General features: G+C 68.0%; 200 protein-coding genes, 1 tRNA gene and 2 pseudogenes (1 of these 203 running past the window's edge). 92 read left to right on the top strand and 111 right to left on the bottom strand.

Annotation, left to right across the window (positions count from 1 at the left end; translation table 11 throughout):
• Positions 1-72: 72 nt before the first annotated feature.
• The 4 genes from DB354_RS19540 to DB354_RS19525 are packed head-to-tail and all read right to left on the bottom strand — an operon-like array spanning position 73 to position 4728.
• The gene (locus DB354_RS19540) at positions 73-1164 is read right to left on the bottom strand and encodes a WecB/TagA/CpsF family glycosyltransferase (protein ID WP_107837324.1); all 1092 of its coding nucleotides are present in this window, start codon (positions 1162-1164) and stop codon (positions 73-75) included.
• Positions 1165-1167: 3 nt separating this feature from the next.
• Positions 1168-2022, bottom strand: a complete 855-nt coding sequence (locus tag DB354_RS19535; protein ID WP_107837323.1) for a DUF2334 domain-containing protein — start codon at positions 2020-2022, stop codon at positions 1168-1170.
• Positions 2000-3259 (bottom strand): glycosyltransferase family 4 protein, encoded by a 1260-nt coding sequence (locus DB354_RS19530; protein ID WP_107837322.1) that lies wholly within the window; start codon positions 3257-3259, stop codon positions 2000-2002. The genes DB354_RS19535 and DB354_RS19530 overlap by 23 nt, the downstream gene beginning before the upstream one ends.
• Positions 3260-3264: 5 nt before the next feature.
• Positions 3265-4728: an O-antigen ligase family protein gene (locus DB354_RS19525; RefSeq protein WP_107837321.1), complete on the bottom strand. Its 1464-nt coding sequence runs from the start codon at positions 4726-4728 to the stop codon at positions 3265-3267.
• Positions 4729-4855: 127 nt separating this feature from the next.
• Here DB354_RS19525 and DB354_RS19520 point away from each other — a divergent pair, with 127 nt between their 5' ends.
• Positions 4856-5791, top strand: a complete 936-nt coding sequence (locus DB354_RS19520) for a glycosyltransferase (protein WP_107837320.1) — start codon at positions 4856-4858, stop codon at positions 5789-5791.
• A gap of 10 nt (positions 5792-5801) precedes the next feature.
• Entirely contained in the window at positions 5802-7034 is a 1233-nt protein-coding gene (locus DB354_RS19515) for a hypothetical protein (protein ID WP_107837319.1), read from the top strand.
• A 208-nt stretch (positions 7035-7242) separates the two neighbouring features.
• Here the strand turns inward: DB354_RS19515 and DB354_RS19510 are convergent, their stop codons facing one another.
• Entirely contained in the window at positions 7243-8514 is a 1272-nt protein-coding gene (locus tag DB354_RS19510; protein ID WP_158277619.1) for an acyltransferase, read from the bottom strand.
• A gap of 269 nt (positions 8515-8783) precedes the next feature.
• Between DB354_RS19510 and DB354_RS19505 the strand changes: the two genes are divergently transcribed.
• The 4 genes from DB354_RS19505 to DB354_RS19490 all read left to right on the top strand — a co-directional run bounded on the left by DB354_RS19505 (position 8784) and on the right by DB354_RS19490 (position 14209).
• The gene (locus DB354_RS19505) at positions 8784-10445 is read left to right on the top strand and encodes a ribulokinase (protein ID WP_107837317.1); all 1662 of its coding nucleotides are present in this window, start codon (positions 8784-8786) and stop codon (positions 10443-10445) included.
• Between the two features lie 76 nt (positions 10446-10521).
• Entirely contained in the window at positions 10522-12030 is a 1509-nt protein-coding gene (gene araA, locus DB354_RS19500; protein WP_107837316.1) for an L-arabinose isomerase, read from the top strand.
• 219 nt (positions 12031-12249) lie between these two features.
• The gene (locus tag DB354_RS19495) at positions 12250-12957 is read left to right on the top strand and encodes an L-ribulose-5-phosphate 4-epimerase (RefSeq protein ID WP_107837315.1); all 708 of its coding nucleotides are present in this window, start codon (positions 12250-12252) and stop codon (positions 12955-12957) included.
• A gap of 190 nt (positions 12958-13147) precedes the next feature.
• Entirely contained in the window at positions 13148-14209 is a 1062-nt protein-coding gene (locus DB354_RS19490; protein ID WP_107837314.1) for a LacI family DNA-binding transcriptional regulator, read from the top strand.
• Between the two features lie 85 nt (positions 14210-14294).
• Here the strand turns inward: DB354_RS19490 and DB354_RS19485 are convergent, their stop codons facing one another.
• A complete protein-coding gene (locus DB354_RS19485) occupies positions 14295-15989 on the bottom strand; it encodes a sodium:solute symporter (protein ID WP_107837313.1) in 1695 nt (564 codons plus the stop codon).
• A gap of 48 nt (positions 15990-16037) precedes the next feature.
• Positions 16038-17192: an aldose epimerase family protein gene (locus tag DB354_RS19480; RefSeq protein ID WP_107837312.1), complete on the bottom strand. Its 1155-nt coding sequence runs from the start codon at positions 17190-17192 to the stop codon at positions 16038-16040.
• 416 nt (positions 17193-17608) lie between these two features.
• Here DB354_RS19480 and DB354_RS19475 point away from each other — a divergent pair, with 416 nt between their 5' ends.
• The 15 genes from DB354_RS19475 to nuoB (DB354_RS19410) all read left to right on the top strand — a co-directional run bounded on the left by DB354_RS19475 (position 17609) and on the right by nuoB (DB354_RS19410) (position 35953).
• Entirely contained in the window at positions 17609-18151 is a 543-nt protein-coding gene (locus DB354_RS19475) for a hypothetical protein (RefSeq protein WP_107837311.1), read from the top strand.
• Between the two features lie 324 nt (positions 18152-18475).
• Positions 18476-19171, top strand: coding sequence for a hypothetical protein (locus tag DB354_RS22415; RefSeq protein ID WP_158277618.1), 696 nt, complete (start codon positions 18476-18478; stop codon positions 19169-19171).
• 7 nt (positions 19172-19178) lie between these two features.
• The gene (locus DB354_RS19470) at positions 19179-20642 is read left to right on the top strand and encodes a matrixin family metalloprotease (protein WP_158277617.1); all 1464 of its coding nucleotides are present in this window, start codon (positions 19179-19181) and stop codon (positions 20640-20642) included.
• A 57-nt stretch (positions 20643-20699) separates the two neighbouring features.
• Entirely contained in the window at positions 20700-20930 is a 231-nt protein-coding gene (locus DB354_RS19465) for a helix-turn-helix transcriptional regulator (protein WP_107837309.1), read from the top strand.
• A gap of 118 nt (positions 20931-21048) precedes the next feature.
• Positions 21049-22083 (top strand): ferrochelatase, encoded by a 1035-nt coding sequence (gene hemH, locus DB354_RS19460; RefSeq protein WP_107837308.1) that lies wholly within the window; start codon positions 21049-21051, stop codon positions 22081-22083.
• Positions 22080-24743, top strand: a complete 2664-nt coding sequence (locus DB354_RS19455; RefSeq protein ID WP_107837307.1) for an ATP-binding protein — start codon at positions 22080-22082, stop codon at positions 24741-24743. Before hemH ends, DB354_RS19455 begins: the two co-directional genes overlap by 4 nt.
• A 280-nt stretch (positions 24744-25023) precedes the next feature.
• Positions 25024-25773: a YoaK family protein gene (locus DB354_RS19450; protein WP_158277616.1), complete on the top strand. Its 750-nt coding sequence runs from the start codon at positions 25024-25026 to the stop codon at positions 25771-25773.
• 128 nt (positions 25774-25901) lie between these two features.
• A complete protein-coding gene (locus DB354_RS19445; RefSeq protein WP_107837767.1) occupies positions 25902-27857 on the top strand; it encodes a proton-conducting transporter membrane subunit in 1956 nt (651 codons plus the stop codon).
• Between the two features lie 148 nt (positions 27858-28005).
• Positions 28006-28710 carry a PTS sugar transporter subunit IIA gene (locus tag DB354_RS19440; protein ID WP_107837305.1) on the top strand — a complete coding sequence of 235 codons (705 nt, stop codon included), beginning with the start codon at positions 28006-28008 and terminating at the stop codon, positions 28708-28710.
• Positions 28707-30656, top strand: a complete 1950-nt coding sequence (locus DB354_RS19435; protein ID WP_107837304.1) for a proton-conducting transporter membrane subunit — start codon at positions 28707-28709, stop codon at positions 30654-30656. The genes DB354_RS19440 and DB354_RS19435 overlap by 4 nt, the downstream gene beginning before the upstream one ends.
• Positions 30653-31561 (top strand): NADH-quinone oxidoreductase subunit H, encoded by a 909-nt coding sequence (locus DB354_RS19430; protein ID WP_107837303.1) that lies wholly within the window; start codon positions 30653-30655, stop codon positions 31559-31561. The genes DB354_RS19435 and DB354_RS19430 overlap by 4 nt, the downstream gene beginning before the upstream one ends.
• Positions 31558-32199 carry a hydrogenase gene (locus DB354_RS19425; RefSeq protein WP_107837302.1) on the top strand — a complete coding sequence of 214 codons (642 nt, stop codon included), beginning with the start codon at positions 31558-31560 and terminating at the stop codon, positions 32197-32199. The genes DB354_RS19430 and DB354_RS19425 overlap by 4 nt, the downstream gene beginning before the upstream one ends.
• A complete protein-coding gene (locus DB354_RS19420) occupies positions 32196-33638 on the top strand; it encodes a proton-conducting transporter membrane subunit (RefSeq protein WP_107837301.1) in 1443 nt (480 codons plus the stop codon). The genes DB354_RS19425 and DB354_RS19420 overlap by 4 nt, the downstream gene beginning before the upstream one ends.
• Positions 33635-35146 (top strand): hydrogenase, encoded by a 1512-nt coding sequence (locus DB354_RS19415; RefSeq protein ID WP_107837300.1) that lies wholly within the window; start codon positions 33635-33637, stop codon positions 35144-35146. Before DB354_RS19420 ends, DB354_RS19415 begins: the two co-directional genes overlap by 4 nt.
• Before the next feature lie 15 nt (positions 35147-35161).
• Positions 35162-35953 (top strand): NADH-quinone oxidoreductase subunit NuoB, encoded by a 792-nt coding sequence (gene nuoB, locus DB354_RS19410; RefSeq protein WP_107837299.1) that lies wholly within the window; start codon positions 35162-35164, stop codon positions 35951-35953.
• Here nuoB (DB354_RS19410) and DB354_RS19405 read toward each other — a convergent pair.
• The 3 genes from DB354_RS19405 to DB354_RS19395 all read right to left on the bottom strand — a co-directional run bounded on the left by DB354_RS19405 (position 35950) and on the right by DB354_RS19395 (position 38746).
• On the bottom strand, positions 35950-36570 hold the full coding sequence (locus DB354_RS19405) for a crossover junction endodeoxyribonuclease RuvC (RefSeq protein WP_107837298.1): 621 nt from the start codon (positions 36568-36570) through the stop codon (positions 35950-35952). The two genes, nuoB (DB354_RS19410) and DB354_RS19405, sit on opposite strands and share 4 nt — an antisense overlap.
• Entirely contained in the window at positions 36558-37346 is a 789-nt protein-coding gene (locus DB354_RS19400; protein ID WP_107837297.1) for a sulfite exporter TauE/SafE family protein, read from the bottom strand. Before DB354_RS19400 ends, DB354_RS19405 begins: the two co-directional genes overlap by 13 nt.
• A gap of 167 nt (positions 37347-37513) precedes the next feature.
• Positions 37514-38746 (bottom strand): Shedu anti-phage system protein SduA domain-containing protein, encoded by a 1233-nt coding sequence (locus DB354_RS19395; protein WP_158277615.1) that lies wholly within the window; start codon positions 38744-38746, stop codon positions 37514-37516.
• An 896-nt stretch (positions 38747-39642) separates the two neighbouring features.
• Between DB354_RS19395 and DB354_RS19390 the strand changes: the two genes are divergently transcribed.
• Both DB354_RS19390 and DB354_RS19385 read left to right on the top strand, forming a co-directional pair.
• Entirely contained in the window at positions 39643-41019 is a 1377-nt protein-coding gene (locus tag DB354_RS19390; protein WP_146180333.1) for a hypothetical protein, read from the top strand.
• Between the two features lie 107 nt (positions 41020-41126).
• Entirely contained in the window at positions 41127-41387 is a 261-nt protein-coding gene (locus DB354_RS19385; protein ID WP_146180332.1) for a hypothetical protein, read from the top strand.
• A 25-nt stretch (positions 41388-41412) separates the two neighbouring features.
• Here the strand turns inward: DB354_RS19385 and DB354_RS19380 are convergent, their stop codons facing one another.
• The 4 genes from DB354_RS19380 to DB354_RS19365 all read right to left on the bottom strand — a co-directional run bounded on the left by DB354_RS19380 (position 41413) and on the right by DB354_RS19365 (position 43980).
• Positions 41413-41712: a HigA family addiction module antitoxin gene (locus DB354_RS19380; protein WP_107837293.1), complete on the bottom strand. Its 300-nt coding sequence runs from the start codon at positions 41710-41712 to the stop codon at positions 41413-41415.
• 3 nt (positions 41713-41715) lie between these two features.
• Positions 41716-41997, bottom strand: a complete 282-nt coding sequence (locus tag DB354_RS23035) for a type II toxin-antitoxin system RelE/ParE family toxin (protein WP_107837292.1) — start codon at positions 41995-41997, stop codon at positions 41716-41718.
• 300 nt (positions 41998-42297) lie between these two features.
• The gene (locus DB354_RS19370) at positions 42298-43383 is read right to left on the bottom strand and encodes a DNA replication/repair protein RecF (protein ID WP_107837291.1); all 1086 of its coding nucleotides are present in this window, start codon (positions 43381-43383) and stop codon (positions 42298-42300) included.
• Between the two features lie 36 nt (positions 43384-43419).
• Entirely contained in the window at positions 43420-43980 is a 561-nt protein-coding gene (locus DB354_RS19365; protein ID WP_158277614.1) for an SIS domain-containing protein, read from the bottom strand.
• A 140-nt stretch (positions 43981-44120) separates the two neighbouring features.
• Between DB354_RS19365 and DB354_RS19360 the strand changes: the two genes are divergently transcribed.
• Positions 44121-44651, top strand: a complete 531-nt coding sequence (locus tag DB354_RS19360; protein WP_107837289.1) for a peptidylprolyl isomerase — start codon at positions 44121-44123, stop codon at positions 44649-44651.
• Between the two features lie 181 nt (positions 44652-44832).
• Here the strand turns inward: DB354_RS19360 and ald are convergent, their stop codons facing one another.
• Positions 44833-45921 carry an alanine dehydrogenase gene (gene ald, locus DB354_RS19355; protein WP_107837288.1) on the bottom strand — a complete coding sequence of 363 codons (1089 nt, stop codon included), beginning with the start codon at positions 45919-45921 and terminating at the stop codon, positions 44833-44835.
• A 267-nt stretch (positions 45922-46188) separates the two neighbouring features.
• Between ald and DB354_RS19350 the strand changes: the two genes are divergently transcribed.
• Positions 46189-47478, top strand: coding sequence for a LemA family protein (locus tag DB354_RS19350; RefSeq protein WP_107837287.1), 1290 nt, complete (start codon positions 46189-46191; stop codon positions 47476-47478).
• 169 nt (positions 47479-47647) lie between these two features.
• Positions 47648-48226 (top strand): dihydrofolate reductase, encoded by a 579-nt coding sequence (locus DB354_RS19345; protein WP_146180331.1) that lies wholly within the window; start codon positions 47648-47650, stop codon positions 48224-48226.
• 68 nt (positions 48227-48294) lie between these two features.
• Here the strand turns inward: DB354_RS19345 and tsaA are convergent, their stop codons facing one another.
• Both tsaA and DB354_RS19335 read right to left on the bottom strand, forming a co-directional pair.
• Positions 48295-48798, bottom strand: coding sequence for a tRNA (N6-threonylcarbamoyladenosine(37)-N6)-methyltransferase TrmO (gene tsaA, locus DB354_RS19340; protein WP_107837285.1), 504 nt, complete (start codon positions 48796-48798; stop codon positions 48295-48297).
• Positions 48799-48819: 21 nt separating this feature from the next.
• The gene (locus tag DB354_RS19335) at positions 48820-49137 is read right to left on the bottom strand and encodes a DUF134 domain-containing protein (RefSeq protein ID WP_107837284.1); all 318 of its coding nucleotides are present in this window, start codon (positions 49135-49137) and stop codon (positions 48820-48822) included.
• Between the two features lie 74 nt (positions 49138-49211).
• On the opposite strand from DB354_RS19335, the gene DB354_RS19330 reads away from it, so the two are divergent.
• From DB354_RS19330 to DB354_RS19320, 3 genes are read left to right on the top strand one after another with little or no spacing between them, the layout of a single operon-like run.
• Positions 49212-49691, top strand: coding sequence for a NifB/NifX family molybdenum-iron cluster-binding protein (locus tag DB354_RS19330; RefSeq protein WP_158277612.1), 480 nt, complete (start codon positions 49212-49214; stop codon positions 49689-49691).
• Positions 49657-50097 carry a PaaI family thioesterase gene (locus DB354_RS19325; protein ID WP_107837282.1) on the top strand — a complete coding sequence of 147 codons (441 nt, stop codon included), beginning with the start codon at positions 49657-49659 and terminating at the stop codon, positions 50095-50097. Before DB354_RS19330 ends, DB354_RS19325 begins: the two co-directional genes overlap by 35 nt.
• Positions 50098-50106: 9 nt before the next feature.
• On the top strand, positions 50107-50985 hold the full coding sequence (locus tag DB354_RS19320) for an ARMT1-like domain-containing protein (protein WP_107837281.1): 879 nt from the start codon (positions 50107-50109) through the stop codon (positions 50983-50985).
• On the opposite strand, the gene ftsZ is transcribed toward DB354_RS19320, so the two are convergent.
• The 17 genes from ftsZ to DB354_RS19230 all read right to left on the bottom strand — a co-directional run bounded on the left by ftsZ (position 50976) and on the right by DB354_RS19230 (position 71260).
• Positions 50976-52259 (bottom strand): cell division protein FtsZ, encoded by a 1284-nt coding sequence (gene ftsZ / locus DB354_RS19315; protein ID WP_107837280.1) that lies wholly within the window; start codon positions 52257-52259, stop codon positions 50976-50978. The genes DB354_RS19320 and ftsZ overlap by 10 nt on opposite strands.
• 2 nt (positions 52260-52261) lie before the next feature.
• The gene (gene ftsA, locus DB354_RS19310) at positions 52262-53452 is read right to left on the bottom strand and encodes a cell division protein FtsA (protein ID WP_107837279.1); all 1191 of its coding nucleotides are present in this window, start codon (positions 53450-53452) and stop codon (positions 52262-52264) included.
• A 4-nt stretch (positions 53453-53456) separates the two neighbouring features.
• Positions 53457-54494: an FtsQ-type POTRA domain-containing protein gene (locus tag DB354_RS19305; protein WP_146180329.1), complete on the bottom strand. Its 1038-nt coding sequence runs from the start codon at positions 54492-54494 to the stop codon at positions 53457-53459.
• The gene (locus DB354_RS19300; RefSeq protein WP_107837277.1) at positions 54491-55426 is read right to left on the bottom strand and encodes a D-alanine--D-alanine ligase; all 936 of its coding nucleotides are present in this window, start codon (positions 55424-55426) and stop codon (positions 54491-54493) included. The genes DB354_RS19305 and DB354_RS19300 overlap by 4 nt, the downstream gene beginning before the upstream one ends.
• A gap of 10 nt (positions 55427-55436) precedes the next feature.
• A complete protein-coding gene (gene murB, locus DB354_RS19295) occupies positions 55437-57767 on the bottom strand; it encodes a UDP-N-acetylmuramate dehydrogenase (protein WP_107837276.1) in 2331 nt (776 codons plus the stop codon).
• Positions 57764-58927, bottom strand: coding sequence for a UDP-N-acetylglucosamine--N-acetylmuramyl-(pentapeptide) pyrophosphoryl-undecaprenol N-acetylglucosamine transferase (locus DB354_RS19290; protein WP_107837275.1), 1164 nt, complete (start codon positions 58925-58927; stop codon positions 57764-57766). Before DB354_RS19290 ends, murB begins: the two co-directional genes overlap by 4 nt.
• 55 nt (positions 58928-58982) lie before the next feature.
• Complete coding sequence (ftsW, locus tag DB354_RS19285) at positions 58983-60161, bottom strand: putative lipid II flippase FtsW (protein ID WP_107837274.1); 1179 nt, start codon at positions 60159-60161, stop codon at positions 58983-58985.
• 109 nt (positions 60162-60270) lie between these two features.
• Complete coding sequence (locus DB354_RS19280; RefSeq protein ID WP_107837273.1) at positions 60271-61206, bottom strand: LysM peptidoglycan-binding domain-containing protein; 936 nt, start codon at positions 61204-61206, stop codon at positions 60271-60273.
• A gap of 48 nt (positions 61207-61254) precedes the next feature.
• Complete coding sequence (murD, locus tag DB354_RS19275; RefSeq protein ID WP_107837272.1) at positions 61255-62592, bottom strand: UDP-N-acetylmuramoyl-L-alanine--D-glutamate ligase; 1338 nt, start codon at positions 62590-62592, stop codon at positions 61255-61257.
• Between the two features lie 22 nt (positions 62593-62614).
• Complete coding sequence (locus DB354_RS19270; protein WP_107837271.1) at positions 62615-62818, bottom strand: hypothetical protein; 204 nt, start codon at positions 62816-62818, stop codon at positions 62615-62617.
• Position 62819: 1 nt separating this feature from the next.
• Entirely contained in the window at positions 62820-63935 is a 1116-nt protein-coding gene (gene mraY, locus DB354_RS19265) for a phospho-N-acetylmuramoyl-pentapeptide-transferase (protein ID WP_107837270.1), read from the bottom strand.
• A gap of 5 nt (positions 63936-63940) precedes the next feature.
• Positions 63941-65419, bottom strand: coding sequence for a UDP-N-acetylmuramoyl-tripeptide--D-alanyl-D-alanine ligase (gene murF, locus DB354_RS19260; protein ID WP_107837269.1), 1479 nt, complete (start codon positions 65417-65419; stop codon positions 63941-63943).
• 20 nt (positions 65420-65439) lie between these two features.
• The gene (locus DB354_RS19255; RefSeq protein WP_233256705.1) at positions 65440-66933 is read right to left on the bottom strand and encodes a UDP-N-acetylmuramoyl-L-alanyl-D-glutamate--2,6-diaminopimelate ligase; all 1494 of its coding nucleotides are present in this window, start codon (positions 66931-66933) and stop codon (positions 65440-65442) included.
• A gap of 101 nt (positions 66934-67034) precedes the next feature.
• The gene (locus DB354_RS19250; protein WP_107837267.1) at positions 67035-69128 is read right to left on the bottom strand and encodes a penicillin-binding protein 2; all 2094 of its coding nucleotides are present in this window, start codon (positions 69126-69128) and stop codon (positions 67035-67037) included.
• 3 nt (positions 69129-69131) lie between these two features.
• On the bottom strand, positions 69132-69659 hold the full coding sequence (locus DB354_RS19245) for a hypothetical protein (RefSeq protein WP_107837266.1): 528 nt from the start codon (positions 69657-69659) through the stop codon (positions 69132-69134).
• 14 nt (positions 69660-69673) lie between these two features.
• The gene (rsmH, locus tag DB354_RS19240) at positions 69674-70594 is read right to left on the bottom strand and encodes a 16S rRNA (cytosine(1402)-N(4))-methyltransferase RsmH (RefSeq protein WP_107837766.1); all 921 of its coding nucleotides are present in this window, start codon (positions 70592-70594) and stop codon (positions 69674-69676) included.
• 261 nt (positions 70595-70855) lie between these two features.
• Positions 70856-71260 (bottom strand): mraZ, encoded by a 405-nt coding sequence (locus DB354_RS19230; protein WP_233256703.1) that lies wholly within the window; start codon positions 71258-71260, stop codon positions 70856-70858.
• Between the two features lie 516 nt (positions 71261-71776).
• Here DB354_RS19230 and DB354_RS19225 point away from each other — a divergent pair.
• The gene (locus tag DB354_RS19225; RefSeq protein WP_107837263.1) at positions 71777-72307 is read left to right on the top strand and encodes a hypothetical protein; all 531 of its coding nucleotides are present in this window, start codon (positions 71777-71779) and stop codon (positions 72305-72307) included.
• Between the two features lie 135 nt (positions 72308-72442).
• Positions 72443-72640 (top strand): hypothetical protein, encoded by a 198-nt coding sequence (locus DB354_RS19220; RefSeq protein WP_107837262.1) that lies wholly within the window; start codon positions 72443-72445, stop codon positions 72638-72640.
• A gap of 60 nt (positions 72641-72700) precedes the next feature.
• Here the strand turns inward: DB354_RS19220 and DB354_RS19215 are convergent, their stop codons facing one another.
• Positions 72701-73696, bottom strand: coding sequence for a zinc-binding dehydrogenase (locus tag DB354_RS19215; protein ID WP_107837765.1), 996 nt, complete (start codon positions 73694-73696; stop codon positions 72701-72703).
• 114 nt (positions 73697-73810) lie between these two features.
• Between DB354_RS19215 and DB354_RS19210 the strand changes: the two are divergent.
• A pseudogene (locus DB354_RS19210) lies at positions 73811-74420 on the top strand (pseudouridine synthase).
• A 47-nt stretch (positions 74421-74467) separates the two neighbouring features.
• Here the strand turns inward: DB354_RS19210 and DB354_RS19205 are convergent.
• From DB354_RS19205 to DB354_RS19135, 15 genes are all read right to left on the bottom strand, one after another.
• A complete protein-coding gene (locus DB354_RS19205) occupies positions 74468-75121 on the bottom strand; it encodes an NAD(P)H-dependent oxidoreductase (RefSeq protein WP_107837763.1) in 654 nt (217 codons plus the stop codon).
• A gap of 118 nt (positions 75122-75239) precedes the next feature.
• Positions 75240-75620, bottom strand: a complete 381-nt coding sequence (locus tag DB354_RS19200; protein ID WP_107837261.1) for a hypothetical protein — start codon at positions 75618-75620, stop codon at positions 75240-75242.
• Between the two features lie 91 nt (positions 75621-75711).
• Positions 75712-76782, bottom strand: coding sequence for an NADH:flavin oxidoreductase/NADH oxidase (locus DB354_RS19195; RefSeq protein WP_107837260.1), 1071 nt, complete (start codon positions 76780-76782; stop codon positions 75712-75714).
• A 157-nt stretch (positions 76783-76939) separates the two neighbouring features.
• On the bottom strand, positions 76940-77551 hold the full coding sequence (locus DB354_RS19190) for a SagB/ThcOx family dehydrogenase (protein WP_107837259.1): 612 nt from the start codon (positions 77549-77551) through the stop codon (positions 76940-76942).
• A 319-nt stretch (positions 77552-77870) separates the two neighbouring features.
• The gene (locus DB354_RS19185) at positions 77871-79385 is read right to left on the bottom strand and encodes an efflux transporter outer membrane subunit (protein WP_107837258.1); all 1515 of its coding nucleotides are present in this window, start codon (positions 79383-79385) and stop codon (positions 77871-77873) included.
• Positions 79386-79443: 58 nt separating this feature from the next.
• Positions 79444-80661 carry an MFS transporter gene (locus DB354_RS19180; RefSeq protein WP_107837257.1) on the bottom strand — a complete coding sequence of 406 codons (1218 nt, stop codon included), beginning with the start codon at positions 80659-80661 and terminating at the stop codon, positions 79444-79446.
• A 60-nt stretch (positions 80662-80721) separates the two neighbouring features.
• A complete protein-coding gene (locus DB354_RS19175; protein ID WP_107837256.1) occupies positions 80722-83889 on the bottom strand; it encodes an efflux RND transporter permease subunit in 3168 nt (1055 codons plus the stop codon).
• Positions 83890-84164: 275 nt separating this feature from the next.
• On the bottom strand, positions 84165-85418 hold the full coding sequence (locus DB354_RS19170; protein ID WP_107837255.1) for an efflux RND transporter periplasmic adaptor subunit: 1254 nt from the start codon (positions 85416-85418) through the stop codon (positions 84165-84167).
• A gap of 94 nt (positions 85419-85512) precedes the next feature.
• Complete coding sequence (locus tag DB354_RS19165) at positions 85513-85758, bottom strand: hypothetical protein (protein WP_107837254.1); 246 nt, start codon at positions 85756-85758, stop codon at positions 85513-85515.
• A gap of 115 nt (positions 85759-85873) precedes the next feature.
• On the bottom strand, positions 85874-86509 hold the full coding sequence (locus tag DB354_RS19160) for a TetR/AcrR family transcriptional regulator (protein WP_107837253.1): 636 nt from the start codon (positions 86507-86509) through the stop codon (positions 85874-85876).
• Between the two features lie 64 nt (positions 86510-86573).
• Positions 86574-86867, bottom strand: coding sequence for a GNAT family N-acetyltransferase (locus tag DB354_RS19155; protein WP_107837252.1), 294 nt, complete (start codon positions 86865-86867; stop codon positions 86574-86576).
• Positions 86864-87835 carry a bile acid:sodium symporter family protein gene (locus DB354_RS19150; protein ID WP_107837251.1) on the bottom strand — a complete coding sequence of 324 codons (972 nt, stop codon included), beginning with the start codon at positions 87833-87835 and terminating at the stop codon, positions 86864-86866. The genes DB354_RS19155 and DB354_RS19150 overlap by 4 nt, the downstream gene beginning before the upstream one ends.
• An 86-nt stretch (positions 87836-87921) precedes the next feature.
• Positions 87922-89514 (bottom strand): murein biosynthesis integral membrane protein MurJ, encoded by a 1593-nt coding sequence (gene murJ / locus DB354_RS19145; RefSeq protein WP_107837250.1) that lies wholly within the window; start codon positions 89512-89514, stop codon positions 87922-87924.
• A gap of 111 nt (positions 89515-89625) precedes the next feature.
• Positions 89626-90303 (bottom strand): hypothetical protein, encoded by a 678-nt coding sequence (locus DB354_RS19140; protein WP_107837249.1) that lies wholly within the window; start codon positions 90301-90303, stop codon positions 89626-89628.
• A complete protein-coding gene (locus DB354_RS19135; protein ID WP_107837248.1) occupies positions 90300-90590 on the bottom strand; it encodes a zinc ribbon domain-containing protein in 291 nt (96 codons plus the stop codon). Before DB354_RS19135 ends, DB354_RS19140 begins: the two co-directional genes overlap by 4 nt.
• 160 nt (positions 90591-90750) lie before the next feature.
• Here DB354_RS19135 and DB354_RS19130 point away from each other — a divergent pair, with 160 nt between their 5' ends.
• A complete protein-coding gene (locus DB354_RS19130; RefSeq protein WP_107837247.1) occupies positions 90751-91635 on the top strand; it encodes a polyprenyl synthetase family protein in 885 nt (294 codons plus the stop codon).
• Between the two features lie 242 nt (positions 91636-91877).
• On the opposite strand, the gene cimA is transcribed toward DB354_RS19130, so the two are convergent.
• Positions 91878-93470, bottom strand: a complete 1593-nt coding sequence (gene cimA / locus DB354_RS19125; protein WP_107837246.1) for a citramalate synthase — start codon at positions 93468-93470, stop codon at positions 91878-91880.
• 230 nt (positions 93471-93700) lie between these two features.
• Between cimA and DB354_RS19120 the strand changes: the two genes are divergently transcribed.
• Positions 93701-94669, top strand: a complete 969-nt coding sequence (locus DB354_RS19120) for a hypothetical protein (RefSeq protein ID WP_107837245.1) — start codon at positions 93701-93703, stop codon at positions 94667-94669.
• A gap of 95 nt (positions 94670-94764) precedes the next feature.
• Here DB354_RS19120 and thrC read toward each other — a convergent pair whose 3' ends face one another.
• From thrC to DB354_RS22105, 7 genes are all read right to left on the bottom strand, one after another.
• The gene (thrC, locus tag DB354_RS19115; protein WP_107837244.1) at positions 94765-96129 is read right to left on the bottom strand and encodes a threonine synthase; all 1365 of its coding nucleotides are present in this window, start codon (positions 96127-96129) and stop codon (positions 94765-94767) included.
• A 154-nt stretch (positions 96130-96283) separates the two neighbouring features.
• Positions 96284-96706 (bottom strand): four helix bundle protein, encoded by a 423-nt coding sequence (locus DB354_RS19110; RefSeq protein ID WP_107837243.1) that lies wholly within the window; start codon positions 96704-96706, stop codon positions 96284-96286.
• A gap of 126 nt (positions 96707-96832) precedes the next feature.
• Positions 96833-98044: an aspartate kinase gene (locus tag DB354_RS19105; protein WP_107837242.1), complete on the bottom strand. Its 1212-nt coding sequence runs from the start codon at positions 98042-98044 to the stop codon at positions 96833-96835.
• A 41-nt stretch (positions 98045-98085) separates the two neighbouring features.
• Positions 98086-99402 (bottom strand): homoserine dehydrogenase, encoded by a 1317-nt coding sequence (locus tag DB354_RS19100; RefSeq protein WP_107837241.1) that lies wholly within the window; start codon positions 99400-99402, stop codon positions 98086-98088.
• Positions 99399-100052 carry a glycerol-3-phosphate 1-O-acyltransferase PlsY gene (plsY, locus tag DB354_RS19095; protein WP_107837240.1) on the bottom strand — a complete coding sequence of 218 codons (654 nt, stop codon included), beginning with the start codon at positions 100050-100052 and terminating at the stop codon, positions 99399-99401. The genes DB354_RS19100 and plsY overlap by 4 nt, the downstream gene beginning before the upstream one ends.
• A 63-nt stretch (positions 100053-100115) precedes the next feature.
• On the bottom strand, positions 100116-101705 hold the full coding sequence (gene serA / locus DB354_RS19090) for a phosphoglycerate dehydrogenase (RefSeq protein ID WP_107837239.1): 1590 nt from the start codon (positions 101703-101705) through the stop codon (positions 100116-100118).
• Between the two features lie 106 nt (positions 101706-101811).
• Positions 101812-102168, bottom strand: coding sequence for a hypothetical protein (locus tag DB354_RS22105; RefSeq protein ID WP_146180328.1), 357 nt, complete (start codon positions 102166-102168; stop codon positions 101812-101814).
• Positions 102169-102199: 31 nt separating this feature from the next.
• Here DB354_RS22105 and DB354_RS19085 point away from each other — a divergent pair, with 31 nt between their 5' ends.
• Both DB354_RS19085 and DB354_RS19080 read left to right on the top strand, forming a co-directional pair.
• A complete protein-coding gene (locus tag DB354_RS19085) occupies positions 102200-103408 on the top strand; it encodes an efflux RND transporter periplasmic adaptor subunit (RefSeq protein WP_158277611.1) in 1209 nt (402 codons plus the stop codon).
• A 64-nt stretch (positions 103409-103472) separates the two neighbouring features.
• Complete coding sequence (locus DB354_RS19080) at positions 103473-106574, top strand: efflux RND transporter permease subunit (protein ID WP_107837237.1); 3102 nt, start codon at positions 103473-103475, stop codon at positions 106572-106574.
• Between the two features lie 182 nt (positions 106575-106756).
• Here DB354_RS19080 and DB354_RS19075 read toward each other — a convergent pair whose 3' ends face one another.
• On the bottom strand, positions 106757-108919 hold the full coding sequence (locus tag DB354_RS19075) for a prolyl oligopeptidase family serine peptidase (protein ID WP_107837762.1): 2163 nt from the start codon (positions 108917-108919) through the stop codon (positions 106757-106759).
• A gap of 175 nt (positions 108920-109094) precedes the next feature.
• Positions 109095-109730, bottom strand: a complete 636-nt coding sequence (locus tag DB354_RS19070) for an HD domain-containing protein (protein WP_233256702.1) — start codon at positions 109728-109730, stop codon at positions 109095-109097.
• A gap of 213 nt (positions 109731-109943) precedes the next feature.
• Here DB354_RS19070 and DB354_RS19065 point away from each other — a divergent pair, with 213 nt between their 5' ends.
• Both DB354_RS19065 and DB354_RS19060 read left to right on the top strand, forming a co-directional pair.
• Positions 109944-111278 carry an oligogalacturonate lyase family protein gene (locus DB354_RS19065; RefSeq protein WP_107837235.1) on the top strand — a complete coding sequence of 445 codons (1335 nt, stop codon included), beginning with the start codon at positions 109944-109946 and terminating at the stop codon, positions 111276-111278.
• Between the two features lie 22 nt (positions 111279-111300).
• The gene (locus DB354_RS19060) at positions 111301-111573 is read left to right on the top strand and encodes a hypothetical protein (protein ID WP_146180327.1); all 273 of its coding nucleotides are present in this window, start codon (positions 111301-111303) and stop codon (positions 111571-111573) included.
• 12 nt (positions 111574-111585) lie between these two features.
• Here the strand turns inward: DB354_RS19060 and DB354_RS19055 are convergent, their stop codons facing one another.
• Positions 111586-112125 carry a DUF1697 domain-containing protein gene (locus tag DB354_RS19055; protein ID WP_107837233.1) on the bottom strand — a complete coding sequence of 180 codons (540 nt, stop codon included), beginning with the start codon at positions 112123-112125 and terminating at the stop codon, positions 111586-111588.
• A gap of 87 nt (positions 112126-112212) precedes the next feature.
• Positions 112213-114678, bottom strand: a complete 2466-nt coding sequence (locus tag DB354_RS19050; RefSeq protein ID WP_107837232.1) for an alpha-amylase family glycosyl hydrolase — start codon at positions 114676-114678, stop codon at positions 112213-112215.
• Between the two features lie 218 nt (positions 114679-114896).
• Here DB354_RS19050 and mnmA point away from each other — a divergent pair, with 218 nt between their 5' ends.
• A complete protein-coding gene (gene mnmA / locus DB354_RS19045; RefSeq protein ID WP_233256701.1) occupies positions 114897-116042 on the top strand; it encodes a tRNA 2-thiouridine(34) synthase MnmA in 1146 nt (381 codons plus the stop codon).
• A 38-nt stretch (positions 116043-116080) separates the two neighbouring features.
• On the opposite strand, the gene DB354_RS19040 is transcribed toward mnmA, so the two are convergent.
• The 9 genes from DB354_RS19040 to DB354_RS19000 all read right to left on the bottom strand — a co-directional run bounded on the left by DB354_RS19040 (position 116081) and on the right by DB354_RS19000 (position 124282).
• Positions 116081-117475, bottom strand: a complete 1395-nt coding sequence (locus tag DB354_RS19040; protein ID WP_107837231.1) for a hypothetical protein — start codon at positions 117473-117475, stop codon at positions 116081-116083.
• Complete coding sequence (locus DB354_RS19035) at positions 117472-117999, bottom strand: hypothetical protein (protein ID WP_107837230.1); 528 nt, start codon at positions 117997-117999, stop codon at positions 117472-117474. Before DB354_RS19035 ends, DB354_RS19040 begins: the two co-directional genes overlap by 4 nt.
• Positions 117996-118505, bottom strand: a complete 510-nt coding sequence (locus tag DB354_RS19030) for an RNA polymerase sigma factor (protein WP_107837229.1) — start codon at positions 118503-118505, stop codon at positions 117996-117998. The genes DB354_RS19035 and DB354_RS19030 overlap by 4 nt, the downstream gene beginning before the upstream one ends.
• A gap of 416 nt (positions 118506-118921) precedes the next feature.
• Positions 118922-119560 carry a LysE family transporter gene (locus DB354_RS19025; RefSeq protein ID WP_107837228.1) on the bottom strand — a complete coding sequence of 213 codons (639 nt, stop codon included), beginning with the start codon at positions 119558-119560 and terminating at the stop codon, positions 118922-118924.
• 85 nt (positions 119561-119645) lie between these two features.
• Complete coding sequence (locus tag DB354_RS19020; protein ID WP_107837227.1) at positions 119646-120149, bottom strand: tetratricopeptide repeat protein; 504 nt, start codon at positions 120147-120149, stop codon at positions 119646-119648.
• A gap of 67 nt (positions 120150-120216) precedes the next feature.
• Positions 120217-121923: a GspE/PulE family protein gene (locus tag DB354_RS19015; protein WP_107837226.1), complete on the bottom strand. Its 1707-nt coding sequence runs from the start codon at positions 121921-121923 to the stop codon at positions 120217-120219.
• A 4-nt stretch (positions 121924-121927) separates the two neighbouring features.
• Positions 121928-122455 carry a hypothetical protein gene (locus tag DB354_RS19010; protein ID WP_107837225.1) on the bottom strand — a complete coding sequence of 176 codons (528 nt, stop codon included), beginning with the start codon at positions 122453-122455 and terminating at the stop codon, positions 121928-121930.
• Between the two features lie 19 nt (positions 122456-122474).
• Positions 122475-123584 carry a GTPase ObgE gene (gene obgE / locus DB354_RS19005; protein WP_233256700.1) on the bottom strand — a complete coding sequence of 370 codons (1110 nt, stop codon included), beginning with the start codon at positions 123582-123584 and terminating at the stop codon, positions 122475-122477.
• 161 nt (positions 123585-123745) lie between these two features.
• Positions 123746-124282 (bottom strand): gamma carbonic anhydrase family protein, encoded by a 537-nt coding sequence (locus DB354_RS19000; protein WP_107837224.1) that lies wholly within the window; start codon positions 124280-124282, stop codon positions 123746-123748.
• Between the two features lie 262 nt (positions 124283-124544).
• Between DB354_RS19000 and DB354_RS18995 the strand changes: the two genes are divergently transcribed.
• The gene (locus DB354_RS18995; protein WP_107837223.1) at positions 124545-125879 is read left to right on the top strand and encodes a nucleoside transporter C-terminal domain-containing protein; all 1335 of its coding nucleotides are present in this window, start codon (positions 124545-124547) and stop codon (positions 125877-125879) included.
• A gap of 138 nt (positions 125880-126017) precedes the next feature.
• Here DB354_RS18995 and DB354_RS18990 read toward each other — a convergent pair whose 3' ends face one another.
• From DB354_RS18990 to argH, 6 genes are all read right to left on the bottom strand, one after another.
• Positions 126018-126401 carry a YdbL family protein gene (locus DB354_RS18990; protein WP_107837222.1) on the bottom strand — a complete coding sequence of 128 codons (384 nt, stop codon included), beginning with the start codon at positions 126399-126401 and terminating at the stop codon, positions 126018-126020.
• Positions 126402-126404: 3 nt separating this feature from the next.
• Positions 126405-126587, bottom strand: coding sequence for a hypothetical protein (locus DB354_RS18985; protein WP_107837221.1), 183 nt, complete (start codon positions 126585-126587; stop codon positions 126405-126407).
• Positions 126588-126636: 49 nt separating this feature from the next.
• A complete protein-coding gene (locus tag DB354_RS18980; protein WP_158277610.1) occupies positions 126637-127842 on the bottom strand; it encodes a YdbH domain-containing protein in 1206 nt (401 codons plus the stop codon).
• 95 nt (positions 127843-127937) lie between these two features.
• Positions 127938-130508 (bottom strand): glycogen/starch/alpha-glucan phosphorylase, encoded by a 2571-nt coding sequence (locus DB354_RS18975; RefSeq protein WP_107837219.1) that lies wholly within the window; start codon positions 130506-130508, stop codon positions 127938-127940.
• Between the two features lie 110 nt (positions 130509-130618).
• Entirely contained in the window at positions 130619-132508 is a 1890-nt protein-coding gene (gene mutL / locus DB354_RS18970) for a DNA mismatch repair endonuclease MutL (RefSeq protein ID WP_107837218.1), read from the bottom strand.
• A 22-nt stretch (positions 132509-132530) separates the two neighbouring features.
• Entirely contained in the window at positions 132531-133949 is a 1419-nt protein-coding gene (argH, locus tag DB354_RS18965) for an argininosuccinate lyase (RefSeq protein WP_107837217.1), read from the bottom strand.
• Positions 133950-134034: 85 nt separating this feature from the next.
• Here argH and DB354_RS18960 point away from each other — a divergent pair, with 85 nt between their 5' ends.
• Positions 134035-134496 (top strand): hypothetical protein, encoded by a 462-nt coding sequence (locus DB354_RS18960; protein ID WP_107837216.1) that lies wholly within the window; start codon positions 134035-134037, stop codon positions 134494-134496.
• A gap of 117 nt (positions 134497-134613) precedes the next feature.
• Here DB354_RS18960 and DB354_RS18955 read toward each other — a convergent pair whose 3' ends face one another.
• The 7 genes from DB354_RS18955 to DB354_RS18925 form a co-directional block, all read right to left on the bottom strand.
• Positions 134614-135024, bottom strand: coding sequence for an OsmC family protein (locus DB354_RS18955; protein ID WP_107837215.1), 411 nt, complete (start codon positions 135022-135024; stop codon positions 134614-134616).
• 144 nt (positions 135025-135168) lie between these two features.
• Positions 135169-135840: a response regulator transcription factor gene (locus DB354_RS18950; protein WP_107837214.1), complete on the bottom strand. Its 672-nt coding sequence runs from the start codon at positions 135838-135840 to the stop codon at positions 135169-135171.
• Positions 135841-135858: 18 nt separating this feature from the next.
• Positions 135859-137403, bottom strand: coding sequence for a PAS domain S-box protein (locus DB354_RS18945; protein WP_107837213.1), 1545 nt, complete (start codon positions 137401-137403; stop codon positions 135859-135861).
• The gene (locus tag DB354_RS18940; protein ID WP_158277609.1) at positions 137400-138020 is read right to left on the bottom strand and encodes a SpoIIE family protein phosphatase; all 621 of its coding nucleotides are present in this window, start codon (positions 138018-138020) and stop codon (positions 137400-137402) included. Before DB354_RS18940 ends, DB354_RS18945 begins: the two co-directional genes overlap by 4 nt.
• 1 nt (position 138021) lies before the next feature.
• Positions 138022-138456, bottom strand: a complete 435-nt coding sequence (locus DB354_RS18935) for an anti-sigma regulatory factor (protein ID WP_233256699.1) — start codon at positions 138454-138456, stop codon at positions 138022-138024.
• The gene (locus DB354_RS18930; protein WP_107837759.1) at positions 138419-138793 is read right to left on the bottom strand and encodes an STAS domain-containing protein; all 375 of its coding nucleotides are present in this window, start codon (positions 138791-138793) and stop codon (positions 138419-138421) included. Before DB354_RS18930 ends, DB354_RS18935 begins: the two co-directional genes overlap by 38 nt.
• Before the next feature lie 30 nt (positions 138794-138823).
• On the bottom strand, positions 138824-139759 hold the full coding sequence (locus DB354_RS18925) for an STAS domain-containing protein (protein WP_107837210.1): 936 nt from the start codon (positions 139757-139759) through the stop codon (positions 138824-138826).
• 376 nt (positions 139760-140135) lie between these two features.
• On the opposite strand from DB354_RS18925, the gene DB354_RS18920 reads away from it, so the two are divergent.
• The 8 genes from DB354_RS18920 to DB354_RS18885 all read left to right on the top strand — a co-directional run bounded on the left by DB354_RS18920 (position 140136) and on the right by DB354_RS18885 (position 150938).
• Complete coding sequence (locus tag DB354_RS18920) at positions 140136-141350, top strand: glycosyltransferase family 4 protein (protein WP_107837209.1); 1215 nt, start codon at positions 140136-140138, stop codon at positions 141348-141350.
• Positions 141347-142249 (top strand): sugar transferase, encoded by a 903-nt coding sequence (locus tag DB354_RS18915; protein ID WP_199226891.1) that lies wholly within the window; start codon positions 141347-141349, stop codon positions 142247-142249. The genes DB354_RS18920 and DB354_RS18915 overlap by 4 nt, the downstream gene beginning before the upstream one ends.
• Complete coding sequence (locus tag DB354_RS18910) at positions 142249-143571, top strand: sugar transferase (RefSeq protein WP_107837208.1); 1323 nt, start codon at positions 142249-142251, stop codon at positions 143569-143571. The genes DB354_RS18915 and DB354_RS18910 overlap by 1 nt, the downstream gene beginning before the upstream one ends.
• A gap of 53 nt (positions 143572-143624) precedes the next feature.
• The gene (locus DB354_RS18905; protein ID WP_107837207.1) at positions 143625-143933 is read left to right on the top strand and encodes an STAS domain-containing protein; all 309 of its coding nucleotides are present in this window, start codon (positions 143625-143627) and stop codon (positions 143931-143933) included.
• A gap of 121 nt (positions 143934-144054) precedes the next feature.
• A complete protein-coding gene (locus DB354_RS18900) occupies positions 144055-145956 on the top strand; it encodes a SpoIIE family protein phosphatase (protein ID WP_107837206.1) in 1902 nt (633 codons plus the stop codon).
• Positions 145953-147146: an alkaline phosphatase family protein gene (locus DB354_RS18895; RefSeq protein WP_107837205.1), complete on the top strand. Its 1194-nt coding sequence runs from the start codon at positions 145953-145955 to the stop codon at positions 147144-147146. Before DB354_RS18900 ends, DB354_RS18895 begins: the two co-directional genes overlap by 4 nt.
• A gap of 17 nt (positions 147147-147163) precedes the next feature.
• Positions 147164-148420, top strand: coding sequence for a glycosyltransferase family 1 protein (locus tag DB354_RS18890; RefSeq protein ID WP_107837204.1), 1257 nt, complete (start codon positions 147164-147166; stop codon positions 148418-148420).
• 100 nt (positions 148421-148520) lie between these two features.
• On the top strand, positions 148521-150938 hold the full coding sequence (locus DB354_RS18885; protein WP_107837203.1) for a DEAD/DEAH box helicase: 2418 nt from the start codon (positions 148521-148523) through the stop codon (positions 150936-150938).
• Positions 150939-150959: 21 nt separating this feature from the next.
• On the opposite strand, the gene DB354_RS18880 is transcribed toward DB354_RS18885, so the two are convergent.
• A complete protein-coding gene (locus DB354_RS18880) occupies positions 150960-151991 on the bottom strand; it encodes an NADP-dependent oxidoreductase (RefSeq protein ID WP_107837202.1) in 1032 nt (343 codons plus the stop codon).
• 397 nt (positions 151992-152388) lie between these two features.
• Here DB354_RS18880 and DB354_RS18875 point away from each other — a divergent pair, with 397 nt between their 5' ends.
• The 4 genes from DB354_RS18875 to DB354_RS18860 all read left to right on the top strand — a co-directional run bounded on the left by DB354_RS18875 (position 152389) and on the right by DB354_RS18860 (position 157498).
• Complete coding sequence (locus DB354_RS18875) at positions 152389-154815, top strand: ABC transporter permease (protein ID WP_107837201.1); 2427 nt, start codon at positions 152389-152391, stop codon at positions 154813-154815.
• 11 nt (positions 154816-154826) lie between these two features.
• Positions 154827-155204, top strand: a complete 378-nt coding sequence (locus tag DB354_RS18870; protein ID WP_107837200.1) for a hypothetical protein — start codon at positions 154827-154829, stop codon at positions 155202-155204.
• Between the two features lie 173 nt (positions 155205-155377).
• A complete protein-coding gene (locus DB354_RS18865; protein WP_107837199.1) occupies positions 155378-156568 on the top strand; it encodes an ATP-binding protein in 1191 nt (396 codons plus the stop codon).
• Positions 156569-156721: 153 nt separating this feature from the next.
• The gene (locus DB354_RS18860) at positions 156722-157498 is read left to right on the top strand and encodes a DUF4214 domain-containing protein (RefSeq protein WP_107837198.1); all 777 of its coding nucleotides are present in this window, start codon (positions 156722-156724) and stop codon (positions 157496-157498) included.
• Positions 157499-157945: 447 nt separating this feature from the next.
• Here the strand turns inward: DB354_RS18860 and DB354_RS18855 are convergent, their stop codons facing one another.
• From DB354_RS18855 to DB354_RS18840, 4 genes are all read right to left on the bottom strand, one after another.
• Positions 157946-158236, bottom strand: a complete 291-nt coding sequence (locus tag DB354_RS18855; RefSeq protein WP_107837197.1) for a helix-turn-helix domain-containing protein — start codon at positions 158234-158236, stop codon at positions 157946-157948.
• A 284-nt stretch (positions 158237-158520) separates the two neighbouring features.
• Positions 158521-158596 (bottom strand) — tRNA-Phe (locus DB354_RS18850).
• A 91-nt stretch (positions 158597-158687) separates the two neighbouring features.
• On the bottom strand, positions 158688-159149 hold the full coding sequence (locus DB354_RS18845) for an SRPBCC family protein (RefSeq protein ID WP_107837196.1): 462 nt from the start codon (positions 159147-159149) through the stop codon (positions 158688-158690).
• Between the two features lie 115 nt (positions 159150-159264).
• Entirely contained in the window at positions 159265-159735 is a 471-nt protein-coding gene (locus DB354_RS18840) for a nucleoside deaminase (protein ID WP_107837195.1), read from the bottom strand.
• A gap of 196 nt (positions 159736-159931) precedes the next feature.
• Between DB354_RS18840 and DB354_RS18835 the strand changes: the two genes are divergently transcribed.
• Positions 159932-161743, top strand: a complete 1812-nt coding sequence (locus tag DB354_RS18835) for an adenine deaminase C-terminal domain-containing protein (protein ID WP_107837194.1) — start codon at positions 159932-159934, stop codon at positions 161741-161743.
• 262 nt (positions 161744-162005) lie between these two features.
• Here DB354_RS18835 and DB354_RS18830 read toward each other — a convergent pair whose 3' ends face one another.
• Positions 162006-163337 (bottom strand): NCS2 family permease, encoded by a 1332-nt coding sequence (locus tag DB354_RS18830; RefSeq protein WP_107837193.1) that lies wholly within the window; start codon positions 163335-163337, stop codon positions 162006-162008.
• A gap of 259 nt (positions 163338-163596) precedes the next feature.
• Between DB354_RS18830 and DB354_RS18825 the strand changes: the two genes are divergently transcribed.
• Positions 163597-163863, top strand: a complete 267-nt coding sequence (locus tag DB354_RS18825) for a hypothetical protein (RefSeq protein WP_107837192.1) — start codon at positions 163597-163599, stop codon at positions 163861-163863.
• 75 nt (positions 163864-163938) lie between these two features.
• Here DB354_RS18825 and DB354_RS18820 read toward each other — a convergent pair whose 3' ends face one another.
• The 15 genes from DB354_RS18820 to DB354_RS18750 all read right to left on the bottom strand — a co-directional run bounded on the left by DB354_RS18820 (position 163939) and on the right by DB354_RS18750 (position 184569).
• Positions 163939-165141 (bottom strand): class I SAM-dependent methyltransferase, encoded by a 1203-nt coding sequence (locus DB354_RS18820; RefSeq protein ID WP_158277608.1) that lies wholly within the window; start codon positions 165139-165141, stop codon positions 163939-163941.
• Between the two features lie 80 nt (positions 165142-165221).
• The gene (locus DB354_RS18815; protein ID WP_158277607.1) at positions 165222-168242 is read right to left on the bottom strand and encodes a PAS domain-containing sensor histidine kinase; all 3021 of its coding nucleotides are present in this window, start codon (positions 168240-168242) and stop codon (positions 165222-165224) included.
• 270 nt (positions 168243-168512) lie between these two features.
• A complete protein-coding gene (locus DB354_RS18810) occupies positions 168513-169880 on the bottom strand; it encodes a porin (protein WP_146180324.1) in 1368 nt (455 codons plus the stop codon).
• A gap of 115 nt (positions 169881-169995) precedes the next feature.
• Positions 169996-171696 (bottom strand): response regulator, encoded by a 1701-nt coding sequence (locus DB354_RS18805; RefSeq protein WP_107837188.1) that lies wholly within the window; start codon positions 171694-171696, stop codon positions 169996-169998.
• Positions 171697-171700: 4 nt separating this feature from the next.
• The gene (locus DB354_RS18800; protein ID WP_107837187.1) at positions 171701-172150 is read right to left on the bottom strand and encodes a chemotaxis protein CheW; all 450 of its coding nucleotides are present in this window, start codon (positions 172148-172150) and stop codon (positions 171701-171703) included.
• On the bottom strand, positions 172147-173142 hold the full coding sequence (locus DB354_RS18795) for a DUF4388 domain-containing protein (RefSeq protein ID WP_107837186.1): 996 nt from the start codon (positions 173140-173142) through the stop codon (positions 172147-172149). The genes DB354_RS18800 and DB354_RS18795 overlap by 4 nt, the downstream gene beginning before the upstream one ends.
• Complete coding sequence (gene cheB / locus DB354_RS18790; protein WP_107837185.1) at positions 173139-174275, bottom strand: chemotaxis-specific protein-glutamate methyltransferase CheB; 1137 nt, start codon at positions 174273-174275, stop codon at positions 173139-173141. The genes DB354_RS18795 and cheB overlap by 4 nt, the downstream gene beginning before the upstream one ends.
• Before the next feature lie 11 nt (positions 174276-174286).
• On the bottom strand, positions 174287-177298 hold the full coding sequence (locus tag DB354_RS18785) for a hybrid sensor histidine kinase/response regulator (RefSeq protein ID WP_107837184.1): 3012 nt from the start codon (positions 177296-177298) through the stop codon (positions 174287-174289).
• A complete protein-coding gene (locus DB354_RS18780; RefSeq protein WP_107837183.1) occupies positions 177295-178122 on the bottom strand; it encodes a protein-glutamate O-methyltransferase CheR in 828 nt (275 codons plus the stop codon). The genes DB354_RS18785 and DB354_RS18780 overlap by 4 nt, the downstream gene beginning before the upstream one ends.
• A 21-nt stretch (positions 178123-178143) precedes the next feature.
• Positions 178144-180546 (bottom strand): Cache 3/Cache 2 fusion domain-containing protein, encoded by a 2403-nt coding sequence (locus tag DB354_RS18775; RefSeq protein WP_107837182.1) that lies wholly within the window; start codon positions 180544-180546, stop codon positions 178144-178146.
• 137 nt (positions 180547-180683) lie between these two features.
• A complete protein-coding gene (locus DB354_RS18770; RefSeq protein WP_107837181.1) occupies positions 180684-181148 on the bottom strand; it encodes a chemotaxis protein CheW in 465 nt (154 codons plus the stop codon).
• 11 nt (positions 181149-181159) lie between these two features.
• The gene (locus DB354_RS18765; protein WP_107837180.1) at positions 181160-181522 is read right to left on the bottom strand and encodes a response regulator; all 363 of its coding nucleotides are present in this window, start codon (positions 181520-181522) and stop codon (positions 181160-181162) included.
• Positions 181523-181533: 11 nt separating this feature from the next.
• On the bottom strand, positions 181534-183180 hold the full coding sequence (locus DB354_RS18760) for a response regulator (RefSeq protein ID WP_107837179.1): 1647 nt from the start codon (positions 183178-183180) through the stop codon (positions 181534-181536).
• A 33-nt stretch (positions 183181-183213) separates the two neighbouring features.
• Positions 183214-183651 carry a response regulator gene (locus tag DB354_RS18755; protein WP_107837178.1) on the bottom strand — a complete coding sequence of 146 codons (438 nt, stop codon included), beginning with the start codon at positions 183649-183651 and terminating at the stop codon, positions 183214-183216.
• A gap of 273 nt (positions 183652-183924) precedes the next feature.
• The gene (locus tag DB354_RS18750; RefSeq protein WP_107837177.1) at positions 183925-184569 is read right to left on the bottom strand and encodes a response regulator transcription factor; all 645 of its coding nucleotides are present in this window, start codon (positions 184567-184569) and stop codon (positions 183925-183927) included.
• A gap of 260 nt (positions 184570-184829) precedes the next feature.
• On the opposite strand from DB354_RS18750, the gene DB354_RS18745 reads away from it, so the two are divergent.
• The 28 genes and pseudogenes from DB354_RS18745 (at position 184830) to DB354_RS18615 (ending at position 212867) form a co-directional block, all read left to right on the top strand.
• A complete protein-coding gene (locus DB354_RS18745) occupies positions 184830-185201 on the top strand; it encodes an NADH-quinone oxidoreductase subunit A (RefSeq protein ID WP_107837176.1) in 372 nt (123 codons plus the stop codon).
• 3 nt (positions 185202-185204) lie between these two features.
• Positions 185205-185846 carry an NADH-quinone oxidoreductase subunit B gene (locus DB354_RS18740; RefSeq protein ID WP_107837175.1) on the top strand — a complete coding sequence of 214 codons (642 nt, stop codon included), beginning with the start codon at positions 185205-185207 and terminating at the stop codon, positions 185844-185846.
• A gap of 26 nt (positions 185847-185872) precedes the next feature.
• Positions 185873-186532, top strand: a complete 660-nt coding sequence (locus DB354_RS18735; RefSeq protein ID WP_107837174.1) for an NADH-quinone oxidoreductase subunit C — start codon at positions 185873-185875, stop codon at positions 186530-186532.
• Between the two features lie 125 nt (positions 186533-186657).
• Complete coding sequence (locus DB354_RS18730) at positions 186658-187734, top strand: NADH-quinone oxidoreductase subunit D (RefSeq protein WP_343205595.1); 1077 nt, start codon at positions 186658-186660, stop codon at positions 187732-187734.
• 112 nt (positions 187735-187846) lie between these two features.
• The gene (locus DB354_RS18725; protein WP_107837172.1) at positions 187847-188419 is read left to right on the top strand and encodes a 4Fe-4S dicluster domain-containing protein; all 573 of its coding nucleotides are present in this window, start codon (positions 187847-187849) and stop codon (positions 188417-188419) included.
• The gene (nuoH, locus tag DB354_RS18720) at positions 188416-189612 is read left to right on the top strand and encodes an NADH-quinone oxidoreductase subunit NuoH (protein ID WP_107837171.1); all 1197 of its coding nucleotides are present in this window, start codon (positions 188416-188418) and stop codon (positions 189610-189612) included. The genes DB354_RS18725 and nuoH overlap by 4 nt, the downstream gene beginning before the upstream one ends.
• A complete protein-coding gene (locus DB354_RS18715) occupies positions 189609-190145 on the top strand; it encodes an NADH-quinone oxidoreductase subunit J (protein ID WP_107837170.1) in 537 nt (178 codons plus the stop codon). Before nuoH ends, DB354_RS18715 begins: the two co-directional genes overlap by 4 nt.
• Positions 190146-190179: 34 nt before the next feature.
• Positions 190180-190491, top strand: coding sequence for an NADH-quinone oxidoreductase subunit NuoK (gene nuoK, locus DB354_RS18710; RefSeq protein ID WP_107837169.1), 312 nt, complete (start codon positions 190180-190182; stop codon positions 190489-190491).
• An 8-nt stretch (positions 190492-190499) separates the two neighbouring features.
• Entirely contained in the window at positions 190500-192527 is a 2028-nt protein-coding gene (gene nuoL, locus DB354_RS18705; protein ID WP_107837168.1) for an NADH-quinone oxidoreductase subunit L, read from the top strand.
• Positions 192528-192576: 49 nt separating this feature from the next.
• Positions 192577-194118, top strand: coding sequence for an NADH-quinone oxidoreductase subunit M (locus tag DB354_RS18700; RefSeq protein WP_107837167.1), 1542 nt, complete (start codon positions 192577-192579; stop codon positions 194116-194118).
• Entirely contained in the window at positions 194115-195620 is a 1506-nt protein-coding gene (locus tag DB354_RS18695; protein ID WP_107837166.1) for an NADH-quinone oxidoreductase subunit M, read from the top strand. Before DB354_RS18700 ends, DB354_RS18695 begins: the two co-directional genes overlap by 4 nt.
• A complete protein-coding gene (locus tag DB354_RS18690) occupies positions 195617-197080 on the top strand; it encodes an NADH-quinone oxidoreductase subunit N (RefSeq protein WP_107837165.1) in 1464 nt (487 codons plus the stop codon). The genes DB354_RS18695 and DB354_RS18690 overlap by 4 nt, the downstream gene beginning before the upstream one ends.
• Positions 197081-197232: 152 nt before the next feature.
• Positions 197233-197466: a ferredoxin gene (locus DB354_RS18685; protein ID WP_107837757.1), complete on the top strand. Its 234-nt coding sequence runs from the start codon at positions 197233-197235 to the stop codon at positions 197464-197466.
• Positions 197467-197510: 44 nt separating this feature from the next.
• Positions 197511-199289, top strand: coding sequence for a 2-oxoacid:acceptor oxidoreductase subunit alpha (locus DB354_RS18680; protein WP_107837164.1), 1779 nt, complete (start codon positions 197511-197513; stop codon positions 199287-199289).
• Entirely contained in the window at positions 199286-200170 is an 885-nt protein-coding gene (locus DB354_RS18675) for a 2-oxoacid:ferredoxin oxidoreductase subunit beta (RefSeq protein ID WP_107837163.1), read from the top strand. The genes DB354_RS18680 and DB354_RS18675 overlap by 4 nt, the downstream gene beginning before the upstream one ends.
• 521 nt (positions 200171-200691) lie before the next feature.
• A complete protein-coding gene (locus DB354_RS18670) occupies positions 200692-201078 on the top strand; it encodes an NADH-quinone oxidoreductase subunit A (protein WP_107837162.1) in 387 nt (128 codons plus the stop codon).
• Positions 201063-201659, top strand: coding sequence for an NADH-quinone oxidoreductase subunit NuoB (gene nuoB, locus DB354_RS18665; RefSeq protein WP_107837161.1), 597 nt, complete (start codon positions 201063-201065; stop codon positions 201657-201659). The genes DB354_RS18670 and nuoB (DB354_RS18665) overlap by 16 nt, the downstream gene beginning before the upstream one ends.
• A pseudogene (locus DB354_RS23030) lies at positions 201656-202501 on the top strand (NADH-quinone oxidoreductase subunit C); the annotation flags it as partial. The gene nuoB (DB354_RS18665) and the pseudogene DB354_RS23030, both read left to right, overlap by 4 nt.
• A 63-nt stretch (positions 202502-202564) precedes the next feature.
• Positions 202565-203698, top strand: coding sequence for an NADH-quinone oxidoreductase subunit D (locus DB354_RS23025; RefSeq protein WP_343205594.1), 1134 nt, complete (start codon positions 202565-202567; stop codon positions 203696-203698).
• 13 nt (positions 203699-203711) lie between these two features.
• Positions 203712-204731: a complex I subunit 1 family protein gene (locus DB354_RS18655; protein ID WP_107837159.1), complete on the top strand. Its 1020-nt coding sequence runs from the start codon at positions 203712-203714 to the stop codon at positions 204729-204731.
• 37 nt (positions 204732-204768) lie between these two features.
• Positions 204769-205353: an NADH-quinone oxidoreductase subunit I gene (locus DB354_RS18650; protein ID WP_199226890.1), complete on the top strand. Its 585-nt coding sequence runs from the start codon at positions 204769-204771 to the stop codon at positions 205351-205353.
• Between the two features lie 39 nt (positions 205354-205392).
• Positions 205393-205929 carry an NADH-quinone oxidoreductase subunit J gene (locus DB354_RS18645; RefSeq protein WP_107837158.1) on the top strand — a complete coding sequence of 179 codons (537 nt, stop codon included), beginning with the start codon at positions 205393-205395 and terminating at the stop codon, positions 205927-205929.
• Positions 205926-206252, top strand: coding sequence for an NADH-quinone oxidoreductase subunit NuoK (gene nuoK / locus DB354_RS18640; RefSeq protein WP_107837157.1), 327 nt, complete (start codon positions 205926-205928; stop codon positions 206250-206252). Before DB354_RS18645 ends, nuoK (DB354_RS18640) begins: the two co-directional genes overlap by 4 nt.
• Positions 206253-206255: 3 nt before the next feature.
• A complete protein-coding gene (locus DB354_RS18635) occupies positions 206256-207725 on the top strand; it encodes a monovalent cation/H+ antiporter subunit D family protein (protein WP_107837156.1) in 1470 nt (489 codons plus the stop codon).
• Between the two features lie 16 nt (positions 207726-207741).
• Positions 207742-208002, top strand: coding sequence for a hypothetical protein (locus DB354_RS18630; RefSeq protein ID WP_107837155.1), 261 nt, complete (start codon positions 207742-207744; stop codon positions 208000-208002).
• A complete protein-coding gene (locus tag DB354_RS18625; RefSeq protein WP_233256698.1) occupies positions 207992-209788 on the top strand; it encodes a Na(+)/H(+) antiporter subunit D in 1797 nt (598 codons plus the stop codon). Before DB354_RS18630 ends, DB354_RS18625 begins: the two co-directional genes overlap by 11 nt.
• Positions 209789-209806: 18 nt before the next feature.
• Complete coding sequence (locus DB354_RS18620; RefSeq protein ID WP_107837154.1) at positions 209807-211327, top strand: NADH-quinone oxidoreductase subunit M; 1521 nt, start codon at positions 209807-209809, stop codon at positions 211325-211327.
• Positions 211328-211403: 76 nt separating this feature from the next.
• On the top strand, positions 211404-212867 hold the full coding sequence (locus DB354_RS18615; protein WP_107837153.1) for an NADH-quinone oxidoreductase subunit N: 1464 nt from the start codon (positions 211404-211406) through the stop codon (positions 212865-212867).
• Positions 212868-212929: 62 nt separating this feature from the next.
• On the opposite strand, the gene DB354_RS18610 is transcribed toward DB354_RS18615, so the two are convergent.
• The 3 genes from DB354_RS18610 to DB354_RS18600 form a co-directional block, all read right to left on the bottom strand.
• Positions 212930-213514, bottom strand: coding sequence for a hypothetical protein (locus DB354_RS18610; protein ID WP_107837152.1), 585 nt, complete (start codon positions 213512-213514; stop codon positions 212930-212932).
• Between the two features lie 14 nt (positions 213515-213528).
• The gene (locus tag DB354_RS18605; protein WP_107837151.1) at positions 213529-214353 is read right to left on the bottom strand and encodes a methyltransferase domain-containing protein; all 825 of its coding nucleotides are present in this window, start codon (positions 214351-214353) and stop codon (positions 213529-213531) included.
• 126 nt (positions 214354-214479) lie between these two features.
• A complete protein-coding gene (locus tag DB354_RS18600; RefSeq protein WP_107837150.1) occupies positions 214480-215178 on the bottom strand; it encodes an MTAP family purine nucleoside phosphorylase in 699 nt (232 codons plus the stop codon).
• A gap of 28 nt (positions 215179-215206) precedes the next feature.
• Here DB354_RS18600 and DB354_RS18595 point away from each other — a divergent pair, with 28 nt between their 5' ends.
• From DB354_RS18595 to DB354_RS18585, 3 genes are all read left to right on the top strand, one after another.
• Positions 215207-216007: a hypothetical protein gene (locus DB354_RS18595; RefSeq protein ID WP_146180323.1), complete on the top strand. Its 801-nt coding sequence runs from the start codon at positions 215207-215209 to the stop codon at positions 216005-216007.
• 72 nt (positions 216008-216079) lie between these two features.
• On the top strand, positions 216080-216832 hold the full coding sequence (locus DB354_RS18590; RefSeq protein WP_107837148.1) for an isoprenyl transferase: 753 nt from the start codon (positions 216080-216082) through the stop codon (positions 216830-216832).
• 11 nt (positions 216833-216843) lie between these two features.
• Positions 216844-217680: a phosphatidate cytidylyltransferase gene (locus tag DB354_RS18585; RefSeq protein ID WP_107837147.1), complete on the top strand. Its 837-nt coding sequence runs from the start codon at positions 216844-216846 to the stop codon at positions 217678-217680.
• 3 nt (positions 217681-217683) lie between these two features.
• On the opposite strand, the gene DB354_RS18580 is transcribed toward DB354_RS18585, so the two are convergent.
• Entirely contained in the window at positions 217684-218064 is a 381-nt protein-coding gene (locus DB354_RS18580; RefSeq protein ID WP_158277606.1) for a cyclic nucleotide-binding domain-containing protein, read from the bottom strand.
• Between the two features lie 242 nt (positions 218065-218306).
• Between DB354_RS18580 and dxr the strand changes: the two genes are divergently transcribed.
• The 6 genes from dxr to DB354_RS18550 all read left to right on the top strand — a co-directional run bounded on the left by dxr (position 218307) and on the right by DB354_RS18550 (position 226680).
• Positions 218307-219485, top strand: coding sequence for a 1-deoxy-D-xylulose-5-phosphate reductoisomerase (gene dxr, locus DB354_RS18575; RefSeq protein ID WP_233256697.1), 1179 nt, complete (start codon positions 218307-218309; stop codon positions 219483-219485).
• Between the two features lie 14 nt (positions 219486-219499).
• On the top strand, positions 219500-220960 hold the full coding sequence (rseP, locus tag DB354_RS18570) for an RIP metalloprotease RseP (RefSeq protein WP_107837145.1): 1461 nt from the start codon (positions 219500-219502) through the stop codon (positions 220958-220960).
• A gap of 150 nt (positions 220961-221110) precedes the next feature.
• Positions 221111-223141 (top strand): (E)-4-hydroxy-3-methylbut-2-enyl-diphosphate synthase, encoded by a 2031-nt coding sequence (ispG, locus tag DB354_RS18565; protein WP_107837144.1) that lies wholly within the window; start codon positions 221111-221113, stop codon positions 223139-223141.
• Positions 223142-223658: 517 nt separating this feature from the next.
• Complete coding sequence (dnaA, locus tag DB354_RS18560; RefSeq protein ID WP_107837143.1) at positions 223659-225071, top strand: chromosomal replication initiator protein DnaA; 1413 nt, start codon at positions 223659-223661, stop codon at positions 225069-225071.
• A gap of 145 nt (positions 225072-225216) precedes the next feature.
• Complete coding sequence (locus DB354_RS18555; protein ID WP_107837753.1) at positions 225217-225795, top strand: hypothetical protein; 579 nt, start codon at positions 225217-225219, stop codon at positions 225793-225795.
• A gap of 54 nt (positions 225796-225849) precedes the next feature.
• A complete protein-coding gene (locus DB354_RS18550; RefSeq protein WP_199226889.1) occupies positions 225850-226680 on the top strand; it encodes an MBL fold metallo-hydrolase in 831 nt (276 codons plus the stop codon).
• Between the two features lie 262 nt (positions 226681-226942).
• Here DB354_RS18550 and ligA read toward each other — a convergent pair whose 3' ends face one another.
• On the bottom strand, positions 226943-228988 hold the full coding sequence (ligA, locus tag DB354_RS18545; protein ID WP_107837141.1) for an NAD-dependent DNA ligase LigA: 2046 nt from the start codon (positions 228986-228988) through the stop codon (positions 226943-226945).
• A 75-nt stretch (positions 228989-229063) separates the two neighbouring features.
• On the bottom strand, positions 229064-230686 hold the 3' portion of the coding sequence (locus DB354_RS18540; RefSeq protein ID WP_107837140.1) for a tetratricopeptide repeat protein. 495 nt of this gene lie beyond the right edge of the window; 1623 of the gene's 2118 nt are visible here — the last part of the coding sequence; the start codon falls outside the window, past its right edge; its stop codon occupies positions 229064-229066.

Here is a 230686-nt window from a genome sequence, read left to right as displayed (position 1 = left end):
GTGTCCTGCCTGGAGGAATTGAGTGCCTCTGCGTCGTGCTCGTTCTCGTTCGGCTACCGCCGGCCGATGAGGTCACTCCGACCGGCCAGCCGCGTCTCGAATCCCTCGGGATTCTGTTGCCTCCCCGCACCGCCCCTCCGCCGGCGGCACTCTCGGCCCGCGGATCCGCTGCTCGAGCGCCAGCGCCAGAAACAGCGGGTTGCCCACGAGGTACCGGCGCGCCAGCCGCCGCGGCTCCTGCAGCAGGCGGTACGCCCACTCCATCCCCGTCTCCCGCCAGAACACCGGTGCCCGCCGCACGCGGCCCGAATAGAAATCAAACAGCCCGCCCACGGTGAGCACCGTCGCCCCGCCGCAGCCGCGCAGATGCTCCCACGCCCACAGCTCCTGGCGCGGACTGCCCATGCCCACCAATACCAGCGCCCGCCCGAGCGCGTGAATCCGCCCGGCCAGCGCCGCCGGCTCATCGGCGTCCTTGAAGAACCCGGGCACCGCGAGCGGCACCCGCAGTCCCGGCACCTCCGCCCGCATCCGCCGGGCACACGCCTCCGCCACGCCGGACGCTCCCCCGATCAGCACCAGCGGCAAGCCGCGCTCCGCCGCCTCCCGACAGAGGATGGGGAACAGGTCCGTGCCGTTGACATTGTCGCGCATCGCCACGCCGAGCAGCCGCGCCGCGAGCCGGATACCGATGCCGTCCGGGAGCAGCGCGTCCGCCCGCGCGAGCACGTCGGCATAGGTGCGATTGAATCGGGCCTGGTTCAGCGCGTGCGCGTGCACAAAGTACACGAGCCGCGCCCGCTCCGCCTCCGGCGGCGCCAGGACCACCTGCACCGCCTCCATGATCGAAAGGTTGTCGAGCGGGGCCGACACCACGAACGGCCGCCGGGCCGCCGCCGCCCGGGCCGAGGGCGCCAGCGCCGCCGCCAGCAACGCGCGCGCCACCACGCCGAGGTCCGAGCCCAGGGTCCGCCGCGCGAGATACGCCGCCTCCGCGCCGTGCAGATCGCCGTACGGGATCCCCATCCTTAGCCGCGCCTCCACCGGTGACACCAAGCCGCGTGGCAACCGCGCGTCGCAGCGCGCGCCCACCAGCCGCGCGCGCCCGCCCAGCACCTGCTTCAAAGTCGCCCGAGGAAGTAACTCCGATGTCGCGTCGTTCATCGTTCACGCTCCCGCTGGCGCCACGCCATCCACCGCGACCGCCCGGCTTGCGCCGCGCTGCCCGCCGCCAAGTTCGTCGAACGTCGTCACGCAGATGTCCGGATGCGTCCCGAGAAACGCCGCCGTCCGGTGCAGCGCCTGCACGAACGCCGTATCCGGCGCGCCGTTGCGAAAGTACTCCCACCAGTGCGTCACAAGCACCGTCACCTCCTGCTCCGCCACCGCGCGCCGGATCGCGTCCAGGATCGTCGCCGGATCCCGCCGGTGCGAAAGCAGGCACCCGGGATGGCTCAGCAGGCGCGTTCGCCCGACCTGCCAGTGCGGCGCCCGACGCAGTTTCTTCCACAGGTAACGCGGCCACCACCGCGGCGGCACGCGCCGCCACTCAAACCAGCCACTCGAGATCACCCGAAACCGTCGCGCCGCCTCCTCGTACGCCTCCGGCGAAAACTTGTCATGCGGTGCCACGAACGCCGACGCCACCGGCAGCCCGGTCTCCGCCAGGCGCGCCGCGCCTTCGTCCAGCCGTCGCGCCACCTCGCACCGGTCGCGCCGGTCAAATTCGAAGGGGTCGTGGTGACACCCGTGCTGCACGATCTGAAATCCCGGATTCGCCCGCAGGTACGCCACCAGCCCCGCATTGGCCGCCAGCGGTAACACCGCCGGCTCGCTGTCCTGCGCCGCAAACAGGAACCCCTCCCGCTCGCCCGCCGGCGTGCGCGCGTCCGTCCGCACCGCCGGAATGGTCGCCAGGTGCACCGGCAACCCGCGCGCGAGAAAGGGACGGTAGAGCGTCTCGAGACACTCGACCGGCGTCAGGGCATTCGTGTCGTCGTCACGCAGGATGACGTAGCGCATGGATTTCCTCCTGGAGGTTCTCGTAAAGCCGGCGCACGCGGGACGCCAAAGCGAGGGTATCGAAGTCCGCCTGCACGCGCGCCCGGCCGGCGGCGATCACCGCATCCCGCTGCGCCGGCTGGTCCAGCGCCGCAGTCAGCGCGGCGTGAAAGCCGCGCGGTTCATTCAGATCGAAGAGCCAGCCGTTGCGTCCGTCCTCCACCAGCGCCGTGGCGCCTGAGGTCCGGCTCGAGATCGCCGGCGTCCCCGCCGCCCACGCCTCGAGGATCACCAGCCCGAAGGTTTCCGAGATCGAGGGCAGCACCGCCACGCGCGCGAGCTGCAGCAGGCCCACGAGGCGGTCGTCCGCCGGGGGCAGTTTGCCCGTCAGCAGCACGCGCTCCTCCAGTCCGAATTCGGCGATGCGGCGCCGCAGCGCTTCGCCATACGCCGCATCCGTGCAGGCGCCGGCGAGCACGAGCTGCGCCCGCGGCCGGCGCCGCAGCACCTCCGGCATCTGCTCCACCAACCAGCCCTGGTTCTTCACGGGATCCACGCGTCCCAGCGCCAGGATCACCTCGCGGTCGCCCAGAACCGGATACGCCGCCTGCGCCGCCGCCCGTCGGTCGACCGCGTAGATCCGCGCGTTCACCCCGTGCGGCTGCACCACCACCCGCCGGTCGGGGTGGCGCGCCCGCACCAGCTCCGCCTCCCGCGGATTGCAGGTCAGGATTGCGTCCGCCTCGTCCAGCACGCGCCGCGACCGGAACAGCAGGCCAAAGGGCTTGCCCCACTCCCACCCGCCATGCGCCGGCTGCGCGAAACTCTGCCGCAGGGGCTCCGGCAGATCGTACACGCCGCCGTGGATCGTCACGACGAACGGCACGCGTTTCCGTCGCGCCACCGTCAGCCCGATCCCGCCGATCCGCCCCAGGGTATGCGTGTGCACGACACTGATCCGCCGGTCTGCCCAGAGCTGCCGCGGCAGGTCAAACGACAGCAGGTTGCCCCCCACCGCCACCATCTGCCGGCGTTGCTCGTCCGATAGGCCCCAGACCGGGACCATCGCGCGAAACCGCCGCACCTCGCAGCCCGACGCCGCCAGCGGGTCCGTGCCCGCGGGCCCTGCCAGTCGGGGGCAGTAGACGGTCGAGGTGACGCCACCCTGGCGCAGGCCTTCAGACAACTGGCGCAGCACGGTTTCTGTGCCACCCCACTCGGCCGGATTGTATTTCCGCAGGAGATGCGCGACGTGCATGGGCGTCACTCCACCACCGGCACGGTGCGGACCGGCACGCCGGCGAGGTCGGGTTCGGGCGCGGCCTGCCGCGTGCGCCGGGCGACCGCCACCCGCCGCCGCCGGATCGCATGGAGGCTCGCGAGCGCGCCCATCATCACGTGGAACGTGAACAGCACGGGCGTCTGCCGGTACGTCCACTCGGTCGCGCTCTGCAGGAAAAGTCCCGCCGTGCCGAATAGCAGCCCCAGGCCCGCGCGGTGCAGGGGATCGCCATTGAGCCGCCCGCGCAGGAAGCCTGCGCCAATCTGGAACCAGCGCAGCCACAGGAGGAGAAAGAGCGCGAGACCCGCCTTGCCGAGTTCGCCGAGCGTCAGCGCCGGCAACGAATCCGCCGCCGGCGGCAGGAAGGTCTGCGCGGCGTCGTCCTTCGTCGGCACCCACTTGAACTCGTCGTAATCGTGATATGCATAGCCCATGGCCGGGCCGTAGGTCTTGCCCACAAAGTAAGACCAGTTGTTCAGGCCGACGCCGTACGGGTGATCCTCGATCATCGCCAGCGCGAGGCGCCAGTACACGCCGCGGGTCTCGATCTGGTGCTCGCCCGTCAGCTCCTGCTTGATGTCGCCCTGCACGTAGCGGGCCTTCAGCCCATCCCACGAAACGAAGAGCCCGGCCGCCACCACCGCGCCGGCGGCCGCGACCACGGCGAGTTTCTCCTTTGTGATGCGCCAGGAGGTGCACGCCAGCGCGGTCGCCACGCTCACGGCGCCAAACACCGGGATGCCCATGCGCGACAGCGTGAGCAGCTCGGCCACCGCCGCGAGGGCCCAGCTGAGCGCCGCAAACCCGCGGATCCACTTCGACCAGTTCGCCATCGCGCCCGCGATCAGCACCGGCGCGATCGTGCAGAGGTAGGTGGACAACGTGTTCGGGTGCAGCAGCGTGCCGGGCGCGCGGAATGCGCCCTTGAACCACCGCTGCTCCACGCCGTTGAACGCCTCGACACACGCCGTACACCCGAGCGCGATCAGTACCACCGCCAGCTCGCGGCGCGTGCGAATGAAGAGCGCCGCGGCCAGGAACACCATCAACCCGCGGGTCATCTTTGCGAGCTCCCAGACGCCGTACCACTGCGGGTGCGCGTGATACACCGACGCCACGCAGTACAGGAAGTAGAGCAGCATCAGGCCGAAGCTCGCCGGCCAGTGGAAGCGCCCGCGCGCATAGCGGGGCGCGAGGAGCGTCGCGATCAGGAGGCTCAATGGCGCCACGTCGAGCAGCGACAGATCGATGCCGCGTGAGGTGCCGCGGTACCAGAACGTGCCGAAAAGGCTGACATCGAGCCGGTCGATGAACACCACGCCGACCACGAACGTGAAGAGCACGGCATCGCGCACCCACTGCCAGAGCAGGGCGGCCAGCATGGCGATCGAGCCGAAGCCCACGATCAGGATGAGGGCGAAGATTTGCTTGGTTTCGATTTCCATGGCGCCGGGCGCTCACCTTAGCCGCGCCACCTCCGGGCGTTGAGTAGGTCCGCACCTACGCGCGCGGCGGGTCTCACCCCATGGGACCCCGGACGCGCCTCGCCTAGCCTCAGCGCGCCTCGCCTGCATGAGCGACCCGCACGTCACCATCGTCCTGCGTTCCTACAACGAAGGCTGGGCTCTCGCCGAGACCCTCGCCGCCCTGCGCGCCCAGACCTACCGACGCTGGAGCCTGCTCGCATTCGACTCCGGCTCGACCGACGACTCCGTCGAGCTGCTTCGCGCCGCCCGCCCCGCGCGCCTCATCCAACTGCTCCCGCACGACTACCAACCGGGACGTGTGCTCAACCAGGGCATGGCCCTCGCCGCCACCGAGCGCGTGATCTTTCTCAACGCCGACGCCACGCCGCAAAACGCCGACTGGCTCGCGCCGCTCGTCGCCGGCCTCGCCGACCCGCGCACCGCGGCGGTCTTCGGCCGGCAGATTCCGCGACCCGACTGCGCCGCGCCCTTCGCGGCCGACTACGAGCGCTGCTTCGGCCCCCACCGCGACTCGGCCAGCTGGGATCATTTCTTCAGCATGGTGAGCAGCGGTCTGCGCAAGGAGGTCTGGGCGCGCCGTGGTTTCCTCGAATCGATGCAGTACTCCGAGGACGACGAATATACCCGGTGGGCGCGCGCCCAGGGTTTCCGCATCGTCTACTGCCCCGAGTCCGTCGTCATGCACTCGCACAACTACACGCCCGCGCAGACCTACAAGCGCAGCTTCGGGGAGGCTTGGGCGCTCGCCGCTGTCTGGGCGGGCAATCCCGCGTCGCTGCTCCGCCGCCGAAACCTGCTCCTCGGCTGGGCCAACGACCTGCGCCGCGACCTCGCCTACTGCGTCCGCCACGGCCGCCTGCGTGAATGGCCCGACGCCGCCCGCGTGCGGCTTGCGCAACGGCTCGGACGCCGCGCCGGGTTCCGCGCCGGTTGGGGAATGCACGGCGCCTCGCTCGCGCCGCGGCGTCGCGTGGATCCGACCACTCCCTCCGCGCCCTGCCTCCGCCCGTCCGCGACCTGAACCGCCGCCCATGTCCTCGCTTCCTTCGCTGCAGCCCGCTCCGCGCGTATTCGCCTCGGTCAACATTTCCCCGGCTCGCCTGCCCAACGCGCCGACGGGCGATCGCTTCACGCGCGACGGCAGCCCCGCGCTCGAGGCTCACCTCGCGCGCACGTGCGACCGCATCGCCGCCGGTCTCCGCGGGCTGCTTCCCGCCGCGAAACTCGAAGCCATCCTCCTCGGGGGCGGCTACGGTCGCGGCGAGGGCGGCGTCTGGCACAGCCCCGAGGGCGACCGCCCGTACAACGACCTCGAGTTCTACGTCTGTCTCCGCGGCAACCGTCATTTCAACCAGTGGCGCTACGGCCGGGCCGTGCATGTCCTCGGCGAGATTCTCACCCCGCAGGCCGGGATCGAGGTGGAGTTTCACCTCACCTCCCTGCGCGCCCTCACGGAGGGCCCGGTGAGCATGTTCTCCTACGACCTGATGCAGGGCCACCGCTGGCTCGTGGGCGACGAGTCGCTCTTGCACGGTTGCGATCACCACCGCGACGCCGCCGCCATCCCCACCGCCGAGGCCACGCGGCTCCTGATGAACCGCTGCTCCGGCCTGCTGCTGGCGCAGGAGCGCATGGCCCGCCGCATCTTCACGCCTGCCGACGCCGACTTCGTCGCCCGGAACATCGCCAAGGCCCAACTTGGCGTAGGCGACGCCGTCCTCGCCGCGCTCGGCCAGTACCATTGGAGCGTCAGCGAGCGGCACCGCCGGCTCCTGGCGCTCGACGGCGCCGACCTGCCGACGTGGCTCACCGACCTCCAGCGGCATCACGCACGCGGTCTCGAGTTCAAGCTGCACCCGACGCGCGGCACCGCGACGCGGGACGAGCTGGTTTTTCCGCACGGCAACATCGCGAGCCTCTGCCGCACCGTGTGGCTCTGGCTCGAATCCCGCCGACTCGGACTCTCATTTCACTCCGTGCGCGACTACGCCGGGGTGCAGATCAGCAAGTGCCCCGGGACGACGCCCGGCCGCAATTTTCTCATCAACCTCAAGCTCGCTGGCCCCCGCGCCCTGGCCGCCGGCGACGCGCTCCGCCATCCGCGCGAGCGCGTCCTCAACGCGCTGCCGCTCCTGCTCTGGCGCCCCGACGCCTGCTCGTCCCCCGCTCTCCTCCGTCAGCTCCAAGCCAACCTGAGAACCCCCGCCGCGGACTTCGCCGGCCTTGTCTCCGCCTACCACGCGCTCTGGTCCCGCGTGAACTAGTCTGTGACGCGGTGACGCTGCCCCCGTATCCGGGAGATGGGGTCAGCGTCACCGCGTCACATTCGTGTGTAAGTCTCTGCTTTCAGACCGGTTGTCATTTCCCTGAGGACGGGGTCAGGCCGTCACCGCGTCACATTTTTGCCCGAGGGTCAGGGCGTCACGGCGTCACAGTCGCTGGCAAGCTCCTGATCGCCGCCCTGGCGGAGCATCAGAGCGGAGTGGGCGTGCGGCTGGGGAAGAGGCGATCCCGCAAGGCCAGCGCGGGGGCCTCCAACAGCCGGCCGACTAGCCGGCCGACCGCAAACGCCGCAAGCATGTACAGCAACGTCGCGACGCACCAGACGAGGCCCGGCGCCGCTCCCGCCGCGCGCGCCGCCAGCGCCAGCTTGTGCAAGGGCACTTGGGCCAGGTCCACGTGCCAGAGGTAGATCGAGTAGCTAAAGAATCCCACCGCCCCCAGCCATGCCGCCGGTCGCCGCCGCAGCAGGCGCCGGCCGGCTTTGACCTCGGCCGCAAAGTTGAGCCAGCCGATGAGGATCAGCCCGTAGCCGACATACAGCGCGAGCAGGCCGACGCCCGCCGTCGCCGCGTTCGCCTCCGGCGCCAGCCACAGCGTCGGCGCAGCCAATGCGACGCCGACCGCCATCGCCCAACCCGGTCGGCGCGCGACGACCGCGAGCCGTTCCGGCGAGAAGTGCGTCCAATACGCGAGCAGCGTGCCGAGCAGCAGGCCGTCAAACCGCAGGTGCGTTGCGTAGAGATTCAGTTGCGCCGCCCCGTGCCGCAGTGCCAGCCCGGTGCGCAACGCGGCCAGTCCGATCAACGCAGCAACCACTCCCACCGGCAACCAGCGCAGCACCGCGGCACCGTGGCCGCGCGTCAGGACGAGGTAGAAGCCAAGGGCCACCGCCAGATAGAAGTGCTCCTCCACTGCCAGGCTCCACGTGTGCATGCGCGGCGTGTGGAAGTAGTTCTGCACGTGAAAGAGGTTCGGCCACAGTTCGCCCCACACGCCCGGTCCTCCGGCCGAGAACTGCTTCCAGCCAAGCCACGCCGCCACCAAGGCCACGTACACGAGATACGGCGGCCAGATCTTGAATCCCCGGCGAATCATAAACCGCTTCACGTCCACCCCGCCCCGCCGCTGGTACTCCGAAAACAACAGCCCGCTCACCAGGAAGCCGCTGAGCACGAAAAAGAGATCCACGCCCGACCACCCGATGTGCGTCCATCCAGCGGCCAGCGGCTGAAACCACCCGAGCCCTTCCGCCGGCGCCACCTGATGGCGCCCGAGCACCAGCAGGATTGCCACCCCGCGCAACATATCGAGCGACAGGAGCCGCCGCGGGCCCGGCGACTCGGCCGGCGCACTCGCACCGCCATCCGCCGGCGACCGGCCGAAATCGCCACGTCGCGGCGATACCGCCGCCGGCTTGCGCAGCGTCACGTCCTCGCGCTCGGAAAGGGGGCCGACCAGCATAGTTATGCGCGTCCCGCGCATGCGGCACGCACGCACATCTCAGCGCCCCCACACACTAGGCCACTCAGCTTTCGCCCCCCATAGGGCCTCCACCCCGCCTCCCCTCCGTCCCTCACCCACCCGGTCTGACTCGGTCGTTCCCTCTCGGGCCGTCGCCGATGACCCGAGGCTTGACGGTCATGTGCGCCCTGAATCGTCCGCCCGAGAGGGCCGCGTCACATGGTTGAAGTCTCTCGCTTCACCCCCGGATTCCCTCGCATTCTTCGCCCATGTTCACCCTCGGCATCGATTACGGAACCAATTCCGTCCGTGCACTCGTCGTTCGCTGCAGCGACGGCAAAGAACTCGGCTCCTGCGTGGTCAATTACCCCAGCGGCCATCAAGGCATCCTGCTCGACCCCAAGGATCACAACCTGGCGCGGCAGCATCCCGGCGATTACCTCATCGGCCTCGAGCGCAGCGTGAAGGGCGCGCTCGCCGTCGCCCGCAAGCAGCGCGGTTTCGACGCGGCCCGCGTTATCGGCGTCGGCGTCGACACCACCGGCTCCAGCCCGATCCCGGTCGACGCCGCCAACCGCCCGCTCGCGCTCGATCCGAAGTGGAAGAAAAATCTCAACGCGCAGTGCTGGCTCTGGAAGGACCACACGAGCATCCGCGAAGCCGCGCAGATCACCGCGCTCGCCGCCCAACACCGCCCGCAGTACATCGCCAAGTGCGGCAACACCTACTCGTCCGAGTGGTTCTGGTCCAAGCTCTGGCACTGTCTCAACGTCGACCCCAAGGTGTTCAAGGCGGCCTACTCCTGGGTGGAACTGGCTGACTGGCTGCCGTCCGTCCTCGCCGGCATCACCGATCCGCGCCAGGTCCAGCGGGGCGTCTGCGCCGCTGGACACAAGGCCCTCTACGCCGAGGACTGGGGTGGCCTGCCCGACAAGGAGTTCCTCACCCTCCTCGACCCGAAGCTCGCCGATCTCCGCGACCGTCTCTTTGAGAAGGCGCACGACGCCTCCGAGAGCGCCGGCCAGCTCTGCCCCGCGTGGGCGAAGAAACTCGGGCTCCCCGCCGGCATCCCGATCGCGATGGGCGAATTCGACGTCCACTACGGCGCGATCGGCTGCGGCGTTGCCGAGGGCGTGCTCGTCAAGGTCATCGGCACCTCCTCCTGTGACTGCGGCGTCGTCTCCGCCGGGAAGCCGATCAAGGACATCCCGGGCATCTGCGGCATCGTGAAGGGCGCGATCCTCCCCGGCTTCTACGGCATTGAGGCCGGCCAATCCGCCGTCGGCGACATCTTCAAGTGGTGGGTCGAGGTCGTGTGCCAGGGAGAGGGTTCGCTTCACGCCCAACTCACCAAGGAGGCATCCGCCCAGCGTCCCGGCCAGTCGGGCCTGCTCGCGCTCGATTGGAACAATGGCAACCGCACCATCCTCGTTGACCCGCAGCTCACCGGCCTCCTCCTCGGCCAGACACTCTACACGACGCAGGCCGAGATCTACCGCGCGCTGATCGAGGCCACCGCCTTCGGTGCCCGCGCCATCCTCGAGCGCACCAAGGAATACGGCGTGCCCGTCAACCGCATCGTCTGCGCCGGCGGCATCGCGGAGAAGAACCCGATGCTCATGCAGATCTACGCCGACATCACCGGCTGCACCATGCAGGTCTCCGGCTCGTCGCAGGCCTGCGCCCTCGGCGCGGCGGTCTCCGCCGCCGTCCTCGCCGGCGCCCACCCGGACTTCCCGTCCGCCCAAAAGGCCATGACCTCGGTCGCGCCCAAGAGCTACAAGCCGAACGCCAAGGCCCGCAAGGTGTACGACCAACTCTACCAGTTGTATCGTGAAGTCCATGACGCCTTCGGCGGGCTCAACCGCTCGGCCGATCTCTCGCGCGTCATGAAGGACCTCCTCGCGCTCAAGCACGCGCAGCGCGCCTGAGTTCCGCCTTCGCCCGGCGGCGGCGCCGCCGTCGGGCTCGTGGGTGTCCATTGCGCCCGCCGCCCTCCCTTTTCCCATGAAACTCCTCGCCTCTCCCGAAATCTGGTTCGTCACCGGCAGCCAGCATCTGTACGGCCCCGAGACCCTCAAGCAGGTCGCGGCCGACTCCCAGGCCATCGTCAACGGGCTCAACGCTTCGAAGCGCATTCCGCTGAAGATAGTCTTCAAGCCCACGGTCAAATCCTCCGAGGAGGTCCGCGCGGTTTGTCTCGACGCCAACAACGACGCCAACTGCGCCGGACTGATCCTGTGGATGCACACGTTCTCGCCGTCGAAGATGTGGATCGGCGGGCTGAACGCGCTGCGCAAGCCGTTCCTCCACCTGCACACGCAGTTCAACCGCGACCTGCCGTGGGGCACGATCGACATGGATTTCATGAACCTGAACCAGTCGGCGCACGGCGACCGCGAGGCCGGGTTCATCCACACCCGCATGCGCCTCGGCCGGAAGGTCGTCGTCGGCCACTGGCAGGATCCCGAGGTGCAGGACCGCGTCGCCACCTGGATGCGCGTCACGCGCGCCTGGCACGACTGGCAGGGCGCCAAGTTCTGCCGCTTCGGTGACAACATGCGCCAAGTCGCCGTCACCGAGGGCGACAAGGTCGCCGCCGAGCTCAAGTTCGGTTTCGCCGTCAACGGCTACGGCGTGGGCGATCTCGTCGCCAAGATGAACGAGGTCTCCGACCACGCCATCGACAGCCTCTGCGCCGATTACCAGGACCAGTACAACGTGGTAAAGGACCTCCGCAAAGGCGGCAGCCGCCACGATTCCCTGCGCTACAGCGCGCGGATCGAACTCGGTCTTCGCGCCTTCCTCGAGGAGGGCGGCTTCAAGGGCTTCACCGACACGTTCGAGGACCTCCACGGCATGCGCCAGTTGCCGGGTATGGCCTCGCAGCGGCTCATGGCCGACGGCTACGGCTTCGGCGGCGAAGGCGACTGGAAAACCTCCGCGCTCGTCCGCGCCATGAAGGTCATGGGCGCCGATCTGAAGGGCGGCACCTCCTTCATGGAGGACTACACCTATCACCTGTCGCCCAAGGGTCATCAGGTGCTCGGCGCGCACATGCTCGAGATCTGCCCCTCGATCGCCGCAACCAAGCCTTCCATCGAGATTCACCCGCTCGGCATTGGCGGGAAGGAAGATCCCGTCCGCATGGTGTTCGATGCCGCCACCGGCCCCGCGATCAACGCCTCGCTCGTCGACCTCGGCAACCGGTTCCGCCTCATCGTGAATGAGGTCGACGCCGTGAAGACGCCGAAGCTCCCCAAGCTCCCGGTCGCCCGCGCCGTCTGGGAATGCCGTCCCGATTTCAAGACGGCGTGCGCCGCCTGGATCCTTGCCGGCGGGGCCCACCACACGGGCTACAGCTACACGGTCACGACCGAGCACATGGACGATTTCGCCACCATCGCCGGCATCGAACTCGCGGTGATCAACGGCGATACCAAGCTCAGCCAGTTCAAGCAGGACCTCCGCAACAACGAGGTCTATTTCCACCTGGCCCAGGGCATCCGGGTGTAAACCCCGCCCACACCGACCTGCAGCGGCCGTCCGCCCCCGCTGCAGTTCGGTACGCTCGTCAACATCGAGCCCCGGCACGCGTCCGTTCACGGTATCCTCCCTCGGCGGCCACCCCGGTTTGAAGGTTTTCCTCGGCGACCTCCGGTGCAACTCCGGCTCGCCTCAGTGTCGCCAGGAGGGGTGCGTCCACTTTCACTCTCACTTTTCACTCCGCTGACCATGCTCGAAGAACTCAAACGCGAGGCCTACGAGGCCAACCTTCTCCTCCCGAAGAACGGGCTCATCAACCTGACCTTCGGCAACGCCAGCGCGATCGACCGCGCCAAGGGCATCTTCGCCATCAAGCCCAGCGGCGTGGACTACGCCGTCCTCCGCGCCGAGGACATGGTCCTCGTCGACCTCGAGGGGAAGAAGGTCGAGGGTAAGCTCAATCCCTCCTCCGACACTCCGACCCACCGCCGGCTTTTTCTCGGTTTCCCGTCCATCGGCGGCGTCGTGCACACGCACTCCTCGCACGCCACGGCGTTCGCCCAGGCCGGCCGCGCTGTGCCGATCTTCGGCACCACGCACGCGGACTATTTCTACGGCGAGATCCCGGTCACCCGGAAGATGACGCCCGAGCAGATCGCCTCCGCCTACGAGTGGGAAACGGGCACCGTCATCCTCGAGCGTTTCAAGGGGATCGACCCGCTCGACTGCCCGGCCGTCCTCGTCAACCGCCACGGCCCGTTCACCTGGGGCCCGACTGTCGCGAAGGCCGTCGAGGTCGCCATCGCCGCCGAGTGCTGCGCCGCCGTGGCGCTGATGTCGCTGCAGCTCGAGCCGACGCTGCTTCCGATCGAGCCCGAGCTCCTCAACAAGCACTTCAAGCGCAAGCACGGCCCCGGCGCGTATTACGGCCAGCCCGACCGGAAGCCGGAGGCCTGAAGCCAGAAGCCAGATGTCAGACGTCAGAGGTCAGATGTCAGACCTCTGACATCCGAGATCTGCGGATATCAAAACCTGACATCTGCCATCTGATCTGGCCTCCGGCTTCTGGCCTCTGGCTTCTGACATCCGACCTCTGCCACAGCAGGGTTGCTTCGGCGCAGCCGGTTACTTGACTGTCCTGCCCGTCATGCCCCGCGTCACGCTGAACGACATCGCGAAGAAGGTCGGCTACTCGAAGAACACGGTATCGCTCGCCCTCCGCGGTGATCCCCAGATCCCGCCGTCCACCCGCGACCGGATTCGCCAGGTGGCCGAGACGCTCGGCTACCAGCCCAACGCGATCGTCGCGCACCTCATGGCGCAGCTCCGCGCCAGCCAGTCGCCACGTTTCCAGGCCAAGCTCGCGCTCGTGAACGCCAACCGCGACCAGGACGCCTTCCGCACGCATCCGACGATCCCGACCTACGTCGAGGGCTGCGAGCGCCGGGCCTCCCGGCTGGGCTATGGCTTTGACCGGTTCTGGCTGCACGATCCGAACATGCGCGCCGAGACCTGGATCCGCGTGCTGCGGACCCGTAACATCAACGGCATCATCCTGGTCGGCCTCATGGACCAGAACCGGCTGCCGGCGCATCTCCGACCGGTCTGGGAGACCTTTCCCACCGTCGTTACCGGCGTGCGCACGCGCGAGCCCGCCCTCTCCTTCAGTTGCGTCGACCACCACAGCCTCGTGCTCTCCGCCTTCGAGAATGCGCTGACGTTGGGATACCAACGGCCCGCACTGGTCCTCGACGACGTGATCGACCGCCTCGTCGACCGCCGCTTCTCCGCCGGCTTCCTCACCGCACAGGAGGGCCTGCCAAGCGGCAGCCGGATCCCGGCGTTTCGCCAACTCACCCAAGCCTGGCAGAACCCGAAGGTCTTCCACACCTGGCTCGACCGCTACAAGCCGGACGTTCTCTTCACGCTCTACAACGCGGTGTTCGACTGGCTGAAGGCGCGCGGCAAACGCGTGCCAGAGGACATTGGCGTGATCCAGCTCGAGTGGCGCGCCTCCAAGCCGGACATCGCCGGCATGAACCAGCACAACGACGTCACTGGCGAGGCCGCCGTCGATCTCGTCGTCAGCCAGATCCACAACAACGAGTACGGCGTGCCCTCGTTCCCGCGCGCGACGCTGATCGGCTCCACCTGGATGCCCGGCAAGACCGTCCGCACCGCCGCCGCTCTCCAGTCAGCGCAGGGCTGAAACTCCCCTCATCCCTAACCGACAAAAAGAGCCCCGGTTGCCCGGGGCTCTCTGATTGCCAAAGCGACTCAACCGGATCGGCGACTCACTTCAGCCAGAAGCTGAAGTAGAGGTACATGCTGAGCACGCAGACCAGGATGCCGGCGGCCATGAGCTTGTTGCCCAGGTCCCAGCTCGCTTTGATCTCAGCTCCAGCGTCGTGGTGGATCGAACCGTAAGTGAGACCACGGATCTTCGCCTCGTCCGGTGCCGGCGTCAGCAGCGACGCGACCACCATGATGATGGCGCTCAACGCAAACAGAACGCCCGTGGCATAGAGGAAGTTGAAGTCGCCAATCCACGCCAGAAAGGCGGGATCGTGAATCTTGCCTTCGGTCGTGCCATAAAAGCCCTGGATGGTGAGCTTGGCCATGCCGAGCACGAATCCGCCCGCGAGGCCCCAGGTTGCGCCCGTCGAATTGATGCGCTTCCAGAAGAGGCCGAGGAAGAAGACGGCGGTGATCGGCGGAGCAAGATAACCCTGCACGCTTTGCAGATACTGGTAGAGACCACCGCCCGAGATCTTGGCCATGACCGGAATCCAGATCATGCCCAAGCCGACCACGACTGTCGTCGCAATGCGGCCAACCATCAACAGGTGCTGCGGCGACTTACCCGGCCGCAGCTTCTCGTAGATATCGACCGTGAAGAGCGAGGCGCTCGAGTTGAACAACGAGGCAAGCGAGCTCATCAGCGCCGCGAGCAGGCAGGCGACGATCAGGCCGCGAATGCCGACCGGCAGCAGGGTCTTGACCAAGGTCGGGAAGACCTGGTCGCCGTCGATGACAGACGTGGCGATGCCGCCCGCGCCAATCTTCATTGGCAGCTGGATGATGCCCTTCTGGTGCAGAGCCCAGCCGATCATACCTGGGATCAGGAAGATCAGGACCGGCCAGACCTTCAACAGGCCGCCGAAAAGCGAACCACGGCGAGCGGTCGCGAGATCCTTCGCCGACAACGCACGCTGCACGATGTATTGGTCCGTGCACCAGTACCACAGGCCAATGATCGGCGAGGCGATCAGCACGCCCAGCCAGGGGAAGCCAGGATCGGAGAGCGGGCGCCACAGCGCAAACGCGTCGGCGTTGGCCTTCGCCATCGTCACCAGTTCACCCCAGCCGCCGAGTTTGCCGAGCCCGATGGTCGTGATCACGGCGGACCCGAACAGAATGATGACGGCTTGGGGCGTCGCGGTGTACATGATCGCGCGCATCCCGCCGAACACCGTGTAGACGCCGGTCACGATGACCGTGAAGAACGCGCCGACCCAGAATGCGTTTTGCGGCGAGCCGAACGTATCGGGCAGCAACGCCTGAAACACGATCGCGCCGGCGTAAACTGTCACGCTGACCTTCGTGAACACATAGGCCACGAGTGAGACGCACGATAGGATGGTGCGCGTCCGTGCATTGAAGCGTTTCTCCAAGAACTCGGGGATCGTCTGCACCCCGGACTTGTAATAGAACGGCACGAACAACCCGGCCAACATGATGAGGCACCAGGCGTGCATTTCCCAATGCGCCATGGCCATGCCCGTCGCGGCGCCCTGGCCCGCGAGGCCGACAATGTGTTCGGATCCGATGTTCGAGGTGAAGATCGAGGATCCGATCACGACCCATCCGGCGTTTCGGCCGGCGAGGAAGTAATCGACGTTATCCTTCTGGTGTCGCCCGTAGTACCAGGCGACCCATCCGATAAGGACGAAGTACAGCGTTATGACTATCCAATCGAGGAGTTGCATATCGAGGCGGAGGTAAGAAGACGAAGAAGCCGATGGCCCGGGGGACGGTTATTTTGCGCTGAAGCGGTAAAGGGTGGTGCTCTTCAGCGTCTCGCCCGGCCGCAGGATCGTGCTCGGGAAGCTCGGCTGATTCGGCGAGTCGGGATAGTGCTGCGTCTCGAGGCACAGGCCGCTGCGGTGGCCGTAGGCCTTGCCGCTCTTGCCGACCAGGGTGCCGTCCAGGAAGTTGCCGCAGTAGAACTGCAGCCCGGGCTCGGTCGTGAACACCTCCATGAAACGACCCGACGCGGGCTCATGCAGCGTCGCGACGAGCTCCAGCTTGCCGCTCTGGTTGTCGAGCACCCAGTTGTGGTCGTAGCCGCCGCCGAACTTCAGCTGCTCGTTCGGAACGTTGATGCGCTCACCGATCGCGTGCGGCGTGGTGAAGTCGAGCGGCGTGCCGGCCACCGGTACGATCTCGCCGGTCGGGATCAGGCCCGCGTTCACCGGGGTCGTTTTCGCCGCCTTCATCATCAGCACGTGGTCGAGGATCGAGCCGTTGCCCTCCCCTTTCAGGTTGAAATACGTGTGGTTCGTCAGGTTCACCGGCGTCGCCTTGTCGGTCGTCGCCTTGTAATCGATGCGCAGTTCGTTCTTCGGCGTCACCGAGTAGGTCACCTCGACCGTCAGCGTGCCGGGATAGCCCATCTCGCCGTCCTTGCTCACGTAGGTGAGGACGAGCGCCGGGTTGCCCTCGATCGTAGCGGGCTTCGCGGTCCAGAGAACCTTGTCGAAGCCGACGTCGCCGCCGTGCAGCGAGCAGGGAATGTTGCCGGGCTTGTCGTTCAGCGGGAGCGAGTACGTCTGGCCGTCGAGCGTGAACTTGCCGTGCGCGATGCGGTTGCCGTAGCGGCCGATCAGCGCGCCGAAATACGGCGCCTTCTTCAGCAAGTAGTCCGCCGCGTTGTCGAAACCAAGAGAGACATCCGCCAGCTTTCCGTTTTTGTCCGCCACATACAGGCTGACCACGATGCCGCCGAAGTCGCTGATGTCGGCGCGGAAGCCGCTGGCATTTTGCAGCGTGTAGAGGTGCGCTTCACGGCCGTCCGGCAGCTTGCCAAACGACTTCACGTTGGCGGCGGAACACGCGGGTGCGCTCAGCACCGCGATCGAGGCGGTCAGCGCGAGCGCGCTGCACCGCAGGAATGGCATGATCGTTTTCATGAGGGGCGAAAAGGGGACAACGCACGTCATCGCCGGAGGGCGCCGGCACGGGTCGATAGGGCGCGGGATGAAACAATCGCGTCCCGGCCGACGCAATACATCTCTCGGCCGTGGCCACGCGTCCGCCGCGCGACAAAGCACGCCAGGACCGGCCACGACGAAAGCAGGGGATAGGGAGAGGGGTGCAATGGACAACACGGCCGCGCGTCCTGAAAGCATTGGATCGCCGCAACCGCAGCTGTTCTCAAAGGGCGCCGCCGCCCCGCGTCACTCAGCCGCCAGCATGACCGTAAAGTATCCGTCGGCCGCGCGCCCCCAAACGGGGCCCGGACGTTCTCCGATGGCCTTTTGCGACGGGCAAAACCCACGCGTCCTGACACCCGTCGAACCCGCCCCGGGACGATGGTCGCAGCGCCATGCACGCCGCGCCTTCCTCCGACGTCTTCCTGCTCGGCGCCGGGTTCGCCCGCGCGATCTCCCCGGCGATGCCGCTGCTGCAGGGGCTCGCCGCCCGCGTGCTGCGGCGCCGTCGTGCCCGCCGCATCCCGCCCGCCGTGTGCCGGATGATGCGCGAGAACTTCGCCTACGCGCTTTCCTTCCTCAAACAGGCGAAGCTCTGGATCACCACGGCCGACAACCGCGCCTTGTGGTTCGAAGCCGGCGAGGCACTCCAGCGCGCCCGGCGCATCATCGCCATGGGCTACTCGCTCCCGAGCAGCGACCTCACGATGAAACACTTCCTCCGCACCACCTGCCGCCCCCGGTCCGAGTTGGTGATCGTCGATCCCTCGCCCCACGCCGCCCGCAACTTCATGCAACTCCTCCATGGCGCCGGGGCTGAACGGGCGCGCCCTCTGCGACGGCCGCCACTGCATTGCCCGTTTCGTCGCCACCCTCGCCGGCCGGTGACCAGGAGCACCCAGGCCTCGATGACGAGGGCCCGAGGGCTGCAATTATAACCGCCCAATTCCCGGCACGTTACGGGATAATGTCCAGATACTCGGCCATAATGTCCGGATACTCCCGGATAATGTCCGGATACTCCGCCGCCCCGGTTTGGCCCTCCTTCTCCGTTCGCCCTCGGCCGTTCTCCATCACGTCCCTTTCCGTTTTCGCGCGGCGAAAACGGCTTTGTCAGTGTTTGTCCGACGCCGCGGATTTTTCGCCGCGCCGGAAAAGACGCGCGTAAGTCCCCGGCGGCTGGGAGTCCGCAAAACCACGCGCCCGGCAACCCGGCAAATCACTTGCCCGGCCCCCGGCCGCCTCCTGCCTTCGCCGCCCTCATGCGTTGGCCATCGTTTCTCTCCGCCGCTCCGTCCGGCTTGCTCACTTTCGTTGACCGGCTCCGACGGCGGCGCCGCCGCCGGCAGCAGGCGTGGCAGATGTCCTGCCTCTGCGCCGTCCTCCTCGGCACCTCCGCCGGCGCGCACGCCACGAGCGTCACCCCGCCCTCCTTCAGCGAACTCGTCGGCGAAGCCCAGGTGATCGCCCGCGGCGTTGTGACCGGCGTCGAGTCGCGCTGGGTCGACCGCCCCCAGGGCCGCATCATCAAGACGTTCGTCACCTTCAGCATCGAAAAGACCCTCAAGGGCGCGCCCGACCGCGTCGTCACGCTCGAGTTCCTCGGCGGCACCGTTGGCGAGGACTCCCTCCGCGTCGCCGGCATGCCCACGTTCACCGTCGGCGAGCCCGAGATCCTCTTCGTCGCCGCCAACGGCCTCCAATTCTGCCCGCTCGTCCGCTTCGGCCACGGCCGCTACCGGCTCCGTACCGACGCCGCCGAGCATCGGCAGTACGTCGCCCGCGACGACGAGACGCCCGTCGAGTCCACGGAGGATGTTTCGTTGCCCGCGACCGAACACGAGCCCGCCGCCTCCGCACCGCGCCACGCCGACCGCGCCCTCTCGCCCGAACTGTTCGAGGCCCGCATCACCGCCGAACTCACCCGTCAGCAGCAACGCCTGCCCCGCCAACGCTGATCCCGCCATGCGCCTCCGTCTGATTTTCCTCGCGGCCACGCTCTTCGCCGCCGTGCCCGCCCTTCCGGCGTACACGTTGAACAGCTCCAAGTGGCCCGCCGGCACGGTTCCCATGCAGCTCCAACTCGGCCCCACGCCCCTCGCGCTCGCCGACGGCAACGCCTCGTGGGACGCCTCCGCCGAGGACGCGCTAGCGACCTGGAATCGCCTGATCACCGGCATGCAGTTCGCCGCCATCCGTGGCTCCACCGCGGTCCAGGCCCAGGGCAACCGCATCAACAACGTGTTCTTCAGTGACACCGTCTATGGCGAGGCCTGGGGCACCGGCGTCCTCGCGGTCACCCTCACCTACACGTCCAGCCGCGGGCAGACCGTCGAGACTGACGTGATCTTCAACCGCAACCTGAAGTGGGATTCCTACCGCGGCGCCACGCGCTACAGCGGTGGCACCACCTTCGATTTTCATCGCGTCGCCCTCCACGAGTTCGGCCACGCCCTCGGCCTCGGACATCCCGATCAGAACAACCAGAGCGTCACCGCGATCATGAACAGCAGGGTGAGCAACCTCGACGCGCTCGCCACCGACGACATCAGCGGCGCCCAGGCGCTCTATGGCGCGGCCGCGACCACGCCGCCGCCGCCCGGCATCATCGCCGGCGGCCGGCTCGTGAATCTCTCGAGCCGCGGCTTCGTCGGCCCCGGTGGCGCACTCACCGCCGGCTTCGTCCTGCGTGGGTCCACCCAGCGCAACATTCTCGTCCGCGGCGTCGGCCCGGCGCTCCGCGAGTACGGTGTGACCAACCCGCTCGCCGACCCGCAGCTCACCGTCATCGCCCAGGCCGGGTCCCAGGCTGTCGGCAGCAACGACAACTGGGGCCAGACGCCCCAGCTCGCCTCGACCTTCCAAGCCATCGGCGCCTTCCCGCTCGCCTCGGCCTCGCCCGATGCCGCCCTCCAGCTTCCGCTCACTCCCACCGCCTACACCGCCCGCATTACGCCGGGGACATCCGGCGGCAGCGGCCTCGCGCTCGCGGAAGTGTACGACCTCGGCACAAGCGCCGCCGACGGCCAACTCGTCAACGTCTCCACCCTCGGTGAATCCGGCCGCGGCGAGCAGGCGCTCGTCGTGGGCTTCACCGTCCAGGGCGCCGAGAACGTTCGCAAAAAACTCCTCGTCCGCGCCGTCGGCCCGTTCCTCAGCGCGTTCAACGTCCCGAGCCCCATGGCCAATCCGCAGCTCGCGATCTACCGCCTCGGCGAGAGCACGCCATTCGTGACCAACGACGACTGGCAGTCCTCCGCCGAGATGAGCAGCGCCGTTAGCGTCACGCAGGCCTTCGCCCTCACTCCCGGCAGCCGCGACGCTGCGGTGCTCGTCACCCTCGCGCCGGGTTCCTACACGGTCGTCATCACCGGCGTCGGCGACACGACCGGCCCGGTGCTTGGCGAAATCTACGACGCCGCCCCGTGAGCCCGCCGTGGAAAATCCGCTTGGCAGCCCCCGACCCGCTGGCACGGTGGCAAAACCGTGCCTGACTACGCCGCCAAGCTCCAACGCCAGTTCGGACAAACGCTCCGGACCGAGCGCAAGGCCCGCGGTTTCACGCAGCAGCAGCTGGCCTCGGGCGCCTCGCTGAGCCTCACCTACGTCGGCGAAATCGAGCGCGGCCAGCGCATGGTCTCGCTCGACACGCTGCGCCGGCTCGCCGGCGCTCTCGACCTCACGGCCGCCGACCTTCTCGTTCGCGCTCGCATCTAGCCGGCTCGTCTCGCCGCCGCGGGCCGCCTCACTGCGCAATCTCCGCCGCATCACGGACGGATTCCGACCCGCCCGGCCGTTTGACTTCCCAGCGTTTCTCGAGAGAAATCTCCGTTCCATGCCCAACCGCGCGATCCTCCTCGTCAACCTCGGCTCGCCCGCCTCCACCGCTGTTCCCGACGTCCGAAACTACCTGCGCGAATTCCTGGGCGACGAACGCGTGATCGACTACCCGGCCCCGCTCCGCTGGCTCCTGCTCGAGGGCATCATTCTGCGCGTCCGTCCCAAGAAGTCCGCCCACGCCTATGAACAGATTTGGACCCGCGAGGGATCGCCGCTGATCGTCACCTCCGTGAGCGTGCAGCGTAAACTGCAGGACGAGCTCGGCAACGGCACTCCGGTTTACCTCGCGATGCGCTACGGCCAGCCGTCCATCGCCTCCGTCATCACGCAGATGGCCAAGGACGGCATCGAGCAGGTCCTGCTCATCCCGCAGTACCCCCATTACGCGATGTCCTCGTGGGAAACCGTCGTCGTGAAGGTCTACGAGGAGGCCGCCCGCCTCGCCCCGTCGCTCCGCGTCGACTGCGTCCAGCCGTTCTTCCAGGACGCCGACTACATCGAGGCGCTATACACCGTCGCCGCCCCGCATCTCGCGCAACCGTACGACTACGTTCTCTTCAGCTACCACGGCGTGCCGGTGCGCCAGTTGCGCAAGGCGGATTCCTCCCGCGCCCACTGCACGAAGGTGAAGGATTGCTGCACCACCACGTCGCCCCTCCACGCGACGTGCTATCGCGCCCAGTGCCTCGCCACCACGCGCGCGTTTGCCCGGCGCGCCGGCATCCCGGCCGACAAGCACTCCGTCTCGTTCCAGTCCCGCCTGCCCGGCGAGCCCTGGATGGAGCCGTTCACCGACCACGAGCTCGCGCGGCTCGCCGGCGAGGGCCGGAAACGCCTGCTCATCCTGTGCCCGGCATTCGTGGCCGACTGCCTCGAGACCATCGAGGAGATCAGCGGCGAGGGGAAAGCCACGTTCCTCGGCGCCGGTGGCGAATCCTTTTTTCAAATACCTTGCCTGAACGATCACGCGGCCTACATCGATTTCCTCGCCAAACGCTCCCAGCGCTGGCTCACTGAGAGCCACGTGTGACCGATTCTGCTTCAGCGTCCACCGTTCCGCCCGAACCGCCGTTCCCCGCCGATGCCTGCGCCGTGCTGCTGGTTGATCGCGACGGGCAAATCACCGGCGCCAACGCGACGGCGGCGGCCCTCTGGCCGGGCGTCGAGCTGACCGGCACCGCTTTTGTCAGCCGCTTTCAATTCGAGGTTACTTCCGCCGATCCCGACATCCTCGAGGCGCAGTGGGAGGCGCTGGTTGGCAGCACGCTGAACCGTGCCGTCACCCTCACCCTCGCTCCCGCCGGTCCCGACGTGCGTCTGCGACTGGAGGCCAATGCCGGCCGCGCCGATTTCATCGCCACGCTCCAGGCCACCGGCGGCTCCGCGCCCGCCCCGGCAGGCAACGATCAGGCCGCCGAGGCTGTGCGCCAGCTCGCGGAGCACGGCGCCGCGGGTTTCTTCGACCTCAATTTCGCCGCCGACGAGGTGTACTTCTCCCCCGCCTGGAAAAAGCTGCTGGGCTACACTGTCGACGAGCTCACCGACTCGCTCGAGACGTGGCACGAGCTGATCCACCCGGATGACTCCGCCGCCGCGCCAGACACGCTCGGCCGCAAGGCGCAGGCCGGCGCCGGTCCGCGTTCCTTCAGCGTCGAGTTTCGCATGCGCCATCGCACCGAGCGCTGGGTGTGGGTGCAATGCACCGGCGTGCAGCTCCTCAATCCCGCGGGCGAACTCGAGCGCGTCGTGGGCTTCCACCTCGACGTCAGCGAGCGCAAGGAGATCGAGGAGACCTCCCTCGCCAACGACGCGCGGCTCCAGGACCTCAGCAGCGCCGGCCCGCTCGCCGCCTTCGAACTCGATTTCACGCAGGCGCAGTTCTGGTTCTCGCCCGCCTGGGCCCGGCTGCTCGGCTTCGCTCCCGACGAGTTGAAGCCCGAACTCGCCTCCTTCGCCCGCGCGCTGCCCCCGGAACAGGCGGCCGACGGCGCCGCCGCGTGGCTTCTGGCCCGCGCCCCGGGACAGAGCGCGTCGGTCGAGCCCGTCCAGCTTACCAACCACGAGGGCCGGCCCGTCCCGGTCCTGCTCGGGCTCCAGCGCACCATCACCCGCAAGCGCGAGCTCCTGCGCGTCGTCGGCTTCGCCGTGCCGCTGCCGCCCGAGGCCAGCGTCGACCCGACCGCCCTGCCGCGCGCGCTCGCCAAGGAAGCCTTCGACGCCCTGGCCGAAGCCGTCGTCGTCACCGACCCGCGCGGCAAGATCCTCTTCGCCAATCAGACCGCCGCCCGGCTCCTGCACGCCGACGCCGCCGGCCTGCGCGGCCAGCCCCTCGGCGATGCCCTCCGCCTCGTCAATCGCCTCAGCGGCCGCCCCGCCGACGATCCGGTGGAGATCGCACTCGCCGCCGACCAGCCGCCCGGGTTCGTGGCCAGCGATGCCCTCGCCGGCCACGCCCCAACGGATCCCGTCCTGCCCATCGTCTGGACCGCCCGCGCGATGTTCGGCGCCGACGCCAAGGCGCAGGGGGTCGTCATCGTATTCCGCAATCCGGAGGAGATGACCCTCACGCCGGAGGAACTCGTGAAGGCCAACCGCTTCGAGTCCCTCGGCCTGCTCGCGGGCGGCATCGCCCACGACTTCAACAATCTGCTCACCACGATCGTCGGCGGCGTCTCCCTCGCGAAGGACAGCCGCGACTACTCCGCCCTCGAGGAAGCCGACAAGGCCTGCACCACCGCCAAGGGTCTCACCCGGCAACTGCTCGCCTTCGCCAAGGGCGGCGCCGGCACGCGCGTCGTCTGCTCCGCGAAGGACATTCTCTCCGATTCCCTCAAGATCGCCGCCGCCGGCTCCACCGCCGCCATCAGCCTCGACGTGGCCGAGGCCATCGAACCGGTGCAGGTCGACCGCGGCCAGATTCTCCAGGTCTTCCAGAACCTCATCGTCAACGCCCTGCAGGCCATGCCGCCGCCGCCGCACCGACCCCGCCTCCAGATTCGCGCCGGCAACGTGACGCTCACCGAGGGACAGGTGCCCAATCTCGCCCCCGGGGACTACGTCGAGTTCGAGGTGCGGGACAACGGCACCGGCATCCCCGCCGAGTTCCTCGAGAAGATCTTCGACCCATTCTTCACCACCAAGAAGCACGGCACCGGCCTCGGCCTCGCCACCGTCCTGTCCATCGTCCGCAAACATGGCGGTCAGATTGGACTCGATACGCAGGTCGGCGTCGGCACCGCCTTCACCGTCTACCTGCCCAAGGCGGACAAGCCGGTGGAACTGCAGGCGCGCAAGGCTCCCTCCCTGCGCTTCGGCACCGGTCGCGTCCTGTTCATGGACGACGACCCGAAGATCTGCGCCCTTACCGCCAACATGCTTCAGGGCCTGGACTACAAGTATGACCTGGCCAAGGACGGCGAGGAGGCGATCACCCTCTACAAGCGTTACCTCAACATCGGACGGCCCTACGACGCCGTGATCATGGACCTGACCGTCGTCGGCGGCATGGGCGGCGAGGAGTGCTTCATCGCGCTGAAGCAGCTCGACCCCGAGGTACGCGCGATCGTCGCCAGTGGCTACGACAGTGACGACATCGCCAAACACTACATGGACATGGGTTTCTGCGGCTACCTAACGAAGCCGTACCGGGTGAACGATCTCGGGAAGGTCCTGAAGGCCGTGCTCGGATAAATCGCTGACTCGATTCGCCGGCAACAGCCGCCTTGCCCTGATTTCGTCGGGATGGCGGGTCGGCAGCCCGCGGTCTGCATCGAATGATATATCTCGTTAGCTATTGGCTTGAAGTCATTTGCCGAATTTATGGGCGCCATGTCGCATGTTCCGTGCAAGAGCACGGAATTTGGCGAAGAAACCCCCTAGGCGGCTGGCGCTACTAGGTTCCGGTAGTGACGGGAGAATGCGTTGCCAGGGGGGGCGCCGGCGTGGTTTATCACGCCCTTTTTTTCCAACCATGCTCACGAAACCAGTTCCACTATGGATCAAGGTCGGCGGGTTTTCCCTGGCCCTGATGGGCGGCTGTGTGAACGCCATCGGGCTGCTCTGCGCCCACAATCGCGCGGTTTCCCACATGTCGGGCACGGTAACGAATCTCGGGATCGAAATCGGCCGCCAGAACTACGCCCTCGCCCGGCACGCGGCCCTCATCGTCATCTTCTTCTTCCTGGGTTCGGTCCTCAGCGGCATCATCATCCGCCAAAGCACGCTCAAGGCCGGCCGCCGGTACGGCGCCGCCCTCATGGGCGAAGCGGTCCTCCTCGTCATTGCCACCGGCCTCCTGCGCCACCGCTCCGAAAGCGGTCTCTATGCCGCCGGCATGGCGTGCGGACTCCAGAACGGCATGGCCACGAGCTACAGCGGCGCCGTCATCCGCACCACGCACATGACCGGCATCGTCACCGACCTCGGCATCGCGATCGGCCTCACCGCCCGCGGCCTCAAGGCCGACTGGCGCCGGATGCGGCTCTACCTTCTGCTGCTCGCCGGCTTCCTGATCGGCGGCACGCTTGGCGCCATCGGCTACCACGACTTCGGCCCGGACACGCTTCTCTTCCCCGCGGCCCTCGCCGGCTTCGTTGGCATCGGCTACACTGTCTGGAAACACTTCTGGCCCGCCACCGTGCCCGCGTCCGTTAGCACGCATCCGCACGCGCGACCGCACGTTCGCCCGATCCGGATCGCCCGCGCCGCCGAGGACAAATGAGTTCGGCGACGCGCCCGTCCGCGCCAGCGGATACGCGCGGGCGCGGTCGTTTCTGCCGTCGATAACGCCAACTACTGTTGGCACGCCAGTTCTGGCATCAGCCGCGCGTCTTGTTCAGGCTCGAGGCCATGAGCCTGGGTCCGCTGCTGTTCGCTGCCGCGCTCGGCCAGCTCGCCGCCATCCTGGCGAGCCGCCGCGTGCCACGACTGTGGCTCGGCCTCACGGTTGCCAGCGCCGCCGCCGCCCTGCTCGCCTGCGGCACCGTCCTCTTCACCGGTGCGGAATGGGATTGGCGCGGCGGGTTGCCGCTGGGGGGCCACGTCCTCCACCTGCGGATGGACGCTCTCAGCGCCCTTTTCGGGGTGCTGCTCGCGATCGTTGAAACCGCGGGCGCGATCTACGCTCGCGAATACTGGGCCGATCGCGCGCATCCGCAGTCCGGCGCCAGCGGCCGCATGTGGTGGAGCACGCTGGTGCTCGCGCTCGGCGTCGTCATCACCGTCTCCAACGGCCTGCATTTTCTCATGGGCTGGGAGCTGTTCGCCGTCTCGGCCTTCTTCCTGGTCACGCTCAACCGGCAGAACCCCGAGGTGCGCGCCGCCGGCGCTCTCTACCTCAACGCCTCGCACGTCGCGACGCTCAGCCTCTTCGCCTTCTTCGCGCTCCTCGCCTCGCACACCGGGAGCTGGGACCTCGGCCCCATGCGGGATCGGCCCGAGCTCGCCCCGCTGTTCTGGCTCGCGCTCTTCGGTTTCGGCCTGAAGGCGGGCGCCTTTCCGCTCCACATCTGGCTGCCCTCCGCCCACGCCAATGCGCCGAGCCACGTGTCAGCCATGCTCTCCGGCTTCACGATCAAGATCGGCATCTACGGGCTCCTGCGCTTCAGCGGCTGGCTGCCGCAGCCCGCCGGCGCCGGCTGGGCCATCGCCGCCCTGGGCCTCGCCAGCGCGGTCCTCGGCGTCGCGTTCGCCCTCGGGCAGCACGACCTCAAGCGGCTGCTCGCCTACCACAGCGTCGAGAACATCGGCATCATTCTCATCGGTCTCGGCTTCGGGCTCATCGCGCTCCAGCAGGGCGATCCCACACTCGCCCGGTGGGGCCGGCTCGCCGTCGCCGGCGCGCTCCTCCACGTCTGGAACCATGGCCTGTTCAAGTCCCTCCTTTTCCTCGGCGCCGGCTCCGTGCTCCACGCCACCGGCACCCGCGAAATGAGCCGCCTCGGCGGGCTCTGGCGCACGATGCCTTGGACCGCCTCGCTGTTCGCCCTCGGCGCCGTCGCCATCTCCGGGCTGCCTCCTCTCAACGGCTTCGTCAGCGAGTGGTTGATCTACCTCGGGCTCTTCGATGGCGCCATTGCCCACGGCCCGGCCGCGTGGGCCACCATCCCTGGCGCGATCCTGCTCGGCGTGACCGGCGCCCTGGCGCTCGCCTGTTTCGTCAAGGTCTGCGCGGTGGTCTTCCTCGGCGCGCCGCGCACCTCCGCCGCCACCCATGCCCACGAGTGCGGCGCCCGCATGCGCGGTCCGATGATCGTCCTGGCGGCCGGGTGCCTGGTGATCGGACTCGCCCCGCTGCTCTTCTGGCCCGCGCTCGACCACGCCATCACCGCCTGGCAGCCGGGTGCCGTCTCCGCGGCCGCACCCTCCTCGCTCTTCACGCTTGGCTGGGCCCAGACCGCCGTCGCCGTCCTGGCCCTCGCCGCCTCCGTCGTCCTCTGGCGCCGTCTCCGGCAACCGGCGCCGCGCGCACTGACGTGGGACTGCGGCTACGCCGAGCCCACTGCCCGGATGCAGTATACCGCCGGGTCCTTCGCCGGCACCATCACGGAGTGGTTCGCCTGGATCCTCCGCCCGCAGCGGCACGTGGAGCCAATGACCGCGACCTTCCCCGCGCGCGCTCACTTCGAGGAACACACGCCCGAGACGGTGCTCACCCACCTCATCGAGCCGCTCGCCCGCGTGGTCGCCCGTTTTGCCTCCCTCACGCGGCGCCTGCAACATGGCCACCTGCAATCGTATCTGCTCTATCTGCTCGTCGGTCTGGCCGCGCTCGGCGGACTGACCATGATCGGAGGTGCGCAATGAATGCGCAGACGTCGTGCACGAGGAGCGTAAACTCTCGAGAATCGTGTTTTCCCGTCCGCCCTTTGCCAAGGCCCGCTCCGTCCGGACCCACGTCGCTCCGACTCCGCCTCGACTGCATCCCGACGACCCGCCCAACCACCCCGCCGCCATGTATCTGAACCTCGTCCAGATTGCTGAGTCGTTCGGTGTTTCGGAGAACGTGATCGAGGATTGGATCCGCTCCGAAGGCCTGCCTCACGTGCCCGAACGAGGCCGGCTGCTGTTCGATCGCGCGCAAGTCGCCAACTGGGCCGCGGCGCGCGGCCTCGCCGCCCAGGCCGGTTTCCTGGCCCCTGCCGCGAGCACCCAGGCGACGTCCTGGCCGCTCGAGACGCTCCTGCGGCAGGGCGGCATCTGGCGCAACCTGCCGCTCGCGGAAATCACGCCGACTCTCGTGCGTATCGTCGAGACGCTGCCCGCCACCGCCCCCGCCGTGCGGCAGCTCGTCGCCCAGCGCATCAAGGCTCCCAGCGGCGTCACCCTTGCCCCCGTCGGCGGCGGCTTCGCCCTGCCCCACCCCAGCGCCCGGATCGCGCTGGGCCGCGACTCGGGCACGGTCGCGCTCCTGCTCCTCAACGAGCCGGTCCCCACCCCGGAACCCGCCGTCGATGGCCTCGGCGTCACCAAGCTCTTTTTCTTCATTGCCCCTTCCCCGCGCGCGCACCTCGACATCCTCGGCCGACTCAGCCGCCTGCTCTCCCGCGGGCCGGTCCGGGATCTCGTCAATCAGGGCGCGAGCGACGCCGAAATCCTCAACGCCGTGGCCGCCGCTGATGCGGCGCCCGCCTTGCCCCGCTCGGAGAACAAGTCGTGACGATTGGTCTGCTGCTGTCGGTCAGTGCGTTCTGCCTGCTCACCGGAATCCTCCTCGGCCGCCGGGCTCCCGGCTTCTGGCTCGGGCTCACGCTCCTCGCCGCCCTCGCCGCCCTCGGCGCGTGCGGCCAGGTCCTGCTCGGCGGCGCCGAATGGGACTGGCGCAGCGCCTTCCGCGTGGGCGGTGAATCCGTTCACCTCCGGCTCGACGCCGTCAGCGCCTGGTTTCTCACGCTCCTGAGTGTGGTCGGCGGCGCCGCCGCGGTCTACACGCGCGATTACTGGTCGGATCACCACTACCCGCGCTCCGCCGCTCGCAACCGCGCCTGGTGGAACGTCCTCCTGCTCACGATGGGGTCCGTCTTGGTCTGCGCGAATGGACTCCACTTCCTTATCGCCTGGGAGCTCTTCGCGATCTCCGGCTACTTTCTCGTCACCCTCGAGCGGCAGGACCGCGAGGTCCGCGCTGCCGGCTGGCTTTACCTCGCCGCCTCGCACGCCGGCACGCTCTGCCTCTTCGCGTTCTTCACCCTGCTCGCCGCCCGCGTCGGCAGCTGGGATCTCGGTCCGCTGCGCGACCGGCCCGAACTTGCCCCGCTGTTCTGGCTCGTCCTCGCCGGGTTCGGCGTGAAGGCGGGCCTGTTCCCGCTCCACATCTGGCTGCCCTCCGCCCACGCCAACGCCCCGAGCCACGTCTCGGCCATCCTCTCCGGCGTCGCCCTCAAGCTCGGCATCTACGGCATCGTCCGCTTCAGCGGCTGGCTCCCGGTTCCCGACGCCGCCGGCTGGGTCGTCATCGGCGTCGGCGCGGTCACCGGGCTGCTCGGCATCGCCTTCTCTCTCGCCCAGAACGATCTCAAGCGGCTCCTCGCCTACTCCTCCGTCGAGAACATCGGCATCATTCTCGTAGGCATCGGCGGCGGCCTGCTCGGCCTCACCCACGGCGACGCCGCCTGGGGCCGCCTCGCCTTCGCCGGCGCACTCCTGCACGTCTGGAATCACGGTTTCTTCAAGTCGCTGCTCTTCTTCAGCGCTGGCTCCGTCCTGCACGCCACCGGCACGCGCGACATGAGCCGGCTCGGTGGACTCTGGCGCGCGATGCCGTGGACGGCCGCGCTGTTCGCCACCGGCGCCATCGCCGTCTGCGCCCTGCCCCCGCTCAACGGCTTCGCGAGCGAATGGCTCGTGTACCTCGGGCTCTTCGACGCCGTCACCAGCCGCACCGCTGCCGCGGCCATCGCCACGCCCGCCATCATCCTGCTCGCGGTGACCGGCGCGCTCGCCCTGGTAAGTTTCGTGAAGGCCTCCGCCACGGTCTTCCTCGGCGCGCCCCGCACCGCCATCGCCCGGCACGCCCACGAGGCGGGCCCGTGGATGCGCGGCCCCATGCTCCTGCTCGCCGCGCTGTGCGTCACCATCGGCCTCGCGCCGGTGCTCGTCTGGCCGCTGCTGACCCGCGTCACCGGGGTGTGGCATCCCGGCTGGTCCGGCGCCGCGGTTGAGAGTCCGTTCCTGGGGCTCGGTTTCGCGCCGCTCCTGATCGCCAGCCTCATCGTCGGTGTCGTCCTGCTCGTCCGGCGAACCGTGCGGGTGCGCGGCAGCGAGCGGCAACTGACGTGGGACTGCGGCTACGCGTTGCCGACCGCGCGCATGCAGTACACCGGGGGCTCCTTCGGGGGTATCGCGGCGGGCTGGTTCAACTGGATCCTTCGCCCGTATCGCCGGCTGCGGCGGCCGCGCGGCTTCTTCCCGGCGGAGGCCAGCCTCATCGAGCGCGTGCCCGAGACCGTCCTCGAACACGGTATCCAACCGGTGGGCACCATCATCCTTCGGATTTCCACGGCCGTGCGCCGGCTCCAGCACGGCCATCTGCAATACTACATCGCGTACGTCGTCGTCGGCCTGCTCGGGCTGGCGGCGCTCGTCGCAGCGGGAGTGAAACCATGATTGCGGCACTCGACGTTATCCTCCGGCTCGCGGGCTGGCTCCTGCTCGCTCCGCTCCTGCCGGGTATCATCAACCGGGTCAAAGCCTGGGTCGCGGGGCGCCGCGGCCCACCCGTGCTCCAGCTCTACTACGACCTCGCGCGTCTCTGGCGAAAGGGCGTCGTGCTCAGCACGCTCGTCTCGCCGGGTTTCATCGCCGGGCCCGCCATCGCGTGGGTCGCCGTCCTCGGCGCCGCACTGCTCCTGCCGCTCGGCCCGGCCGGCGCCGCCCTCGGGTTCCGCGGGGACGTCTTGCTCCTCATTTACCTGCTCGCGCTCGCCCGCTTCGGCACCACCTGGGCCGCGCTGGAAACCGGCTCCGCCTTCGAAGGCATGGGGGCCGCCCGCGAGGTGAGTTACGCCGTGCTCAGCGAGGCCGCCATGATCGCCGCGGTCCTCTCGCTCAGCGTCCACACGAGCAGCATCACGCTGACGACGATGCTCGCCCCCGCCGCCGGCGCCGGCGCGCTCCTGCTCGGCGCCGGGCTGTTCGCCGTCCTGCTCGCCGAGAACTGCCGCGTGCCGTTCGACGATCCCAACACGCACCTCGAGCTCACGATGATCCACGAGGCCATGGTCCTCGATCACAGCGGCCCGCCCTTCGCCGTCATCCTGCACGGCGCCGCGATGAAGCTCCTCCTGTTCGCCCTCCTACTCACCGAGGCCGTCGTCCCCATCGGTGAACTGGGCTGGCTCGCCGCCACGGGCGTCCTCGCCGGCGGCGTCCTGCTCGTGACGATCGGCGTCGGGCTGGTGGAGTCGCTCCTCGCCCGGCTGGCGTTCCGCCGCGTGCCGCTGCTCCTCGTCACCGCCTTCCTCCTCTGCCTGTTCGCCCTGCTCGTCGCCTGGAGAGGAGGCGCGTCATGAATGGTCCCCTGAATCTCCTCATCGGCGTCGCGATGGGCATTAATCTCATCGCCCTCGGCATCGGCCGGGTGCCGTCGCTCATCACCGCCGTAGCCATCCAGGGCATCGCCCTCGGCGTCATGCCGTTCCTCATCGAGGAGCACGTCGGCCTCCTCGTCGGCAGCGTCGCCGTCGGTACGATCGTCGTGAAGGGTTTTGTCATCCCGACGCTGCTGCGCCGCGCGATGCGCACGGCCAACGTCGATCGCGAGGTCGAGCCGTCCATCGGCTTCGTCCCGTCGCTCCTGCTCGGCGCCGGTGGCACCATCGCCGCCGTCGCCTTCGCCCACACGCTGCCGCTCCTGCCGGAGCACGCGGGCTCGCTGCTCGTGCCGGGCGCCGGGGCGTGCGTCCTCACGGGCTTCGTGCTGCTGATCGGCCGCTCGACCGCCATCTCCCAGGTTTGCGGCTATCTCATTCTTGAGAACGGCATCTACTTATTCGGCCTGCTGCTGATTCACGCGACGCCGCTCCTCGTCGAAGCCGGCATCCTCCTCGATATCACCGTCGGCGTCTTCGTCATCGGCATCATCGTCGACCGTATCCAGCGCGCCTTCGATTCCCTCGACACGCGCAAACTCACCGTCCTTCGCGAATGAAAGACCTGCTCTTGATCATCGTGCCGCTGGCCGGCGCCGCGCTCGCCGCGGTCTGGCCCAGCGACCGCACGCGCCCCTGGCTGCTGCCCGTGATCGGGGCGGTGCAGGTAATCCTGTCGTTCTGGTTCCTCCTGGACCCGCCGCCCATCGCCGCCGGCGCCTGGTTCGGCTACGACCCGCTCGCCCGCGCCGTGCTGCCCGCAGTCTGCCTGCTCTTCCTGCTCTGCGCCGCCTACGCCGTGCCGTACCTGCGCATGCGCCCGGAGCGCTCCAACCGCGTCTTCGTCGCCTCGCTCCTCGCCATCCTTGGGCTGCTCTCCGCCGGACACCAGGCCCGCCACCTCGGCTTCCTCTGGATCGCCACCGAGGCCGTCACACTGGCCGCCGTTCCGCTCCTCCATTTCAACGGCACCGCCCGCGCGTTCGAAGCCACCTGGAAATACCTCCTCGTCGGCGGCACCGGTATCGCCCTCTCCCTCCTCGGCTCCTTCTGCCTCGGCTACGCCTCCCTCGCCGGCGGCGGCAGCGGCGACCTCACGTTCACCACGTTGATCGCCCAGGGGCCGACACTTTCCCGTCCGTGGGTCCTCGCTGCGTGGGTCCTCCTCCTCGCGGGTTACGGCACGAAAATGGGCCTCGCACCGATGCACACGTGGAAACCCGATGCCTACGGTGAGGCGCCGGGCATCGTCGGCGCCATGCTCGCTGGCGGCGTCACCACCGTCGCGTTCACCGCCATCCTGCGGGTGCGCGTGGTCGTGGCCGCAGCCGGTTCCGGCGTTGTCGCCGAGCGCACGCTCCTCGTGATCGGGCTGTTCTCCATGCTGATCGCCGCGCTGTTCCTGCTCGGGACGCGCGATTTCAAACGCATGCTCGCCTACTCCAGCGTCGAACACATGGGCATCCTCGCCTTCGGCGCCGCCCTCGGGCCCGCCGGCGCGTTCGCCTCCCTCTTCCACGTCTGGAGCAACAGCCTGACCAAGGGAGCGCTCTTCCTCAGCGCCGGCAACATCCGCCGCGCCGCCGGCGCCCGCACCGTCGACGAGGTCGCCGGCATGATGCTGCTCACGCCGCGCTCCGCCGTCCTGTTCGTCACCGGCATGTTCGCCGTCACCGCGTGCCCCCCGTTTGGCCCGTTCTTCAGCGAACTGCGGATCGTGCGCGCCGGGTTCGACGCCGGCCGGCTCGGCGCCACCGCCTTCTTCCTGGGCTGCCTGCTCTTCGCCTTCTTCGGCCTCACCCGTCTCGTCTTCGCCATCATCGACGGCCGGCCCCGCACCGCGTCCGTCCAAACCGCCCGCAGTTTCCCGGAAACTGCCAGCATCATCCTGCCGCCGCTCGTGCTCCTCGGCCTCTCGCTCTGGCTCGGCCTCGCGACGCCCGAACTGCTCCAGCAAACCTGGACCACCGCGGTGGCTGATCTCTACCCGACGCCATGAGCACCCCGCCTCTTTCTTCGCCGCCGGCGGCCGGAGCGTTCACCTTCCTCGCCAACGGCACCTCGCTGCCCTGGGCCGACCTCCCCGAGTTCAACGCCCCCGACCTCGTCCGCGCCACCGGCGCCGAGATCGACCGGGGCGCCCGGCTCTGCGCGTGGTTCGGCGTGCCCGAGGGCGACGCCACCCGGCTGGTCGCGGTGCTCGCGTTCGACGCCGACAGCACCCTCGCCGTGGCCCGCTCCACGCCCGTCCGCGGCAGCTACCCGGCGCTCACCGTCACCCACCCGCAGGCGCACATGTTCGAGCGCGAGGTGTGGGAACAGCACCACCTCAACCCCGAGGGCCACCCATGGCTCAAGCCGGTCCGCGCCAGCAACACTGCGGGCGACGCTCCCGCCGTCGGCGAGTTCTTCCGCGTCAACGGCCCCGAGATCCACGAGGTCGCCGTCGGGCCCGTCCACGCCGGCGTGATCGAGCCCGGACACTTTCGATTCCAGTGCGCGGGCGAGGAGGTCCTGCACCTCGAGATCGCGCTGGGCTACCAGCACCGCGCCGTGGAGGACATCCTGCCCGGCGGTCCGCATCGCGCGACGATGCACCAGATGGAAACCGTCGCGGGCGACACCACCATCGCCCACGCCACCGCCTACGCGAACGTCCTCGAGGCGCTCGCCGGCACCGAGGCCCCGCTGCGCGCGCAGTGGGTCCGCGCCGTGGCCCTCGAACTGGAGCGGCTCGCCAACCACACCGGCGACATCGGCGCCCTCGCGGGCGACGTCGCCTTCCTGCCCACCGCCTCCGCCTGCGGCAAGATCCGCGGCGACTTCCTCAATCTCAGCGCGCTCGTCTGCGGCAACCGCTTCGGCCGCGCGCTCGTTCGTCCCGGCGGCACGCGGCTCGACCTCGAGGCCGAACGCGCCACCCGGCTCCTCGAGCGGCTCAAGGTCGCGCTCGGCGAAGTCGAGGCCGCCGCCGGCTGGTTCTGGGACGCCGCCAGCGTCCGCGCGCGTTTCGAAAACGTCGGCGTCGTCTTCGGTCCGCAGGCCACCGAGATCGGGCTCGTCGGCGTCGCCGCCCGCGCCTGCGGTCTCGTCCGCGACGTGCGCTTCGATCATCCTACCGGCTGGTACCGCTTCGCCCAGGCCCCCGTGGCGGTCTGGCCGGGTGGCGACGTTTACGCCCGCGCCCGCGTGCGCTGGCTCGAGTTGCAGCGCTCCGGCCAATTCTTGCAGGAACAGCTCGCCGCCGCGCCCGCCGGTCCGGTCAACGAACCGCTCGGTCCCGCGGCGCCGGACACGTTCGCCGTTGCCCTCGTCGAGGGTTGGCGCGGCGAGGTCTGCCACGTCGCGCTCACCGACGCCCGCGGCGCCTTCCGCCGCTACAAGATCGTCGATCCTTCCTTCCACAACTGGACCGGACTCGCCCTCGCCCTTCGCGGCCAGGCGATCTCCGATTTCCCGATCTGCAACAAGAGTTTCAACCTCTCGTACTGCGGCTTCGACCTCTAGGCCGCGCCTCTTCCTATGTTCGTCTTTGACACCCTCACTCACCGGCTGAAGCGCGGCTGCGAGACGATGGGATACCCGCAGGCGCCCGCGCCTGCCCTGCCCGACCGCCATGGCGGCGCGCTGCGCGTCGACGCCGCGAAATGCTCCGACGGTTGCCAGCAGTGCGTCGAGGTCTGCCCCACCGGCGCAATCACGCGCCCTGCCGGCCAGCCGCTCGCGCTCGATCTCGGCAAGTGCATCTTCTGCCAAGCCTGCGTGGAGGTCTGCCCGCCCAAGGCGATTACCCAGACCAACGACCACCGCATGGCGGTGCGCAATCGCGGCGACCTGCTGCTCGGCGCTCCCGGTCAGGAGGAGGTGCGGCTCGCCGCCGCGCTCGACAAGAAACTCCTGAAACTCTTCGGCCGCTCGCTCCGCCTCCGCGTCGTGAGCGCCGGCGGCTGCGGCGGCTGCGAGGCGGACGTCAACGTGCTCGGGACCATCGGCTGGGACCTCAGCCGGTTCGGCATCAACTACGTCGCGTCCCCGCGTCACGCCGACGGCGTTCTGGTGACCGGCTGCGTTTCCCGCAATATGTCGCTCGCCCTGAAGAAAACGTACGACGCCGTGCCCGAGCCCAAGCTCGTGATCGCGGTCGGCGCGTGCGCGATCAACGGCGGACCCTTCATCGGCAGTCCCGAGGTGCTCAACGGCGCCAGCGCCGTGGTGCCGGTCGATTTGTACATTCCCGGCTGCCCGCCGCACCCGCTCACCATTCTCGACGGCCTCCTGCGGCTCCTCGACCGCCTCGAAGAGGGCAAACGCTAGTCGGCCTCGCCACGCCAGGTGAACGCGTGGCAGAGCGCCACGCCCGCCGCGTCGGCTTCATCTGAAGCCAGCGGCCGCCCGTGTCCCAGCAGCGCCATGACCGTTCGCGCCATCTGCTCCTTGCTCGCGCGACCGGCGCCCACCACCGCCTGCTTCACGCGCAGCGGCGGGTACTCGTAGATCGGCAGGCGGTGGAGCGCCGCGGCCGCGATGGCCGCGCCACGCGCCGCCCCGAGGATCTGGGCCGTCTGGAAATTTTGCACGTAGATCGTCTGCTCGAGGGCGACGTGACGAACATTCCTGCCATCGAGAAAGGCCGTCACCGCGCGATGGATTTCGGCCAGGGCGACCGGCATGGGTTGCCGCGCCGGGACGTGCACCGTCTGACAGCGCAGGAGGACGGGGTTGCGCCCCGGTTGAAACTCGATCAGCGCCAGCCCGGTGCCGCGCAGCGACGGGTCGATCCCGAGCACCAAGCCCGCGAAGGGCGTGCGCGGTTGCACCGTGAGCGAGCCTTGCAGGGTCGCCGCGGCGTTGCGCGGAACCGCCACGGGGCTGGCCACCGGCCGCCCCGCGAGTTTCGCCGCCCACATCTGCCGCACGTTCATCCGCGCCATAGCGAAGCCGAGGCTAGGGCGATCCGGAGATGCGACGAGAACTTAAACATCAGCTCGAGCGCAGCGGCGGCCGAAAGGAAGAGCGCCAGGTTTTCAAAGACCCGCTGGTTGATGCGATGCAGGAGCTTGCGTCCCACCCACGCGCCGCCGAACACCGCCGGTGCGAGCAGGAGATTGATGCCGAAGCTGGCGCTGTTGATCAGCCCGAGATGTACCATGAACGGCACCTTGAAGAGGTTCAGGAGCATGAAGAACACCGCGCCGGTGCCCATGAACTCGAGTTTCGGCAGCCGCATCGCCAGCAGGTAGATCACCATCAGCGGCCCCGCGGCGTTGGCCACGAGCGTGGTGAAGCCGGCGAGAATGCCGATCGTCGGGGCAAACCAAGCGCCATGCTCCGCCTCCTCGCCGCCCTGGCGCCGCCGGCGCACGAGGTGCAGCCCGACGAGCGCCAGCACGATCCCGCCGATGAGCCAGCGCGTCTGCTGCTCGTTGATCCGGCCCAGCGCGAGGTAGCCGATCACCACGCCGAGCGCGGTCCACGGAAACAACCGCCAGAGCAGATGCCAGGTGGCGTGACGCCGGTACGAGGCGACCGCGACCAGGTCACCAAAGCAGAGGAGCGGCAGGACGAGCCCGGTGGCCTGCTTGGCCGGCAGGATCTGCGCGAAGAGGACGACCGACAGCATGCCGAGCCCGCTGATGCCGGTCTTGGAAAGACCCACCAGCACCGCGGCCAAGATCGCCACCGCCCAGTCCCAGATTTCGAAGTTCATCGCCGGAAACCCGGCATGAGAACAGGGCCCCACGCCCCGCACCACTCCGAATCTCTCCCGCGGCTCCCGCCGCGGGAGAAAATGAGGGCGTCAGGGATTGAGGGATCAAGCCCCATTCCGCGCAACGCCGCCGGCTGATACCGCCGCCATGCCATTGGCGGCCCAACTCATCGCGAATCGCCGCTCGCACCTATACCGCGATCTATCAACACATCGCTCGACATCTCAAGTGGATCAACGAAGTCATAAAACGCTTCGACCGCCTGGCCTATAGGCACCTTTGTCCCCTCCCAGTAACCGATCGAAAGAAACAGATGCTTCTCCAACGTAAGAAATGACACCTTTCCTTTTCCAAGGTCATCCAACCTCGACAAACAAACGCGCTCCTCAATCTTTCGCTCCGATAGGTTTATGTAGTGATTATGTATTTTGAAATATGAAATCCTAATTGCAGCGCCGTTCTGGCCGCAGTAATCTGATCCGATAAGCCGACGAGCATAGTTTGCACCACGTCGCCAGAAGAAATTATACGCCCACTCTCGCGACTCAACAAACACTCCATCGACGCGCAGCTCACATCGCGAATACTCGCTATTGGCTCCTAGCATAAATTGTATATGATGCCAATCCGAGCACTTTCTTCCTCCGAGGCTTTCTATTGAAAACACATCCTCACGCCCCTTCCCGTTATTCAGAATAATGCGAAAACTACAATTAGGCAGACTGATCATTGAGAACCGCTCGCCAGTTTTCGGCTCGAAAAAATCAAACAGATACTCGGGGCTATCGGAGGGTTCAATCAGCTGTATTACTGTATTTATAGTCACGCCGTACTGCTTCTCCTCGCCAAAATCATTCATCGCCAGCGCCCACCTAAGCGACCTAACAACGTCGTCATACGTAACTATCGAAAACTCCATACCACGCGATTTTAGAATCTTATGAAGCTCATACCGATCAATCCCGTCATCCCGGCCAATAACCAAGAATCGATTCGGACTCTTGTTCACCACTATTCCATATTCTTTCTCAAATAGTATGGTGCTCGCCCGGTCATCGAAAAACTCGCCATAGCATCGCAACTGCCCAGCGTATTCTGTGGATATCTTTGCATAGAACTCAGTGCGGTTCTTCACCCTCTTCAAAACTCTCTCGCCGGGAGTCTTTATGTCACAGATCTCATACGTACCATCGACCCGTCGGACCAAAAAATCGGGGATGAGATCCCCTTGCGAAGTCCTCAGCCGAACGTGAGGAATGAAGCTGCTATACCCTAGCGCCTCAAAAGCACAAGTGTGTGCCTCAAAGAAGCGCTGAAAATCTGCTTCGCCGACCTCGGTCTTTGACAGCAAGACTTCCAGATCTCCAATTGCACGCTCGAGAGCAATATTTCGATTCACGAGATGAGGGGAAGATGGCAACACGGCCGTGGTTTGGCGACACTGCTAAGGTAGAGCATATCGATATTTAGAGACAACTCCGATTATTCAGCTGGATACCTATATCTATAAGTGGGCTGCTTGGCTTCGTGACCTCGCATTTGCGCGGTTACTGAACCCTGACTTCGCCTCGTTCGCGCGGATCCTTATGCGGGTTCGTTCGCCGATACACCCGCCCGAAATCGCTCACCAACGCGCTCTGTGCCGCGGTAAAGCTGCTGATCCCATCAAGAGCATACGTGGGCGCTGACACCCAGGGCGTCGGTACGCACTCTGCGAAGCCCGACGTGCAGCCGACTCAGCCCTCCGCCCGCGTGCGGGGCGAGATCAGCAATGTCAGCGGCACGCGACTTCGCGTTTTGGCTTGGTGCGTTCTGCCGGCCTGTTCTCCAGCCGGCGACTTAAGAATGCGATCTATTCCTCGGCGTCATCTTGTTCAGGCGCCGGCTGGTCGCGCGCCGCCAGCGCCGCGACGCAGCGATAGCATCAAAGGCTTTCTTCTTCACTGCTGTCAGAAATCCTAGAGGTTGAACGAACGGCGACCACTTTGGCGCCGACGGTCGACGTCTCCGGAGTGTTTCGCGATGACGAAAAGGAGTATGCGATGCATTACGCTGTTTGCTGCCCGATCTCACCGCCATCGGCCAGCTGTGACTTCACGCGGCAACCTCATCCCGTTCCGCGCTTTCGCGATGCAATCCGACTCGCTCCAGATTTTCGCGCCCGTTGGCGTCTTTCGCGGTTAGCTATCCGGCGCCTTGGTTGTTTTCGGACCTACCTGTTGGTCCGTGTATCGGTGTTCAGATTGCATCCAAACGGGCCCGCAACTGAGCAGGCTCAGGGCGTCACGGTGTCACATGGTTCTCTGGATAGATCCGCATCGGGTTTCCGCGGATCTACCCGGAATTCACGGAACTCGTTGCGCCAATACCACTCACAAAGCAGCCATGTGGGGCACATCGAAACCGGTTCGCGTCGGGTTGGTCCTTTTCGCATTGGTTGCCGCAGGCTGGCACGGTTCCGCGGCGGAGCCCACGCCGGGTGACGAGATCGAGGACGTAACCACCCTGGCAGCCTTCAACGTGAAGGCGGACCGCTTCGAAGAGTTTGGCTTTCGGGTCACGGGTCAGCTGGCGATTCCCGGTACGTCGTACGCCATGATCGCGGAGGTCTTTCCGAACACCGCGGCCTCAAAGGCTGGCCTGCGCCCGAGCGAATTGATCACCAAGGTGGACGGCAAGCGTCGCTCTATTTTTGCCCTGATCGGACTGGCGAAGACGCAGGACCGAAAGTGGGCGGCGCTCGCCGCCGGAAAGACGAACGTCACTTGGTCTTTCGGGGTCCATGCACCGGGATCGAAGGACCGGCGAGTTGTCACCATGACCATTCCATCGCCGGCTCCGCACTGGGGCAGCAAGACGTGGACGGCTCCGGAGGGTCGCGTCCCGGCGGAGGTAAAGGAACCCGGGCCACTTTCAGACCGCGCCCGGGATGTCCTGGATAACGGCATCTGGTCGGTGCTGCGGGCGGAAACCTTTTTTGGCGTGCAACCGCGCTACCTCGCGCCGGTGCTCGGTTACGAGTGGCGCATCGTTCAGCCTTCGGCGACGCACCGGATCTGGGTCACGCAACAGCGAGGGCGAACGGAAATCATCCGAGAGCAAAAGTCGCCTGCGCTGGGACACAGCCTGTTTTTGACCTCGCCCTCGGGTGCGCTCGAAAAGGCGTCGTGCCGTCCCGCAAAGAAGGCGAAGCAGGACGCGACCTTGTCCGACGAGGAGGTGCGCAGCCGCTTCGAGGCGGAGCTGGTGTTCTGGCTCACGCAGGTCGGCAGGGTTTCCGGTCGGTGGCCGTTCGAACCGTTGTCCGGGCAGGCGGAGGATATTGCCATCCTCGGCAAGCAGGCGGCAGAGACTGCCGCCGCGCCATCGGAGTCGTTTCTCAAGCTGCCGCGCGCCGACGATGCGCAGCGCGCGCTCTTCTCGGATGCGCTCGGGAAGGTCGGAATGGACGAGGACCGCTGGGCGTACACGGAAGCGGCACGGGCGTTTGGCGACGAACTCGAGACGACGGTGCGCGTGGATCCCTCCCAGCCTCCCGCACAGCGGACGGTACTCGTCGGTGTCGACGGCAAGCGGCCGAAATCGGCTCACCTCCAGCGTTGGCGCGATGAGTCGCGCAGCGCCGAGGCGATCCTCGGTGAGCTGCCGGGCGGTCGAGCTTGGTGGATGTGAGCGACGTCAGGGTTTTCGCAGAGGATGCCGCGTCGATCGTCTTCGAGCTTCCGCTCAGGGGGACATACGCCGAGCTGTCGTCGGACAAATTTCAGGCGCTCTTTCGCGTGAACAAAGCCCAGCGCGGGTTCGAAGAGATCACGATCAAGCTCCGGGCCGCCTTTCGCGTCGCGGGGGTGGCAAAGGTGACCGACGTCGGGATGGGCATACGCTTCCGCACATTCGACCCGGCGCTGGCGCCTCAGCCGGTGCTCCTGCGGGCCCGGGGGGCTGCGAGTCTTCTTCTCCTCAAAGTCTCGCGCAGCTATGAAGTCGCTCGCAGCGACTTCCTCCGCGTGGACCCCTGGCGCGCCCCGGCCACCGACTGAATCTCAGCACTGGCGCGCCAGCGCGTCACGCGACCAGCTTCAAGGGATGCACGCGCGCGAGGGCACGAGCGTGCTTCCGCTCGGCCAGCCAAAGGTCATAGGAGACCTGGAGGTTGAGCCAGTTTCGAGGATCGACCTGAAAGAAGCGCCCAAGTCGGGCAGCCGTATCAGCCGAAATCGAGCGCCGACCCGCCAGAATGTCGCTGAGCCTGCTCTGCGGGATCCCGGTCGCCTTCGCAGCGGCAAGTTGTGTGATGCCAAGCGGCACGAAGAACTCGTCCCGCAGGATCGTGCCCGGATGGGCCATGGTGAGTTTCGCAGGCATGAGTCAATGATAGTCTATGATTTCAACGTGTTCGGCATCAGTGCCAGTCCACCGGAAGCAGATTCTCCACTGGTCGTTAATGCGGATGCTGTATTGTCCTTTGCGTGTTCCACTCAGCGACTCGAGGCGATTTCCAGGCGGCATTTTAAGGAACTCGAGTTCGACGGCGGCATTGATCAATTGAAGCTTCGTGAGTGCCCGCTGCTGGATATTCGAGGGCAAACGACGTGAGCGCACCCCGTTCCAAAGCTTGGCGGTCTCATCGCTCCCAAAGCTTTTGATCACACGCCGGAACGTGTCCCAGGCAGAGGATCCGTCAAGCGGATTATCCGAACCGCAGATAACGCGTGGCGTGGCCCACTCCGAGCCTTCGTCGCGCAGTTCCAAGCGCCCGGTACTCCGCTTGCGCGGTGCAATCCCGCTCGCCCCCGATTTTCGCGCCCGTTCGCGTCTTTCGCGGTCACATGTCTGGGTGCCTTCGCTGTTCTCCTACCTCCGTCAGCTCTGTTTCTGCAGACTCACGCATCTCACCCAACTTCGCGCGGCGCTGGCGCCGCCCACTCCCACTCTCACTTTTTTCCAATCTCACCCGGCGACAGCCGCGGTCACGTCCCCGGCTTTCACGTCGAAGACCTGCCACGTGCCAAGTTCTGCATCCGGGAGGTGCGTGCCGGTCGCGATCACTTGCGCGGTCTCCGGGATCGCAGCCCAGAAACGGCGACGGCGTTGCGGGTCCAGTTCGCCGAGCACGTCGTCCGCCAGCAGCACCGGCACCACGCCGCTCCGCGCCTGAAACCACGCGGACTGCGCCAGCCGCAGCGCCAGCACCAGCGAGCGTTGCTGGCCTTCCGACGCGAAGTCCTTCGCCGCGGTGCCTTTCACCGTGAACCCAACGTCGTCACGGTGCGGTCCGACCAGCGTCGACCGGAATTGCGCATCCCGCGCGCGGCCCGACTCCAGTCGCGCCAGAAACGCCTCCACCGATGGTTCCGCAAAGCTCGGCTGGTACGTCATGCCCGCCGGCTCAACGGCGTCGCAAAGTCCCGCATACGCCGCCTGCATCGAGCGGTTCAGCTCCTCCACCCCCGCCTGCCGCCGCGCGATCAACTCAACGGCCGCCGGCGCCAGCGCCTGCTCGAACGCCGCAAGCTCCGCATCCACGACGCGCCCGCTTTTGAGCAGGGCATTGCGCTCCGCCAGCGCCCGCATGTAGCCGGTCAGCGCCCGCAGGTAGTCAGCGTCCATCGCCGCCAGCGTGAGGTCCAGCCAGCGCCGCCGCAGCGTCGGCGCGCCGCGGATCAGCAGGATGTCCTGCGAAGAAAACACCACCGTTGGGAACCGCCCGAGGTAATCTGCCAGCCGCGTGATCCGCGTCTGGTCGCACCACACTTCCTTCCCGTCGGCGCGAAGCTTGATCGTCACGTGCGTGTCGCCGAGCCGCTCGTGGTCCACGACGCAGGCAATCGCCGCGCCGGTCTGGCCGTGCGCGATCAGCACCTTGTTGTCCGTCGCCCGAAACGACCGCAGCGCCGTCAGGTAGCCGATCGCCTCCAGGAGGTTCGTTTTCCCCTGGCCGTTGGCGCCGACGAAGCACTGCTGCCGCCCGGCCAGATCGAGCGCCGCAAAGCCCACGTTGCGGAAGTGGTGCAGGCTCAGCCGGCGGAGGCGCATGGGCGATGGATCTGCCGCGCGGATCAACGCGCCCGCTCAGGCCGGAAACGCGGCGTCGATCTGCTCGCAGAAATGATGGATGAGGAACAGGTGCGCTTCCTGCGCCGACGCTCCCCGCTGGCCTGGCATGATGAGGTCGCACGTCGCCAGCCCCTTCGCCTTGCCGCCCCCGCGACCAAGGAACGCGATGCTCTCGAGCCCGCGCTGCTTCGCCTCGTGCAGCGCGGCGACGATGTTGCCCGAGTTGCCGCTCGAGGTGAGCACCACAACCAGGTCGCCCAGCTGCGCGAGCCCGGCGATCTGACGCGAGAACACCTCGTCGTAGCCGAAATCGTTGCCGATGCAGGACAGCAGCGAGCCGTCTGACGACAGCGCGATCGCCGGCAGCGAGCGCCGCGTCTTCGCATAGCGGCCGACCAGCTCCGTGGCGAAGTGGGCCGCCTCCGCCGCGCTGCCGCCGTTGCCACAAATCAGCAGCTTTCCGCCCCGCCGCAGCGTCGCGAGGATCAGTTCGTTGGCGCGATCGATCGCGGGACGGATCGTGGCCAGCGCCTGGAAGGTTCGGACGGACTCTGCAAGCGACTCGTCGAAGGTCATGGGAGCGAAGGAGGTCGGACAGCGTTTCGAGTCAAGGGCGTGGAGTCTAGCTCGGAGATTGTCCGGTCCGCCCCGCCAAGGAAGGCCGGTATTTTGGCGCTTGCCGCCCCTCGGGCGCCGCCACTTTCTGGGCGTTTCGAATGAGCAACCCATCCACTCCCGCCACCCAGGAAGTCGCCGTCATCAAGACCTCGTATGGTGAGATGACCATCGGCTTCTGGCCCGAAGTCGCCCCCAAGCACGTCGAGAATTTCAAGAAGCTCGCCCGCCAGGGGTTCTACGACCGCACCGCGTTTCACCGCATCATCAAGGGCTTCATGATCCAGGGCGGCTGCCCCAACACCAAGCCCGACGCCCACGGCATCCCCGGCACCGGCGATCCGGGCTACAAGGTGAAGGCCGAGTTCAGTGACCGTCCGCACGTCCGCGGCGTCATCTCCGCCGCCCGCGCCGCGCATCCGGATTCCGCCGGCTGCCAGTTCTTCATCTGCCACGGCGACGCCCGCTTCCTCGACCGCCAGTACACCGCCTTCGGCAAGCTGATCTCCGGTGACGAAGTTCTCGAGCAGATCGCCAACGTCCCGACCAAGTCCGGCGGCGGCGGCGAGAAGAGCACCCCGATCGACCGCGTCGAGGTCGAGAGCGTGAAGATCATCCCGATCCCGGCCTAAGCTTTCGTCGTTGCCCTTTCGTTTTTGCCCGCGGGCAAAAACGAAAGAACGGGCGGAAGAGAGCGACCCTCTTTCAAGCGCGGGCCCCTTTGGCCCGCGCTTTTTCGTGCCTCAGGGGGCTCGGATCCGCCAACTCTCTGCCCGGCCCCTTCTCTCGTTTTTGCGCCGGCAAAAACGAGAGTTAAGCCGCGCCGAGCGCCTTGGCCACGGCGGCGTTGGTGATCTTGCCGTCGCGCGTATTCACGCCGAGTGCGAGGCCCTTGTTCTCGTCGAGCGCGATCTCCACGCCCTTGCGCACCAGCGTGGTCACGAACGGCTCCGTCGCCTGCGTCAGCGCGAGCGTCGAGGTGCGGCCCACCAGCGCGGGCATGTTCGGCACCGCGTAGTGAATCACGCCCCGCTCCGCGTACACCGGCTGCTCGTGCGAGGTGGGCTCGATCCCCTCGATGCAGCCGCCCTGGTCGATCGCAATGTCCACGATGACGCTCCCGGGGCGCATGGTCGCGACCATCTTCTTGGTCACAACCGTCGGCGCCTTCGCCGCCGGGATGAGCACCGCGCCAATCACGAGGTCGGCCCGCGCGACCTCCTGTTCCACGTTCGAGGGATTCGCCAGAAGCGTCACGACGCGCCCGCGGTACTCGGTGTCCATCGCCTCGAGTTTCCGCGAGTCCAGATCGAGCACCGTCACCCGCGCGCCCATACCCACCGCCATCTGCACGGCGTGAGCACCGGAGTTGCCGGCGCCGAGCACCACCACCTGGCCGGGCATCGTGCCGGGCACGCCGCCGAGCAGCACGCCCGAGCCGCCATGCTGCGACTGCAGGAAATACGCGCCGATCTGGATCGAGAGCCGGCCGGCGATCTGGGACATCGGCTTCAGCAGCGGGAAGCTGCCGTCGAGGCCTTCAACCGTCTCGTAGGCGATGCCGAGGATGCGCTTCTTCAACAATTGCTGCGCGAGCTCCGGACCGGCCGCGAGGTGCAGGTACGTGAAGAGCGTCTGCCCTTCCTGCATCAGCTCAAACTCGGCCTCGAGGGGCTCCTTCACCTTGAGGATCAGATCGGCGGAGCGCCACACGCGCGCCGTATCGCCGACGATCGTGGCTCCAGCCTCGCGGTACTCCGCATCCGTGAATCCGGCGGTGAGGCCGGCCCCCTTTTCGAGGAGGACTTTGGCGCCGAGCATCACGCAGCGGCGGCACAGGCTGGGGGTCATCGAGACACGCGTCTCGCCGATTTTAATCTCTTTGGGGACACCGATTGTCATGCGCTGACGATGCCCAGCATTTGCCGTTTCACAAGACGCAAGCGGCTGACCCTGAGGGCGAAGGGTGAAGTCGGCTGTAGGCGGTAAGCGGTAGGCTTTAGGCGGCAAGGCACCAAGGGCTCCGCGAATCGCGGATAGGATGTCCTGAACGCACCACGCCTTCGCTCTTCCGCTCTCATCCTTCCAGCTTCAGCCTTCAGCGTTCAGTCCTTCAGCCTTCGCATCCTTCAGCCTTTCAGCCCTTCAGTCCTTCAGCCTTTTTTCCCCATGTCGGATCTCACCCCAATCCTCGTATCCGCTCTGGTTGCCCTGATTGCGCTGTGGCTCAGCCTGCGGCTGCGCCGGCAACAGCGGCTCCTGGCGGACCTGCCCACCTCGAAGACACAGGGTGTCTTCATCGGCCTCGTGGAGCTCGCCGGCACCGCCGAGTCCGAGGCTCCGCTGCGCAGCTTTCTCAGCGAGGAACCGTGCGTACATTACGCGTACGACGTTTCGGAGCACTGGTCGCGAACCGTGGTTGAGACATACACCGACAGCAAGGGCCGGTCCCAGACGCGCACGCGCACGGAGAGCGGCTGGCGGTCGGTCGCGAGCGGCGGAGAGACACGGGACTTCTATTTGCGCGACGACACCGGGGCCGTGCTCATCCGCCCGGAGAAGGCGACGCTCGAGCCCGCGACGGTCTTCGAGGAGACCGTCGGGCTCGGGCATCCCCTCTACTACGGCAAGGGCCCGGAGGGCGCCGTGCCGAACTCACAGCACCGCCGCCGCTTCGTCGAGACGGCAATCCCCCTGCACCGGCCGCTGTACATCGTCGGCCAGGCGCGGGAGCGGCAGGACGTCGTTGCGCCGGAGATCGCAGCGGCCAAGGACGCCGCCATGTACCTCATCAGCGTGCGCGCTGAGAAAAGCGTGCAGCGCGGCAAGGCGGGCTGGTCGTGGTTCTGGTGGGTCATCGGGCTGCTCGCGGCCGGCGTCGCCGGCTTCCTGCTGCAGAACGGCGGCGTGCTGCCGTTGCCCGTCCCGATCGCGATCTACCTCGCCGCGTGGGGACTCACCTGGACCTGGATGGTGTTCAACAGCCTCGTCGAGCTCCGCCAACGCGTGCGCCAGGGCTGGTCGCTCATCGATGTGCAGCTGAAGCGGCGCAACGATCTGATTCCCGGCGTCGTCGCCGTTGTGTCCGCGCTCCAAAGCCATGAGGCCACCACGCAAACCGCGGTCGCCGCGCTGCGGGCCCAGCTCGCCGCGACCCGCCCGGGCGTGGCGGGGCCGGACTTCGAGGGCGTCGCCGGCACGATTCGCGCCGTGGTCGAACGTTATCCCGAGCTCGTGGCCCAGGAGGGTTTCGCCCAGCTGCATCGCACGCTCGTGGAGACGGAGCAGCGCATCGCGCTCGCGCGGACGTACTACAACGACATCGCCACCCAGTTCGCCACGCGGCTCGAGCGCCTTCCCGACCGCTGGGTCGCCGCGCTCGCCCGCATGCAGCCCGAGCCACTCCTCGCCGCCGCCAGCTTCGAACGCGCCAGCGTGAAAATGCGGTTGGTGGAGTGAGCGCGGCATTCACCTCTTACTCTTTCTCCTGCACTTTCGCTCAATGCGCGCACACTGACGCCCACCGGCCGAATTGAGAGAAAGAGAAAGAGGAAGAGTAAGAGAAAGACTTCCAAGGCCCCCCCGGCCCCCACTTTTCCCTTCCCTCACCCCGCGCCCTTCGGTTCTCGTGTTGGCGAAAACCGTGACGAAACTCCTCAACCTCATCGTCGCCTGCGCGGAGAACCGGGTCATGGGTCGTGACGGAAAGCTGCCGTGGCGGATTCCGGAGGATGCCGAGCATTTCCGACGGCTCACGGCGGGGCAGGTTTGCGTGATGGGACGCATCGGGTTCGACACCTGGCCCGACGCCACGCGCGATCAGCGCCAGCCGATCGTCCTCACGAGCCGCCCCCTCGTCGCGGACCCGGTCGAACTCTCGCGCGCTGAAGCCCGCCGGCAGGGTTGCAGTTTTCCGATTCCCGCCCGCTCGCTGAGCGAGGCGCTGGCCGTTGCCGAGACAATCCCCGGCGAAATCTTCGTCTGCGGCGGCGAGCGGATCTTTAAGGAGACGCTTGCGCTGCGCCGCCCGATGCGGCTGCACGTCACGCTCGTTCACGCGGAGGTTCCAGGCGACCGCTACTTTCCCGAATGGCGCCAGCTTCCCTGGCGCGAACTCGACCGCCGCCTCAGCCGCGACGAACACTTCCAGTACACGTTCCTCACGCTCGAGCGCGTGGAACCAGGGAGCGACGGAGTGATGGCGTAAGAGTCAGAGCGCCCCCCAGAGGGCGCCCGTCGCTTCGCCTCGTAGCCGGAAGCGAACCGGGACGGGCGTCACCCCGTTGTGGGCGAAACCGGGGCAAACCGGTTATCCGCCGTCTTGCACGTGTGCTTGGTGATGCCCTCGCACCAGCCCACTCGCTCCACCGCAAAGACGTCAAACGCCGGCACGTAGGGCTTGATGTCCAGCAGCGGCGTTCCGTCGAGCATGTCCACGTCCGCGACCCACAGGGTGGCACCCTCGACGCCCATCAGTCGGACGACGGACATGCCGATTGCGTTGGGTCGGCAGGGCGACCTCGTGGCGAAGACTCCGTGCGGCTTCGAATCGAGATACGGCACCACCTCGAGCTGAGGCGGCGCCGTGCGGTCGAGCCAGTAGAGCAGCCAGATTCGGTCGAACCCCGCGAGATCCTTCAGGCCGGGCACGAACTCAGGCAGGAGTTCCACCGTGCCCGTTGCCCCCCCGGCATACGCACCCTGAACCGGCGTGCCCTGCGGCAGCGCAAACCCGGTCCGGATGGTACCTATGGGGCAGAACCTCATCGTCGATTCCATGATTCAGACCGTGAGCGCGCTTCAATCACCGAGGGCCGGGTCAGTCACCCGGCCGCTTTTTGCGGGCCGCTCAATCCGCAGCGCCTGGCCTTGCACCAGCGCCTCGGCGATCTTCCGGCGAGCACGGCCAACAATCCGGTCGAATGTCTGGCGGGACACGCCCATCTTCACCGCCGCCTCGACGTTGTACAGGTCCTCAAAGTCGGCCAACCGGATTGCCTCCATCTCGTCAGGCGCGAGGATAATTTCACGCAGTTCGCGCAATGGAATGCCCGCCGGCTTGAAATAATCGCTCGGAGGCGTGTGGCGAATGCAGCGGGGACAAGGTGGACGAGGCATGGGAAAGTTGGCGCTTGCCCGAAGAGTTTATGGGCATACGCTCATTACTCTCCAGGCTCATTTTCCCTTCGACTATGCAGAATCCAGCCACTCCACGGCGAGTCGTTTCCCGCGACGCCACGCCCACCACGAACAACGAAGAGGCCGCCTCCGTGGTCATCGGGCTCCCACTCACCGCCACGGGGGACTTCTCGCCGCACTTCGGCGCCGCCGCCCAGGTCGGGCTCTTCACGGTGGACACCTCCCAGCATCGAATCCTGGCTGCGAGAACCGCCGTCCCTCCCATGCCGGAGCCGTGCGGATGGGCCGACTGGCTCGGCCGCACCGGGGTGAAAGTGTTCCTCGCGGGCGGCATGGGCCGCGGCGCGCAGGAACGAATGGCCGCCGCCGGCGTCGCCGTCATTACCGGAGTCCCCGTGGACACCCCGGCGCTGCTCGCGCAAGCCTGGCTCAACGGCACATTGGCCGCCGGCCCAAACGGCTGTGAGGGAGCACACGGCCATCATCAACACCACGACCATGGCGACCACCACCACGGATGCTGCGGCCAGTGAATCCTGGCTCACGGCGCTCTGTGCTCGCGAACACGCGCGGTGCTTTGCGTGCCGTCCACGTCACGCCGGTGGCCTGGGATTGAGGTTCCGCCTGCAGCCTGACGGCACGGTGTGCGCCGATTGGGTCACTCCCGCCGGCTACGAAAGCTACGATGGAATCCTTCACGGCGGACTCATCGCCACCGCCCTGGACAGCGCCATGGTCCACGCGCTCTTCGCCCGAAACGTCGTCGCCCGCACGGGAGAACTCGACGTTCGGTACCGGCAGCCGGTGACAATTGGCTGCACGGTGTCGGTCCGAGCCTGGCTCACGAACGCCTACCCGCCGCTCTACCAGCTCGAGGCCGAGGTCTGCCAGAGCGGCGCAGTATGCGCACACGCACGGGCCAAATTCATGTCAACCTGACGGGATGCCGTGAAATCAACGCTCGCGTGCATCCCCTGCCTACTCCGGCAATCTTTCACTGCAGCGGCGCTCTGCAGTTCCTCGGCCTCCGCCCGTGAATCGATGGCACGCGAGATCTTGCTCGCAGCGACTTCGTTGGATTTCTCGCGACCGCCTCCGGTCCTGGCAGCGGAAATCCAAGCCCAAGTCAGGGAGATCACCGGCTGCGCCGACCCCTATCGAGAGCTGAAGGCCCACTACAACGAGCTGGCGTTATCGTCCCTGCCAGCGCTGGAGCATGCCGTCTGCGCCGCGCCCGATCCGCTCCGAGCCGCGACCGCGTTGGCCATTGCCGCCAACGTGATCGATCTCGGCGCCAAGAGTGGGCTCACTGAATCAGAGGTGCACGCCGTCCTGGCCTCAGCGATCGACACTCCGCTGGCCGGTGAGTTGGACGCCTTTTGCGTCGCCGCCGCGCAGGCTCGCCGGATCCTCTACCTGGCCGACAACGCGGGCGAGATCATCTTCGATCGTGTCCTCATCGCCCAGCTTCCTCGCGGCTGCGTCACCGTCGCGGTCCGCGGAGGTCCGGTGCTCAACGATGCCACGCGGGCCGACGCACAAGTCGCCGGCCTCATTCCATTCGCTGAGATCATTGACAGCGGCGCAGCCATCCCCGGCACCTGGCTATCCAGCTGCTCCGCCTCATTTCGGCGCCACTTCCATAACGCCGACCTGATCATTGCGAAAGGTCAGGGAAACTTTGAGACATTGAGCGAAGTTTCCGCGCCCCTCTTCTGCCTGTTCCGCGTCAAGTGCGAGATCGTCGCCCAACGCTCCGGGTACCCACTGGGCAGCAATGTCGTCTGGCGCCAATCGCCGCGGCTTGGCCGCGGCGATTACAGCTGAATCTTGATCCCGCGGCGGAGGTAGGTCGGCACGTCGAGATCCTGGCCGTCGAAAAGATTGCGTTCCGTCTTCTCGAAATAGCCGCGGCTCTCCACCTCTCCGAAACCAAATTCCTCCTGCGACGTCGGCTTGGCACCCGGTTTGCCCGCGGCCACCGGTTTCGCCGGCGCGCCGTCGTCGAGCAGCAGCCCCTGGTCACTGGGAGCCGACTCCTCTCCCTTCGGCATCTCCGGCGTCGCGACCGGCGCGCGGTTCCGTCCCTGCGCCACGGGACGACGCGGCGGCAGCGAACGACCGCCCATGTCGCTGGTGCCGATCACGCACACCTCGACGCGGCCGGCGAGGTTCTCGTCGATCACCGCGCCCATGATGATGTGCGAGTCGCGCCCAAACTGCTCGGTGATCGCCGTCATGATCTCGTTCACCTTCGGCAGCGTCAGGTCGGCGCCGCCGGCGATGTTCACGAGCAGGCGGTCGGCCTTGCGCGAAAACTCCGGGGTGTGCAGCAGCGGGCAAAGCTTGAGGCTCGCCAGCATGTCCGCGACGGCGTTCTCGCCCGCGCCCTCGCCCAGCCCGAAGAGGGTCTTGCCCCCGCGGTGCTGAAACGCCTGCCGTAGCGTCGCGAAGTCCAGGTTGATCAGCCCAGTCTTGAAGAGCATCGACCAGATCGACTTCACGCCGCGGCCGATCCACTCGTCGGCGCGCGCAAACGAATCCAGCACGGTCTCCCCTTCCGCCGCTTCCTGCAGGAGGATGTCGTTCGGCAGCGGGATGACCGCGTCGCAAACCTGCCGCAGCGCGCGCAGGCCCTCCTCGGCTTGCTTCAGGCGCCGGCCGCCTTCGAAGCTGAAGGGCATCGTGACGAACGCGATGACCAGCGCGCCGGACTCGGCCGCGATCTCCGCCACGATCGGCGAGGCGCCGCTGCCGGTGCCGCCGCCCATTCCCGTCACCAGGAAAACCAGGTCGCAGTCCTTCACGACGGTCGCGATCTTCTCGCGGTCCGCCTCCGCCGCCTCGCGGCCCAGATCAGGATCGCCGCCGGCGCCGAGGCCGCGCGTCACGCTCATGCCGATGAGCACCTTGGCCTCCACCGGCGAACTCGAGAGCGCCTGGTGGTCGGTGTTGATCACCGCGAGCTGCAGCCGCTCGAGGTTCTCCATCTTGAGCCGGTCGACCGCATTCGCGCCCGCGCCGCCCACGCCCACCAGCTTGATGGCGATGTTCTTGTCGGCGAGCATCCCGTGCTCGAGGGGAAGTTCGTTCAGATTCATGGTCAGGAGCTCGCAAACAGCCGCTTGAGAAAGCCGCTCCCGCGGCGATTGGCCGGGCCGAGGTCGGCCTTGGCGCTGATCCCGTAATAGAGGAGTCCGAGGGCGGTGTGGTAGCTCGGGTCGCGCAGGTTCTCGCTCACCCACGTGGGGGTCTCGCCCAGGTGCGCCGGTACGCCAAACACCTTCGCGGCGGTGTCGGTGATGCCGCCGAGCTTCGCCGTGCCGCCCGTCAGCACCACGCCGGCGCTGCAGGTTTCGGGCGTGAAGCCGTTGCCGAGCTTCTTCTTCACGACCTCCAGCAGCTCCCAGATGCGCGCCGCGGTGATCTGCTCGATCGCCTGCTGCGAGAACTGCCGGTCGCCGATCGCGAAATTGCCGTCGAGCCAGACCTTCTGCGCCCGGTCCCGCGTCACGACGTTCGCGCGCCCGAACCGCAGCTTCAGCTTCTCCGCCTGCCCTTCGGTCAGCCTCAGGCCGATGCTCAGGTCGTTCGTCAGGTGCGTGCCGCCCACGGGCAGCACGCCCGTCACGTGCGCCGCGCCGTTGCGGTACAGCACGTAGTCCGTTGTGCCCGCACCGATATCCAGCACCAGCACGCCGTGCTGTCGTTCCTCGGCCGTCGTCACCATGTGGCCCGACGCCAGCGACGCCAGGACCAGCTCGCGCACCTCGAGGTTGAAGCCGCGAATCACGTGGATGTTGTCCGCCAGGCGCTGCTCCTGGCCGTGAACCGTCCAGTACCCGACCTCCAGGCGCTGCCCCACGAGGTGCTCGGGGCTGCCCGGCACGATGCGGCCGTCGACGCGAAATGGCCGGCGGATATTGTGCACCACCATGCGACCGGCCGGCAGCTCCTTCGACTTCGCGAGGTCGCACACGGTACGGATGTCGGCGGAGTCGATCATGTTGTCCGACGCCTTCACGTTCACCGCCGCCTCGTTGTAGAAGCCTTCGAGGTGCCCGCCCGTCTGGGCCAGAAAGACTGCGTTGATTCGCTCGCCGGCATCGCGCTCCGCCTGCTCGAGCGCGCTGTGCGTGCACTCGCTCGCGGCCTTGTAGTCGACGACGGCGCCCTTGATCACGCCGCGCGACGAACACTCGCCGCGGCCGATGATGGCCAGCTCGCGACCGGTGTACTCGCCCACCAGGACGGTGATTTTCGACGTACCGATCTCAACGGCACCAATGAACATGGTTCTAGAACTCACGGTTGGACCTCTTCGGTGGTTGAGGGGGCAAAGAAAACAAAGTCGGCGTGGAGCGCGTCTCGAACGTGCCGGGGAAGGCCTGCGGCCGCGGCGTCGCCGGCACCACCGGGCGCTCCTTCTCGGCGAGCGCAGGGTCGGTCGGGAAAACCATCACGGGCACATCCTGCCCCAGCGACAGGTCGATCGTCGCGCGCGCGCCCGGCGCCCGCGCGGTGAGTTCGTCCATGATGTAGTTCAGTTTCACCAGCTGCCGGAAAAACCCGTCGGTCGTGGAAAACTGGATCACGATGCCGTCGCGCGTGCGGACCTCGATGCGCCGGTCGAGCTCGAGATGGGCCAGCGAGACGATCGACCAGTTCATGTAGAGGTGCTCCGCCTCGAGCCGAGCCCGGCCAAGCAGGTCGGCCACGACGTCCATGCCCGCGATCGGCCGCAGCCGGCCTTCCTCGGGCGTGAGTTTCACGCCATCGAGCCAGGGCAGCGTCTCGATCACCGCGGGTTCATAACCGGTGCCGGCGTAGAGCACGCCGTCGCGCGCCACCAGCATCGGCCGTTTCTGCCCCTGCCAATCGGTCATCACCCGCGCCACGGGCGTGCGCTCCGTGAGCCGCACGATCAGCCGGTCGGGAAATTCCCGCATCAGCGCCGCGCTCGCCACCTGGGGATCGGCGAGCAGCCGGCCCCGCAGCTCGTGGAGATCAAGTTCCAGCAAGGAGACCTGCTTCGGGAGCCCGAGCGTCCGCGCCAGCCACGCATGGTCGAGGACGCCATCGGTGTGCAGCTCCGGCAGCTTCATCGGCGTCGCCCGCGCGACGGCCGGCAGCGCGTGCGCGTCCTCGCGCAGCGAGGCCACGACGAGCCAGCCGCCCCAGCCGAGCAGCGCGGCGATCACCACGCCGCCCGCGAGCCGCAGGCCCTGCTTGGCCAGCCGCCACTTGCCCTCCGGCGACATGGCGCGCGGCACCACCGGCTGCGGAATGTCGCGCCAGGTACGGGTGGCTGGAGGTTGAAGAGGGTCTCGGTTCACGAACGCAATGCGCCCGCCGCTCCTTGAAAACGCTGCAATGCCGGCGAAACCAGCTCCCGAACCAATGCCGTGAAATCAAGTCCCGCGCAGCGTGCGCTCATCGGCAGCAGACTGGTTTCCTTCATGCCGGGGAGCGTATTGATTTCCAGCAAATAAAAGGCCGTCGGGCCCGAAAGCATGAAGTCCACGCGCGCGTAGTCGCGGCAGCCGCACGCGGCGAACGCCGTTTCCGCCGCCGCCTGCACGGCGCGCGTCGTCGCCGCCTCGAGCGGCGCCGGCGCCAGGTACTCGGTCATGCCCTTCGTGTACTTGCTCTGGTAGTCGTAGACGCCCGACTTCGGCCGGATTTCCACCACGCCCATCGCCTTGCCGCCGAGCACGCCGACCGACAGCTCCCGGCCGAACACGCGGCGCTCGATCAGCCACTCGCCCCGCGTCGCCTCGGCCAGCTTCGCCGCCAGCTCGGCCCGGTTCGCGATCAGGCTCAGCCCCACGCTGCTCCCTTCCGCATTCGGTTTCATCACGAGCACCTCGCCCAGCTTCGCCACGACCTGGTCGGCCGTCGGCTTCGCCGTCGCGTTGAAATGGATACCCTCGATCACCGGCACGCCGCGGGCCGCCGCCGCCTGCTTCGTCCGCGTCTTGTCCATCGTCAGCGCGCTCGCCGCCGCCGTGCAGCCGGCGTAATGCACCCCGGCGGCATCGAGCAGCGACTGCATGCCGCCGTCCTCGCCAAAGGTGCCGTGCAGCGTCGAGAAGACGACGTGGCGGCGCGGATCGAGCCCTGCGGGCAGGGCATTGGCGTTGATTTCGAAGAACCGGGTCGGAAACGACCGGCTCAACGCCAGGGCGCTCGCGCGTCCCGATCCGAGCGAGACTTCGCGCTCGGAAGACGTACCACCCGCAAACACGGCCAGAATCGGAGATTTCATACGAAAGGGTTCACAGGACGTCGTCCCAGCGCTTGCCGTACAGCAGGACCTCCGGGTGCAGGTCCACGCCTCGGGCGGCCCGCACGCGGGCCCGTACCCGCCGCACCAGTTCCAGCACGTCCGCGCTGGTGGCATGGCCGCGGTTCACGATGAAGTTGGCATGTACCGGCGAGACCTCCGCATCCCCCACCCGCTCACCCTTCAGCCCGCATTCATCGATGAGCCGGCCCGCGGAGTTGCCGGGTGGATTGCGAAAGACGCAGCCGGCACTCGGCTCCCGCGGCTGCGACTCATGCCGCTTCCTGGCGTAGGCATCCATCTGCTGGCGAATGGCGCCGGCCGCCGCGGGCGCCGCCGGCCGCAGCCGTGCCGCGAGCGCGATGGCGTCGTGCAGTTCCGCACAGTCGCGGTACTCCACGTGCAACGCGGGCTTGGCCAGCGTCTGCACGTCGCCGGCCAGCGTGATCAGCTGCAGTTCCTCGACGACGTCGAACATCCAGCCGCCCATCGCGCCGGCGTTCATGCGCAGCGCGCCGCCGACGCTCCCGGGAATACCCTCGAGAAATTCGAAGCCCTGCAGCCCCGCCTTCGCCGCTAGGCCGCACAGGTTCTTCAGCCGCAGCCCCGCTCCCGCCCACACACTGCCGTCGGGCTGCGCCTCAAACTTCGTCCAGACCTCGTGCGCCAGCGAGATCACCAGCCCGTGCACGCCGTCGTCCGGCACGAGGAGGTTCGAGCCGCGACCGAGGGGAAAGACCGGAACGCCCGCCGCCGCCGCCGCGCGCAGCAGGGTCTGCAGGTCGGCCAATGACGCCGGCTCCGCGTACAGCCGCGCCGCGCCGCCAATGCGGATGGTGGTGCGGCCCGCGAGCGGCTCTTCGCGCTTGAACTTCGTGGCCGCCGCCAGCTTCGGCTGCTCCGCCGCAAAGAATGCATCCCAGCGATCTTCCCCCCGCCGGCTCTCCAGCCAGCGCCGCGCCAGCCGGTCGATGTCGCCGGCGCCGACAAACGCCACGAGATCACCCGCGCGCACGTCCCGGGTCAGCGCCGCCAGCGCCCCTGCCGGGTGCTTGGGACAATACGTTACCGGCAGGTCCGGCCGCGCCTTCCGCACCGCCGCCGCCAGGTGCTCGGTCGTGCCGCCGCGGACCGGCTTCTCTCCGGCCGAATACACGTCGAGCAGGCAGAGCAGGTCGGCCGTGGTGAGCACGTCGGCGAACTCCGCGAGGAACTGGGCCGTCCGGCTGTGCCGGTGCGGCTGAAAGACCACTACCAGCCGCCCCTGGCCGGCCCGCGTCCGCAGGCTCGTGAGGAGCGCGCGAATCTCCGCGGGATGATGCGCGTAATCCTCAAGCACGGTGATGTCGCTGCTCTCCAGGATCGCCTGCCGCCGCCGCACCGCCGGATACGCCACCAGGGCCGCGCGCGACGTCGCCGCGCCCATCAGTTGCGCCGCCGCCAGCGCCGCGGTCGCGTTCGCCGCGTTGAACGCCCCCCGCGCGCGCACCTCAGCCTCGCGCAAGGTGAATCGGCCCTCGAGCCGCAGAGTCATGTGCCGGTCGGCTTCCGCCACGACCGCCCCCAGGAAATCCCCGTGCGGCCCGAAGGTCCGGACGTCCGCCGTGCCTCCCGTCAGCCGCTCCCGCACCCGCGCACTCATCGCGCAACTGTCCGACACGAGCACGTGCCCGCGCGTCCGGGCAAACAGGCCCAGGAACGCACCTTCGATGTCCGCCGCGCTGCGGTAATGGTCGGGGTGATCCCAATCGAGGTTCACGGCCACCGTGATCTCCGGCGAGAACGCGCCGATGGTGCCGTCGCTCTCGTCGATCTCCGCGATCACCCAGGCGTTGCTTCCGGCCTCCGCCGGCGCCGTGCCATCCGCAAAGAGTCCGCCGAGCACATAGCCGGCGGGAAAGCCCGCCGCCCGCAGCGCCGTGATCAGCATCGCGGTGGTCGTGGTCTTCCCGTGCGAGCCGCACACCGCCACCAGTTTCCGCCCGCGCGTCACTTCCGCCAGGAGCTCGCCGCGGCGCACGCCGCGCACCTGCCGCGCGTCTGCCGCCACCCGCGCCGGGTGCCCCGGCGCGATCGCCGAGGAATAGACGAGCAGCTCCGCATCGCCCGGCATCGGCCCGACCGTCACGCCCGCGCGCCCCAGCTGCTCGCGCATCTCCGGGGTCAGCGCATCGTCCTCACCGCTGACCGTGAAGCCCAGCCGCGCGAGATAGATGGCCAGTGGGCCCACGCCCATGCCACCGACGCCGACGCAATGCAGGCGGGTGACCGGGTGCCCGAAGAGCGCGGGCCGCGCGACGCCGTTGTCGGGTCGCGCCGTCATGCCGGCACCACCGAAATCGGGTTACCGGCCTGGGCTCCGGCGGTGATCTCCTCGAGATCGGAAATGATGAGATCCAGCGCGTTCGCCCGGTCCATGCGCCGGAGGTTGCCGCGAAACTGGCGCAGCAGCCAGTCGTTCGTGATCACGTCGAGCACCTCCGCCCGCAGGTCGCCCAGCCGCGTCTGCGGCACCACGAGCCCGCCGCCCTGCTGCTCAAAATACACCGCGTTGGCGCGCTGATGGTCGTCCGCCGCCTGCGGATAGGGAACCAGGATGGCCGGCGCCTCGCAGCGGATCAGCTCGGCGATCGTGCCGGCGCCGGCGCGGGACAACACGAGGTCCGCGGCCGACATCAGCACCGCCATGCGATCGCTGAACGCCTCGAAGCGGCTGCGCACGGGCGCCCCGCTCGCCGACTTCAGCGTCACCTCCGTCGCCGTACCCTTGCCGAGGCCGGTGACGCAGTAAACCTGGATGCCCTCGGCCGCGAGCGCCTCGAGGTTCTGGCGCGTCCAGTCGTTCAATGGGCTGGAACCCTGGCTGCCGCCGAGCACCACCAGCACGCGCTGGTTGGGATCGAGTCCGATCTCCCGGCGCGCCGTGGCCGCCGGCACCTTCTGGATTTCCGCCCGCACCGGCAGGCCGACGTGACGCGTGATCGAAGCGCGGATCGCCGGGAGCTCCACGCCTGGCGGCAAATAGACGCGGGTGGCGAGGCGGCCGAGCGTGCGCACCGCCAGGCCCGGCACGCGATTGGCCTCGTGCAGCACAGCCGGGATCCCGAGCGCGCGCGCCGCCATGACCAGCGGCGCCGAGGTGAAACCGCCAAAGCCAAAGACGCCGTCCACGCGCCGCTTCCGGCCCGTGCCCGCCGGTGCGTCGGAGAGCCGGCCCTGGCGCAGGAGATGCAGGCAGAACAGGAAGGCGCGCGACTGCGACGCCACGCACCGGGCGAGGGTCGCGGGCTTCCAGCCGAAGCCGCTGCCCGGCATGCGGGCGAAGGTCAGCTGCGGGTACTTTTCCATCAGCCGGGCGTCCACGCGTTTCTGGCTGACGAGGAGCACGCTCTCGTGCCCGCGGCTCGCCAGCGCCTCGGCCAACGCGATCCCCGGCGACAGATGCCCGCCCGTACCACCACAGGAGATGACGAAGAAGCTCATGATTGAGAGGTGAGGAAAGAAGCGGCTGAGGCTAGGGTCGGGGCGCGCCCCGCGCTCACGCGAGGACCTCCCGCATGCCGCCCGCGTTGTCGGGCAGCACCGCCCGGCCCCAGTTCCGCTGGGTGTTGATGATGATGCCGACCACCAGCCCCATCAGCATGAGGTTGGACAATCCGGCGCTGATGAAAGGCAGCGGCATGCCCTTGTTGGGCAGCAGGGCGGTGACGACTCCGAGGTTCACGATCGCCTGCACGCACATGAGCATCAGGCAGCCCGCGACGAGCAGGTACTGGAAGAGATTCGGCGCGCGGCGCAGGTGGAACAGGCCGGCCACGAGCATGAGGATGAACGTGAGCACCACCCCGAGCGTGAACCAGAGCCCGAGTTCCTCGCCGATGATCGAGAAGATGAAGTCCGTATGCGCCTCCGGCAGGTAGTTCAGCTGCTGGCGGCCCTGGCCGAGCCCGGCGCCGTCGATGCCGCCCGACGCGAACGCGAGCAGCGCCTGCCAGTTCTGGTAGCCGGCCGAGAGCCGGGTGCCTTCGGGATCGAGAAACGCCATGATGCGGCGGAGGCGATTCGGCGAATGCAGCACGATCACCACGAAGCCGCCCAGCGCCAGGCCGATGGTCGGCAGCAGATAGCGCCAGCGCGCGCCCGCCAGAAACAGCAGCGCAAATCCCACGAAGATCATGAGCGCGGCCGTGCCCATGTCCGTCTCGCAAAGCACCAACCCGGCGAAGCCGCCGACGATCAGGAGCGGCAGGACGAAGCCGCGCCGCAGTTCGCCGATCCGCATCTGGTTCAGGGCCAGGTAGTGCGCCAGGCAGAACACCAGCGCGAACTTGCCGAGTTCCGAGACCTGGAGCCGCACCGGCCCATAACCCAGCCAGCGGCTCGAGCCTTTCACCTTCATCCCGATGCCGGGAATCAGGACGATCGCCAGGAGCAGCAACGCGGCGCCGGCGATCCACCAGGCGTAACGCCGCACGTAGTCGAGATCGAGGCGGCTGACGAAGATGCAGACGACGGTCGCGATCATCACGCCGAAGAACTGCTTCTGCAGGTAGAGATACGGCACCTCCACGCCCGCCTTGTTGCGGAACGCCGCGCTGGCGCTGAACAGGACGGTGAGCCCCAGCAGCGTCAGCCCCAGCGCGCAGACGACGATGATGGTGGCGGGGCTGAAGAAGGTGCGGGCGGGAGAGCGGGCAGTGCGCCGTTCGTTGGCCATGAAGTCGGGTCAGCCGAGGCGGACCACGCCGCAGGGCGTGGCCCGGCACGTTGGGGCCAAGGGGCGAACCGGGGAGACGATCGGGCGGAAGATCACGGGATCCGGCACCTCAGGGCTGCGGCGGCGTGGCCGAGTTCTCGTCGATCTTGATCACCGGCACGCTCGAGGTCTCGGTCGGCGCCGCGGGCGCCGGCTGTTCCTGCTCGAGAATGTTGGGGATCTCCTTCGGCGTCTGCGGCGCGGGTGCCGGCGCGGCGGAACCCGACTTGCTGGACACAGAGCGCCAGCCGGTGCCGGACGGAATATTGAGCGTGGTGCCGGCGCGGAGCTTCAGTGGGTCGGTGATGTTGTTGTGCAACGCCAGTTCCTTGGCGCTGACGCCGAAGTTGCGGGCGATGGCGCCAATGGTCTCGCCGGGCTGCACGACGTGAGTGACCTCCCCGGAGGCGGACTTGGCGGATTCGGGTTTCGGAGCCGGCGCGCTGTAAGTCGGCGCCGGAGCGGCGGCGGGGACGCTGGCAGCGGACGCAGACTTGGCGGTGGAGCTCTTCTTGGGGATGAGGAGCTTCTGGCCCTCATGCAGCACCGCCCCGGCCTTCATGTTGTTGGCCGCGGCGATCTCCCGGTAGTCGGTGCGGAAGCGCTTGCCGAGTTCCCAGAGATTGTCGCCGGCCTTCACGGTGTAGGTGGTGGCGGGCGTGACGTTCTCGACCGGGGCGGCCTGGACCGCGGAGGCGGCGGGCGTGTTGGGCCGCGTCGGCATGAAGCGTACGCCGCCGGCGGAGGAGCCGCCCGCGTACGCCGCAGGGGCGTTCGGGTCGAAGCCAGCCGCAGGCAATGGTCCGTAGCCGGAACCGGCGTCACCCACCGGCGTCGGCGTGGCGGGCGGCACCGCGATCGCGGGCGCGGCGTCGGTGTGCATGGCGGTGTCCTCGGGCGCGGGTGCCGGCTTGCTCGTGGAGCTGCAGCCGGGGATGGCGACACAGAGGATCAGGGCGGCCAGGTGAATGCCCACGACGATGCCGAAAATCTTCAGGACTTTCATGGGAGGAATGGAGGTCGGTTGTGGAGCGTTGCGAACGGGAATGCTATCTCAAATTGGGTCGCGCGCGGCCTTCGTGACCGCGGGCGTGGCGGCGAGCGTTTCCACCAGTTTTTCAAACTGCTCCCCGCGATCCTCATAGCTGCGAAACTGGTCGAAACTGGCGAACGCGGGACTGAGCAAGACATGGCCACCGCGGGGCGCCAGTTGCGCGGCCAGCGGCACCGCCCGGGCCAGGGTCTCGGCGCTGGTGTGCGGCACGTGCGCGGCCGCACAGTGCCGCGCCAGCTCCGCGCCCGTGGCGCCGATGAGCACCACGTGGTGAACCCGCCCGGCCAGGCGACGCACGAAACCGCCGAGATCGCCGCCCTTCGCCTTGCCGCCGGCGATAAGCACGACCGGCGCGGTGAAGCGGCCGAGCGCAGCCTCGACGGCGTGGAAGTTCGTGGCTTTCGAGTCGTTCCAGAATGTGACGCCCTCGATCTCGGCCACCCGCGCGAGGCGGTGGCGGCCAAGTTTGAAAGTGCGCGCGGCCGAAATGAGCTGAGCCTCATCCAGCCGCGCTTCTCGCCACCAAGCTTTGGCGAGCAAAAAGTTCTCCCACTGCGGATAGTCGCCGAACACCGTGCCGACGAGGCGTTCATCGATCGGCACGCCAATCGTCGCCACCGCGTTCACGCCTTCCGTCGGGCAGCCGAACTTGCCGGCGAAATGCTGCACCGAACTCCCAATAAAGGCGCCGGGAGCAAAGTTGGGCCGGTCGAGCGTCGCGTCCTTCGCTTGCGTGTGCGCCACGAGGTTCCACTTGGCCGCGAAGTACGCCTCGAGCCACGGATGCCGCTCGAGGTGATCCTCGGCGAAGTTCGTCCACAGCGTGCTCGTCGCCTGCAGGTGTTCGATGGTCTCCGCCTGGAATGAGCTCACCTCGCACACCGCGATCGTCTCTGGCGTGCCGCCCGCCCGTTCCGCCGCCACGGCCGAAAACGAATGGCCGATGTTGCCCGTCGCCACGGCGTCGAACCCGGCCGTCTGCAGCGCGTGCGTGAGAAACTCGGTCAGCGTGGTCTTCCCGTTGGTCCCGGTGACCGCGAGGATCCGCCCGCGCCAGCACAGGGCGGCAAAGTCCAGTTCCCCGAGGCAGGTTGCGCCAGCGCCGCGCGCCGCCACCAACCAGGGATGGTCCGGCACGAAGCCGGGCGAAAACACCACGAGCTTGTGCGCCCGTGCCGCCGCGGCGTCGAACGCCATGCCTTTCGCGTCGTACACCTGCGCCGTCGCCCCCAGCGCACCAAGCAGCGCGCGCACGCCGTCGCCGCTCACGCCCGCGCCGAAGACGGCGACGGGGCGCTCCAGCAGCGCGGAGAGGAACGTGGACGGAGCGAAGGCCATGCGTGAAGCCGGATCGAGAGGGTCAGTTGCCGCGCGTCAACTGGGCCGCGGCGGCGAGCCGGTCGCGGCGCATCATCCAGGCGCCGATGAAGGCGCGGTTGCTCACCACGGGCAGGCTGGAACGCGAGGGCGTCGACCGCCCGAACGCGGGCAGGGCACGGGCCGGCAGGCCGGAGGTCAGCCGGGGCGCGGAGGAGCGGTGCAGGTCGCGCAGGAGGGAGTTCATGTCAGCGAAGCTTGAGGGTCGCCAGGCTCGCCAGTGCGAACCCGAGCGACAGGACCCAGAAGCGGAGCACGACCTTGGTCTCCGGCCAGCCGCGCTTCTGGAAGTGATGGTGAATCGGCGCCATCAGGAAGATGCGGCGCCCTTCCCCGAAGCGGTGCTTCGTGAACTTGAACCAGCCCACCTGCAGCACCACGGAGAGCAGCTCCATCACGAACACGCCGCCGGCGATCACCAGCGTCAGCGGTTGATGGATCATGAAGGCGATCACGCCGAGCAACCCGCCCAGTGCCAGCGAGCCGGTGTCGCCCATGAACACCTCCGCCGGATGCGAGTTGTACCAGAGAAACGCCATGCAGCCGCCGATCAGCGCGCCGCAGATCACCGTGAGTTCACCAGCACCGGGCACATGGCTCGTCAACAGGTACTCGGCGAGGCTCACGTGGTCCGCCACGTACGCCATCACGCCCATCACCAGCGCCACCGTGATCGTGCAGCCGACCGCGAGGCCGTCGAGGCCGTCGGTCAGGTTGATCGCGTTGCTGAAGCCGACGACCCAGAGGTAGATCAGCGCGAGCAGCAGCCACCACGGCATCTGCGCCATGACCGCGTGCTTCACGAAGGGCACCCACAGCTCGCGGATCTTCTGGCCGCTGTCCGGGTGCCAGAGCAGCACGCCCAGCGCGCCCAGCGTCGCCAGCGTCTGCCACCCGATCTTCTCCCAGGAGGCGATGCCGTTGCGGTTCTTGTGCACGACCTTGAGGTAGTCGTCGCGGAAGCCCGGGACGGTCAGCGCGGCGTAAACGAACAGCGCGACGAACGCCCACACATTGGGCCGCGCCCACAGCACCGAGCTGACGAACACCGAGAGGAAGATGATGAGCCCGCCCATCGTCGGCGTGTGCTTCTTGTCGAAATAGGTGGCGCCCAGCGCACCCGTCCGGTCGTCGATGTAGCCGTGCCCGAACTTCAGCTCACGGAACTTTCGGATCAGGTACGGGCCGATCGCGAAGCCGATCGCCAGCGCGGTGAGCGCCGCGAGCGCCGTCCGCAGGGTGTGGTACTTCAGCAGCCGCAGCGGCCCGAAGTAGGCTTCGAAATCTGCCAGGTAGGAAAGCATGTCGACTAGTGCGCGCCCGCGGCGGCCGGGCTCCCCTCCTCCGCGGCAAAGACCTGTTCGAGTTGATACCGGCGGCTGCCCTTCACGAACACCGCGCCCCGCCACCAGCGGACCGAGTCCGCGATGGCTTTCGCCGACGCCGCCACGTGCAGCTGCCGCGTGGGCGTCCCCGCCTCCACGGCGCCTTCGATCACCTCCTGCGCGTGCGTGCCGATGATGAACGCCTGGTCGTCGGGCCGGAGTTCCAGCGCGCGGCCGAGCTCGCGATGGTAGCGCGGCGACTCGTCGCCGAGTTCCTCCATGCACCCAAGGACAAACAGCCGGGGTTCGTGCGCCGGCGCGATCGCGGCAAAGACTTCGAGCGCGTCGACCATCGATGCCGGGTTCGCGTTGTAGCAGTCAGCGTACAACAGCCGCCCGTGTTCGTGCCGGATCTCGCCGCGCAACGGGGCCGGCTGCCACGCGCCCAGGCGCGCCTGGATCACCGCGGCCGGCACGCCGAGCCAGAGCGCGGTGCAGATGGCGAGCACGGCGTTTTGCGCCATGCCGTCGGACACGCGCCGGAAGGTGAACGCCAGCGGGGGCGGCACGCCATACGCCAGCGCCACCGCGGTCTGGTCCGCCCGCTGTGTGAGCGTGAAATAGACAGTGTCCTTCGGCGCCGCCGCGGGACGCAGCACGTCGGCGCGCTCGATCACCATGGTGCCGACGCCCAGCTCACGGAAGGCCGGGAACCGCGCGGTCTCCCGCGAGAACACGGCCACGCCGGCGGTGCGCACCGCCGCGGGCAATTGCGCCTTCTCGCGCGCCACGCCCTCCAACCCGCCGAGTTCCTGCGTGTGCGCGGGCGCCACCAGCGTGATCAGCGCCACGTCGGGCTCGATCATCCCGGCCAGCGGCCGCATCTCGCCGGGCGCGCTGATGCCGGCCTCGACCACCGCGAAATCGTGCGCGTCGGAGTCCAGCCGCGTGAGGGTCAGCGGCACCCCGAGGTGATTGTTGAGGTTGCCCTGCGTCGCCAGCACGCGGCCGGTGAACGCCGCCGCGCCGGAGCCCGACGTCGAAGAATGATCCTCGGTGGCGGTAACGCCGAATGCACTGCCACCGAGGAGGAGCGCGAGCAGTTCCTTGGTGGAGGTCTTGCCCGCACTGCCAGAAATACCCACGACCCGCCCCCGGAAGCGCCGCCGATGCTCCCGCGCGATCGCCTGGAACGCGCCCACGGGATCGGCAACCACGAGCTGCGGCAGCGCCATCTCGGGATTGGCCGCGGCGACGATCGCCGCATCCGCGCCGGCCGCCGCCGCCGCGCCGAGAAAATCATGTCCGTCCCGCTTGGGCGTCTTGATCGCCACGAACACCTGCCCGGCCCGCAGCTGCCGCGAATCAACGCAGAAGCCGGCGCGCGCCAGCGGTCCCGCGGGCGGCGTCGTCCAACGTCCACCCGTCCAGGTCGCGAGGTCTTGGGCCGAGAATGCAGGCATGTCGCTCGAGGAGAAGCGCGTCAGGACACCTTCACCGCCTTGATGCCGATCAGCTCGCGCACCACGTGGCGGTCGTCGAAGGGGAAAACGGTGTCGGCAAACTCCTGGTAGCTCTCGTGCCCCTTGCCGGCGATGAGGAGGCAGTCGCCGGGCTTGGCCATGTCGAGCGCCAGGGAAATCGCCCGGCGGCGGTCATCGATCCAGGTGAACTTCTCCGGCGCCGTGACGCCCGCGCGCATGTCGTCGAAGATCTGGGCGAGGGCCTCGGTGCGGGGGTTGTCCGCCGTCGCGAAGGCGATGTCGGCAAAGTCCTGCACCGCGCGGGCCATGAGCGGGCGCTTGGTGCGGTCCCGGTTGCCGCCGCAGCCGAACACGACCAGCAGCCGGCCCGGGGTGATCGCGCGCAGCATGCCGAGCGCATTGCGCAGCGCGTCGTCGGTGTGGGCGTAGTCGACCAGCACGTTGAACGGCTGGCCGGCCTCGATGCGCTCCATGCGGCCGGGCACGCCCTTGAAGGCGCGCAGGCGGGCGAGAAACACGACCGGGTCGCGGCCGAGGCCCCACGCGGTCGCGATCGCCGCCAGCATGTTGCTGACGTTGTAGCGGCCGATGAGCGGCGAATCGATGTCCATGCTGCCGCCCGGCCATACCAGACGGAAGGTGGAGTTCTTGAAGTTGAGCTGGACCTGCTCCGCGCGCACCTGCGCGTCGGGGTGCTCGCCGTAGGTGACGAGCCGGGTGCCGGGCACCTCCGCGGCGAGCTCCGCCGCGAGCTTCTCGCCGTAGGCATCGTCGAGGTTCACCACCGAAACCTTCGGCAGCGAGCCGGTCTTGCCGGTGAACAGGCGGGACTTCACCTCGAAGTAGGCGTCGAGCGTCTTGTGGTAGTCGAGGTGGTCGCGGGTGAGATTGGTGAACACCGCCGCGCCGAACTGCAGCCCGCGCACGCGGTGCTGGTCGATGCCGTGCGAGCTGACTTCCATCACGGCCTGGCGGCAGCCGGCGTCGCGCATCTGGCCGAGCATGCCGAACACATCGAGCGCCTCCGGCGTGGTGCGAAACGCGGGCACGGTGCGGGCGCCCAAGTCGTAGTTGATCGTGCCGAGCAGGCCGACGCGCTGGTCGCCGCCGAGAAAGTGCTGCAGGAGATGGGTGACGGTCGTCTTGCCGTTGGTGCCGGTGACGCCGATGACGCTCAGGTCGCGGTCCGGGAACTTGTAGTAGCGCTGCGCGACGGCGGCGAGGGTGGCACGGGCGTCGGCCACCTGGATGATGGTCGCCTTGCCCGGAGGATGCACCGGCATGCTGGACGTCACGACCGCCACGGCGCCGCGGCTGATGGCCTCGTCGATGTAGCTGGCGCCGTCGGTCCGGTGGCCGGGTAGCGCGAAGAACATCATGCCCGGGACGACGCGGCGGCTGTCGATGGCCAGGCCCGAGATGGGCCGGTCGAGGGTGCCCTTCACGGCGACGATCTCGCCTTCGTGGAAGTAGTCGGAAATTTTCGGTGCCATTTTGAAAACGCGGCTGACCGCGAGTGCTTCACGACGGGTGCGCTTCGCCGGACGCGGCTGAAACGCGTGAATGAGGGTGGGATTGAAGGTGAGATAGCCGATCACCGTTGGACTCCTGGAATGGCGGCGAGGACATCGACCCTCGCGCGCTGGTTGGGTGGCGTAATGGGAAGAATGGGAATGAGCTTTTCGCCGATGCTCTTGAAAACGGGGGCCGCGATCTGCGCGCCGTAGGCCACGCCATTGCGGCAGCGGTGGTCGGCGTCATCCACGATCACCGAGATCATCACCTGCGGGTTGCTGGCCGGGAAGAAGCCGACGAAGGACACGACGTGGTTCTTCTTCGAGGGCATCAGCTTGGTGCGGCCGCTCGGGAGCGTCACCGGGACGTACTTCTGCGCGGTGCCGGTCTTGCCGGCGACCTCATAGTCGTCGTCGCCGATCTTGATGGCGGCGGTGGCGGCGGTGCCGCCGGGCGACGCAACGCCCTTGAGCATCAGCGCCATCGTGCGCGCCGTCTGCGGCGAGATCACGCGGCGGATCTGCTGCGGCCAGTAGCGGTAGATCTCGTGATTCTCGGTGTCGCGGATCTCGCGGATCACCTGCGGGCGCATCAGGACGCCGCCATTGGCGATGACGCTCATCGCCTGGTGCATCTGGAGCGCCGTGGCGGCGATGGAATGCCCCATCGCCATGCGGGTGATGTCGATCGGGCGCCAGTCCTTGCGGGGCTTGAAGATGCCGTCCTCTTCGCCGCCGAAGGCGAAGCCGAGCCGCTCGCCGAAGCCGAAGCGGTGGGCGTACTCCTCGAACTTCTCCTCGCCGACCTTGATCGCAAGCTGGGCGGCGCCGCGGTTGCTGGAACGGGAGATGATCTCGGCGACGGAGAGCGGATGGTCAAAATGATGATCCTCCTGCGGCATCTTCACGTTCTTCTCGCGGTACCAGATGCGCTCGATCGAGCAGTTGAACTGCGTGTCGGGGCTGACGAGGCGCTCCTCGAGCGCGGCGGAGGCGGCGACAATCTTGAACACCGAGCCGGGTTCGTAGGTGTCGGTCACCGCGATGTTCTTCATGCGGTTCATCTCCGACTTCGGCACGCGGCCGTACTCGTTCGGGTTGAAGGTCGGGTAGTTGGCCATCCCGAGGATGAAGCCGGTCGCCGGCTCGCTCACGATGATGGTGGCCTTGAGCGGCTCGTAGGTACGGGCGATCTGGTCGAGCTCGCGCTCGATGATGTCCTGCACGGTCGCGTCGATCGACATCACCACGGAGTAGCCGTCGGAACGCGGCAGGTCGTGGGTGCGGAAACGCGCGACTTCGCGGCGGCGGCCGTCCTTCTCGCCCTCGCGCCAGCCATCCTGGCCGTGGAGGTAGAGGTCGGCGAAAGCCTCGACGCCCAACGCGCCGTCACCGACGCGGTTGGCGAAACCGACGAGATGCGCAGCCAGCTCGTTGTGCGGATAGACGCGGGCGTAGCGGCGCTCGGGCGGGCAGATGGCGCGGATGCCGAGCTTCTCGATCTCGGCAAAGGTGGACTCCGAGACGGCGTCGCTCAGCGGCATGTAGCGGATCGCGCGGTGGCCTGGCAGGGTATTCCCCGGCGCCGGCTCCTCGTCCTCGCCATTCGCGACTTCGGGATCATTGGGCGCCGTGGGCACGACCGAGTTCCGGGCCACGATGGACTTGGCAAACTCAGGATCGAAGGCGGGGTCGCCCTCGTCGGCCTCGGCCGTCTTGGCGGTGGCGGCGCTCGCGGCGGCAAAGTTCAGGTTGAGCAGCGCGTTGGCCGCCGGCGCGCCGGAGGTGGTGGCGTTGGCCGGAGCAGCGGACGTCGCGATGCGGCGGTACTGGGTCTCGAATTTGCGGGTGACCTCGGCGAGCGGAAGGTTGAGCAGCTGCGCGAGGCGCGGGAGCTTGGCCTTGTCCTCCGGCCGCACGAGCATCGGATCGACCGCCACGCGAATCATCGGCCGGCTGGTCGCCAGGCGCACGTCACGGCTCCGATCGAAAATGTCGCCGCGGCGGGCCACATCGCGCGCCGTCTGCCGCCGGGCCTGCGCGAGGCTGCGGAGGAGCTCGTCCCGGTTGATCACGTGCAGGTGCACCAGACGCACGCCCACCACCACGAAGCAGCTGAGGAGAGCGGCCGCGAGGACGACGATGCGATAGTTGGAGGCGAAGCCGCGGGACATCGACTAGGGTGTGAACGCGAATTTCACCGCACCGGGCCGGGCGGAGGTCGCGGCATCCGCCGGCGGCACGGCCGGCAGGCCAAAGGAGACGGACGACGGCGTGCTGATCCCGGCCGTCGCCGGAGCGGTCGTCGTGGGTTGGAGCGTCAGTTGAAAGCGGGGGACGGACGACTCGAGCGCCTCGCGCTCGAACGCGCGGCGGCTGGCCCGGGCGACGAGGCGGCGGGCGGGATCGCCGATCACCGGCTGGATCTGAGTCTGGGTGATCTCGGCGAGCCCCAGGCGCATGCTGTCATTCTGAGCCCGGAGAACCTGCGGGCTCATGGCCTCCTCGACCAGCGCGCTGGTGTCGGCAATCTGGCGCTCGACGTCGCTGATCTGCCGCACGAGCGCAGCGTTGTGGTCGGCGACGACGGAGATTTGGTGCCGCATCCAGACGGTGCCGAGACCGACGGAACCGCCAAAGCCGATGGTGACCAGCAGTCCGACGAGCAGCTGGTTCACGTATGCCTGGGAATCAAAAGGCTTCATGGGGCAGAAAGGGTTCAGAGCTTGCGCAGCGCGCGGAGCTTCGCGGAGCGGCTACGGGGATTGCGGGCGATCTCGTCGGCAGCGGGGCCCACGGGGCGACGGGTGAGCGGATCCGCGAGCTTCACGCGCAGGTCCTGCGGCGTGCTGTCGCTGGCGCTCTCGGGCTGGCCGCACTGGCGGCGGAAATACTGCTTCACGATCCGGTCCTCGAGGGAGTGGAAGCTGATGACGCAAAGGACGCCGCCGGGGAGGAGCTTGGCGAACGCGGCGGGCAGGGCGCGCTCGATGGCGCCGAGTTCATCGTTCACCGCGATGCGGATGCCCTGGAAGGCGCGCGTCGCGGGATGAATCTTCGAGGTGTGGCGGTCGCGGGCGGGAATCGCCTCGGCGATCAGCTCGGCCAGCGCGGCGGTGCGGGCAAGCGCGCCGGAGCCACGCGCGGCCAGGATCGCACGCACGACGCGGCGCCAGTGCAGTTCCTCGCCGTAGTCGCGGATGGCGCGGACGAGCATCTCCTCGGTCGCGGTCTCGAGCCAGCGGCTCGCGGGAACGCCGGCGCGCGGGTCCATGCGCATGTCGGCAGGCGCGTCGTTGCGGAACGAGAAGCCGCGTTCGACTTCATCGAGTTGGAACGACGAGACGCCGAGGTCGAAGAGGATGCCGTCGAAGTGCTCGAGCGGCAGCTCGGCCAGCGCGCCAAAGTCACGGTCAACCAGCGCGAAGCGGCCGGGAAACTCCTCGCGCAGCACGGCGGCGCGCGGACCGGCGGCCGGGTCGCGATCGAGCGCGATGACGTGCGTCTCGGGATGCGCCAGCAGCAGCGCGCGCGTGTGCCCTCCCCCGCCGAACGTGCAGTCGAGGTAGCGGCCGCCGGCGCGCGGGGCGAGGTACTCCATGACCTCGCGCAGCAGCACAGGCTCGTGGCCGGGAGTCATTTTCGTGCCCGGGAGATCATCGAGAGCGGGAGCCATGCGGCACACTCCTCTCAACGGATTGGTCCTTGCTCACGGAACGGAGCACGAGGCCGGCACGCACCCGCGGCGTGGCGCCGCGGGCGGAGGGCTGGGTGGTCGGGGTCTCCCCGGCGTCGACCCAGACGGGAAAGCTCTGGCGCGCCGCGGCGGATGCGCTGCTGGGCGTCCGGCGCACGGGCTGACGATCCGCGGCCGGTTTGTCTTTGGCGGTGCGGATCATGATCAGATGTCGAGGCGACGCATAAGGTCGCCAAAGTTTTCGCCCGCGGTCCGCGCTTCCTCCTGCTGCCAGCGCGACGGGCTGTAGATGCTAAACTTGGTCAGCGAGCCGACGAGCACGGCGTCCTTCTCGATCCCGGCGTGCTTCAGCAGTTCCGCGCTGAGGCCGATCCGGCCCGCCTTGTCGAAGGAGATGCTCTGCGTCTGGGAAAAGAAACGCGCCGCAAACGCCTGCGCCGCCGCATCGCTCAGCTTGAACTCCGAAATCTTCGCATGCAGGCGCTCCACTTCCGAGGGCGGCAGAATCGCCACGTAACCATCGGGATGCGGGGTCGCCAGGAAGGCGTCGCTCTCTGCGTGCGCAGCACGCCAGGCCGACGGGATCGTGATCCGACCCTTGTCGTCCATCGTGTGCCTAAAGAGGCCCGTGTAGAAAGCTTTGCCTGCTTGCGCCATGTACGGGACGTCCAGCCGCCCCAAAGTGCCCCATTTCAACCCACTTTTCCCCACCCAGGTCAAGAATAGACACATCCGTGCCCCCGAAAACTTATTCACAAGCTAGGCACAGACCGTCACCTCCGAGGCAACCGGGTGGGTCCGCACCCACTCCGCGATGGGGAAAAGACTTCCCCGCCTGCATCCCTCCCATTTGGCCCCACACGAGCCCGGGATTCGCGATGTTGCCAACCGGCTGCTCCACGATCCGCCAGTGGCCTGCATTGCCCGGATCGGCGGCGTTTATGGGACGTAAACAGGACGCAAACGGCGCGATCGGCTTGGCATCCGTAGCCGGAGCTGCATACCCCCGCGCGCCGTGATTTCGTTCGCCAACTCTAAAGCCAATCTCCTGCAGGCAGCTCGCTTGCGGGATTCGGCTGCTTCCATCGCCACTGCGCCCACCCCGCGCCGCTTCCCCGGGGACCGGTGCACGTGCTGGCTCTGATCCTGGTCTCGGGCCTTCTTCAACTCCCTCCCGCGCCGGACCCGGTCTCCGATATCGGCGTCGTGGTGGGCCCAATCAATCGACAGGCAGCGTACTTTCGCGACGCGCGCGTCGATTGCCTGCCCAAAGCAGCGGCCGTGGCGACGCACTGGGCGGAAGCCTACGGCGCCCCCGCATGGGTGGTGGCCGTGCAGAACCTGGCCACGGGCCAGGGCCACGCCGTCGCCGTTCTCGCGTGCGCCGACCAGCGACTTTGGGTGTACGATCCCGCCGGTGACCGACTGCTGCCGGCGCGCGCCAACAATCCCGCGACCGCCTTCGACTTCGGCGCCCTGGCCGAACCGAGAGTGCCGCGCCGCGTCGCCGTGATGCGCGACCCGGTGCGAACGGAAACGGGGTACGCGTTCGCGGAGAACACGCGCTGGGAGGTGACGCGCGCGGGCTCACGACTGTCCGCGGGCGCGTTTCACGTCGTCCCCGTTGGCGCGACGCTCGGCGACGTCGAGCGATAGCACCGCGACGCGGCTCCAACGCGACGCAGGCGCCGCGCCAGGGTTACCGGAAAAATCTTTCGCGCCGCCTGAATTCCTTCGGCTCCGCACGGAACCGGGCGCCGCCCCGCGCTGTTCCATGCCTCCGTCAGGACCATGAAAAACGAAACGCCCACACCCACCGCCCTTCACCACGAGTCTGATCTGCTCGAAATCGAAATCCTTGTCGCGCGGCGTGCGGACGAACTGGCCCGCGCGCGACAGGCACTCGGGCTTCCGCCCGACGACCTGCGCTGTTGGTTTGAGGCCGAGGACGAGGTGCTCGCCGGTGCCGCGCTGACAGCCGTGGCCTAGCGTCGGCGCGCGGGCCATGCCCCGGGCGCGAAATCCGTGCGCCGCGCCCGCGCCGCCCCGTCACGGCATCGTCACCACGATTTTCCCGAACTGCGCGCTGCGCTCCATCAGCGCGAACGCCTCGGCCGCGCGCTCCAGCGGAAACACCTCGCTCACCGTCGGCCGGATCTGCTGCCGCTCCACGAAGGCGACGAGCGCCCGCCAGTCCGCCGGCGACCCCATGGTCGTCCCGAGCAGCGAGACCTGCCGCCAGAAGATCTTGCGCATCGGCAGCGTCGGCGGATCGCCGCGCGTCGCCCCGTAAAACGCGATACGGCCGCCCGGCGCCGCCACGTCCACGAGCCGCCCAAACTCCGCGCCGCCGGCACTGTCGATGATCACGTGAAAGCCGCCGGTCTCCTTCACCGCGCGTGACGCCCAGTCCGCGTCGGTGTAGCGAAACCCGCCCTTCGCGCCGAGCGCGACGGCCCGCTCGATCTTGGCGTCGGAGCTCGAGGTGACCCACGCCTCCGCGCCCGCCGCCACGGCAAACTGCAGCGCGAACAGCGCCACGCCCCCGCCGACGCCGCTGATGAGCACGCGTTCGCCGCGCTGCGCCTGCGCGCGCGAGAACAGCGCCCGATACGCCGTGAGCCCGGCGAGCGGCAACGCCGCCGCCTCCTCCCACGACAGATGGGCCGGCTTGGCCGTGAGCTGCGGAGCCGGCACCACGACCTTCTGCGCGAGCGTGCCTTCCCGCGGCAGACCAAGGATGGAGAAGCGCGCCCCCTGCGCCGCCTCGTTCTCTCCCCACTCGAGACTCGGGTTGATGATCACCTCGCGACCGCGCCAGGTCGCGTCCACTCCGTCTCCCACTTCCGTCACGACGCCCGCGCCGTCCGAGCCCGGGATGCAGGGCCATTTCAACCCCGCGTACTGTCCCGCCTTGATCCACACATCGCGATGATTCAGCGCCGCCGCGCGCACCGCCACCACCGCCTCGCCCGGTCCGGGGCGGGGGTCGGGAACCTCGACGACGTGGAGCTGGTTAACCGCAGGGAGTTGCACACAACGCATGCGGACGAAGTAACCCAATCCCCGGTCCGCCGCAAATCCGTCGCCGCTCGGGAATTTCGCGGTTCGCCGCGTAGGAGTCGCCGCAACGCGGAGGAGCGCCGCCGCACTTCACACTTGGAACCCGGCGGTTCGCCCCTGCACCTTGTGCGCCGACTTGCTGATCGCGTTTCACAAACCCTACGGCGTCCTGTCGCAATTCACACCTGAGCCCGGCTCGCGCTGGCGCACGCTCGCGGACTTCCGTCTGCCGAAAAACGTCTACGCCCTCGGCCGGCTCGACGCCGACTCCGAGGGACTGCTGCTGCTGAGCGACGAACGCGCGCTCAATCACCGGCTGCTCGATCCGGCGCACGCGCACCGCCGCGAATACTGGGCGCAAGTCGAACGCATTCCCTCCGCCGAAGTCCTCGCCCGGCTCGAGCGGGGCGGCCTCGACCTCCGCGATTTCCGCACGCTCCCGTGTCGCGCCCGCCGCCTGGAGCCGGCGCCCACGCTCCCGCCGCGGGATCCGCCGATTCGCGAGCGGAAGAACGTGCCGGACTGCTGGCTCTCGCTCGAGCTGATCGAGGGCAAGAACCGCCAGGTCCGCCGCATGACGGCCGCCATCGGCCACCCCACCCTGCGGCTCCTCCGCGTCCGCATCGGAGAATTCCAGCTCGGCGATCTCGCCGCCGGGGCCTGGCGCGAACTCGACGTCCGCGAGCGCGCGCTCGTCCTCGGCTGACCGCGCCGGTCGTATCGGACGCCCGGGCCGTGCGACCGGCGATCGTGCTACACGCGCACGATCACGTCCTCGGTCCGGAACCGCACCTTTTTCATCAGCGCGTAGCGCTCATCCGGAACCCGATAGCCCGCCGCGCACGCGACGACGCTCGCGAATTCCGTGCCCTTCAGCCCGAGAATCTCGTCGAACTTGGCGGGCTCGAAGCCCTCCATCGGACACGTGTCGATGCCGAGGACCGCGGCGCTGGCGAGGAACTGGCCGAGCGCGATGTAGAGCTGGTGCTCCTGCCACTTGTCCAGCCGGCCCTCCGCCCGCGCCTGGTCGAGATTGCCCACGGCCATGTCGCGGAACTTCGCGAGGGACTCGATCGGCAATCCGCGGACTTCGGCCATCCGCGCCACGTGCCGCGCGACGTGGTCGGCGCCGAGATTGCGCCGCACCGCGAAGACGACGAAGTGCGAGCAGTCCACCACCTGCACCTGCCGCCACGCCGCCGCCATCAGCCGCTCCTTCACCGCGGCATCGGTGACCACGAAGAACCGCCACGGTTGCAGGCCGATGGACGACGGCGCGAGCACGAGCGACTGCTCGAGCGCATGCCAATCGGCGGCCGCGATTTTGCGCGCGGCATCGAACTTCCGCGTGGCGTAGCGCCAGTGGAGGGCTTCCAGGAGAGCTTCAGGTGAGAGGGTGAAGGACACGGGAAAAAAGAGGGCCCACACTCATAACCCGCGCCGGGCGAAACGCGATCCTTGGCTCAAGCGCTCGCCCGGCTGCGGCGTAACCAGATTTCCAATGCACCGGAAACCGGCCGCGGCGTCACGGCGCCCGGTACGCGCGGTACATGCGCTCCCGGACCGCGTTGTATGCCGGAACGTCTTCAGGGCGGACCACGTACGATCCGGGGACGCCTTTGACCTGGAAGAATTCGAAACCAAGCGGAATGAAGACCTCCGTGCCGTTCGCGAACCGCAGCCAGTGGCCACCCTTGTGGATGAACCGGCGGCTGTCCCACGTCGCCCGAGTCATGATCTCCGGCAGTCCCACGATGGAGACCGCCTTACCCGCGGTGCCGCCGCGGTCCTCGCGGCCGTCGAACATCCGCGCCTCGGTCTGGCCCTGCAGCAGGGCCAGCGATTCGAGCCGCGTCGTGGCACAGCCGGCCACCAGGAACACCAACAGCAGGAAGAAGCGTATCATGGGGTTGCAGCGCACGATACCCGGCGGCGCGCCGCGGGCAAGGCCGCCGCCGCCAGCCGCGCTTCGGTTGACGACGCTCGGGCCGCGCCGGCTACCAGGCGCGCAGGTACTGCGGCGGAGGTGTGACCTGCGGCTTCACGTGCAGGGCACGGGCGGCGCGGAGCGGCCAGTACGGATCGCGGAGGAGTTCGCGCGCGAGCATGACGACGTCGGCCTGTCCGTTGCGCACGATCTGGTCGGCCTGCATCGGATCCGTGATTAGTCCCACCGCCGCGGTGGCCAGCCCGGCTTCGCGGCGCACGCGCTCGGCGAACGGCACCTGATAGCCGGCGCCGACGGGAATCCTGGCCGCCGTCGTCGACGTGCCGCCGGAGCTACAGTCGAGGAGGTCGAGCCCCTCGGTCTTCAGCTTTCGCGCGAGCTCGACGGACTCCTCGATCGTCCAGCCGCCCTCCATCCAGTCGGTGCACGAGAGCCGCGCGGTGAACGGCAGGTGATCCGGCCACACCGCCCGCACCGCGCGCGTCAGCTCGACGAAGAACCGGATCCGGTTCTCGAAACTGCCGCCGTACTGGTCGGTGCGGCGGTTCGAAATCGGCGAAAGGAACTGGTGCGTCAGGTAGCCGTGGGCACCGTGGAGCTCGACCCACTCGAAGCCCGCGGCGAGCGCGCGCTTCGCCGCCGCCGCGAACGCCGCGTGCACCCCGGCGATCTCCGCCACCGTGAGCTCGTGCGGCACCTTCGTCAGGGCGTCGCCAAACGGAATCGCGCTCGGCGCCACCGTCGTCCAGCCGCCGGCGTTGTCCGCCAGATGGCCGCCGCCCTGCGTGGGCAAGGCCGCCGATGCCTTGCGCCCGGCGTGCGCCAGCTGGATACCGGGCACGGCGCCCTGCGACTTGACGAGACGGTTGATCCGCGCGAGCGGTTCCACGTGCTGGTCGGACCACAGCCCGAGGTCACCGGGCGTGATCCGGCCCTCGGGCACCACGCCCGTGGCCTCGACAACGACAAGGCCGACACCGCCCGCCGCGCGGGCACCGTAGTGCGCGAGATGCCAGTCGGACGCGACGCCGTCCTCGGCGGAGTACATGCACATCGGCGACATCGCGATGCGGTTGCGGAGCGTGACGGACTTGAGGGTGAACGGTTCGAAGAGATGCATGGGAAAGGCTGAACGACTGAAGGCTGAACGCTGAAAATGGGTACGGTTGCGGTTGCGAAGATCGGAAGGCTCCGGTCGGCGAATGAATGGGGAAGCGAGGCGGGCGCAATGGGCGGCGCGGGTCATTACCCGGCGCGACCGAGCCGGCGCCGCCGGCTTATCGGCGGGGGAAGCCGACAGGCTGCAGGGCGATGATGGTCTGATCCGCGGCGAGCTTCAGCGCCGTGGCAAGCGCGGTGCGGTCTCCACCGCCCCGATACACCGTGGCGAGGCCCTCGGAGGCGCAGTACAGGTACACGTTCTGGCCGATGAATCCGGTATCGACGGCGGCAACGTTCTTGCGCGCGTCGCCGGAGGGGCCGCGCTTGGCCAGGTCGGCGACGTAGAGCAGGATCACCGGCGCTTCGACTCCCTTCACCAGCGGGCGAAGGTCCTCGGCCGCGACGAGTCGAAGCGCGTGCTTCGCCGCATCGTAGGCGTAGGCCCCCTTGCGCAGCAGCACATAGACTTCGTTCTCCTGGCGGTTGTTGGCGGAGGGCGCGGTGCGCTTGCCGTCGGCGCGGTTCACGCCCCACGCCGCCCAAAGCAGGTCGCCGAGTTGCTGATCCGACAACTCGCGGGCGTCGTACGCGCGCGCCGAGCTGCGTTTTGCGAACGCCTCCATCAACGGCATGCCGCCGGTCTTGTGCGGCGCGGGGAGGGTCAGATCTTGGGCCGACGCGGATCCCGCCAGAGCGAGAACGAGGAGAGCGGAGAGGTAAGGTTTCATGAGGCTGGAAGGCGGCATGCTTGCCGCGTCAGGCAGGACGAAGCAATGGCGCGGCAGGTGCGCCGGAGCGCCGACCGGCCCGGCCCCGACGCGTTGGCGACGCGAGATAACACGCCAGATTTGGCGTGTTATCCGCGATAACTAGCCAGATTTGGCTAGTTATCTCCGTTGGCGACCCGGCGCCGGGAAGCCGTCCGCGAGGATCTTTCGGTGGTCAGGCGCGGTGTTCATTGGTCCCGCAAGCCGCCGGTTGGCGGCTCCGAGTCGGTATCCCAGGTCACGAACAGCACGAGCGCCATGAGGAGGATGAGCAGCGTGATCATGGCCGGGCCTCCGCGACGTGGTTGACCGACGCGACCTTGATGCCCTCCGCCGGCGGCACCGGGGCGAAGACGGTGGCCGGTGTGGCCGGACCCCAGCCGCCGCCGAGCGCCTTGATGAGCGCAACGCTCGCGTTGAGACGCGTCGCGCCGAGTTGCACGGAGCGCCGCTCGATCGCCAAGGCCGTGCGCTGGGCGTCGATCACTTCCAGGTACGAGACGAAGCCGGCATCGTAACGCACCTGCGCGAGCTGCACCGCGCGCTGGGCGGAGCGCAACGCGCGCTCCTGCGCCTCCGCCTGCTCCGCGAGGAGCCGGTTGGCCGTGAGCGCATCCTGCACCTCGCGAAACGCCACCAGCACCTGCTGGCGGAACTGCGCCACCGCCTCCTCGAAAGCCGCCTGGCTGCGCTCGAGATTCGCGCGATTCCGGCCGCCCTGGAAGATCGGCAGGTAAAGCCGCGGGCCGATCGACCAGAGGCGTGAGTCCGTCTTGAAGAGCGTGTCGACGTCGCCGCTCGCCCACCCCGCCCCGCCGGTCAGCGAGATCGCCGGGAAGAACGCGGCCTTGGCCACGCCGATCCGCGCGTTGGCCGCGGCCAGGGCGCGCTCGGCCGCCGCCACATCGGGCCGGCGCTCCAGCAGTTCCGACGGCAGGCCCGCGGGCACGCTCGGCGGGAGCAGCGCAGCGGGCGTCGCCGTCACTTCGAAGGCACTCGCGGGTTCTCCCACGAGCACCGCCAGCGCGTACAGGAGCGAGGCCCGGCGGTTCGCCAACTCGGCGGCGTCCGCCTGCGCGGTCGCAAGTTCGGTCTCGGCCCGCGCAACGTCGGCCTCGGCCGCCGTCCCGCCCTGCAGGCGCGCTTGCACCAGATCGAGCGCGCGGCGGCGCCACTGCACCGTGTCCCGCAGGAGCGCCAGTTCGCGGTCAAACGCGCGCCAGCTGAAGTAAGTCGTCGCCACCTCGGCGGTCAGCGCGAGCCGCACCGATTCCAGCGTGGCCGCGCTGGCCTCCGCTTCGGCGCGGGCGCTTTCCGTCAACCGTCGCACGCGGCCGAAGAGATCGATCTCCCACGACGCCACCAGCGGCAGGCGATACGTGGAGGCCACCGCCTCGGGTTGGACGTTCTCCGTCGTGCGCGACTGGCGTTCGCGGGTGAAGGAGCCGTCGACCGCCAGCTGCGGCCAGTAGTTGCTGCGCGCAAGACCTGCCGCCGCGCGCGCCTGGTCAAGCCGCGCCGCGGCGACACGGAGGGACTGGTTGGCCGCGAGCGCGCGGGCTTGAAGCTGGTCGAGCGTGGGATCGCCGAACACGCGCCACCAGGCGCCGCGCGCCTGGTCCTCGGCGGGAGCGGCCGCCTTCCAGAGCGCGCCGCCGAGCGGCTCGGCATCGCGGTACTGCGCGACCCGGGGAGCGTCGGGACGATGATAGTCGGGGCCGACGGCCGGCAGCGCCGCGAAACTCGTGGCGGAGACCGCCACCGGGAAGAGAAGGGAGAAACGTGGGAGGGTCATGGGAGGAATTGGGCCGGCTGGCGCCGGCCGCGAAGTTCAAGTTTGAAAGCGGACGCGCTCATTCGCCGACGGGAGCCCGGGCGAGTTCGGGCAGTGGTTCATCATCAGGCGCGGTCTTCCGACGCGGGAACGAGCGCCGGGTGAGTAACAGCAGGCCCAGCGCGGCGGCTTCGCAGCTGGCCGCCACCCAGCCGAGATCGGCGATGGCGCCGCGCGCGACAACGAGAGAACCGAGCACCGCGCCCAGGGAGACGCCGATGTAACCGGCGGAGGCGTTGAGCGAGAGTGTGATCGGCGCGAGGCGCGGCTGGATCGATGCGAGGCGAACCTGCTGACCGGATCCGACCGCGAACCCAAACACGCCCCAGAACGCGAGCGCCGGCAGGATGAGCCACCAGGCCAGTTGCGGCGCCGCGAACACCGCGACGCCGGAGAGCAGCGCGTACGTCGCGCTCAGGCCGACCAGTCCGCCAACGAGCACGGGGAAAGGGCCGATCCGATCCGCGAGCCGGCCGGCGCGCAGGTTGCCGATCGTCGCGCCGATGCCGAAGAGCAGGAAGACAATTGCCTCCCCGTCGCCCGTGACTCCCGTCGCCTGCCGCACGAAGGGCGCGATGTAGGTGAAGAGGGTGAATACGCCGGTCATGACGACGACCGTCAGCAGGAGTGCGTGCAGCACGGCGGGTCGGCGCGCCACCGCGAGCCGCTCACGCAGCGTGGCGGAGTGAGTCGCCGCGCCGCGCACGAGCGTCGCCGCGAGTCCGACCAGCGTCAGCAGCGACACCGCTGCAGCCGCGAGGAAGATGAAGCGCCAGCCGAGCCGGCCGCCCACCAGCACGCCAATCGGCGCGCCCGCGAGCATCGCGAGCGTCAGCCCGCTGTAGATCACCGAGAGCGCCTCCCCGCGGCGCGCGGCCGGGGTGGTCGCGACCGCATACGCGCTGGCGGCGGGCATGAAGGCGGCCGCGGCCAGCGCCATGCCGACGCGGGCGACAAACAGGATCGCGTACGTGTGCGCCACAGCGGCCAGGAGGTTGAAGGCGCCGAATGCCGCAATCGCGGTGAGCAGAACCCGCCGGCGCTCGATGTTGCCAGTCACGACCGCCAGCAGCGGCGAACCGAGGGCGAACGCGAGCGAGAAGGCCGTGATCAACTGCCCGGCCACCGGCACGGTCACGCCCACGTCCGCCGCCACCGAAGGCAGCAGGCCGGCGATCGCGTAGCCTTCGGTGCCGATGGCGAAGGTGCCGACGGCGAGCCACAGTAGTTTCTTCATGGTGTGAGTAGGTCGGGAGGGAGGCGAACGGCCGCGAAGCGCCGCCGTTCACCGGAACCGTTACGCGCCTTGCGGGGCCGGGACGGCGACGGGCGCGGGCTTCTTCAGGCCGAGCTTCTCGAGGACGACGTAGAACACGGGCGTGAGGAAGAGGCCGAAGAAGGTGACGCCGATCATGCCGGCGAACACCGCGATGCCCATGGCCTGGCGCATTTCGGCGCCGGCGCCGTGGCTCACGACGAGCGGGAAGACGCCCGCGATGAACGCGATCGACGTCATGAGGATCGGCCGCAGGCGCAGCCGGGCGGCGTCGAGCGCGGCGTCGGTGATACTCTCCCCTTCCTCGCGCCGCTTGAGTGCGAACTCGACGATCAGGATGGCGTTCTTGGCCGCGAGACCGATGAGCACGATCAGGCCGATCTGGGTGAACACGTTGTTCTCCCCGCGGGTGAGCCAGAGCCCGACCATCGCGGAGAACAGCGCCATCGGCACGATGAGGATCACGGCGAACGGCAGGCGGAAGCTCTCGTACTGGGCGGCGAGCACGAGGAACACCAGGAGGATGCTCAGCGGGTAAACCCAGAGCCCGGCGTTGCCCGCGAGAATTTTCTGGAACGTCAGCTCCGTCCACTCGAGCGCCATGCCATTCGGCAGCGTCTGGTCGGCCACCTTCTGGATCAGCTCCTCCGCCTGGCCGGAGCTGAAGCCCGGGGCGGGCGCGCCGTTGATCTCGGCCGCGGGATAGCCGTTGTAGCGCATGACGCGATCGGGGCCGTAGCTGTCCGACACCTTCACGACCGAGCCGAGCGGCACGAGTTGGCCGGCGGCGTTGCGCGTCTTGAGGCGCAGGATGTCCTCCGGCCGCGAGCGGTACGGCGCATCGGCCTGGGCGACGACCTGGTAGGTGCGGCCGAAGCGGTTGAAATCGTTCACGTAGAGCGAGCCGAGGTTGATCTGCATCGTCTCGAAAACGTTCTGGAGCGGCACGCCCTGCGCCTTGGCCTTGGCGCGATCGACCTCTGCCTCGAGCTGCGGCGTGTTGATCGTGAAGCTCGAGAACAGGCCGGTGAGGCCGGGCGTCTGATAGCCCTTGTTGATCACGCCCTGCGTGGCGTTGTAGAGCGCATCCAGCCCGTGGTCGGCGCGGTCTTCGACGTACAGCTTGAAGCCGCCGATGGTGCCGAGGCCCTGCACGGGCGGCGGCGGGAAGATCGCGATGTAGGCGTCCTGGATCTGGCTGAACTTGGCCTGCAACTGCTGCGCGAGGGCCTGGCCGGAGAGCTCCTTGCCGCGGCGCTCCTCGAACGGCTTGAGCGCCACGAACACGATGCCGCTGTTGGGCGAGTTGGTGAAGCCGTTGATCGAGAGGCCGGGGAACGCGATCGCGTTGGCGACGCCGGGATGCTTGAGCGCGATGTCGCTCATCTGGCGAATGACGGCGTCGGTGCGCTCGAGCGAGGCGGCCGACGGCAGCTGTGCGAACGCGACGAGGTACTGCTTGTCCTGCGTGGGCACGAAGCCGGTGGGAATCTTGCGGAAGGATACGGCGGTGAGGACGAGCAGGCCCGCGTACACGGCCAGGGCGATGAACGACAGCCGGAGGAGCCGGGCGACGCCGCGCGAGTATTGGTGCGAAGCCCACTCGAAGCTCCGGTTGAACGGCCGGAAGAACCAGCCGAGCCAGCGGTCCATCTGCCGGGTGAGCCAGTCCTTCGGCGCATGGTGATCGCGCAGGAGCAGCGCGCTGAGGGCCGGCGAGAGTGTGAGCGAGTTGAACGCCGAGATGACCGTCGAGATCGCGATCGTGATGGCGAACTGCTTGTAGAACTGGCCGGTGAGCCCGCTGATGAACGCGGTCGGGATGAACACGGCGGAAAGCACGAGCGCGGTGGCGATGATCGGACCGGTCACCTCGCGCATCGCCTGGCGCGTGGCCTCGAGCGGAGTTTTGCCGAGCGCAATGTTTCGCTCGACGTTCTCCACCACGACGATCGCGTCGTCCACGACGATGCCGATCGCCAGCACGAGGCCGAACAGTGAGAGCGCGTTGATGGAAAAGCCGAGCGCGTGCATCACCGCGAACGTGCCGACCAGCGAGACCGGGACGGCTGCCAGCGGGATGATCGAGGCGCGCCAGGTCTGCAGGAACAGGATCACCACGAGCACGACGAGCAGGATCGCCTCGATGAGCGTGTGCACGACGGCGGAGATGGAGTTACGCACGAAGACCGTCGGGTCGTACACGATCTCGTAGCTCAGGCCCTGCGGGAAGCCCTTCGCCAGCTCCTTCATGGTGGCGCGGACGGCGTCGGAGGTCGCGATGGCATTGGAGCCCGGCAGCTGGGCGATCGGCAGCGCGACGGCGGCCTTGTTGTTGAGGAGAGAACGCAGCGCGTACTCGGAGGCGCCGAGCTCGATGCGCGCGACATCGCGCAACTGCACGCGCTCCCCGTGGGCGCCGTTCTTGATCACGATGGCGCCGAATTCCTCCTCGGTGGCGAGACGGCCCTTGGTGTTCACGAGCAGCTCGGTGTCGACCGGGCTCGAAGTCGGCTGCTGGCCAACGGCACCAGCGGCAACCTGGACGTTCTGCTCGCGAATCGCCGCGACCACCTCGGAGGCGGTGAGGCCCTTGGCGGCAACCTTGTTGGGATCGAGCCAGACGCGCATCGCGTAGTCGCCGGAGCCGAACACGCGCACCTGGCCCACGCCTTCGAGCCGGGCGAGAACGTCGCGCACCTGGAGCGTCGCGTAGTTGCGGACATAGATGTCGTCGTAGCGGTTGTCCGGGGAGAACAGGTGCACGACCATCAGGAGGTCGGGCGAGGTCTTGGTCGTCGTGACGCCGAGCCGGCGCACCTCCTCGGGCAGCTTCGGCTGCGCCTGCGAGACGCGGTTCTGCACCTGGACCTGGGCGTTATCCAGGTTGGTGCCGATCTTGAACGTGATCGTGAGCGTCATGACGCCGTCGCTCGTCGCCTGGGACGACATGTAGAGCGCGTTCTCGACGCCATTGATGGCCTGCTCGAGCGGCGCGGCGACCGTCTCGGAAATGGTCTTGGGATTCGCGCCGGGATAGACGGCGCGCACGACGACGGTCGGCGGGACCACCTCGGGGTACTCGCTGATCGGCAGGCGCGTGAGCGAGATGGCGCCGACCAGGAATATGATGATCGAGAGCACGCCCGCGAAAATCGGGCGGCGGATGAAGAAATCGGAAAAATTCATGGGAGCGCAGGTCCGGGCCGACCGGGGGTCGGCGCGCGGAGCGAAAAGGCGGGACGGCGAGGCGCAGGGAGGCCCGGCCGCCGGTGGTAGCAGCGGTGAAAAGGGATGCGGGCGCGCGGCCCGCCGAGTCAGAGAGCACGGTGGCCCGGGCGACCGCCGCGACGGTGATCGCGGGCGGTCGGGGACGGGAGAACGGGAGCGCAAGGCGCGCCCGGCGCCGGCCTAGGTCGGCCGGTTGGTAAGCAACGAACGAACGGCCAGCGGCCGGACAGCGCTCAGCGGACCGCCACGCGGGTGGCGCTCGCGTTAGCGACCGGGGCCGGCGTGGGGGCGGCGGCGACGAGCTCCGGCGAGACGGTCATCCCGGGACGCACGCGTTGCAGGCCGTTGACCACGATGCGGTCGCCGGGGCGCAGGCCGTCGCGGACGATGCGTTTGCCCTCGATGGCGGCGCCGAGCTGCACCGTGCGGTAGGCCACGGTGTTGTCCGCCTGCAGCGCGAGCACGTACTTCTGCCCCTGGTCGGTACCCACGGCGCGCTCGCTGATCAGGAGGGCGCGCTCCGGGGCGCTGACCGGGATGCGGACGCGAGCGAAGAGTCCGGGCAGCAAGGCGTTGTCCTGGTTGGAGAACACGAGCCGCAGGACGAGGGAACCGGTGGCGGCGTTGAGCCGGTTGTCGGCCGACTCGATGTAGCCGCGGCGCGGATACCCCGCTTCGTCCGCCAGCTGGAGCTCGACCGGGATCCGGCCGTTCTCGGTGGGCAGCCGGTTCTCGCGGGCGAGCCGGTTGAACTTCAACACGGTGGCCTCATCGAGGTCGGCGTAGACGTAGGCGTCGCCGACCGAGACGAGCGTGGCCAGCAGCGTGGCGTTGCCCGGCGAGCCGGAGACCAGGTTACCCTGGGTGACGTAGGCGCGGCTGATGCGACCAGCGATCGGAGCGCGGACTTCGGTGTGTTCCAGGTCAAGCTGGGCGGTGGCGAGCGCGGCGGTGGCGGAGGCGAGCGCGGCGCGAGCCTCGAGGGCGCGGGAGCGACGGGCGTCGGCCTCCTCGTTCGAGATCGCGGCCGCCTTGAGCAGCCCCTCGGCGCGGTGCGCCTCACGGTCGGCGCTTTCCGCATGGGCGCGGGCCTCGTCGACCCGGGCCGTGGCCAGTTCGAACTGCGCGCGGTACCAACGCGGATCGATGCGGAAAAGGACGTCGCCCTGCTTCACGAGTTGGCCGGCCTGGAAGGCGACCGCCTCAAGATGGCCGGACACGCGGGCGCGCAGGTCGACGGTTTCGACGGCGTCCACGCGACCCGTGATCTCCTCGAACTGCGTGATCACCTTCTGCTCGACGGGCGCGACGGTGACCTTCGGCGCGGGCGGCGGCGTCGCGGGTGCGGCGTCGCCGGAAGGCGAGGCGTGAATGGCAACGTAGCCGGTGAAGGAACCGGCGAGCAGCAGGCCGGCGACGGCGAACAGAAGTCGTCGGCGACGCGGCGGATGGGGACGAACCGAGGGAGTGGTAGTTTCGGCGTTCATGGGATGTGGAAGGAAAGAAACGGGGGGAAGGAAGAGGCGGCCGCGGGGTGGTCGAACGCCGGACAAAGGAGTAGCGGCAATCGGGCAGAGGGAACTAGTCCCGGAACCGGGTGAGCTCCGGCTGCATGCGGTCGAGCGCGCCGCGATGCCAGGCAGGGCGGGTCACCTCAGGACGCGGCCACGCCACCGGCTCGATCGCGATGCGGGTGTCGGCCGCCGGGTCAGGCAGGTCCGTAGGCGGCGCCTTCGCGCGCAGGGAGCGGATGGGAGAAAAGTCGGCGCGCCGAGTCCGGCCAAACGCCGGGCGGGCGGAAGGGAAAGGGATGGTGCGAGTATTCATGGTCGGTGGGACGGACGAAGGTGGGATAGTTGACTACTTAGTCTTATATCAGGCGAAAAAAAGGGCCCGGAATCGGGCGATGGATAAGACGCTGATCGGGCAGCAGAGCGACGAATCAGCGGGTGACAGCAGGGGCGGCAGCGGCAGCCGGAGACTGTTTTGCCTCCAGCAGGGCCAGCGCAGGACCGCGAAGCGACTTGAGCACCTCGGGGTCGTTCAGAATGCGCGCCTGGCTGACGGCGCCCTCGATGAAACACGCAAACGCCAGCGCCTTGGCGACAGGATCGCCTTGGGCGATCGTCCCCTGGGCCATGGCCTCGCGGATGGCGGACTCAAAGTAGCGCCGCTTGCGGCCGACAATTTCGCGCACCTTGGCGCTCACATCGATTTCCTGCGTGCACACCTCGGATCCCACCGAGCATGCCGGACAGCCCAGCACCTTGCCGGTACGGGCGAAGCTCGTCGCATGCTTGAGGTGGATGCCGTCGAGATAGGTGAGGAGTCGCTCCAACGGATCCACCTCGGGCGAGAAGCAGGCATCCATCTTTGGCTTCCAATCATCGCGCCAGAGCCGCTCCAAGGCGGCGACGGTGAGATGAGCCTTGGACTCAAAGAAGTAATAGAAACTGCCCTTCTTCACGTCCGCTCGCTTGCAGATGTCGTCAATGGTCACGCCGCCGTAGCTCTCCTCCCAGATGAGGTCGAGTGCTGCGGCCATTAACCGCTCGTCGGCGTCTGACGTTCTGCCCATGGCGAAGATGGATAGTTGACTACTTGTCTATTGCAAGCGGGATTTCGAAAATTTCTCCGACGCCCTACGACAACAGCGCGGCGTATTCCTGGTGCCGCTGCAGGAACACCGCGACGTAGGAGCACTCCGGCACCACGCGCAACCCTTCATCGCGGGCGTGCTCGAGTGCGGTGCGGACGAGTTGCTCGGCGATGCCGCGCCCGCGCAGTTCCGGCGGCACGTAGGTGTGGGTGAAAACGATCTCGCCGTCGCGGCGGTCGTAATCCGCGACGCAGAGATGGCCATCCACCGTGGTTTCAAATCGGTGCCCGGCCTCGTTGTGCTCGATCTTGATCGGCGGCTGATCCTTCGGGTTCATGCGGGTCCTCCTCGTTTGGCCCAACGCTGGGCCAGGACCCCGCAGATCACAAGTTGCAGGGGGTGATAGATCATGATCGGCAGCAGGATAAGGCCGATTCCCGGATGCGCCCCGAAGATCAATTTCGCCATCGGCACCCCGGAGGCCAGGGTCTTCTTGGAGCCGCAGAACATCGCCGCGATCCGATCCGGCCACGTGAAGCCCAGCGCGCGCGAGGCGCTGCCGGTGATCACCATCACGAGCGCGAACAAGGCCGTGCAGAACACAAGCATGGCCACGAGTTGGAGCAAGCCATGCCCGGTCCAGACGCCCTGCTGGAAGGAGTCACAGAACGAGGTGTACACGAGCAGCAGGATCGTGACGCGGTCAGCGACGTTGATCCCCGCCTTGTGGCGTGTCGCCCAGGCGCCGAGCCAGGGGCGGAGCAGTTGGCCCGCCGCCAGCGGCAGCACCAGCCACCGCACGAGGTCCATGATCACCGGCCCGAGCGGCTGCGTGTGGCCGGAAGTCTTCATGACGAGCGCAATCCAGAGCGGCGTGAGCACCACCCCGAGGAGGCTCGAGAGCGTGGCGTTGAAGAGCGCGCCCGCCACATTGCCACGTGCCGCGGCCGTGAGGGCGACCGAGGAGGAGACCGTTGAGGGCAGCGCGCAAAGGTAGAAGAGCCCCAGCGTCAGGTCCGCCGAGATCCGGCCGTCCAACCCGGCGACAAGCCCGAGCCCGATCAGCGGAAACAGCAGGAAGGTGCAGGCCTGGACGACGACGTGGAGCCGCCAGTTGAGCGCACCGCTGCGCAGCGAGGCAAACGAGAGGGCGAGCCCGTGCAGGAAGAAGATCAGCGCGATCCCGGCTTTGGTGAGCAGTTCGGGATGCAGCCAGCCGCCGTCGGCACCGGGCCCCGGAGCGAGCCAGGCCAGCCCCACGGCGCCGGCCATGCCGAGCAGGAACCAGTCGAGTTTCAGCTTCATCAACGCCGGACAATCCAACCTGCCGGCGGGCAAAGGCCAAATAATTCTCCGTCAGCGGAGCTACGACGAACACGGGGGGGGGCCGTTCAACCCCGGCCGAATTTGCGCCGGAACCGGCCGAGCAGCGCATCGACGTCCTCCCGCGCCTCCACGCGCAGGAGCCAAGCCAGCCCGCCGTAAACCAGGATCCCGACAGCAATCACCACCGCCATCCCGCCGACATCGAGCGTGCGGCTGGCGGGCAGGAACACTCCCCTCGCCCACCAACCCGCCCAGACGACGACGCCCATGACCGCCGCGGCGAACACGATCTTCCAGAGGTCGCCCGCAAGATGGTGGAAGGCCAGGCCGTCCTGCTTCCGTGCGAGATGCCACTGGAGATAGATGGCCTGCACCGCGGCCGCCGCACTGCTGGCGATCGCGAGGCCGACGATCGAGTACGGCCGCATGAGCGCGAGACTCAGCACGATGTTCACCGAGAAGCTCAGGAGCGCGGCGTGCACCGGGATCACCGTGTCGCGCTGCGCGTAGAAGGCCCGCAGCGCAAGACTCGCAAAGGAGAGGAACGGCAGCCCGAGCGCGTTCGCGATCAGGACGGGAGTCATCAGGTCGGTGTCGCCGTGGCCAAACTCGCCGTGCTGCAGGATCACACGAATGATCGGCGTGGCGAGGATCCCCAGCCCCACGGCCGCCGGGATGTTGATCAGGAGAATGAGCCGCATGCCCTTGCGGTACGACGCCGCGAGGTTCGCATGGTCGCCGGCCGCCGCGAAGCGCGAGATCAGCGGAAACACGACCGTCGCCACCGCCACGGCGAACACGCCAATCGGCAGTTCCATGATCCGTTGCGCGTAATTCAGGACCGCCACCGCCTGGTCGTTCAGCGACAGCCCGATGTACCGGGACGCCGTCATGTTCACCAGGTAGATGGACGAGCTGAACAGCGTCGGCACCATCAGCCGCACCATGGCGCGCAGCGGCTCGTTCACGCCCAGGTCCAGCTGCGGCCGCCAGCCCTCCCGCCGCAACGCCAGAGCCGGCACGAGCATCTGCAGAAAACCGCCGATCAACCAGCCGGCCGTCAGCCAGAGAATCTGGTCCTCGGGATGGCCTCGGGCGACATAGGCCGATCCCGCGAGCAGGCCGATGATCGAGAGGTTGAGCCAGATCGGCGAAAGCGCCGGCTCGAGAAACCGGTGCAGCGACTGCAGCGCCGCGCTGAATGCCGCCGCGAGCGACACGAACAGGAGGTACGGGAAAAGGATGACCGTGAAATGCGCGGCATCGACCCAGCGGTCGACCGCGTCCGGTCCCGCCCCCAAGGTCTGGCCCACGCTGCGGATCAGGCTGTCCTGGCTGAAGACGAGCATCGCCACCGCGACGACCCCGCTCGTGACGAGCAACAGCCAGCTGGACACCTTGTTGACGAGTTCGAAGGCGCCCTCGCGCTGCCGACGCTCAAGCTGCTCGTTCAGCGTAGGCACGAACGCCGCCGTCAGCCCCCCCTCCGCCAACAACCGTCGAAACAGGTTGGGCAACTGCAGGCCTGTGACGAAGGCCGACATCAGCGCCGACGTGCCGAAGAAGGCGGCCGTGACGCTCTCCCGGACGAGCCCCAGCACGCGGGACGTCAGGGTGAGGCCGGACACCAAGCCGATGTTCTTCAGGTTTTTGGACAAGGCCGGGCAGCGTGGGCGGACGTGGCAGCGAAGGCGAGGCTGCGGTGCCCAGCCCGCACGCGGGCGTCGGTCCCTGCGTTTGGTGCCAACACCGCTTCGCCCCAACCCGGGTTACTGCATCGCCAGAACGAGCGTGTCCTTTTCCACCGTAACACGGGTGAGGCGGGACCACGCCATGACGACATCCTCGGGGACAGACTGCGAGGCCGCGACCTGTCGGCGGACATAGCTGGCCAGGAAGGGCAGCCGCTGCACCGGGCAGGAACCGAGGTAGATCTCGCTGGGATCGTAAACGAAAACGTCGCCCCGCTTCACGAAGCCGCCCCGCGCCTGCGCGATCAGCTTCTGCTGGAAACCGAGGGCGTTGACCGTGACCGGCACCCCGATCTGCACCACGCCATCGCGAATGCGCACGTTGGGCGTGCCGGCGGCCAGGGTCTCGTTGCTCGGCGCCGCGGCGGGCGCGCCGGGTTTGGCGGCCGGCGTGGCCGGGGCGAGAGCGAGGATCAGGCCGTTGACGTCGGCCTCGGTGAGGCGAATGGGCTCGCCGCGCGCGAGGGCTTCGCGCCGGGCGAGGACCGCCTTGCCACGGGCCACGTCACCGCGCTGGCCTTCCACGAAATAGGTCTTCCCCGGCACCGGCTCCTTGGGCAGCTCCTTGGCCACCACGACCGGACGGAGAATCAGGAGGATCGCGCCGAGGGCGATACCCAGGATCAGACTGAGGACGGCTCCCAGGATGACTTCGCCCCAGCCGGGGCCGTGGACGGCGCGATCGATTTTACTCATGACGATTTCGGGGCTGCGGATGACTTAGCGCCGCCGCCACTGGCTGTCGATTTCGATTCCGAGCTCTTGGCGGATCCGTTCGTGGACGTCACGCTGCCGGAGCTCTTCTTGTAGTCCGTGATGTAGAAGCCCGAGCCCTTGAAGATGAGGCCAGCACCGGCGCCGAGCAGTCGTTTCACTCCCGTCTTCTTGCATTTGGGGCACGTCTTGAGCGGCGCGTCCTTCATCGACTGGAAGGCTTCGAACGTGTGACCACACTTCGGACAGGCGTAATCGTAGGTAGGCATCTCTGGAAAAAACGCGTTTTGTAGGACTGACCGCCCTCCATGGCGAGGTTCGTTTCGGAGTCAAACGCCCGGCCGCCAACAACTGCCAATCGTTGCCACTTCGGCGCTCGACCGCGGCGAGGTTGCGCCCGCGGCGGTTTTCGCCCACCGAAGAACCGCCATGGGCTTCGAATCGGAACTCAAGCAGTACATCGCGCGGGTGGAACGCGGGCTCGATCTTCACCTCCCCTCTCGCGAGACCCGCCCGGCGCGGCTGCACGCCGCGATGCGCTACAGCCTCGAAGCCGGCGGCAAACGGCTGCGGCCTGTCCTGGTCCTCGCCACCGCCGAGCTGTTTGGACGCAAGGACGAAACCGCATTGCCCGCCGCGGTGGCGGTGGAGTGCATCCACACCTATTCGCTGATCCACGACGACCTGCCCTGCATGGACAATGATGACCTGCGGCGTGGCCGGCCGACGGCGCACCGGGCGTTCGACGAGCCCACGGCCCTGCTGGCGGGCGACGCGTTGCTGACGCATGCCTTTGCCCTGCTCGCGACCGCGTATGCAGCGCAGCCGCCGCTCGCGCAGGCGCTTGTCGCCGAACTCGCCGACGCGGCTGGGAGCCGCCGGCTGATTGGCGGCCAGATGGAGGACCTGCTCGCGGAAAAGAAGGCCGACGCGACGGCTGGCGAGCTCGAGTTCATTCACCTCAACAAGACGGCCGCGATGCTTGAAGCCGCGCTCGTCATGGGCGGGCTCGTCGGTGGCGCCGACGCGGCGGCGCAAGCCACGCTGCGGCGCGCGGGACGCGGTCTCGGCCTCGCGTTCCAGATCGTCGACGACGTCCTGGACGCCACCGCCGACAGCGCGACGCTGGGCAAGACGGCGGGTAAGGACGCAAAGGCCGGGAAGACGACGTACGTTAAGCTCTACGGGCTCGACGCCTCGCGGCAGATGGCGCGCGAGCAGACCGATGTCGCGCTCGCCGCGCTCCGCTCGCTCCCAGGAGACACGAGGTTCCTCGTCGCTCTCGTCGACTCGCTCGTGGGCCGGGCGAAGTAGGACGGCAGCTCGGCATCGCTACTCTCCTTGTGACGCCGTGACGGCCTGACCCCGTCTCGGGGGGGAAAAAAATGGGGTCAGGGCGTCACCGCGTCACTTTTTGCCCCACGGGGTCAGCGTCACCGCGTCACAGATGGGAGGTTGGCGGATCACTCGGCGGGGACGGGCGCGGCGGCTCACCGTGCGGCACGGGGGCCGATGCGAGAGCGAAGAAGGCAGGGAGGAATCCGGCGGCTGGGCGCTTACGGCTTCGCGCCGTGAAGCTCGGTCGTCGCGGTCTGTGACAGCTTGTACTCGACCGACTCGCGGAGGGCTTCCCAGCTGGCGTCGATGATATTGTCGCTCACGCCAACCGTGCCCCAGATGCGCTGGCCGTCACCGCTCTCGATCAGGACGCGCGTCCGCGAACCGGCGCCGGCGTTACCCTCGAGGATGCGGACCTTGTAATCGCGCAACTGCATCGCGTGGAGCTGCGGGTAGTGCTTCTCCAGCGCGAGCCGAAGCGCCTTGTCGAGCGCGCCGACCGGGCCGGTTTCCTCCGCGACCGTGTGCATCCACTCGCCGTTGACCTGGAGCTTCACCGTCGCCTCGGCCCAGAGCTGGGCTCCGTGACGCTCGATGATGACGCGGTAGGTCTCGACGTCGAAGAACGTACGCCGTTGTCCAAGGTGTTTCGCGACGAGCAGTTTGAAGGAGGCGTCCGCCGCTTCGTACTCGTAGCCGTGGAATTCCTTCTCCTTCAGCTCGTCGATCAGCGCCTTCATCTCGGGGCGCTTTTCGTCGAGGTCGACGCCCAACTCGCGCGCTTTCAGGATGAGGCTGGTGCGCCCGGCCATGTCGGACACAAGGACCCGCGTGCGATTGCCGACGAGCGCCGGCGTGATGTGCTCGTAGCTGCGCGCCACCTTCTGGGCGGCGTTGGCATGCAACCCGCCCTTGTGGGCGAAGGCAGAGAGGCCGACGAACGGCGCCTTGGGGTTCGGCCGCAGGTTCGCGAGCTCGTCGAAGAACAAGGACAGGTCGCGCAACTGCCGCAGGTTCGTCGCGCAGTGCGCGGTGCGGCCCATCTTCAGACAGAGATTGGGCAGAACCGTCGTCAGGTCCGCGTTGCCCACGCGCTCGCCGTAGCCGTTCATCGTGCCCTGCACGAGCGACGCGCCCGCCACGACGCCGCCAAGCGTCAGTGCAACCGCGAGCCCGCTGTCGTTGTGGCAGTGGACGCCCACCTTGTCGGAGCCGAATTCCTGCACGACGCGCGCGACGATCGTCTTGAAGTCATCGACGAGCGTGCCGCCGTTCGTGTCGCAAAGCGTCAGGTTGGCCGCCCCACCCCGGATGGCCGCGGCCAGCGTGCGCAGCGCGTACTCGGAGTCGTCCTTGTAGCCGTCGAAGAAGTGCTCGGCGTCGTAGATGACCTCGCGCCCCTCCGCCACCAGGTAACGCGTGGAGTCCTCAATCATCGCCAGGTTCTCCTCGAGCGTGGTGCGCAGGATCTCGGTGACGTGGAGCTTCCACGTTTTGCCCACGATCGCGAGGACCGGCATCCCGCTGTCCAGGAGGGTGCGGAGTTGCGGATCCTCGGTGGCAGGATGGCCGGCCCGCCGGGTGGACCCAAAGGCCGACAGCCGGGCGTGCTTGAGCTTCAGCTTCTGCGCTTCCTGGAAAAACGTGATGTCGCGCGGGTTCGAGCCGGGGAAGCCGCCCTCGATGTAGTCGACGCCAAACTGGTCCAGTCGCTCCGCAATGAGCAGTTTGTCCGTGACCGAAAAGCTGATGCCTTCCCCCTGCGTGCCGTCGCGCAGGGTCGTATCGTAAATTTTGACCGCGGAACTCATGTGGGCAGCCCGCAGGGTTGTCCTCCAGAGCGTCGACTGGCAAGGGAGCTTTTGGCTGCGGCGGGGTGGATGACGCAGGTTTTTCCCGACCGCGATCGCACGTCCGTGCCCCGCTCCCGTCCGCCCCACATTCGGCCTCGCGCGCGTCCGAAGTGGCTGCAACAAAACAACCCTGCATGGGTCACCCAGACATGCTTTCACCCCGCCGCCCTGCCCCCGCCTCGCGCCGTATGAGCCTGTTGCCAGCCTCGCTCGCGTTGGCCGCGCTGATTCTCCCGCCTGCGGCCGCAACCGCGGCGTCGGCCCCGGCGGAAGCGCCTGCGGCGGCGATCTCCGCGCCGACTCCGTTGACGCCCGCCGAAGCGAAGGAGGAACTGCGCCGCGCCCAGAACCGGGCGAGCGAGCCTGGCAGCTTCCGGCGCGTCGTCTCCCGGAAGAACAAGGAAGGCGGCGCCACAATTACGACCACCACGCTCACGCTCCGGCGCACCGGTCAGCCGACGTTCACCCGGACAGAGACGGTAACCGTGTACGATGCTCAGCCCGACCAACCCCAGAAGCGCATCGCGCTGACCAACGAGGAAGGCCACTGGCAGATTCTCGGAAACAAGGCGGTGCTTCGCCCTGCGACCGCCGCGCCCGGCGTGAAGTCCGGTGATGCTGCGCAGAAGGCCAAAGGGTCGGCGCGACCGGAGGTCGACCAGATGAAGAAGTTCGTGGAGGAGGCGACGGTCAGCGGAGAGCGCTTCACCGAAAACGGCCAGCCGCGCCTCCGCGTGACCCGTGAACTCGGCCCCGAAGCACAACGGTTCATCAAGGAGAAGGTGGACGCCGAACTGGCCAAGGCGAAGAAGGAGCTCTCGTTCGCCAAGCGCGTCCTGGTCAACACGGTCTTGGCCGCGAAGGGTGGCATCGGGGCGTTCCTGCCGGTGCGTGAAGTGTACGTCATCGACCCGGCGCGGCATGCCATCCTGACGTCGAAGTTCTACAACTCCGACGGGAAGCAGATCTCTGAGATGGAGAAACAACCCGAGGCGCAGCCGAACACCGAGGAGCGTATCGACGAGCTGCCACTCGAAACGTTTGCGCTCCCGGCGGACGTGGAGGTGATCCGACCGGCCACGCGAGAGGAAGCGAGGGAGCTCATCCGGAAACTGATGGCAGAGGAAAAGAAGGTGCGCGGCGCGCAGGCGAACTGAGGCGTGCCGCCAAGTTGGCCGCCTGCGAAACACGAGTGGCCTCGATCAGGCGTCGGCGCAAACGTCAGCGCGCGCAACGCGCCCCGCCCCGCCGCTCACGCGCCCACGGCGTGCGCGTGGATGAAGGCCCGGATCGCGGCGGGCGTCGCCTGGAGCTTGTGCTTCACGATCGGCTTCGACTTGAGCGCCTCGAGGCTCGGATGCGTCGGCTCCACGCCGATGGCGCTGCGGATGGTGTCGGGAAACTTCGCCGGGCTGGCCGTTGAGAGCACAACGCTCACGCGGTCCGGCGCGATCTCCTTGAACGCGCAGGCCGTGTGCGGATCGGCCACGTAACCGTAGGCCGCGTGCACGCGCTGGATGATCCCCGGAATCTCGCCGTCGCTGCAGCGGGTGGAGGTAAAGGTGTCGCGATTGAACCGCTCGAACGTGTACGCCCCGGTCTGCTTGAAGGTGTCCATCACCTGCCGCACGCGGGCCGGCTCGCGGCCGACGGCGAAGTAGATGAAGCGCTCGAAGTTGGAGGCGACCTGGATGTCCATTGACGGCGCGAGGCTCGGATGCACCGCGCCCACGCGGTACTCGCCGGTGGTGAACAGCCGGTAGAGAATATCGTTCTGGTTCGTGGCGACGCGGAAGCCGCGGATCGGCACGCCCATTTTCTGCAGCATCCAGCCCGCGAGCACGTTGCCGAAATTGCCGGTGGGCACGACAAACTCGACGTTGCCCCGTTCCGCCGCCGGGAGCCGCAGCCAGGCGTGGAGGTAGTACACGCACTGCGCCAGCACGCGGGCGAGGTTGATGGAGTTGACCGCGGAGAGGCGGTGCTGGGTGCGGAACCCCTGGTCGCCGAAGACCTCCTTCAGGGCCGCCTGCGCGTCATCGAACGTGCCGTCAACGGCGAGCGCGAAAACGTTTTCCGCGCCGGTGCAGGCCATCTGGCGCTCCTGGAGCGGCGAGACCCGGCCATCCGGGTAGAGGATGAAAATGGCGGTGCCCGGGCGGCCGATCAGCCCGTGAATGGCGGCGGCGCCGGTGTCGCCCGAGGTCGCGCCGAGGACGTTGATCGTCTCGCGGCGGACCCGGCACTGGTGGGCGTAGAGGTTGCCCAGGAGCTGCAGGGCGAAGTCCTTGAACGCGAGCGTCGGGCCGTGAAACAGCTCGAGCACGTACAGATTCTTCGCCAGCGGCTTCAGCGGGGCGATCGCGGGGTCGGAGAACTTTGTGTAGCTCGCCGCGACGATCTGCCGGAGCGTGTCCGGCGGGATGTCGGTGGCGAACACCCGCATGAACTCGAAGCAGAGCTCGGGATAGCTGAGCCGCTCGAACGCGGAGAGTTTGCCGCTGAAGTCCGGCAGCGATTCCGGCAGGAACAACCCGCCGTCGGGCGCCAACCCCGTGGCCACCGCATCCGAGAACCCAAGCGAGGGCGTCTGCCCGCGTGTAGAGAGAAAACGCATATATGTCAGAAGCCAGAAGCCAGAGGCCGGAGGCCGGACGCCAGAAGCCGGAGGCCGGAAGACGGGCGGCGGAAGCCGGAGGCCAGAGGCCGGAAGCCCGAAGCCGAAGGCAGAGGTCTGAGCGTAAAAGCCAGAAAAAGGGACATATTGGTGTTCAATGGCCGCCGTGATCTGCCGCGATTATGAACGGACTGGGATTCCTCATCATCGCGCCGAGCCCTGGACCTATTTCCCGCATCAACGAGTAGAGTGAGTCAAAACCCTCAGGCGGGAGGTATTGGTGCGCTCGGGCAAACATGAGCCAGTTTTCGGTTTCCAGGAGCTCGGTATCGGCATCCGTCAGCTTGCTCACGAAGTGAGCCTCGTAACGGCGCTTTCCCCAAGCTTCCGCGATACAGGCGCTGACGGAACGGGCAGATCGCCGCACTTGATCGGTCAGCGCAAAGCGCTCTTCCACCGGCCACCGCCTCGACACTTCGAACACCTGGAGGCCGAGTTCGTACGCCCTCTGCCAAACCCGCAGATCCGTGAAGTGCCGGATCGGCGGGTTTCCCGTCCTGTCGGGTGATGAACTCATCGAGCGTACTGTTTTAGTTTCCGGCTTTAGCGTTCGCTTCTGGGCCATCCGTCTTCCATCTTCCGGCTTCCGGCTTCTGGCCTCTGGCTTCTGGCCTCTGGCTTCCGGCCTAGCCCGGCCCGCGGGCTAGGCGTCCAGCCCGAAGGCCTTGTGGGCGAGGCGGGCGGCTTCGTCGGCCTTGTCGAGGGCGATGACGACGGCAATTTTGATCTCGGAGGTGCTGATCAGCTGAATGTTGATCCCAGCATCGGCGAGCGTCTGGAAGAGCGTGGCGGCGACGCCGGAGTGCGTGCGCATGCCGACGCCGACAACGGCGAGCTTGGCGACCTGCTCGTAGATGGACACCGTACCGCCGAGGTCCTTCACGATGGGCTCCAGCGCGCGGACCGCCTTCTGGGTCTCCGTCTGCGGCACCGTGAACGTCAGGTTCGCCACGCCGGCGCGACCAATGTTCTGCACGATCATGTCGACATTGACGTAAGCGTCGGCCAGCGCGCGGAAGACGCGGGCGGCGGAGCCGGGCTTGTCGGTGATGTTGCTGACGACGACCTTGGCCTGGTCCTTGTCGACGGCGACACCGCGAACGAGGACTTTCTCCATGGAGGCGACTTCTGCTTTCACGATGGTTCCTGGATTGTGGTTAAAGGAGGAGCGAACTTCGAAGACGACGTTGTACTTGGCGGCGAACTCGACGGAGCGGGACTGCATGACCTTGGAGCCGGACGAGGCGAGCTCGAGCATCTCGTCGTAGCTGATCTCCTCGATCTTGCGGGCGGTCTTCACGACGCGCGGATCGGCGGTGTAGACGCCATCGACGTCGGTGTAGATCTCGCACTTGTCGGCCTTGATGGCGGCCGCGAGGGCGATGGCGGTGAGATCGGATCCACCGCGGCCGAGCGTGGTTGTCTGGCCCTCGTCGTTCACGCCCTGAAAGCCGGCGACGATGATGACGTTGCCAGCCGAGAGGTCCTTCTCGAGCGCGCTGGCGTCGATATCCTTGATCTTGGCCTTGGTGTGAACCGTGTCGGTCGTGATGCCGGCCTGGGCGCCGGTGTAGCTGATCGCGGGCACGCCGATGCCGTGCAGGGCCATGGCGGTAAGCGCAATGGTCTCCTGTTCGCCGATGGCGAGGAGCTGGTCGAGTTCGCGATCGCTGGGCAGGTCGCACACGGCTTTGGCGCGCGCGATGAGCTCGTTGGTCACGCCGGCGCGGGCCGACACGACGACGACGAGTTCATTGCCTTCGGCGCGGATCGCCTTGATGCGTTCCGCGACCTTCTTGATGCGTTCGACGTCACCGACTGAGGTGCCGCCGTATTTCTGGACGATACGAGCCATGGGAGCGGGCGTTGGAGATGGGAGCTGGGTGCGGGGCGGGATCACTCGAAGTCTCCGATCCGAAGAAGGACCGGATCCTCGAGCACGCTGCCGAGCGCCTTGAGCTGACGCAGGGTGCGCTGCATCGCACGCTCGTTGCTCTCGTGCGTCGTGAGGACGAGCGAAGCGGCGCCCGAGTATTCCGAAGGATTCTGAATGACGCTCGCGATGCTGATCCGGTGGCGGGCCATGACGGAGGCAACGCGGGCGAGGACGCCGGGCTCATCCTTGACCGTGAGCCGCAGGTAGTAGCGGCAGCGGATGTTCTCGGGCGGCGCGAGCCGGCAGGTGGGAACGGACTCGTCGGCCTCGCCGAGGAGGTGGGCGCCCTTGCCGTGCTTCAGGAGCGACGCGGCGTCGGCAATGTCGCTGATGACGGCGCTCGCGGTGGCGTCCTGGCCGGCGCCGCGACCGCTGTACAAGGTGGTGCCGACCACGTCGCCCGTGACGGAGACCGCGTTGAAGACACCGCTGACGTTGGCGATCACGTTGCCCTCAGGCAGGAGCGTGGGATGCACGCGGACCGAGAGCTCGTCGCGCTTGAAGTCGCGGGTGATGACGGCGAGGAGCTTGATGCCGTAGCCGAGAACGGAGGCGTTCTTGAAGTCGGCGGGCGTGATGCGGGAGATGCCTTCGACGATCATCTGGTCGGTCTTCACCCAGCGACCGTGGGCGAGCCAGGCGAGGACGGCGGCCTTGTGCGCGGTGTCCCAGCCGTCGACATCGAGCGATTCGTCAGCCTCGGCGTAGCCGAGCCGCTTCGCCTCGGCGAGGACGTCGGCGTAAGGCGCATCCTGGTCCTCCATCTGCGTGAGGATGTAGTTACACGTGCCGTTGAGGATGCCGTAGATCCGGGGAAAATGATTGGCGACGAGTCCCTCGCGGATGGCCTTGATGATCGGGATGCCGCCGGCGACGGAGGCCTCGAAGAAGAAATGGCCGCCGTGCTTGCGAGCGGTGCTGATGATCTCGGCGCCGTGTTCGCAGATGAGCGCCTTGTTGGCGGAGACGACGATCTTGCCGTGGCGCAGCGCGGTGAGCGTGACCTCGCGGGCGAGTTTCGTGCCGCCAATCAGTTCGCAGACGATGTGGATGGACGGGTCGTTGGCGATCGAGAACGAGTCATCCGTAAGCTTGGCCGCGGGAATCTTCACCGCACGCGTCTTGCGCAGATCGCGTACGGCCGCGCGGGCGAGGTTCAGTTTCACCCCGACGCGGCGTTCCAGGTCGGCCCGGTTGGCAGTCAGGTGTTTCCACACGCCCTGCCCCACCGTGCCCAGGCCACAGATGCCGATGTTCACTGTCATAGAGTCGCTCATGATTTCGGGGCGGCGGGCTTTTGCCCGACCTTGCTCTCGGTGCCAGCCGCGAGGCGCGCGAGGTTGGTGCGGTGCCAGACGACGACAAGCACGGCGATCAGCACGGACGCGCCGAGGATGATGCCCGGCTGTCCGAGGAAGAACGCGGCGACTGGCAGGGCGATGGCCGCGAGCATCGAGGACACCGAGACGTACCGGCAGATCGCAAGGCTCAGCAGCCAGACGACGAGCGCGATCAGGACGCCCAGCGGGAACAGCACCGCGAAGCCGCCGGCGCCCGTGGCGACGCCCTTGCCTCCGCGGAAACGCGTGAAGCAGGAAAAGCTGTGGCCAAGAAACGCGCCGACGAGTCCGGCCGCCTCGAGGTTGGTGAGCGACAGCGGCCCAAGCGTGCTCCCCGGCGTGGCCTCACGGCTGAGATACCAGTAGGCCCAGGGCGCGGCCGTCGCGAGCGCACCCTTCACCGCATCCAGCGCGAAGACCATGTTGCCGGCGCGGCTGCCGAGCACGCGACGCACGTTCGTGGCGCCCGGGTTCTTCGAGCCGACCTCGAAGATGTTCACCCCGTGCGCGCGGGCCACGAGGTAACCGAAGGGAAGCGAGCCCAGGAGGTAGCCAACGACGGCGGCGAGCAGCAGGGGGGTAAGCATGGCGACGGGTGGCGGGTGAAGGTGAAGCGGGAAACAGACAGGCCCGCCGCGGCGGGCCTGACGTCACAACTGGACGAACTTCGCCATCTTGATGGCAGGATGGCCCTTGATGACCTTGCGGGCGGACTCGCTCGGTTCGCTGTCCACGCGGACCACCATATAGGCGGTGCCGCCCGGGGTGAGACGCGAGAGGGACATGTCGGCAATGTTGACGCCGTCCTTGCCGAGGATGGTGCCCACCTCGCCCACCATGCCGGGCTGGTCCATGTTCTCGAGGACGAGGAGCTTGCCGTCGGCGAGCACCTCAACCTCGCGCCCGTTGATATTCACGATGCGCGGCTCGTTGGCCTTGCCAATGAGCGTGCCGGAAGCGGAGTAGATCTTCCCGTCGTCGGTCGTCGCCTCGACCTGGATCAGGTCGGTGTACCCGGCGTCCTGGGTGGACTTCACCACCTGGGCACGAATGCCGAGCCGCTCGAGGCGGGCCGGGGCGTTGACGAAATTGACCTCCGCGCCGCTGATCCGGCGCAGGAACCCGCGCTCGATCGAGCGGGTGACGGCGTTGACGTCGGAATCGAGCAGCTTGCCCCAGTACGTGATCGACAGCATCGAGATCTGCTGCGGCGCGATCTGCTGCACCAGGGTGCCGAGCTTGGTGCCCAGGTTGATGTAGGGCCCGAGAATCTTCATCGTCGCGGCGTCGATCGACGGCACGTTGACGGCATTGCGGATCACGCCGCCCTTGAGCACGTCGGCGATCTGCTCGGCGATCTCGATGCCCACGGACTCCTGCGCCTCGGCGGTCGAAGCGCCCAGATGCGGCGTCAGCACCACGTTGGGCATCTTCCGGAGTTCGCTGTCCTTGGCCAGCGGCTCGTCCTCGAACACGTCGAGGCCGGCGGCGGCCACGTGGCCGGACTTCAGCGCCTCGATGAGAGCGGCTTCCTTGATGATGCCGCCGCGGGCGCAGTTGAAGAGCCGGACGCCCTTCTTGCACTTCGCCAGCGCCGCCTCGTCGATCATGTACTTCGTGTCGTCGGTCAGCGGCATGTGGACCGTGATGTAATCCGACTGGCGGAGCAGTTCGTCGAGGGTCACGCCTTCCACCTGCATCGCCTTGGCCCGGCTGGGGGCGAGGTAAGGATCAAACGCGAGCACGCGCATGCCGAAGGCCTGGGCGCGCTTCGCCACTTCGCCCCCGATGCGGCCGAGGCCGACGATGCCGAGGGTTTTGCGGAAAAGCTCGATGCCCGAGAAGCTCTTGCGGTCCCACTGGCCGGCGCGCATCGAAGCCGAAGCCTGGGGCACGGGACGGGCGCCACACAGCAGGTGCGTAAAGGTGAGCTCAGCCGTGGCGATCGTGTTGCCCGACGGCGTATTCATGACGATGACACCGCGTTCGGTCGCGGCCTCGACGTCGACGTTGTCCACGCCCACTCCGGCGCGTCCCACCACCTTGAGCAAGGGGGCGGCGGCGAACACCTCGGCGGTGATCTTCGTCTCGGAACGGACGGCGATCGCGTGCACGTCCTTCACGAGTTCCAGAACCTTCTCCGGAGAGGAGCCATAGGCCTCGATGACTTCCAAGCCCGACTGCTGGCGCAGGTAGGCGACTCCTTTGGGCGAGATCTTGTCAGCGACGAGGACTTTCATGGGGACAAAATGCTCCCGAGGGAAATCTCGGGTCTGGGCGCAAGCAAGGAAAAGCCGCGCTATGACAAATGCACCCTGCCTCGGACAAAGCCCACCGCTGTGCTTGTCAGGCCGACAAGGCGTCCACCGGGTCCGAAGCCGTCGGGGCCGGCCGGCAAAAGTTGCGCCTGCTCCCCCGCCCGATCGCGCCCTCCGCGCCGAGAAGGCCGGCGGCGCGGCCTGCCGGATGGCGGGAAGCCTGATGCCCCTCACGCCACCACCCGCCCTCCCAGTTTGCGCTTTTCTGGTTCCATTCCTCCGCCTTCAATCGCCTGTCTTTGGCGACCAGCGGCTTGGCAACCAACCCCGGGGGAGACTCCGTTCCAGTTGCAAAACCGCCCTCCAGACGCGCAACTTCGAGCCCCTCCACCCGTCCTTCCTGCCGGGCGCGCGCCATCAGGTCGCGGCCTTTTCCTTTTTTCATGATCCCAGTGCCAACTCGCTCTGTCTCTTCGATGTCTGTCTTAAGGGTAGCCACCGCCGCCCTGCTGGTTGCCGTGGCGGGTTGCTCCAAGTCCGGGTCGGGATCGGGCGGTCGCGGCGGAGGTGGGGCTCCGGTTCTCGTCGGCAAAGCCGAGCGCAAGGTTGTCCCGCTCGTCATTGATGCGGTCGGCACGGTCGAGCCCATCCGCGCCGCCTCCGTCCGCGCCCAGATCACCGGCACCCTCCTGCGCATCGCGATCCGCGAGGGTCAGGACGTCGCCGAGGGCGATCTGCTGTTCGAAATCGATCCGCGCCCCTTCGAGAGCACGCTGCGCTCAGCCCTCGCCGACCAGAAGCGCATCCAGGTGCAGTTCGAAAACGCCCGCGCCCAGGTCGAACGCTACAAGCGCCTGGACGTCGGCCGCATGGTCTCGCAGGAGGAGGCCCAGCAGGTGCAGGACGCCGCCCGCGCGCTCGAGGCCCAGGCGGCGGCCGCCGCCGCCGCGGTCGAAAGCGCCCGGCTCCAACTCAGCTACTGCTCCGTCCGCGCCCCCATCGCCGGCCGCACCGGCAACATCAGCGTCCATGAGGGCGACCTCATCCGCTCCAGCGAGGCCGGGAACCTGGTCACGATCAACCAGCTCAACCCCATCTACGTCACCTTCGGCGTGGCGCAGCAGTACCTCCCCGCGATCGCCCGCTACCGCGCCGAACACCCGCTCGCCGTCGAGATTCGCCTCGGCAGCACCGAGGAGACCCCGGCCGCGAGCGGCGAACTCACCTTCGTCGACAACGCGGTCGACACCACCACCGGCACCATCCGGCTCAAGGCCACGATCGCCAACGAACAGCAGCGCCTCTGGCCAGGCCAGTTCGCCACCGTCGCCGTGCGCCTCGCCGCCCCCGAGGTCCTGACCGTTCCCGCCAGCGCGGTGCAGTCCGACCAGGCCGGCCAGCATGTCTTCGTGGTCAAGACCGACTCGACCGCCGAGTTTCGGAAGATCGTGGTCGAGCGCACCTTCAACGACGATGCCGTCGTCACCGCCGGCCTCGAGGCAGGCGACACCGTCGTCACCGACGGCCAGCTGCGCGTCATCTCCGGCCGCCCGGTGCAGGTGAAGCCCGCCGACATTCTTACGAATCCAACCGCCGCGGGACGCGAGGGCGTCGCCGCCGACAAGGCCGGCCCCGGCTCCGGCCAGGGTAAGCAGCAGAAGAAGAAGTCCTCCCAAGGCTCGTGAGCGTCCGGCTCCGGCTTAACCGTCCCGCCCGCCTCCAGCGCGTATTGCGCCCAATGCCGCGCCCATGAACATTCCTGAGCTCTTCATCCGTCGTCCCGTCATGACGACCCTCGTGACCGCCGCCGTCACGATCTTCGGCCTGATGGCCTATCAGTCGTTGCCCGTCAGCGACCTGCCCAACGTCGACTTTCCCACCATCCAGGTGAACGCCAGCCTCCCTGGCGCCAGCCCGGAAACGATGGCCTCGTCCGTCGCGACGCCGCTGGAACAGCAGCTCTCGACCATCGCCGGCATCGAGTCGATGACGTCTTCGAGTTCGCTCGGCTCCACCCAGATCACGCTGCAGTTCACGCTCGATCGCGACATCGACGGCGCCGCCCAGGACGTGCAGTCCGCCATCTCTGCCGTGCAGCGCCGGCTGCCGCAGGACATGCCCAACCCGCCGTCCTTCCGGAAGAGCAATCCGGCCGACGACCCGATCCTCCTCCTGGCGCTGAGTTCCCCGACGCTCCCGCTGTCCGAGGTCAACGAGTTCGCGGAAAATCTCCTCGCCCAGCGCATCTCGACCGTCGAGGGCGTCGCCCAGGTGCAGGTCATGGGCGCGCAGAAGTACGCCGTCCGCGTAAAGCTCGACCCGCATGCGCTCGCCAGCCGCGGCATCGGCATCGACGAGGTCCGCACCGCGCTCGACACCAACAACGTCAACATGCCCGCCGGCGTGCTCGAGGGCTCCAGCAAGGCGATCACGCTCCAGGCGACCGGCCAGCTCCACGATGCCGATGGTTTCCGCAAGGTGATCATCACCTACCGCAATGGCGCCCCCGTTCGCGTCGGCGACGTCGCCGAGGTCGTGGACAGCGTCCAGAACGACAAGCAGGCCGGCTGGTACAACGGCAACCGCTCGATCATCCTCTTCGTCCAGCGCCAGCCCGGCACCAACACGATCGAGGTCGTCGACGGCGTGAAAGCCCTGCTGCCGACCTTCCGCGCCCAGATGCCGGCCTCGGTGAACCTCGACATTCTCATCGATCGGTCGCTGGCCATCCGTGAGTCCGTCGCCGACGTGAAGTTCACCCTCGTCCTCGCCATCGCGCTGGTCGTGCTCGTGATCTTCCTCTTCCTGCGGACGCTCTCCGCCACGATCATCCCCAGCATCGCGATGCCGATCGCGGTGATCGGCACGTTCGCGGTGATGTACTTCTTTGGCTTCAGCATCGACAACCTGTCGCTGCTCGCGCTGACGCTCTCGGTGGGCTTCGTCGTCGATGACGCGATCGTCATGCTGGAGAACATCATCCGGCACATCGAACACGGCGAACCGGTGATGAGCGCCGCGCTCAAGGGTTCCCGCGAGATCGGCTTCACGATTATCTCGATGACGATCTCGCTCGTGGCCGTCTTCATCCCCGTCCTCTTCATGGGCGGCGTCCTGGGCCGGCTCCTGCACGAGTTCGCCGTCACGATCAGCGCGGCCATCCTGGTCTCGGGCTTCGTCTCGCTCACGCTCACCCCAATGCTCTGCAGCCGCTTCCTGCGGCCGATCACACCGGGCGCGCATCACGGCCGGTTCTACGAGACGATGGAGAACATCTTCCGCTCGGGCCTGAACTTCTATGAGCGCACCTTGCGCGCCACGATGCACCACCGGCGGCTCACCATGGTCGTGGCCGCGGTCGCGGTCGTGCTCACCGTCGTGCTGCTCATCATCGTGCCCAAGGGCTTCATCCCGACCGAGGACACCGGCCGCATCAGCATCAGCATCGAGGCCGCCCAGGGGTCGTCGTTCGAGTCGATGGTCCGCTATCAGCGCGCCGTCATGGCGATTGTGGGCAAGAACCCGCACATCCAGGGCTACTCCTCCTCGGTGGGCGGCGGTAACACGAGCCGCATGTTCGCCAGCCTCAAGGACCGGCATGATCGCCCGGCCGCCAGCGTCATCGTCCAGCAGCTCCGCGCCGATCTCGCCGGCATCCCGGGCGTCCGCGTGTTCCCGCAGGTGCCGCCCAGCATCCGCATCGGCGGCCGCATGTCGTCCTCGGTCTACCAGTACACGATCTACGGCCCCGACTTGAAGGAGCTCTACGGCCTCGTCCCGCCGTTCACCGAGGCGGTCCGCCAGGTGCCGGGCGTCGTCGATGTCACGACGGATCTCCAGGTCACCAGCCCCCAGCTCATCGTCGAGGTCGACCGCGACAAGACCTCCGCCCTCGGTCTCAACGTCGAGGCGGTCGAGAACGTCCTCTACAGCGCCTACGGCTCGCGCCAGGTCTCCACCATCTACACGCCGACGAACCAGTACTACGTCGTGATGGAGATCGACGAAAAGTATCAGCGCGATCCGCGTTCGCTTTCGCTGCTCCATCTCCGCAACAGCGCTGGCAAGCTGATCCCGCTCGACGCCGTCGCCAAGACGCGCAGCACCGTGGGTCCGCTGAGCGTCAGCCACCTGGGCCAGGTCCCGGCGGTCACGGTCACCTTCAACCTCGCCCAGGGCGTCTCGCTCAGCGAGGTCACCACGCGCATCGAGCGCATTGCACGCGACATGCTGCCGCCCACCGTGGGCAGCACGTTCCAGGGTACGGCCGCCGCGTTTACAAGTTCGCTCCAGGGTCTCGGCGTCATGCTGCTGGTCGCGGTGCTCACGATCTACCTGGTGCTCGGCATCCTGTACGAGGACTTCATCCACCCGCTCACGATTCTCTCGGGCCTGCCCGCGGCGACGTTCGGCGCGCTGGCCACGCTGCTCATCTTCGGCCAGGAGCTGAACATCTACGGCTACGTCGGACTCATCATGCTCATCGGCATCGTGAAGAAGAACGCGATCATGATGATCGACTTCGCCCTCGATGCGCGCCGCACGCGCGGCAAGTCGGCGCAGGAGGCGATCTTCGAGGCCTGCCTCGTCCGCTTCCGCCCGATCATGATGACCACGCTCGCCGCCATCGCGGGCGTGCTACCCATCGCACTCGGCATGGGCGCCGGCGCCGAATCCCGCCGCACGCTCGGCCTCGCGGTCGTCGGCGGCCTCGTGGTCTCGCAGATGCTCACGCTCTACATCACCCCGGTGTTCTACATGTACATGGAGCGGTTCACGAAGTACGTGACGCCGACGCCGGTCTCCGAACTCGTAGGCGAAAACGACACCGAGACGATCCTCGCCAAGTAACGCGCCGCCCTTCCCGACCGTCGGCCCAGCCGGAGCGCTGGGCCGCCCATGCGGGCCGAGGCGGCGGAAACCGGCGGCCCGTCCGCTGCCGGTAATCCGTAAACAAAAGAGGCGGCACCCGCTCGGGTACCGCCTCTCAAGTTATTCGGCGGCGACGGCGGGCGCCGTCAACCGTCCCAGGCTCACGGCTTCGCCGGCACGTTGAGGCCGAGGAAGTGGGCCGCGAAGCCGAGCTTGTCGGCCGCCTCCTCGATCATCTTCGAGGTGGGCTTGCCGGCGCCATGCCCCGCCTTGGTCTCGATCCGGATCATGATCGGGCCCGAGTCGGCGGTGTTGGCCACCTTGGCCTGCAGTTCAGCGGTGTACTTGAAGGAGTGCGCCGGGTGCACGCGGTCGTCGTGGTCGGCCGTGGTCACCAGCACCGCGGGATACTTCACCCCAGCCTTGGCCGTGTGCAGCGGCGAGTAGGCCGAGAGGTACTTGAAGCCCGCGGCATCGTCGCTGGAGCCGTAGTCATTCACCCAGGCGTAGCCGATGGTGAATTTGTGGAAGCGGAGCATGTCCATCACGCCCACGGCCGGCCACGCGACGCGGCAGAGGTCGGGACGCTGGTTGACGGTTGCGCCGACGAGCAGGCCGCCGTTGGAGCCGCCGCTGAGGACAAGCTTCGCGGGCGAAGTGTACTTGTTCGCGAACAGCCACTCGGCCGCGGCGATGAAGTCGTCGAACACGTTCTGCTTGCGCTCCTTCGTGCCCGACTCGTGCCAGGCTTTGCCGTATTCGCCGCCGCCGCGGAGGTTCGGCATCGCATACACGCCACCCGCCTCCATCCAGACGAGGTTCACGACCGAGAACGCCGGCGTAAGCGACACGTCGAAGCCGCCGTAGCCGTAAAGGAGCGCCGGGGTGTTCGCGTCGATCTTCAGGCCCTTCTTGTGGGAGATGAACATCGGCACGCGCGTGCCGTCCTTCGAGGTGTAGAACACCTGCTTCGTCTCGTAGTCGGCCGGATTGAACGCGACCTGCGGCGCCTGGTAAATCTCGCCGCGATTCGTGGCGACGTCGTGGCGGAAGTTCGTCGCGGGCGTCGTGAATGAAACGAAGTTGTAGAAGAACTCCGTCTCGTCCTCGCGGCCGCTGATGGCGCCAACGGTCCCGATGCCGGGCAGCGCGACATGGCCCTGCGCCTTGCCCTCGAGGCTGTAGATCGCGAGCCGGCTGCTCGCATCGTGCATCGTCTTCACGACGAAGCGGCCGCCGATGATGGCGACGGAATCGATGGTGTCCTCCCCCTCGGGGACCAGCGTCTTCCAGTTCGCGCGGGCCGGAGCCTGCGTATCGATCGCGATGATGCGACGGCGCGGCGCATCGAGATTAGTCACCACGAAGAGGACCGAACCGCGGTTGCCGACCACGGCGTATTCCGCGTCCCACTCCGTCACGATCGGCACCACCTTGGCGTCAATCGTCGGCGCCTCGGGGTTGCCGAGGTCGACATAGCTCAGGAGGTTTTCCGGCGCGGAGCCGCGGGAGGTCGTCACGATGAGGTACTTGCCGTCCTCGGTGACGCCGCCGTTGACGAACCACTGGGGCTCGTCGGCGCGCTCGTAGATCAGGCGGTCGGCGGACTGCGGGGTGCCGAGCTTGTGGTAGTACATGCGCTGGTGCTCGAGGGAGCTGAAGGTCTTGCCCGTGCCTTCGTCGGTCGTGGCGGCGGGATAGCGGGAATAGAAGAAGCCGCCGTTGTCCTTGGTCCAAGACGGGCCGGAGAACTTCACCCACGCGATCACGTCGCTGGCATCCTTGCCGTCGTCCACCGCGCGCACGCGGATCTCATTCCAGTCGGAGCCGGCGGCGGCGGTGCTGTACGCGACCCACTTGCCGTCCTTCGACACCTGGGTGCCGGCGAGGGCGACGGTGCCGTCCTTGGCGAGCGTGTTGGGATCGATCAGCACGCGCGGCTCAGCGCCGAGCTTTTCCTGCACGTAGAAGACGGCCTGGTTCTGCAGGCCGCTGTTCTTGGAGAAGAAGTACCGGCCGCCTTCCTTGAAGGGCACGCCGATGCGCGGGTAATTCCAGAGCGTGGTCAGTCGCTCGCGGAAGTAGGCGCGCTGCGGGAGCTTCTCGAGGAAGCCGAAGGTGAGTTTGTTCTCGGTCTCGACCCAGGCGCGGGTTTCCGGCGAGTCGAGGTCTTCGAGCCAGCGATACGGATCGGCCACCTTCGTGCCATGGTAGTCATCAACGACATTGCCGCGGGCGGCCGCGGGATACTGCCAGGTGGGACTGTCGGCGAAGGAGGCGGAGGAGGAAGCAAGGGCAAGCAAGGCAATCAGCGTTATACGCATGGCGGCCAAACTCATGTGCACCTCGGCGGAAATCAAGCGCGCGGGCTTGAACGGACGAGATCAGGGGCGGACGGCGCGGCTGGCGGGTGGATGGCGGGGGAAAAAAGCTGAAGAGCTGAAAGCTGAACCCGTCGTCGGGCGCCTGGCTCACCGGGTCCGTTCCAGCCTTCAGCGTTCAGTCTTCAGCTTTCGAGCGCGGGGCGTCCGCCAGGAATCCGGCGGCGACCGCCTCCTTCAACATCTGGTCGGCGTAGGCCCAGATGGCCTGGGAGCCGGCGGCGACGTGCTGGTTGCGGGCGACGACCCGGTCGTGGGTGATGCCGTGCTTCTGCCAGGCTCCGCCCTGGGTGCGCACGTTGAGGAGCATGGGCTGGAACCGGTCGACCGCGGCGGCGAAGCGGGACTCGGGCGTGGCGCGTTCCTCAAACTCATCCCACAGCGCGCGAAACTGGCGGGCCTGGTCGGGCGGGAGCAGCCCGAAGATGCGGCTGGCAGCGACGGCCTCGCGTTCGTGCTGGTTGGCCATCCCAGCCGTGTCGTAGGCGAAGGTGTCGCCCGCATCGATCTCCACCAGGTCGTGCAGGATGACCATCTTGAGCACGCGGAGGACGTCCAGGTTGGGCGTGTTGGCGTGCTCGGCCAGGACGATGACGCAGAGACAGAGGTGCCAGGAGTGCTCGGCGTCGTTTTCGGCGCGCCGGCTCTTCGTGACCAGCGTTTGCCGGAAGATCTCTTTCAGCTTGTCGCACTCGACGATGAACTCGATCTGCTGGGCCAGCCGCGCCGCGGGGGAGAGAGAGGGTGTTTCCACCCGGCGAGCCAAAGCCAAAGCCGACGCGGAGTGCAACCCCTGCTCCGGCCTGGCGTGTCCGGCCCCAAAACAATTTATTCAGCCTTCAGCATTCAGATATTCAGCATTTTCCCCCGCCGGCGGACTGTCCGCGTGCATCCAGCGCACCCGAGTTCGCGCTGCGGCGTCCGGCCTATTCCGTACAACCCTGAGTTGCCCCTCCCCCGCTCCCCCATGCATCTTCGCCCTGTCTCGTTTCTCGCCGTCCTGGCCTTCGCCGCCCTCGGACGCGCTCAGAGCCCCGCCACTCCGACCGAGTGGGTCGATCCCGACACCGGGCACCGAGTCGTTCGGCTATCGCAAGAGCCCGGCACCGCGAGTCTCTACTTTCACCAGAACGCCTACACGCCCGACGGCAAACGGCTGATCGTCACCACGCCCCACGGCATCGCCACGATCAACCTCGCTACCCGCGAGATCACGCCGCTCGTCGAGGGTCGCGTCCGCGTCATCGTCGCCGGCAAGAGGTCCGGCGACGTGTACTACACCAAGGGCGAGGACAACGCCCGCACGGTGTACGCGACCAACGTCGACACCAAGTTCACGCGCGAGATCGCGCGGATTCCCGAGGGCGCCATCGCCTCCATCAACGCCGACGAGACGCTCCTGCTCGGCGTCTTCGCCCCCCTGCCGGCCGGCATCGAAGCGCCGAAGAGTTCCTCCGCCAGCCAGCCGAACGCCGCCGGCACCAAGCCGTCCTTCCAGGCCGAGTACCAGGCCAACTGGCCCGATGGCCGCCCGATGACGTTCGCCGAGGCCAAGGACTTCCGCCTCCACCAGCGGCTGATGGCCATCCGCCAGGGCCCGCCGCAGGTCATCTTCACGATCAACATCCAGACCGGGGAGCGGAAGGAGATCGTCAAGGAGCGCGAGTGGCTCGGCCACCTGCAGTTCTCCCCGACCGATCCGCACCAGATCATGTTCTGCCACGAGGGCACCTGGCACGAGGTCGACCGCGTCTGGCTCGTCCGCACCGACGGCACCGGGCTCACCAACGTCCATCGCCGCACGATGAACATGGAGATCGCCGGCCATGAGTTCTTCGCCGCCGACGGCAAGACCGTCTGGTACGACCTGCAGACCCCGCGCGGGGAGGATTTCTGGCTCGCCGGTTACCAGATCGCGAACGGCAAGCGCACCTGGTACCACCTCCAGCGCGACGAGTGGTCCGTCCACTTCAACGTCTCCCCCGACGGCACCCTGTTCTGCGGCGACGGCGGCGACGAGGAAATGGTCGCCCACGCCAAGAACGGGAAGTGGATCTACCTGTTCCGCCCGGAACGCATCCCCGATGTCGCCGGCATCGCCAACCCCGACTCCGCCAATCTCATCGACCCGGGCGTCTTCCGCGCCGAGCGGCTCGTGAACATGCAGCGCCACGACTACAAGCTGGAGCCCAACGTCACCTTCACACCCGACATGAAGTGGATTGTCTTCCGCTCCAATCTCAGCGGCGAGGTCCACACCTACGCCGTCGAGATCGCAAAAGCGTCTGGCGAAAAGCACTGAACCGCCCAACCTCGGCGGCCGCATGGCAGTCGTACGCGCAGGTGTCGCCTGGTTTACCGAGGAGCAATGGCCCGAATACGGCCGGATGATGTCCGATTTCTCGGGCGAATCCTACGCGTCCTGGCGCCAGCACCTCGACCGGCTCGAAAAGCGCCTCACGCAAAAGGGCGTCACCGTCATCCGCGTCCCGATCGACCTCTCTGAGTTCGACTTCTGGTGCGCGGTCAACCGGCGACCGCGGGACAGCGAGGCGCGCTCCGACTACGCGGCCGCGCAGATGGACAAGCCCCGCTGACCGCACCCGCCCCTACTCCGCCGCCAGCGCCGCCATTTTGCCGACGGTGTTCCAGTTCCGGCCGGTGCCGTGCGTGCCCAGGTGCTTTTCGATCACCCCGAGGGTCAGCCGCGACCGCCCAATTCCATCCGGATAGACAGCATATAGGTGCCGCCCGTCCGCCGCCACGCGCTCGCGGCCGGCGATCGCGGCCTGCAGCGCCCGCACCTGCGGCGCCGTCGGCGGCTCCTTCAGCAGATAGACAACGACGTGCGCCGGATCGGCCGCCGTCTCCTTGGGAAACGGATTGCGCGTGATCACCTCCCGCCACTCCGCCGGCGCCCGCACGAAGAAATCAGTCTCGAGCGCGAGCTGCTTCGCCGCGGCCCGCTCGAGCATCGCCTCGAGTTTCGCGTCGCCCGCCGGCTTGCCGCGCATCACGACATTTCCGCTCTGCAGGAGGGTACGCACCTCGGCAAAGCCCAGGTTCTCCAGCCATGCCCGCAGGTCCCCCATGGCCAAGGGCGTTCCTCCAACATTCACGGCGCGCAGAAACACGAGATGGGTATTCATGTGGGCGCGCACCGGTAACGCGACCACCCGCTCTCTGCAACCGCCCCCTCGGCCGACTTGCGCCCGTTCCCGGGCGGAGCCCCCGCGTCACTCCTCGCTGATCCAGAGCCCGCAACTGAGCGCCGGCAGGAACAACTCCGCCTCGACCGGCAGCGTGGCGCCGTGGGCGTCGGACCAGTAGAAGCGGTCCTGGTCCGCCAGCGGATCCCACGCCCCAACCGAGCCCGCGATCTCCGCGCCAATCGGGATCATGACTTCATTGAGCGTCGGGTTGATCGCGAACAGCAGCCGCAAGGGTCCTTGGGAAAAATCCGCGTTGTACAAGGCCGCCAGCGCCGGCGAACCCGGCGCGTGAAAGAACTGGAAGAAGCCCTCGGTCGGACGCGAATACTGCCGCAGGAGCCGCCCGATCTCGCCCCGGCGAAAGGCGATCCAGTCGGCGAAATAGGCGTGCGTGCTGAGGTACCGGTACAGTCGGCGGTACTCCAGCGCGTTGACCTCCGGGTGCTGGTACGTGTTCGTCACGCCGTGCTTCGAGCGCAGGAAATCCTGCCCGGCCGCGAGCATCGGGATGCCGAGCGACATGAACAGCAGCGCGGCCATCAGGTGCGTGCGACGCTGGTCGTTGGCCGTCGGCGTGAAGCCGTTGCCGTGCGGGTTCTCGGTGATCACATCGATCCACGTGCGGTCGTCGTGGGACTCGGTGTAGTTGACGGTCTGCGCCGGCCACTTCGCGAAATACCAGGGCGAGCCGCGCAGGAAGTACTCCATCCGGTCCGCCGCGCCGTTGCCGCGCACGTAGTCGCGCACGAAGTCGCGGAAGCCGTCGTTCCAGGAGGCCCAGCCGGTGTCGCGCAGCGCGCCGGCGATGTGCCCGCGAAAGCTCCACGGCTCCGCGATGAGGATGACGTTGGGCTTCACCCGCTTCAGCGCCGCCTCGATCTCGCGCAGCACCTCCAGGCCGAGCAGCTCCGCGAGGTCGAACCGGAAGCCGTCGACGCCGTACGTCTCAATGTAGTGGATGCAGCTGTCGACGATCAGCCGGCGCGCCATCGCAGACCGCGCGCGCAGGTCGTTGCCGCAGCCGCTCCAGTTCGCCAGCGCACCGTGGGCGTCCTGCTCGAAGTAATACAGCCGGTCGATGTACATCAGGTGCGGCGGCAGCCCGACGTGGTTGAACACGACATCGAGGATCACCGCCATGCCGCGGCGGTGGCAGGCCGTCACCACGTCCTGAAATTCGCGAATGCCGGAGGCCCGCTCCGGCGCCAGCGCGTAACTGCTCTCCGGCGCGAAGTAGCTCGTGGGCATGTAGCCCCAGCCGTACTCGTCGCGCCGGGCGTTATCGAACTCGTGCACCGGCTGGAACTCGATGGCGTTCACGCCCAGGAAGCCGAGGTGGAACTCCGGACTCTCGATCCAGGTTTTGAGCCCGGTGAAGCCTCGGCGCTGCTCGGTCGTGGCTTTGATCGGCGCGTTGGCCACCAGGTCGCGGACGTGCGCTTCCGCAATGATGAGGTCGTGCCAGTCCGGCGTGCGGAATCGCCGGTCGCCGTGGCCGATCAGCGCCTTGTCGACCACGATGCCCGGCCCCTGCCGGTCCACCGTCGCGAGCGCGTATGGGTCCAGGATCTTCACCAGTGGATCGAAGCCGGCCTCGCGCCGCCCATCGACCGAGTACCAGTAGAACGCGCCGTGCAGGTTATGATCGAGCGTCACCTCCCAGATGCCCACCTCGCCCTCGGCGTCGGCACGGCGCGAGAGCGCAAACTGCTGGGCGTTCACCGGGTCCCCGAGCTCCCGGCTCAGGTAGAGCGTCACCGCCCGCGCGCGCGGCGCAAAGAGCCGGAAGACCGTCGTGCCGCCGCGCACGATCGCGCCGAGTTCCAGGTGCGTCTCAAGTTCGTAGAAGAAGTTGCCCGGCACGACCGGCACCGTCGCCGCCGCGCCATGCGCCACCGGGTCGGCCCACGCGACCGTCCACGCTTCCGCGAGGTCCAGCGTCTCGCCGAGCGAGAAGCGCCACAGATGCCAGCCGGTCCGCGTCGGATCGAGCATCCGGTTGAGATTGCCGTCAGGATCGCGCACGACGTTGGGCGCGTCGCCCGGCGGCGTCAGCCACTGGTGCTCGCCGGTGACGAACTTGAACTGCAGCCCCGGCGCGAGGAGGAACCGGGTCGCCTCGCCCGTCCACATGAGCACGCGTTCGCCATCGAGCTTCGCCGGCCGCAGCCGCCACTCGGCCTGGCCGACCGCGGCGCTCCAGTCGTTGAAGTTCCCGGCCAGGTACACGGTGTCGACCTGCGGATCGATGGCACAACCGTGCTCGAGCGGCAGGACAAACGAGATCTCGCCCAGCGCATTGAGAAAATAGCCGTAGGCCCGACCCGCCGCCAGGCCCGGCACCGGCACGAGCCCCGACAATGCCGGGCAGTGCCGTCCCAGCGTGAACCGCGGCCGGACCAGCATCGTCCAGTCGCGATCGAGCTCGATGATCCCCGACGAGGGCGACTCGAGCCAGGCGCGGACAATGCGGTGTGGGTGCTCTGCCATGCGGGACGCTAAGCATTTCCCCCGCCGTTCCGGCGACAAGCGGGAAACTAGCGGTGTCCGCCCTACCCGCCAGCCCGCCCCAGCCGCCCCGTCCGCCCCGTCCGCCCCGCATCGCAGCTCGGTGGCGGGAACAATGCCTATCGCCCGCTCCGGCGCCGGGGCGGGGGTGGCAGCGGAGGGTTGCGGGGCCTCGTGCGACGCGCATCGTCCGAACCGTCTTGTCCAACGCCGCCACCAACGTCCCGCCCAGGATCCTCGTCGCCATGTCCGGCGGCGTCGACAGCTCCGTGGCCGCGCTCCGCCTGCAGCAGCAGGGCCACGCGATTGTGGGCGCGTACATGAAGAACTGGATCAACGAGGACAACGTGATCGGCGAATGCCCGTGGCAGCAGGACATCGAGGACGCCCGCGCGGTGTGCGACCGGCTCGGGATCGAGTTTCGGGTGGTCAACCTGATGCGCGAGTACCGGGAGCGCATCGTGCAGTATCTGCTCGACGGGTACGCGCACGGGCAGACGCCCAACCCCGACGTGATGTGCAACCGTGAGATTAAGTTCGGCGTGTTCCGCGCCTGGGCGCGCGATCACGGCTTCAGCGCGGTGGCCACCGGGCACTACGCGCGCCGGGTCGAAGTGCCCGCGCCGAGCCCCACCCCCGGCGCGCCGGCCGGCGCCGGCCCGGCGGCGACACCCACGTGCCAGCTCTGGGAGGGCGCCGACAAGAACAAGGACCAGTCGTACTTTCTCGCCCTCCTGAACCAGGAGCAGTTGCGCGACGCGCTCTTCCCCATCGGCGATCTGCCGAAACCGGAGCTGCGCCGGCTCGCACGCGAGGCCGGCCTGCCCACGGCGGACAAGAAGGACAGCCAGGGCATCTGTTTCATCGGCGAGGTGAAGATGGCCGACTTCCTTCGCGCCTACGTGCCCGACGCGCCCGGCCCCATCCTGCGCGCCACCGACGGCAAGGAGCTCGGACAACACCGGGGGCTGCATTTCTACACCATTGGCCAGCGCCGCGGCATTGGCGTGCCGTCCAACACCAACCACGAGGCCTACGTCGTCGTGGGCAAACGCGCCGCGGATCGCGCGCTGCTCGTCGCTTTCGACCATCCCGACGCGCCGGGATTGTTTCAGTCGGAGGTGCGCGTCCACTCCCTGAGCTGGATCGGCACCCCGCTCACCACCCCCGGCGCGCTTGAGGCGCGTGTGCGGTACCGCGATCCGCGCGTGCCGATCGAGTTCATCCCCGAGGGCGGCGGCACCGCGCGCGTGCGTTTTCGCGACCCGCAGCGCGGCCTCGCCACCGGCCAGATTCTCGCGCTCTACGCCGGCGAGCAGCTCCTCGGCGGAGGCATCTACGTATAGCCGGGCCGCCGGGTCGGCCGCTCGGCCCAGCCTCGGCGTCAATCGCGGTCCTTGCTGGCGACGTTGGCCAGCAGGGCGTCGGACCAGTCCTGGCTCAGGACGGTTTCTTTTTCGCCGCGGCGCAGGATGATCTCGGCGGGCCGTCGCGGCGGCTGGCCGTCAACCGCGGGCATCCGTTTCACGAAGCACAACTCGCTCGGCCCACGCCAACTGGGCAGACCCTGGTAGTACGTGCGGTCTGCTCCTTGGATCGCGCTCACGTCGCCCGTCGCGAGCGTCAGGATGGCCACCTCTCCCTTGTCCCCGCCAAAGACCACCTGCTCGCCATTGGGGCTGACCTCGAAGAACGACAGGCCCTGGGGCAGATCCGCCTCCCGGCCGCGCGGGATCATCCGCACGAGGGTCGCCTGGCGGCTCGGGTCGACTGCGAACAACTGCTCGCGCTGGTTGCCAGCGTAGTCGGCCGCGGCGAGCGGCAGTGACATCTCGAGCGCGTTGAACAACACCCGGCCATCGCGCAGGCACCGCACGTGCATCAGGGTGCTGAACAGCGTCCCGGCGAGGTACGTGGGTTTCTCCTCCAGCGCGAGGGCGCCATTCTCGTTGAGCACCCCACGGCGAGTCACCACGCCAAGAACCAGGTTCTCGTCATCACCGCCGCGTCCCGGCGGCGCTTCAACATAGACCAGCGCGCGCCCCGTCGTGTCCCAGTCCGGAAAACCCGCCGCGCGCGGCGCCACGATCACCGGTTTGCCCCCGTCGAGCGTCGCGACAGCGAGCGCGTAATCGTCCTTCGTCCCGAGGCACTCCTGCGTCCAGGCGAGCGCGTTCCCACCCGGCGCCGGGCGCAGCTCAAGGATCGCGCCGACGTGCGTGGACACCCACTGGGACGCGACGAGTTTTCCGGCATCGACGCGCGCCACCATGACGTCGGTGACGCCGACAGTCTTGCCGGCCAGCGCCGCCCACTCGTTGGCCGTCAGCCTGGTCTTCAACGCCGGCCCGTGCGCCTCGCGCAGGCGCAGCAGCGCGAGGTCGAGCTGCCCCTTCAAGTCGACCGTGACGACACCCCACGGCGCCCCCTGCTCCAGCGCGCGCCAGAGGTCGTCCGCCCGCGCTTCAACGTCCCCCCGACGCTCGCCCAGCAGCGGCGCCAACGTGGCCCAGTCCTTCACGTCGCGCCGCACCGCGAACGCGATCCGCTGCGAGTCGGAGAACCAGACCGCGAGTTTCGTGCCGGACGCCAGCCGGTCGGAGAGCCGGCCGCCGGCATCACAGACGAACAGCTCGGCCTCCTTCGTGATAACCAGCGCGCGGGCGCCGTCGGGCGACCAGACGACGCGTTTTTCGAGGCAGCCAGCGAGGAACAGGACGGCGAGGCCGCCCGCGATTGAAAGCGTGCGCCGGGTGGCGCGGGACCAGGATAGATTCATGGGATTTCCTCCAAAGTGGGTTTGCGCAGCGGTGAGTCCCACCGCAGGCGGTGAAGCGGCACGAGGCGTTGCCCGCCGGTGTCACGGTGCGTGCGGGCGGCAGCAGCGGGCGACCAAAAGCTGTCGGTCGCCGGGCGTGTTGGCGTCGCCGGGGCGCGCGCCACTGGCACGGGGGTGTGACTCGTGTTTGAATCGCGCTCGCGGAGAGCCGTCACGGACCAACCGATGGCGCCGCCAAGCAGCAGGCAGGCGGCGAGCCGGAGCCATTCGCCACGGTAGCGGCGCCAGACGCCCGGGCGCACCTCCGGCCGCGACGGCACGGCGGTCGTCGGATCGGCGCCCGCGGAGCGAATCGCGGGCGCAAGCAACCGCCGCGTAAGGTTCATCGTTCCTTCGAGCTGGGCCGCCCGCGCGCTCGCGGCGGGCGCGAGCGCAAGGTAGGCGTCCAGCAAGGCGGCGTGCTCGGGATCAAGTTCGCCAAGCGCGCGGTCGATCAGGAGCGCGTCGAGGGTTTCGGGATTCATGGCAGACTCCGGGTTGAAGAGGCATCGGGTGCCGCGGGATTGAGCACCTCGTGCAGCCGGCGCACGGCGTAGTGGAGCCGCGACCGCACGGTGCCGACCGGGACGCCGAGCACGTCCGCGATCTCCGCGTAGGAAAGGTCGTGCTGCAGCTTCAGGCGCAGGGGCTCGCGCTGCGCCTCGGGCAGCGCCGCGACGGTGACGCGCAGAAGCTCGAGCCGGTCGTCGGCCGGACCGCCTTGCTCATCCACGACGTCGACTTCGAGTGGCTCCGTGGGATGCGCGCGCCGAACGGCGTCGAGCATCAGGTGGCGCGCGATACCGAAGAGATACGCGCGCGGCGAAGCCGCGGTCCGCAGCCGCTCCGGCTCACGGCACGCGCGCAAGAACGTTTCCTGCACGAAATCGTCGGCTCCGGCACACGTCGCGGCTCGACGCAGAAAGTACCCCCGCAACGACGGCGCGAGGTCGGCGTAATCACGTTCGAGCTGCTGGAGGGGATCGTTCATTGCGCGTCCGGGAGAGCCCGGCCTGCCAATGAGTACGTCGCATCAAGCCCTCGAAAAGTTCGACGGCGAGGACGAAATCGGCGCACGCGGGCGCGGAGAATTCGGTTCGCGGTCTCTTACAGCGGCCGCGCAGTCGCTTTCGATTTCTTCACGCGAGCCTTCGCGGCGGCGCGCGAAGATTTTTCCGCAACTCACGCGAATCCCGTTTCGATTTCGCAGCAGTCCTCCTCTGGGAGGCCGCTCAAAACCCCCGCGGACTCGCGACGATTTCGCACAAACACCTGCGCGAGTATCCGGACATTATCGCGAAAGTATCCGGACATTATTCCGGAGTATCTGGACATCATCCCGCAATTATTTGCTGCTAGCCTGTTTATAATTGCAGCCATCGTCACCCTCTCATCGTCCGTTTTCGCTCACTTCGGCGTGGCGACGCTCAGGAGCAGGCTTACGGCGAAACCGAGAAACACGACGCCCAGCGCGCGATCGATCCAGTGGCCGTGCCGCAGGAACCGGCGGCGCACGACGTCCTGGGTGAAGGCGAAGGACACGAACGAAAACCAGGCCGCGGTCGCCACCGCCATCCACGCGCCGTACGCCGCCTGCACAAGCCGGGGCGTGTGCGGATCGATGACCACGGAGAACAGCGCGAGGAAGAAGAGCGCCGCCTTAGGGTTGCCGACGGTGTTGGTGAGGAAGCCCGTCATGAACGCGCCGTGCGGCTTGGGCGTGGCGCGGGCCGCCGGCTCGACCGCTTCATCGCGCGGCTTCGCCCGCAACGCCTGGACGCCCATCCACGCGAGGTAGGCGGCGCCGAGGTACTTCGCCACGTTGAACCACGTGACGGAACCGGTGATCAGCAGCGCGAGCCCGAACAGGCAATACGTCACGTGCAGCAGGATCCCTGTGCCGATGCCCAGGCTGGTCCACACCGCGGTGCGCCGCCCGTGCACCAGGCTCTGCTTGAGCACGATCGCGAAATCCGGGCCGGGGCTCGCCACGGCGAGCAGGTGCGCGATCGCCACCTTGCCGAACTCGATCCAGTAGTCGTGCATCACGCCCGTTCCGCCCGCGCCGGCGAGCCGGCGTCAGACGTCGGCTCGGCAGGCATGGGCCAGGGCAGGTCGCGAGCGACCCCGTTCACAGCGCGCTCTGCTTGAACCGGGGGTTGGCGAGAATCTCGTCCAGCCGCTTTTCCTCAATAAACGCCTTCACCTCGCGGTTGCCCTCGTAGCGCGCGGGCAGTTTCTCGAGGAGGGCCCGCGCGTCGTCGATCTGGCCAAGCAACGCGAGTACGTACACCTGCTGCAGCGCCGGGGCGGGGTCGGTCTTGTCCTTCTTCGCGGCGGCCTTGAACGCCTCGAGCGCGGACTTGTAGGCGGCCTTCGCGCCGTCGCGCTGGTTCAGGCGCAGGCGCGCCGAGCCCAGGTTGACCCAGGTGTCCCCCTCGTCGGGGCAGAGCTCGACCGCCTGGGCTAGCAGGCCCTCGGCGCGGGCGAAATCGCGCAGCGTGGCGGCGAACTGTGCCTCGCTCACCAACTGCGTGGCCTGTTTGCGTTGGAGCGGGGTGATTTCCTTCTTCGCGCAGCCCGGCAACGCGAGCAGCGCAGCGACGAGCATCAGGGAAGTGCAAAGCAGCTTCATGCGGCCGCCATTTCGCGGCCTTAGGGCGCGTTCGTCAATCCGGGAGCCGCCAGGGTTCCTGTCCCGCTTACATGTCCGGCGGGACGGTCGCGATCGCTTCCTCCAGCGTGGTCAGGCCTTCTTTGACCTTGATGAGGCTGTCCTGGTGGAGGGTTTTCATGCCGCCGCGCATCGCGATCTTCTTCAGGTCCGCCGCCTCCGCGCCCTTGTTGATCGCCTCCACAAGCTCCTCGTTGGTGATCATCAGCTCGTGGATGCCGACGCGGCCCTTGTAACCGCTGCCGCCGCATTTCGGGCAACCCTTGGGATTGGCTTTGAAGATGGGACCGCTCCAGCCGATGCCCTTCTCGAGAATCTCCTTTTCGCGGCCAACCGGCTCGACCGTCAGCCGGCACTGCTTGCACACGCGGCGCATGAGGCGCTGGGCGCAGACGCAAAGCAGCGAGGACGAAATCATGAACGGCTCGATGCCCATGTCCGTCAGGCGGCCGATCGTGGTTGGGGCGTCGTTTGTGTGGAGCGTCGAGAGGAGCAGGTGACCGGTGAGCGCGGCCTCGACGGCGATGCCGGCCGTCTCCTTGTCGCGGATTTCGCCGACGAGAATAATGTCCGGGTCCTGGCGCAGGAAGGCGCGTAGCGCGGTAGCAAAGGTAAGCCCAATCTGCCGGTGCATCTGCATCTGGTTGATGCCGGGCAGCGTGTACTCGATCGGGTCCTCGGCGGTGCGGATGACGACGTCCGACGTGTTCACCTCGTTCAGTGCCGAGTAGAGGGTCATCGACTTGCCGGAGCCCGTCGGACCGCAATGCAGGATCATCCCGTACGGCTGGCGGATGCACTCGCGGTATTTCGTGAGGTTCTCCTCGGTGAAGCCCAACGCCGGCAGCGGCAGCGTGGTCTTCTGTTTGTCGAGGATACGCATGACCACGCCCTCGCCGTGGTTGAGCGGGGCGGTCGAAACGCGCAGGTCGAGGTCGAGATCCTTCTTGGTGTACTGCTTGAAAACGATGCGCCCGTCCTGGGGCAGCCGGCGTTCGGCGATGTCCAGGTTGCACATGATCTTGAGGCGCGCGACGAGCGCCGGGCCCACCTTGCGCGGCAGCCGGAGCTTCTCGATGCAGTTACCATCGATGCGGTACCGGACGACCATGTCGTGCTCCTGGGGCTCGACGTGGATGTCGCTCGCGCCCGCGTAATACGCCTCCTCGATCATCCGGCTCGCGAGCTGGATGATCGGGCCGGACTCCTCGCTGACATCGTCGTCCTTGAGTTCGACCTCATGATCACCGCCGTATTCGGCGCCGATCTGGTGCACGACGTCGTCGAAGCCGGCGGCCTGATCCTTCTTGCCGAACTTCTCCTTGATGTCCTTCTCGCGCGCGAGCAGCCGGACACTCCCCTTCCCGGTCAGCTCCTGGATCTTGGTGGGGAGCGTGACATCGAACGGATTCGAGATGGCGACGAGGAGCATCTCGCCCACCTCACCGACGGGCAGGATGAGATTCTGCTCACAGAACTGCTGGGGAATGCGCTCGAAGGTTTTCGGCGTGAGCTTGTAGCGCGCCGCGTTGAACGGCGACAGGTTCAGCGCGCGGGCCTTGGCGACGAGGCACTGGAAGGACGAGACCTTGAACTCGTCCTGCAGCAGCTTGTCGAGGGCGTCGCCCGTGATGTCCTCGTTGCGGGCGTCGAGTTCGGCCCGCTGTTCGTCGGTGAGCCGCCCCATCTCGACGAGCTTCGAAACGATCTGCAGCTGGATCTTGCCGAGGGCCATGGCGTCAGCTGGTCGGAGCGGCCGGGGCGGCGGCACCGGCGGGTTTGGCGGATGCGCCCTCGAGCTTCTCGAGGTACTCGGCGATCATCTCTAGCGTGGTGCCATACCACAGGATGGGCCCGCCGAGCTGTTTTTCCCAATGCGCCCGCACCGCGGAGCTCATGGTGTAGGCGGAGGCGACAAACCAGAAGTCCTCCTCCTTGTCGAAAGGCACGGTCCACGTGGCCCAGCACATGCCGGTGTTGGTGTTTTTCCTGATCTCCTCCGGCACGTCGTAGCCGCGCAGGTCGACCAGACCGATGCCCTCGGCCTCCATGACGTGATGCAGCACGTCGTCCTCCTTCAGGACGGCCGCGTCGTAGGCCAGCAGGCCGAGGATGGTGCTCTGCCGCGGCTGGTCGGTGGCCGCCAGTTCGATGAGCTTCTCGGTGGCGGCCTCAAGGTCCTCGATCTTCACCAGGTTATGCTCGACCAGGGCCGCCCCGAGCAGGCGGTTGGCGCGCATCATCAGTGGTCGGAATTCCTTGGACATAACCCGCCGACACGCTGGCTCAGCCGGCCTTCGCGAGCGACGCTTTTTCCTTAGCCCGGAACTTGGTCACCCGTTTTAACAACTCTTTCTTGAGCTCCTCGAGGCCCTCGCCGGAGAGGCAGGAGATTTCGAGCACGTCCGCGCTACGGTGGCTGCGCTTGAACTGCCGCAGGTTGGCGGCCGCTTCGGGCAGGTCCATCTTGTTGGCGACGATCAGCCGAGGCTTCTTGAGCAGGGCCTTGTCGTAGAGCCCGAGTTCGTTGACAAGGTGCTTGTAGTCCTCGCGCGGGTCGCGCGCATCGCTGCCGGCCATGTCCACCATGAACACGAGCAGGGCGCAGCGCTCGATATGGCGCAGGAAGCGGTGGCCCAGGCCACGGTTCTCATGCGCGCCCTCGATGAGGCCGGGTACGTCGGCGAGCAGCAGCCGGTGCGGTCCCTTCCGCACCTCCGGATACTCGATCACGCCGATCTGCGGATGCAGGGTGGTGAACGGATACGCGGCGGTCTTGGGGCGCGCCTTCGTGATCTGCGAGGTCAGCGACGACTTGCCCGCGTTGGGGAAGCCCACCAGGCCGACGTCCGCGATGCTCTTGAGCACAAGCCGGTAGGTACCCTGCTCGCCCACTTGGCCGGGATTCGCGCGCCGCGGGGCGCGGTTGGTCGAGCTGGTGAAGTGGGTGTTGCCCCAGCCGCCGTTGCCGCCCTTGCAGAGCACCACCTGCTGGCCGTCCTCGATGATCTCGGCGACGGGCTTCTCGGTCGCGAGGTCGATCACGACGGTGCCGAGCGGCAGCCGCATGATGCAGTGCTTGCCGTCGCGGCCGTTGCAGTCGGAGCCCAGCCCATGCCCGCCGCGCTCGGCGTTCCAGTGGGGCTGGAACTTGTAGTCGACGAGGTTGTTGGTGTTGACGTCGCCGACCAGGATGACGTCGCCGCCGCGACCGCCATCGCCGCCGTTGGGTCCGCCCCAGGGCTCGAATTTCTCCCGCCGAAAGCTGATGCAGCCGCGACCGCCATCACCCGCCGCCAATTTGACCGTGCACTCGTCGACAAACATGCCGCCGACGATGCAGAACCCCGCGAACGAGGAAAGGACGAAGCGGCCGGGGGCGGACGGCGCCGCCACCGGCCGCCGCAGACGTTGGCAGGTTGAAAGTTGGCGAGTTGCAGGTTCCAGGGCGCCTCGCCGTCGAGCTTACCCATGACCGGGACAGGTGGTGCCGTGAGCCCGGAACCTGCAACCTTCCGACCTTCAACTTGGCAACCCGTCGGCGCCGTCGCGCCGACTCAGGCCTTCCCGGCCTGCTTGGCCGCGTGGGCCTTGGCGACGTGGATGTACTTCTCGGCCCACTTCTTCAGCCCGGCCTGCTCGGCGTCGGTGAGCGGGCGAACCACCTTCGCGGGCGCGCCCAGGATCATCGAGCCAGCCGGCGCCTCGAAACGCTGCGTAACCAGGGCGTTCGCGCCGACGATGCAGCGATCGCCGATCTTGGCGCCATCCAACACCGTCGCTCCCATCCCGATCAGGCACTCATTGCCGATCTCGCAGGCATGGATGATGGCCGCGTGGCCGATGGTGGTGTAGTTGCCGACCTTCACCCCGTAGTTGTCAGCGAGATGCACGACGGTCCCGTCCTGCACATTGGAACCTTCGCCGATCTCGATCGTGTTGATGTCACCACGGAGGATGCAGCCGTAGAACACGCTGCTGTTCGCTCCCAGCTTGATGTCACCGACGACGGTGGCGTTGGCCGCCACAAACGCGGCAGACGCGACATCGGGCTGGCGCCCCAGGTGCTTTGAAAGACGTTCGTCAACATTCATGCCCGCCCAACGTGGCACTTCGGCGGCGCAATTCGAGCCTAAGTCCGTTTGTCCGCGGCGCGGACAAACGGACTCTACGGGACGGGGCGGGCTGACGCCCACAAGCCGTGGGCCGCGAGCTCGATTGGGGCGGCGACTTGCGGCGTACGAACCTGCAACTTTCAACCTTTCCACCTGAAAGGCGCGCCGTCGCCCTCCCTCCCCGCTTGCGCCTCCCGCGCCGAACTCCAATCTCGGCACCCTTCAACCCCAGACTCCCTTCATGGACACCATCCTCAACGTGCTGCGCGGGTTTCTCGGCATCGCCGCCTTCATCGGCTGCGCTGTTCTGCTCAGCAGCAATCGACGCGCGATCAACTGGCGGCTCGTCCTGATGGGCATGCTCCTGCAGTTCGTCTTCGCCGGGCTGGTCATCCACGTGGTGCCCGTTCGAGCCGTCGTTGAGTGGGTGGGCTCCCGCTTCGTCGATCTCCTCGGCTTCACCGGCCAGGGCACGCAATTTCTGTTCGGATCCCTTGTCGACCAGTCGAAACACGGCGTCGTCTTCGCCCTCAGCATCCTGCCCTCGATCATCTTCTTCGCCGCGATCAGCTCGATGCTCTTCTACCTCGGGATCCTCCAGAAGATCGTCCACGTGTTTGCCTGGGTGCTCTCGAAAGCCATGCACCTGTCGGGTCCTGAGACGCTCAGCGCCTCCGCCAACATCTTCCTGGGCCAGACCGAGGCGCCCTTCCTCATCAAGCCGTACCTGCCGACCATGACGCGCTCCGAAGTGATGTGCGTGATGACCGGCGGCATGGCCACGATCGGCGGCGGCGTGATGCTCGCCTACATCAGCTTCCTCGGCGGCACCTCCTCGGAACAACAGGTCCTCTTCGCCACCCACCTCATCACCGCCTCGGTGATCTCCGCGCCTGCCGCCCTCATGGTCGCAAAGATCATCCTGCCGCAGACCGAGCCGGTGGATGAGAAGCTCGACATCACCAAGGAGAAGATCGGCTCCAATCTCCTCGACGCGATCTGCCTCGGCACCACCGACGGTCTCAAGCTCGCGGTCAACGTCGGCGCCATGCTCATCGTGTTCACCGCGCTGATCGCCCTCGTGAACGCCATCCTCGGCTGGTTCGGCGCACCGCACACACTCTCGTTCGGCAGCCATACGCTCTTCACCTACCCCGGCATCAACGACTGGGTGGCCGGCATCACCGGCGGCACCTACAAGGCATTCTCCCTCGAGTTCATCCTGGGCGTCATCTACGCGCCCGTCGCCTGGCTGATTGGCATCACTCCCGGCGATCTCATGACGTCCGGCGCGATCCTTGGCACCCGCACCGTGCTCAACGAGTTCGTGGCCTACCTCAACCTCGGCGAACTGAAGGCCGCCGGTCTCTATACCAACCCGCGCAACCTCATCATCATGACGTACGCGCTCTGCGGCTTCGCCAACATCGTCTCCATCGGCATCCAGGTCGGCGGCATCGGCGCGCTCGCGCCCACGCAACGCACCAACCTCGCCCAACTCGGCGTGAAGGCGATGCTCGGCGGCATGATCGCCTGCATGCTCACCGCCTGCGTCGCCGGCATCCTCGTCGGCTGATGCAGCACTTGCTGCGTCGCGTGCGTGAACGCGAGATAACCCTCGCGGATCTCGAAGAACTGGCGCGGCGAATTCGCCGCTGCCGTTTTGGGGTAGATCCTGCCAGGCGCCGCCTCTTCCGCGGCGCGGTCTTCGCCGCTACTTCTTTTCCGACCAGCTCCCGTCGGGGGCCTGCAGCCAGATGCCTGGCTTGCTGTTCACGCTGATCTTCTGGGCGCGCGCACGCCCCACCTGATCGGCAGAGACGCCGGCCTTGGCCGCGATCGCCGCGTACACCGTGGAGCGATCCGCATTCTCGTCGGAGACCACCTTCTGGTCCGCCGCCGAAAGCGTTCCGCGGGGCTCGAGGAAGCCGCGGTTGTTCTCCCCGACGACCTTACGATCCTTCAGCGCGTCCACCGTGCCCTGGCGCTGCTCCATCCGGGCCTTCACGGCTTCGCGTTCTTCAGCCCGCGCCGCCGACAGACCGACCGCCAGCGTCGCGGCGAGAAAAATGAGACGAAAGAAGAGAGTGGCATTCATGGCTCAGGAACTTGGGGTGTTGATGGTCGTGGATTTCTTGTCGAGGTCGCCGAAGAAGTCGTCGAGCGCGCGGTCGACCTTCACGTTGACGTCCACGGTGACGTGGATCGGCTTTACCTCGACACTCAGGCAGCCGCTGAACGTGAGCGCGGCGAGCGGCAGCAGGAGAAACAGGCGACGGTTCATGGATGAGGGGGAAGAATGTGGCTTGAGACGCCTTCCGGCAACGAATGATTCACGGTTTTCCGAAACTTAACTTGGTACCAGTTCCCAACTTGATGAACGGCTGCAGCGGTCCCCGCACGTTGACGTCGAGAAACACCGGCGCCTTCGCTTTCGGATCGTCGGGCATGCCCGAGAGGTGAATCACCGCCGTCCGGCCCTCGGCATCGGGCTCGGGCGAAAAGGTCACGTCGAGGCTGTCCGCGCGGATCGGGATCAGCCCCAGCTCCGCTTTGTCGAGCCCGGGATAGTACTTCACGATCGTCGGCGAAAGATTGCCGGTGATGAGCCCCGGCGTCGGCGCCAGCCGCACCTGCGCCGGCTCGTCCGAGCGCAGCACCAGCCGACCGTCGCCAATCTCCAGGCCCTTCCCGGCAGTCCAGCCCAAGCGCACTTCGCCGTCCACCCGCCCGAAAGCGCCGGTCACGACTTCCGGCACCAGCGCCGCGACGTCCTGCAGGCCGATCCGCGTCAGTTGCAGGTGCAGTTGGGCGCGCAGCGGCTCCAGCGACACGGTGAACGGCGACGCCACGGCGGTCCCGCCGGCGATCTCGATCGCCGCCGCGCTGATCTCGGCCGTGAGCCGGTCCTTCAGCCACCCGGTGATCTCGAGGTTGCGCGCCCCCAGGCGCTTCGTGGTGATCGTCCGGATCGTCAGCCTCGCCGGCTGGGTGCTGCGGACCGTCTTCGCCCCCGCATCAAACGCGAACGCCGCCTCGAAGCCGACGCCGTCGAGCGTCCAGCCTTCGGTCTCGTTTCGTACCTGGCCGTCCAGCCAGGAGATCGCGACGCTCCCGCGCGGCACGCCGCGCTCAAGCTCTCCCGCTCCCGTGATCAGCCACTTGCCCGTCGCGGAAAGACCGGCCGTCGCTCCACCGGCAGTCGCCGTCGCCGGGCCAAACCACACCGCGGCATCCGCGGTCGTCTCCTCGAGCTGCCACGTGCCGGTACCGGTCCGCACGTTGACGAGCCCGCGCAAAACGACGTGCAGTCCCTTGCCCTCGGCGGTCACCCCGACCTTGCGTACCACGTCATCCACCCGCTCCGCCGTGACGTGCCACTCGACCGCCGGGGCACCCGCGAGAAACCCCGGGGCGAGCTGGCCCGAGAGGGCGCCGTCGATGGGCGGCACCAGCCACGGCGCATCCTGCGCATGCGCCCCCGCCACGCCGGCCAGCAGCACGGCGGCGATGAGGAGGAGACGGCGGGAGGACGGCACGGACGAGAGTGAGAAGGCGATGGACACACGGACGCGGCGGACGAGCCCGGCTCGGCGCGCCGGCGCCAGCCGGCCCCGCGCCGGGCCAGCCGCCGTCACTTCACGGGCACCGGTGAAAGCTTCCAGATTTCGTTCGCGTACTCGCGAATCGTGCGGTCGCTCGAGAATTTGCCGCAGCGCGCGCTGTTGAGGATGGCCTGCCGCGCCCAGGCCGAGCGGTTGCGGTAGAGCTCATCCACCCGCAGCTGGCAGTCGCTGTAGGCGCGGAAGTCGGCCAGCACCAGGTACGGGTCGCCGGCCTGCAGCAGGCTGTGGTGCAGCGGACCAAACGCGCCGTGTTCGCCGGGCGTGAAGTAATCGCTGCCGAGCCAGTCGATGACCGCGCGCAGTTCCTCATCCCGATGATAGATGTCCCACGGGTTGTAGCCGTGCGCGTGCAACTGCTCCACCTCCTCCACCGTGAGGCCAAAGATGAAGATGTTGTCCTCGCCGACCTCCTCGCGGATCTCGACGTTCGCGCCGTCGAGCGTGCCGATGGTGAGCGCGCCGTTCAGGGCCAGCTTCATGTTGCCCGTGCCCGAGGCCTCCTTGCCGGCGGTCGAAATCTGCTCCGAGAGATCGGCCGCCGGAATGATCCGTTCGGCCAGCGAGACGCGGTAGTTCGGCAGGAAGGCGACCTTGATCTTGCCGCTGATGCGGGCGTCGCCGTTGATGCGCGCCCCGACCACGTTGATCGCGCGAATGATGTTCTTCGCGAGTTCGTAGCCCGGGGCCGCTTTCGCGGCGAAGACGAACACGCGCGGCACGATGTCGAGCGCGGGGTTCTGCAACAGCCGCCGGTACAGCGCGAGGATGTGCAGCAGGTTCAGGTGCTGCCGCTTGTACTCGTGCAGGCGCTTGATCTGCACGTCGAACAGCGCGTCGGGCGAAACGTCGACGCCGCACTCGATCTTGATCTGCGCGGCAAGGTCGGCCTTGTTCGCGCGCTTCACGGCCATGAACGCCTCCTGAAACGCCGGATCGTCCACCCATTTCTCGAGCTGCCGCAACTGGTCGAGATCCCGGACCCAGTCATGGCCGATCTTATCCGAGATGAGCGCGGAGAGCCGGGGGTTCGCCTTGTAGAGCCACCGCCGGGGCGTGATGCCGTTCGTCTTGTTCTGGAATTTGCCGGGGTACAGCTGGTCGAACTCCGGGAACAGCGACTTCTTCAGCAGCGCCGTGTGCAGCGCGGCGACGCCGTTCACGGTGTGCGAGCCGACCACCGCGAGGTTGGCCATCCGCACCTTCTTGTGGCCGTCCTCCTCGATGAGGGAGCACACGCGCTTCTTGCCGGTGTCGTGCGGCCATCTGGCCTCCACCTGCCGCATGAGCTGGTCGTTGATCTGGTAGATGATCTGCAGATGCCGCGGCAGCACCTTCTCGAACAGCGCCACGCTCCACTTTTCGAGCGCCTCCGGCAGGAGCGTGTGGTTGGTGTAGGCGAAGGTCCGGGTGACGATGTCCCACGCCGGATCCCACGCCATCGCATGCTCGTCGAGGAGGATGCGCATCAACTCGGCGATCGCGACCGCCGGGTGCGTGTCGTTGAGCTGCACCGCCACCTTTTCCGGGAAGTTCGTCCAGGAGTTGCCGGGCGAGCGGAAATGCCGCCGGAGCAGGTCGCGCAGCGAGCAGGCGACAAAGAAGTACTGCTGCACGAGGCGCAGCTCCTTGCCGTTCTCGGTCTTGTCGTTCGGATAAAGGACCTTCGAGAGCGTCTCGCCCATCGCCTTCTCCCGCACCGCCTCGACGTAGCCGCCGCGGTTGAACGCCGCGAGGTCGAAGTCCTCCGTGGCGCGGGACGACCACAGGCGCAGGAGGTTCACGGTCTTCGTGCCGTAGCCGGCGATCGGGATGTCGTGGGGCACGCCGAGGATGGTCTTCGTCTCCACCCACCGCGGGCGCGAGTTGCCCCGATCGTCGAACACGTTCTCCACCCGGCCGTAGATCTGGATCTCCTGCGTGTATTCCGGGCGGATGATGCCCCACGGATCACCAAAAACCATCCAGTTGTCCGGGTGCTCCACCTGGGCGCCGTGGCTGAACACCTGCTTGAAGAGGCCGAACTCGTAATAGATGCCGTAGCCCAGCGTCGGGTAGTCGAGCGTGGACAACGAATCGAGGAAGCACGCGGCGAGCCGGCCCAGGCCGCCGTTGCCCAGGCCCATGTCGACCTCGGCCTCGCGCACCTGCTCGAAGTTCTGGCCGAGCGACTCCAGCGCGCCTTTCGCGGCATCGTACAGCCCCGTCGCGAGCAGGTTATTGCCGAACAACCGGCCCATGAGGTACTCGAGCGAAAAGTAGTACAGGCGCCGCGCGTTCTGCGCGTTGTGCACCGCCTGCGTTGCGATCAGCCGCTCATGAATCGTGTCCCGAACGGCGAGCGTCGTCGCAATCCACCAGTCCCGGGGCGTGGCGGAGCCCGTGTGTCGGGCCAACGTCGATACGAGATGCCGCTGGATCAACGCGCGCATCACCACGACGGGGTCGGCGCCAGGCTGGTGCGGGTGCGGGAGGGGCGAGCCACCATGCTGGACCGCTGACGGAACGGTGCCTGCACCGGTGGATTCGGACTTTGGCGACTTCATGTTACGCGTGGATTTCGGTTTGGAGGCGGAGGACATGCGTCAGAGGGCCGGAAGATAGAGGCAAGAAGGGTGCCAGCGCGAGCGTGGGGTATGTGAAAAATCCTAGGTCCCCACCGGCCCACCCGGAAAATTCCGGCCCCGCGGGCTCACCGTTGGAACCGCCGGGCCAGTTCGCTGTGGTTCAATTCGATGAAGGTGGGCCGACCGGCCGGGCTGGTCAGCGGCGACCGGGTCGCAAACAACTGGGCGACCAGGGCGCGCAACTCGGGCTCGCCCGCGTTCTCCGGCAAGCGCACGGCCTTCGCCGCCGCCAGCCGCGCGAGTTCCTCGTGCGCGAGGTCGGTGTTGCGGTCCGGAATGGCCCCATTGCGAAACGCCCCCAGCAGGTCGCGCAGAAACGGTTCGGCATCCGCCGGCTCCATCCACGCGGGAACGGCCTCGATGCGGAAAAAGTTCCGGCCGAATTCCGCCACCTCCAGCCCGTGCGCCTGCAGGAACACCAGCCGGTCCAGCAGCAGCGCCGACGCGATCGCGTCGAGTTCCACCGGCAGCGGCAGCAGCAGCCGCTGGCTCGGCACTTCTCCAGCCCGGAACTGGTCGCGCAGCCGCTCGAACCAGACGCGCTCATGCGCCGCCCGGCGATCGAGCAGCACGAGCCCGGCATTGGTCTCGAACAACGCAAAGCTCCCATGCGCCAGGCCGAGGTAGCGCCAGGCGGGAGCGGGCATCGGAGCCGCCGCCGCGGGAGCCGACACCCCCGCCGCGGACGGCGTGCCCGGCGCCTGGGGCCGCAGCTCCGGTGCGCGGGGTCGGGCCAGCGTCGGCAGATCCGCGCGGTGAATCGCCGGCGGCAAAACCGGGCTCGGCAGCGTCGCGCCGGCCAGCGGTCGCGCCACCGGCATCACACCGAGAGTCGCCGACGGCGGCGGCGGGAGCGTGGGCCGCGGCTCGCCCGGTGGCACGGACGCCGGCGACAGCGGCAAGGCCGATCCCACCAAGGCGGTCGCGGGGGACGTCGCGGCGTCGCCCGTCGGCGCCCCCGCCACGGCCAGTTCGCGCAGGCGCTGCAACACCGCGCGAATCACAAACCCGCGCACCTGCGGTTCGCTGCGGAAGCGCACCTCGCGCTTGGCCGGATGGACGTTCACATCCACCGCTGCCGGATCGCACTGGTAGAAGACGAACGCCAGCGGGTACCGGCCCTTCGGCAGCGACTCGTGATAGCTCTCGATCAGGGCGTAGTTCAGCGTGCGGCTGTCCACCGGCCGCGAGTTCACGAACACGATCATCTCGTGCCGGGTGGCCCGGCCGACGCCGGGTTTGCCGATCAGTCCGCGGATGCTCTGCCCTGCCTCCGCCGCCTCGAGCTCGATGAGCCCCTCGGCGATCTGGCGGCCAAAAATCTCCGCGATCCGTTCGTTCAGGCTCGCGCACTGCGGCGACCGGAAAATGACGCGTCCGTCCTCGATCAACGTGAACGCCGTACCCGGGCACGCCAGCGCGTACAGCCGCACGTGATGCACGATGTGCGCGGCCTCCGTCTGGTCGGTCTTCAGGAACTTGCGCCGCGCCGGCACCGAATTGAACAGGTGCGTGACCTCGATCCGCGTCCCCACCGGCCGGCCGCAGTCGCGGACGTGCACGAACTTGCCGCCGTTCACGAGCACCTCGGTGCCAACGTCGGCCCCGATCTCGCGGGTCTGCAGTTGAAAGCGCGAGACGCTCGCGATCGACGGCAGGGCCTCGCCGCGGAAACCGTAGCTGGCGAGCCGGTCGAGGTCCGTCGCCTCGTGAATCTTGCTCGTCGCGTGGCGCTCCAGCGCCAGCAGGGCGTCGTCCCGCGACATCCCGCTGCCGTTGTCCTCGACGCGGAGAAGCGAGCGGCCGCCATGGCGGAACTCCACCTCGATGCGGGTGGCGCCTGCATCGAGCGAGTTCTCGACCAGCTCCTTCACGACCGCCGCCGGGCGTTCGATGACTTCGCCGGCCGCGATCTGGTTCGCGACCCGGTCGGACAGTATCCGTACTTTCGCCATGCCTGGTTCCGGCGCCGGGGGCCTAGCGACGCGCCTTCCGGCCGCCGAGGAGCGTCCGCCAGCGCGCGATTTGCCGCGCCAGTTGCCGCGGTCCCGGCATGCCCGTGCCCGTGCGGCGCGCAAGCGCCCGCTGCAGGTCGAAGACCTGCTGCCAGTCCGCCGCGAAGGCCGCGTGGACCGCCCGCACGTCGGCGAACGAAAGTTGGTTCAGGGCAACCCCCTGCTTCTCGGCGAGGCGGACCACCGCCCCGACCGCGTGGTGGGCGTCCCGGAAGGGCACGCCGCGCAAAACAAGGTAGTCCGCGAGATCGGTCGCGAGCAGTGCGGGATCCGCCACCGCCTCGGCACAGCGCGCGGCATGCACCGTCATGCCGGCGATCGTCCCCGCCAGCACGTCGGCGCAGATCGCCGCCTGGTCGAGGCTGTCGAACACCGGCGGTTTGTCCTCCTGCAGGTCGCGGTTGTAGGTGAGCGGCAGCCCCTTTGTGAGCGTGAGCAGTGTGTGCAGGTTGCCCTGCAGGCGCGCCGACTTGCCGCGCAGGAGTTCGCAGGAATCCGGGTTCTTCTTCTGCGGCATCAGCGAGGAGCCGGTGCAGAAGGCGTCGGGCAGTTCGACGAACTTGAACTCCGCGCTGCTCCAGAGAATCAGGTCCTCGGCCATCCGCGAGAAGTGCACGCCCAGGAGCGCGCACGCGTGCGCAAATTCGATGAACAGGTCGCGGTCCGCCACGGTATCCATCGAGTTCTGCGTCACCTGCGCCCGGCCGCGGGCGTCGACAAAGCCCAATGCCCGCGCGGTGAACTCACGGTCGATCGGAAGTGTCGTGCCCGCGATCGCGCCGGAACCCAGCGGACACCAGTTGGCGTGCTCCGCCACGTCCGCCAGCCGCGCCCGGTCCCGCTCGAGCATCTCGAGCCAGGCAAAAAGATGATGCGCCAGGTAAACCGGCTGCGCCCGCTGCAGGTGCGTGTAGCCGGGAATCAGCACGTCGCGGTTCGCCTCCGCCACCGTGAGCAGCGCCCGCTGCGCCCCGAGAATCTTCTCCTGCAGCCCGCCGCACGCGTGCTTGAAGAACAGCCGCATGTCGGTCGCGACCTGATCATTGCGGCTCCGGGCGGTGTGCAGCTTGGCGGCGGCGGGCACGCGCTTCGTCAGCGCCTGCTCGATGTTCATGTGCACGTCCTCGAACTTCACGTCCCAGCGGAAGGTGCCGGCCTCGATCTCGGCCCGGATCTCATCCAGGCCGGCGTGAATCGCGTCCCGCTCCTTCGTCGTGATCAGCCCGACGTGGGCCAGCATGGCCGAATGCGCCTTGCTCCCCGCGATGTCGAAAGGCGCCAGGCGGCGGTCAAACGAGACGGACTCGCTGAACTGCAGCATCAATTCGGCGGGAGCAGCGGTGAAACGTCCTCCCCAGGTCGCTTGCGAAGGCTTGGCCATGACCGGGAGAGATCACCCGCCGCCCCGGCGCCGCGCAACGCGAAAGATGGTTGCGGGAGCCGCCCGCCCCCGCACATTCGCGGCGATGTTCCGCGCCGCGCTGTCCCTCCTCCTGCTCGGTCTCCTCGCCCCCCTGGCCGGCGCGGCCGACGCCAGCGTGGTGGCGTTCAGCCAGGTGGAGATCGCCCCAACCAAGACCTCCATCTACGTCGGCAGCGTCAGCCTCACCATGCCCGCGTTCACCCGCGCCGAGGGCAGCTACACCTCCCGCTACACCGCACACGTGTTTCCCTGGGCCTTCTACAACGAGGCCGGCGTCATCCGGGTCGACGTCTCCGACGACCAGCTCCGGCAGCTCGCACGCGGCGAACCCATCGAGTTCACCGGCCAGGCCCGCACCGAGGACGGCTCCGAACGGCGCGTGGCGGGCAAGGCGACGCCCCAGGACGCCACCTCCGGCCGCATCAAGGTCCGGGTGTTCGTGTCCACGCGGATTCAGCTCATCTTCAACACCACCTACCGCTTCCCTCCCGCGGTGGCGAAGTAACCGGCCCCTCCGCGCGCCAGCCGCCCGGCGCCAACTGATCGGACTGATCCGACCGATCAGGCCGGCGGTTAGCGGACGAGCATTCTAGATTCTACATTCTCCATTCTGCATTTGCCTTCACGGCGCCCAGTGAAACGTGATCGGCATCTCGACCGACGGGTGGAGGCTCTGGTGCACGGGACACGCGTGCGCCGCGCCCATCAGCGGCTTGGCCGCGGGATGGCTCTCCGGGATCGGCATCCACACCTGCGTCACCAGGCGGGCGATACGGCGCGGGGCGTCGGTCGACATCTCCTTCGTGACTTCGTAACGCAGCCCGCTCAGCTCCACGCCATGCTTCCGCGCCGCGATGGCCATCGTCGTCGCGATACACGTCGCCAGCGCCGTGGCGACCAGATCGGTCGGCGAGAAGGCCTCGCCCTTGCCTTGGTTGTCCTTCGGGGCGTCGGTGACGAGCACCGAGCCGGAGGGTTCATGACGCGCGGTGCAATGCAGCCCGCCCTGGTACTCGCCGGTAATCTTGACCATGGCGCGAAGTGTCCCGGCCGGGTCGCCCGCGGCAATCCCGGAGTGCGTGCACTCCCCCGCTCCCCGCGCCGCCGCCGCCCCCGGCCTTTGCCGGTGGGACGCCGCCAATACGCGGTGGGCACGCGCCACCGCCTCGCCGGCGGGTCACGCGAGCTGCGGCGTGCTCTCGATGATGCCGCGCGAAATCGCGTAACGGGTCAGCCCGGCGACGTCGTGGATGTTGAGCTTGTTCATCACCTGCTGCCGGTGCTTCTCGACTGTCTTGATGCTGATGCAGAGGTCGGCGGCGATCTGCTTGTTCACCTTCCCCTCGGCCACGAGCTGCAGAACCTCGAGTTCGCGCGAGGTGAGCTGTTCGCTGTGCTTCCGGATCGGCTTACCCTTGAGGTACGCCTCCCGGTAGTAGTCCAGCAGCCGCTTCGAGATCGACGGGCTGAAGAAGGCGTTGCCCTTGTAGGCCTCGCGGATGGCTTTGATGAGGTCGTTGGCGGCCGTCTGCTTGATCAGGTAGCCCGCCGCGCCCGCCTCGGTGAGCTGATGCACGTATTCGTCGTCACTGTACGAGGACAGCACCAGGATCTTGGTCGGGATCGCCTCCTTGATGATCTGGCGCGTCGCCTCGAGCCCGTTCAACTGCGGCATGGCGATGTCCATGATGACGATGTCGGGCGTGAGGTTCTTCGCCATCTGCACCGCCTGGCGGCCGTTCTCCGCTTCGCCGACAACTTCGATGTCGGATTCGGCGGCCAGGAGGGAGCGGAGTCCCTGGCGCACGACGGTGTGGTCATCTGCGAGCATTACTTTGATGGTGTTCATGAGAGGTGTGGGTTGGTTTCAGTCCTGGGCGCCGTCGGCCGCCGGGGTGGCGGCGACGGCGGATGAAAGCGGCAGGTGCAGCGGCACGCGGATGCGCAGGCAGGTGCCGCGGCCCGGCGTGGGCTCGACGGTCAGCTCGCCCTGCACGAGCCGGACGCGTTCGCGCAACCCAAGCAGCTCCAGCTGCCGGCTGGCATCGGCCCCCCGCGCCGGCGGCCGGCCATTGTCCGCGATCTCCATCGCGACCGCCTGCGGCGACGGGGTGAACCGGATGCGCACGCGCGTCGCCCGTGCCTGGCGGAACGCCCGCGTGAGGCAATCCTGCGCCACCCGGTACAGCACGGTGCCGATCTGCGGATCGAGCGAACCGACCTCGGGCGCGTTCTCCAGGTCCACCGCGACCCCGGTCCGACCGGTGTACGACTTCACGTAGCTGGAGAGCGCGGCAAAGGGTCCGAGGTGGTCCAGCATCGACGGTCGCAGTTCGCGCGCAAAACTGTGCACCCGGTCCATGCACTGCTCGAGCAGTCGCTGCGCCTCCTCCACCCCGCGCAGGAGCGCCGGGTTGTCCTGGGCGTGCCGCCGCAGCAACGCGATGCTGACGTTTGCGGCGGTCAGCGTCTGCGCAATCTCGTCCTGCAGCTCCCGGCTGATGTGCTTTCGCTCCTCCTCCTGGGCGGTGAGCACCTGGTTGGACAACCGCCGCAGGTTCTCCTCCATCGTGCGCGCCTCCCGGAAGAGCCGGATGTAGTGTTCGCGGCTTTCTCGCAGCGCGGTCTCGGCCTGCTTGCGATCGCTGATGTCGCGCACGATGCCGGTGAACCGCGCGCCGTCGCGCGTCCGCCACGCGGCCACGCTCAGCTCCACGGGAAACTCGGTCCCGTCGCGATGCCGGCCGCAAAGCTCGATCGTCCGCTCGAGCAACCGCCGCGCCCGGCCGGTCGCGAGGCGCTGCAACTGCTGGCGGGCCAGCATCCGCTGGGTGGCCGGCAGCAGGCGCGTGAACACCTTGCGCAGCAACTCGCCGCGCTCGTAACCGAACATCGCTTCGGCCCCGCGATTGACCGCCTCGATGCGGCCGTTCGGCGCGATCGTCACGATGCCGTCCCGCGCCGATTCGACGACCGACCGAAACTTGGCCTCCGACTCCTCCGCGCGCTCCTGCGCCCGCTTCCGGGCCACAATTTCCTCCTCGAGCCGGCGGTTGGCCGCCGCGAGCTGGGCGTTGCGATCCTTCAGCGTGCCATTGAGGTCGCGCAGTTGCTCGCACGCGTCGCGAAACCCGCGATGCGCCGCCTCGAAGGGCGACAACGCCTCCATCAGGAACGCCTCGACCGCCCGCGCCAGCCGCACCGTGGCCAGCGGCGTGGCCGTCGAGGCCACAAGTTTTGCCACCGCTTCCTGGTGCAATCGCACCATATCCAGCACGCCGCAGCCTTCCTGCAGCGCCTCGCGCCCCAGCTCGTACGCGCGATGCAGGAGCTCCTCCTCCCCGCTCGCGGCGTACGTCGCCAACGCGTCGTGGTACGGTCCCACCAGCCGGCGCCAGGCCTCGGGCTTCATGCGCCACCTCCCACGCGGCCGGCCAGGACGAGCGCGTCGTCGGTGCCGCCGTAGTGCCGGGCCAGGATCTGCTCCGCCAGCTCCGCCGGCGGAATCGTCGCGGTCACATCGTCGGCAAAACTTCCTCGGACCCCGTCGGTAGCCAGGACGATGACGTCACCCGGCCCCACCGCCAGTTCGCTCACCTGCAGCGCGGGCAACTGGTACCCGACCACGCCATTGCGCAGCAGGAGCGTCTCCCGTGCGGGGCGCGCCTGCGGATCAGCCCGCACCAGCACCACCTCCACGTTTCCCACGCCGAGCGCCCGGCCCACCCCCGCGGCGGGGCGCAGGCTCAGCAGCGTCATCACCGCGCCGCGCGTGTCCCGCAAAGCCTCGTGGCATTGCCGCACCAGTTCGGCCACGTCCGCCTCCGGCTGCGCCGTCAGCACCGCCCGCGCCCGCTCGGCGGCGCGTGTCGCCTCCTCGCCGTGGCCCAGACCGTCGATCACCGCGATCAGCACTCCATCACGGGTCGGCGCCACGAGGTGGCGGTCACCCGACACCGCCTCTCCGGCGCGCGTGCGTTCGCTCACGCTCCAAACGAGATCCTGGTTCTGGTGCGGCAGGCGATCCATGTCAGCGCCTCCACTTTCGCATCGTGATCGTGGTCCCGCGGCCGAGCTCCGACACGATATCGAACTCATCCATCAGCCACTTTGCGCCGGGCAGGCCGACGCCGAGGCCCTTGCGCGTCGAATAGCCATACTGCATCGCCTGCGCGACGTCCCGGATCCCGGGTCCCTGGTCGCGCGCGATGATCTCGATGCCGCGCCGGCCGCCAACCGGCGACTCGATCCCGGTCATCGCGATCTCCCCGTGCTTGGCGTGGTCAACGATGTTGCGCGCCACCTCGGAGATCGCCGCCGCAATCAGCGTCACGTCGGCGCCGTTGAAGCCGAGCTCCAGCGCCAGCGCCCGCCCGCGCTGGCGCGCGGTGACGATGTCGACGGCGGAGCTGATCACCGTTGGCGCCTCAGCTTCCATCCACAGCAACTCGCTTGGTCCGGGCATTGAGATAAGCGAGCCCCTCCTCCAGATCGAGCGCGGTGCCCACGCCTTCGAGCGTCAGGCCCAACTGGACCATGGCGAAGGCCACGTCGGGTTGGATGCCCACGATCACCGTTTCGGCGCCGCGCAGTTTCAGCATGTGCGCGATGCCGCGGAGCATGCGCGTCGCAAAGGAGTCGATGACGTCGAGCACCGTCACGTCGATGATCACGCCGCGCGACCGGTACGTGCCGACCCGCGCGCCGAGGCTGTCGCGCAGTTGCACGAGGTCGGCGTCCGACAGCACCGCCTGGATGCTGGCGATCAGGTAGTCCCCCTGCTTGAGGATGGGCACCTGCATGGGCTGGAGGGAGCCGGGCATGGGAGCCGCTCAGGCGGGATTGACCTCCGCCGCGGGGCGCGCCCCGCTCCGCTCGTTGGTGATGATGACCTTGTAGCCCAGGAGAAGCTCGGCCTCCTCGATGCCGCCCTGCAGGTCGCCGACCGCGTTCATCTTGCTGAGATCGACGCCGATCGTGACGAGCGTCTGCGCGATCTCCGCCGACAGGCCGGTGATGATGACGCTGGCGCCCATGAGGCGCGACGCCTCGACGGTCTTGACCAAGTGGTTCGCCACCGCCTGGTCGATCGTCGGCACGCCGGTGATATCCACCACCACGACTTTGGCGCGGTTCGCGCGGATGCCCCGCAGCAGCTGCTCCGTGAGCTGGCGGGCGCGGTGCGCGTCGATGGCGCCGATCATCGGGAGAATGAGGAGCCGCTCGCGGACCTGCAGCACCGGGGTGGAAAGCTCGCGGATCGCCTCCTGCTGCTGGCGGATGACGCGCTCCCGTTCCTGCACGAAGCTCACGGCCACGGTGTTCGCAATGCGGTTGGCCGCCGGCTCATAGGCGTCGAGCACGCGATTCAGCAACGTGAAGTCCTCCTGGTACTTCTTGAACAGCGACCGCGCGAGCACGTCGCGGAGCAGGAGAACGATGCCCACCACCTCGTGCGTTTCGACGCCCCGCGGGATGATACGCTCCGAAAGGTTGCGCGCGTAGGCCTGCAGCGCCTCCACGCTGCCCGTCTCCAGCACCTCGACGTAGTTGTCGTACACGGACGTCGCCTCGGAGAAAATCTCCTCCTTCGTCATCGCGGTCAGCAATTGGGCGTCGGTGATCCGCCGGGCCCACTCCTCGCGCAACTGGGTGCGGTTTTGGCGCAGGTGGGAGACGAGTTCGCGCAGCAGGGGATCGCTATAGTCCGCCAGCGGCGCGGAGGGATGGGTGATGTTCTGAATCTTGAAGGCGGGCTTCCGTTTCATGGCTGGAGAAATGAAGGGGCCGTGGACGCGAGAGGTAGGTGATCACTGTATCTGGTTCGGCTGAGCCCCAGAATAGGGCGGAGAGCGACCACCATGGTAGGGATTCACCCACCTGCCGCCTGCGGGGAGTTTGGCGGACCGGCGGACCCCGCCCCGAAACGAGGCCGCACCGGCGCGCCGCCCCGCCCACGTGTGCCCGGCCCTCCGGCCGTCCGGCTTCCGAGGAGATGAGTCGCACCCGGGGCCACACTCGCCGCGGGCGCGGGCCGCCGCGTCGGGCGTGGGGACCCACCTGAAGCCGTTTTGGGTCTAGACCCACTGCAAGCCCCCGGACGCGTTCGTTACCCTTTCGTCACAGATCGGAAGAAACCCGTCCATGCGACTCCTCTTTGTCCACGAACGATTCGGCGCCCTTGGTGGGGCTGAGGCCAACGTCCTCGTGACCGCGCGCGAACTGAAGCGCCGCGGCCACACGCTGGCCGTGCTCCATGGACCGTCGACCGGCCGGGAGATCGCGAGCTGGCAGGAGACCTTTGGGGAGCGTTACGCGCTGCCGCCCCACGGTGGCACCCCGGCAGCCCGGGCGGCGCTCGCGGCGTTCAGGGCCGACGTCGTGTTCGTGCACAAGCTCTCCGATCTCGACGCGCTCGACGGGCTCACCGCGGGCGCGGCGCCGGTGGTGCGGATGATCCACGACCACGACCTGTATTGCATGCGTGGGTACCGGTATCACCCACTCACCCGCGAAATCTGCACGCGTCCCGCGTCCGGCTACTGCATGTTTCCGTGCGGCGCCATGCTAGCGCGCAATCGCGCCGGCGGTTTCCCAGTGCAGTGGGTCAGCTACACCGCCCGCCAGCGGGAGATCGCGCTCACGCGTCGCTGTGCCCGCGTGATCGTCGCCAGCGAGTACATGCGGGAGGAACTCCGGCGCAACGGCTTCACCTCCGCTCAGATTGAGATCCACGCCCCGGTCCCCGCCCCCGCCGTCGCCGGGATCGCGCCGAGCTTTGGCCCGCGCAACCGCCTGGTGTACGCCGGCCAGATCATCCGGGGCAAAGGCGTCGATGTCCTGCTCGAGGCGCTCGCCCGCGTCCGCGAGGTTTTCGACTGTGTCATCGTCGGCGACGGCAGCCACCGCGCGCACTGCGGAGCGCTCTGCCGCCGGCTCGGCCTGGCGGATCGCGTACGCTTCACCGGCTTCATGCCTCAGGCCGAGATCGCCGCGCACTATCAGGAAGCCAGCGTGGCGCTGATGAGCTCCGTCTGGCCCGAGCCATTCGGAGCCGTCGGCCTCGAGGCGATGCGCTACGGCCTGCCGGTGGTCGCGTTCGACGCGGGCGCCATCCGCGAGTGGCTGCTCGACGGCTGGAACGGTTTCCTCGTCCCCTGGATGGACCGGGACCGCTATGCCGCCGGCATCGAGGAACTCCTGCGGGACAAGCCCCTTGCCCGCCGCATGGGCGAACACGGCCGCGAATGGGTCGGCGCGCGCTTCGGTTTTCCCAAATACATCAACGGACTCGAGGCGCTGTTTTCCGCCCTCGGTGGGAAGCACGCCTCCTCCGCTCCCGCCCCCATCCTGGCATGAACTCCGCGCCCCTCTCCCCTGCCGTCGTCGCCCGCGGTGAGCGCTCCGCCCGCTTTGCCGTGCCGGGCCTGCGCGCCGCCACGCTCCCGGCCGAGGCTGCTCGCGCCACCCGCGCCATGCCCACGGCGCCCGCGCCCGTGCTCACGGTGGCCCTCGCGCCCGCCGCCGATTCCGCGTCCCGGCAGGCGCGCCGGGCGCCGATCGATCATTTCGCGACACTCGCCTCGCCATGGGGACGCGGTCGCCAGCGGCTGTATCTGCGCTGGAAGCAGCTCCTTTGGCGCGGCGTCGTCGACGGCACCCTCCTCGTGAAGCGGCTGGTCGACGTGGTCCTGAGCAGCGCCGCGCTCGCCGGCCTCAGCCCGTTGTTCTGCGTCATCGCGCTCCTCATCAAGCTCGAGGACCGCGGCCCCATCTTCTTCCGGCAGATCCGGGTCGGGCAGTTCGGCCGCGAGTTTCGCATGCTCAAGTTCCGCTCCATGCGGATCGACGCCGAGGAGCGGCTCAAGGAGCTGCTCGCGCGCAACCAGCACACGACCGGCGTCACGTTCAAGTTGAAGCACGACCCCCGGATCACGCGCGTCGGCCGGATCCTGCGCAAATACTCCCTCGATGAGTTGCCGCAGTTCGTGAACGTCCTGCGCGGCGACATGTCTCTCGTCGGCCCGCGTCCCCCCGTGCCCCGCGAGGTCGCTCTCTACTCCCTCGCCGACCGCCGGCGGCTCGCGGTGAAGCCGGGCATCACCTGCATCTGGCAGGTAAGCGGCCGCGCCAGCATCGATTTTCCCGGTCAGGTGCAGCTGGACGTCCGCTACATCGAAAGCCGGAGCCTCCGCGAGGACTTCAAGATTCTCTGCAAAACCATCCCCGCCGTCCTGTCCGGCGACGGGGCGTACTGATGAACGCCATCCTCATTTGCCCCGCCGATCGCCCCCCCTTGGGCGAACTCTCGTCGCGAGCGCCCCTGGTGACGTGCCCGTTGCTTGGGCGCACGCTGATCGACCTCTGGATCGAGGCGCTCGCGACGGGCGGGGCTCAACGCGTGCTCGTGCTGGCCACCGACCGGCCGAATCGCGTGCGAGCCCACATCGGCGACGGCCGTCGCTGGGGCGTCCAGGTCGAGGTCCTGCCCACCGCGCACGAATACACCGTCGAGGAGGCGCGTGCCCGTTTCAGTGCACCCGGCACCCCTTGGGCCGGGGCCGGGATCACGTTGATCGATCACCTGCCGGGACAGCCCGCCCTGCCGCTGCTGGATTCGTACGCGAGCTGGTTCGCCGCACAACGCGCGTGGCTGCCGGCCGCGCTCACGCCGGGACGCATCGGCGTGCGCGAGGTCCAGCCGGGCATTTGGGCGGGGCTGCGCGCCGAGATCTCCCCGCGCGCCCGCCTGCGGGCCCCGGTCTGGATCGGCGACTACGTGCGCATCGGTGCTGACGCCGAAATTGGCCCCAGCGCGATCCTCGACGATCGCGTCGTCGTCGAAACCGGCGCCCGCGTGGTCGAGAGCATCGTCGGCCCCGACACCTTCGTCGGCCGCTTCGTCTCGATCGAACGTTCGCTCGCCCACGGCTCCCTCCTGGTCAACTGGCACACCCAGTCATCGGTCGAGGTGCCCGACCCGATCCTGCTCGCCGATCTGCGCACCCGCCCCGTCAACCGCCTGCGGCCGACCTTTCTCGGACGTGCCCTGGCGGCCGCCGCGCTCGTCATCACGGTCCCCGCCGCGATCGGCGTCGTGGGACTTTCCCTGCTCCGCGGCGAGGCGCCGTGGCAACTCCGGCTCGGCCTCCGCAGCCAGCCCGCCGGCCGCCGTTCCCTCCACGACACCTTCGCCTACTACGAGCTCACGGGCGCCCAAAACTGGCTGCGCCGCTGGCCGCAGTTCTGGAACGTCGTGCGCGGCGACATGTGCTGGATCGGCAACCGCCCGCTCCGCCCCACCCAGGCCCTTGCGCTCGCCAATGATTTCGAGCGGCTCTGGCTCACCGCGCCGGTGGGCATGATCTCGCTCGCGGATGCCCAGGGCTGCCCCGACGGCGTATCCGAAGAGTCCATCGCCCACGCCAGTTACTACGCGGTCCACGCCGGCGCCGCGATCAACACGTCGATCCTGACGCGCGCCCTCCTGCGCGCCGCCATGGTCTGGCCGGTCCGCGGCCAGCGCCGCAAGGAGGCGCCCGTCGCCCTGCAGGATCTCGCCACCCGCCAGGAACTTTAGTCCGCGGCGGCCCGCGCCCAACGCCGCCGCCCTCCCAGCCACCCAAGCAAACCATGAAAATCGAGCACGACGGAACCAACCTGCGCGTCAGCGAAATCGGCGAACTCAACGCGGTAAACGCGTCCCAGTTCCGCGACGAGGTGCGCGCCGCCATGCCCCGGACGCCGACCTCCATCGAGATCGACCTCACCGACACGAAGTTCGTGGACAGCTCCGGGCTGGGGGCGCTGTTCGCACTCTACAAGGCCGCGAATCACTCCCGCGACGGCGTCACCCTGCGGCTCCTGAACCCGCGACCTCCGATCCAGCAGCTCTTCGAGCTCACCCAACTGCACCAGCTCTACGAGATCGCCCGGCGCTGATCGCCATGCCTCCCGTCGCCATCGTCCGTCATCTCCCGCCGCCCCTGCGGCGGCAGGCGCGCGTATTCCGGCCTCGCCGCGACCCCGCCCGCGGCCTCCGCCGTCGCCCCGTCTCCCTGCGATGAACGACGCCCCGCTGCCCGCCGAGCGCGGCGTCTCCAACCGCGTTGTCTTCCACTGCGACCTTCCCGCCGCCCGGAGCGCCACCCGGCTGCTGCGCGCCTTCCTCGGCGAACAGGGCCTCGACGAACACGAGCTCTTCCAGTGCGAGCTGTGCCTCGCCGAGGCATGCAACAACGCCGTCCAGTACGCCGCCGACACCGCCACCAGCGAGCCGGTCGTCGCCGAGGCCACCGTCCACGGCACCGGCATTGAACTGCGCGTCACCGACCACACCGGCGGCTTCGAGCTGCATGAACGCCGCGCCCCCGTCGATCCCGCCCGGGAAAGTGGGCGCGGACTCTTCCTGATCCAGTCCTACATGGACGACGTGCGCTACTACCGTGCCGTCGGACGCAACACGCTCGTGATGCGCAAGTCCCGGCGGCTGCAACACCATCGTTCCGCACTCGAGACGACGGTGACGTCGCTCGAGGACGCCCGGCGCCAGCTCGAAAGCTGCCAGCAGACCATCAGCGGCATGGCCCGCGAGCTTTGCGTTCGCTCCGAGACCCTCGCCGCCATCTTCCGCTGCTCCGCGGAACTGGGCCGCACCAACGACCTCGAGGGCTTCGCGCAACGACTCGCCACCGACCTGCTGCACCTTACCGCCGCCGACTGGTTTATCCTCCGGCTCGTGCCCGCCGGCGACGCCCAGCTCGCGGTGTTCGCGGTATCCGACCCGGCGCTGCGCAGCGCTCCCCTCGCGCTCGATCCCTCGCTCAAGACCACGCCCGTCCTCGAGCTCACCGCCGCTTTCACCCGCCGCGCCGTGGAATTCGAGCTCACCGGCCAGCCCACCTCCGCGGAACCGCTGCGGGCGGTCGGTCCGCGGGCGAGCGGGATCATCCAACCCGTCCTCACCGGCGAAAAGCTCGTCGGCACGCTGGCCATCGGGCGACGCGAGGGTGGCGCGTTTTCGCCACTCGAAGCCGAGTTGGTCCGCACGTTCGCCGAATTTTTGGGCGTGCAGGTTGTCAACGCCCGTCACCTTGAGGAGGCCGTGAATGCGCGCCTCGTCGCCCACGAGCTTGGCATCGCGCACGGCATGCAGCGCGCGCTCCTGCCCCGCCAGCTGCCGCGACTTCCCGGCTGCACGCTCGCGGCCAACTGGGAGAGCGCCCGCCAGGTGGGCGGCGATTTCTACGACGTCATCCCGATTGACGCGGACACCGCGCTGCTCGTCGTCGCGGACGTCATGGGCAAGGGCGTCCCGGCCGCGATGTTCGCGACCATCATGCGCAGCCTGCTCCGCGCGCTCGTCGGCCGCAGCCGCCGCCCGGCGCAGCTCCTCCGCCGCCTGAACGAGCTCCTGTACGAGGAGCTGTCCACCGTCGGCATGTTCGTCACGGTCCAACTCGTCGTGGTGGACCTCCGGCAGCGGCTGCTCATTGCCGCGAGCGCCGGCCATTGCCCGGTGATCGTCGCCTCGCCCGAGGCCGTGCAGCCGCTGCGCGTCGCCGGCACCCCGCTGGGCATCCTGCCGCACGCCCGCTATCGCGAGCTGACCGTGCCGCTCGCCGCGCCGGCCGGGCTGCTGCTCTACACCGACGGCGTCACCGAGGCCCAGGGCGCGCTGGACGACTTCTTCGGGCAGGAGCGGCTGGTGGACTGGTGCCGGGAGCACTTCCGCCGCGCGCCCGACGCCTCCGTGCTGCGCGACGAGCTCACCGCCGAGCTCAAGCGTTTCGGCGGCGGCCGCCCGCTGCGCGACGACCAGGCCTTTCTCTGCCTGCTGGAACAAGTCCCGGCCGGGGCGCCCGCCGCGGCCACGCGCACGACCGGCGACTTCACCGCGGGCCCAGTGCCCGCCCGGAGGCCGTTCACCTTCTCTCCCGCGTCTTCAACTCCTTCCTTTCCATGAGACCCGTCCTATCGCTGTTCGTGTTCATCGATGCCTGTGGCTGGCAGATCATCAAAGACGACCCGTTTGTCCGCCGGGTCGCACCGCATCGGCGGCAGCTCCGTTCGGTCTTCGGCTACAGTTCGGCGTGCATCCCCTCCATTCTCTCCGGCCGCTATCCGAGCGAGCACCGCAACTGGTCCTACTTCGTGTACGACCCCGCGCACTCGCCCTTCCAGTCGCTGCGCTGGATGCGCTGGCTGCCGTCCGCCCTCACCTCCCGCCGGCGGGTCCGCAACGTGCTCTCGGCCTGGGCCAAGCGCCGCCTCGGATTCAAGGGCTACTTCGACCTTTACAACATGCCGTTCCGCGACATCGCGCACTACGACTTCACGGAGAAGAAGAGTCCGCTGCGGCCGGGCGGGATGAACCGCGGCACCAACATCTTCGATTTTCTCACCGAGCGCCGCATTCCCTACCACGTGAGCGAGCCCGCGCGCGGCGAGGCCGGCAACCTCACGGCCCTGATCGACGACCTCAAGACCGAGACCCTCGACTTCGCCTTCCTGTATTGGCCGCAGCTGGACGGGCTCATGCACCGGGTCGGCAACGACGCGCCCGAGGTCCCGGCCATGCTCCGCGATTACGAGCGGCGCATCGACCAGCTGATGGCGGTCGCACAGGCCCACTACGAGGACGTGCGCCTCTACATCTTCAGCGACCACGGGATGGCGAACTGCGACGAGCACATCGACCTGCGCGCGCGGATCGACGCGCTCGGTCTGCGGCTGCACGTTGATTACGCCGTGGTGTACGACTCCACGATGGCGCGCTTCTGGTTCCACCACGAAGCCGCGCGCCAGAAGATCACCACCTGCCTCGAACGCATCCCGCAGGGCGAGATTCTCAGCGATGCGGAACTGACGGACCTGGGCACCTATTTTCCGGACCGGTATTTCGGCGAGCTCATCTACCTCCTGCGCGAAGGCACGCTCATCGTGCCGAGCCACATGGGCGCCCGCCCCATCCGGGCCATGCACGGCTACCACCCCGACGAGCCCCACAGCTTCGCCGCGTTGATGAGCAACCAGCCGCACGTGCCCGCCGGCATCACGGCCATCCCCGACATGTACAAGCTCATGACCCACGAGGCCGAGGCCGCCCATACCGCCAACTGCGCGGGCCGCCACGCCACCGTGCTCGCAAGCTGACCCACTTCCCCGCGCCCATGCCTCCCGCCCCTGCCGGCGCTGCCGTGGCGGCCCGCACGCCACGACCTTCCGCCCCCGAACTGATTTCCCGCGCGTCCGCCGCGCCGCGCCACCCGGGCTTGCACGTCGCCTGCACGCTTGGGGGCACGGACCTCGGACGTTCCGGGATCGGCACCTGCGTGCGCGAGTGGCTCCCGCGGCTGATCAGCCAGCTCCGCGCCGACGGCGGCCGGTTGAGCGTCTTCGGCCACCCCGCCGAGCTCGCCGCGTATGCGTTCGCCTTGCACGGGGCCGACCAGATCCCGCTGCGCGTCGTGCCGCTGCAACCCGGTCTGAACGCGCTGTGGCATCTCACCCGCTCGGCCGCCTTTGCCCGTTCCCTCGGGGCCGACGCGCTGCTGCTGCCCGCCGCCAATCGCCGGCTCACGCGTTCCGCCGCGCTGCCCACCGTCGCAATCGTGCACGATCTCGCGCAGCTCCAGATCGGCCGGAAATACGATCGGCTCCGCATGACGTACTTCCACCGGGTTCTCGTCCCCGGCTTTCAACGCGCCCGGAGCCTCGTGGCTGTCAGCCAGACAACTCGCCGCGACCTCGTGGAGCGGCTCGGCATCCCCGCGCGACGTGTGCAGGTAGTGTACAACGGCGTGAACGCCGCGCCTTTCGAGGGGCTCAGCCACGACAGCCCGCGTGTCGCCACCGCCCGCCGCGAGACCGGCCTCGCCGATCGTCCTTACCTGCTCTACCCGGCGCGCCTCGAACATCCGGGCAAGAACCACGTCCGGCTCCTGCGCGCCTTTGCCGCCTCCGGCCTCGCCGCCACCCACCGCCTCGCACTCTCCGGTGCGGACTGGGGCGCGGGCGAACTCCTGCGCGCCCTCGTGCGCGAACGGCACCTCGAGGCCGCCGTGACGTTTCTGGGGTATCAGCCGGCCGACCGCCTGCCCGCGCTCATCGCCGGCGCCGATGCCGTGCTGATGCTCGGGCTGCACGAGGGCTTCGGCCTGCCCGCGCTCGAGGGACTCTGCGCCGGCCGCCCGGTCTGCGTCGCCAACACCGGCGCCCTGCCCGAGGTCGTCGGCCCGCTCGGCGTCCAATGCTCGCCGCATCGGGAGGACGCCATCGCGCAGGCGCTGCGCCGGGTGACGCAGGACGCCGCCCTGCGCGCGCGTTGCGAGCAGGACGGTCCGCGCTGGGCCGCGCGATTCTCCTGGGATAACACCGCCACGGGCCTGCTGGCCGCGTGTCACGACGCCGTGCGCCAACCCGCCTGAGCGGACGCTCGGCGCGGGAGCGGCGGACTTGGGCTTGGCGTTTCCGCAATTGGGCATTGGATGCGGGGCGGCCGTCGCCACTCCCTGGCCCGCCGCCCGTATGCTTCGCCTGCATCTCCCGCCCAATTTCGCCGCCGCTGTCGTCCGCAACGCGGTGCCGCTGCGCGTCGAATTGGACCTCAGCGTCCCACCCGCCCCGGTGCTCCTGCCGGTGCTGGCTTTGCTGCAGCGTTGGTGCGGCACACCCACGCCACCGACGTTCATCCAGCTCAATCGCGCCCAGTTGCGCGAGCTGGCCACGGCCGCCGGCACGCAGGCCATCTTTGTCGAGAATGGCCAGCTCACCTGGTGGAAGCACGAGGACCTGCTGCGACCCGTCGAGCCACCGCCCGCGTCAACCGCGACGTCCCAAGCCGCCGGCCCAGCCTCCCGCCGCCCCGAGGCGCCGCGCGGGCGCGGCTTCACGCCGGTTGTCGTCGACGGCTCCGAGCACTTCCTCGCGATCTCACTCCCGTCGCGCGAGCACCCGCAGTACGAGGACATGCTCGCCCTGCTGAAGGAGAACGGTTTCGCGCTCGAACCCTCCAACCGCAAGTGGTGGCTCCGCGACCGCCACAAGACGCTCAACTTTCTCGCCTCGCACTTGGGCGAACTCCGGGAGCGCTTCGGCGCGGAGCTGACGCCGAACTTCGAGAAGAACACGGCGCGCGTGCGCCCGGCGGAGATCACGGCCGACGTCGGCAGCACCGGCGGCGGCTTCTCGGTCGGGCTCGGGGTGCGCGCCGGCGACACCGACCCCGCCACACTGCGCAGCGCCATCGCCTCCAACCGCGGCTACGTCGAGACCGGCGGCAAGGTCTTCCTGCTCGACACCCGGAAGCTGGAGAGACTCGCCATCGCGCAGCGCGCGCTCGCCGGCGATCCCGCCGCGCCCGTCGCGCCGCAGCGCACCGTCACTGTCTCCCCCGCCCGCGTCGCGGAAGTGCAGGAGATCCTCGCGGAGCTCTCGCCCAACTTCCAGCCGCCGGACGCCTGGCGCGAACGCAGCGCCGCGCTGCGCAACCTCACCGCCCTCGAGCCGGCGCCGGTGCCCGGCGAACTCGACGCGCTGCTGCGCCCCTACCAACGGCTCGGCGTCGCGTGGCTCTGGCACCTCCAGCGGCACACGCTCGGCGGCATCCTCGCGGACGAGATGGGGCTGGGTAAGACGATCCAGGCGCTCGCGCTGCTCTCCGCCGCGCAGGCCGCCGATCCGCGCGCCGGCGCGGCGCTCGTGGTGTGTCCCGCGTCGCTGCTGGAAAACTGGCGGCGCGAGGCCGCGCGGTTCGCCCCCGGACTGCGCGTGTTCGTCCACCACGCCGAGCAGCGGCTCGCCTCCGCCGACGAGTTCACCGCGCACGACCTGATCATCACCAGTTACGGCACCCTCACGCGCGACCAGGCCCGGTTCACCGCGGTGGAGTTCGCGTGCGTCATCGCGGACGAGGCGCAGCACATCAAGAACCGGCGCTCGCAGAACGCCGCCGCCCTGCGCGCACTCACCGCCCGCGCGCGTTTTCTCCTCACCGGCACTCCCGTGGAGAACTCGCTCGATGACCTCCGCTCGCTGTTCGAATTCCTGCTCCCCGGCTACATCACGCGCGTCCCGGCGGGGCTTCGCGGCGACGAGCGCGCCTGGTACGACGAGCGCCTCCGCGCCCAGACCGCCCCGTACATTCTCCGGCGCACCAAGCGCAGCGTCGCGCCCGAGCTGCCCGACAAGATCGAGCAGGTCGTCTGGTGCGAGCTGCCGCCCGCCCAGGCCGCGCTTTACCGGGAAACCCAGGAGACGTCGGAGCGCGAGTTGTTCGACCTCGAGGCCGCCGGCGCCAGCGAGGCCAAGCTCAAATTTGCCGCTCTCACCCAACTGCTTCGGCTCCGCCAGATCTGCTGTGATCCGCGGCTCGTGCGCCCGGGCGACGTGGACGGCGGGGCGCCGGCCGAACCGGGATCGGTCCCTTCCGCCAAGCTCGACGCGTTTCGCGAATTGCTCGAGGAGGCGGTCGACGACGGCCACCGCGTACTCGTCTTCTCGCAGTTCACCTCCCTGCTCGCGCTCCTCCGCGCCGAGCTCGACGCACAGGCGATGCCGTATTGCTACCTCGATGGCTCGATGCCCGCGCGCGCCCGGCAGGCTGAGGTGGACCGTTTCCAAAGGGACGCCGACGTGCCGCTGTTCCTGCTCTCGCTCAAGGCGGGCGGCACCGGCCTCAACCTCACCGGCGCCGACACGGTCGTCATCTACGACCCGTGGTGGAACCCCGCCGCCGAGGCCCAGGCGACGGACCGCGCGCACCGCATTGGACAGAAGCGCACCGTCACCAGCTACAAGCTCATCGCCTCCGGCACAGTCGAGGAGAAGGTCCTCGCCCTCCAGGCGGAGAAGCGCGCGTTGCTGGCCGACGTCTTCGAGGCCAGCGACGCCGCGGCCGCACGGCTCTCCCTCGCCGACCTCAAAGGCCTGCTCGCGCGCCGCTAAGGCGCGGCCGCCGCCCCCCGTTCAGGCGTCGGCCACGTGAACGACGACCTTGCCGAAGTTGCGGCCCTCGAGCAGCCCGATGAAGGCCTCGGGTGCGCGCTCGAGTCCGTGCACCACATCCTCGCGCAGCTTCAGCTTGCCGGCGGCATGCCACTCTCCGGCCTCCCGCCGGAAGGCCTCAAAACGCGTCGCGTAGTGATCGAGGATGATGAACCCCTGCACCGTGATCCGCTTTTGGATGAGCGTGCCGAGGAAACCCGGGAGCCGATCCGGTCCGGCGGACTCCTCCTCATTGTAATGCGCGATCACCCCGCACACGGGCATGCGCGCGTCGTTGTTGAGCAGCGGCACCACGGCCGAGAGCACCGGGCCTCCGACGTTCTCGAAATAGACATCGATGCCTTTCGGACACGCCTCCGCCAGGCGCTTGGGTAACTCCGGCGCGAGATGATCGAGACACGTATCGAAACCAAGTTCATCGACGGCGTAACGACACTTTTCCGCGCCGCCCGCAATGCCCACCACCCGCGCGCCTTTGAGTCGCGCGATCTGGCCGACCACCGAGCCGACACCGCCCGTGGCCGCCGCCACGACGACCGTCTCCCCCGGCTTCGGCCGCCCGATGTCGAGCAGGCCCACGTAGGCGGTGAAGCCCGGCATGCCAAGTCCGCCGAGGGCGAGCGAAGGATGTGGCATCTGTCCGAGCGGAATGAGTCCCTGGCCGTTCGAGGTCGCGTACTCCTGCCAGCCGGCGCTGCCGACCACGAGCTCGCCCACCCGCAGCCGCGGATGACGGGACGCCACGATCCGATTGATCGTCCCGCCTGCCATCGGATCCCCAATCTTCACCGCGGGCGCATAGGACGGACCGATCGGGTTCATCAGGCCGCGCATGTACGGATCGAGTGACAGGTCCAGCGTGCGCAACAGCACCTCGCCTTCGCGCGGTTCCGGGACCGCCACCTCCTCGAGGCGGAAATCCTCGGGACGCGGCCGCCCCTTGGGATGGGCGGCGAGGACGATGCGGTGATTGCGGGCAGTGGGCGACGACATGAGTTCTCCTTGGACCAATGGTGTGGGATGCGCTGAGGAACGGTGACAGATCGCAACGTGGGCGCCGAAACTTGCCACCGGTTCGCGACAACGAGTGAGCGAGCCGCGAGACGTCAAGACGGGCGCGAACTCCGTCGTCTCCGCCCCCGCCTCCAGCCGCGTCGTCCATCCGTCCCAATTTTGGGAAGCCCGATCCCGTTTCCGGCGCGCCGGAGGCGATGTCACGCGGCTCCCGCAGTCTCGTTTCCCTCGTAGCCACAGCCGAATTCGCGCTTGGAACGCCGGGTGCTAAACGGGACCCGTTCCCCACTCCCACTGCCGTCGACGGGCCGCTCGTCGATCCGTTCCGTCTTCCAGCTCCCTGCCGGCCATCGCGGCCGGTTCCTTCGCAGTGGTCATGCACGATCTCCGTTTCGCCGTCCGTCAGCTTTTCAAATCTCCCGGCTTCACCGCCGTGGTCGTGCTTTCGCTCGCCCTGGGCATCGCCGCCAATGCCACGGTCCTCGCCTGGCTGCAGCGGTTCGTCCTGCACCCGCTACCCGGCGTCGCCGACCAGGAAGAACTCGTGGTGCTCGTCTCGAATCAGGGGGGCGGGAACGTGTCCTTGCCGGATCTACGGGACTTCACGGCCGACCGCACGCTGTTCGCCGGCGCGTTCGCCAGCATGCCCACCCCGGTCTGCCTCACCACCGAGCAGCAACCCGAGTGGTTGAAGGCGCAGGTGGTGACGGCGAACTTCTTCGATGTGCTGGGGGTGCGGCCGCTGCTCGGCCGGACGTTCCTGCCACAGGAGGACCAGACGCCTAGCGGCAACTTCGTGCTGGTGATCAGCGAGCGGCTCTGGCGGCGTCGCTTCGCCGCCGCACCCGACATCGTGGGCCGCGTCGTCGATCTCAACCGGCAGTCTTTCACGATCGTCGGCGTGGTGCCCGATGCGTTCGATGGTTCACTGCCGCCCGCCCGCTTCGACCTTTGGGCTCCCGCCTCGATGATCACCGAGGTTCGCAACCAGGGGCGCTTCTTTCTCACGGAGCGGACCGCGCGCGGCTGGCACAACCTCGTGCGGTTGCAGCCGGGCGTTTCCCTTGCGCAGGCGCGCGCCGCCGTCGCCGCCACCGAACCGCGCCTGCAGCAGGCGTACCCGAAGGAGAGCCGCAATGCGCGCTACCGGCTCGTGCCGCTGACCGAATGCCCCTGGGGCGGCCAGACCGTCTTCGGTCCCACGCTTCGCCTGCTCCTCGCCGTCAGCATGGGCGTCCAGCTCATCGTCATCGCCAATGTCGCCAACCTCCTCCTCGCGCGAGCGGTCGACCGCCGCCGCGAGATCGCCATCCGGCTCGCCGCCGGCGCCAGCCGCGCCCAGCTGATCCGCCAGTTCCTCACCGAGAGCGTGCTGCTCGCGCTGCTCGGGGCGTGCCTCGGGCTGTGCATCGCGAGTTGGACGGTGGACTCGGTGGTGTGGCTGCTCCCGACGGAGATCGCGCGGGAAAACGTCCTCACCTTCTCGCTCGATCCGCTCACGCTGACGCTGACCATCGGCATCGCCATCGCCACGGGCCTGCTCTTCGGCCTCGCGCCGGCACTCCACGCGGCGCGGACCGACGTCAACACCGCGCTCAAGGAGGGCGGTCGCGGCAGCGGCGCCGGCGTCGGCCACCACCGGTTGCGGCGGCTGCTCGTGATCGGCGAGGTGTCGCTCGCGCTCGTCCTGCTCGTAAGCGCCGGGCTGTGCGCGAAGGGGCTGCAGCAGGCGCGCCAGGTCGACATCGGCTTCAATCCCGACCGCGTACTCCTCGGCCACCTCCAGATCGGGATGAACGGCTACAACGCGACCACCGCCCTGCCATTCTACCGGGAACTGCGCCAGCGGCTCGCCGCCGAGCCGGCGATCGAGGAGGCCGCCCTGGCGAGTTGGTTTCCGCTCGGGCTCGAGGGCTGCAAAGGCACTGGCGTGTACGTCGAGGGCTACGAGCCCCTGCCGAGCCACAATCCGACGTACGAGCTCGCCGTCGTCTCGCCGCGGTACTTTGCCACCCTGCGGATTCCGCTAGTGACCGGGCGTGACTTCACCGATGCCGACGACGCCGCCGCGCCGCGGGTCGCGATCGTGAACGAGCACTTCGCCCGCCGGTTCTGGCCCGGTCAGGACCCGATTGGCCGCCGCTTCCGCGCCAGCGGCGAATGGCGCACCATCGTCGGCGTAGCTCGCGCCGGGAAATACAACCGGCTCAACGAGGAACCGGATCCCTTCCTGTTCCTGCCGTATCAGCAGGGCGTGCCGGACCTCGACCTGAGCATCTGCGTGCTGGCCCGCGGCGCCGCCGAGTCCGCCGCCGCGCCGATCCGCCAGGCGTTGCGCCAGCTCGATCCCGGCGTGGAACTCCTGCGCACCCGCACGCTCACCGGCCACGTCGCGATGTCCTTCTTCATGCCCCGCGTCGCGTCGAGCCTGCTCCTTCTGCTCGGTGGCGTCGCCCTCCTCCTCGCGGCCATGGGCGTGTATGCGGTCATCGCCTACGCGGTGTCGCAACGGACACGCGAGTTCGGCGTGCGTCTCGCGCTCGGCGCGCAACCACGCGACCTGCTGGCCCAGGTCCTGCGCCAGGGACTCGCCCTGGGGCTCGCCGGCATCGTCGTCGGGCTCGGCCTCGCCGTCGCGCTGACGCGCCTGCTGCAGGGATTTCTCTACGGCGTGAGTCCGTTCGACCCGCTGACTTTCGCGCTTATCCCAGCTCTGTTGCTGGGCGTCGCGGGCTTCGCCTGTGTGGTCCCGGCCCGGCGCGCCATGCGCGTGGATCCGGTCGAGGCGCTGCGGGCCGAATGACTTTTCCGCTCATGAAACTCGCCCGCGTTCTCCTGCTCGTTGGCGCCGTCGCCAACACCCTGTTCGTCGCCTTCCATGCCTGGCTGGGCTGGCGGCTCCATCACCTCACCCGGCTCGACCGCGGCATCCGCGACCTGCTGGAGATGCTCAACGGTGGCGGCACGCTCTTCATCCTCTTTCTCGGCGTCGCCTCGTGGCTCATCGCCCGCGAAACGAACCGCTCCGCCCTGGGTCGGCTCGTGATCGTAACCGCGATCGCGCTCTACGGCCTCCGCGGCCTGGTGGAGTTCGTACTGCCGCCACACGTGACGCCCTGGGTGCTCGGCACCTGCGCGGTCACCACCCTGCTTTACGCGGCCGTGCTCGTCGCCGATCGCCGCACCGCCTGAGCGCCCGATCTGGGGATGGCGCCGCGCCCAGAAGCCCCCCCGCCGGTCGAGTGGACACGGCAAACCGTCCGGCGCGGGCTGCATCGATTCCCGGTCGCGTGCAGGTCGTGGCGAACCTGCCATGCCGGGCGACCTTTCGGAACCCGGCGCTGTCTGTAGGGGCTCCCACTCCCATGTCCCACGTCGCCGCCCAGTCCCGCCCGGCCTGGCTTCGCCTGCCCCTGTTTCGCTGGAGCCTCGGCATCATCCTGGCCGTCGTCGCCGGCGCGCTTGTCTTCGAGGCGCTCAACTTCCCGGTCCTCAGCCGGATCGGGCTACCGCACGAGTTCTGCTACCTCCGGGATCCCCGGCTGGTCTGGCTGCACGTGACCGCCGATTTCCTGATCGGCGCCGCCTACGTCTCGATCTCCGTAACGCTCGCCTACCTTGTGTACCGCGCGAGCCGGGATATCCCGTTCAACTCGGTGTTCCTGGCCTTCGGGCTATTCATCGTCTCGTGCGGGTTCACGCACTTCATGGAGGTCTGGGTGATTTGGCACCCGGTGTACTGGCTCTCGGGTTACGTGAAGGTCGTGACCGCCGCTGCCTCCGTTGCCACCGCCATCGCGCTGTTCCCGCTCGTCCCGCGGATCTTCGCGCTGATCGCCGCGGCGCGCGAGAGCGAGGTCCGGCGGGTCGAGATCGAGCGCCTGAACACCGATCTCGAGCGCTTCAACTACTCGGTCGCGCACGATCTGCGCGCCCCGCTCCGCAGCATCGTCGGGTTCGCCGAGATCCTGCGCGAGGAGCACCTCGCCGTCCTGCCGCCTGAGGTCCGCACCTACCTTGAACGCATGCAGCACTCCGCGGAGCGCATGGACGCCCTCGTCGGCGGCCTGCTCCGCTACGCCACGATCGGCCGGCAGCCCGCGGAGCTGAAGCCGGTCGAGACCATCGACGTCGTCCACGCCGCGCTCGGCCTGCTCGAGTCCACCATTGGGGCCCGCGGGGCCGAGGTGGTGGTCCAGCGGCCGCTGCCGCGCATTCTCGGCGACGGCCTGTTCCTGCAAGTCGTCATCCAGAACCTCGTGGGCAATGCCCTGAAGTTCGTGGCGTCCGGCGTCACGCCGGAGGTCCAGATTCGCGGCGAGGTGGTGGGCGACGACGTGATCCTCTCCGTGATCGACAACGGCGTGGGCTTCCCGCCCGGGACCGCGCCGCGCGCCTTTGGCATGTTCGAGCGCTTCCACCCCGACCACCCCGGCACCGGCATCGGCCTGGCGATCGTGCATCGCGCGGTGGAGCGCATGCAGGGTGAAATCGGCATCGAGCCGCGTACGGACGCCCCGGGCACGCGCTTCTGGGTCCGGCTGCGCCGCGCCTAGCCGCCCGCGCCGCCGGCCACGGCGGGCTGACTCTTAAAAGTGACATCGCCGGCCTTGCGGGGGCGCCGTGGGCCTGAATACTCGGCCGCCCCCCGTCGTCTCATCGCCGTGACTTTCCTGTCTGGTCGACGTGACCCCATCCGCTTCTTCCTTATGAGTCTTCCTGGCTCCCTCCGCCCCGCCCTCGTGCTGCTCGCGACCCTTGCCTGGGTCACGGCTTTCGGACAACCGCGTCCGCCGGAGCCGCCGCCGCTCGAGGCCGCGGTCGTCGTCGAGGTCTACACCGACATCCTCGGCCGCGCCCCGCATGCCTGGGAAGTGACCTATTGCCCGGCGCACACGCGCAACGATCTCCGCAGCCTCCTCCTGCAATCCTTCGAGTATCGCGCACTCAGCCCGGAGGTGGTCATTCACCGCGCCTTTTTCGAGTATTGCGGCCGCGGCCCCACGCCGGAGGAGATGCGGCATTACCGGCGCCGGATGATCGACGAACGCTGGTCCGTCGGCCGCATCCGGCAGGACATCAACCGCCAGTGGTCGAACGACGACGAGCACCACGGGCGTGGCCCCGGGTATGACAACGACGGACCGCGGGGCCGCCGCGACGCCATCGATCGGATGATCGAGCGCGCGTATGACGACCTGCTGGAGCGCCGGCCCGACCGCGAGGGGATGGAGCACTACCGGCGTTTCCTCGAGCGGGGCGGCTCCGAGAGTTCGATGCGCGCGCGACTTCGGGAGAGCGAAGAGTACCGGGTCAAGCTGCCTGACTCGAAAACCACCCGCGCCTATCAAAACGTGCTCCGCCGCGCCCCCGACGCCGGCGGCATGGAACACTACCGCAAGCTGCTCGTTGACCGCGGCTGGTCCCAACGCGACGTCGAAGCCGACCTCCGCCGCAGCGACGAGTACCGGAACCGGAAACGGTAGCGCGGAGCGGGAGACCAAAGCGGGCGATGTGATGGCGGGAGTCCCCCGGGACGGCAGGGGATCTCAGATACCCGCCTTCTCTGGGAGGACGCCGTGCCACACCACGAAGCGCAGCGCCGTGGTCTCGTCAGCCGACAGCCCAAGCTGCGCCGCCAGCCGATTGTCAACCACGCCCGTGCCTTTCTGAAACAACGTGAACGCGACCCGATTCGGCGCGGACAACGCCCCGGCCTTCGCACCGTGCGATGCAGGGGCTCTGGATGGAGATTTCGCACCAGTCGTATCCACCCGGTCGGCACCTTCGTGCCGGACAGTCGTCGGCTTGGTGCCCTCCCCAAGTGTCTGGGTCAATCGCGCGTCTTTCGTGCCCGCTCTCCAGCAGAGCACAACCACGATGCTGGAGAAGGCGCACACCAAGCCGCGCGCTGCGCAACGTGTGAGAATGGGTCAAGCCACGGCTTCAAGCACCGCCTCGGGGTGCTTGGCTGCGACCCTGAGCAGCACCTTCGCCGGGCCGGTAGGCTGCCGACGTCCCTGTTCCCAGTTTTGGAGAGTATCCAAGCTGATGCCCAGCGCGCGGGCAAACTGGCTCTGGCTGAAGCCCAGCCGGGCACGCACGGCGGCAATAGAATCGGGCGCAATCTGATCGACACGTCCGGCTGACTTGCGATCGCCGCGGAGGTAGTCGCCCGCGTCGCGCACCCCTTGGAGCAATTCGTTGAATGCGGCTTTCTTCATGGGAGTTCCAGTTGGACGATTTTTGCGAGTTGCTTGGCCTGCGCCATCGTCAGGTCGCCCTGAACGTTCTTCGCGAACAAATTCCATGCGTCCGAAACCATACGCCAGTGGCGTATGACTGCGCAAGACGTAAGCTGCATCCCAAGCCGATCGCCCCCATGCTCCTTTGCTCACAACGCCACCAAATCAACAATGCGTCTGAACACGTCAGCCGATCGTTTAATTTGGAGGGACTCCGAGGAACACAAAACCCGCTACTCGTTGCCGAATAGCGGGTTCTAAAGTGGTGGCTCAGCCCGGAATCGAACCGGGGACACGAGGATTTTCAGTCCTCTGCTCTACCAACTGAGCTACCGAGCCACGGAGGAGTGGCGAACAAAGGCCGCGCCTCCCCAGCCGTCAACGGCATTTTCTTCCTTTTTCTGCCGCTCGTTGGCGCCGCTTCCGCCGCTCAGGCCGACACCTGCGCAAGGCACGCGCCGCCTTCCTGCCGCTCCGCCAGCTGCGCCAATTCCCTCAGCGCCTCAGCGAAGGGCGCCGACAGCTTCCGCCCCACCTCCTCTCCGCCCGGCCCGAACGCCTCCAGTTCGAAAACCACGCGCAGCCGGCCTTCCGGCAGCGGCTCGATGCGATGATCCACGAACACGCGCACGTCCCCGACCTGCGTCTCGGCCACGAACCCGGTCTGGTCCGTCACTTCGACCAGCCGCGTCAGCCACCGTCCCCCGCCCGCGCGGGTCACCATGAAGCGGGTGCCCCGCCGAAAGGGCCCGCTCACCTCGATGTCGCGAATGCCGGGATCCCAGCGGAACCAGCTCACGACGTCCGATAACAGCGCCCAGATCGCGGCGCGCGACGCGCCCGTCTCCACGGCCTGCTCGGTCGACCAAACCTCCGGTTTTGCTGCATTCATTGACCCCACCTTAGCAGAGGCCACTGACACCCGTCTGTCAGGAGCCGCGGGGCGGTTTTCCTGAACTGCTTATCGGAGAATTCCCGGCCCACCAGCGCGCCGGGTGGGCGCCCGCTCAGTATTCGACCTTGTCAGCCTTTGCCGCCCACGCGCGGAACGTCCGCTGCGCCTCGTCGCGCAGCAGCGGCGCCATCTGCACCGTGCGCTGCTCCGGAGGCAGCGGAATCTGCTGGTAGATAAAGTCGTCCGCGAACCCGATCGCCGCCGCGTCCGCCCGCGTGTTGCCGTACCGCACCCGCGGAATCCGCGCCCAGTAGATCGCCGACAGGCACATCGGGCAGGGTTCGCAACTGGTGTAGAGTTCGCAGTCCTCCAGCGTGAAGCGGCCCAGCTTCTGGCACGCCTCGCGGATCGCCGTCACCTCCGCGTGCGCCGTCGGATCATTCGTCGAGGTCACCCGGTTGCTGCCCCGCGCCACGATCTCGCCGCGGCGCACGATCACACAGCCAAACGGGCCGCCGCGGTTCGCCCGCATGCCGGCGTCAGCTTCATCGATGGCCGCGCGCATGAACAATTCGTCAGACATAGGAATGAGAACCGCGCAGCCTGCCCGGACCGCCCGGCGCCACGCAAATCCCAAAACTCCGCCCGCCGCCGCGCTTGCCCCACCGCCCACTGCGGGCTTTCACTCGCCTCCAACCACCGCCTCCCCCACCCGGCAGCCACGCTGCGGTGGCCCGCGCCGTGCTCCTTCGCCCCGGCCGCCAAACTTCCTTTCCGCCATGCTCACCCGTTTCTCCGTCGCCCCGCTGCACACCATGACCCGCGCCCTCGCCGCCGTCGCGATGGGCCGCACCGCCCCCGACCTTGTCATCACCGGCGGCCGCATCCTCTCGACCTACACGGAGCGCATCCACGGCGAACGCGAGATCTGGATCACCGGCGGCCGCATCGCCGCCATCAAACCCGCCGGCACCTACCGCAAGTCCGGCCTCACCGGCGCCCGCACGTACGACGCCCGCGGCGGCATTCTCGCGCCCGGCCTCGTCGATCCCCACGTCCACATCGAGAGCGCGATGATGACCGCCTGCGCCTTCGCCGAGGCCGCCCTCCTCAACGGCACCACCACCGTCTTCTGCGACAGCCATGAGATCGGCAACGTGTGCGATGTCGCCGGCATCGAGTGGATGCTCGAGGACGCCCGCCGCGCCCCGCTCTCCATCTTCCTCACCGTCCCCAGCACCGTCCCCGCCACCAACGCCACGCTCGAAACCGCCGGCGGCGACCTCACCGCCGCCAAGATCGGCGGTATCTTCGACCGCTGGCCCGAGGCCGCCGCCCTCGGCGAAAAGATGGATTACGTCTCCGTCGCGCTGGGCGATGCCCGCAGCCACGCCATCCTCGCCGCCGCCCTCAAGCGCGGTCGTCCCGTCTGCGGCCACATCTACGGCCGCGAGTTCGTCGCCGCCGGCGCCGCCAGCGGCATCAGCGACACCCACGAGGCCATCGACCGCGACATCGCCGACGACTTTCTTGAAAACGGCGTCTGGGTCTTCCTCCGGGGCGGCAACCCGACCACCCCCTGGCACTCGCTCCCCGCCGCCATCCGCGCCATCACTGAGCTCGGCGCCAACCCGAAGCGCGTCTGCGTCTGCACCGACGATCGCGACGCCGACGACCTTTTCCTCTTCGGCATGGACTGGGTCGTCCGCCAGGCCGTCGCCGCCGGGCTCCAGACCACCACCGCGTGGAGCCTGGGCTCCCTGCATCCGGCCACCCGCTACGCCATGGATGGCGAGTTCGGCGGTCTCGCCCCGGCCCGTCGCGCCGACGTCGTCCTGCTCAACGAAGCCCTCGAGGTGCAGAACACCTGGTTCGGCGGCGAACTGGTCGTCGAGCGCCGCAAGATCACCCCCGTGCTCGAGCGCGCGCTCTCGCGCCGCTACCGGTATCCGCGTGCCGCGTACGCCACCGTGAAGCTCCCGAAGCGTGTGCCGCTCACCCCGCCGCTGCCGAAAACCGCCGTCACCGCCAACGTCATCCGCGTTGTCCCGCCCGGGATCGTCACCGCCCACGACCAGGTGAAACTCGAATCCGCGCCGGACTGGGATTCCCTGCTCGCCGCGCACGACCTGTGCTTCCTCACCGTCGTCGAGCGCCACGGCAAGAACGGCAACGTCGCCCACGGGTTGCTCGCCGACTTCGGGCTGCGCGACGGCGCCGTCGCCAGCAGCGTCGGCCACGACGCCCACAACATCGTTCTCGCCGGCACCAACGAGCCCGACATGCGGCTCGCCCTCGCGACCGTGAAACGTCTGCGCGGCGGCGTCTGCGTTGTCCGCCGCGGCCAGGTCCTCGCCAGCGTCGCGCTGCCGATCGCCGGCCTGCTCTCTGACAAACGCGCGCCCATCGTCGGCCGCGAGACCACCGCGTTGAAACGCGCCTGGACCCGCCTCGGCTGCCGCGTGCCGTACATGGGTTTCAACCTTCTCCCGCTCTCCGTCATTCCCGCGCTGCGCCTCACCGACCGCGGGCTCGTCGACGTCAACGCCATGAAGCTCATGCCGCTGTTCACGCCGGCACCGAAAGCCTGATCGCGTTCGCACCGAATCAGAAACGTCCCGCGTAAACTCCCGCGCAAATCCGCGCAGGAGTATCCGGACATTATCCAAAAGTATCCGGACATTATTCCGGAGTATCTGGACATTATCCCGCAAGGCACTGATCCCAGGCTAATTATAATTGCAGCCCTCGTCCCCTCGTACTCGTCCGTTCTTGCTTCCGCACAAACGGAAGTGCACTGCCTTGGCCTGCCTCCCCCCAGCATCATTCAGTTTTCGCGCCAGCGAAAACTGTTCAGAATGGCGGCAGCTTGAAGAACGAGAGGAAGAATATCCCCGCCACGAAGTAGCCGGTGGCCGTAAGCCGTCGGGGCTCGCCCGTCGCCACCGCCAGCAGCGCGGCGCCGATCAGCCCAAGTCCAATCCCTTCCGCGATGCTCGAGGTGAGCGGGATCGCGATGATTGTCAGCACCGCCGGCATCGCCGTCCGGAAGTCGGTCATGTCGATCTCGGTCACCGACTGCATCATGAACACGCCCACGATCACCAGCGCCGGCGCCGTCGCCACCGCGGGCACCGCCAGGATCAGCGGCGTGAAGAACAGCGCGAGCAGCATAAGCGCCGCGGTGGTCAGCGTCGTCAGCCCGGTGCGGCCGCCCGCCTCCACGCCCGACGCCGACTCGATGTAGCTCACCACCGTCGAGGTGCCGCAGAGCGCGCTCAAAATCGTCGCTATCGAATCCGCGACCAACGCGCGCCCCGCCCGCGGTAAGGTGCCATCGGGCCGCAGGAACCCCGCGCGTTTCGTGACGCCGATCAGCGTCCCGATGTTATCGAACATATCCACCAGCAGCAGCGTGAGGATCAGCGGCAGCGCAAGCTTCAAGGCCGCGCCCGTCGTCAGAAACTGAAACGTCAGCTTGAAGAACACGGGCTCGGGTGACGCCGGCAGCGACAGCAGCGCGGCGGGCATGGACGCGACGTGCTTGCCGGTGCCGTCGGTGACGAACAGGCCGGCGAGCGTGACGGCCGCGATGCTGAGCACGATCGCGCCGGGCACGCGCCGCGCGATGAGGATGGCCGTGAGCAGGATGCCCGCGAGGCAGAGCGCGACCGGGCCCGAGGCGAAGTTGCCATGCGAGACGTACGTCGCGGGATTGGGCACGATCACGCCGCCATTCTTGAGGCCGATGAACGCGATGAAGAACCCGATGCCGCACGTCACCGCCACCTTCAACCCGTGCGGGATCGCCGCGATGATCCGCTCGCGCACGCCGGTGACCGAGAGTAGGAGAAAGATCACGCCGTTGACCAAAACCATGCCGAGCGCCTCCGACCACGGCACGCCGCTGCCGAGGCAGATGGTAAACGTGAAGAACGCGTTGATGCCCATGCCGGGCGCGAGCGCGATCGGGTAGTTTGTCAGCAGCGCCATGATCGCCGTCGCCACGGCCGCCGTGATCGCCGTTACCGTGACCAGCGCCGCGCGGTCCATGCCCGTGTTGGCGAGGATGGCCGGGTTGACGGCCAGGATGTACGCCATCGCGGCAAACGTCGTGACGCCGGCCTGGATCTCACGGCCGAACGTCGTGCCGTTTTCGTGCAGTTTGAAGAAGCGCGAGAGCATCGGAAGAGCGGGAGAAACCGCGCACGCTGCCGAGCCCCGCCCCAAGCGCAAAAGAAAACGCCCAACCCCCTTCCGTCTAGAACCCGCCCCGCCGCCGCATCGCCCCGCCTGCCGCCGTTCGTCGCCCCCCGGCCGCCGGCGCTTTCGCGCCGCGCCCCACCCCCCTTCTCGCAAAACCTGCCGCCGTGCAGGTTTTGCGAGCAGAGTTCGCAACATTCGCGCAGACGCCGGGCGCAAAATCTGTTCCCCTGTTACGCAAATGACTGTGAGCCAAATCGCCGGCATCCTCCCGGCCATCATCTTCCCCACTGCCACGGCGCTGCAGCTCGTGCACATGGTGCGCGACAAGGCCTCCGCCGGCGTGAGTGTGGCGACATGGACCCTCTTCGGCGTCGCGAACATCGCGCTCTACATCTACGCCGAACGCTACACCGAGTGGCAGTCGATCATCGGCCTCCTCCTCACCGCCCTCCTCGACTTCATCATCGCCGGTCTCGCCTTCGCCGCGAAGCGCCGCGCGAACTGAGGCGCCGCCTCCCCGCACAGGTCCTAGAAACCTGTGTGGGCCAAGTTCAGTCGGCCGCGGGCACCGCCGGTGCGCTCAGCCGGCGACGATTTCGATGTGCACCAGCCCGGTGGTGCCGGCGTCGCCGGCGACCACCACGGTGTACGCGCCGGGCTCGAGGTGCCTCAGAATCACGGCCTCCTCGCCGGTTTCGTCGAGCGGCTCGGTACCCACTTTGGCCAGGAAGGCGTGCGCCGCCTCCTGCTCCGCCGGCGAGCCGAGCGCCCAGCCGCTATTCTCGGCGATCACCCGGCCCTGCGCGTCGTGCAGCCGAACGTGCGATCGCGCCAGCGTGTTCCGCAGGCCATGACAAACCAGCCGGCGCCCCGACACCCGCACCACCACGGAGGCCGCCGCCGCGAGCTGAAATCCGTTGATCAACACCGCGTCGTCCCCGCCGACAAATCCGCGGGTGGACAGCGCGACGAACGGCGAACCCGGTGTGGCGGCCGTCACGCGCGCCGTCGCGCCGTCGTCGCCCGTCGCCGGCGCCTCCAGCTTTCGTGCCTGCGAGACGTCAGGCTTTCGCAGCACCGCCACCGATTGCCCCAGGTTGCCGCGGCCCCGCATCACCGTGCCATCAGGCCAGACCAGATCCTGCTCCAGCGGGATGTGCGGCCGGTCACCGTCGAAGAGGTGCTCCACCGCAAAGCCGATGGCCTTGGCCCACGCCCGGATCGCCTCCCGCTCGACAAACTGGTTCAGGTGCTGGCCCGGCGTATTCACCGTGTCCGTGAAGACGATCCAGTGGGAGGCGAGCCGGAACTCCAGGAAGGACAGCACCACGCAACCGCCCGGTTTCAGCACGCGGTACGCCTCCTGCAGATAACGGTACGAATGCACGTGCGGCAGGTGGGTGATCACCGAAAAGAAACACACGAAATCCGCGCTCCCGCTCTCCGCCGGCAGCCCCACCCCGCTCGCCGGCTCAAAGCGCCAGTCCGACCGCCCGCAGAGCTTTTTCGCGTACGCCATCAATTCCGGAACGACATCCGTGCCGAGATAACGCAGCCCCGGGTACCGCCGCAGCTGATACGCCAGCCGGCCGCTCCCGCAGCCGACATCCACGACCACCGAGTCGTCCCGCAACCCCAGCGAGCGGAGCAGTTGTTCCTCCAGCACGCCGGTGGCGATGAAGTCGCCGCCGACCGCGGCGCGCAGGCCGGCTTCCTCGCCAAACTTGGCCTTCAACTCGGCTACGTAATCGGGGTACGCCTTGCCCTGGACCTCGGAAGTCATGTCTCTCACGACAATCTGTCCGCTCGGGTCCGCCATCCACCCCTCACCACCCGCCTGAGGCGCCAGCGCCGGTTCTCCGGCTAGTCCAGTACGGCTCGGATCGCGGAGGCGAGGGTACGCGAGTTGACCGGCTTCTGCAGGAACGTGTAGCCATACAGGCCGTCGCTGCCGGCCTCCATCATCTCCACGTTGTAGCCGCTCATGACGATCACCTTGAGCTCCGGCGCGACCGCCGTCAGCCGGCGCGCGAGCACGAGGCCGTTCATGCCCTCGGGCAGGACCACGTCGGTGATCAGGACCTGGATCGGGAACGACCGTTTCGACCAGACCTCCAGCGCCTGCGGCCCGTTCGCGCTGACGAGCACCTTGTAACCGAACCGCAGGAGCATGGCCGTGGTGACTCGCCGGACCGCCGGGTCGTCCTCGACCAGCAGGATGGTCTCGGTGCCGCGGCGAATGTCCGCGTCGAGATCGTCCTCGGCGTCGCCGCGCGGGGCCGTGGTCTGGGGCAGAAAGACCCGGAACGTCGTTCCCTGTCCCACCTCGCTCTCAACGGTCAGCCAGCCGCCGTGCTGGTGCACGATACCATGGACGGTCGCCAGGCCGAGGCCGGTGCCCTTGCCGGCTTCTTTCGTCGTGAAGAACGGTTCAAAGGCGTGGGCCAGCACCATCGGACTCATGCCGCAGCCGGTATCCGTGACCTGCACACACACGAACTCGCCGGCTCGCGCCCCCGGGGTCGCCGCCGCTTCGTCCGCCGTTAACTGCAGCGGCTGCGTCGAGATCGTGAGCGTGCCGCCGTCGGGCATCGCATCGCGCGCATTGACGCACAGGTTCAGCAGCACCTGGTCGAACATGCAGGGGTCGGCATTGATCCACAGTTCGCCCGACGCGGAGGGCGCATGAAGCGTCACGTGCGCGCCCAGCAGGCGGTGCAGGATCTTCGCCACCGTCGCGATGGCGCCATCCACCTCCAGCGGCTGCGGCTTCATCGCGTGTTTGCGCGCGAACACCAGCAGCTGGCACACGAGCGTCGTGGCGCGCTCGTTCATGGCGCGCAGGTCCTCCAGCAGCGGCTGGGCGGCCTGGTTGTCACGCAGGTCGGACTGCAGCATCTCGAGGTTCAGCGCCATGGCCATGAGGATGCTGTTGAAATCATGGGCCACGCCTCCGGCCAGCCGGCCGATGACCTCCATCTTCTGCGCCTCGATCACCTGCGCCTCCAACTCCTTGCGCGGGGTGATGTCGGTGCTCACGCTCACCCGCAGGGCGGGCCGGGTGGAGTCACCGGCGATGATGGTGATGCTGGTTTCCAGGTACACCGCACGGCCATCGGCATGCCGGGTCGGCACCTCGCCGCGCCAGCCGTCGTGCTGGGTGCGCAGCACATCGGCCAGGGCGGCAACGCTCGCGTCAACATGGCCGACTTCGGAGAGGAGCCGGCCCTGCATCTCGGAGGCGGGACGGCCGAAGAGCTGGGCCGCGCCGTGGTTCCAGAAATTGATCCGGCCGCCGGCGTCGACCGCCACGACCGCCTCGTTGATTTCGTCGAGGAGCTCGGCCTGCTCGACGATGCGGCGCTCGGCGTTGCGGCGCTCGGTGACGTCCTGGGCGAGCACGATGCGCGCCTTGCGGCCCCCCCACGCGAGGGGGTGCGAACTCAGCTCCACCCGAAGCGGTTCGCCGTTCTTCTTGCGATGCCAACACTCGAGGGCCGGACGCCCAGCTTCGGAGGGGCGCAGCGCCGGGGCCGGCAACGGCGCGCCGAGGTCGCTCTGGCTCATCTGCAGGAACTCCTCCCGCCAATAGCCGTACTTCGTGAGGGCCGCCTCGTTCACCGCCAGGAACGCCCCGGTTTCGGCATCGCAGACCCACATCGGGTGCGGGATCACCGCGAAGAGGGTCCGGTAGTTCACCTCGCTGGCGGCCAGTGCCGCCAGGGCGCGGTTGCGGTCGGCGAGCGAGATGTCGATGCAGTACATCTCCAGATCGCCGCTCACATTGCGCTGCATCACGTGGCTCGAAAACACGTTCACCGCCGCACCGCCCTTGCGCATCAGCACCAGCTCCCCGGGCGGAATCGGCACGTCCTCCTCCGCCCACCGGCGAATCAGCTCCACCACGTCGGACCGCATCGGCGGCGGAATGATGAGCTCCTCGAGCCGCTGGCCCAGCGCCTCGGCGGCGGTATAGCCGTAGAGCTCGGCGCTCGCCTCGTTCCAGAAAATCACCCGACGGTCTCGGTCGTATCCCTGCACCGCGATGCTGGGGACGTTCTCGAACAACGACCGAAAACGGAGCTCGCTCTCGCGCAGCCGGCGCCCGGCCTGCTCCCGCGCCACGAGCGTCGCCTGCTGGCGGGAGAAGTACGCAATGCCGACGAGCAGCATCGTGCCCGCAAAGATGGTCGCAAGCGCCGACAGCCGCGCAAAAAGCGTGGTTAATCCCCAGGTCTCCGCGGGCACCTCGACCACCAGCACGGCATCCACCTTTCCCGCCTCGTCCCGAATGGGCTGGAAACCGCGCACCCACCGGCCGCGCTCGTCCTGCACCACCGCCGGATCGAACACCGCCTCTCCCGCATGCGCCCGGTCGCTGGGCGCCAACTGGCCGCACACCCCCGCATCATTGCACCGGGGACGCGCCCCCACCGTCGTGCCGGGACCCGTTGTGTCCATGGTGTCAGTGACCCTGAGGCAAGAGCCGTCCGGCATCCGCCGGCAGGTGTACAGCGCGCCGATGAAGGAGTTTGCCCGCAGCCACGCCCGCTGGGTTGCGAGCATCGCCTGGTAGCCGGCGTCACCGACCGGCGTGTCCGCCGCAATCCGCGCATGGCCCATCCGCTCCAAGTCGCCGCCGTAGGTGGCCGCAAAGATCATCACCCACCGCTGCAGCTGACGCTGGGAGATGCGGCCGATCCCCTCTGCGACGAAGGCACCGAGCACGATGGCCAGAGCCGCCACGGCGAGAGTCCGCGTGCGCGGCGGGCCCACGATGCCCCGCCGTCGCGCCAGGATCCGCGCGCAGCCGATGCTGAATCCCACCACGATCGCGAACGCCACGAGGTCGAGGCGCCAGTCCAGAATGAGGCGGCTGATCATGACCGTGTCACCTGCCCGTTCCGCCATCCGCCCAGCCACGCTTCACCGCCGGCTGGCCGCGGTGCAGCTGCCGCGGACCACGGGACCGCGGCCGCAGACAAGAGGAGCAAGGATCGAGAAAGAGACGCACGCCACATACGTTCCTCCCCGACGTTGGAACGCACGGAAACTCTCTCTTCTACCATGATTTGACGGTCTCTTTATCGATTCCGGCAAATCACCCGCGGAAAGCCCGATGTCCGCCGGGCGCCGGCGGACATCGGGACACCCTCAAAACGCAATCTGGACGCGCATGATCAGTGCCTTCTCGTCCTGCCGGAGCACGGCATTGGTCGCAGTCGCCGGAGCGGCGGCATTGAAACCAAAATGCGTCAGGTAGCAGTCGGTGCTGAAGAGGACCGTCTTGCTGAGGTACCAGTTGAGGCCGGCGGCGTAGCTCGTCGCCTCGTTGGCACTCGCGGCGGCCGAAGCCAGAAGCGGGAACGCATCGTCATCCACCTGAAAGCCGGAGCAGCGGCCGACCACCTCGAACGCGCCCCAGGTGCCCGCGGCGAGGTCGAAGTTCGACCGCGGCGTGAGGCCCGTGTACGACGACGCCTCACCGGTCAGCACATAGCCGGCCGCGAGCTGCCATGCGCGATTGGCGAGCTGCACCTTCGGCGCACCGGCGCCCGGCCGGAGATTCACCGTCGAGACGACGTATTCGCTCATGACGCCGAGCGGGCCGCTGCGGTAATCGAGCTGCGGCACCAGCCGCCAGGCGGCGCCATCGGCGACCACGCTCGAGTTGTAGCTGAAGAAGGTCTGCTGGCCGTCGGTCTTGTAGGCGGCAGCGCGGCCGGAGGCGGTCTTCGAACGACCGTAGCTCGCGGCGACGCCCGCGGTGAGCCCGCGCAGCGCGGACTGCTCGGCGTTCTTGAACGGCGAAACCATCACGCGGGCCATCACCTCCTTGTCGTTGTCGAAGTCCGAGTTGCTGCTCGCCGCGTTGTCGGCGACGCCATTGAACACGCCGACGGCATAGTTCACGACGCCCTTCGCCAGCGCGCCCGAGGCCTGGGCGCCGACGTCGCGCACGGGCACGAGGTTGGAGGCGAGCGACGCCTCGTTCAGGAAGTTCCAGCAAACACCCTGCAGGCGCTCGAGCCCGAGCGGGGGTGTGAACTTGCCGAACTTCAGCTGCAGCGCGGGATCGATCGCGATGCCGACGGCCGCATCGAGGATGCTGACGCTGCCGCCGCCGAACTCCGGCACGAACACGAAGGAGTAGTTCTTCGCGAAGGTGCCGTCGGTGATGATCCGCGCCCGGCGCAGGAGGAACGAGTTGTTGGTGATGCCTTCGTCGTTGAGGAACACGCGCGAATCAAACTGCGCGACCCCGCGGAAACGAATCAGGTTCGCCGCATCGGCCGAGGAAAACGAGAAGCCCTTGTCGGTCAGGTTGATTTTCGGAGCGGCCAGCGCCGGCGCCTGCTCCTTCGCCTCAATGCGCTGGGTCAACGCGGTGAGCTGCTGCTGGAGGGCGGCGACCTGTTCGCGCAACACCCGTACGTCGTCGGCTTCGGAGGCCGCAGCCAGCGGAAGCGTCGAGGCGGCAGCCAGGGCGAGGACCCGGGCAAGTTGTATCGATTTATGCATGGTTCGTTTGGTTGTGTTTTTCGCCGCCGCCGGAGGACCGGCCACGACAGATCAGCCCGCGGGCACAGCCGTCGCGGGAAGGGAGGAAGGCGCCGGGTGCGACCCGGCCGTACGCTCACGCGGCCGTACGCTGGATGTCGCCGTGGATGAGCGTCTGAAAGGCAGCTTCGACGTCGGCCCCCGTGCGGAACGACGACGCGACCAGCTTGAAGGGACCGGGATCGCCATCCGGCGCGCGGCCACCGAGCAGCCCGAGCCGCATCTGCGGCGCCAGTCGGGCGAGCTCCTGTCCCGCCTCCATGGGATCGAACGCCGTCAGCGGTGACACCAGCACGGCGGCGGCGAAGGGCCGCGGCGCCAGCACCACGGCGGCAATCGCCGCCAGCAGGTCGCTCACGATGGTCGCTTCGAGGTCATGGCCCGCGAGCGCAGCCGCGGCCGTTTCGCGGACGAGGTTGTCCCCCACGACCAGCAGCACGCGCTGAATCGGCTGCGCCGCGGCCGGGATCGGCGCCGACAGGTCGCGCTTCAGGATAAAGAGCGAATCGGCCGGCTGCGCCTGAAAGGTCTCGAGTTCCGCCGCTGCCACCCCCAGGGACTCGGCGGCGCGCTCGACGGTCCCGAGCGTCCGCAGAGCGCGGGCCACGCAGGCCTGCTCGGTTTCGCGCAGCGACGCCGTCAGCGTCGGCAGCTTGGCGCCGCGGATCCGGTCGGGGAGCACGCTCAGCGTCAGCCGCGGCTCCTTCATCGCCGTCAACGCCCGGCTCGCGATGGCCCACAGCTCCGCCAGGTTGCCGGGCCAAGCATAGGCGCGGACCGCTTCCGCCGCCGCCGGGTCAATCTCCACCGCCGCGGTGCGGAAGGGATAGAACGGGGTCATCCGCATCGCCGCGGCCAGGATCTCGGGGAGCTCCTCCTCGCGTTCACTCAACGCGCCGACGCGCAGGCTTCCCAAGGCCAGCCGCGAGTAGAACGTGCCCACCAGGCGGCCATCGACGGTCAGCTGGTCGGGATCACAGGCGGTGGTGGCGATGATTTGCATCCGCCGCGCCTCCCGCATCTCCGCGATCAACTCCCGCTGCACCTCGACCGGCAGCGCCTCGACATTCATCAACACGAGCGTGCCCTCGTTCTTCGGCAGCAGCAGCTCGTCCGCCGTCGTCACGGGTTGGGCGGCCACGTCACGCACGACCAGCGGGAGATTGGCCGACGGTCCCGACCCGTGCAGCACCCGCCACAGATCGACGCTCAGCATGTCGGGCGCGGCCTCGATCAGCGCGTAGCGATTCAACAACGCGAGCTGCGCGAGCTTGTTGCGCAGGACCGCGAAGGGCGCGCCGGGATAAAATGTCTCCAGCTCGAGTTCCACCGAGGCGAGGTTTTGCCGCCCCGGCACCGTGGGCACCGGCGCCCCGCCCGCGTCCGGCTCGGGCCGCGCCGCCACCTTCTCGCGTTCCGACCGGTTCAGCGCCCGCCGCAGGACGTGCTTCAGCTGCTCGACCCGGATCGGTTTGTGCAGGAACTCCAGCGCGCCGCGGCGCATGCCCTGAGCCTGGAGCTCCGGACTGAGGTCGCCCGAGATGAACACGATGACCGCGCACGGGTGGAGCTGCTTCACGTGCTCCACCAGCTGCAGGCCGTTCATCGGCTCCATGTGCACGTCCGTGAACACCACGTCGTGGTGAAACTTGCCCAGCAGCTCCAGCGCAGTCGGACCGGACGTCGCCAGTTCGACCTCATGCCCCATGCCCTCGACGAGCATGATCATGAGATCACCCATTTCCTTGTCGTCTTCGACTATCAGGATCCGCGCCATGGTCTCAGCTCTTCAGCTCCGTCGTCAGCCGCTCGGCCTCAAGCCACCACGCGGCGGCCGGACAGCCATGCAGCCGCGCCAGCCAACCCTCGCCCGATTCCAGGTAGGCGGTCGCCGGCACCGACACGAAACGTCCCGGCACATCGGTCGCGACCAGCGCCAGCCCGGCGCCATCCGACCTGCCGATGAGCACCGCCGCCTTGATGCCGTCCGCGGCCGCGCCCGCATAGGCGGCCGGGTCGAGGAGCGGCACGGGGCGGTCGGCGTGCAGGGCCATCCCGAGCACCCACGGCTTCACGCGCGGGAGCGGCGCAACCTGGGTGATCGGCGCAACGCTGCGGACCCAGGCACGGGGGATGAGAAACTGCGTGGTGCCGCGGCGAATGCGCAGGGCCAGCGCACCCGGGCGAAAATCGGCCGCAGGCGCGGGAGCAGCGTGGCGGGGCGCGTTCATGGCGTGCTGAGCTGCCGGCTGAGTTCGGCGAGCACCGCCGCGGTGTCCGTCGGCAGCTTCGACTCGGCATCGGTGGGCGCCCCGGGAAAGAACTGGTACCTCCCGGCCTTGATCGCGCTCAATTTCCGGAGCGTGCCGGCGGCATCGTCCGCGTCGGCCGACCGCGCGTCGATGATCTCGCCGCGGCTGAGCGTGATGCTGCCCGCGATCGCGCCGGGCGCATCGAGCAGGAGCTCGCCCGATTTCACGGTCGTGTGCAGCACCTGCAGGAGTTCGAGGAGCACCCGCGGCGTGAGCGGACCGGTGAGGCCACCGGCCGTGGTGGTCGTCCGGGCGGCGGGCGCGTCCGACTTCACCTCCGCCGCGCGGGCGAGCATCCGTTCCGCATCCTCGAGCCACCCGAGTTTCCGGTACCGGTCGGCGAGGTTGCGATAGCCCTTCGCGGTAGGCGCATTCGCGAGCTGCTGCTCCAGCTCGCTGAGCTCCCACAGTTGATCGACGTTCTCCTTCGAATTCTTCATGGCCTGCTCCAGTTGGGCGCGCCGCCGCGCCGGGAAAAAGCGTTCGGTTTCAAAGTCCAGCACCAGCCGACCCTCCCAGAGTCGGGCCCGGCTGGGCGCGCACTCGGCGCTGGTAAACAGCGTGCCCGGCAGCGCCCAATCGGCCTGCCCCGGCGGAATGATGCCCCGGAAGCGATCGCACACGAGGCCCACGGGCTGTCCGCCCATCGCGGTGAGCACGACGACCGCGTCCCCCACCCGCCGCGCATGCGGCGTGGTGCCGAGCAGCTCCGCCATGTTGAGCAGGGGGTGCGCGCGTTCGTCCGCGATCGCGACGCCGCTCCACCAGGGCGGCACGCGCGGGCCGGCGGGAGCCACACGCAGCTGGTTGCCAAGGGCGACCCGTTGCACGCCCGCCAGGGAAAGGGACAGGTCCAGGCCGCCGGTCCGCAGCCAGAGCAGCCCGGTGAGAGGTTTCGATCGGTCGCTCATGAGGACAAAAGGGGCCGGGGTTTTCTGATCAGGGCGCGGCCGATTTCGCCCAGCGGCAACACGCGCGCGGCATGCCCCGCCTCGCGCACCGCGCGCGGCATGCCGTCGATGATGCTCGAGGCTTCGTCCTGCGCCCAAACGGTGCCACCCGCGCCACTGATGGCCCGCGCGCCGGCGGTGCCGTCATTGCCCATGCCGGTGAGCACGATGCCGAGTGTGCGCGCGCCATACGCCGCCGCGCCGCTCTCGAACAAACGGTCGATCGATGGCACCCACGGGTCCGTGGCCCGCGCCGGCACCAGGCGCACGACGCCCGCGGCATCAAGGTCCACATGCTGCCCGCCGGGCGCGATCAGCACGACGCCGGAGCGGGGCCGATCTCCGGTCTGGGCCTCCCGCACGGAGCCACCGAGATGCTCCGCCATCTGCCGCGCCAGCTCCCCGGTGAACTCCGCCGGCAGATGCTGGGCCACGATCACCGGGGGCAGTTCCGCGCCCCGCCAGCTGCGCGCCAGCTCCAGCAACGCCGCCGGACCGCCCGTCGAACAGCCGATCAGGGTCAGCGCGTCGCTCGCCGGCTCCGGCGGCGCCGCCAGGCTCGGTTCCGCGGTCGACTGGCCCCGCGGCAATTCGCTCACACCGGCGGTCGCGACCGGCGCCACCGGCCCCGGCCGCCGGGCGGTGCGCACCACCCGCACGCGCGCGGCCAGCCGAACCTTCCGGCGCAACTCGTGCCCAATGTGCGCCAGGTCCAGCGAAATTGCGCCCTCCGAGGGCTTCGCGATCACCTCGACCGCCCCGCGCTCGAGCGCGGCGATCGCCGCCGCCGAGTCGCTCCGCACCACCGAGCTCACCACCACGATCGGCCGCGGCTGCGTGCCCATGATCTGCTCGATGGCCGCGAGCCCGTCCATGCGGGGCATCTGGATGTCCATCGTGATCACGTCCGGCTGCAGCTCCGCCGCCCGCCGGATCGCGTCCAGCCCGTCGCGCGCCGTGCCCACGATGCGCAGGTCGCCATCCCGCTCCAGCAGTTCGCCCATGCGGCGCTGCATGAAGGGAGAGTCGTCCACGACGAGCACCCGGAGAGCTCCGGGGCGGGCCGAAGGGACAGGAGTGGCGGCAATGGCCATGGCGCTCCTTGTCACGCCGCCGCCCCGGCGCGGCGGAGATTGGCCGCGACCGCGCCGGTCAGCTGTTCCCGCGACACTGGCTTGATGAGGTAGTCGGCGGCGCCGAGTTCGCGGGCGCGGTCGCGGTGCTTCGCTGCATCGCGCGAGGTCAGGATCAACACGGGGATCTCGCCCAGGTCCGGCCGGCGCCGCATCTCTGCGATGAGTTCGAAACCGTTCACGCGCGGCATCTCGAGATCCGAGACCACCAGCGCATAGCCGCCTTCGCGCAGCTTCTCCAGCGCCTCGCTGCCGTCTACCGCCGTCTCCACCGTGTAGCCGGCGTCGGTGAGATGTCGGGCGGCGATGCGCCGGATGCTGAGCGAGTCGTCGACCACCAGGATGCGCGTGGCCTGATCGAGTGGCTCGGACACCTCCGGGGCGGCGACCGCCACGGTGCGGGAGCGCACGGCGCCCGGTGCAACCAACCCGGGGACGTCCAGGATGAAGATCACGCGGCCATCGCCAGCCAGCGTCGCCCCGGAGAAGTACGGGTGCCGGTTCAGCACCGGCCCGAGCGGCTTCACGACGATGTCGATCTTGCTCTGGATCCGGTCGACCACCAGCGCCGTGCGACGTTCGGCGAGCATGAGGATGATCGCAGTGGAGGCCTGCTGCGTGTCCGGCAGCCCGAGCCGACCATGCAGCCGGACGACCGGGATCGCCTGCTGGCCCTCCAGCAGGAGCAACTCGGAGGTGCCGCTGTGCGTAAACGCCCCGGCGGAAGCCTTGACCACCCGTTCGACGAAGTTGATCGGCAGCGCGTACACGCGGTCGCTGCACTGGACGAACATCACCTGGTTGATCGCCAGCGTCACCGGGAGCGTGAGAATAAAAGAGCAGCCGGCGCCCTCGTGGCTGACGACGTTGACCGTGCCGCCCAGGTTGGTGACCTCCTGCCGGACGACGTCGAGCCCGACCCCGCGACCGGCGACATCGGTCGTCGCGCTGGCCGTGGAAAACCCGGGCTGGAAGATCAGCTCTGCGAGCTGCGTGTCGTCGACCTCGGCGTTCTCCCCCAGGAGCCCGCGCGCGCGGGCCACCTGCGTGATCGCCTTCCGCCGCAACCCGCCGCCGTCGTCGGTGAATTCCAGCACGAGCCGGCCGGCCTCGGTGCGACTCCGGACGTGAAGCCGGCCCTCGGCCGCCTTGCCCGCTGCCTTGCGTTCCGCGCCGGACTCGATGCCGTGAGCCACGGCGTTTCGGACGATGTGCAGCAGGGGGCGGAACAGCTGGTCGCTGATGAACTTGTCGATCCGGTTATCCGCGCCCTCGACCGTGAACGTGACGGCCTTGCCCTCGGAGGCGCTCGCATCGCGCACGGCGCGGTGCAGCCGGCGGAAGAGCTGGTCGAGCGGCACCATGCGGGTGCGCGCCACCTCCTCCTGGAGCTGGCGGGTGACGGTGGTGAACTGCACCGCCTCCTCGGAGAACGAGCCAAAATGACCGTCGATCTGGGTGACAATCTCCTCGGCGTCGGCCGCGATCTCGACGAGCGAGCGCGAGAGAATGTTGAAGTCATCGTAACGATCCAGCTCCAGGTCGGAGAACCCGTCGCTCGGCGCGGCCGCGGCGGCGCGACGCTGGGAGAACTCGTAGCGACTGTTGAAATCACCCACCACGTGCAGGAGCCGCTCGCGGGCGCGCACCAGTTCGGCGCGCAGCGACGTCACCTGCTGCAGTTTCCGGTTGAGCCGGTGCCGGTTGATCAGCAGGTCGCCGACCAGGTTCATCAGCGAATCGAGGTGAGACGTCTCGACCCGAATCGTGCTGCGCTCGGGATGCGCGAGCGCCGCTTCGGCCACCGCAGCCGGCGGCGTGCCGGAGACGACACTCGTCTTGCTCGGAGCCGTCGCGACCGGTGCCTCGGTGGGAGCGGCAGCGAGGGATTGCGCCTCGGGGGCGGTGGACAGGTCAGATTCGTCCGCCGGAGCCGGGGCCGGGACTGCGGCTTCAGCCGCGGGCTCGACGACTTCCGCGGGCGCGTCCAGCGGCGCCATCGTGCTCCGCAGCGCCACGATCCGCGCCACCAGCGCGTCGGCGGTCGCCTGCCAGGCCGGCTGGCTGCAGGCGCCGCTCGCGAAGTCGCTGCGCAACGTGTCGATGATCGCAAGCACCAGCGCCGAAAGTGGCTCCGGAGCAATCCGGCCGCGGCCCTCGACGAGATCTTCCAGCGTGTCCTCGAGCCGATGCAGGACGGTGCCGACGACCTTCAGGCCGACGGAATTCGCGGCGCCCTTCACCGAGTGGGTGAGACGGAAAACATTGCGCAGGTCCTCGCGCCCCTGGCCCTGCTTTTCCCAGGCCATGATCGACTGCTCCATCGCCTCGAACGCTTCGCGCGACTCCTGCGCGAACGCATCCATGATCTCGGCGGGAACCTCCTCTTCCTCGGCCGGCGCGGCCGGCGTGGGTGCGGCGGCGGGTGCGAGTACTGGTGCAGGTGCGGCGGCCGGCAGCGCGGACGGCTCCGGCGTCACCGCCGCGGCAAGAGTCTCCGCCGTGGGCAACGGCGCTTCGGGTGCCGGCTGCTCATCCGCCGGGGCGTCAAGACTGTCGAGAAACGCGCCGGCATCGATGGCATCATTGGGACCCGCGCTGGCGGGCAACCCGGCCACGAGCGGATCACCGCCCTCCTCGAGCTGGACCGCGAGATGAGGTTGCAGCGCGAGCCAGGCTTCCTCGAGCACGGGATCACCGGCGGGGGCGAGGAGCCCCGGACCGTAGCTCGTCCAGGCCTCGGCCAGTCCGGCGAGATCGGACGTCGGATCGGGAGACAGCGCGGCCTGCTGGAGCCGCTGCTGGATGCAGATCGCCGCCCCGGCGAGGAGCGGCAGCCCGCCATCGAGCGCGGTCTGTTCAATCTGGCCGGCGATGGCACGCGCCTGTTCGCCGCGATCGGAGCCCACCGCGGTGACGAGGCACGCAGCGAGTTGCTGCACCAGTTCCGCAAGGCGTTCGGGGGAAGAAGAGGAAGAATTCATGACGAGCGTCGGCGATACACTAGCGTCTCGGCGAAGGACACGGGCTCGAACCACGCCCGCAGATGCAGCGCGGACTCCGAGTGGCCCAGGAACAGCCAGCCGCCGGGGGCCAGCGCGTCGCGGATATTGGCCAGCACGCGATTCGCGGCCTCCGGTTCGAAATAGATCAACACGTTGCGGCAGAAGATGACCTCGACGCCCACCAACGGCAGCGGCTCGAGCAGGTTATGCTGGACGAAACGCACCTTCCGGGCGACCTGCGGCCGCACCCGGTAGGTGCCGCCGGCCCGGATGAAACCCGCGGCGCACTGCGGGTCGCTGAGTTCGCGCACGCTGAACTCGGAGTACTCGCCGGCCCGCGCGGTGCGGAGCGCGCGGTGCGAGAGGTCGAGCCCGACCACCTGCACCGCGTCCCCGACGTCACCGGCCTCGATCGCGGTCAGCGCCAGCGTGTACGCTTCCTCCCCCGTGGCGCAGCCCAGCGACGCAATCCGCACGGCCCGGCCGCTGGTCAGCAGGACCGGCAGGACGAACCGGCGCAGCGCCTCGAAGTGCGGCGGCGTGCGACCGCAGGCGGTCTCGTGGTTGAGCATATCTTCCACGAGCGCCTGCAACTCCTCGGGCGAGCCGAGGAGCAGCCGCCAGTAATCCTCCGCCGGCCGCGATGCCTGCCTTTGCGCCAGCACGCTCCGCAGGTAAGCCATCGCAGCAGGCCGCGGGGAGTACCCGAACCGAGCCGCGACGAGCGCGCGTACGCGGTCGGCGAAGGCGGCGTCGGTGCCAGCCGAAGCCACGGCACCCACGATGGGCGGCAGGGCAATCATGCGCGGGCGTCAGGGTTGGGCTCAGACCTTGAACTTGACGGCGCGGCCGAGGAGCTCGTTGGCGAGCGTCACCAGCGACTCGGTGGCGCGGCGGGTCTGGCCGGCGCCGCCCTGCGCCTGCTGCGCGATCTGGGAGACCGTCTGCATGGCGGACACCACGCCGTTCGCGCCGCGCACCTGCTGCTTGGCCGCCAGAGAGATCTCGTTGATCAGTTCGGCCGACTGCACGGACGCTTCGCGAATGCGGTCCAGCGACGCGCCGGCAGTCGTCACCGTCTGCGAGCCCTCCTCGACCTGCACGGTCTGCTGTTCCATCGAGGTCACCGACTCGTTGGTCTCCGCCTGGATGGAGGCGACCAGCTTCTCGATTTCCTGCGTGGCGGCGGCGGCGCGTTCGGCCAGCTTGCGGACTTCCTCGGCGACCACGGTGAAGCCGCGCCCGTGTTCGCCGGCGCGCGCCGCTTCGATCGCAGCGTTGAGCGCAAGCATGTCGGTCTGGGCGGAGATCTGGTTGATCGTGTTCACGATCGTGCTGATTTCCATCGAGCGCTCGCCGAGGCGTTTGATCTTCTTGGCGCCGGCCTGCACGTTCTCGCGAATGCGTTCCATGCCGCTGATGACGTCCTGAACGGCCTTGGTGCCCTCTTCAGCGGCCTTGCGGGCGCGACCGGCGGCTTCGTTGGCAGCCGCAGCGTTGCTGGAGACGGACTCGGTGTTGGCCGCCATCTCCTGCACGGCCGAGCTCGTGTTGACGATCTCCTGGTTCTGCGTGTTGGCGCCGCGGGCGAGCTGCTCGGAGGAGGCTTGGATCTCCATCGCGGAGTTCGCGACCACCTTGGCCGACTCCTGCACGTTTTTGATCAGCTCACCGACATTCTCGAGCATCAGGTTCACGGCGTCGCTCACGTTGCCGAGCGCGCCGTCGGTCACCGGCGCGCGCACCGTCAGGTCGCCGTCGGAGGCGTCGGCCGTGACGCGGAGAAGCTGCTGAATGCCCTCCTGGAGCTTCTTGTAATCATCGGTCTCCTCCTTCGCCTTCACGCGCGCATCCAGCATCGAGTTGAAAGCCTCGCCCAGCTGGCCAATTTCGTCGTCGGACTCCACTGCAGCCCGAGCGTTGTTGTCGCCGCGGGCGATCTGCTGCGCCGTGTGCATGAGCACGGTGAGTGGGCGGGTAACGCTGAGCGCGAGGCGCTTGCTCACGATGAAGGCGGCCGCCACGAGGACGAGCGCGACGCCGGCAGTCCACACCAGGAGTTGGGAGAGCGTGCTCAGGGCGGCGTCCTGCGACTCGCGATACTCGTCGTAGTATGCACTCACGCCGATGACCCAGTCCCAGGGTTCAAAATAGGTGACCGCGGAGAATTTCTCGCGCGCCCGCGCGGCGCCTGGGTCGGACCAGAGGTAATTAACCCGCTCGGCACGGTCGCCGCGGCTGGCAAGGCCGGCCTTGATGATGTTCTGGACAACAAACTCGCCGTTGGTGTCGCGGGTCTCCCACATCTGCTTTCCGTCGGCCGCGCCGTTCTGGGAAACGATGTACTTGCCGCGGAGGTCATTTTTGCTGCCGAAAACGAAGACGTACCCGGTCTTGCCCACCGTGATCTTCGCGATGCTCTCACGCACGGCGCGGGTGGCCTCGGTCATGTCCATACCCACGAAGAGCATGCCGATCACCTTCTGATGCGCGGCATCCCAGAGCGGCTCGTACATCGCCTGGTACCACGTATCCATGCCCATGGCGCGGCCAAGGTAGTTTTCCCCCTTCAGGACCGACGCGACGATGGCGTTGGGCTGACCGTCCGCATTCGTGGCCGGGATGAAGGTGCCGATCGCGCGCGACCCATCGGCACGCTGCAGCGTCGTCGCGACACGGAGCATGTCGCCCGCGTCGTTCATGCGCTGGAACAGCGTGACCTGGAGGTTCGTCAAGTGCCGGGCCTCATCCACGATCGGCGACCGGGCCTTCCAGTTCGCGTTTTGACCGATCCATTCGCCGCCGACGCAGAACTTCGGCAGGTCGACGCGCACCTTCTGCTGGTTGACCTGGTTTTCGGCCTCCCATGCGACGCTCTCGCCGGCAAACGTCACCGCGCCCTTGGCCAACAGCGTCTCGCGTGCCACCGTCAGCCCGTGCTCGAGCTGGCGGTGAGACTGCGTTTGGGCGCTGGCGCAGTTGTCACGGATGATCCGTACGATCTTGCTGGATTCCGCGAAGGCTTGTTCGTCGAGATACCTGCCCAGCACCGGCGCCAGGCGGCTCTTCTGCACGAAGACAATCGCGGTGAGGACGACGACCGTCAGGGCGACCATGGAGAAGCTCAGGAGGGTGATCTTCGTGCTGACCTTGAGGGAGCTCTTGCGGGAGGCATGCTCCGCTCCCGCGGAGGGGTTGGGAATGGCTTGAGGTGTGTTCGGTTTCATTGGGCTGGAACCACGACGCGTCGCGGACGAGGCGGTAGGAAGGACAGGCGCTCCGCCGGCTCCGACGCGGAAGCGCGGAGGGCCGGCGGCGGACGGCCACGGAACTGGGGGGGGGAGGAAAAGGAGGCCGCGACCGGTCAGGCCGCGGGGGTAAATTGGAGCTGGTCGATCAGCGCGGTGATGAGGGCCGAGCCATCGATGACGGTCACAAGTTGATATCGAGGATCGAGGACGAGGCTGGACATCCAGCGGCAGCGCTTCGCCAGCGGGTGCGGGAGCAGCGCGGCGGGATCCACCGCGGTGACGCCGAGCAGGCGGTCGAAGGCGAAACCGATCGTCGTATCGCGCTCACGCACCAGCGCGAGCACGCCCGGCGCCGAGGTGCCAGCGTCGATGGCCAGCAGCCGATCGGGCAGGACCGCCGGCACGATCTCGCCCCGGAGCTGGAATGAACCCAGCACCTCGGGCGGCGCCAACGGCACGCGCTCGAGTTCCGGCAGCACGATCGCCTCGCGCACATGCGCGACGGAGAGCGCAAAGCGCTGCCCCGCGCGCTGGGCGACGAGATGCACGGTGGAGTTGGCCCGATCGGCGGGTTTCATCGCGCGGTCGCTCAACCGATGTGTTTGCGGATCAAGTCGGCGAGCGCCTTGGGCTCGAACGGCTTCGTGATGTAGTCGTTCGCGCCCTGGCGGATGCCCCAGAACTTGTCGGTCTCCTGGTCCTTGGAGGTCACGATGACGATCGGCGTGCTCGCCGTTTCGGGCTGCTTGCGCAGCCGGCGGCAGACCTGGAAGCCGTCGACTTTCGGCATCACCACATCGAGGAGGATGAGCGCGGGCTTTTCGGCGACGGCGAGTCGCATCGCGTCATCGCCATTCGTGGCGACCAGCGAGACGTGTCCGGCTTCGGACACGGCATTTTGCAGCAGTGCCACCGCGGTGGCGGAATCATCAGCAACAAGAACTTTGGCCATAATTGGATGAGTTAATCTTGGGAGGAAAGCGGGTGGCGGGACCGGGGCGTCGAGGGTGGCGGGCTCCAGGCTTCGGCAGCCGTTCCCTGGAGGAACTCCTCGACGCTGGGGTCGCAAAAGGGCGCGGCCGGCGCCGCGCTCGCGGCGACGCGGATGATGCCGAGCTTGAGCAGCCGGTACGCGATTGCGCAGGAGCCGAAGAGATCCAGGCCGGCGCGGGCGGCGAGTTCCTGGAGCGCCAAGCGGCCATCCACCGCGGCCACGACCGCGGACTCCTCCGGCGTAAGCGAAAGGAGCGGGAGAATCATTTCGGCGGCGCCGTCTCGGGCGAAGATTGTTTCCACCGATCCGGTGGTGCTCTCGATCTCGAGCCAGTCGTCCACACCCCGGAGCACCTCGAGCACGAATTGGCGCACGTCGAGGTTGAGCGCGAACTGGCGGGTGAACTCCGGCAGGTTCTCGCGCGGGAGAAAGGCGTAGCGCGTTCCAGGCGTCACCATGGCCCGGTGGACGGCGCGCACGCCCTGCGTGCGCAGCAGCGCGGCGAGCACCGCGGCGTCGCGCAACGCGCCCAGGCGCGCGAGCGTGACGAAGAAGGGCGTGCCGTCGCGCTGTTGCGCGGCGACCGCCGCGGCAATGGCGGGCGGCGGAGCGGACCGGAAGTTGTAGGTGGCGCCGGCGCAATACACGCGCGGGTTATTCGAACCCACCATCACGACCTGGCCCCGCAACAGCGTAACATCGACCGTCTCCTGCGGCAGGCGCAGGGAAAAGACGCCGGTGGCGAGCGTGCGGCCGAGGTGGAAGAACGTCGTGTCGATTCCCATCCACTCGTGCGTGCCGGCAATCAGCGGCATCGCCTGGTCGGCGGAGATCTGCGTGCGGCTGACCTCGGCCACGATCTCGGACACGAGTTCGTTGCGCAGGAGAAACGGCAGGTAGTACGTTTCCGCCGGCAGCGGCCCGCGCCGCGTCTCGAGTTCCGGGAGCATCCTGGCGATTGCCCGGAACCGCGCGTTCAGCAGCGTGCGCAGGCCGGCGTGGCCGTCGTTGGCCATGGCCGACGCCACGCCGGGTCCGAAGCGCGCCGGCGGCGGGGGCACGGACGCGGGCTCGGCTCGCGCCGGCGGCACCGGCTGGGCACCGGCGGGCTCCGGATCGGCAAACGGCACCACCACGCCCACCACGGGCGCGGGAGGCGTGGAACCGGAGGCAGTGAGCGCCGGAACCGGGGCGTTTGAACCGGTCGGCAGCACGGCGGCGGCCTCGCTCTCTCCCGCGGCCCCGCTCGGCTTTTTCGTCAACAGATGCTCCACGACACTCTCGAGCACCTTCGCCTGAAACGGCTTCGTCAGATAGTCCCGCACGTTGCGGCTGTCGGCATACAGCTGGCGGATCGCGCCTCCGTTGGTGCTGATGAGCAGCACCGGAATGTCCGCCGTCGTCGGATCCTCCAGCAGTCGCTGGCAGATGACGGGGCTCTGCATGTCCGGCAGCACGTAATCGAGCAGGATCAGTTCCGGGTGCTCGCTCTGGGCGAGTTCGAGGCCCGTTGCGCCCTTCTCGGCCAGCAGCACCTCGTGCCCCGCGCCACGCAGGACCATGCCGACGAGCTTCCGGATCGTCAGGCTGTCATCGATTGCGAGTATTTTGGCCACGTTGGTAAAGGGATGCTGGCTGGAGCAGCCGGTTCAGGCGCTTGCCGCCAATGGGGCGCTCGCGGCGCGCGTCGCGGGCGCAAGGCAACGGGCAACAACATCCCGCAACCGTTCACGGGTCACCGGCCGTTCCAGCCACGCCGCCACCCCCGCTTGCCGGGCGGCCGCTTCCGCGGCCGGATCACAACGGCAGGTCAGGAGCACGACCGGCACGTCCGCGTAGCCGGGAAGCGCGCGCGCTTGCTGCAGCAGCCGGGCACTCTCCACGGCGGGCGCGTCGACCGCGGCGACAATGACGTCGACCAGCATCAGCGAGAGCATGTCGATCGCCGCGGCGCCGTCCGGGCACTCGACCACGTGCAGCCCGCCATCCGCCAGCGCAGCCGCGATCCCCGTCGGCAGCACAGCGGTGTGCTCGACGACCAGGACGGTGGTGCGATGGCGGGCGGAGTTGTCGGACGCGAAGTTCAACGCCGCTCATCCTACCGGTCCGCCGGCGCGCCAACCATCGGGATGGTTGGCGGTTTTACCTCGCGATTCCTGAGTCAAAACCCACGCGGCGCGCGCAAAACTCATGCCTGCGCCGCGAACGCCTGCGGCCTTTACCGTTATGTAGCGAATCAGGCGGCGGCGCGGCCGAAATCTGTCGTCAACAGGATGGATCAAGCCCGACAGGGCGTCGACCACCTCGGGAACTGACGCCGCCGGACTTCCGTTTCTCCTGAGCCGCACTCAGGAAAGGCGCTACTCCGGCCGGCAAAGACCCTCGCGGATGGCGTACTTCGTGAGGCCCGCCACCGTGTTGATGTCGAGCTTCGTCATGATGTTCACCCGGTGGGTCTCCACCGTCTTGGTGCTCAAGCCCATGGCGTACGCGATCTCCTTGGTCGTCTGCCCATCGGTGATCCGCCGTAGGATATCGATCTCGCGCGGCGTGAGCCCCGCGTTCCCCTCGCCTTTCATCTGCCGCTGGTAGTCCCTCACGATGGCCGTCGAGGCGGCGGGCGAAAGATACACCTGACCCGAGATGGTCGCGTCCACCGCCGCGATCAGCTCCTGCGCCGTACAGTCCTTGAGCAGGTAGCCGGAGGCGCCGGCATCGAGCGCGTTGTTGATGCGCTGAATGCCCCCGTGCGCCGTCAGGATCAGCACGACCACTGCCGGGTACAGCCGCCGGATGCGGCGGGTGAGTTCGATCCCGTTCTCACCGGGGATCTCAACGTCCATGATGATCAGGTTCGGCTCGAGCTGGGCCACCTTCTGCAATGCCTCCTCGCTGCTGCCGGCCTCCCCGACCACTTCAAACTTGGAACCCTGCCGCAAGAGGCAATCGGTGACGCTGCCCCGCAGCATCGGATGGTCGTCGACCAACAAAATACGTATAGCCATGGCACTTGGGGTGTTGGCGCAGGCTGTCGGGGGTGTCTGGGCGCCGCAAGCGCGATCCGGTTCGTTCCGTTCCGCGAACGCAAGGCCGCCAGAACCCGGGGAGTTGCAATTCCAGGCGCCGCCCCCCAATTCTATCGGCTCACCCCGGCCCGCCGCCGAACCATGCCCCACCTCGTTTGCAAGTCCTGCGCGGTTTTCCCCAAGAAACGGGGGCGTTTGGGCTTTGAGGTCTGCACCGGGACGCAAAGGCTCGTCACGCGATGAACGGCCACCCCTACGCCTTCCTTGCGCTCTTCGCCGCCGTGGCCGTGGCCTTCCCCGTCCTCCTGCTCGGCGTCGCCCGGCTCTGGTTCAGACTTTTCCAGCCGCCCAAGCCCGGCCCCACCAAGAACGCCGTCTATGAATGCGGCCTGCCGCCCAGCGGCGACGCGTGGATCCAGTTCAAAGCCCACTACTACCTGTACGCGCTCCTGTTCCTGATCTTCGACGTCGAGGTGCTGTTTCTCCTTCCGGCGGCCGCCGCGTTCACCAGCCTGCCATCCGGCGCGCTGCTCGCCGTGCTCGTCTTCATCCTGCTGCTGGCCGAGGGACTCGTCTGGGCGTGGCACCGCGGTCACCTCGAATGGAAATAAGCAATGAGCGACGCCCCGGCCCCCTCCCCAATTTCTGACGCCGAGCGCGACGAACTGCGCCGCCACGGGATCCTGCTCACGAGCGTCCAGGAGATCTACAACTGGGGCCGCAGCCACTCCGTCTGGCCGCTGCAATTCGGGCTCGCCTGTTGCGCGATCGAGATGATCGCCGCCTCGATGGCGCGCTTCGACCTCGCCCGGTTCGGCTCCGAGGTCTTTCGCCCGTCCCCCCGCCAAGCCGACCTGCTGATCGTCTCCGGCACCGTCACCAAGAAGATGGCCCCCCAGGTGGTGCGGCTCTGGAACCAGATGCCCGAGCCCAAATACTGCATCGCCATGGGCGCGTGCGCGATTTCCGGCGGCCCCTTCAAGCAGGGCTACAACGTGCTCAAGGGCATCGACCGCTTCATCCCGGTCGACGTGTACATCCCAGGCTGCCCGCCCCGCCCCGAGGCGCTCCTCCACGGGCTGATGCAGTTGCAGGAGAAGATCCGCGGCCAGGCCATCGCCGGCCCCGACGCCCCGCCACACCTGCGCGACGACGTCCGCGGCGACTGCACCGTCCCCGCCTTCGGCCCGCACGACCTCATCCCCCCCAAGGATCCCTCCCTCTGGCACCCGCCCGTGATCGTCCGGCCCGACTAGGCCTGACGCCCACCGCCACCCCGCCCATGCTTCCCCCGCTCGACGAACTCCGCCGCCTCATCCTGACGACCGTCCCGGCCGCCACGGTGACGATCGTCGAGAATCCCGGGCCGGCGGCCCAGCACTCGCTGCTCATCGGCGCCGATCACGCCCTCGCCATCGCGCGGTTCCTGCGCGATTCGTCCGAACTCCGCTTCGACACCTGCTCCAACGTCACCGGCATCGACTGGCCCGAGCGCGAGGTCGTCGACGTGACCCGCACCGAGGTGCCCAATCCGGCCGGCGGGCCGCCAAAGGTGATCGAGACCAAGGCGAAGCGCGTGGTGCCAGGCTGCCTCGAGGTCGTTTACCACCTCTACTCCGTCGCCCGGAAGCACGGGCCCGTGATTCTGCGGCTGCGCACCGCCAATCGCGCCGACCAGGTCACGCTGCCTTCGCTCACCCCGGTGTGGCGCGCGTGCGAGTTCCAGGAGCGCGAGGTCTTCGATCTCTATGGCGTCCGCTTCTCCGGCCACCCCGACCTGCGCCGGATCCTGATGTGGGACGAGTTCGTCGGACATCCGATGCGCAAGGACTACGTCGAACCCGACGACTACGAGTGGGAGCCGACGCCCCACGACGAGGTGCTCGCCAAGGCCCAGCGGCATTATCCCGCGCCGCCCCAGGAGCGGCTGCCCGACGCATGAGCGCCACGCCCCTTCCCGATCCGACCGGCGCCGGCGCGTCCGGCCTGCCGCCTTTCGACCAGGCGGGCGGCGTCCACGTGCGCCCCGTGCACGACAGCTTTCACGGCGACCTCCTCGAGGTCTCGATGGGACCGCACCACCCGTCGACGCACGGCGTGTTCCGGATGATGGTGACCCTGGACGGCGAAACGATCGTCCGGCTGAAGCCCGTCTTCGGTTACCTCCACCGCAATCACGAGAAGCTCGGCGAGAACACGACGTACCTCGCCTCGATGCCGTACACCGACCGGCTCGATTACCTCTCGTCGATGACGAACAACTGGGCGTACGCGCTGGCGGTCGAGAAACTCGCCGGCCAGCCCGTACCCGAACGCGCCGAATACCTCCGTGTCATCCTCGCGGAGCTCACGCGCCTGCTGAATCACACCTGTCTCGCCGGCTTCCTGCTCCAGGACACCGGCTGCAGCGGCACGCCGCTCATGTACGCGTTCCGCGAACGCGAAAAGATCCTCGACCTGTTCGAGGCCCTGAGCGGCTCGCGTATGATGTACAACTACCAGCGCTTCGGCGGCTGCCGCGTCGATCCGTCTCCGGAATGGCTGGCCGCCGCCCAGCGCCTGGCCGACGGCTATGGCGCCTTCCTCGACGAGTACGAGGCGCTGATCACCGGCAACGAGATCCTGATGGCCCGCACGCAGGGCGTCGGCGTGCTCCCACCCGACCTGGCCATCGCCGCCGGCGTCACCGGTCCCATGCTCCGGGCGAGCGGCGTCGATTACGACCTGCGCAAGGTCGACGGCTACGGCGTGTATCCGCGGCTGCCGTTCCGCGTGCCGCTCGGCGCGCACGGCGACACCTACGATCGGTACATGGTCCGCGTGCTGGAGATGCGCGAATCGCTGCAGCTCCTGCGGCAGGCGTTTCGCGACCTCCCCGCGGGACCGATCATGGACCCGAAGGCGAAGATCCGCGGCTTCAAGCCCAAGCCGGGCGAAGCCTACGGTCGGATCGAGGGTCCCAAGGGTGAAATCGGCTTCTACCTGATCAGCGACGGCACCGGGAACCCCTACCGCTACCGGGTCCGCGCGCCGTCCTTCGTCAACCTCACCGTGCTCGAGGACATGTGCCTCGGCCAAACCGTCGCCGATGCGGTGATCATCCTCGGCAGCGTCGATATCGTCCTCGGCGAAGTGGACCGGTGAAAACCAATGAAGAATGCAGAATGGAGAATGCAGAATTTGACCAAACCCGCGGCCGCGCGCCGGCGGCAGGCATTCTGCATTCATAATTCTTAATTCGCCCTTTGCCTTTCCCATGCTCGGCACCGGACTCATCAAAGGCCTGACCGTCACGGCGAAGAACTTCGTCGGGAGCTTCCATGATCCGGCGCGGTTCGTGACGACGCAGTATCCGGAGGAGCGCACGACCCTGCCGGAGAGCTTCCGAAATTTCCCGTTCCTCGTCCACGACGGCGACCAGGCGATCGACGGGCTCCGCTGCGTGGCCTGCAAGATCTGCGAGAACGAGTGCCCGCCGCAGTGCATCTACATCATCCCGGAGCGCGACGAACGCGGCCGGCCGGCGAAGAAGCCGCGGGTCTTCGACATCGACGTGTCGGTCTGCATGAGCTGCCAGATCTGCGTCGAGGTCTGCCCGTTCGACGCCATCAAGATGGACCAGCAATACGAGATCGCGACGCCCGAGCGCTTTGCGTCGCTGCTCCTCCACCGCGAGCAACTCGCGAAGCCGAACGCCTACTTTCACCAGATCCACCCCACCGAAGCGGCCGAGGTGGACGCCCGGCTCGCCGCGATGAAGCGCGCGGCGGAGGAAAAGAAAGCCGCCGCCGCGCCAAAACCGCCAGCGCCCTCGGCGCCAACCGTATGAACGCCCCGGAACACTTCCTCGAGCGCGCGCCCCTCCTGCTCCGCGATTGGGTGACGGGCGCCCTGCCCGAGCCTTGGCGCTGGCTGGCCAACAGCCTGATCGCGATCGCAGTGATCCTGGCGGTGTTCGGCCTGCTCTTCGCCTTTCTCACGCTCGTCGAGCGCAAGGTCCTCGGGCGCGTGCAGAACCGCCCCGGCCCGAACCGCACCGGCTGGTTCGGCGTGCTCCAGCCGTTCGCCGATGGCATCAAAATGCTCACGAAGGAGGACATCGTGCCGCGCTCGGCCGATCAGGTGCTGCACTTCCTGGCGCCGGTGCTGCTGCTCGCCTTCTCCATCCTCACCTTCGCGGTCATCCCGTACGGGCGTCACCTCCTGCCGGTGGAGCTCGATGCCGCGGTGCTGTATTTCTTCGCCGCCGGCGCCGCCACGGAGCTCGCGGTCTTCATGGCCGGCTGGGCCAGCCACAACAAGTACGCGCTCCTCGCCGCCATGCGCGCGCTCGCGCAGCTCATCAGCTACGAGCTGCCGCTCCTGCTTGCCGTCGTGCCGGTCGTCATGCTCGCGGGCACGTTGTCCACCGCGGGGATCGTCGAGGCGCAGGGCGGCTGGACCTTCGGCTTCCTCCCGCAATGGCACGTGTTTTCGCCGTGGGGCTTCGCCGGCTTCGTTATCTTCATGATCGCAGCGCTCGCCGAATCGAACCGCTCGCCCTTCGACCTGCCGGAAGCCGAGAGCGAGCTGATTGCCGGCCACCTCACGGAGTACTCGGGTTTCAAATACGCCCTGTTCTTCATGGCCGAGTACTTCGGCATGTGCGCGCTCAGCGGCCTGGCCGTCACGCTCTTCCTCGGCGGGTGGCAGCCCCCCCTGCCCTTCCTGGCGATCGTCCCGTCGTACGCCTGGTTCGGCCTCAAGCTCATCGGCCTGCTGCTGGGCTTCATCTGGATCCGGGCGACCTTCCCGCGGCTGCGGATCGACCAACTCACCCGCCTGGCCTGGAAGTTCCTTGTGCCGCTCGCGCTCGTGAACCTCGCGACCGCCGCCTTCTGGGTGCTCACGCGCGACTGGTCCGGGGCGCTGCGCGTGAGCCGCTGGCTGATCGGCGCGGTGCTGGTGGTCGGTCCCTATCTCCTGCTCAGTCGCGCGCTCTTCCGCGGACTCGGGCCGCGCCGCTACACATACGCCGCATGAGCCTGATCTTTCTCGCCCTCGCACTCGTCATCCTCGGCCCCGCCGCCGTGGCGATGGCACTGCGCAACCTGATCCACAGCGCCCTCCTGCTGGTCGGCTGCTGGGCGGGCATCGCGGCGTTCTACCTCTGGGCGGGCGCCGAGTTCGTCGCTTTCGCCCAGGTGCTGGTTTATGTCGGCGCGGTCTCGATGATCGTCCTGTTCGCGGTGCTCCTGACGCGCCGCGCGCCGGGCGACGCCACGATCGGAGCCGAATCCCGCCGGCGGTTCGCGAGCGCGCTCCTCACCGGTGGGGCCGTGTTCGGGGCGCTGGCCGGCGCCGTCGTGGGCACCGACGTCCAGATGCCCGTCGCCACTCCCGCCCCGACGATCGGGGTGCGCGAACTCGGCCGGCAGCTCCTGGGCCCGCACGCCGCGGCGGTGCTCATCATGGGCCTGCTGCTCACCATCACCCTCCTCGGCGCCGTGGTCCTCGCCGCCATCGACCGTGACGAGCCGCTCCCACCCGGATCTCCGCGCCCACCTTCCTCCTAAGTTCACCGACCTCATCCCGTCCGCTTTCCAGCTGATGTCCCCCCTTCAACTCTGCCTCCTGCTGTCCAGCGCCCTCTTCGTGATTGGACTCGTGGGTGCGTTGTCCCGCAGCCACGCGATCCTCGTGTTGCTGGGCGTGGAGCTGATGCTGAACGCGGCCAACCTGAACTTCATCGCGTTCTGGCGCTACGGGCCGCCGCAAACCGCGGCCACCGGCGTGATCTTCGTGATCTTCGCCATCGGCATCGCCGCGGCGGAGGCGGCAGTCGGCCTCGCCCTGGTGATCGCGCTTTACCGCCACCAGAAGAACGCCCGGCTTGAGGAGGCCAACCGGCTCAAAGGATGACACCGGCCATGTCGCTCCCCGTCCACCTTCTCTGGCTGGTTCCCGCGCTGCCGCTGCTCGCGGCGGCCATCGGCGCGCTCACCCCGCGTCACGGCCGGCGCGTGGCCGCGACCGCCGCGATCGCGGCGATGGGGCTGTCGTTCCTGCTCGCGTGCGGCGCCCTGATTGGCGCGCTGCAGGCCCCGGCGGCGCACCAGGTCGCCAACTTCACGTGGTTCGATGTGGGCACCGACGCGTTCCAGCTCGGCTGGCTGCTCGATCCGCTCACGGCGTGCATGGCGGTGATGGTCACGTTCGTCGGCCTGCTGATCTTCATCTTCAGCCTCGGCTACATGCGGACCGATGCGAATTTCACGCGATTCTTCTGCTTCCTGAGCCTGTTCGCTGCCGCGATGCTTGGGCTGATCGTCGCGAACAGCCTGTTCCTGCTCTTCGTCTGCTGGGAGCTCGTGGGCCTCGCGTCCTATCTGCTGATCGGCTTCTGGTTCGACCGCCCTGCCGCCGCGGCCGCGGCGAAGAAGGCCTTCATCACCACCCGCATCGGCGACCTCGGCCTGCTGATCGGGATGATCTGGCTGTATCACGAGACCGGCTCGCTCTTGTTCTTCGACGCCGGTCGGGGCGTGCTTGAGCCGACCGCGCTTGGACAGCTCACCGCCCAGTTCACCGTCGGCGGGCTCGCCGTCTCCACCGCGATCGGCGTCCTCATCTTCTGCGGCGCGATCGGCAAGTCCGGCCAGTTCCCGCTGCACGTGTGGCTGCCGGACGCAATGGAGGGTCCGACCCCCGTCTCGGCCCTGATTCACGCCGCCACGATGGTGGCGGCCGGCGTGTTCCTGATCGCGCGGGTGTATCCGCTCATGGCGGCGGACCAGGCGCTCGCCGCCGTGCCGGTGCACGCGCTCACGGTCGTCGCCGCAATTGGCGCCATCACCGCGCTGCTCGGGGCGCTGGTTGCCGTGGCGCAGCACGACATCAAACGGGTGCTCGCGTTTTCCACCGTCTCCCAGCTCGGCTACATGATGCTGGCGCTGGGGGTGGGCTCCTGGGTGGCGGCGATCTTCCATCTTCTCACGCACGCCTTCTTCAAGGCCCTGCTCTTCCTCGGCGCCGGTTCGGTGATCCACGCGGCGCATCACGAGCAGGACGTCCGGCAACTCGGCGGACTCGGCCGGCGGATGCCCGTGACCACGATCACCTTCGCGATCGGCATGATGGCGCTGGCCGGCGTGCCGTTCCTGTTCTCCGGCTTTTGGAGCAAGGAAGGCATCCTCCACGCCGCCCACGGCTGGCCGGTCTCTCCGCTGCCGCTGGTCATCGGGCTCCTCGCCGTCGTGCTGACCGCTTTCTACATGACCCGCCTGGTCGCCGAGACCTTCTTCGGCCGTGCCCGCAGTGCCGCCGCCGAACACGCGCACGAAAGCCCGGCCGTCATGACCGTGCCACTCGTGCTGCTCGCGGCCGGCGCGGTGCTGCTCGGCTTCCTCGGCACGCCCGCGTGGCCCTGGCTGCAGGCCGCGCTCGAAGGCCACGCCGAGGTGCACGGCCACTCGCTCCTGGAGGGCGCCGGGCTGATGATGCTCTCGATCGTGCTCGTCGCGTTGGGCCTGGGTTCCGGTTGGGCGCTGTATGGACGCCGGCCGCGCACCGCGCCCGAGGCGAAGGACCCGTTGCAGCAGGCCGCGCCAGGAGCGTTCGCCGCGTTGGCGGGCCGGCTCGGTTTCGACGAACTCTACGCCGCCTCGATCGGCCGGCTGGCGACCGCGGGGGCGGCCGCGGCGGACCTGCTCGACCGGTATCTTTGGGACGGCGTCGTGCGCTTCCTGGCGCAGCTCGGCGAGTTCACCGGCGTGGTCAACCGTGAGACCGACGAGTCGGTGCTCAATGGCGGCTTCGACCACGTCAGCGCCCAGTTCCGCGCCACCGGGCAGGCCTATGCTCGCCGACAATCCGGCGACCCGCACGGCTACCTGCGGGTCGTGGCACTCGGCTTCGTCATCCTGGTGCTGATCGTGATGCTGGGAGGTGGCCGATGAACGCGCACCCCATGACCCGCGCCGGCGCCGCGACCCCGGAGGAACGCGCATGACCTCCTTCCCGCTGCTTTCAATCGTGGTGTTCACGCCGTGGATCGGCGCGGTGCTGCTCGCGGTATGGCGCAGTGCGCCGGCGACTTTGAGCCGCGCGCTCGCAATGGCGTTCAGCCTCTCGACCCTCCTGCTCGGCGTCCTCCTCTGGGCGCGCTTCGATCCGACGCAAACCGGCATGCAGTTCGAGGAGAACGAGGCGTGGATCAGCAGCCTTGCCATCCACTACCACCTCGGCCTCGACGGGCTCAGCCTCGTGCTGGTGCTGCTCACCGGGATCGTGACGCCGGTCGCGCTGGTGGCCACCTGGCACGATCCACGGCAGCCGCGCTTCGTCGGCGTGCTGTTCCTGCTGGCGCAGGGTTCGGCGCTGGGCGTGTTCCTGGCACTGGATTTCTTCCCCTGGTTCCTGTTCTGGGAGCTCAGCCTCATCCCGGTGTACTTCCTCATCAAGCTGTGGGGCGGACCCGGCGCGACGCGGGCCGCCTATCAGTTCGTCGTGTACACGATCGGCGGCAGCGCCTTCCTGCTCCTCGCTTTCGCCGCCCTGCTGGCGACGACCGGCACGGCGGACTTCGTGGCGCTGGCCCAACTCGCCGCGAGCGGCGAACTCGATGTCACCCTGGCGGACGTGGGGGCTTTCTGGCCGACGGCGATTTTCGTCGGCGTGTTTCTCGGCGTCGCGGTGAAGGTCCCGCTTTGGCCCTTCCACACCTGGCTGCCTCCGGCGTACGCCGAAGCCCCGACCGCGGCGTCGATGTTCCTCACCGGCGTGATGTCGAAGATGGGCGTCTATGGGTTCCTGCGGCTCCTCTGGCCGATCTTCCCGGAGCAGTTGCACCGCGCCGCGCCGTGCCTGCTGTGGCTCGCGCTCGCCGGGGTTGTGTTCGGCGCGTTGGCGGCGATGCGCCAGCGCGACCTGAAGCGGATGGTCGCCTACTCATCAGTCAACCACCTGAGCTACTGCCTCCTCGCGCTGTTCGCGGTCGCCGCCGCCACCGGGACCCCAGCCTACGACCGCGCCTCCGCCACGGCGGCGCTGAGCGGCACGATCTTCCAGGTGTTCAACCACGGCCTCTCGGCCGCCGCGCTGTTCTACTGTGTCGGGCTGCTCGAGGCGCGCTCCGGCGGACGCCGGGGGCTGGATGACTTCGGCGGACTCCGGACGATCGCGCCGATCTTCGCGGGCCTCGCCGGGATCGCGCTCTTCTCGTCGCTCGGGCTCCCGGGGCTCAACGGTTTCGTCGGTGAGTTCCTGATCTTTCGCGGCGTGTTTGGCCTCGCGCCCTGGGCGGCCGGCGTCGCCTGCCTGGGTCTGCTCGCCACCGCGTGGTTCCTCCTGACGTTCTGGCAGCGCGTCTTCCACGGGCCAAAGGCCGGAGCCACCCTGGCAGGCTTTCGCGACGTGCACCGCTCCGAGTACCTGGCGCTCCTGCCGCTCGTCGCGCTGATGTTCCTCCTCGGCGTCGCGCCCCAATTGCTCGCCGCCATCTTCAATCCGCTGGTCACGGCCTGGGCCGGGGCGGCCGTCATGCCATGAACACGCTTCCCGGCACTCTCTACCTCTCGTTCGCCGGTGCGCTGCTGGCCTGGCTGGCCGGGCGGAAATCGGCGCGCGCCGCCCGCTGGGTCGCGCTCGCGACCGCGGCGGCAGGCGCCGCGTTGGCCCTCGTGGCGGGGGCAGACTTCATCCCGCAGGCCGGGCTGCAGACGATCGTCGATGTCGCCTGGATTCCTGAACTGGGCGTGCGGTATCACCTGGCGGCGGATGGCATCAGCCTGACGCTCGTGGTTCTCACCGGGCTGGCGGCCACGGCAGGCGTGCTCTTTTCCTGGAACATCACGGAACGGCCGGGCGATTTCTTCGGCCTTTATCTCGCGCTGATTGGCGGCGTTTACGGCGTGTTCCTGAGCGCCGATGCGTTCGTGCTCTTCGTCTTCTACGAGATCGCGATCGTCCCGAAGTACTTCCTCATCGCGGGCTGGGGTTCGACCAACCGCGAGTACGGCGCGATGAAGCTCGTGCTCTACTCGTTCGTCGGCAGCTCGCTCGTGCTGGCGGGCGTGCTCTGGGCGTACGCGCTGGCGGGCGGCGGCAGCTTCGGGCTGGCCGAACTCGCGGCGGCGGCGACGCGTTTCACGCCCGGACAGCAGTCGGCATTGTTTGCGCTCACGTTCCTCGGCTTCGGCATCCTGGCCGGCCTTTTCCCGTTCCACACCTGGGCGCCGACGGGCCACGTGGCGGCGCCAACCGGGGCGTCGATGCTGCTGGCCGGCGTGGTAATGAAACTCGGCGCGTACGGCTGCCTGCGGGTCGCGATGGCAACGTTCCCCGTGGGGCTGGCGGCCTGGCAGCCCGTCATCGCGGTGCTCGCCATCGCGGGTATTCTCTACGCCGGTTTCGTGGCTCTCGTGCAGGACGACTTCAAGTTTGTGATCGGCTATTCGAGCGTGAGTCACATGGGCTTTGTCCTGCTCGGCCTCGCGGCGGCCAATGCCCAGGCGGTGAGCGGGGCCGTCCTGCAGATGTTCTCCCACGGCGTGATCGCCGGACTCCTGTTCGCGGTGGTCGGGCGCATGGTTTATGACCGCACGCACACGCGGATGCTGGCGGACCTGCGGGCGCTGCCGCTGCACCGGATGCTGCCGTTCGCAGCGCTGACCTTCGTGCTCGCGGCGCTGGCATCGATGGGCATGCCCGGTTTCAGCGGTTTTCCCGCCGAGCTCACGATCCTGATCGGCGCGTGGCGCACGGCCCCGGGCTGGGCGGCAGGCGGCGCGGTGGGCGTCCTGGTCGCGGCCGCCTTCACGTTGCGCGTGATGCAGCTCGCCTTCTTTGGCGCGACCGAGCAGCCGGCGCACGCGGCGGGCACCCCGCACCATGGCTTGCCGCCCATCACCTGGCCGGAACGCATCGGCGCGGCGCTCCTGATCGGCGCGTCGGTGTACATCGGCCTGAAACCGGACGTCCTCCTCAGCTGGATCAGCCCGGCGCTCGAGTCTCCCCTCTTCCAAGCCGCGCTGCAGGGAGGTGTGCGATGAACCCCGACTTCTCAATTCTCGCCCGTGCCCTCCTGCCGGAAGCCTGCCTGGTGCTGGGCGCTCTGCTCGCGCTCGCCGTCGATCTCACCTGGGGGCGTCGCGCGACCATGTCCGACCGCCTGCGGACGGCCACGGTCATCGGGGCGTTCGCGATCGTGGGCGCGCTGTACCACATCATCGCACTCGGGCCGATCGGCCCGGTGTTTGGCGGGGTGCTCGTGCTCGACCGCCTGGCGGTGGCGACACGCGTCGCGGTGCTCCTCCTGACGCAACTGACGCTGGTGATCGCAACCGGAACGACCAAGGCCCGCCATCCGGCGGAGTATCTCACGGTGATGCTGGGGGCGACCGTTGGCTTCATGTTGATGGCGGCCGCACGCCAGATGCTGGTGGCTTTCCTGGCGCTCGAGCTGGCGAGCCTCTCGCTGTACATCCTGGCCGGGTTCGACAAGAGCCGCGAATCCGCCGAAGCTGCGCTGAAGTACTTCCTGGTCGGCGGCACCGCGGCCGCGTTCCTCCTGTTTGGCTTCAGCCTCATCTACGGGCTGACCGGGTCCATCGACTTCCCCGTGGTCGCGCGGCAGTTGCACGACCAGCCGCTGAGCCCGCTGCTGGTGGTGGCGCTGGTGATGATCCTGGTAGCCTTCGGCTTCAAGGCGGCGGCCGCGCCGTTTCATCTCTGGGCACCCGACGTCTATGAAGGCGCCCCGCCCTCGTCGGCGGCGCTGATCGCGTCGGCCTCGAAACTCGCGGGCTTCGTGCTGTTCACGCGGATGCTTTGGACCGGGTTCGGCCCGGTCGCCGGCAGCGTGGCGCGCGTCGAAACCCTGCCCGGCTGGGTGCCGGTGGTCGCGATGATCGCGCTCGCCTCGATGCTGCTGGGCAACTTTGCCGCGCTCGCCCAGAAGGACGTCCGGCGGCTCCTCGCCTACTCGGCCATCGCGCACGCGGGCGTGATCCTGCTCGGCGTGATCGTCGTCCGCCGCGACGGCATGGGCCCGATGTTCTACTACGCGCTGACCTACGGCCTCGCCACCGTCGGCGCGTTCGGCGTGATCGGCGCCGTGGCGCAGAGCAGTCCGTGCGCGCAGATCACCGACCTGGCGGGACTGCATCGGCGGTCACCGCTGCTGGCCGGCTGCCTGCTGATCTTCATTCTCTCCCTGGCGGGCATCCCGCCGCTCGCGGGATTCTTCGGCAAGTTCGGCGTCTTCGCGGCCGCCTTGAAGGTCAACGGACTCGCCGGCCTGCTCGGCTGGCTCGCGTTGCTGGCGATCCTCCTGAGCGCGGTGGCGCTTTATTACTACCTCGTCGTCTTGAAGCAGGCGCTCGTCGCGCGACCGGCGCCGAAGGCGGCGCGAATCCCCGTGCCGCCGGAGACCGCGGTCGCGTTGATCATCACCGCCGGCCTGCTGGTGCTGCTAGGCGTGTTCCCGTCGGTGATCCTGCGGCTGGTCTAGCCGCTGCGGCCGGGCCGGCAGGCGCGGAGATCGGGCGCGGGCGCGCCGCGGGTTTTGGTGACACACTTCGCGCGCTGCATCGCAAAATTTGCGCAGCAAAAATGATCCCGCGCGATGCACCCGCCCAGCGCTGCCACTACTCTCGGATCAATATGGCCAATTCATCCGATCGCACCCCCGACAATGTTCCTGGCCGCTACTACGTCGACTCGAGCTGCATCGACTGCGACCAATGTCGCGTGCTCGCCCCCGACGTCTTCGCCCGCAATCCCGATACGGGTCTGGGCTATGTGAAGCGCCAGCCGCTCACGGATGACGAGATTGCCCTCGCCGAAGAGGCGCTGGCGTCGTGCGCCACCGGCTCGATCGGCAATGATGGCGCCTGAAGGTTACTTCCCGCGGTTTCCGTTCTCTCCTACCCACCACTTCTATGTTGAATGACCTGATTATCGGCATGGCCGGGTCAGGCGGAGATGGTATTGTCTCCGCCGGCGAGTCGCTGATGAGCGCAGCGGCGAAGGAAGGCTATTACGCCATCCTGACCAAGAGCTTTGGTTCGCAGATCCGGGGCGGCGAATCGTCCTGCCGCCTGCGGGTGGCCACCACTCCGGTGCTGAACCCGGGTGGCGCGCTCAACGTCGCCGTCGCGCTGAACTGGGAGGACTTCCTCCGCTTCGGCCGCGAACTGCCGGTCACCGCCGACACCGTGGTGATCTACGAGCAGAAGACGGGCGTCGCCGCCGATGCGATCCCGCTGGCCGTCCGTCCCGCCGTCGTGCGCAGTGCCCCAATCGAGGACCTCGCAAAACAGGCCGCCGGCACGCTCCAGGCGAAGAACAACGTCGTGCTCGGCTTGCTCGCCGGTTGGTTCGGCCTCGGTCGCGAGGCGATCCTTGACGGTATTCGCAAGAAATTTGGCAAGAAGGGCGCCGAGATCCTCGCGGGTAACGAGCGCGCCTTCGCGGCGGGCCTTGCCTACGCGGACGCCAATCCGATCCCGCCCGACAAGCAGCTCTCCCGCGCGCATACCGCGACCGGCAAGCGCCGCGTCACGGACGGCAACGAGATCTGCGCCGAGGCGGCCCTCTTCGCCGGGTGCAAATTCTTCGGCGGCTATCCGATCACGCCGGCCACGGAGATCATGCAGCACCTCCAGCGCGACATTTGGAAGCACGGCGGTTCGCTCCTGCAGGCCGAGGACGAGATTGCCGGCATCGCCGCGGTCGTCGGCGCCTCCTTCGCCGGCGTCAAGGCCATGACTGCCACCTCCGGCCCCGGGTTCTCGCTGAAGTCCGAGGTGCTCGGGTTGGCCAGCCAGGCCGAGCTGCCCCTCGTCTGCGTCAACGTGCAGCGCGGCGGCCCCTCCACCGGCCTGCCGACCAAGCCCGAGCAGGCCGACCTGTTTGCGGCGGCCTTCTCGGCACACGGTGACTCCGTCCGTCCCATCCTCGCGCCCATCAGCGTCGCCGACGTGTTCGGCGTCACCGTCGAGGCCTTCAACGTGGCCGAGGAGTACCAGACGCCGGTGATCGTCCTCTCCGACCAGGAGATCGCGCAGCGCAAGGACATCATCGATCCCATCGACCCGTCGGGGCTCAAGCTCGTCGACCGGCTCAAGCCGACCGAGGAGGAGCTCGCGAAGGGCTACGTCCGCTTCAAGCTCACGCCCTCCGGCATCAGCCCGATCACGAATCCCGGCATGAAGGGCGGCGGTTATCTCGCAGCCGGCATCGAACACAACGAGGTCGGCGCGCCGACCAGCAACGGCGAGATGCACGAGAAGATGAACGAGAAGCGGCTCCGGAAGCTGGATCCGCTGAAAGCCCGCCGCGACCTGTTCGTTTTCGAAGGCGATGCGGACGCCGACATCGGCGTGATCAGCTGGGGCAGCGTTGCAGGCGTGGCCATCGAGGCCGTGCGCGCCGCGCGGGCCAACGGCCTCAAAGTCCGGCTGATGATTCCCAAGCTCCTGTATCCGGTCTCGGAGCAGATCTACGGCGAGTTTTTCGCCTCCCTGCGCCACTGCCTCGTCGTCGAGCAGTCGCACCAGGGCCAGTTGCACCGGCTGATCCGCATGTGGGTCAACGTGCCGGCCGAGTTCGTCTCGCTCGCGCGCAGCGGCGCCAACCCGATCGCGCCGGCCACCGTGCTCGAACGGATCGGTCAGCTCGCCCACCCGTCCACCTCCGCCAACTCCCTTTCGCGATGACCACTCCCAGTGCCGGCTGCGGCTGCCCGCAGCCATCCGATGCGCAAACCACCCCGGCGGCGCCCGCGCTGACGCCGAAGGACTTCAAGAGCACCCTGAAGCCGATCTGGTGCCCGGGTTGCGGTGACTATGGCGTGGTCACGGCCATCTATCGCGCGCTCGCCGCGGTCGGCCGCCCGCCACATGAGGTCGCCTTCATTTCGGGCATCGGCTGTTCGAGCCGCATCCCCGGCTACACCACCGCCTACGGTTTCAACACCGTGCACGGCCGCGCGCTCCCCGTCGCCCAAGGCATCAAGATGGCGCGGCCCGACCTGCTCGTGCTGTGCGCCGGCGGCGATGGCGATGGCTTCTCGATCGGCGGCGGGCACGTGCCTCACGCCATCCGTCGCAACCTGGACCTCACCTACATCGTGATGGACAACCACATTTACGGCCTCACCAAGGGCCAGTTGTCCCCCACGACGAAGCGCGGGGCCAAGACCAGCAGCAGCACGTACGGGAGCATCGAGGACCCGGTGAATCCCCTGCTCTACTGCCTCGCCTACGGCGCCGGCTTCGTTGCGCAGGGCGTGCCCGCCGACCTCGACGGCCTCACCAAGATGATTGAGGCGGGCATCCGGTATCCGGGTTTCGCGTTCATCAACATCCAGTCCCCCTGTGTCACCTACGGCGATCCGGAGGACCAGGTGAAGGTGCAGAAGACGCGGATGAAGAACCTGGTCACGCTCGGCCATGACCGCACCAACCGGCTCCGGGCGATGGAACTCGCACAGGACTACACCACGGAGCTGTACACCGGCGTCTTCTACCAGAATCCGAATCCGCCGGAGACGTACGACACCTACATCCGGAACCGGCAGCAGGAACTCGCCGGCTAATCCGTCCACGGAGATTTCATCGGTCTTACCACGCCGGGACGTGCCTCGTCCCGGCGTTTTTTTGCGTCACCGCCCGGCCGACGGACGCGGCCGCCCGCATGCGTCCCACGGATACGGCCGCGCAGCACAGTCCCGCGTCGCGGCCCCCGGAAACTGTGCCGGTGAAGGACGCATAAGTTCAAATCCACTTACCGACACCCCAGAATTCGAACTGCTAATGGGCCAACCCTTTCCCTTAGCGCGTTGACGTCAGCCCCCGCAACACGCTCGACCTTCGGACCGTCCGGCGGCAGCCCGGCCAGTGCGACGTTTTACGAGTGAAAAACCGGTGCGGCGCGGCCTCATGTATCAGGATGCTAATTACACGCGGCGTCCCGGCCGCCGCGCCGGCGTCGGGCCGACCCCTGTACAATAAATGCGGATTGAACGCCAACGCGTGCGATGCCCCCCCTTTTCATTCCTGCGACTATCTATTCCGATCCAGCCATGTTCGTCTCTCCCTCCTCAACCTGCTCACTCGGATGAACGACATCCTCGCCACCGATCTGATCTATATCTTCGTGTTCTGCATGGCCGGGCTGGCGTTCGCCGTCGGCCCGTTTGTGGCGGTGTACCTCCTCGCGCCGCGGATGCTGCGCACGACGCAACAGAAGACCGGCCAGGCGATCGAGTGCGGCATGGATCCGATCGGTGACGCGTGGATCCGCTACAGCGCCGTTTACTATCTCTACGCCCTCGTGTTCGTCGCGTTCGCCGTCGACGTCCTGTACCTCATTCCGGTCGCCCTGGTGTACGGCCGCGAATTTGTGGTCCGCGATCTGGTGGAGCTCTCCCTCTTCGTCGGAATTCTCTCTCTCGTAATCATTTACGCCTGGAAAAAAGGAGTCTTCGAATGGAAACGCCGCTGAACGCCCAGTCCCCGGGTCCGCTCGTCGCTGCCAAGCAGGGCCTCGCGGTCCCGCCGACGACGCAGGCCTGTCCGGTTCCGTCCGAAGGCCCCGTCGAGACCTCGCAACTGGTCCAGTTCGCGAAACTCGACGACCTCCTGGCGATCAGCCGTTCGTACTCGCTCTGGCCCCTCACGTTTGGACTCGCCTGCTGCGCCATCGAGATGATGGCGACCGGCATGGCGCGCTGGGACCTCGCCCGTTTCGGCGCCGAGGTGTTCCGCCCGTCTCCCCGCCAGGCCGACGTGATGGTCGTGGCCGGCACGGTGAACAAGAAAATGGCCCCGGCGGTGAAGCTCCTTTACGATCAGATGCTCGAGCCGAAGTGGGTCATCGCGATGGGCAACTGCGCGATCTCCGGCGGCCCGTTCAAGTACGAGGGCCAGTACGGCATCGTCGAAGGCGTGGACAAACTCTTTCCGGTCGACGTGTACGTCCCGGGCTGCCCGCCCCGTCCTGAAGCCCTGATCGAGGGCATCCTGAAGCTCGAAGAGAAAATTACCGGCAAGCGCCGCTTCCCCGTCGCGAAACTCAAAGAATGAAACCGTCCGTCGAGCGCCTCACCGAGCAGTTCACCCAGCTCATCGGGCCGGAAGCTTTCGCGAAAGCCACCGCCGCCCGCGCCGCCGCGCAAGCCGCGGCCAAGGTCGCCGCTGAAGCTGCCGCCGCCAAGGCCGCAGCCGCTGCTGCCGCGGCCAAAGCCGCTGCCGCCACGGCCGGCGCCACTCCGGCGCCCGCGGTTCCGGCTGCTCCGCGTCCCGCGCCCGCGGCCAGTGCCGTAGCTCCCGCCGCAACCGGCCCCGCGGCCCCGCGCCCTGCTCCGGCCGCCGCCGCGACGCCCGCTCCTGCCGCGGCTCCGGCCGCCCCGCGTCCTGCGGTTGCCCCCCGCCCGGCCGTGGCCGGCGCTCCCGTTGCCCCCCGTCCGGCTCCCGCCGCCGGCGCTGCCGCGCCCGTCGCGCCCCGTCCCGCTCCGGCCCCTGCCGCCCCGGTCCTTCCGCCGCTGCCCGTCGAGGCAACGAACCACGCCGCGAAGGGCTATGATTTCGACGCCATCGTGGCGCCTGACCAGGTGGTAAAAGCCGCCGAGATCCTCGACGCCGATGGCTTCGGCCTCGATACGATCACCGGCGTCGACTGGATCGCGCAAAACGAGATGGAGGTCGTGTACGACTTCTTCCATCCGACCGCCTCCCTGCGCGTCGCCGTCCGCACCCGCGTCCCCCGCGCCACCCCGGAAGTGCCGACGATCTCAAAGATCTTCGGCGGCGCCGACTGGCACGAACGCGAGACGCATGACTTCTTCGGCATCAAGTTCACCGGCCACCGCGGCCTGAAGCCGTTCCTCCTTCCCGAGGACGCCAACTTCCATCCGCTGCGGAAGGACTACCAGCCGGACACCGCCCCGGTCCCGACCGCGCCGGCGGCGCCTGCCCCCAGCGCCCCCGCTCTGCCCGTCCTCACGCCCGCCGCCGTTGCGGCCGGCGCCCCCGAGGAAACCTTCGTCCTCAATCTCGGGCCCCAGCACCCCGCCGCCCACGGCGTGCTCCGCGTGCTCATGACGATGGATGGCGAGTGGGTGGAGAATGCCGAGCCCGTCGTCGGCTACATCCACCGGATGCACGAGAAGATGGGGGAGAATCGGACGTGGGCAAAGTTCCTGCCGAACACCAGCCGCATCGATTACCTCTCGGCCATGCACTACACCCACGCCTACGTGGGGGCGGTGGAGCGTGCCTTGAAGATCGAGGTGCCCGAGCGCGCCGAATACGTGCGCGTCATCACCTCGGAGCTGAACCGCATTTCCAGCCACATGGTGTGGTGGGGCGCGATGCTCTCCGACCTCGGCGGTCTGAGCCCCTTCCTGTACGCCTTCGACGATCGCGAGCGCATCCTCGACGCGCTGGAAGCGCTCTGCGGCGCACGGCTCACCTACTGCTACTATCGCTTTGGCGGCCTCTACAACGATGCCGACGACGCCTTCCTCAAGGCCGTCCGCGACTTCGTGAAGCACATGCCGCCGCGGCTGAAGATGTACCGGGACCTCGTCACCGATAACATCATCCTCCGCAAGCGCCTCGAGGGCATCGGCCCGATCAGCGCCGACATGTGCCGCAAGTACGGCGCCACCGGCCCGGTCATCCGCGGCGCGGGCGTCGCCTACGACGTCCGCCGGGTCGAGCCGTACTCGGTGTATCCGAAGCTTCAGTTCAAAATTCCGGTGTACCCGCAGGCCGACTCGATGGCCCGCTATCTCGTCCGCATGGACGAGATGGAGGAGAGCCTGCACATCATCGAGCAGTGCCTCGACCTGATCCAGCCGGGTCCGTTCATGGCGCCGAAGGTGCCGCGCGTGCTCAAGCTGCCGCCGGGCGACTACACCTACGCCGTCGAGGCCGCCCGCGGCCGCTTCATGGTCCGCATCGTCAGCGACAACAAGGAGATCCCCTATCGCGTGAAGCTCCGGACGCCGTCGCTCTCCAACCTCAGCCTCTTTGAGGAGGCCAGCAAAGGCATGATGCTGCCCGACGCGCTCGCCATGATGGCGACGCTCGACCTCGTCATTCCCGATATCGACCGCTGAACGTCCCGCTCCGATGACGACCTTTCTGTCCCTCGAACCTGTTCGCATCCTCGTTTACGTCATTGGCGTGCTGGCCTTCGTCGGCCTGAACGCGGCGTACCTGGTGCTCGCCGAGCGCAAGGGCGCGGGCTACATCCAGCGCCGGCCCGGCCCGAACGAGGCCGGCTGGGGCGGCATCTTCCAGCCGTTCGCCGACGTGCTGAAGCTCTTCTCGAAACAGGTCATGATGCCGCCCGGCACCGACGGCCTGCTCTACCGCCTCGCGCCGCTGATGGTGCTGATGCCCCCGCTGATGTGCCTCGTCGCGATCCCGTTCGGCGACGGCGTGGTCGCGCGGAAACTCGATGTCGGCCTGCTCTTCGTCTTCGCCTTCGGTTCGATCAACGTGATGGCGCTGATGCTCAGCGGCTGGGCGTCCCGCAACAAGTACTCGATCATGTCGGCGGCCCGCGTCGTCTCGCAGAACGTCGCCTACGAGATTCCGATGCTTCTGGTCGTCGTCACCGTGCTGATGGTCACGGGCACGCTGAACCTCGACGAGATCGTCCAGCAGCAGGCCGGCGGCTTCTGGCGTTGGAACGTGCTCAAGCTCTGGGTGAACCCGCTGATGCCGGTCACCTTCGTCATCTACTTCATCTGCATGCTCGCCGAAACCAACCGCGCGCCGTTCGACATGGCCGAGGCCGAGAGCGAGCTCGTGGCCGGTGCCTTCACCGAGTACGGCGGCATGGGCTTCGGCGTCTTCTTCATGGCGGAGTACGCCAACATCGTCGTCGGTGCCAGCATCGCCACCGTCCTCTTCTTCGGCGGCTACCAGAGCCCGATCGGCATTCTCTCCGGCGGCGTCTGGGGCGTGGCCTGGTTCCTCCTCAAGACGTACGCGCTGATCTTCACCGTCATCTGGGTCCGGTGGACCTTCCCCCGGACGCAGTTCTACAACCTGCTCAACCTCTCCTGGAAGATCCTCATCCCGGTCTCGCTGGCCACGCTGATGCTGACCGGCGTGATGATGAAGCTGCCGCTCCTCTTCTGAGCCTGGAGACGAAACGCCAACGCCCGCTTCCCACCTCATGAGCCTGATCAAAGCCGTCCGCGACACCCTCTCCGGGTTCAAGAGCCTGCTCATCGGCATGCGCATCACCGGCCGTGAGGCCCTCAAGCCGGTCATCACGTGCCAGTACCCGCACGACACCCTGCCGATGCCGGCGCGCTTCCGCGGTCACATCCAGCTGGTGCTCGATCCCGAAACCGGCCGCCCGCGCTGCACCGCGTGCACGCTTTGCGCCAAGGCCTGCCCGAGCAACTGCATCGACCTCGACGGCCTCAAGCGCGAAGGCGACAAGAAGAAGTCTGTTTCGAAGTACATCCTCGACTTCACCAAGTGCAGCCTGTGCGGCTCGTGCGTCGAGGTCTGCCCGAGCGACGCCATCGACTTTTCGAAACAGTACAACGTCGTCAGCCTCAGCCGCGGTGATTTCGACCACATGGACCTCTACGCGAAGGTCGAGGCCCAGGCCGCCGAGTGGGCGAAGACCCATCCAACCCCGCCGGCCCCGCCCGCGGAAGCACCCGCCGCACCTGCCGCCGCCCAGCCCGCCGCTCCGGCCGCGTCGACGCTGCCGCCGACCGCCCCGTCCCCCTCCCCCGCGGCCTGAGTCGCGCCACTGCTCCTTTCCCGGCTTCCAGCTCCCTCCATGAACGAACTCTTCCCGTTCTCCAGCTACATCGTCCTGGCCGTGTTCGCCCTCGCGGTCGGCCTGACGATCGGTGGCGCGCTGATCGCCGCACTCAGCCGGCGCATCATCCGCGGCGTCTGCGGCCTGATGCTCGCCTGCGTCGGCCTCGCTGGCCTCTACTATTTTCTCAACAGCCCGTTCCTCGCGCTGATGGAGATCCTGATCTACGTCGGCGCCGTCTGCGTCACGATCGTCTTCGGCATCATGCTCTCCGAGCCGGATGAGCCGGCCCGCGCGGGCGGCCGCTCCTCCTCGATTCTCTGGGGCGTCGGCGCGCTGATCGTCAGCGGGGCAATCTTCTGGGGCATCTCCTTCCTCAGCTTGAAGGGCGGCTGGACCGTCCCGGCGGAGCGCGTCACGGACGGCTCCGTGCGCGCCATCGGCATTTCCCTCCTCACCACCTACAGCATGGCGTTCGAACTGATCTCGCTCGTGCTGCTCGTGGCGATTCTGGGCGCCCTCGTCATCGCGCGCTCGGGGAGGGCCAAAGGATGAACCTCGTCAACCTGCCCAACCAACCGACGGTGTACTTCATCCTCGCGGCGTTCCTCCTGGCCGCGGGGATCTTCGGCCTCATCCGCCGCCGCACGCTGATCGGCATGCTCATCGCCGGGGAGCTCATCTTCGCCGCCGCGTCGCTGAATCTGATGACGGTGAACCGCTTCTTCGTCACCGATCCCACCGTCGGTCAGATTTTCGTCCTCTTCATCATGGGCATCGCGGCCGCCGAGGTCGCGATCGCGCTCAGCATCATCATCGCGGTGTACCGCAATTACCGCTCGATCCACTCCGAGGACCTCTCGGACCTGAACGGCTAACCAATGCAACCAGACATTCGCCTCCTGTTCGCCATCCTGGCTCCGCTCGCGGGCGCCGGGCTCGTGATGGCCACCGGCAAGCGGCCCAATGTGCGCGAAGCGTGCTCGTTCCTCGCAGCGGTCACCACGTTCGGCATCATCGCCTCCCTGCTCCCGGCGGTCCTCCACGGCGAAACGCTCCGGTTCACCGTCTTTGAGCTCCTCCCTGGGCTGAGCGTCTCGCTGCGCGCCGACGCGCTCTCGATGATCTTCGCCGTCGCGGCGTCGTTCCTCTGGATCCTGACCGTCTTCTACGCCGCCGGCTACATGCGCTCCCTCGAGGAGCACGCCCAGACGCGCTTCAACACCTGCTTCGCCCTCGCCCTCTTCGGCGCCATTGGCTGCGCGTTCTCGGACAATCTCCTGACGCTCTACCTCTTCTACGAGATCGTCAGCATCTGCACCTACCCGCTCGTCGCCCACCACCAGGACGAGGAAGGCTACGCCGGCGCCCGCAAGTACATCACCTATCTCACCACGACGGCCAAGGGCCTGATCCTTCCCGCCATGGCGCTGATCTACGTGCTCTCCGGCACGCTGGATTTCGCCTCCAACATCCACACCGGCATCATCCCGGTGAGCGTCCACAACGGCGTCATCACCGGTCTCTACATCTGCTGTCTGCTCGGCTTCGCCAAAAACGGCATCATGCCGCTGCACAGCTGGCTGCCCAGCGCAATGGTGGCGCCCACGCCCGTCAGCGCGCTCCTGCACGCCGTCGCCGTCGTCAAGGTCGGCGTCTTTTCGACCGTCCGCGTGATGCTCTACGTCTTCGGCGTGGATACGATGGACCGGCTCAACCTCGGGCTGCCCACCGCCTACTTCGTTTCGATCACGATCCTCGTGGGGTCGATCGTCGCCCTCAGCAAAAACAACCTGAAGGCGCGGCTCGCCTACTCCACCGTCAGCCAGCTTTCGTACATCATCCTCGGCGTCGCCCTGCTCACGCCGACGGCCATCGCGGGCGGCCTGTTCCACATCGCCGCCCACGCCTTCGCGAAGATCACCCTCTTCTTCTGCGCCGGCGCGATCTACGTCGCCGCCCACAAGAAGAACATCTCCGAGCTCAATGGCCTCGGCCGCGCGATGCCCTTCACCTTCGGCGCCTTCGGCCTCGCCGCCCTCAGCATGATCGGCGCCCCGCCGGTCGGCGGGTTCATCAGCAAGCTCTACATGCTCGTCGGCGCGCTCGACGCGAAGTCGATCGGCATCGTGGTCGTCCTGATCTCCTCCACGGTCCTGAACGCCGCGTACTTCGCCCCGATCGTCTACCAGGGCTTCTTCGGCAAGCCCTCCGCCGAGGACGCGCATCACCCGCACCACGAGGCGCCGCTCGCAATGGTGATCCCGCTCTGCCTCACGGCCCTCATCTCGGTCCTGATTGGCTTCTTCCCCGACGTTTTCCTCAACCTGGCGCAAGCCGTCGTGAAATGACCCTCTGACGCCCACCATGAAACTCCTTTCTCTGATCGAGTTCTTCCGCCGGAACCTGCGCACCACCGTCAAGGTGTGCCTGGCGGTCCTCGTCCTGCTGGTGATCGCGGACGCGATTCCGGCGCTCGTCGACAAGCATCACGCGCACACCAAGGTCGAGCACCTCCCCGGCTTCTGGTCGGTCTTCGGCTTTCTGGCCTGTGTGCTGATTGTCATCGCCTCCAAGGCCTTCGGCCATGCCGGCATCATGACGCGGGAGGACTACTATGATAAGTGACCTTTGGCTCCATCCGGCTCTGATCCTCCTCCTGGGCGGATTGCTGCTGCCGCTGATTCCGGCGCAGCTGCGGAAGGCCTACCTCATCGTCATCCCGCTGCTGACGTTCATTCGCATCGTCGCGCTGACCAAGGGCGTTTACGGCGAGGTCACGGTCGCGCAATTCACGCTGACGTTTGGCCGCGTGGACGAGCTCAGCCAGGTGTTCGGCTACATCATGGGGCTGATGGCCATCCTCGGCACGCTGTACGGTCTGCATGTGCAGCGCACCGCCGAGCACATGGCCGCGTGGACCTATGTGGCCGGATCGATCGGCGCGATCTTCGCTGGCGATCTCCTCACCCTCTTCCTGTTCTGGGAAGTGATGGCGTTCTCCTCGGTGTTCCTGGTCTGGTTCCGCGGCCGCGAGCAGTCGCTCGCTACCGGTTACCGCTACCTGCTGGTCCACGTGGCCGGCGGCGTTTCGCTCCTCGCGGGCATCGTCCTGCACTACCACGCGACCGGCAGCCTCGCCTTCAATCTCTTCAACGTCAGCCACGCCGGCCTCGCCGACTGGCTCATCCTGATCGGCTTCCTGGTCAACGCCGCGGTGCCCCCGCTGCACGCCTGGCTGCCTGACGCGTACGGTGAAGCCACCTTCAATGGCTCGGTCTTCATGTGCGCGTTCACGACGAAGACCGCGGTGTACGCCCTGATCCGTGGTTTCGCCGGCATGGAGATCCTGATCGCCCTCGGCGTCATCATGGCGCTCTACGGCGTTGTTTACGCGGTGCTCGAAAACGACTGCCGTCGCCTCCTCGCCTACCACATCATCAGCCAGGTCGGCTACATGGTCGCCGGCGTCGGCCTCGGGACGGAACTCGCCATCAACGGCGCCGTGGCCCACGCCTTCGCCCACATCCTTTACAAGGGCCTGCTCTTCATGGGCTGCGGCTCGGTGCTGTACATGACCGGCAAGAGCAAGTTCACCGAACTCGGTGGCCTCTACCCGAAGATGCCGTGGACGTTCCTCTTCACCCTCATCGGGGGTCTCTCCATCTCGGCGTTCCCGCTCTTCAGCGGCTTCGTCAGCAAGTCGATGATCGTCTCCGCCGGGTTTGAGAGCCACAAGTTGTGGGTCGGCTTCCTCCTGATGCTGGCGTCCGCCGGTACCTTCCTCCACACCGGCCTGAAGGTCCCGTACTTCATCTGGTTCGGGAAGAACAACTGCGCGAAGCAGACCTGGGACCGCGCGGGCGAGCCCACCTGGAACATGATGGCCGCCATGGGCGTCACGGCATTCCTCTGCATCTTCATCGGCTGCTACACGCCGTACCTGTATCGGATGCTCCCCTACCAGAATGCGGCGACGGAGTATGCGGCCGTGGTTTACAGCAGCTATCACGTCTCGGAGACGCTGCAGATCCTCCTCTTCACCGCGCTCGGCTTCTTCCTGCTGATCAAGAAACTGCAGCCGGAGGCCAAGATCAGCCTCGATCTCGACTGGCCCTACCGCAAGGGCGGCCAGGCCTTCCTGTGGCTCGCGTCCAAGCCGATCCAGGCGATCGACACCGCCGTGGGTGAGATCTACCGCGTAGGCGGCCTCGTCCCGCTGATGGCCTCCTCGCGCCTCGCCGCCGTCTTCGACGGCAAGGTGATCGACGGCGTCGTCGACGGCCTCGCCGGCAGCGTCAAGCGCCTCGGCGAACGCCTGCGCACCTCGCAGCGCGGCGCCTTGCAGGAAAACCTCACGATGGCTTTCGGCGTCGGCGCCGTGATCGTCGTGGCCTTCGTCCTGTTCTTCTAACCACCGCGCCCTTTTCCAGTGAGCTCCTCCTGTTTCACCGAAAGCCTCCCGCTGCTCAGCGTGCTGATCTTCAGCCCGCTCGTCGCCGCCGCGGTGGCCGCCCTGATTGGCAATGAGCGCCTCCTGCGCTGGTGGGCGTTTCTTGCCACGTCTGCGATCGCGCTGGTCTCGCTGCCGCTGTGGAGCCGGTTCAACCCGGCGTCCGCCGAGTTCCAGTTCCGCGAACAGCACGCCTGGATCCCGGCGCTGAAGATCGACTACGCCCTCGGCGTCGACGGCATCAGCCTGCTGCTGGTCCTGCTGACGACCCTGATCATGCCGCTGTGCGTCCTGGCCTCCTGGAATTACATCAAGACGCGCGTGAAGGAGTTCATGATCTGCATGCTGGTCATGGAGGCCGCCATGGTCGGCGTGTTCAGCGCGCTCGATGCGATCCTCTTCTTCATCTTCTGGGAAGCGATGCTCATCCCGATGGCGCTGCTCATCGGCGTCTGGGGCGGCCCGCGCAAGGTGTACGCCTCGCTGAAGTTCTTCATCTACACCATGGCCGGCTCCGTGATGCTGCTCGTGGCGCTGATCGCCCTGCGCCTCCAGACCGGCAGCTTCAGCCTCCCGGGCATGATGGGGCAGCCGTACAGCGACACCTTCCAGCTCTGGGTCTTCGCCGCGTTCTTCGTCTCCTTCGCCATCAAGGTGCCGATGTTCCCGTTCCACACGTGGCTCCCCGCCGCGCACGTGGAGGCACCGACCGCGGGCAGCGTGATCCTCGCCAGCGTGCTCCTCAAGATGGGCACCTACGGTTTCCTGCGGTTCTGCCTGCCGATCACCCCGCACGCGACGGCCGTCTTTGCCCCGTACATTCTCGCGTTGTCCGTCGTCGCGATCCTCTACGGCGGCTTCACCGCCCTCGCCCAGACCGATCTCAAGAAGCTGGTCGCCTACTCCAGCGTCGCCCACATGGGCTTCGCCACGCTCGGCATCTTCGTTCTGAACGTGAACGGCGTCGAAGGCGCCACGCTGGTGATGATCAACCACGGCATCACGACCGGCGCGCTCTTCATCTGCGTCGGCATCATCTACGAGCGCCTGCACACGCGCGACCTCAGCGCCGCGGCCGGCATCGGCAAGTACATGCCCGTGTTCACCGGCTTCTTCGGCGTCTTCTGCCTCTCCTCCCTCGCCTTCCCGGCCACCAACAGCTTCGTCGGCGAGTTCCTGGTCCTGGCCGGCAGCTTCAGCCACTCCAAGTGGATGACGCTCTGCGTCGTCCCGGGCGTCATCCTGGCCGCGGCCTACATGCTCCGCACGCTGCAGAAGGTCGCCTACGGCAGCCCGCAGAACCCGCAGCATCATGACCTCACCGATCTCAACTTCCGCGAGGTCGTCACCCTGCTGCCGCTGCTGGTCTTCGTCTTCTGGATCGGCCTCCACCCGCAGCCGTTCATCGACGTGATGCACGCCAGCGTCCTTCGGATCCTCCAGCAGGCGGGGCACGCGGTGCCGGCCGCCGCCGCCGCGGTCGCCTCCGTTGCCGGCTGATCTGCCGCCTCCGCGCCCTCCGCTTCCCCGCTTTTCAACGCCCAACTTATCACCCGCGCCCTGCCCGGGTTCTCCGATGAATTCCTTCCTCGCCTTCCTCCCTGAGCTGGTCGTCCTGCTCGGCGCGTTCGTGCTGTTCGCGCTGACGCTCGGCGAATCAGCCGGCACACGTGCCCGCCACGTCGCGCTGGCCACCGGACTGGTCGCGCTGCTCGCCAGCATCGGCACGCTGGGCCAGACCGCGGTCCTGTTCAGCGGCGCGTACCGGGTCGACCTCTTCTCCCAGCTGCTCAAGCTCGTGCTCACCGCCGGCTTCACCGCCGTCGCCGTCATCAATGGCCGGCTGCCGGATGTCCGCGAGAAGGTCCGCCCCGAATATTACCTGTTCCTCACGCTCAGCATCTCGGGCCTCCTGATGCTGGTCAGCAGCCTCGACGCGATCACGATCGTCATCGCCCTCGAGCTCTCCTCCTTCCCGCTGTACCTGATGGTCGCCATGCGCCGCGAGCGCGAGGGCCAGCGCATGCAGATGGAGTCGGCCGTGAAGTACATCATGTTCGGCGTCGCCGCCAACGGCATCATGTTCTTCGGCCTGAGCTACCTGTTCGGCCTGACCAGCACGACGCACATCCCGGCCATGGTCGCCCGCCTCGCCCCGGTCATGGGCACGCCGCTCGCCATCGCCGGCCTGACGCTCACCTTCGCCGGCTTCCTCTACAAGCTGGCCGTCTTCCCCTTCCATTTCTGGACCCCCGACGTCTACCAGGGCGCCTCCAACGAGACGACGAGCCTGATCGCCTCCCTCCCGAAGATCGGCGCCGTTGCGGTGCTGGTGCGCTTCGTCTCCCTCGCGACGCCCGCGAATCACGCCATCGCCACGATCCTGACCTGCCTGGCGATCGGCTCGATGTTCTACGGCAACCTCATCGCCCTCGCCCAGAAGGACCTCAAGCGCCTCCTCGGCTTCTCCGCCATCGCGCACGCCGGCTATGCGCTCGTCGGCTTCGTCTCCCTCAGCGAGGCCGGGTACGGCGCTGCTCTGTATTACATCTCCGGCTACATGCTCATGGTCCTCGCCTGCTTCCTGGTGATCAGCCGGGTGGCGCGCGACGGCGCCAACGTCGGCATCGACGAACTCGCCGGCCTCCATCGCCGTTCCCCGCTGCTGGCGCTCACGCTGCTGGTCGGGCTTTTCGGCCTCGCCGGCATCCCGCCCTTCGTCGGGTTCATGGGCAAGCTCTCGCTCCTCACGGCGGCGTTCGCCCAGGGCCACGTGGCCCTGGTGGTGATCGCGATGCTCAACGCCGCGATCGCGATCTACTACTACCTGAACGTCGTTCGGAAGGCGGTGTTCGGCGAGAAGGTCGAGCACGCGGACGAAAGCCCGATCGTCCTCGACTGGCAGACCCGCGGCCTGTGCGTCGCGCTCATCGTCTGCATCGTCGCCCTCGGCGTCGTCCCCACCCCGGTCCTGGAGGGCTTCGGCCGCGCCGTGACCGACACGATCGCGCCGATCGCCACGACCATCGCGGGCCGGTAAGCGCCCGAACGCCATCCTCTCCGCCCAGCGGCCCGGCATCTGCCGCGCCGCTGTTTTTTTGCTCAGGCGCTGATCGCCGTCTCCGCCCGGGCCCCGGCGGGCGTCCACCGGCGGAAGAACGCCACGAGTTGCACCATCGTCATCGCGTAGCAGGCGACGACCGCAAACGCCACGGCGGTGAGGCTGTGCTGCGGGAAGGCAAACGTCACCACTGTGCACAGCACCGTGCGCACGATCGCATGCACGAGGCCCAGCGGGGCCTGGATGATCCAGCCAAACACGATCCAGTGCAGGCCAAGGCCGATCGCGAGCGACAGCGGCATCAGGTGCGCGGACCGCGACGTGAGCAGGGCCAGGTGCAACGCCCAGAGCAGGTTCACCATCAGGACCGACAAGCCCATGAGGTTGGCAAAACGATTGCCCGGGATGAACACGCGCTGGCCGGTGAACCGGGCCACCAGCAACGCCAGCGGGAAGATCACGCCGCTGCCGAAGACCAGCGCGTAACGGGCGGTGAGCGGCGGGAGCAGCAGGCCCAGGATACCGACCACCGTCCACACCACCGCGCCCGCGATCGGAAACGCCAGGAACCGGCCGCTCTGCGCAATGAAGGAATCTCTTTCGAGTTCGAGGTCGGATGTGGGCATGGAGGAAAGATGCGTCAGACGGCGCTGCCGGCCGCGGGCTTGCGGCCCGTGCCCTTGAAGAACGTGTAGCAGAACACCCCGTCAGCGCCGGCGGTGCGCTTCAGGTCGTGGATGCCCGCGTCGAACTCGGCGGGCTTGGCCAGACCGGCGTTCACGGCCGATTCGCGCACGCCCTCGATCATCGCGGTGAAGGTCCGACACGTGAAGCCATCCACCAACGCCGGCCGGCTGGAATCGACGTACACCTGCCGGGGCGTGACGCGCACGTCGTCGTAACCGGCCGCGATGAGCAAAGGGTAAACCTGCCGCCCGATCAGGGCGTCGCCGCCGGCCCGACGCTGCAGTTCGACCTGACACGCGATCGCGGCGCGCGCCGCCGCGCTGTCGGGATGAAAGCAGGTCGAGCCGTGGTCGCCCTCGATCACGGTGATTGTCCCGCCCGGCGTCAGTTGGCTGCGCAAACTCAGCAGCGCATCCACCGGGCGGCGCAGATGCTCGAGCACGAAGCAGACGAACACGTGATCGAATGACGCCGGCGGAAACGGCAGGGCAAATAGGTCCGCCTGCCGGAAGGACACGTTCGTCAGCCCCGCCGCCGTCACTTTCTCCCGCGCGGCGGCCACCGACTCGCTCGACACATCGACCGACGTGATGCGCGCCCCCGGGCTGCGGCGCGCCAGCTGGATGGTCTGCGCCCCCACTCCGCACCCCACCTCGAGCACGCGGCTCCCCGCCGGGTACGCCGTGTCCGCGTGCAGCAGCTCGACGAGGGCGTCCGCCTGGTCTTCCAGGCGTTCGCGTTCACGTGGCGCGTAGCCGTGGACGTAGGGCTGGCTCATGGTGGGAAGAGGCCGTTGGCAGCGTGGGGGCCCGGCGGAGTGGCGGCCTCCTGAGGCCCGCGCTCCACCGTGGCGAAGCTTGGAAGTGAGATCGAAGGTTGGACGACCTGCGCGCGGCGAAGCGCGTCAGGCCAGGATCTCCAGCATGCGCTGGAAGAGCCGGTTCACGCGGAGCTGATTGTCTTTCACCAGCTCCTTGAACTTGGCGAAGTCGATCTCGGTCCCCTCGAGCCCGTTGGCGTAATTGTCGATCAGCGCGAGGCTGTTGTACCGCAGGCCGAGTTCGGTGCACAGGTCCGCCTCGTGCGCCGCGGTCATGCCGATCACGTCGCCCCAGTCCTTCACCACGCGGATCTCCGCCTTGGTCTCGAAGCGCGGGCCGCGCATCTGCACGTAGACTTTGCCGGTCTCGATCGTGAACTCTGATGCGAGTCCCGCGGTGAGCTTGGGAATCAGGTTGTTGGCGATGCCCGGCGCGCCACCGCGCAGTTCGTTATCAAAGTACGTCATCGGCCCCTGCTGCAGGCACACGTAGTCCGAGCAGGACACGAACGTCCCCGGGGGCAGGTCCTTCTTCAGCGACCCCACCGAGTTCAGCGAAACGATGTCGACGAAGCCGAGATCGGCCAGAGCGCGGATGTTCGCGCGGTAATTGATGGAGTGCGGCGGGAGCGGAAACTGGTAGCCGTGCCGGTTGATGAGGGCATGCTCGCCCCGGCTCTTGTACGTCACCGGCCCATATTTCGTCTCGACCGTCTTCACCTCCCAGGACGAAAACAACGTGGAGTTGACGATGCTGGTGCCACTTACAAACGCGACTTTCATGCGGCGAGTCACACCAGCGCCTCGAACGATGACAACACCGATTTGGATGAACGGCCCACGCGCGCAGTCCGCCGCCACCCCGGCCGCGATGCTTCGCCAACTCCTGCCCCTGCTCGCCTCCCTGCTTCTGGCCGGGTGCGCCACTCCCGGGCCGGCGCATCTCTACACGGTCGCCCCCCGCGCCCCCGAGATTCGCGACCGCGCCCTGGACGGCCGCGACGTCGCGCGCGACGTCCCCAGCTTTCTCGAACCCGGCGACACCGTTACCGGGTTCGCCTACGATCCGTTCACCGACCACTTCTTCCTGCGGCTCGCGCCGGGAAACCAAATCCGCGTCGTCGACCGCCCCGCCCGGGCGATCAAGCGGGCGTTCACCATCGACCCGAGCCCGGGACCGGGCGGCGACCTCGCGCTCAATCCCCGCGACGGCCACCTTTTCCTCCTCGACGCCACGCGCGCCGAACTCGTCGAAACGAGCCGCCTGGGCGCCATCATCGGGCGCATTCCCTTGCAGGGCGTCGCAACCCCGCCCTTGGGCGTCGCGTTCGACGCGCGGCAGGACTCTCTGCTCGTGCTGCTCGAGGACGGGCTGACCCTCCACCGCTTTTCCCTCACCGGCCTGAACACCGGTAAGTTCCAGCTCGCGCGGCACGTCCGCGCCGCCATCGCCTTCGACTCCGACGCCCGGGAGCTCTACGCGCCCCTGGCCGATGCCGATGCCGAAATTGGCGTCTTCGACGAGCAGGGACAACTGATGCGCACGCTCCCCGCGCCGGACACCCCGACGTTCCTCGACGTGGGCCCGCACGCCTTTCTGCGGGTGTTTTAGCGCCCGCGGCTCACCTCGCCGTTCACGAGCCTTGTCAACGCGCACGCGGCCGCCCTACCTTCGCCAAACCGCATGGCCGCACCCACCGCAAACAGTCCCGCCCACGTAGCCATCATCATGGACGGCAACGGCCGCTGGGCCACGCAACGGGGTTTGCCGCGTGCCGAAGGCCATCGGCGGGGAGTGGAAACCGTGCGGACAATCACGTTCGCCGCGCGCGACTTGGGCGTGCGCATGCTCACGCTCTACGCCTTCTCGATCGAGAACTGGAAGCGGCCGCAGGACGAGGTCGGCACGCTGATGAGCCTGCTCGAGTTCTACCTGAAAAAGGAGCTCGAGACGTTCGTGCGCGACCGCGTGCGTTTCCGCACCATCGGACGCACCGAAGAGCTGCCGGCCGGCATCCGGAAACTCCTCACGGCGACCGCCGAGGAGACCAAACACTTCACCGACTACACGCTCGTGCTCGCGCTGAACTACGGCGCCCGCACCGAGGTGATGGATGCCGCCCGCGCGTACGCTGCAGCCGTCGCGAACGGCGAGGCCAAGCTCAACGATCCCAACTGGTCGTCGTTCAGCCGGTACCTGTACACGAGCGACATGCCCGATCCGGATCTCGTCATCCGCACCTCCGGCGAGCGGCGCGTCAGCAACTTTCTCCTGCTTCAGGCGGCGTACGCCGAGTTCGTCTTCACCCCGGTGCTCTGGCCGGACTTCACCAAGGCAGACCTCGAGGCGGCCATCGCGGACTACAACCGCCGCGAGCGCCGTTTCGGCCTCACCAGTGAACAGATCAGGGCCACCGCGCCCGCGAACGTCCGCTAAACCGACTCACCGTGGGCAAACGTGTTTTCAGTTCCACGCTCCTCTGGGCGATCGTGGTCGCGACGATGTGGTACTTCCGCAACTACGGCGCCATCGCCCTGGCGCTGATCGTGTCCATGGGCACGTTGCGCGAATTCTACGTGCTCATGCGGGGCTGCGGCTACGCACCCTTCGACAAGACCGCGACCGTGCTGGGTGGACTCGTGACCGCCGCGCCGGTGATCGAGCTCTATCTGCCAATCCTGCCCGCGCATCTTTTCCTGGCTCTCGCTGTGATCGTCTTCTCCGTCCGGCTCCTCGGTGAACGCACGCCGGAAAATCGGGTCGAGGCGCTCGGTCCCACCCTGTTCGGGCTGCTCTACGTTTCGCTGCTGATGCAGTACTTCGTGCGCATCCTCCTGCCGCTGCCGGGCGAGGCGATCTCGCCGGACGGCCGGCTGGTGTTCTGCCTCTGGGTGATTGCCGCGACGAAGTTCTGCGACATGGGCGGCCTTCTGACGGGCCTCGCGATCGGGCGGCACAAGATGTCGCCGCTGATCAGCCCCAAGAAAACGTGGGAAGGCGCGATCGGCGGCACCCTCGCGTCGATGGCCATCGGCGCGGCGATCGCCTGGTTCGGACGCAGCCTGCTGCCCGCCGCGCTTACGCCGCTGATGGGCGCGCTGCTCGCGCTGCCCATCGCATTGCTGGGCATTGTGGGCGACCTCGTGGAGTCGGCGATCAAGCGCCGCGCCAACATCAAGGACTCAGGCTCGATCCTCCCCGCCCAAGGCGGGTTCTTCGACATGAGTGACAGCCTGATGCTGACGGGCGCGGCCGGCTACTTCTTCCTGACGCTCCTGACCTGACGCTCAGGATCGCCAACTGCCCTGCTGCTTCAGGAATTTGGCGGTCAGGAGCGTGTCCGCCGTGGCGGCGAGGTCGAAGCGCACGTCGGGGCAAGCCGCCAGCGCCGCCTCGAACGCGGACGACATGAGGCTGAGCGTGGTCACGGGCGTGAGGGCGGTGACGGTGGCCTGCCGCCGCCCTTGGGCCGAGAGAAGCGCAATCTCGCCAAACATGTCGCCGGGTCCCAGCACCGCCAGCGAAACGGCCTCCACCGCACCCGGAGTGGAAACCTCCGCCTCCCCACTTTCGATCAGGTAAAGCCGGTCGCCAACGTCGCCCTCGGCGACGATCACCGCGCCGAGCGGGAAGTGCTCTTCGTGCAGGTTGGCAGCGAGTTCGGTCAACAACGTTTCAGGCAGACTCCCAAAACCGGGGATGCCGGTCAAAAGCTTGAGTCGCCGCTCTGGGGTAACAGTCGAAGAATGGGGCGGATTCTTCATGGGTGTTCTCTAGCCGCGCCCAGAGGAGAGTCAACGCACCAGGCGGCCGTCCCGGGCTGCCAAAACTGCCGCCCATCGCGCCGGTTCTCCGCTCCCGACGGAATGCTTGCGAACCCCGGCGACGCTGCCGCATAACGTCGCCTTTCGTGCCAGCCTCCACTTCACGCCCCCGCAAACGTGTCGTCCTCCTCGGCGCCACGGGTTCCATCGGCGAAAACACGCTGCGCGTCATCAACGCCCACCGCGACAAGCTCGAACTGGTCGGCATCGCCGCCCGGGCGAATTGGGGCAAGCTCGCGGCCATCGCGCGCGAACACAACGTGCGGCACGTCGGCGTGTTCGAGGACGAGGCGTTCCGCGCCGCCCGGGCCGACGCCAGCTCCTTTCCCCCGGACACGAAGATCGTGGGCGGACTGGCGGGCTTGGTTGAGCTCTCGCAGTTGCCCGAGGCCGATATCGTGCTTGTCGCCGTTGTCGGCACCACCGGCCTCGAACCCGCGCTCGCGGCCCTGGCGGCCGGCAAGGCCCTGGCCCTGGCCTCGAAGGAGATCCTCGTCCTCGCCGGCAAGTTCGTGATGGCCTCGGCCCGGGCGAACCACGCCCGCCTGCTGCCGGTCGACAGCGAACACAACGCGGTCTTCCAATGCCTCGAAGGGCACCGGCACGAGGCCGTCCGTCGCATCATTCTCACGGCCAGCGGCGGAGCATTCCGCGACTGGCCGGCCGAGCGCCTCGCGCATGTCACGCCAGCCGACGCCCTCAAGCACCCCAACTGGGCCATGGGGCCCAAGGTGACCGTCGACTCCGCCACGCTGGCCAACAAGGGGCTCGAACTGATCGAGGCCCAATGGTTGTTCGGCCTGCAGTGCGACCAGTGCACCACGGTCCTGCACCCGCAGAGTATCGTCCACTCCCTGGTCGAGTTCACCGACGGCGCGCTGCTCGCGCAGCTCTGTCCTCCCTCGATGACGTTCCCGATCCAACATGCGCTCCTCCACCCCGAGCGCGTGAACGGCGTCGAAGCGCCCCTGGACTTCTCACGGCTGATCGGGCTCGAGTTCCGACCGGTCGACGAGACGCGTTTCCCCATGCTCCGGCTGGCGCGCCACTGCATGCGGATCGGCGGCGTCGCCCCCGCCGTGTTCAACGCCGCCAACGAAATTGCTGTCGCCGCCTTCCTCGCGCACCGGATCCCGTACCTTGCGATTCCGCGGGTTGTTGAGCAGACTCTCGACACGATCACCAACTTTGAACCCGGCGATCTCGCCGCTGTCCTCGCCACCGACTCCGAAGCCCGGCGTGTTGCCACGTCCCGGCTCGCCTAACCTCTTCGCCGCCCGTGTCCTCCGACCTCCTGCAGTCCATCTTCTCCAACGTTTGGGTCATGTTTCTGGTCGTGCTGCTCTTTGGTGGCTCGATCTTTGTGCATGAACTGGGGCACTTCCTCGCCGCCCGCCGGCGCGGCGCCCACGTCGAACGCTTCTCCATCGGCTTCGGACCGGCCATCTGGTCCTGGCACGGGCGTGACGGCGTGGAGTACCGAATTTCCTGGATTCCGCTCGGCGGCTACGTGCTCCTTCCGCAACTGGCGGACCTCGGGGCCATCGAGGGCGAAAGCAAGACCTCCGCCGATGCGCTGCCTCCGGTGAACTACGCGACCAAGATGATCGTCTTCGTCGCTGGCGCGACGTTCAACATCCTGTTCGCCTTCGCCCTTGCCTGCATCGTCTGGTACATCGGCCAACCCGTCGCCACCGGGTTCTCGTCGACGACGGTCGCCGAGATCATGCCGACGATCAAAACCGCGGACAAACAGGAGGTCGTCAGCCCGGCGGTAAAGGCGGGTCTCAAGCCCGGTGACGTCATTCTCGCCGTCGACGGCGCGCCGGTGCAGACGTTCAACGACATCGTCGAACACCTGGCGCTCAGCAGCGGCTGGAGCGACGGCCAGCGCCAGACGGTGTTCACCGTGCGACGTGAGGGCCGCCAGGTCGATCTCCCCATCCAGCCCGTCATCAGCGGCAACGAGAAGGTTCGCATGGTCGGGTTCACCACCGTCGCCAAGCTCGTCATCGGGCGCATCGCCCCCGGCACCCCCGCCGCCCAGTCCGGGCTGCAATTGGACGACCGCATCGTTGCCATCGACCAGAAACCCGTCCTGACCCTCACCCAGCTCGTCGACGCGTTGCGCGCGCCCGGCGACAAGCCGCTGGAGCTCTCCATCCTTCGCGGTGGCGAGGCCCGCACCCTCTCCATGAGCCGGCCCAAGGACGGCGGGGAGGTCGGCATCGTCGCCCTCAAGACCGACTTCGTCTACACGCACCCCTCGCCTTTTGCCCAGGTCGGCGACTGCGTGGTGAAAACGTTCCGCACGCTGTGGGCGCTGGTGAATCCCCGTTCCGACATCGGTATTTCCCATCTGAGCGGCCCGATCGGCATCATCAGCAACTTCGTGGACGTCTCGCGGGCCGGCCTGCCATTCGCCCTCTGGTTCACAATCCTGGTCAACGTGAACCTCGCGATCCTCAATCTCCTGCCGATCCCGGTGCTCGACGGCGGCCAAATGCTGTTTGCCACCATCGCCCGTCTCCGCGGCCGCGCGCTGCCGACGAACTTCGTCATGGCCACGCAGAGCGTCTTCTTCGTCCTGATCTTCGCGATGATCGGGTACATCAGCTTCTTCGTGGATATCCCGCGCATCGTGCGCGACTCCAAGGCCGAGCGCGCCGCCGAGGCGCCCGCCAAGCCGGCTCCAGAGTCGGCCCCAGCTCCCACTCCGGCCCCGGCGCCCGCCAAGTAGACACCCGTCGGCGCGTCAAAAAGGACGCCCGACACTCGCATGTCGCTGCGGGCCAGACGTCCGCGCGCGCGCCGCTGCATCGCCCGGGCCAGCCGCGGTCACGGGCTCGCCAATGGGCCGAACTGCCGCTTCATTTCTCTGCCACTTCCCATGTCCTACTGCCCGTCCCGGTTCCAGACCGTCCGCCGCCCCTCGCTCGAGGTGAAAATTGGCGCCGTCGGCGTCGGCGGATCCAACCCGATCCGCATCCAATCGATGACCACGAGCGACACCCAGGACGTCGCCGCGACCGTGCGGCAGTCCATCGCGCTCGCCGAGGTCGGCTGCGAGATCGTCCGCGTCACCGCGCCCAACATCGCCGCCGCCAAGTGCCTCCGGGACATCCGCGCGCAGTTCAGCGCCGCCGGCTTCAGCCACATCCCGCTCGTGGCCGACATCCACTTTCTGCCGAGCGCGGCGATGGAAGCCGTGGAGCACGTGGAGAAGATTCGCGTCAACCCCGGCAACTACGCCGACAAGAAGCGCTTCAACGTCCGCGAGTATTCGGATGCCGAATATGAGTCCGAGCTGCAGCGGTTGCATGACGCGTTTTCGCCGCTGGTGCGCCGCTGCCGCGAACTCGGCCGGGCCATGCGCATCGGCACGAACCACGGTTCGCTCAGCGACCGCATCATGAACCGCTACGGCGACTCCCCGCTGGGCATGGTCGAGAGCGCGCTCGAATTTCTCCGCATCGCCGAGGCCCACGACTACCGGCAGATCGTCCTGTCGATGAAGGCCTCGAACCCCAAGGTCATGATCCAGGCGTACCGCCTGCTCGTCGCCCGCATGGCCCAGGAGAACATGCACTACCCGCTCCACCTCGGCGTCACCGAGGCGGGCGACGGCGAAGACGGCCGGATCAAGAGCGCCATCGGGATCGGCTCGCTCCTGCTTGACGGCCTGGGCGACACGATCCGCGTCTCGCTCACCGAGGACAGCGTGTACGAGATCCCGGTCGCACAGGCGATCGCGGCCAAGGCCATGTCGCTCTGGCAGGGAGGCATGGCGGCGCCCGGGACTGACGCCATCGACCCGTATCACTTTGCCCGGCGCCCCACGGCTCCGCTGCCCTTGGCCGACCAGGTGGTCGCCGGCGGCGACCAGCCGCCGCGCGTCATCGTCCGCACCTCGCTCGCCGGTCTGGCGTCGCTGCCGCCGGCTGACCGTCGGAACCCGCTGAAGGACACGCCCGCCGAAGGCCTGCTGCTGCCGATCGATACCGCCGCCGATCTCGCGCGGCTGCGCGCCAGCGTCACCCCGCTTCCCGCCGGACATTTCCTCGTGCTCGAACTCGCTCCCGGCCTGGAGCCCGCAGCGGTGCGCCCGGCCCTCACCGGGCTCCGCCCGCGCACGGTGCTCCTGCGCGCTTTCGGCGCCGGCGAGACGGACGCGCTCCGGACCTGGGCGGAGGTGGCCCGGGACACCGACGGCGTCCTCGCGTGCGCGGTAAGCGCTGCATCCGTCCCGACCTTGGCGCCCGTGCTCCAGGCCTTGGACCCGGCGCGCCTGCTCTTTACCTGGGACGGCGGACAGTATCCGGATTCTGGAGGCGCCAACCACGCGGTGGGCGCATACCGGGCGCTGGCGGAGGCGCTGCGCGCGCTCGGCTCGCACGCGCCGCTTTGGATCCGCAATACCACGCGCACCGCGGTGCGGGCGGAGACTACGTTTCTCTCCAAGCTCCTCGAGTCATCCATCCTGACCGGCGCGCTGTTGTGCGACGGCCTCGGGGACCTCGTGAGCATCGAAACGGAGGCTGACCTGGTCCGGGCTACCAAGCTGAGCTATAACGTGCTCCAGGGCGCCGGGGCGCGCATTTCGAAGACTGAATACGTCGCCTGCCCGAGCTGCGGCCGCACGCTCTTCGATCTCCAGTCGACCACGCAGCGCATCCGCGAGAAGACCGGTCACCTCAAGGGCGTGAAGCTCGCCATCATGGGCTGCATTGTGAATGGCCCCGGGGAGATGGCCGACGCCGACTTCGGCTACGTGGGCGGCGCGCCCGGCCGGATCAACCTCTACGTGGGCAAGGAATGCGTGCAGTACAACATCCCGCAGGCCGAGGCCGACGAGCGCCTGATCGCCCTGATCAAGGAGCACGGGAAATGGACGGAGCCGGAGGCGCCGGTGTCCGCCTGAACCCTCGCCCTGCCGTATTCGAAAAGCCACGTCCCGCCGGGAAAGTCACCCAATCGTGACAGACTCGCACCCGGCTTCCCAAGCCGTTTTCCCGCCACCTTTCCCTCGGGAAATGCCCGGATGCCAAGGCATGGGTATTCCCCGCCCCCACGGCCAGAATCGTGGCAACCAAAAAACGAAAAAACTTATGCTCAGAACCGATGTGAACAACTTGTCAGAAAGTTCGCCTTGAAATGACTTTTTGGTTCCCCGTTACTCCGCCCCCCTTCAGAAGTCTTTGTGCTTTGCTTCGGTTCTTTTCCAAGCCCTCGATGATCCGCCCGCTGAGCCCCTCCGCAGCACGCCTGATAGTAGCCAGTCATCAGTAAGTTATGAATCGCCCTTTCGGGGGCGTTCCCGCTGATGGCCGAACCCAATTTCTGTTGCGTGAGAGTGGAAGCGCGGAGTACCGAGTGGCCTGCCGAAAACCTCCGTCCCAGGCGCAGTGTGAATAAACCCGCCTTTTTGTCCGCTCGTCATGCCTACAACCGCCCTCGCTCCCAGCCTCTGGGAAACCGTCAAGTGCGACTTTAAGTCGCTCTTCCCGGAAGACGTTTTCCAGATGTGGTTCGAGCCGGTGGTGTGCCTGGAGACCACGGCGGACGGCATGACCCTCGGGGTCCCGAATGACTTTGCGGCGATCTGGATCCACGACAATTACCTCGACCTGATCACGCAGCGGCTGCGGCTGAACGCCGGCCGGCTGGTCAACGTCACTCTCCGCAAGTCCGACGCCTCCAGCCGTTCCAACGGCAGCGAATCCGCCACGAACCGGCTCGCCTCCGAAGCCAGCGCCGCGACCACGCACGGCCGCGCCCGCACCACGACGCCCCGCCGCTCCGCCCGCTACGATGACCGTGGGCTGGCGACCGGTACGCTCAATCCGCGCAACACGTTCGAGACGTTCGTCGTCGGCGCCAACAATCAGATGGCGCACGCCGCCGCCCTGGCGGTGGCCCAGGCGCCCGCGCAGGCCTACAACCCGCTCTTCCTCTACGGCGAGACCGGCCTCGGCAAAACGCATCTGATGCATGCGATTGGCCACGCCATCATGCGGAACAATCCGGATGCCCGCGTCGCCTACCTCTCGACTGAGAAGTTCACGAACGAGTTCATCCAGGCGCTGCAGGAGAACAGCCTCACCCGCTTCCGCCAGCGCTACCGGCATGCCGACGTGCTGCTCCTCGACGATGTGCAGTTCCTCGCCGGCAAGGAGCGCATCCAGGAGGAGTTCTTCCACACCTTCAACGACCTCTTCGAATCCGGAAAGCAGATCGTCCTCACCAGCGACCGTCGCGCCAGCGAGATTCAGAAACTCGAGTCCCGCCTCGTCTCCCGCTTCGAGTGGGGTCTGCCAGCTGACATCCAGGCGCCGGATTTTGAGACCCGCCTCGCCATCCTGCGCGCCAAGGCCCAGTCGCTGAACCAGCAGCTGCCCGAGCCCATCGTCACGTTCATCGCGCAGAACATCACGAAGAACATCCGCCGGCTCGAAGGTGCGCTGCTCAAGGTCGCGAGCTACTCCTCGCTCACCAACCGCGCGCTCGACCTCGCCACCGCGGAACGGCTCCTCCACGACGTGCTCCTCGAGCAGGCGCAGAACGTCCTCACGATCGAGACGATCCAGAAGCGCGTTGCCGACCATTTCCAGATCCGCCACAGCGACATGACCAGCAAGCGGCGGCCCAACAACATCGCCATCCCCCGCCAGATCGCGATGTACCTGACGCGCACGCTCACGAAGCACTCGCTGCAGGAGATTGGCGACGCTTTCGGTGGCCGCGACCACGGCACCGTGATCCACGCCTGCAAGGCCGTGGACAACATGATGGAGCAGGACTCGTCGATGAAGAGCACCGTCGAGTTCCTGAAAGCTCAGCTTTCGAAGTAACGGCCCGGCGCCCGCCACGACGAGGCCGCGCGTCCCTATCCCGGCCCGGCGCGCATCGGGCCCCGTGATCCGTTCCGCGCACACCTGATCCGGCACGCTTGCGTCGCGCGCACATCTTCCAACCATGTGCGCCACCCATCTCTCCATGAATCTCACTCCTGAGCAGACCAAGGCCGTGGCCGACTGGATCGCCGCCGGCGACAACCTCTCGGCCGTGCAGAAGAAGCTTTCCGACCAGTTCAAGCTCTCCCTCACCTACCGCGACGTCCGCTTCCTGGTCGACGATCTCAACCTCGAGATCAAGGACGCCGCCCCCAAGGTCGACGCGACCGACGTTACCAAGGCGCAGGCCCGCCCCGCGCCCGCCACGGAAAAGAAGGGTTTCTTCGACAAGGCGAAGGAGAAGCTGGGCCTGGGCAAGGAGGAGGCCGACGAGGAACTCCCGCCCGAGGAAGACATGGAGGACGCCGACCTCGAGGAAGCCGCGCCCGAGCCGGGCCTGGGCAACGTCCAGGTCACGGTCGACAAGGTCACCCTGCTCCCGGGCGCGCTCGCGAGCGGCACGGTCACCTTTAGCGATGGCGTCACCGGCAAGTGGATCGTCGACCAGTATGGCCGTCCCGGGCTGACCGAAATCAGCAAGCCGGGCTATCGCCCCACCGCGGCGGACAGCCAGGCGTTCATGCAGGAGCTCAGCATGTCGCTCCAGCGTCGCGGCTACTGAGCCCCGTTTCCCGGACGGCACTCCCGGCAGCGCAGTCGCCGTCTGCTCAACCCCATGCCCACGATCACCGTCCTCGCGGAAAACACCGCCCGCGGGGCCGGGATGCTGGGCGAACACGGGCTCGCGTACTGGATCGATACCGGCGCGCATCGTGTCCTGTTCGACACGGGCCAAGGCATGGTCCTCCAGCCCAACGCGGCCCGGCTTCGCATCGATCTGAGCCGCGCCGATGCCATCGTGCTAAGCCACGGCCACTATGATCACGTCGGCGGCCTCGAGACTGCCCTGGCCCTGGCGCCAAACGCCACGCTCTACCTTCATCCTCGGGCCACGGAGCCCAAGTTCAGCGGCTCCGATCAGGTCGCTGGCAGCCGCTGCATCAGCACCGAGTTCGTCAGTCGCGAGGCCTTCCGCAGCCCGCCGCGCCGTGTCGTCACATCACGCGAGCCATGCGAAGTCGTACCCGGCATCTGGATGACCGGTGAGATTCCGCGCACCAACACCTACGAGGACACGGGCGGCCCGTTCTTCCTCGACGCGGCCCTTTCGAATCCGGACCCGCTGCTCGACGACCAGGCCCTCTACTTCACGAGCCCGCGCGGCGTCGTGGTCGTGCTCGGCTGCGCTCACTCCGGAGTGATCAACACTCTGGAACGGGTACTGGCGCTCACGGGCGCGAGCTCCATCCACGCCGTGATCGGCGGCATGCATCTGGAGCGGGCGTCCGGAGTACGCATGAAAGAGACCGTGGCAGCACTGCGCCGGCTGGGCCTGCAAAAGCTCGGCCCCATGCATTGCACCGGCTGGGCCGCCACCCAGCAGCTGGCGCGCGAGTTCCCGGCCCAATGCCTGCATTGCGCGGTCGGCAGCCGGCTCGAGTACTGACTCCGGTGCTGCTCCCCGGCACGACGCTGTCACGCGCCGCCGATCGCTCCGACCCGGTGAGGAGCTGACCGGCCGCCCCGGCACCATGGGCCGTCGCATAAGCACGCGCCCCCAGGATCCATAGTGAACGAGGGCAACAATTATTATCACTTATCCACCAGCGATTAACGCGATAATGTCCAGATACTCGGGGATAATGTCCAGATACTCTCCGAATAATGTCCAATACTCGGCCGCCGCGGCGGTGCGTGAAACCGCTCGTTCAATCCGCGCCGAGCAGGTCCAGCAGTGCCTTCTCATCCAACACCGGCACGCCCAGCGCGCGGGCTTTCTCCAGCTTTGATCCCGCTTCCTCGCCAGCGACGACGTAGTGCGTCTTCTTGCTCACGCTGCCGCTCACCTTGCCGCCGGCGGCCTCGATCTTCGCCGTGGCCTCCTCGCGGCTGAGCGTGGGCAGGGTCCCGGTCAGCACAAAGGCCTTCCCCGCCAGCGCGCTGCTGGCCGCCGCCGGCGGCGTCGGTTCCAGCCCCACCGCCTGCAACTCGTCCACGAGCGCCCGGTTGGCCGGGTCGGCAAACCAGCGGCGTACCGCCAGCGCGGTCTTTTCTCCAAAACCATCGATTCGCAGCAACTCCGCCTCCGTCGCCCCCGCCAGCCCCGGCAGCGAGCGGAAGGTACGCGCGAGGTCCTTCGCCGCCGCCGCGCCGACCTGCGGAATGCCCAGGCCGTTGATCACGCGCCAGAGGTCCGCCTGCCGGCGCGCCGCGATGCCCGCGATGAGGTTTCCGGCCCAGACCTCGCCCGACTTCTTCAGCGGCAGCAGGTCTTCCACCTTCAGGCGGAAGATGTCGGGGATGGACGCGATGCGCCCGTTGCGCAGCAGCAGGTCGACCATCTCCTCACCCAGCCCGTCGATGTCGAGGCAGCCTTTCGACGCGAAATGCTCGATTCTCCGGCGCACCTTCTCCGGGCAGTTCGGATTGGGGCAGCGCCAGACCACCTCTTCCTCGCCGCGCGTCGCCGGCGTCTGACAAACCGGGCACGCGCGCGGAAACGCATAGGGAGCGCTCCCGGCAGGGCGTTTCTCCACCAGGACCGCCACGACGGCCGGGATGATCTCGCCGGCCTTCTCCACCAGCACCGCGTCGCCCACGCGCACGTCCTTGCGCGCGATCTCCTCGGCGTTGTGCAACGTGGCCCGCTTCACCGTCGTGCCGGCCAGGAACACCGGCTCCAACTCGGCCACGGGCGTCAGCGCACCGGTACGGCCCACTTGAATCGTGATGTCCCGCACCCGCGTCTCGGCGCGGTCCGGCGCGAACTTGAACGCGCAGGCCCAGCGCGGGGACAGCTTGCGCGCTGCCTCGGCCCGGCCATCGGCCGCCATGCCGCGGAACCCCACCTTCTTCTGCAGCGCGAAATCGTTCAGCTTCACCACCGCGCCGTCCGTCCCGTACGCGAGCGCCCGCCGCTTTTCGTCCAAGTCCCGGATCGCCGCGCACACGGCCTCGATGCCCCGCACTTCCGAAAACAACTCCACGACCGGCAAGCCCCAGCGTTTGAGTTGGTCACGATAGCCGGTCTGCGACGTCACCACCTCCGGCTCACAGACGCCCATGCCGTAGAGGACGATCTCCAGTTTCCGCGAAGCCACGAGCTTGGCGTCGAGCTGCTTCAGCGTGCCGGCGGCGAGGTTGCGGGGATTCGCATACGCCGCTTCGCCCGCCTCCTCCTGCAGTTGGTTGATCCGGCGAAACTCCTCCACGCTCAGATAGATCTCGCCGCGAATCTCAATCAGCTCCGGGACCGGCGCCGCCGCGAGCGTGTGTGGCAGCCCGCGGATCGTCCGCACGTTCGCCGTCACGTCATCGCCCTCCTCCCCGTCCCCGCGGGTCACCGCGCGCGTTAGCCGACCCTTCTCGTACGTCAGGCTCACGGCCAGGCCATCGATCTTGGGTTCCACGGTGTACGCGAGGTCCTCGCTCCCGAGCGCCTTGACGAGACGGGCGTGGAACTCCCGCAGCTCCCCTTCGTCGTAGGTGTTGTCCAGCGTGGTCATCGCCAGCCGGTGCTTCACGCGGACGAACCCCTCAGTCCGGTCATCGCCAATGCGCGCCGTGGGGCTCTCCGCGCCCGCCGCCGTCGCTGCTTCCGGGAACAGCCGTTCCAGTCCGGCGAGCTCCGCCTTCAGCGTATCGTAGTCGAAGTCGGTGATCTCAGGGGTGGCCTTCCGGTAATACAGCTCGTCGTGGTGCGCGACCTGCGCACGCAATGCGGCAATCCGTTTTTGGGCCTCGGCGGGAGACATGGGGGCAATTAGGGCGATATGCCGGACTGCCGCAAGGCGCGGGACACCGCCTTCGCCACGTCGGGCCCGCCACCTTCACCGGCCAGCCCGCGCCGCCGTCGCGGCGTCGAGCCAGGCCCGCACGCGCGGGGAGTCCGGCCGCTGTTGCAGCGCGATCGTCCACTCCCGGATGGCTTCGTCTCGCCGGCCCAGCCGGTCGAGCACCAGGCCGAGCGCGGCGTGGGCGTCCGGATTGCCCGGCCTGAGCGCCACCGCCTGGCGAAAACTACCCTGGGCCGCGTCCAACTGCCCGAGCTCCACCTGCAGGTTGCCCAGATTGAGGAGCACGGCCCCATCCCGGGGCTGCACGTCCAGCGCGCGGGTATACAGGGCGATCGCCTCCTCGCGCCGACCCGACATGGCGCAGACGTTGCCGAGATTGCTCAACGCCCCCGCATTTCCGGGCTCCAGGCGCAGGACCTCACGCAGCTCCCGCTCGGCCTCCGGCACGCGTCCCTGCATCGCCAGCGCCACCGCGTAACCATTGCGGGCATTCACGTGCCGCGGCGCCCGCTCGAGCACAAAGCGGTAATGCGTGATCGCCTCGTCGAGGGCCCCGGTGTCGGCGAGCGCGTTCGCGAGGTTGTTGTGCACCTCGAGCTGGTTCGGCTTGCCCTTCAATGCCACGCGATAATGCGCGATGGCCTCCTGGAAACGGCCGCGGGCGGCGAGCGCCCGGCCCAGGTTGTTATTGGCATCCGGATACTCCGGACGCAGTGCGACCGCCTTCTGGTGGTCCGCGAACGCCAGCTCCGCCTGGCCTGCCTCCCCGTACGCGACGCCGCGATTGTCGTACGCGAGGTAGTTGCCCTCTCCCGCCACCGCGAGGGTGTGGTTGAAGAGCGTCAGTGAATCGCGCCACACCCCGATCTGCCGGACCGTCGCGACCGCGAACGCGCCCAGCACCAGGACGACCGCAACCACGACCCCGCCGCCGAGGTGCCGCGGGGCGTCGGGGCGGCCCGCCCCGGCACGCCGCCGTTCGAGCAGCTCCGCCCCACCCCAAACCGCGATGATCGTCAGCCCGATCGCCGGCAAATACGTGTACCGGTCGGCCATGGCCTGGAGCCCCACCTGCACCACGCCGCTCACCGGCACCAGCATTCCCAGGAACCAACACCAGCCCACCGCCAGCCAAGGTTCCCGGCGGGCGCGCCAGAGCACCGCGACCGTGACGGCCACCAGGCCGGTCGCCGCGAGCCAAACGAGTCCGGGATGCCAGTGCCCGGGGTGCGGATACAGCACCGCCAGATCGGTCGGGACCAGCAGGTGCCCCACGTAGCGCCAGACGGCGATCACGGCATTTGCCAACCGCGCGCCCAACCCCAGCGCGCCACTCACCGCCCCGCTGTCCGCCTGCACGAGGTACGTGACGACCGCGGCCGCACCGGCCAGCAGCAGCAAAGGCACTTTCTCGAGCAGCAAGGAAGCCAGCGTGGCCGGCGGCGCCTCCTTTGCCTCCTCCGCCCCAACCGTTGCCACCGCGGCACCGCCGAATCGTCGCAGCGGCCAGAAGTCCAGCAGCAGCAACAGGCACGGCAGCGTGACGAGCATCGGTTTGGCGGTGAGGCCAAGCCCACACGTCAGCAGCGTGAGGCCATACCAGCCCCAGGCCGGCGCCCCGCGACGCCGGCGCTCGACGTACGCCGTGTAGCTCCA

It is taken from the genome of Opitutus sp. ER46, from assembly GCF_003054705.1.
Classification (GTDB): domain Bacteria; phylum Verrucomicrobiota; class Verrucomicrobiia; order Opitutales; family Opitutaceae; genus ER46.
The sequence above is the reverse complement of the archived record's forward strand: the minus strand, read 5'-3'. Positions and strand labels throughout refer to the sequence as shown.

Bases quoted from the DNA above. Each gene is read 5' to 3' on its own strand.
- DB354_RS19540 (WP_107837324.1), bottom strand. From the start codon at position 1,164: ATGAACGACGCGACATCGGAGTTACTTCCTCGGGCGACTTTGAAGCAG.
- DB354_RS19535 (WP_107837323.1), bottom strand. From the start codon at position 2,022: ATGCGCTACGTCATCCTGCGTGACGACGACACGAATGCCCTGACGCCG.
- DB354_RS19530 (WP_107837322.1), bottom strand. From the start codon at position 3,259: ATGCACGTCGCGCATCTCCTGCGGAAATACAATCCGGCCGAGTGGGGT.
- DB354_RS19525 (WP_107837321.1), bottom strand. From the start codon at position 4,728: ATGGAAATCGAAACCAAGCAAATCTTCGCCCTCATCCTGATCGTGGGC.
- DB354_RS19520 (WP_107837320.1), top strand. From the start codon at position 4,856: ATGAGCGACCCGCACGTCACCATCGTCCTGCGTTCCTACAACGAAGGC.
- DB354_RS19515 (WP_107837319.1), top strand. From the start codon at position 5,802: ATGTCCTCGCTTCCTTCGCTGCAGCCCGCTCCGCGCGTATTCGCCTCG.
- DB354_RS19510 (WP_158277619.1), bottom strand. From the start codon at position 8,514: ATGCTGGTCGGCCCCCTTTCCGAGCGCGAGGACGTGACGCTGCGCAAG.
- DB354_RS19505 (WP_107837317.1), top strand. From the start codon at position 8,784: ATGTTCACCCTCGGCATCGATTACGGAACCAATTCCGTCCGTGCACTC.
- araA (WP_107837316.1), top strand. From the start codon at position 10,522: ATGAAACTCCTCGCCTCTCCCGAAATCTGGTTCGTCACCGGCAGCCAG.
- DB354_RS19495 (WP_107837315.1), top strand. From the start codon at position 12,250: ATGCTCGAAGAACTCAAACGCGAGGCCTACGAGGCCAACCTTCTCCTC.
- DB354_RS19490 (WP_107837314.1), top strand. From the start codon at position 13,148: ATGCCCCGCGTCACGCTGAACGACATCGCGAAGAAGGTCGGCTACTCG.
- DB354_RS19485 (WP_107837313.1), bottom strand. From the start codon at position 15,989: ATGCAACTCCTCGATTGGATAGTCATAACGCTGTACTTCGTCCTTATC.
- DB354_RS19480 (WP_107837312.1), bottom strand. From the start codon at position 17,192: ATGAAAACGATCATGCCATTCCTGCGGTGCAGCGCGCTCGCGCTGACC.
- DB354_RS19475 (WP_107837311.1), top strand. From the start codon at position 17,609: ATGCACGCCGCGCCTTCCTCCGACGTCTTCCTGCTCGGCGCCGGGTTC.
- DB354_RS22415 (WP_158277618.1), top strand. From the start codon at position 18,476: ATGCGTTGGCCATCGTTTCTCTCCGCCGCTCCGTCCGGCTTGCTCACT.
- DB354_RS19470 (WP_158277617.1), top strand. From the start codon at position 19,179: ATGCGCCTCCGTCTGATTTTCCTCGCGGCCACGCTCTTCGCCGCCGTG.
- hemH (WP_107837308.1), top strand. From the start codon at position 21,049: ATGCCCAACCGCGCGATCCTCCTCGTCAACCTCGGCTCGCCCGCCTCC.
- DB354_RS19450 (WP_158277616.1), top strand. From the start codon at position 25,024: ATGCTCACGAAACCAGTTCCACTATGGATCAAGGTCGGCGGGTTTTCC.
- DB354_RS19445 (WP_107837767.1), top strand. From the start codon at position 25,902: ATGAGCCTGGGTCCGCTGCTGTTCGCTGCCGCGCTCGGCCAGCTCGCC.
- DB354_RS19440 (WP_107837305.1), top strand. From the start codon at position 28,006: ATGTATCTGAACCTCGTCCAGATTGCTGAGTCGTTCGGTGTTTCGGAG.
- DB354_RS19430 (WP_107837303.1), top strand. From the start codon at position 30,653: ATGATTGCGGCACTCGACGTTATCCTCCGGCTCGCGGGCTGGCTCCTG.
- DB354_RS19425 (WP_107837302.1), top strand. From the start codon at position 31,558: ATGAATGGTCCCCTGAATCTCCTCATCGGCGTCGCGATGGGCATTAAT.
- DB354_RS19420 (WP_107837301.1), top strand. From the start codon at position 32,196: ATGAAAGACCTGCTCTTGATCATCGTGCCGCTGGCCGGCGCCGCGCTC.
- DB354_RS19415 (WP_107837300.1), top strand. From the start codon at position 33,635: ATGAGCACCCCGCCTCTTTCTTCGCCGCCGGCGGCCGGAGCGTTCACC.
- nuoB (WP_107837299.1), top strand. From the start codon at position 35,162: ATGTTCGTCTTTGACACCCTCACTCACCGGCTGAAGCGCGGCTGCGAG.
- DB354_RS19405 (WP_107837298.1), bottom strand. From the start codon at position 36,570: ATGGCGCGGATGAACGTGCGGCAGATGTGGGCGGCGAAACTCGCGGGG.
- DB354_RS19400 (WP_107837297.1), bottom strand. From the start codon at position 37,346: ATGAACTTCGAAATCTGGGACTGGGCGGTGGCGATCTTGGCCGCGGTG.
- DB354_RS19390 (WP_146180333.1), top strand. From the start codon at position 39,643: ATGGTTCTCTGGATAGATCCGCATCGGGTTTCCGCGGATCTACCCGGA.
- DB354_RS19380 (WP_107837293.1), bottom strand. From the start codon at position 41,712: ATGCCTGCGAAACTCACCATGGCCCATCCGGGCACGATCCTGCGGGAC.
- DB354_RS19370 (WP_107837291.1), bottom strand. From the start codon at position 43,383: ATGCGCCTCCGCCGGCTGAGCCTGCACCACTTCCGCAACGTGGGCTTT.
- DB354_RS19365 (WP_158277614.1), bottom strand. From the start codon at position 43,980: ATGACCTTCGACGAGTCGCTTGCAGAGTCCGTCCGAACCTTCCAGGCG.
- DB354_RS19360 (WP_107837289.1), top strand. From the start codon at position 44,121: ATGAGCAACCCATCCACTCCCGCCACCCAGGAAGTCGCCGTCATCAAG.
- ald (WP_107837288.1), bottom strand. From the start codon at position 45,921: ATGACAATCGGTGTCCCCAAAGAGATTAAAATCGGCGAGACGCGTGTC.
- DB354_RS19350 (WP_107837287.1), top strand. From the start codon at position 46,189: ATGTCGGATCTCACCCCAATCCTCGTATCCGCTCTGGTTGCCCTGATT.
- tsaA (WP_107837285.1), bottom strand. From the start codon at position 48,798: ATGGAATCGACGATGAGGTTCTGCCCCATAGGTACCATCCGGACCGGG.
- DB354_RS19335 (WP_107837284.1), bottom strand. From the start codon at position 49,137: ATGCCTCGTCCACCTTGTCCCCGCTGCATTCGCCACACGCCTCCGAGC.
- DB354_RS19330 (WP_158277612.1), top strand. From the start codon at position 49,212: ATGCAGAATCCAGCCACTCCACGGCGAGTCGTTTCCCGCGACGCCACG.
- DB354_RS19325 (WP_107837282.1), top strand. From the start codon at position 49,657: ATGGCGACCACCACCACGGATGCTGCGGCCAGTGAATCCTGGCTCACG.
- ftsZ (WP_107837280.1), bottom strand. From the start codon at position 52,259: ATGAATCTGAACGAACTTCCCCTCGAGCACGGGATGCTCGCCGACAAG.
- ftsA (WP_107837279.1), bottom strand. From the start codon at position 53,452: ATGTTCATTGGTGCCGTTGAGATCGGTACGTCGAAAATCACCGTCCTG.
- DB354_RS19300 (WP_107837277.1), bottom strand. From the start codon at position 55,426: ATGAAATCTCCGATTCTGGCCGTGTTTGCGGGTGGTACGTCTTCCGAG.
- murB (WP_107837276.1), bottom strand. From the start codon at position 57,767: ATGACGGCGCGACCCGACAACGGCGTCGCGCGGCCCGCGCTCTTCGGG.
- DB354_RS19290 (WP_107837275.1), bottom strand. From the start codon at position 58,927: ATGAGCTTCTTCGTCATCTCCTGTGGTGGTACGGGCGGGCATCTGTCG.
- ftsW (WP_107837274.1), bottom strand. From the start codon at position 60,161: ATGGCCAACGAACGGCGCACTGCCCGCTCTCCCGCCCGCACCTTCTTC.
- DB354_RS19280 (WP_107837273.1), bottom strand. From the start codon at position 61,206: ATGAAAGTCCTGAAGATTTTCGGCATCGTCGTGGGCATTCACCTGGCC.
- murD (WP_107837272.1), bottom strand. From the start codon at position 62,592: ATGGCCTTCGCTCCGTCCACGTTCCTCTCCGCGCTGCTGGAGCGCCCC.
- DB354_RS19270 (WP_107837271.1), bottom strand. From the start codon at position 62,818: ATGAACTCCCTCCTGCGCGACCTGCACCGCTCCTCCGCGCCCCGGCTG.
- mraY (WP_107837270.1), bottom strand. From the start codon at position 63,935: ATGCTTTCCTACCTGGCAGATTTCGAAGCCTACTTCGGGCCGCTGCGG.
- murF (WP_107837269.1), bottom strand. From the start codon at position 65,419: ATGCCTGCATTCTCGGCCCAAGACCTCGCGACCTGGACGGGTGGACGT.
- DB354_RS19255 (WP_233256705.1), bottom strand. From the start codon at position 66,933: ATGGCACCGAAAATTTCCGACTACTTCCACGAAGGCGAGATCGTCGCC.
- DB354_RS19250 (WP_107837267.1), bottom strand. From the start codon at position 69,128: ATGTCCCGCGGCTTCGCCTCCAACTATCGCATCGTCGTCCTCGCGGCC.
- DB354_RS19245 (WP_107837266.1), bottom strand. From the start codon at position 69,659: ATGAAGCCTTTTGATTCCCAGGCATACGTGAACCAGCTGCTCGTCGGA.
- rsmH (WP_107837766.1), bottom strand. From the start codon at position 70,594: ATGACTCCCGGCCACGAGCCTGTGCTGCTGCGCGAGGTCATGGAGTAC.
- DB354_RS19230 (WP_233256703.1), bottom strand. From the start codon at position 71,260: ATGGACGACAAGGGTCGGATCACGATCCCGTCGGCCTGGCGTGCTGCG.
- DB354_RS19220 (WP_107837262.1), top strand. From the start codon at position 72,443: ATGAAAAACGAAACGCCCACACCCACCGCCCTTCACCACGAGTCTGAT.
- DB354_RS19215 (WP_107837765.1), bottom strand. From the start codon at position 73,696: ATGCGTTGTGTGCAACTCCCTGCGGTTAACCAGCTCCACGTCGTCGAG.
- DB354_RS19200 (WP_107837261.1), bottom strand. From the start codon at position 75,620: ATGATACGCTTCTTCCTGCTGTTGGTGTTCCTGGTGGCCGGCTGTGCC.
- DB354_RS19195 (WP_107837260.1), bottom strand. From the start codon at position 76,782: ATGCATCTCTTCGAACCGTTCACCCTCAAGTCCGTCACGCTCCGCAAC.
- DB354_RS19190 (WP_107837259.1), bottom strand. From the start codon at position 77,551: ATGAAACCTTACCTCTCCGCTCTCCTCGTTCTCGCTCTGGCGGGATCC.
- DB354_RS19185 (WP_107837258.1), bottom strand. From the start codon at position 79,385: ATGACCCTCCCACGTTTCTCCCTTCTCTTCCCGGTGGCGGTCTCCGCC.
- DB354_RS19180 (WP_107837257.1), bottom strand. From the start codon at position 80,661: ATGAAGAAACTACTGTGGCTCGCCGTCGGCACCTTCGCCATCGGCACC.
- DB354_RS19175 (WP_107837256.1), bottom strand. From the start codon at position 83,889: ATGAATTTTTCCGATTTCTTCATCCGCCGCCCGATTTTCGCGGGCGTG.
- DB354_RS19170 (WP_107837255.1), bottom strand. From the start codon at position 85,418: ATGAACGCCGAAACTACCACTCCCTCGGTTCGTCCCCATCCGCCGCGT.
- DB354_RS19165 (WP_107837254.1), bottom strand. From the start codon at position 85,758: ATGAATACTCGCACCATCCCTTTCCCTTCCGCCCGCCCGGCGTTTGGC.
- DB354_RS19160 (WP_107837253.1), bottom strand. From the start codon at position 86,509: ATGGGCAGAACGTCAGACGCCGACGAGCGGTTAATGGCCGCAGCACTC.
- DB354_RS19155 (WP_107837252.1), bottom strand. From the start codon at position 86,867: ATGAACCCGAAGGATCAGCCGCCGATCAAGATCGAGCACAACGAGGCC.
- DB354_RS19150 (WP_107837251.1), bottom strand. From the start codon at position 87,835: ATGAAGCTGAAACTCGACTGGTTCCTGCTCGGCATGGCCGGCGCCGTG.
- DB354_RS19140 (WP_107837249.1), bottom strand. From the start codon at position 90,303: ATGAGTAAAATCGATCGCGCCGTCCACGGCCCCGGCTGGGGCGAAGTC.
- DB354_RS19135 (WP_107837248.1), bottom strand. From the start codon at position 90,590: ATGCCTACCTACGATTACGCCTGTCCGAAGTGTGGTCACACGTTCGAA.
- DB354_RS19130 (WP_107837247.1), top strand. From the start codon at position 90,751: ATGGGCTTCGAATCGGAACTCAAGCAGTACATCGCGCGGGTGGAACGC.
- cimA (WP_107837246.1), bottom strand. From the start codon at position 93,470: ATGAGTTCCGCGGTCAAAATTTACGATACGACCCTGCGCGACGGCACG.
- DB354_RS19120 (WP_107837245.1), top strand. From the start codon at position 93,701: ATGAGCCTGTTGCCAGCCTCGCTCGCGTTGGCCGCGCTGATTCTCCCG.
- thrC (WP_107837244.1), bottom strand. From the start codon at position 96,129: ATGCGTTTTCTCTCTACACGCGGGCAGACGCCCTCGCTTGGGTTCTCG.
- DB354_RS19110 (WP_107837243.1), bottom strand. From the start codon at position 96,706: ATGAGTTCATCACCCGACAGGACGGGAAACCCGCCGATCCGGCACTTC.
- DB354_RS19105 (WP_107837242.1), bottom strand. From the start codon at position 98,044: ATGGCTCGTATCGTCCAGAAATACGGCGGCACCTCAGTCGGTGACGTC.
- DB354_RS19100 (WP_107837241.1), bottom strand. From the start codon at position 99,402: ATGAGCGACTCTATGACAGTGAACATCGGCATCTGTGGCCTGGGCACG.
- plsY (WP_107837240.1), bottom strand. From the start codon at position 100,052: ATGCTTACCCCCCTGCTGCTCGCCGCCGTCGTTGGCTACCTCCTGGGC.
- serA (WP_107837239.1), bottom strand. From the start codon at position 101,705: ATGAAAGTCCTCGTCGCTGACAAGATCTCGCCCAAAGGAGTCGCCTAC.
- DB354_RS22105 (WP_146180328.1), bottom strand. From the start codon at position 102,168: ATGAAAAAAGGAAAAGGCCGCGACCTGATGGCGCGCGCCCGGCAGGAA.
- DB354_RS19085 (WP_158277611.1), top strand. From the start codon at position 102,200: ATGTCTGTCTTAAGGGTAGCCACCGCCGCCCTGCTGGTTGCCGTGGCG.
- DB354_RS19080 (WP_107837237.1), top strand. From the start codon at position 103,473: ATGAACATTCCTGAGCTCTTCATCCGTCGTCCCGTCATGACGACCCTC.
- DB354_RS19075 (WP_107837762.1), bottom strand. From the start codon at position 108,919: ATGCGTATAACGCTGATTGCCTTGCTTGCCCTTGCTTCCTCCTCCGCC.
- DB354_RS19065 (WP_107837235.1), top strand. From the start codon at position 109,944: ATGCATCTTCGCCCTGTCTCGTTTCTCGCCGTCCTGGCCTTCGCCGCC.
- DB354_RS19060 (WP_146180327.1), top strand. From the start codon at position 111,301: ATGGCAGTCGTACGCGCAGGTGTCGCCTGGTTTACCGAGGAGCAATGG.
- DB354_RS19055 (WP_107837233.1), bottom strand. From the start codon at position 112,125: ATGAATACCCATCTCGTGTTTCTGCGCGCCGTGAATGTTGGAGGAACG.
- DB354_RS19050 (WP_107837232.1), bottom strand. From the start codon at position 114,678: ATGGCAGAGCACCCACACCGCATTGTCCGCGCCTGGCTCGAGTCGCCC.
- DB354_RS19040 (WP_107837231.1), bottom strand. From the start codon at position 117,475: ATGAATCTATCCTGGTCCCGCGCCACCCGGCGCACGCTTTCAATCGCG.
- DB354_RS19035 (WP_107837230.1), bottom strand. From the start codon at position 117,999: ATGAATCCCGAAACCCTCGACGCGCTCCTGATCGACCGCGCGCTTGGC.
- DB354_RS19030 (WP_107837229.1), bottom strand. From the start codon at position 118,505: ATGAACGATCCCCTCCAGCAGCTCGAACGTGATTACGCCGACCTCGCG.
- DB354_RS19025 (WP_107837228.1), bottom strand. From the start codon at position 119,560: ATGCACGACTACTGGATCGAGTTCGGCAAGGTGGCGATCGCGCACCTG.
- DB354_RS19020 (WP_107837227.1), bottom strand. From the start codon at position 120,149: ATGAAGCTGCTTTGCACTTCCCTGATGCTCGTCGCTGCGCTGCTCGCG.
- DB354_RS19015 (WP_107837226.1), bottom strand. From the start codon at position 121,923: ATGGCCCTCGGCAAGATCCAGCTGCAGATCGTTTCGAAGCTCGTCGAG.
- DB354_RS19010 (WP_107837225.1), bottom strand. From the start codon at position 122,455: ATGTCCAAGGAATTCCGACCACTGATGATGCGCGCCAACCGCCTGCTC.
- DB354_RS19000 (WP_107837224.1), bottom strand. From the start codon at position 124,282: ATGAATGTTGACGAACGTCTTTCAAAGCACCTGGGGCGCCAGCCCGAT.
- DB354_RS18995 (WP_107837223.1), top strand. From the start codon at position 124,545: ATGGACACCATCCTCAACGTGCTGCGCGGGTTTCTCGGCATCGCCGCC.
- DB354_RS18990 (WP_107837222.1), bottom strand. From the start codon at position 126,401: ATGAATGCCACTCTCTTCTTTCGTCTCATTTTTCTCGCCGCGACGCTG.
- DB354_RS18985 (WP_107837221.1), bottom strand. From the start codon at position 126,587: ATGAACCGTCGCCTGTTTCTCCTGCTGCCGCTCGCCGCGCTCACGTTC.
- DB354_RS18975 (WP_107837219.1), bottom strand. From the start codon at position 130,508: ATGTCCTCCGCCTCCAAACCGAAATCCACGCGTAACATGAAGTCGCCA.
- mutL (WP_107837218.1), bottom strand. From the start codon at position 132,508: ATGGCGAAAGTACGGATACTGTCCGACCGGGTCGCGAACCAGATCGCG.
- argH (WP_107837217.1), bottom strand. From the start codon at position 133,949: ATGGCCAAGCCTTCGCAAGCGACCTGGGGAGGACGTTTCACCGCTGCT.
- DB354_RS18960 (WP_107837216.1), top strand. From the start codon at position 134,035: ATGTTCCGCGCCGCGCTGTCCCTCCTCCTGCTCGGTCTCCTCGCCCCC.
- DB354_RS18955 (WP_107837215.1), bottom strand. From the start codon at position 135,024: ATGGTCAAGATTACCGGCGAGTACCAGGGCGGGCTGCATTGCACCGCG.
- DB354_RS18950 (WP_107837214.1), bottom strand. From the start codon at position 135,840: ATGAACACCATCAAAGTAATGCTCGCAGATGACCACACCGTCGTGCGC.
- DB354_RS18945 (WP_107837213.1), bottom strand. From the start codon at position 137,403: ATGAAGCCCGAGGCCTGGCGCCGGCTGGTGGGACCGTACCACGACGCG.
- DB354_RS18940 (WP_158277609.1), bottom strand. From the start codon at position 138,020: ATGGATCGCCTGCCGCACCAGAACCAGGATCTCGTTTGGAGCGTGAGC.
- DB354_RS18935 (WP_233256699.1), bottom strand. From the start codon at position 138,456: ATGCCCGGACCAAGCGAGTTGCTGTGGATGGAAGCTGAGGCGCCAACG.
- DB354_RS18930 (WP_107837759.1), bottom strand. From the start codon at position 138,793: ATGCAGGTGCCCATCCTCAAGCAGGGGGACTACCTGATCGCCAGCATC.
- DB354_RS18925 (WP_107837210.1), bottom strand. From the start codon at position 139,759: ATGAAACGGAAGCCCGCCTTCAAGATTCAGAACATCACCCATCCCTCC.
- DB354_RS18920 (WP_107837209.1), top strand. From the start codon at position 140,136: ATGCGACTCCTCTTTGTCCACGAACGATTCGGCGCCCTTGGTGGGGCT.
- DB354_RS18915 (WP_199226891.1), top strand. From the start codon at position 141,347: ATGAACTCCGCGCCCCTCTCCCCTGCCGTCGTCGCCCGCGGTGAGCGC.
- DB354_RS18910 (WP_107837208.1), top strand. From the start codon at position 142,249: ATGAACGCCATCCTCATTTGCCCCGCCGATCGCCCCCCCTTGGGCGAA.
- DB354_RS18905 (WP_107837207.1), top strand. From the start codon at position 143,625: ATGAAAATCGAGCACGACGGAACCAACCTGCGCGTCAGCGAAATCGGC.
- DB354_RS18900 (WP_107837206.1), top strand. From the start codon at position 144,055: ATGAACGACGCCCCGCTGCCCGCCGAGCGCGGCGTCTCCAACCGCGTT.
- DB354_RS18895 (WP_107837205.1), top strand. From the start codon at position 145,953: ATGAGACCCGTCCTATCGCTGTTCGTGTTCATCGATGCCTGTGGCTGG.
- DB354_RS18890 (WP_107837204.1), top strand. From the start codon at position 147,164: ATGCCTCCCGCCCCTGCCGGCGCTGCCGTGGCGGCCCGCACGCCACGA.
- DB354_RS18885 (WP_107837203.1), top strand. From the start codon at position 148,521: ATGCTTCGCCTGCATCTCCCGCCCAATTTCGCCGCCGCTGTCGTCCGC.
- DB354_RS18880 (WP_107837202.1), bottom strand. From the start codon at position 151,991: ATGTCGTCGCCCACTGCCCGCAATCACCGCATCGTCCTCGCCGCCCAT.
- DB354_RS18875 (WP_107837201.1), top strand. From the start codon at position 152,389: ATGCACGATCTCCGTTTCGCCGTCCGTCAGCTTTTCAAATCTCCCGGC.
- DB354_RS18870 (WP_107837200.1), top strand. From the start codon at position 154,827: ATGAAACTCGCCCGCGTTCTCCTGCTCGTTGGCGCCGTCGCCAACACC.
- DB354_RS18865 (WP_107837199.1), top strand. From the start codon at position 155,378: ATGTCCCACGTCGCCGCCCAGTCCCGCCCGGCCTGGCTTCGCCTGCCC.
- DB354_RS18860 (WP_107837198.1), top strand. From the start codon at position 156,722: ATGAGTCTTCCTGGCTCCCTCCGCCCCGCCCTCGTGCTGCTCGCGACC.
- DB354_RS18855 (WP_107837197.1), bottom strand. From the start codon at position 158,236: ATGAAGAAAGCCGCATTCAACGAATTGCTCCAAGGGGTGCGCGACGCG.
- DB354_RS18845 (WP_107837196.1), bottom strand. From the start codon at position 159,149: ATGAATGCAGCAAAACCGGAGGTTTGGTCGACCGAGCAGGCCGTGGAG.
- DB354_RS18840 (WP_107837195.1), bottom strand. From the start codon at position 159,735: ATGTCTGACGAATTGTTCATGCGCGCGGCCATCGATGAAGCTGACGCC.
- DB354_RS18835 (WP_107837194.1), top strand. From the start codon at position 159,932: ATGCTCACCCGTTTCTCCGTCGCCCCGCTGCACACCATGACCCGCGCC.
- DB354_RS18830 (WP_107837193.1), bottom strand. From the start codon at position 163,337: ATGCTCTCGCGCTTCTTCAAACTGCACGAAAACGGCACGACGTTCGGC.
- DB354_RS18825 (WP_107837192.1), top strand. From the start codon at position 163,597: ATGACTGTGAGCCAAATCGCCGGCATCCTCCCGGCCATCATCTTCCCC.
- DB354_RS18820 (WP_158277608.1), bottom strand. From the start codon at position 165,141: ATGACTTCCGAGGTCCAGGGCAAGGCGTACCCCGATTACGTAGCCGAG.
- DB354_RS18815 (WP_158277607.1), bottom strand. From the start codon at position 168,242: ATGATCAGCCGCCTCATTCTGGACTGGCGCCTCGACCTCGTGGCGTTC.
- DB354_RS18810 (WP_146180324.1), bottom strand. From the start codon at position 169,880: ATGCATAAATCGATACAACTTGCCCGGGTCCTCGCCCTGGCTGCCGCC.
- DB354_RS18805 (WP_107837188.1), bottom strand. From the start codon at position 171,696: ATGGCGCGGATCCTGATAGTCGAAGACGACAAGGAAATGGGTGATCTC.
- DB354_RS18800 (WP_107837187.1), bottom strand. From the start codon at position 172,150: ATGAACGCGCCCCGCCACGCTGCTCCCGCGCCTGCGGCCGATTTTCGC.
- DB354_RS18795 (WP_107837186.1), bottom strand. From the start codon at position 173,142: ATGAGCGACCGATCGAAACCTCTCACCGGGCTGCTCTGGCTGCGGACC.
- cheB (WP_107837185.1), bottom strand. From the start codon at position 174,275: ATGGCCATTGCCGCCACTCCTGTCCCTTCGGCCCGCCCCGGAGCTCTC.
- DB354_RS18785 (WP_107837184.1), bottom strand. From the start codon at position 177,298: ATGAATTCTTCCTCTTCTTCCCCCGAACGCCTTGCGGAACTGGTGCAG.
- DB354_RS18780 (WP_107837183.1), bottom strand. From the start codon at position 178,122: ATGATTGCCCTGCCGCCCATCGTGGGTGCCGTGGCTTCGGCTGGCACC.
- DB354_RS18775 (WP_107837182.1), bottom strand. From the start codon at position 180,546: ATGAAACCGAACACACCTCAAGCCATTCCCAACCCCTCCGCGGGAGCG.
- DB354_RS18770 (WP_107837181.1), bottom strand. From the start codon at position 181,148: ATGAAACCCGCCGATCGGGCCAACTCCACCGTGCATCTCGTCGCCCAG.
- DB354_RS18765 (WP_107837180.1), bottom strand. From the start codon at position 181,522: ATGGCCAAAGTTCTTGTTGCTGATGATTCCGCCACCGCGGTGGCACTG.
- DB354_RS18750 (WP_107837177.1), bottom strand. From the start codon at position 184,569: ATGGCTATACGTATTTTGTTGGTCGACGACCATCCGATGCTGCGGGGC.
- DB354_RS18745 (WP_107837176.1), top strand. From the start codon at position 184,830: ATGAACGGCCACCCCTACGCCTTCCTTGCGCTCTTCGCCGCCGTGGCC.
- DB354_RS18740 (WP_107837175.1), top strand. From the start codon at position 185,205: ATGAGCGACGCCCCGGCCCCCTCCCCAATTTCTGACGCCGAGCGCGAC.
- DB354_RS18735 (WP_107837174.1), top strand. From the start codon at position 185,873: ATGCTTCCCCCGCTCGACGAACTCCGCCGCCTCATCCTGACGACCGTC.
- DB354_RS18730 (WP_343205595.1), top strand. From the start codon at position 186,658: ATGGGACCGCACCACCCGTCGACGCACGGCGTGTTCCGGATGATGGTG.
- DB354_RS18725 (WP_107837172.1), top strand. From the start codon at position 187,847: ATGCTCGGCACCGGACTCATCAAAGGCCTGACCGTCACGGCGAAGAAC.
- nuoH (WP_107837171.1), top strand. From the start codon at position 188,416: ATGAACGCCCCGGAACACTTCCTCGAGCGCGCGCCCCTCCTGCTCCGC.
- DB354_RS18715 (WP_107837170.1), top strand. From the start codon at position 189,609: ATGAGCCTGATCTTTCTCGCCCTCGCACTCGTCATCCTCGGCCCCGCC.
- nuoK (WP_107837169.1), top strand. From the start codon at position 190,180: ATGTCCCCCCTTCAACTCTGCCTCCTGCTGTCCAGCGCCCTCTTCGTG.
- nuoL (WP_107837168.1), top strand. From the start codon at position 190,500: ATGTCGCTCCCCGTCCACCTTCTCTGGCTGGTTCCCGCGCTGCCGCTG.
- DB354_RS18700 (WP_107837167.1), top strand. From the start codon at position 192,577: ATGACCTCCTTCCCGCTGCTTTCAATCGTGGTGTTCACGCCGTGGATC.
- DB354_RS18695 (WP_107837166.1), top strand. From the start codon at position 194,115: ATGAACACGCTTCCCGGCACTCTCTACCTCTCGTTCGCCGGTGCGCTG.
- DB354_RS18690 (WP_107837165.1), top strand. From the start codon at position 195,617: ATGAACCCCGACTTCTCAATTCTCGCCCGTGCCCTCCTGCCGGAAGCC.
- DB354_RS18685 (WP_107837757.1), top strand. From the start codon at position 197,233: ATGGCCAATTCATCCGATCGCACCCCCGACAATGTTCCTGGCCGCTAC.
- DB354_RS18680 (WP_107837164.1), top strand. From the start codon at position 197,511: ATGTTGAATGACCTGATTATCGGCATGGCCGGGTCAGGCGGAGATGGT.
- DB354_RS18675 (WP_107837163.1), top strand. From the start codon at position 199,286: ATGACCACTCCCAGTGCCGGCTGCGGCTGCCCGCAGCCATCCGATGCG.
- DB354_RS18670 (WP_107837162.1), top strand. From the start codon at position 200,692: ATGAACGACATCCTCGCCACCGATCTGATCTATATCTTCGTGTTCTGC.
- nuoB (WP_107837161.1), top strand. From the start codon at position 201,063: ATGGAAACGCCGCTGAACGCCCAGTCCCCGGGTCCGCTCGTCGCTGCC.
- DB354_RS18655 (WP_107837159.1), top strand. From the start codon at position 203,712: ATGACGACCTTTCTGTCCCTCGAACCTGTTCGCATCCTCGTTTACGTC.
- DB354_RS18650 (WP_199226890.1), top strand. From the start codon at position 204,769: ATGAGCCTGATCAAAGCCGTCCGCGACACCCTCTCCGGGTTCAAGAGC.
- DB354_RS18645 (WP_107837158.1), top strand. From the start codon at position 205,393: ATGAACGAACTCTTCCCGTTCTCCAGCTACATCGTCCTGGCCGTGTTC.
- nuoK (WP_107837157.1), top strand. From the start codon at position 205,926: ATGAACCTCGTCAACCTGCCCAACCAACCGACGGTGTACTTCATCCTC.
- DB354_RS18635 (WP_107837156.1), top strand. From the start codon at position 206,256: ATGCAACCAGACATTCGCCTCCTGTTCGCCATCCTGGCTCCGCTCGCG.
- DB354_RS18630 (WP_107837155.1), top strand. From the start codon at position 207,742: ATGAAACTCCTTTCTCTGATCGAGTTCTTCCGCCGGAACCTGCGCACC.
- DB354_RS18625 (WP_233256698.1), top strand. From the start codon at position 207,992: ATGATAAGTGACCTTTGGCTCCATCCGGCTCTGATCCTCCTCCTGGGC.
- DB354_RS18615 (WP_107837153.1), top strand. From the start codon at position 211,404: ATGAATTCCTTCCTCGCCTTCCTCCCTGAGCTGGTCGTCCTGCTCGGC.
- DB354_RS18610 (WP_107837152.1), bottom strand. From the start codon at position 213,514: ATGCCCACATCCGACCTCGAACTCGAAAGAGATTCCTTCATTGCGCAG.
- DB354_RS18605 (WP_107837151.1), bottom strand. From the start codon at position 214,353: ATGAGCCAGCCCTACGTCCACGGCTACGCGCCACGTGAACGCGAACGC.
- DB354_RS18600 (WP_107837150.1), bottom strand. From the start codon at position 215,178: ATGAAAGTCGCGTTTGTAAGTGGCACCAGCATCGTCAACTCCACGTTG.
- DB354_RS18595 (WP_146180323.1), top strand. From the start codon at position 215,207: ATGACAACACCGATTTGGATGAACGGCCCACGCGCGCAGTCCGCCGCC.
- DB354_RS18590 (WP_107837148.1), top strand. From the start codon at position 216,080: ATGGCCGCACCCACCGCAAACAGTCCCGCCCACGTAGCCATCATCATG.
- ispG (WP_107837144.1), top strand. From the start codon at position 221,111: ATGTCCTACTGCCCGTCCCGGTTCCAGACCGTCCGCCGCCCCTCGCTC.
- dnaA (WP_107837143.1), top strand. From the start codon at position 223,659: ATGCCTACAACCGCCCTCGCTCCCAGCCTCTGGGAAACCGTCAAGTGC.
- DB354_RS18555 (WP_107837753.1), top strand. From the start codon at position 225,217: ATGAATCTCACTCCTGAGCAGACCAAGGCCGTGGCCGACTGGATCGCC.
- DB354_RS18550 (WP_199226889.1), top strand. From the start codon at position 225,850: ATGCCCACGATCACCGTCCTCGCGGAAAACACCGCCCGCGGGGCCGGG.
- ligA (WP_107837141.1), bottom strand. From the start codon at position 228,988: ATGTCTCCCGCCGAGGCCCAAAAACGGATTGCCGCATTGCGTGCGCAG.